Annotated in this window: 156 protein-coding genes and 3 tRNA genes (1 of these 159 cut by a window edge); 48 read left to right on the top strand and 111 right to left on the bottom strand. The window is 69.1% G+C overall.

Features of this window, described 5'->3' with window-relative positions; genetic code table 11:
- Positions 1–1,509: nif-specific transcriptional activator NifA (gene nifA / locus ABD056_RS01585; protein WP_343863739.1), on the bottom strand; the 1,509-nt coding region annotated here is incomplete at its 3' end.
- A 387-nt stretch (positions 1,510–1,896) separates the two neighbouring features.
- Here nifA and ABD056_RS01580 point away from each other — a divergent pair.
- Together ABD056_RS01580 and ABD056_RS01575 are read left to right on the top strand one after the other, a co-directional pair.
- The gene (locus ABD056_RS01580) at positions 1,897–3,561 is read left to right on the top strand and encodes an EAL domain-containing protein (RefSeq protein WP_343863737.1); all 1,665 of its coding nucleotides are present in this window, start codon (positions 1,897–1,899) and stop codon (positions 3,559–3,561) included.
- 157 nt (positions 3,562–3,718) lie between these two features.
- Positions 3,719–4,615, top strand: a complete 897-nt coding sequence (locus ABD056_RS01575) for a CAP domain-containing protein (protein WP_343863736.1) — start codon at positions 3,719–3,721, stop codon at positions 4,613–4,615.
- A 66-nt stretch (positions 4,616–4,681) separates the two neighbouring features.
- Here ABD056_RS01575 and ABD056_RS01570 read toward each other — a convergent pair whose 3' ends face one another.
- Positions 4,682–6,331 (bottom strand): acyl-CoA synthetase, encoded by a 1,650-nt coding sequence (locus ABD056_RS01570; RefSeq protein ID WP_343863735.1) that lies wholly within the window; start codon positions 6,329–6,331, stop codon positions 4,682–4,684.
- A 159-nt stretch (positions 6,332–6,490) separates the two neighbouring features.
- Here ABD056_RS01570 and ABD056_RS01565 point away from each other — a divergent pair, with 159 nt between their 5' ends.
- A complete protein-coding gene (locus ABD056_RS01565; RefSeq protein WP_343863734.1) occupies positions 6,491–7,690 on the top strand; it encodes a 3-phenylpropionate MFS transporter in 1,200 nt (399 codons plus the stop codon).
- 22 nt (positions 7,691–7,712) lie between these two features.
- Here ABD056_RS01565 and ABD056_RS01560 read toward each other — a convergent pair whose 3' ends face one another.
- The 8 genes from ABD056_RS01560 to ABD056_RS01525 all read right to left on the bottom strand — a co-directional run bounded on the left by ABD056_RS01560 (position 7,713) and on the right by ABD056_RS01525 (position 18,338).
- On the bottom strand, positions 7,713–8,105 hold the full coding sequence (locus tag ABD056_RS01560) for a GcrA family cell cycle regulator (protein ID WP_343863733.1): 393 nt from the start codon (positions 8,103–8,105) through the stop codon (positions 7,713–7,715).
- Between the two features lie 188 nt (positions 8,106–8,293).
- A complete protein-coding gene (locus tag ABD056_RS01555; protein WP_343863732.1) occupies positions 8,294–10,249 on the bottom strand; it encodes an ATP-binding protein in 1,956 nt (651 codons plus the stop codon).
- 130 nt (positions 10,250–10,379) lie between these two features.
- A complete protein-coding gene (gene fhuB / locus ABD056_RS01550; RefSeq protein WP_343863731.1) occupies positions 10,380–12,389 on the bottom strand; it encodes a Fe(3+)-hydroxamate ABC transporter permease FhuB in 2,010 nt (669 codons plus the stop codon).
- Positions 12,389–13,333 (bottom strand): ABC transporter substrate-binding protein, encoded by a 945-nt coding sequence (locus tag ABD056_RS01545; RefSeq protein WP_343863729.1) that lies wholly within the window; start codon positions 13,331–13,333, stop codon positions 12,389–12,391. The genes fhuB and ABD056_RS01545 overlap by 1 nt, the downstream gene beginning before the upstream one ends.
- A gap of 17 nt (positions 13,334–13,350) precedes the next feature.
- Positions 13,351–14,118, bottom strand: coding sequence for an ABC transporter ATP-binding protein (locus ABD056_RS01540; protein ID WP_343863727.1), 768 nt, complete (start codon positions 14,116–14,118; stop codon positions 13,351–13,353).
- On the bottom strand, positions 14,111–14,881 hold the full coding sequence (locus tag ABD056_RS01535) for a siderophore ferric iron reductase (protein WP_343863726.1): 771 nt from the start codon (positions 14,879–14,881) through the stop codon (positions 14,111–14,113). Before ABD056_RS01535 ends, ABD056_RS01540 begins: the two co-directional genes overlap by 8 nt.
- Positions 14,882–14,895: 14 nt before the next feature.
- Positions 14,896–16,989 (bottom strand): TonB-dependent receptor, encoded by a 2,094-nt coding sequence (locus ABD056_RS01530; RefSeq protein WP_343863724.1) that lies wholly within the window; start codon positions 16,987–16,989, stop codon positions 14,896–14,898.
- Positions 16,990–17,222: 233 nt separating this feature from the next.
- Positions 17,223–18,338, bottom strand: a complete 1,116-nt coding sequence (locus ABD056_RS01525) for an S-(hydroxymethyl)glutathione dehydrogenase/class III alcohol dehydrogenase (protein ID WP_425544995.1) — start codon at positions 18,336–18,338, stop codon at positions 17,223–17,225.
- 132 nt (positions 18,339–18,470) lie between these two features.
- Between ABD056_RS01525 and ABD056_RS01520 the strand changes: the two genes are divergently transcribed.
- Positions 18,471–19,406, top strand: a complete 936-nt coding sequence (locus ABD056_RS01520; RefSeq protein ID WP_343863720.1) for a LysR family transcriptional regulator — start codon at positions 18,471–18,473, stop codon at positions 19,404–19,406.
- On the opposite strand, the gene fdhF is transcribed toward ABD056_RS01520, so the two are convergent.
- The 3 genes from fdhF to ABD056_RS01505 all read right to left on the bottom strand — a co-directional run bounded on the left by fdhF (position 19,346) and on the right by ABD056_RS01505 (position 24,821).
- Positions 19,346–22,159, bottom strand: coding sequence for a formate dehydrogenase subunit alpha (gene fdhF, locus ABD056_RS01515; protein WP_343863718.1), 2,814 nt, complete (start codon positions 22,157–22,159; stop codon positions 19,346–19,348). The genes ABD056_RS01520 and fdhF overlap by 61 nt on opposite strands.
- Complete coding sequence (locus ABD056_RS01510; protein WP_343863715.1) at positions 22,156–23,841, bottom strand: NADH-ubiquinone oxidoreductase-F iron-sulfur binding region domain-containing protein; 1,686 nt, start codon at positions 23,839–23,841, stop codon at positions 22,156–22,158. The genes fdhF and ABD056_RS01510 overlap by 4 nt, the downstream gene beginning before the upstream one ends.
- 314 nt (positions 23,842–24,155) lie before the next feature.
- Positions 24,156–24,821 carry a LuxR C-terminal-related transcriptional regulator gene (locus ABD056_RS01505; RefSeq protein WP_343863712.1) on the bottom strand — a complete coding sequence of 222 codons (666 nt, stop codon included), beginning with the start codon at positions 24,819–24,821 and terminating at the stop codon, positions 24,156–24,158.
- 279 nt (positions 24,822–25,100) lie between these two features.
- Here ABD056_RS01505 and ABD056_RS01500 point away from each other — a divergent pair, with 279 nt between their 5' ends.
- Positions 25,101–25,598 carry a bacteriohemerythrin gene (locus tag ABD056_RS01500; RefSeq protein WP_343863710.1) on the top strand — a complete coding sequence of 166 codons (498 nt, stop codon included), beginning with the start codon at positions 25,101–25,103 and terminating at the stop codon, positions 25,596–25,598.
- Between the two features lie 15 nt (positions 25,599–25,613).
- Here ABD056_RS01500 and ABD056_RS01495 read toward each other — a convergent pair whose 3' ends face one another.
- Positions 25,614–25,958 carry a DUF1491 family protein gene (locus ABD056_RS01495; protein ID WP_343863708.1) on the bottom strand — a complete coding sequence of 115 codons (345 nt, stop codon included), beginning with the start codon at positions 25,956–25,958 and terminating at the stop codon, positions 25,614–25,616.
- 110 nt (positions 25,959–26,068) lie between these two features.
- On the opposite strand from ABD056_RS01495, the gene ABD056_RS01490 reads away from it, so the two are divergent.
- On the top strand, positions 26,069–26,701 hold the full coding sequence (locus ABD056_RS01490) for a glutathione S-transferase family protein (RefSeq protein ID WP_343863706.1): 633 nt from the start codon (positions 26,069–26,071) through the stop codon (positions 26,699–26,701).
- Positions 26,702–26,734: 33 nt separating this feature from the next.
- Here ABD056_RS01490 and ABD056_RS01485 read toward each other — a convergent pair whose 3' ends face one another.
- The 4 genes from ABD056_RS01485 to ABD056_RS01470 form a co-directional block, all read right to left on the bottom strand.
- A complete protein-coding gene (locus ABD056_RS01485; RefSeq protein WP_343863704.1) occupies positions 26,735–29,986 on the bottom strand; it encodes a PAS domain S-box protein in 3,252 nt (1,083 codons plus the stop codon).
- 140 nt (positions 29,987–30,126) lie between these two features.
- Positions 30,127–32,160, bottom strand: coding sequence for a methyl-accepting chemotaxis protein (locus ABD056_RS01480; protein WP_343863702.1), 2,034 nt, complete (start codon positions 32,158–32,160; stop codon positions 30,127–30,129).
- 217 nt (positions 32,161–32,377) lie between these two features.
- Positions 32,378–33,697, bottom strand: coding sequence for an acetyl-CoA hydrolase/transferase family protein (locus ABD056_RS01475; protein ID WP_343863700.1), 1,320 nt, complete (start codon positions 33,695–33,697; stop codon positions 32,378–32,380).
- 247 nt (positions 33,698–33,944) lie between these two features.
- A complete protein-coding gene (locus ABD056_RS01470) occupies positions 33,945–34,202 on the bottom strand; it encodes a hypothetical protein (RefSeq protein WP_343863698.1) in 258 nt (85 codons plus the stop codon).
- A 204-nt stretch (positions 34,203–34,406) separates the two neighbouring features.
- Between ABD056_RS01470 and ABD056_RS01465 the strand changes: the two genes are divergently transcribed.
- Positions 34,407–34,718 (top strand): helix-turn-helix domain-containing protein, encoded by a 312-nt coding sequence (locus ABD056_RS01465; RefSeq protein WP_343863696.1) that lies wholly within the window; start codon positions 34,407–34,409, stop codon positions 34,716–34,718.
- A 43-nt stretch (positions 34,719–34,761) separates the two neighbouring features.
- On the opposite strand, the gene ABD056_RS01460 is transcribed toward ABD056_RS01465, so the two are convergent.
- Both ABD056_RS01460 and ABD056_RS01455 read right to left on the bottom strand, forming a co-directional pair.
- Positions 34,762–35,229 carry a hypothetical protein gene (locus ABD056_RS01460; protein ID WP_343863694.1) on the bottom strand — a complete coding sequence of 156 codons (468 nt, stop codon included), beginning with the start codon at positions 35,227–35,229 and terminating at the stop codon, positions 34,762–34,764.
- A 43-nt stretch (positions 35,230–35,272) separates the two neighbouring features.
- Positions 35,273–36,961, bottom strand: a complete 1,689-nt coding sequence (locus tag ABD056_RS01455; RefSeq protein ID WP_343863692.1) for a methyl-accepting chemotaxis protein — start codon at positions 36,959–36,961, stop codon at positions 35,273–35,275.
- Between the two features lie 406 nt (positions 36,962–37,367).
- On the opposite strand from ABD056_RS01455, the gene ABD056_RS01450 reads away from it, so the two are divergent.
- Genes ABD056_RS01450 through ABD056_RS01440 form a run of 3 tightly spaced genes read left to right on the top strand, consistent with a single transcriptional unit; the run spans position 37,368 to position 40,389 of the window.
- Positions 37,368–38,579: a 6-phosphofructokinase gene (locus ABD056_RS01450; RefSeq protein ID WP_343863690.1), complete on the top strand. Its 1,212-nt coding sequence runs from the start codon at positions 37,368–37,370 to the stop codon at positions 38,577–38,579.
- Positions 38,579–39,004, top strand: coding sequence for a DUF1489 family protein (locus tag ABD056_RS01445; RefSeq protein WP_343863688.1), 426 nt, complete (start codon positions 38,579–38,581; stop codon positions 39,002–39,004). Before ABD056_RS01450 ends, ABD056_RS01445 begins: the two co-directional genes overlap by 1 nt.
- Positions 39,001–40,389 (top strand): MATE family efflux transporter, encoded by a 1,389-nt coding sequence (locus ABD056_RS01440; RefSeq protein ID WP_343863686.1) that lies wholly within the window; start codon positions 39,001–39,003, stop codon positions 40,387–40,389. The genes ABD056_RS01445 and ABD056_RS01440 overlap by 4 nt, the downstream gene beginning before the upstream one ends.
- Here ABD056_RS01440 and ABD056_RS01435 read toward each other — a convergent pair.
- The gene (locus tag ABD056_RS01435) at positions 40,322–40,912 is read right to left on the bottom strand and encodes an NUDIX domain-containing protein (RefSeq protein WP_343863684.1); all 591 of its coding nucleotides are present in this window, start codon (positions 40,910–40,912) and stop codon (positions 40,322–40,324) included. The genes ABD056_RS01440 and ABD056_RS01435 overlap by 68 nt on opposite strands.
- Before the next feature lie 146 nt (positions 40,913–41,058).
- On the opposite strand from ABD056_RS01435, the gene pepN reads away from it, so the two are divergent.
- Positions 41,059–43,686 carry an aminopeptidase N gene (gene pepN / locus ABD056_RS01430; protein WP_343863682.1) on the top strand — a complete coding sequence of 876 codons (2,628 nt, stop codon included), beginning with the start codon at positions 41,059–41,061 and terminating at the stop codon, positions 43,684–43,686.
- A gap of 7 nt (positions 43,687–43,693) precedes the next feature.
- Positions 43,694–45,496: an ABC transporter transmembrane domain-containing protein gene (locus ABD056_RS01425; protein ID WP_343863680.1), complete on the top strand. Its 1,803-nt coding sequence runs from the start codon at positions 43,694–43,696 to the stop codon at positions 45,494–45,496.
- Between the two features lie 27 nt (positions 45,497–45,523).
- On the opposite strand, the gene ABD056_RS01420 is transcribed toward ABD056_RS01425, so the two are convergent.
- From ABD056_RS01420 to ABD056_RS01410, 3 genes are all read right to left on the bottom strand, one after another.
- A complete protein-coding gene (locus ABD056_RS01420) occupies positions 45,524–45,877 on the bottom strand; it encodes a Spx/MgsR family RNA polymerase-binding regulatory protein (protein WP_343863678.1) in 354 nt (117 codons plus the stop codon).
- A gap of 108 nt (positions 45,878–45,985) precedes the next feature.
- Positions 45,986–46,240, bottom strand: a complete 255-nt coding sequence (locus ABD056_RS01415; protein WP_343863676.1) for a hypothetical protein — start codon at positions 46,238–46,240, stop codon at positions 45,986–45,988.
- 82 nt (positions 46,241–46,322) lie between these two features.
- Positions 46,323–46,961, bottom strand: coding sequence for a LysE family translocator (locus tag ABD056_RS01410; protein ID WP_343863674.1), 639 nt, complete (start codon positions 46,959–46,961; stop codon positions 46,323–46,325).
- 359 nt (positions 46,962–47,320) lie between these two features.
- Here ABD056_RS01410 and ABD056_RS01405 point away from each other — a divergent pair, with 359 nt between their 5' ends.
- The 3 genes from ABD056_RS01405 (at position 47,321) to ABD056_RS01395 (ending at position 49,669) form a co-directional block, all read left to right on the top strand.
- Positions 47,321–48,490, top strand: coding sequence for a JmjC domain-containing protein (locus tag ABD056_RS01405; RefSeq protein ID WP_343863672.1), 1,170 nt, complete (start codon positions 47,321–47,323; stop codon positions 48,488–48,490).
- Complete coding sequence (locus tag ABD056_RS01400) at positions 48,483–49,409, top strand: SAM-dependent methyltransferase (protein WP_343863670.1); 927 nt, start codon at positions 48,483–48,485, stop codon at positions 49,407–49,409. Before ABD056_RS01405 ends, ABD056_RS01400 begins: the two co-directional genes overlap by 8 nt.
- Positions 49,410–49,480: 71 nt before the next feature.
- Positions 49,481–49,669 carry a hypothetical protein gene (locus ABD056_RS01395; RefSeq protein ID WP_343863668.1) on the top strand — a complete coding sequence of 63 codons (189 nt, stop codon included), beginning with the start codon at positions 49,481–49,483 and terminating at the stop codon, positions 49,667–49,669.
- A 27-nt stretch (positions 49,670–49,696) separates the two neighbouring features.
- Here ABD056_RS01395 and thpD read toward each other — a convergent pair whose 3' ends face one another.
- The 3 genes from thpD to ectB are packed head-to-tail and all read right to left on the bottom strand — an operon-like array spanning position 49,697 to position 52,984.
- Entirely contained in the window at positions 49,697–50,599 is a 903-nt protein-coding gene (gene thpD, locus ABD056_RS01390; protein WP_343863666.1) for an ectoine hydroxylase, read from the bottom strand.
- Between the two features lie 44 nt (positions 50,600–50,643).
- The gene (locus ABD056_RS01385; protein WP_343863664.1) at positions 50,644–51,057 is read right to left on the bottom strand and encodes an ectoine synthase; all 414 of its coding nucleotides are present in this window, start codon (positions 51,055–51,057) and stop codon (positions 50,644–50,646) included.
- A 58-nt stretch (positions 51,058–51,115) separates the two neighbouring features.
- Entirely contained in the window at positions 51,116–52,984 is a 1,869-nt protein-coding gene (ectB, locus tag ABD056_RS01380) for a diaminobutyrate--2-oxoglutarate transaminase (protein WP_343863662.1), read from the bottom strand.
- Between the two features lie 619 nt (positions 52,985–53,603).
- Between ectB and ABD056_RS01375 the strand changes: the two genes are divergently transcribed.
- Positions 53,604–53,873, top strand: coding sequence for a type II toxin-antitoxin system HicB family antitoxin (locus tag ABD056_RS01375; RefSeq protein WP_343863660.1), 270 nt, complete (start codon positions 53,604–53,606; stop codon positions 53,871–53,873).
- A 99-nt stretch (positions 53,874–53,972) separates the two neighbouring features.
- Here ABD056_RS01375 and ABD056_RS01370 read toward each other — a convergent pair whose 3' ends face one another.
- Positions 53,973–54,272, bottom strand: coding sequence for a flagellar basal body-associated FliL family protein (locus tag ABD056_RS01370; RefSeq protein ID WP_343863658.1), 300 nt, complete (start codon positions 54,270–54,272; stop codon positions 53,973–53,975).
- A 182-nt stretch (positions 54,273–54,454) separates the two neighbouring features.
- On the opposite strand from ABD056_RS01370, the gene ABD056_RS01365 reads away from it, so the two are divergent.
- The 3 genes from ABD056_RS01365 (at position 54,455) to ABD056_RS01355 (ending at position 57,694) form a co-directional block, all read left to right on the top strand.
- Entirely contained in the window at positions 54,455–54,904 is a 450-nt protein-coding gene (locus ABD056_RS01365) for a PAS domain-containing protein (RefSeq protein WP_343863656.1), read from the top strand.
- Between the two features lie 132 nt (positions 54,905–55,036).
- A complete protein-coding gene (locus ABD056_RS01360; protein ID WP_343863654.1) occupies positions 55,037–57,217 on the top strand; it encodes a DNA translocase FtsK in 2,181 nt (726 codons plus the stop codon).
- A gap of 66 nt (positions 57,218–57,283) precedes the next feature.
- Positions 57,284–57,694: a hypothetical protein gene (locus tag ABD056_RS01355; protein ID WP_343863653.1), complete on the top strand. Its 411-nt coding sequence runs from the start codon at positions 57,284–57,286 to the stop codon at positions 57,692–57,694.
- Between the two features lie 6 nt (positions 57,695–57,700).
- On the opposite strand, the gene chrA is transcribed toward ABD056_RS01355, so the two are convergent.
- The 5 genes from chrA to ABD056_RS01330 all read right to left on the bottom strand — a co-directional run bounded on the left by chrA (position 57,701) and on the right by ABD056_RS01330 (position 63,348).
- Positions 57,701–59,122, bottom strand: coding sequence for a chromate efflux transporter (gene chrA, locus ABD056_RS01350; protein WP_343863651.1), 1,422 nt, complete (start codon positions 59,120–59,122; stop codon positions 57,701–57,703).
- 140 nt (positions 59,123–59,262) lie between these two features.
- Complete coding sequence (locus ABD056_RS01345; RefSeq protein ID WP_343863649.1) at positions 59,263–59,937, bottom strand: ABC transporter ATP-binding protein; 675 nt, start codon at positions 59,935–59,937, stop codon at positions 59,263–59,265.
- Complete coding sequence (locus ABD056_RS01340; protein WP_343863648.1) at positions 59,930–61,174, bottom strand: lipoprotein-releasing ABC transporter permease subunit; 1,245 nt, start codon at positions 61,172–61,174, stop codon at positions 59,930–59,932. Before ABD056_RS01340 ends, ABD056_RS01345 begins: the two co-directional genes overlap by 8 nt.
- Positions 61,175–61,377: 203 nt before the next feature.
- On the bottom strand, positions 61,378–62,688 hold the full coding sequence (gene proS / locus ABD056_RS01335; protein ID WP_343863646.1) for a proline--tRNA ligase: 1,311 nt from the start codon (positions 62,686–62,688) through the stop codon (positions 61,378–61,380).
- Between the two features lie 141 nt (positions 62,689–62,829).
- A complete protein-coding gene (locus ABD056_RS01330; protein ID WP_343863644.1) occupies positions 62,830–63,348 on the bottom strand; it encodes a hypothetical protein in 519 nt (172 codons plus the stop codon).
- Positions 63,349–63,456: 108 nt separating this feature from the next.
- Here ABD056_RS01330 and ABD056_RS01325 point away from each other — a divergent pair, with 108 nt between their 5' ends.
- Positions 63,457–64,746: an NCS2 family permease gene (locus ABD056_RS01325; RefSeq protein ID WP_343863642.1), complete on the top strand. Its 1,290-nt coding sequence runs from the start codon at positions 63,457–63,459 to the stop codon at positions 64,744–64,746.
- Positions 64,747–64,974: 228 nt separating this feature from the next.
- Here ABD056_RS01325 and ABD056_RS01320 read toward each other — a convergent pair whose 3' ends face one another.
- The gene (locus ABD056_RS01320) at positions 64,975–65,532 is read right to left on the bottom strand and encodes a DNA-3-methyladenine glycosylase I (RefSeq protein ID WP_343863640.1); all 558 of its coding nucleotides are present in this window, start codon (positions 65,530–65,532) and stop codon (positions 64,975–64,977) included.
- A 237-nt stretch (positions 65,533–65,769) separates the two neighbouring features.
- Here ABD056_RS01320 and ABD056_RS01315 point away from each other — a divergent pair, with 237 nt between their 5' ends.
- The gene (locus tag ABD056_RS01315) at positions 65,770–67,047 is read left to right on the top strand and encodes a nucleotide sugar dehydrogenase (RefSeq protein WP_343863638.1); all 1,278 of its coding nucleotides are present in this window, start codon (positions 65,770–65,772) and stop codon (positions 67,045–67,047) included.
- Between the two features lie 117 nt (positions 67,048–67,164).
- On the opposite strand, the gene ABD056_RS01310 is transcribed toward ABD056_RS01315, so the two are convergent.
- From ABD056_RS01310 to ABD056_RS01295, 4 genes are read right to left on the bottom strand one after another with little or no spacing between them, the layout of a single operon-like run.
- Complete coding sequence (locus ABD056_RS01310; protein ID WP_343863636.1) at positions 67,165–68,283, bottom strand: BMP family ABC transporter substrate-binding protein; 1,119 nt, start codon at positions 68,281–68,283, stop codon at positions 67,165–67,167.
- A 58-nt stretch (positions 68,284–68,341) separates the two neighbouring features.
- Positions 68,342–69,262: an ABC transporter permease gene (locus tag ABD056_RS01305; protein WP_343863634.1), complete on the bottom strand. Its 921-nt coding sequence runs from the start codon at positions 69,260–69,262 to the stop codon at positions 68,342–68,344.
- A gap of 1 nt (position 69,263) precedes the next feature.
- A complete protein-coding gene (locus ABD056_RS01300) occupies positions 69,264–70,376 on the bottom strand; it encodes an ABC transporter permease (RefSeq protein WP_343863632.1) in 1,113 nt (370 codons plus the stop codon).
- Positions 70,366–71,964 carry an ABC transporter ATP-binding protein gene (locus ABD056_RS01295; RefSeq protein WP_343863630.1) on the bottom strand — a complete coding sequence of 533 codons (1,599 nt, stop codon included), beginning with the start codon at positions 71,962–71,964 and terminating at the stop codon, positions 70,366–70,368. The genes ABD056_RS01300 and ABD056_RS01295 overlap by 11 nt, the downstream gene beginning before the upstream one ends.
- A gap of 309 nt (positions 71,965–72,273) precedes the next feature.
- Between ABD056_RS01295 and ABD056_RS01290 the strand changes: the two genes are divergently transcribed.
- The 3 genes from ABD056_RS01290 (at position 72,274) to ABD056_RS01280 (ending at position 74,315) form a co-directional block, all read left to right on the top strand.
- Positions 72,274–73,434, top strand: a complete 1,161-nt coding sequence (locus ABD056_RS01290) for a HEAT repeat domain-containing protein (protein WP_343863628.1) — start codon at positions 72,274–72,276, stop codon at positions 73,432–73,434.
- A 229-nt stretch (positions 73,435–73,663) separates the two neighbouring features.
- The gene (locus tag ABD056_RS01285) at positions 73,664–73,945 is read left to right on the top strand and encodes a hypothetical protein (RefSeq protein ID WP_343863626.1); all 282 of its coding nucleotides are present in this window, start codon (positions 73,664–73,666) and stop codon (positions 73,943–73,945) included.
- A gap of 106 nt (positions 73,946–74,051) precedes the next feature.
- A complete protein-coding gene (locus tag ABD056_RS01280; protein WP_343863624.1) occupies positions 74,052–74,315 on the top strand; it encodes a hypothetical protein in 264 nt (87 codons plus the stop codon).
- A 64-nt stretch (positions 74,316–74,379) separates the two neighbouring features.
- On the opposite strand, the gene bluB is transcribed toward ABD056_RS01280, so the two are convergent.
- The 3 genes from bluB to cimA are packed head-to-tail and all read right to left on the bottom strand — an operon-like array spanning position 74,380 to position 77,551.
- Positions 74,380–75,048 (bottom strand): 5,6-dimethylbenzimidazole synthase, encoded by a 669-nt coding sequence (gene bluB / locus ABD056_RS01275; RefSeq protein WP_343863623.1) that lies wholly within the window; start codon positions 75,046–75,048, stop codon positions 74,380–74,382.
- Positions 75,049–75,050: 2 nt separating this feature from the next.
- Positions 75,051–75,926 (bottom strand): RNA methyltransferase, encoded by an 876-nt coding sequence (locus ABD056_RS01270; protein ID WP_343863622.1) that lies wholly within the window; start codon positions 75,924–75,926, stop codon positions 75,051–75,053.
- 29 nt (positions 75,927–75,955) lie between these two features.
- A complete protein-coding gene (cimA, locus tag ABD056_RS01265) occupies positions 75,956–77,551 on the bottom strand; it encodes a citramalate synthase (protein WP_343863620.1) in 1,596 nt (531 codons plus the stop codon).
- A gap of 411 nt (positions 77,552–77,962) precedes the next feature.
- Between cimA and ABD056_RS01260 the strand changes: the two genes are divergently transcribed.
- Positions 77,963–78,874 (top strand): LysR family transcriptional regulator, encoded by a 912-nt coding sequence (locus ABD056_RS01260; RefSeq protein ID WP_343863618.1) that lies wholly within the window; start codon positions 77,963–77,965, stop codon positions 78,872–78,874.
- An 87-nt stretch (positions 78,875–78,961) separates the two neighbouring features.
- A complete protein-coding gene (locus ABD056_RS01255) occupies positions 78,962–81,343 on the top strand; it encodes a glucose/quinate/shikimate family membrane-bound PQQ-dependent dehydrogenase (RefSeq protein ID WP_343863616.1) in 2,382 nt (793 codons plus the stop codon).
- A 48-nt stretch (positions 81,344–81,391) separates the two neighbouring features.
- On the opposite strand, the gene ABD056_RS01250 is transcribed toward ABD056_RS01255, so the two are convergent.
- The 19 genes from ABD056_RS01250 to ABD056_RS01160 form a co-directional block, all read right to left on the bottom strand.
- Positions 81,392–82,177 carry an SGNH/GDSL hydrolase family protein gene (locus ABD056_RS01250; RefSeq protein WP_343863615.1) on the bottom strand — a complete coding sequence of 262 codons (786 nt, stop codon included), beginning with the start codon at positions 82,175–82,177 and terminating at the stop codon, positions 81,392–81,394.
- A gap of 183 nt (positions 82,178–82,360) precedes the next feature.
- Positions 82,361–82,765 (bottom strand): methylmalonyl-CoA epimerase, encoded by a 405-nt coding sequence (mce, locus tag ABD056_RS01245; protein WP_343863613.1) that lies wholly within the window; start codon positions 82,763–82,765, stop codon positions 82,361–82,363.
- Positions 82,766–82,791: 26 nt separating this feature from the next.
- The gene (locus ABD056_RS01240) at positions 82,792–84,465 is read right to left on the bottom strand and encodes a ribonuclease J (protein ID WP_343863612.1); all 1,674 of its coding nucleotides are present in this window, start codon (positions 84,463–84,465) and stop codon (positions 82,792–82,794) included.
- Positions 84,462–85,241, bottom strand: a complete 780-nt coding sequence (locus tag ABD056_RS01235) for a type III pantothenate kinase (RefSeq protein WP_343863610.1) — start codon at positions 85,239–85,241, stop codon at positions 84,462–84,464. The genes ABD056_RS01240 and ABD056_RS01235 overlap by 4 nt, the downstream gene beginning before the upstream one ends.
- Positions 85,241–86,107 carry a biotin--[acetyl-CoA-carboxylase] ligase gene (locus ABD056_RS01230; RefSeq protein WP_343863609.1) on the bottom strand — a complete coding sequence of 289 codons (867 nt, stop codon included), beginning with the start codon at positions 86,105–86,107 and terminating at the stop codon, positions 85,241–85,243. The genes ABD056_RS01235 and ABD056_RS01230 overlap by 1 nt, the downstream gene beginning before the upstream one ends.
- A 31-nt stretch (positions 86,108–86,138) precedes the next feature.
- Positions 86,139–87,587, bottom strand: coding sequence for an NADH-quinone oxidoreductase subunit NuoN (gene nuoN / locus ABD056_RS01225; protein ID WP_343863608.1), 1,449 nt, complete (start codon positions 87,585–87,587; stop codon positions 86,139–86,141).
- A gap of 17 nt (positions 87,588–87,604) precedes the next feature.
- On the bottom strand, positions 87,605–89,119 hold the full coding sequence (locus tag ABD056_RS01220; RefSeq protein WP_343863606.1) for an NADH-quinone oxidoreductase subunit M: 1,515 nt from the start codon (positions 89,117–89,119) through the stop codon (positions 87,605–87,607).
- A gap of 7 nt (positions 89,120–89,126) precedes the next feature.
- Entirely contained in the window at positions 89,127–91,052 is a 1,926-nt protein-coding gene (gene nuoL / locus ABD056_RS01215) for an NADH-quinone oxidoreductase subunit L (RefSeq protein ID WP_343863604.1), read from the bottom strand.
- A 9-nt stretch (positions 91,053–91,061) separates the two neighbouring features.
- On the bottom strand, positions 91,062–91,370 hold the full coding sequence (gene nuoK, locus ABD056_RS01210; RefSeq protein ID WP_343863602.1) for an NADH-quinone oxidoreductase subunit NuoK: 309 nt from the start codon (positions 91,368–91,370) through the stop codon (positions 91,062–91,064).
- Positions 91,370–91,984 carry an NADH-quinone oxidoreductase subunit J gene (locus ABD056_RS01205; protein WP_343863600.1) on the bottom strand — a complete coding sequence of 205 codons (615 nt, stop codon included), beginning with the start codon at positions 91,982–91,984 and terminating at the stop codon, positions 91,370–91,372. Before ABD056_RS01205 ends, nuoK begins: the two co-directional genes overlap by 1 nt.
- A 101-nt stretch (positions 91,985–92,085) precedes the next feature.
- Positions 92,086–92,574 (bottom strand): NADH-quinone oxidoreductase subunit NuoI, encoded by a 489-nt coding sequence (gene nuoI, locus ABD056_RS01200; RefSeq protein WP_343863599.1) that lies wholly within the window; start codon positions 92,572–92,574, stop codon positions 92,086–92,088.
- Positions 92,575–92,593: 19 nt separating this feature from the next.
- Complete coding sequence (gene nuoH / locus ABD056_RS01195) at positions 92,594–93,607, bottom strand: NADH-quinone oxidoreductase subunit NuoH (protein ID WP_343863598.1); 1,014 nt, start codon at positions 93,605–93,607, stop codon at positions 92,594–92,596.
- Positions 93,600–95,678, bottom strand: coding sequence for an NADH-quinone oxidoreductase subunit NuoG (gene nuoG / locus ABD056_RS01190; RefSeq protein WP_343863596.1), 2,079 nt, complete (start codon positions 95,676–95,678; stop codon positions 93,600–93,602). Before nuoG ends, nuoH begins: the two co-directional genes overlap by 8 nt.
- Positions 95,679–95,698: 20 nt before the next feature.
- Positions 95,699–96,988 carry an NADH-quinone oxidoreductase subunit NuoF gene (nuoF, locus tag ABD056_RS01185; protein ID WP_343863594.1) on the bottom strand — a complete coding sequence of 430 codons (1,290 nt, stop codon included), beginning with the start codon at positions 96,986–96,988 and terminating at the stop codon, positions 95,699–95,701.
- Positions 96,988–97,611, bottom strand: a complete 624-nt coding sequence (gene nuoE, locus ABD056_RS01180) for an NADH-quinone oxidoreductase subunit NuoE (RefSeq protein WP_343863592.1) — start codon at positions 97,609–97,611, stop codon at positions 96,988–96,990. The genes nuoF and nuoE overlap by 1 nt, the downstream gene beginning before the upstream one ends.
- Complete coding sequence (locus ABD056_RS01175) at positions 97,608–98,786, bottom strand: NADH-quinone oxidoreductase subunit D (RefSeq protein WP_343863590.1); 1,179 nt, start codon at positions 98,784–98,786, stop codon at positions 97,608–97,610. The genes nuoE and ABD056_RS01175 overlap by 4 nt, the downstream gene beginning before the upstream one ends.
- A 1-nt stretch (position 98,787) precedes the next feature.
- The gene (locus ABD056_RS01170; protein ID WP_343863588.1) at positions 98,788–99,450 is read right to left on the bottom strand and encodes an NADH-quinone oxidoreductase subunit C; all 663 of its coding nucleotides are present in this window, start codon (positions 99,448–99,450) and stop codon (positions 98,788–98,790) included.
- Positions 99,451–99,473: 23 nt separating this feature from the next.
- A complete protein-coding gene (locus tag ABD056_RS01165) occupies positions 99,474–100,040 on the bottom strand; it encodes a NuoB/complex I 20 kDa subunit family protein (RefSeq protein WP_343863586.1) in 567 nt (188 codons plus the stop codon).
- Positions 100,031–100,396, bottom strand: coding sequence for an NADH-quinone oxidoreductase subunit A (locus ABD056_RS01160; protein ID WP_343863584.1), 366 nt, complete (start codon positions 100,394–100,396; stop codon positions 100,031–100,033). Before ABD056_RS01160 ends, ABD056_RS01165 begins: the two co-directional genes overlap by 10 nt.
- 532 nt (positions 100,397–100,928) lie before the next feature.
- Here ABD056_RS01160 and ABD056_RS01155 point away from each other — a divergent pair.
- The 6 genes from ABD056_RS01155 (at position 100,929) to frdD (ending at position 105,943) form a co-directional block, all read left to right on the top strand.
- On the top strand, positions 100,929–101,426 hold the full coding sequence (locus ABD056_RS01155) for a type II toxin-antitoxin system RatA family toxin (RefSeq protein WP_343863582.1): 498 nt from the start codon (positions 100,929–100,931) through the stop codon (positions 101,424–101,426).
- 2 nt (positions 101,427–101,428) lie between these two features.
- Complete coding sequence (gene rquA / locus ABD056_RS01150; protein WP_343863580.1) at positions 101,429–102,274, top strand: rhodoquinone biosynthesis methyltransferase RquA; 846 nt, start codon at positions 101,429–101,431, stop codon at positions 102,272–102,274.
- A 411-nt stretch (positions 102,275–102,685) separates the two neighbouring features.
- The gene (gene frdA, locus ABD056_RS01145; RefSeq protein WP_343863578.1) at positions 102,686–104,446 is read left to right on the top strand and encodes a fumarate reductase (quinol) flavoprotein subunit; all 1,761 of its coding nucleotides are present in this window, start codon (positions 102,686–102,688) and stop codon (positions 104,444–104,446) included.
- Positions 104,443–105,195 carry a succinate dehydrogenase/fumarate reductase iron-sulfur subunit gene (locus tag ABD056_RS01140; protein ID WP_343863576.1) on the top strand — a complete coding sequence of 251 codons (753 nt, stop codon included), beginning with the start codon at positions 104,443–104,445 and terminating at the stop codon, positions 105,193–105,195. Before frdA ends, ABD056_RS01140 begins: the two co-directional genes overlap by 4 nt.
- 1 nt (position 105,196) lies before the next feature.
- Entirely contained in the window at positions 105,197–105,589 is a 393-nt protein-coding gene (locus ABD056_RS01135; RefSeq protein ID WP_343863574.1) for a fumarate reductase subunit C, read from the top strand.
- Positions 105,590–105,592: 3 nt separating this feature from the next.
- A complete protein-coding gene (gene frdD / locus ABD056_RS01130) occupies positions 105,593–105,943 on the top strand; it encodes a fumarate reductase subunit FrdD (protein ID WP_343863572.1) in 351 nt (116 codons plus the stop codon).
- Between the two features lie 106 nt (positions 105,944–106,049).
- Here frdD and ABD056_RS01125 read toward each other — a convergent pair whose 3' ends face one another.
- From ABD056_RS01125 to ABD056_RS01085, 9 genes are all read right to left on the bottom strand, one after another.
- Positions 106,050–106,310: a hypothetical protein gene (locus ABD056_RS01125; protein ID WP_343863570.1), complete on the bottom strand. Its 261-nt coding sequence runs from the start codon at positions 106,308–106,310 to the stop codon at positions 106,050–106,052.
- Positions 106,311–106,425: 115 nt separating this feature from the next.
- The gene (locus tag ABD056_RS01120) at positions 106,426–107,121 is read right to left on the bottom strand and encodes a TorD/DmsD family molecular chaperone (RefSeq protein WP_343863568.1); all 696 of its coding nucleotides are present in this window, start codon (positions 107,119–107,121) and stop codon (positions 106,426–106,428) included.
- Positions 107,122–107,182: 61 nt separating this feature from the next.
- A tRNA-Val gene (locus tag ABD056_RS01115) sits at positions 107,183–107,258 on the bottom strand.
- A 144-nt stretch (positions 107,259–107,402) separates the two neighbouring features.
- Positions 107,403–107,678 (bottom strand): HU family DNA-binding protein, encoded by a 276-nt coding sequence (locus tag ABD056_RS01110; protein WP_343863566.1) that lies wholly within the window; start codon positions 107,676–107,678, stop codon positions 107,403–107,405.
- A 372-nt stretch (positions 107,679–108,050) separates the two neighbouring features.
- On the bottom strand, positions 108,051–110,459 hold the full coding sequence (lon, locus tag ABD056_RS01105; protein WP_425544993.1) for an endopeptidase La: 2,409 nt from the start codon (positions 110,457–110,459) through the stop codon (positions 108,051–108,053).
- Between the two features lie 162 nt (positions 110,460–110,621).
- A complete protein-coding gene (gene clpX / locus ABD056_RS01100) occupies positions 110,622–111,893 on the bottom strand; it encodes an ATP-dependent Clp protease ATP-binding subunit ClpX (RefSeq protein WP_343863564.1) in 1,272 nt (423 codons plus the stop codon).
- 378 nt (positions 111,894–112,271) lie between these two features.
- On the bottom strand, positions 112,272–112,910 hold the full coding sequence (clpP, locus tag ABD056_RS01095) for an ATP-dependent Clp endopeptidase proteolytic subunit ClpP (protein ID WP_343863746.1): 639 nt from the start codon (positions 112,908–112,910) through the stop codon (positions 112,272–112,274).
- Between the two features lie 131 nt (positions 112,911–113,041).
- On the bottom strand, positions 113,042–114,460 hold the full coding sequence (tig, locus tag ABD056_RS01090; RefSeq protein WP_343863562.1) for a trigger factor: 1,419 nt from the start codon (positions 114,458–114,460) through the stop codon (positions 113,042–113,044).
- Between the two features lie 169 nt (positions 114,461–114,629).
- A tRNA-Leu gene (locus ABD056_RS01085) sits at positions 114,630–114,714 on the bottom strand.
- A gap of 245 nt (positions 114,715–114,959) precedes the next feature.
- Here ABD056_RS01085 and ABD056_RS01080 point away from each other — a divergent pair.
- Entirely contained in the window at positions 114,960–116,297 is a 1,338-nt protein-coding gene (locus ABD056_RS01080; protein WP_343863560.1) for a protoglobin domain-containing protein, read from the top strand.
- Positions 116,298–116,384: 87 nt separating this feature from the next.
- Here the strand turns inward: ABD056_RS01080 and ABD056_RS01075 are convergent, their stop codons facing one another.
- Together ABD056_RS01075 and ABD056_RS01070 are read right to left on the bottom strand one after the other, a co-directional pair.
- Entirely contained in the window at positions 116,385–117,839 is a 1,455-nt protein-coding gene (locus ABD056_RS01075; protein WP_343863558.1) for a malonyl-CoA decarboxylase, read from the bottom strand.
- A gap of 40 nt (positions 117,840–117,879) precedes the next feature.
- The gene (locus ABD056_RS01070; RefSeq protein WP_343863556.1) at positions 117,880–119,352 is read right to left on the bottom strand and encodes an NAD(P)H-hydrate dehydratase; all 1,473 of its coding nucleotides are present in this window, start codon (positions 119,350–119,352) and stop codon (positions 117,880–117,882) included.
- A gap of 157 nt (positions 119,353–119,509) precedes the next feature.
- Between ABD056_RS01070 and ABD056_RS01065 the strand changes: the two genes are divergently transcribed.
- Positions 119,510–120,781 carry a D-amino acid dehydrogenase gene (locus ABD056_RS01065; protein WP_343863554.1) on the top strand — a complete coding sequence of 424 codons (1,272 nt, stop codon included), beginning with the start codon at positions 119,510–119,512 and terminating at the stop codon, positions 120,779–120,781.
- 13 nt (positions 120,782–120,794) lie between these two features.
- On the opposite strand, the gene ABD056_RS01060 is transcribed toward ABD056_RS01065, so the two are convergent.
- Together ABD056_RS01060 and ABD056_RS01055 are read right to left on the bottom strand one after the other, a co-directional pair.
- Positions 120,795–121,367, bottom strand: coding sequence for a nitroreductase family protein (locus ABD056_RS01060; RefSeq protein ID WP_343863552.1), 573 nt, complete (start codon positions 121,365–121,367; stop codon positions 120,795–120,797).
- Between the two features lie 24 nt (positions 121,368–121,391).
- Complete coding sequence (locus ABD056_RS01055; RefSeq protein WP_343863551.1) at positions 121,392–121,946, bottom strand: cupin domain-containing protein; 555 nt, start codon at positions 121,944–121,946, stop codon at positions 121,392–121,394.
- Between the two features lie 174 nt (positions 121,947–122,120).
- On the opposite strand from ABD056_RS01055, the gene aptA reads away from it, so the two are divergent.
- The 4 genes from aptA (at position 122,121) to ABD056_RS01035 (ending at position 126,667) form a co-directional block, all read left to right on the top strand.
- Positions 122,121–123,443 carry an omega-aminotransferase AptA gene (gene aptA / locus ABD056_RS01050; protein ID WP_343863550.1) on the top strand — a complete coding sequence of 441 codons (1,323 nt, stop codon included), beginning with the start codon at positions 122,121–122,123 and terminating at the stop codon, positions 123,441–123,443.
- Between the two features lie 146 nt (positions 123,444–123,589).
- A complete protein-coding gene (gene ald / locus ABD056_RS01045) occupies positions 123,590–124,708 on the top strand; it encodes an alanine dehydrogenase (protein ID WP_343863548.1) in 1,119 nt (372 codons plus the stop codon).
- 60 nt (positions 124,709–124,768) lie between these two features.
- Positions 124,769–126,259, top strand: coding sequence for a CoA-acylating methylmalonate-semialdehyde dehydrogenase (locus tag ABD056_RS01040; RefSeq protein WP_343863547.1), 1,491 nt, complete (start codon positions 124,769–124,771; stop codon positions 126,257–126,259).
- 171 nt (positions 126,260–126,430) lie between these two features.
- Positions 126,431–126,667 carry a type II toxin-antitoxin system Phd/YefM family antitoxin gene (locus ABD056_RS01035; RefSeq protein WP_343863545.1) on the top strand — a complete coding sequence of 79 codons (237 nt, stop codon included), beginning with the start codon at positions 126,431–126,433 and terminating at the stop codon, positions 126,665–126,667.
- A gap of 7 nt (positions 126,668–126,674) precedes the next feature.
- On the opposite strand, the gene ABD056_RS01030 is transcribed toward ABD056_RS01035, so the two are convergent.
- Positions 126,675–127,316 (bottom strand): TetR/AcrR family transcriptional regulator, encoded by a 642-nt coding sequence (locus ABD056_RS01030; RefSeq protein WP_343863543.1) that lies wholly within the window; start codon positions 127,314–127,316, stop codon positions 126,675–126,677.
- Between the two features lie 521 nt (positions 127,317–127,837).
- On the opposite strand from ABD056_RS01030, the gene ABD056_RS01025 reads away from it, so the two are divergent.
- The 5 genes from ABD056_RS01025 to hydA all read left to right on the top strand — a co-directional run bounded on the left by ABD056_RS01025 (position 127,838) and on the right by hydA (position 135,020).
- Positions 127,838–129,109 (top strand): Zn-dependent hydrolase, encoded by a 1,272-nt coding sequence (locus ABD056_RS01025; RefSeq protein ID WP_343863542.1) that lies wholly within the window; start codon positions 127,838–127,840, stop codon positions 129,107–129,109.
- Positions 129,110–129,183: 74 nt separating this feature from the next.
- Positions 129,184–130,581, top strand: coding sequence for an NAD(P)-dependent oxidoreductase (locus tag ABD056_RS01020; RefSeq protein ID WP_343863541.1), 1,398 nt, complete (start codon positions 129,184–129,186; stop codon positions 130,579–130,581).
- A 28-nt stretch (positions 130,582–130,609) separates the two neighbouring features.
- Entirely contained in the window at positions 130,610–131,890 is a 1,281-nt protein-coding gene (gene preA / locus ABD056_RS01015) for an NAD-dependent dihydropyrimidine dehydrogenase subunit PreA (protein WP_343863539.1), read from the top strand.
- 46 nt (positions 131,891–131,936) lie between these two features.
- Complete coding sequence (locus ABD056_RS01010) at positions 131,937–133,478, top strand: NCS1 family nucleobase:cation symporter-1 (RefSeq protein ID WP_343863537.1); 1,542 nt, start codon at positions 131,937–131,939, stop codon at positions 133,476–133,478.
- Between the two features lie 81 nt (positions 133,479–133,559).
- Positions 133,560–135,020: a dihydropyrimidinase gene (gene hydA / locus ABD056_RS01005; protein ID WP_343863535.1), complete on the top strand. Its 1,461-nt coding sequence runs from the start codon at positions 133,560–133,562 to the stop codon at positions 135,018–135,020.
- A 76-nt stretch (positions 135,021–135,096) separates the two neighbouring features.
- On the opposite strand, the gene ABD056_RS01000 is transcribed toward hydA, so the two are convergent.
- The 7 genes from ABD056_RS01000 to ABD056_RS00970 all read right to left on the bottom strand — a co-directional run bounded on the left by ABD056_RS01000 (position 135,097) and on the right by ABD056_RS00970 (position 140,403).
- Positions 135,097–135,381 (bottom strand): hypothetical protein, encoded by a 285-nt coding sequence (locus ABD056_RS01000; RefSeq protein WP_343863533.1) that lies wholly within the window; start codon positions 135,379–135,381, stop codon positions 135,097–135,099.
- A gap of 82 nt (positions 135,382–135,463) precedes the next feature.
- Positions 135,464–136,240, bottom strand: coding sequence for an ABC transporter permease (locus ABD056_RS00995; RefSeq protein WP_343863531.1), 777 nt, complete (start codon positions 136,238–136,240; stop codon positions 135,464–135,466).
- Positions 136,237–137,337 (bottom strand): ABC transporter ATP-binding protein, encoded by a 1,101-nt coding sequence (locus ABD056_RS00990; RefSeq protein WP_343863529.1) that lies wholly within the window; start codon positions 137,335–137,337, stop codon positions 136,237–136,239. Before ABD056_RS00990 ends, ABD056_RS00995 begins: the two co-directional genes overlap by 4 nt.
- On the bottom strand, positions 137,334–138,548 hold the full coding sequence (locus tag ABD056_RS00985; RefSeq protein WP_343863527.1) for an ABC transporter permease: 1,215 nt from the start codon (positions 138,546–138,548) through the stop codon (positions 137,334–137,336). Before ABD056_RS00985 ends, ABD056_RS00990 begins: the two co-directional genes overlap by 4 nt.
- Before the next feature lie 11 nt (positions 138,549–138,559).
- Positions 138,560–139,498, bottom strand: a complete 939-nt coding sequence (gene osmF, locus ABD056_RS00980; RefSeq protein WP_343863525.1) for a glycine betaine ABC transporter substrate-binding protein OsmF — start codon at positions 139,496–139,498, stop codon at positions 138,560–138,562.
- Positions 139,499–139,666: 168 nt separating this feature from the next.
- Positions 139,667–139,876 (bottom strand): DUF2061 domain-containing protein, encoded by a 210-nt coding sequence (locus tag ABD056_RS00975; RefSeq protein WP_343863523.1) that lies wholly within the window; start codon positions 139,874–139,876, stop codon positions 139,667–139,669.
- Positions 139,877–139,974: 98 nt separating this feature from the next.
- The gene (locus ABD056_RS00970) at positions 139,975–140,403 is read right to left on the bottom strand and encodes an Lrp/AsnC family transcriptional regulator (RefSeq protein WP_343863521.1); all 429 of its coding nucleotides are present in this window, start codon (positions 140,401–140,403) and stop codon (positions 139,975–139,977) included.
- A gap of 143 nt (positions 140,404–140,546) precedes the next feature.
- On the opposite strand from ABD056_RS00970, the gene ABD056_RS00965 reads away from it, so the two are divergent.
- Positions 140,547–141,665, top strand: coding sequence for a saccharopine dehydrogenase family protein (locus ABD056_RS00965; RefSeq protein WP_343863519.1), 1,119 nt, complete (start codon positions 140,547–140,549; stop codon positions 141,663–141,665).
- 191 nt (positions 141,666–141,856) lie between these two features.
- Here the strand turns inward: ABD056_RS00965 and ABD056_RS00960 are convergent, their stop codons facing one another.
- Entirely contained in the window at positions 141,857–142,642 is a 786-nt protein-coding gene (locus tag ABD056_RS00960; RefSeq protein ID WP_343863517.1) for a DUF502 domain-containing protein, read from the bottom strand.
- Positions 142,643–142,720: 78 nt separating this feature from the next.
- Positions 142,721–143,089 (bottom strand): cyclic nucleotide-binding domain-containing protein, encoded by a 369-nt coding sequence (locus tag ABD056_RS00955; protein WP_343863515.1) that lies wholly within the window; start codon positions 143,087–143,089, stop codon positions 142,721–142,723.
- Positions 143,090–143,248: 159 nt separating this feature from the next.
- Here ABD056_RS00955 and ABD056_RS00950 point away from each other — a divergent pair, with 159 nt between their 5' ends.
- From ABD056_RS00950 to ABD056_RS00940, 3 genes are all read left to right on the top strand, one after another.
- Complete coding sequence (locus tag ABD056_RS00950; RefSeq protein ID WP_343863513.1) at positions 143,249–143,548, top strand: (2Fe-2S) ferredoxin domain-containing protein; 300 nt, start codon at positions 143,249–143,251, stop codon at positions 143,546–143,548.
- A gap of 62 nt (positions 143,549–143,610) precedes the next feature.
- A complete protein-coding gene (locus ABD056_RS00945) occupies positions 143,611–143,766 on the top strand; it encodes a hypothetical protein (protein ID WP_343863511.1) in 156 nt (51 codons plus the stop codon).
- Between the two features lie 117 nt (positions 143,767–143,883).
- Positions 143,884–144,072: a hypothetical protein gene (locus tag ABD056_RS00940; RefSeq protein ID WP_343863509.1), complete on the top strand. Its 189-nt coding sequence runs from the start codon at positions 143,884–143,886 to the stop codon at positions 144,070–144,072.
- A 574-nt stretch (positions 144,073–144,646) separates the two neighbouring features.
- On the opposite strand, the gene ABD056_RS00935 is transcribed toward ABD056_RS00940, so the two are convergent.
- From ABD056_RS00935 to ABD056_RS00840, 20 genes are all read right to left on the bottom strand, one after another.
- Positions 144,647–145,450 carry a cytochrome c oxidase subunit 3 gene (locus ABD056_RS00935; RefSeq protein ID WP_343863507.1) on the bottom strand — a complete coding sequence of 268 codons (804 nt, stop codon included), beginning with the start codon at positions 145,448–145,450 and terminating at the stop codon, positions 144,647–144,649.
- Between the two features lie 64 nt (positions 145,451–145,514).
- Positions 145,515–146,081 (bottom strand): cytochrome c oxidase assembly protein, encoded by a 567-nt coding sequence (locus tag ABD056_RS00930; protein ID WP_343863505.1) that lies wholly within the window; start codon positions 146,079–146,081, stop codon positions 145,515–145,517.
- A 54-nt stretch (positions 146,082–146,135) separates the two neighbouring features.
- On the bottom strand, positions 146,136–147,755 hold the full coding sequence (ctaD, locus tag ABD056_RS00925; protein WP_343863503.1) for a cytochrome c oxidase subunit I: 1,620 nt from the start codon (positions 147,753–147,755) through the stop codon (positions 146,136–146,138).
- A gap of 26 nt (positions 147,756–147,781) precedes the next feature.
- Positions 147,782–148,627 carry a cytochrome c oxidase subunit II gene (gene coxB, locus ABD056_RS00920; protein WP_343863502.1) on the bottom strand — a complete coding sequence of 282 codons (846 nt, stop codon included), beginning with the start codon at positions 148,625–148,627 and terminating at the stop codon, positions 147,782–147,784.
- 362 nt (positions 148,628–148,989) lie between these two features.
- Positions 148,990–149,382, bottom strand: a complete 393-nt coding sequence (locus ABD056_RS00915; RefSeq protein ID WP_343863499.1) for a hypothetical protein — start codon at positions 149,380–149,382, stop codon at positions 148,990–148,992.
- Positions 149,383–149,480: 98 nt separating this feature from the next.
- Positions 149,481–149,744: a hypothetical protein gene (locus ABD056_RS00910; protein ID WP_343863497.1), complete on the bottom strand. Its 264-nt coding sequence runs from the start codon at positions 149,742–149,744 to the stop codon at positions 149,481–149,483.
- Between the two features lie 152 nt (positions 149,745–149,896).
- On the bottom strand, positions 149,897–150,682 hold the full coding sequence (locus tag ABD056_RS00905) for a hypothetical protein (RefSeq protein WP_343863495.1): 786 nt from the start codon (positions 150,680–150,682) through the stop codon (positions 149,897–149,899).
- Positions 150,683–150,910: 228 nt separating this feature from the next.
- Positions 150,911–150,986, bottom strand: a tRNA-Lys gene (locus tag ABD056_RS00900).
- A gap of 94 nt (positions 150,987–151,080) precedes the next feature.
- Positions 151,081–151,629: a peptidylprolyl isomerase gene (locus tag ABD056_RS00895; RefSeq protein WP_343863493.1), complete on the bottom strand. Its 549-nt coding sequence runs from the start codon at positions 151,627–151,629 to the stop codon at positions 151,081–151,083.
- A 78-nt stretch (positions 151,630–151,707) separates the two neighbouring features.
- Positions 151,708–152,241 (bottom strand): pantetheine-phosphate adenylyltransferase, encoded by a 534-nt coding sequence (coaD, locus tag ABD056_RS00890; RefSeq protein ID WP_343863491.1) that lies wholly within the window; start codon positions 152,239–152,241, stop codon positions 151,708–151,710.
- Positions 152,241–154,988, bottom strand: coding sequence for a DNA gyrase subunit A (gene gyrA / locus ABD056_RS00885; RefSeq protein ID WP_425544994.1), 2,748 nt, complete (start codon positions 154,986–154,988; stop codon positions 152,241–152,243). Before gyrA ends, coaD begins: the two co-directional genes overlap by 1 nt.
- A gap of 243 nt (positions 154,989–155,231) precedes the next feature.
- Positions 155,232–157,334 carry a sensor histidine kinase gene (locus ABD056_RS00880; protein WP_343863487.1) on the bottom strand — a complete coding sequence of 701 codons (2,103 nt, stop codon included), beginning with the start codon at positions 157,332–157,334 and terminating at the stop codon, positions 155,232–155,234.
- Positions 157,335–157,338: 4 nt separating this feature from the next.
- Entirely contained in the window at positions 157,339–158,373 is a 1,035-nt protein-coding gene (gene dctP, locus ABD056_RS00875) for a TRAP transporter substrate-binding protein DctP (RefSeq protein ID WP_343863485.1), read from the bottom strand.
- A 120-nt stretch (positions 158,374–158,493) separates the two neighbouring features.
- On the bottom strand, positions 158,494–159,123 hold the full coding sequence (ssb, locus tag ABD056_RS00870) for a single-stranded DNA-binding protein (RefSeq protein ID WP_343863484.1): 630 nt from the start codon (positions 159,121–159,123) through the stop codon (positions 158,494–158,496).
- A gap of 136 nt (positions 159,124–159,259) precedes the next feature.
- On the bottom strand, positions 159,260–160,372 hold the full coding sequence (locus ABD056_RS00865) for a branched-chain amino acid ABC transporter substrate-binding protein (protein WP_343863482.1): 1,113 nt from the start codon (positions 160,370–160,372) through the stop codon (positions 159,260–159,262).
- 199 nt (positions 160,373–160,571) lie between these two features.
- Positions 160,572–160,910 carry a DUF6867 family protein gene (locus ABD056_RS00860; RefSeq protein WP_343863480.1) on the bottom strand — a complete coding sequence of 113 codons (339 nt, stop codon included), beginning with the start codon at positions 160,908–160,910 and terminating at the stop codon, positions 160,572–160,574.
- Positions 160,910–161,620, bottom strand: coding sequence for an ABC transporter ATP-binding protein (locus ABD056_RS00855; RefSeq protein ID WP_343863478.1), 711 nt, complete (start codon positions 161,618–161,620; stop codon positions 160,910–160,912). Before ABD056_RS00855 ends, ABD056_RS00860 begins: the two co-directional genes overlap by 1 nt.
- 1 nt (position 161,621) lies before the next feature.
- Positions 161,622–162,509: an ABC transporter ATP-binding protein gene (locus tag ABD056_RS00850; protein ID WP_343863476.1), complete on the bottom strand. Its 888-nt coding sequence runs from the start codon at positions 162,507–162,509 to the stop codon at positions 161,622–161,624.
- A gap of 14 nt (positions 162,510–162,523) precedes the next feature.
- A complete protein-coding gene (gene livM / locus ABD056_RS00845) occupies positions 162,524–163,936 on the bottom strand; it encodes a high-affinity branched-chain amino acid ABC transporter permease LivM (protein ID WP_343863474.1) in 1,413 nt (470 codons plus the stop codon).
- Positions 163,937–163,939: 3 nt separating this feature from the next.
- The gene (locus ABD056_RS00840) at positions 163,940–164,857 is read right to left on the bottom strand and encodes an ABC transporter permease subunit (RefSeq protein ID WP_343863744.1); all 918 of its coding nucleotides are present in this window, start codon (positions 164,855–164,857) and stop codon (positions 163,940–163,942) included.
- A gap of 349 nt (positions 164,858–165,206) precedes the next feature.
- On the opposite strand from ABD056_RS00840, the gene uvrA reads away from it, so the two are divergent.
- Complete coding sequence (gene uvrA, locus ABD056_RS00835) at positions 165,207–168,062, top strand: excinuclease ABC subunit UvrA (protein WP_343863472.1); 2,856 nt, start codon at positions 165,207–165,209, stop codon at positions 168,060–168,062.
- A 695-nt stretch (positions 168,063–168,757) separates the two neighbouring features.
- Here uvrA and ABD056_RS00830 read toward each other — a convergent pair.
- The 8 genes from ABD056_RS00830 to glmU form a co-directional block, all read right to left on the bottom strand.
- Positions 168,758–169,228 (bottom strand): methylated-DNA--[protein]-cysteine S-methyltransferase, encoded by a 471-nt coding sequence (locus tag ABD056_RS00830; RefSeq protein WP_343863470.1) that lies wholly within the window; start codon positions 169,226–169,228, stop codon positions 168,758–168,760.
- A gap of 47 nt (positions 169,229–169,275) precedes the next feature.
- On the bottom strand, positions 169,276–170,439 hold the full coding sequence (locus ABD056_RS00825; protein WP_343863468.1) for a nicotinate phosphoribosyltransferase: 1,164 nt from the start codon (positions 170,437–170,439) through the stop codon (positions 169,276–169,278).
- Between the two features lie 43 nt (positions 170,440–170,482).
- Entirely contained in the window at positions 170,483–171,865 is a 1,383-nt protein-coding gene (locus ABD056_RS00820; protein WP_343863466.1) for a class II 3-deoxy-7-phosphoheptulonate synthase, read from the bottom strand.
- A 128-nt stretch (positions 171,866–171,993) separates the two neighbouring features.
- Entirely contained in the window at positions 171,994–173,373 is a 1,380-nt protein-coding gene (gene gor, locus ABD056_RS00815) for a glutathione-disulfide reductase (protein ID WP_343863464.1), read from the bottom strand.
- A gap of 108 nt (positions 173,374–173,481) precedes the next feature.
- Positions 173,482–173,895 (bottom strand): hypothetical protein, encoded by a 414-nt coding sequence (locus ABD056_RS00810; RefSeq protein ID WP_343863462.1) that lies wholly within the window; start codon positions 173,893–173,895, stop codon positions 173,482–173,484.
- A gap of 85 nt (positions 173,896–173,980) precedes the next feature.
- Positions 173,981–174,340 (bottom strand): cupin domain-containing protein, encoded by a 360-nt coding sequence (locus tag ABD056_RS00805; RefSeq protein WP_343863460.1) that lies wholly within the window; start codon positions 174,338–174,340, stop codon positions 173,981–173,983.
- Positions 174,341–174,418: 78 nt separating this feature from the next.
- A complete protein-coding gene (gene glmS / locus ABD056_RS00800; protein ID WP_343863459.1) occupies positions 174,419–176,248 on the bottom strand; it encodes a glutamine--fructose-6-phosphate transaminase (isomerizing) in 1,830 nt (609 codons plus the stop codon).
- Between the two features lie 3 nt (positions 176,249–176,251).
- Positions 176,252–176,427 carry the 3' end of a bifunctional UDP-N-acetylglucosamine diphosphorylase/glucosamine-1-phosphate N-acetyltransferase GlmU gene (gene glmU, locus ABD056_RS00795; RefSeq protein ID WP_343863458.1) on the bottom strand. It continues 1,183 nt past the right edge of the window, so the window shows 176 of its 1,359 coding nt (coding positions 1,184–1,359); the start codon falls outside the window, past its right edge — the gene reads right to left on this strand; it ends in the stop codon at positions 176,252–176,254.

Raw genomic sequence — 176,427 nt, 5'->3', positions numbered from 1 at the left:
TCGGGGGGCGGCCGGCGGCGGCGGCGGCGGCGCGCCGACGGCGGCCCGCACGCGCTCCTGCACCGGCGGCGGTGCCCCCAGCCCGCCGATGGGGCGGTCGTCATCGGATCGGTGCTGCCACAGCACCGACGACAGGCACAGGTTGCGCTGGCACGGCAGATCGATGTCGCGGATGACCTCGCCGCGGGTCATGGTGGCGACGCGGTTGACGCAGTTCTCCAGCTCGCGGACGTTGCCGGGGAAGTAGCAGGACTGGAACACCTGCATCACCTCCGGCGCCATGGCCAGGGCGCGGCCGTTTTCCTCGTTGAAGCGGGCGAGGAAGTGCTGCACCAGCGGCGGGATGTCGTCCTTGCGCTCGCGCAGGGCCGGCAGGAACACCGGCACCACGTTGATGCGGTAATAAAGGTCGGCGCGGAAGTCGCCCTTGGCGACCGCCTCTTCCAGGTTCTTGTTGGTGGCGCAGACGAGGCGCACGTCCACCTTCAGGGTGCGGGTGCCGCCGACCCGCTCGAACTCGCCTTCCTGCAGCACGCGCAGCAGCTTGGCCTGGAAGGAGGGGGAAATCTCGCCGATCTCGTCCAGGAACAGGGTGCCGCCGGAGGCCTGCTCGAACCGCCCCTTGCGTTCCTGGGTGGCGCCGGTGAAGGCGCCCTTCTCGTGGCCGAACAGTTCGGATTCCAGCAGCGTTTCCGGCAGCGCCGCGCAGTTGACCTTGACGAAGGGCTTCTCGCTGCGCGGGCTGAGGTAGTGGACGGCGCGGGCGATCAGTTCCTTGCCAGTGCCGCTCTCGCCGCGCAGCAGGACGGTGGAGCGGGTGGGCGCCACCTGCTGGATCTCGGCGAAGACCCGGCGCATGGCGGCGCTGTCGCCGATGATGTTGCCGATCGCCAATTCTTCCTGCGCGGCATCAACGCCTTCGCGCAAGCGCTTCTCAAGCTTCGTCTTTTCCGCCATCAGCAGTTCGCGGTCGCTGGCCACCGTGTCGTGCAGGCGGATGGTCTGGCCGACTAGGTTGGCGACCATGGTGAGGAAGCGGACATCCGACTCGAACTTGAAGTGGACGTCGGTCTCCCATTCCCGCTCGATCGACAGCATGCCCTGCGACTCGCCGTTGATCTTGATGGGCACCGCGATGATGGAGATGACGTCGCCGGCTTCCGCGTCGGCGTGCGACAGGTACTCGGCAAAGGCCGGATCATCCACCGCGTTGCCGACCACCATGGGCACGCCGGAGCCCAGAACCCGGTCGATGACGACAGGCGGGAACTGGCACAGGCCGTTCTGCAGCGCCTGCCGCGACAGGCCGGAGGCGGCGACGATGCGCACGGGCGCCGTCTTCTGCCGCCGCAGGGCAATGATGCCCCGGCGCATCTGCAGATAGGAACTCAGCAGGTTCAGCACGTCATGCAGCGATTTCTCCAGATCCAGCGAGGACCCGAGAATCTTGCTGATCTCATAAATACTTATGAGGGACAGTGCGTCTCCGCCGGTGGCATCGTGCTTCATCCGCCCCACCCTCCCGAACGGCCCTTCGCCAACCACTGCGACAGTATATGAGACTTGTGTGCGATGCAGCAACCAGACACTTTGTGCATGTAGCCTTATCCCATCGCAGGGTGGGCGTATACTGCGCCGCCAAAGTTCAACCGGCGGTAAAACAAGGGGTCTGTCCTTGCACTGTTTGGGCCCGACGCCAGCGGCAAAACAACCCTCGCGACGCACGGCACCCCGATTACTACGATGTCTTCGTGGGCTGCAATACCAAGGGCGCGGTTCATCCTCCCAAAAGCCGCGGCCCCTTGCCTTTTGATCACTTCCCGCGCAGGATCGAAGGGCGTCGGAGAACCGAGCAAGCAGCGGGCTGGGGGCGGCCTGCAGGATAGAGGGGTGTCCATGTCGTCAGAATCCGAGATCGAGCGGCTGCGTGCGCAACGGTCGCGGTTCATCGCCTTCGCCTTCGCCGGCAACGACGTGCTGCTGGAACTGGACGAGGATGCCAGCGTCAGCTATTGCGCCGGCACGGTGGAGCAGATGTTCGGCCAGGCGCCGAAGACGCTGAAGGGAACTCCCATCCACGACCTGATCGCCGACCGCGACATGCTGATGCTGGACGAGCTGTTGCTGCGCCTGCGTCGCACCGGCCGGCTGGACCGCATCCCGCTGTATTTCCAGGGTCCGGGCGGCGAGCAGCGCCTCAGCCTGTCGGCCATCCTGCTGCCCGAGACGCCGGACGCCACCTACATCACCCTCACCCACATCAAGGGCCTGGCGGCGCTCGGCGTGCCGGAGGTGGCGAAGGCCCCCATGGCGGTGGACAGCTTCGCCGCCAAGGTGAAGGACAAGATCCGCGGCGGCGAGGCGGATGACGCTCAGCTCACCCTGCTCGACCTCACCCCCGACAAGCTGGGCGACCTGCCGGCCGACCGCGCCGAGCAGTTCATGGACTCGGTGATGGACTACCTGCGCGCGTGGTCCGTCGGCGGCGACGGCGTCGGGCGGCTGGAGAACGGCTCCCTCGGCGTGCTGCACGACGGCGGCCTGAAGCAGGACGACATCTCCCGCAAGGTCAACGACATGCTGGCGGTGTTCGACCCCTCGGCCGCGCCCATCGACCTGAAGGCGGCGACGGTGCAGGTGGACGGCGGCGACCTGTCGGACGAGGATCTGTCGAAGGCGCTGGTCTACACCATCAACTCCTTCGTGCGCGGCGACACGGTCGGGCGCGATCTCGGCTCCATCAGCCAGGGCTACAAGGCGGCGATGGAGGAGACGCTGGGCAAGGTCGCCACCTTCCGCCGCGCCGTCGGCCAGAACCTGATGCTGGTGTTCCAGCCCATCGTCGACCTCGCCACCTGGCAGGTCCATCATTACGAGGCCCTGGCCCGCATCGACAACGGCGAACGGCTGATCCCCCCTGCCCGCCTCATCGGTTTCGCCGAGGAATTCGGCGTGGTCGAGGAAATGGACATGGCGGTGATGCAGCGGGCGCTGACCATCCTGCGGGAAAACCGCGGCATCCGCTCCGGCGCCAAGATCGCCGTCAACCTGTCCGGCCGGTCGGTGGCCAGCGACCGTTTCTGCGCCGACCTGTTCAAGATGCTGCACGCCGACGAACACCTGATGCCGCGCCTGATGTTCGAGGTGACGGAAAGCCACGAGATGCACGACCTCGCCCGCGCCAACCAGGTGCTGCGCAAGATGCGCCACCTGGGCTGCCCGGTGTGCATCGACGACTTCGGCGCCGGCGCCGCCGCCTTCCCCTACCTGAAGGCGCTGGAAGTGGACTATGTGAAGATCGACGGCAGCTACATCCGCGATGCCTTCCACACCCGCCACGGCCGCCCCTTCCTGCGCGCCATCGCCGGCCTTGCCCGCGACCTTGGCATGCAGTGCATCGGCGAGATGGTGGAGGATGCCGACACCATGTGGCTGCTGCGCGAACTGGGCATCGGCTACGGCCAGGGCTGGTTCTTCGGCAAGCCGTCGCCGGACGTGTCGCGCTTCAACCTGGTGAACCAGCCGAGCCGTACCAGCCAGCGCGTCGTCACCGCCCCCTGATCCGCTCGCAACCCCTGCCCCGGCCGCCGGTGTTGGTGCCGTAGGAGACGGCATCGGCACAGGGAACGACGGAACCATGAAGATGGCAACGGCTAAGGCAACCGCTCGGGCAGCGATCCGGACCCTTCTGGCGACCACCCTGCTGGCAGCGGCGTCCGTGGCCGCCGTGGCGCAGCAGGACGGGCTGGACCTGGACGCCGCCCGCGCCACGGCGCTGGAGCTGGTCAACGCCTCCCGCGCCGAGCATGACCTGCCGCCGCTGTCCACCACGCCGCCCCTGGCCGAGGCCGCCCAGGCCCATGCCGAGGACATGCTGCGGCGCGACTACTATGCCCATCGCTCGCCCGAAGGCGACACGGTCATGGATCGCTACCTGGCGGCCGGCGGCACCACCGCCAAGGGCGTGGCGGAGAACATCGCCCGCTGCGACGGCTGTCCGCCGGCCGTGGATCGCGCCCGCCTGCAACAGCTGCACACCGGCTGGATGGAAAGCCCTGGCCATCGCCGCAACATCCTGGACGCCGGCAAGACCCACTTCGGCTTCGGACTGGCGGCCGGCGACAGTGACGGCGGCGAGGGCGGCGGCGGCCTGTTCGCCGTGCAGACCTTCGCCGGCCCCGGCGAAACCGGCGGCGAGGAACTGGCCGCGCCCGATCTGGCCCAGGCGGCGGTGGAGCGGGTCAACACCCTGCGCCAGGAGGCCGGCACCCCGACGCTGGAGGCGGCTCCCGACCTCACCGCCGCGCTGGCGGACGCCCTGCCGGCCGAAGACCTGGGCGACGCCGACCTGCAGTCGCTGCTCGCCGACCCCACCGCCCTGGTGCCGGCGGAGCGGCGCGGCAGCTGGCGGAGCTTTTCGGTGGTCGCCGGGCGCTGCGGCGGCTGCGGCGTGGCGGCGACGGCGGAGGATGTGGACCGCTTCGTCGACCAGTGGCTGGAGAGCGGCCGCTACCGCGATACCCTCACCGACCGGCGCTTCACCCACCTCGCCTTCGCCGTTGCCGCCGACGGCAGCGGCCGCAAGGTGGCCATCGCCATCCTGGCCGGCGGCTGACGGACGAAGGGCGGCACCGGCCGCGCCGGCACCGCCCCTCGCCTTCACTCTTCACGCGGCAGCGGATTACTGCGGCACGTCGCCGGCCGCCTTCTTCGCCATGTCGCGCAGGACGAACTTCTGGATCTTGCCGGTGGAGGTCTTCGGCAGCTCGATGAACTGCACCTCGCGCGGGCACTTGTAATGGGCGAGATGCTCGCGGCAGAAGGCGATCAGTTCCTCGGCGGTGGCGGTGGTGCCGTCCTTCAGCTCCACATAGGCCAGCGGCGTTTCGCCCCACTTGGCATCGGGCTTGGCGACCACCGCCGCCATGTTGACCGCCGGGTGCTTGTGCAGCACGCCTTCGACCTCGATGGAGGAGATGTTCTCGCCGCCGGAGATGATGATGTCCTTGGAGCGGTCCTTCAGTTGGATGTAGCCGTCGGGGTGCATGACGCCCAGGTCGCCGGTGTGGAACCAGCCGCCGGCGAAGGCCTCGGCGCTCGCCTTGGGGTTCTTCAGGTAGCCCTTCATGACGATGTTGCCGCGCATCATCACCTCGCCGATGGTCTCGCCGTCGGGCGGGGTTTCCTGCATGGTCTCCGGGTTCATGACCGTCAGGCCTTCCTGCACCACATAGCGCACGCCCTGCCGGGACTTCAGGCGGGCCTGCTCGTCGGCCGGCAGGTCGCTCCATTCGTCCTTCCACACGCAGACGGTGGCCGGGCCGTAGGACTCGGTGAGGCCGTAGACGTGGGTGACGTTGAAGCCGTCGCGCTGCATGGCCTCCAGCACGCTGGCCGGCGGCGGGGCGGCGGCGGTCATGACGTTGACCTTGTGGTCGAACTGCCGCTTGTCGGCCGCCTTGGCGTTGATGAGGAAGCCGAGCACGATGGGCGCGCCGCAGAAGTGGGTAACCTTCTCGTCGGCGATGGCGTCGAAGATGGTCTTGGCGGACACGCGCCGCAGGCACACGCTGGTGCCGCCGATGATCGGCAGCGTCCAGGGGAAGCACCAGCCGTTGCAGTGGAACATGGGCAGCGTCCACAGGTACGTGGCGTGGTAGGGCATGCCCCAGGTCACCACGTTGGACATGGCGTTGAGATAGGCCCCACGGTGGTGATAGACGACACCCTTGGGGTTGCCCGTGGTGCCCGAGGTGTAGTTGAGCGCGACCGCCTCCCACTCATCCTCCGGCCAGCGCCACTCGAAGGTCTCCTCGCCCTCGGCCAGCAGCGCCTCGTAATCCTTCTCGCCGATCAGCTCGCCGATGCCGCCGGCCTCGGGGTCGTCGATGTCGATGACCGGGATGCTGCGGCCGAGCTTCGCCAGCGCGTCCTTCATGGTGCGGCTGAACTCGCGGTCGGTAATCAGCAGCTTGGCCTCGCCGTGGTCGAGGATGAAGGCCAGCGCCTCGGCGTCCAGGCGGATGTTGAGCGCATTGATCACCGCGCCGACCATGGGAATGCCGAAGTGGCACTCGTAAAGCTCCGGCGTGTTGGCCGCCATCACCGCCACCGTGTCGCCGAAGCCGATGCCGCGCTTGGCCAGGGCGGAGGCCAGCCGGCGGCTGCGGGTGGCGGTCTCCTTCCAGGTATAGCGGCGGGCACCGTGGATCACCGACGGTCGATCCGGCCAGACCTGGGCTGCGCGGTCGAGGAACTGGATCGGAGTGAGCGCCACATGGTTGGCGGCGTTCTTGTCCAGATCACGCAGATAGGGGCTGGCAGCGGACATGGGAACTTCCTTGCGCTGATGAGGGTCAAAGCGTTGCGGATGCTACCCGGTCGGCCCGAAGGCGACAACTGAAACACGCACTTGCCAGACCTGCCTGCAATGCGCAGGATGCGGCCTTTCGCCCCCTGGGGCGCGATGCCCTGCCGCCGCCGGTGGACCATGCCCGCCTTGTCGTCCCTGTCGCCGTTCCGCCTGCCGCCGGGCGCGCGCCTGTCGCTGTTCTATGCCGCCCTGTTCACCGTCGTGGGCGTGCAGCTGCCCTACTGGCCGCTGTGGCTGCAGGCGCAGGAGGTGACGCCGGGGCAGATCGGCATCCTGCTGGCGGTCGGGTTCTGGGCCAAGGTGCTGGCGAACCCGCTCATCGGCCGCGCAGTCGATGTCTACGGCCGTCGGCGGGGGCCGATGATCGTGCTGGCGACGGTGGCGCTGCTGGCCTATGCCCTGTTCGCGGTGGCCGACGGCTTCGCGGCCCTGCTGGTGCTCAGCATCCTCAGCACGGCGGCCTTTGCGGCGCTCATGCCGCTGGGGGAAAACGTAACTCTTCTAACAGCTTATGAGAAGAGGCTCGACTACGGTCGCATCCGGCTGTGGGGGTCGCTCACCTTCATCGGCGGGTCGCTGCTGGGCGGGCGGCTGCTGCTCGACCTGCCGGTGGACGTGATCCTGTGGGCGATCCTCGGCGGCCTCGGGCTCACCATCGGCGCCTGCGTGCTGCTGCCCGACGTGCGCACCCGCAGCGCCGCCGACGACGCCCCGCCGCCGCCGCTGGCACCGCTGCTACGGCAGCCGGCGGTGATCACCTTCCTGGCCGCCGCCGCGCTGCTGCAGGCCAGCCACGCCGCCTACTACGGCTTCGCCACCCTGCACTGGCGCGCCGCCGGCCTGTCGGAAGCGCTGATCGGCGTGCTGTGGGCCATCGGCGTGGTAGCGGAAATCGTGCTGTTCGCCTTCGGCAACCGGGTGGTGGAGCGGTTCGGCCCGGCCCGCCTGCTGCTGCTGGGCGGCGCCGGCGGAGCATTGCGGTGGAGCGTGCTGGCGCTCACCACCAGCCCGTGGCTGGTGGCGCCGGTGCAGACCCTGCACGCGCTCACCTTCGGCGCCATCCACCTGGGGGCCATGCACTTCATCGCCCGCGCCGTGCCGCCGGAGTGTTCGGGGCGGGTGCAGGCGATCTATTCCTCGGTGGCGCTGGGCGCCGGCATGGGCCTCGCCATGGGCCTCACCGGCCGCCTGTTCGAAACCGGCGGCGGCACGGCCGCCTTCGCCGCCATGGCCGGCCTCAGCGTGGCGGGCATGGCGGTCGCGCGCCTGCTCGCCGCCCGCTGGACTGGCGGACGGCTGCCGGTGACGTCGAAGTAAGGGAGACGGAAGGCCCGCCGCCTCAGGCGGCGTCCTCCTCGCGGGAGGCCTTGCTGCTGCCGGAGGTGACGTAGGCGATGGCCGCGTGCTCGGCGCAGTAGGGCTTGCCGGCCAGGGCCGGCTTGCCGCAGAAGTGGAAGCCCGGCTCGCGCGGGTCGCCGATGGGCCAGCGGCAGGTGTGGGCGGCCAGATCGACCAGCGACGGCACCGGATCGGGCTTCTTGGCCGGCGCCTCGGGCTTGGCGGCCTTGCGGGTGCGTTTGATGGGCGAGGGCCGCCCCTTCAGACCCAGGCGGTGCGCCTTGCCCACCACCGCGTTCTTCGATACCCCCAGCCGCTTGCCGATTTCACCGGTGGTCAGCCCCTCGGCCCAAAGGCTCTTGAGAAGCTCGATCCGCTCGTCGTTCCAGACCATTGATCCCCAGCCTCGCAGAAATCCGTTTAACGAATACCGGTCGCCCCAGGGGATGGTAGCCGCAAAGCGCATCCCGCGCAACGAGCGGTAAGGGAGATTCTGCAGCACGCGCCGGAAGGTGTTGGTGCGACGCCGTTCCTGCCCCTTCCGCTCCCCGCGCCGGCCACCCCTTGCGGCCGCCGGCCGGGTCAGGCCGCCTGCTCGGCCCGTCCGATCCCGTCCGCCGGGTCGGTGGCGGCGTCACCCCGCCCGCCAGCCGCCACGGCGGCGGGCGCGCCGCCGGCCGCGGCCTCCGGCAGGGTGGCGCGCACCAGGGTGAAGGTGAGGCAGGCGCCGGCGCCGTCGGGGGCCGGCTCGGCCACGATGCTGCCGCCGTGACGCTCCACGATGCTGCGGCAGATGGCCAGCCCGATGCCGCTGCCCTCGGCTCCGCCGCCGGGGTTGAGGCGGCGGAACGGCAGGAACACCGCCTCGCTGAACTCCGGTGGGATGCCGATGCCATTGTCGATGATGCTGAAGCGCACCAGCGGCCCCTGCTCCATCCAGTCCACCCGCACCACCGGCGGTAGCCCCTGGCGGCGATAGGAGAGGGCATTGCCGATGAGGTTCTGGAACAGCCGCACCAGCTGGCCGCGGTCGCCCAGCACCGGCGGCGCCCCCTCGGTCACCACCACCTCGGCATGGGCGTCCTGGATGGCGATGGTCAGGTTGCGCACCGCCTCGGCCACCAGATCGGCGCTGGCCTCGGGACGGAACTCGCTGCCACGGGTACGCACCCGCGACAGGTCCAGCAGGTCGCTCACCATGCGCGACATGCGCTCGCCGCCGCTGATGGCGTAGTCGATGAAGCGGCGGGTATCCTCGTCCAGGGCCGCCGCGCCGGCGCGGCGCTTCACCAGCATGAGGAAGCTGACCACCGACCGCAGCGGCTCCCGCAGGTCGTGGGAGACGATATGGGCGAACTGCTCCAACTCGCGGTTGGACCGCTCCAGGTTGGCCGACTGATCGTGCAGCAGGGCATTGGCGGCGGCCAGTTCGCGCGTCTTGGCCGCCAGCAGGGAGTCGAACCGGCGGGCCCCGAAGTGGAAGGCCGCCAGCACCGATAGCATCACCACCGCATAGGCGACGACGCCGAACACCACCTCCTTCAGCCGGTCGGCGCGGAAGGCGGCCACCAGCGGGGTGGCGTCGTTCCAGAACACCACCGCGCCCACCGGCGCCAGGGAGGCATCCCGGGTGCCGCGGAAGTCGCGCAGCGGGAAGTGGGAGAGCGCGACGGCGCCGCCCTCATACTCCAGCAGCTGGGTCCCCGGCGTCTTGAGGGCCACGCCGGCGTCGAGCGCCCGGCCGAGCACATCGGCCAGACCGTCCCGCGACACCGCCTCCACCACGCAGCCGCAGCGCCCGGCGGTCTGCAGCACAGGCGCCGCCAAGTCGGCGAACATGGACTTTTCCACATGCTCCTTGCCGAGCAGTACGGCGACGCCGTGGTTCAGGCGGCGGTCAAGGGTGTTGACCACGGTATCCAGCGCCGTGCCGGCCTCCAGCGCCCCGACATGCACGCTGGCGCCGGTGAGCGGGTCGGTCGCCGTCACCGGCACCACGCCGCGCAGGCCGGAATAGACGCGGCCGGTCTCGAACCCCGCCTGCGGCGTTCCGGTGGCGTTGGCGGCCACGACGGAGTGGCGCACGGCGGCAAGGTCGTCGCCGAAGCGGTCGGGCTGGTGGACGCGCAGGAAGCTGGTGCTGCCGGGTGCCAGGTGGAAATGCAGCTGGCGGACGTTGAAGCGTTCCTGCACCTCCGTCCAGGCCGGCGAGACGCGGTCCATCAGGCGGTCGCGCCACAGGGCGGCCTCGGCACCGCCGGCACCGCCCCCCTCCGCCGCCACGGCGCGGGCCCCGGCCAGGAACAGCTGCTGCACCTCGGGATCGCCGGCCACCAGGGTCGCCGTCGACAGCATGGTCTGTTCCAGCTGGTCGAGCATCAGGACGAAGCTGTCGTGCAGATGGCGCCCCTGTTCCGCCAGCGCATCGTCGAGGCTGCGGCGGGCCATCTCGTGGCGGGCCATCAGCATGACGGTCTCGATCAGCGCGATGATCAGCGCCAGCCCCAGCAGGAGTACCGGCGCACGCGGGCGGAACATCTTCACGTACTGCATCCAAATAGCGGTAGCTTATTACCTGCGAATACGCAGGCAGTGCATCATCGCATATGCAGCAATAGCCTTCCATATGAAGTACGCCCATACCCTAATAGTATAGGTCGCGTCCTTCCTAAGCGGCGCGATTTCCCCACCCGCTCGCCATTCGGCCCAGTCCGCGCAGCCCCCGCAGCGGCCCCTGCCCGGCCAGCAGGGCGATGAAGTAGCCGCCGCCGACCACCGCCGCCACGGCGCCCGCCGGCAGTTGCACCGGGTGGAAGACGGTCCGCCCCAGCCAGTCCGACGCCACCAGCAGCACCGCCCCCAGCACCGTCGCCAGCACCACGTGGGCCGCCACCTTGCGGGCTCCCAGCAGCACCGCCATGTGCGGGGCGATGAGGCCGACGAAGGCGATGGGGCCGGTCACCGAGGTCACCGCCGCCGCCGTCATGGCCCCCAGCGCCAGCAGCAGCATCCGCGCCGGACCCACCGCCAGCCCGCGGGCGGCGGCGAAGGGCTCGCCGGCGGCCATCAGGGTCAGCCAGCGGTGCGCCAGCAGGGTGGCGGCCGCCGCCGCCGCCACCGCCGCCGCCAGCGCCATCCCCTGCCCGGCCGAGGCGCGGAAGGTGGAGCCGGCCAGCCAGCCGATGATCATGTAGGCCTCGTCGCCGCCCCGGGCGAGGGCGAACTGCAGCAGGGAGTCGAGCAGCGCCGCCAGGGCGATGCCCACCAGCGCCACCGCATTGGGCGCATGGCCCTGGCGGCGACCGAGCAGCAGCAGCACCGCCAGCGCCGCCAGCCCGCCCAGCAGCGCCACCGGCACCCCGGCCTCGTGGATGGAGCCGCCCAGCACCACCACCGTCGCCACCAGCGCCAGGCTGGCGCCGGAGGAAATGCCGATGATGTCGGGGCTCGCCAGCGGATTGCGCAGCAGCCGCTGCAGGATGACCCCGGCCACCGCCATGCCCGCCCCGGCCGCCGCCGCCGTCAGCACCCGCGGCCAGCGCAGGCCGAGCACCAGATCCGACGGCCAGCCGATGCTCCACCCGGCCGGGCCGCGTCCGACGGTGAGGGCAAGCAGTGGCAGCGCCACCGCCGCCACCGCCAGCGCCGCCCAGGTCAGGCGGCTCACCCGCAGCGCCCCGACCGGCAGCGACAGCGGCGCATGATCGGCCGCCCGCAGGCGGCGCAGGGTCAGCCACAGCAGCACCGGCACGCCCACCAGGGCGGCACTGGCGCCGCTCGGCACCAGGTCGCGGGTGAAGCGGCTGGCATAAAGCGCCAGGGCATCAGTCGCCAGCAGCAGCACGGCGCCAAGGATCAGGCTCGTCACCAGCTCCGCCGCCGCCGAGCGGGCGCCGCACAGTCGCGCCAGATTGGGCGCCAGCAGGCCGATGAAGGCGATGACGCCGACGGCGGTGATGACGCTGGCGGTCAGCCACAGCGCCGCGAGCACCGCCACCAGCAGGAAGGGGATGAGCGCGAGGCCACGGGCCGCCGCCGCCTCCGCCCCCAGGCGCATGAGCGTCAGCGGCCGCTTGCACAGCACCACCACCACCAGCCCCGCCGCCACCTGCGGCGCCAGCCATGTCACCCAGCGCCAATCGGTCTGGCCGAGGTCGCCGGCCTGCCAGATGAACAGGTTGCGCACGTACTGGTCGTGGGTCAGCACCACCACCGTCGCCACTGCCTGCAGCAGCAGGGTCATGGCCATGCCGGCCAGCACCACCGGCAGGCCGCCGATGCCCTGGCGGCCGGCGATGGCCAGCACCAGCCCGGTGGAGAGGATGGCGCCGGTCATGGCGAACCACACCCCATGGCTGGCCGCCAGCGCCGGCGCGGCGACAGAGGCGATCACCAGCGCCAGCCAGGCGCCGGCCGAGGTGCCGAGGGTGAGCGGCGACACCAGCGGGTTGCGCGTCACCTGCTGCATCACGCTGCCGGCCAGCCCGAGCCCGGCGCCGGCCAGCAGGGCGATCACCGCCCGCGGCGCACCGCCGTGGAGGAAGGTGACCTCGGCCAGCGTTTCGGCACTGCCGCGCCACAGCACCGCCGCCTGCTCCGCCAGCGGCAGCGGGCTCGACAGCGACAGGTGCATCGGCACCACCAGCAGCGCCGCCGCCAGGACCAGCAGCCAGCGCATCAGCGGTGACCGGCCGCCAGGCTCTCCAGCGCCGTGACGATGCCCTCGGCAAGGTACTGCACCGAGACGGCACCGCCGTAGGTCCAGGCCGGCGCCATGGCCGCCACCCGGCCGCCGCGCACGAAGGGCATGGCCTGCCACAGGGCGGTGTTTAGCAGCGCCTCCGCCTTCTCCAGCGGCTCGACGTAGACCAGCACGCCGTCGCCGATGGCCCCCAGGTCCTGCACCGGCTTGAGGGCGAAGCCCCAGCGCGACCGTGGCACGGCGATGCCGCTGGTCAGGCCGAGCGCCTTCAGCGCCGCCGAGGACATGGAGTTGTCGCCATAGACGCGCACCCGCGCCTCGTCGGCGAAGCGCACCACCGTCACCGTCGGCGGCGTGTCGCCGTACAGCGCCTGCACCCGCTGCCGCAGCGCCGCCAGGGCGGCATCCAGGTCGGCCAGCCGCGCCTCCGCCACCGCCTCGCGGTCGAGCAGGCGGGCGATCTCGCGGAAGTGCTGGCGGGAGACGGCCTCGTTGTCGTGTTCGCTGCTGAAGGCGGTGTAGTGCAGCACCGGGGCGATGGTCTCCAGCTGCGGCACGAAGGCGATCTGGTCGTCGGAGGCGAGGATGACGTCGGGCTCCAGTTCGGCGATGCGTTCCAGGCTCGGTTCCTGGCGCAACCCCACCTCGACGGCGCCGGCCGGCACCGGCGGATGAACCACCCAGGTGTTGTAACCCTCCAGGTCCGCCACGCCCACCGGCGTCACCCCCAGTTCCACCAGATGCTCCACCAGCGACCACGTCAGCGCCACCACCCGCTGCGGCGGGGCGGCGAAGGTGTGGCTGCCGCGGCTGTCAGTCACCGTCACCTCCGCCCGCGCCGGAGCGGCAGGGGCGACGACGGCGACGGCGGCAACCACGGCGGTCGCGGCGGCAATCAGGGCAGGCAGCAGAACACGCATGGCACAGCCTTTTCGGATCAGGCGATGACGGCGACGCGGGCGGTGCGCGTCGGGTGGTCGACCAGGGCGATGTCGAGGCCGTAGAGGCCGGACAGCACGGGTTCCTGCATCAGCTCCTCCGGGCTGCCGTCGAAGGCGATGCGGCCGCCTTTCAGGGCGACGATGCGGTCGGCGTAATGGGCGGCCAGGTTGATGTCGTGCAGGATGGTGATGACGCCGCAGCCGGACGCGCGGTTGAGGTCGCGCAGCAGGCTCAGCACCTCCACCTGATGGGCGAGGTCGAGGGCGGAGATGGGCTCGTCGAGCATGAGGATGGGGGCTTCCTGGGCCAGCAGCATGGCGATCCAGGCCCGCTGGCGCTCGCCGCCGGACAGGTGATCGACAATGCGGCCGGCGAAGGCGGTCATGTGGGTGCGGGCCAGCGCCGCCGCCACCGCCGCGTCGTCCGCCGCCCGCCAGCGGCCGAGCGCCCCGCGCCACGGAAAGCGGCCGAGGCCGCACAGCTCGCGCACGTCCAGCCCCGGCACGTCGGGCAGGCGCTGCGGCAGGAAGGCCACCGCCCGCGCCAGCGCCCGCTGGCTGTAGGCGCCGAGCGGCCGACCGTGCAGGGCGACGGTGCCGCCGTCGGGCCGGCGCTGGCGGGCCAGAAGGCTCATCAGCGTCGACTTGCCGGAGCCGTTGTGGCCGAGGATGACCGTCACCGCATCGCCGGCCAGGGTCAGGCGGTCGATGTCGAGGACGCGGCGGCCGTCGTAGCCGACACGGACGTCCGACAGCTCAAACATGGGCTTCCCAATAGGTCTGCAGGCGCTCCAGGCGCAGGGAATCGGACTGACGCGGACAGGTGATGCACATGTCGTTGCCGCCCACCCGATAGGCGAGGCAGCAGGCGCGGCGGTCGAGCGCCATCACCGTGCGCCCGCCCGACAGCGGCACCGGCATGACGCCGCTGCACCCCGCCAGATCGAGGGCGGCCAGCCACTGCTCTACCAGCGCCGTCACCTCGGCGGCGGCGAACTCCGGCCGCGCCACCGTGCTCACCACCCGGTCGGCGAGCAGGCGGCGGGCCAGCACCGGCTTCAGGCGCACATGCCGTTGCAGCTCGGCGAGCAGGCTGTCGGCCAGGGCGCGCAGCTGCTGCCCGCCGGCGCGAATCAGATCCGCCGGCGGCATCGCCATGGCGGCCGGCTCCGGCGGCAGGCGGTAGCCGTAGACGGAGGCGCCGTGCACCCGCTGGCTCATGCCGCCGAGGTCCGGCACCAGCCCGAAGCGGTGGACCGCCAGCAGGGTCAGGATGGCCGGCTGCCATACCAGCATGCCCCAGGCGGTGACCGCCACATAGGCCGCCTCCCCCTCGCCGGCGGTGGCGGTGATGGCGTCGATGAGGGCGGTGAGCGCGGCGGCGTTGTCCTGCCCCGCCGTCACATGCCCCGGCGCCGGCCCGCCGAGCACGCCCGCCATCCCCGGCACGAGCGCCTCTGCCGCCGTCAGCAACGGCGTCAGCGGACTGTCGGGAACGGCGGGCGGCAGCGGCGGCGATGCAGTCATGAGCGCGGACAGCCTCAGAACTGCACCGAGTAGGTGGCGGTGACGGTGGTGCCGGGACCCTTGGCGTAGGCATAGGCGGCATCGTAGGCCTGGTTGATCACCGGGAAGTAGCTGGCGTTCAGCAGGTTCTCGATGCCGACGGTCAGGGTGCCGACGCCGACGTCGAAGGCGCTGTAGAGGTCCACCAGGACGTAGTCGTCGATGTCGCTGGTGCCACCGAACTGGCTGCTGTTGGGGCTGCGGGTGCCGGAATAGAGGCCCTGCACGCGCGCCGTCCACCAGTCGAACAGGTCATACTCGGCGAAGGCGGTGACCTTCAGCGGCGGGATGCTGGTGGTCGGCATGTCCTCGTCGTAGTCGCCGTCGTCGTCCAGGTCCACCCGCCCTTCCATCCACGTCAGCGAGCCGCCGAGGCGCAGGGCATCGGTCGCCGCCACCGTGGCCGCCACCTCGACGCCGTAGATGCGTTCCGGCTGCTTGATGATGCGCAGGTCGCGGTCGAACGACACGCCGTTGTCGGAGGTGCTGACGAAGCCGACGACGGAGCCGGTCCAGCGGTCGTAGGTGGCGCGCAGGCCCAGTTCGTAGTTGTTGGTCTTCTGCACCTCGGCCTCGGCATCCTCGGCGCGGCGGAAGGCGCCGTCGGACAGCGAGCGGCCGATCTCCGCCACCGTGAAACCCTGCGAGAAGCCGCCGTAAAGGTCCAGGTGGTCGGTCAGGAACACCGTGCCAGTCAGGTTGAACAGCGGCTCGCCGTAGGTCAGGCTGCCGCCCTGCACGAAGTCGCCGTTGCGGTTGGTGAAGTCGGAGATGTCGAGCGAGATGTGTTCGTACCGCATGCCGCCGGTGATGGTGCCGTAGTCCAGCACCGGCACTTCCACCTGCGCGAAGCCGGCGACGGCGTTCTGCAGCATGGCCGGGCTGTTGTCCGGCCCGTCGGTGGCGGTCTGCACCGTGTCGTCGCGCAGGTAGTCGACGCCCCAGGTGACGGTGAAGGGCAGCGGCCCCGCCTCCACCGGCGTGTTGACGGTCAGGCGGCTGCCGAGCTTTTCCGACTCGATGCGGGTCTGGGAGTAGCCGGGGAACTTGCTGTAGACGATGTTCTGGTCGGCGTAATAGGCCTGCGCCTTGACGCTGCTGCCCAGCACCTCGCGGTGTTCGTAGTCGAGGCTGAGGTTGCGGGTCTTCGTGCCGGGGTCGACGGGGTTGTAGTTGCCGCGCACCGCCGGCGTCTTGATGCCGCGGGCGGGGTCGCCGTCCATGCTCAGGCCGGCCCAGTCGCTGTCCTGCTTCATGTCGTAGTAGTTGCCCGACAGCTGCACGCGCTGGCGGTTGTCGTCGAACTCGTACCCCAGCTTGCCAAGGAAGTTTACGGTATCGCTGTCGCTGATGCCGCCCTGGGCGCCCACCGGGTCGGCCGCGATGCGGTCGCCGTCGGCATCGAACGAGCCGCCACGACGCACGTAGGAGCCGTTGGCGAGGTAATCCACCTGCCCGCTGCGGCCGGACGCCTGGATGTTGGTCTGGGTGCCGAGGGAGTCGGCCGGATGGGTGGCGGAGAAGCTCGCGCCCTGCGACACGTCCCAGGTCAGGGCGCCCTCGGCCGGGCGGCGGGTGACGATGTTCACCAAGCCGCCGGTGGCGCCGAAGCCGTAGAGCGCGGTGCCGCCGCGCACCACCTCGATGCGCTCGATGGCGTCGGCGTCGATGGAGTTGAGCGAGCGGCGGCCGTCGCGCAGCGGCGTCGACTGCGGCACGCCGTCGATCATGGTCAGGAAGGTGCGGCCGCGCAGGGTCTGGCCGTAGTCGGTATTGGCCTCGGTGCTCTGGCTGAAGCCGGGGACGGTCTTCGACAGGATGTCGCCGAGGGAGCGGTCGATCTGCTTGTGCTTCTCGATCTCCTCGCGGGTGACCACGGTGACGGAGCGGCTGACCTCGTCGACGGGCGTCTCCACGCGGGTCGCCGCCTCGATCATCACCGGCGCCAGCTCGATACGGCCGGACCCGGCCCCGGACCCCGCATCCTGCGCCAGCACCGCCACCGGCGCCAGAACCGCCGCTGCCGCCATGCCCGCCGCCCCGGCGCGGCCGGTTCCCTTCTTCGCCACCATCATCCCGCCCTCACGGTAATTTGCCTGTCTTCTTGAGCAAATGAGAGTCATTCTCATGCGAGGCAGTCATAGCGGCGGGATAACGCGAATGCAAGGCATTATCGTTTACCCCTGAAGGGTCCACGCCGCCTGCCCCCTCCCTTGCCCCCACACGCACGACGGCCGCGCCCCGGTGGGAGGCGCGGCCGTTTTCCGGCGAGGTCGGAGGGGGCGCCGCGGCGCCCGCCGCCCTACATGTCGTAGTGGATGACCGAGCGGATGCTCTTGCCTTCATGCATCAGGTCGAAGGCGGTGTTGATGTCGGTCAGGCCCATGGTGTGGGTGATGAAGGTGTCCAGCTCGAACTCGCCGCGCAGGTACTGCTCGACGATGCCCGGCAGTTCGCTGCGGCCCTTGACGCCGCCGAAGGCGGAGCCGCGCCACACCCGGCCGGTGACCAGCTGGAACGGCCGGGTGGAGATTTCCTCGCCGGCGCCGGCGACGCCGATGATGGTCGACTCGCCCCAGCCCTTGTGACAGCACTCCAGCGCCGCCCGCATGACGTTGACGTTGCCGATGCACTCGAAGCTGTAGTCGACGCCGCCGTCGGTCAGCTCCACCAGAACCTCCTGGATCGGCCGGTCGTAGTCCTTGGGGTTGATGACGTCGGTGGCGCCCAGCTGCCTGGCGATCTCGAACTTGGACGGGTTGATGTCGACGCCGATGATGCGCCCCGCGCCCGCCATGACCGATCCGATGATGGCCGACAGGCCGATGCCGCCCAGGCCGAAGATGGCGACGGTGGAGCCCGGCTGTACCTTGGCCGTCTTCAGCACCGCCCCCATGCCGGTGGTGACGCCGCAGCCGAGCAGGCAGACCTTCTCCAGCGGCGCTTCCTTGTTGATCTTCGCCAGGGCGATTTCCGGCAGCACGGTATACTCGGAGAAGGTGGAGGTCCCCATGTAATGGAACACGTCCTGCCCGCGGGCGCGGAAGCGGGTGGTGCCGTCGGGCATCAGGCCCTTGCCCTGGGTGGCGCGGATGGCCTGGCACAGGTTGGTCTTGCCCGACAGGCAGAACTTGCACTTGCCGCATTCCGGCGTGTAGAGCGGGATGACATGATCGCCCACCGCCACCGACGTGACGCCCGGCCCCACCTCTTCGACGATGCCGCCGCCCTCGTGACCGAGGATGGCGGGAAAGATGCCCTCGGGGTCGGCGCCGGACAGGGTGAAGGCATCGGTATGGCAGACGCCGGTGGCGATGATGCGCACCAGCACCTCGCCCGCCTTGGGCGCCGCGACCTCCACCTCTTCGATCTCCAGCGGCTGTCCCGCCGCCCATGCCACCGCTGCCCGCGACTTCACCATGTCGTCCGTCCTTGTTCCTGCGATCATCGGGATGTCCAAAAAGGATCGCATACCGAAGCGCGGCTTGATAAGGCGCGGTGCGACAAGACATCTTTGCCGTAGTGAAACAATGACCGGAGGCGGCGCCCCGTGACCAACGACTGGGAGGGCATCGACGAATTCGTGGCGGTGGCCGAATGCGGCGGCTTCACCCGCGCCGCCGAACGCCTGGGCGCCTCGTCGTCGCACGTCAGCCGCAGCATCATGCGGCTGGAGGACCGGCTGCAGTCGCGCCTGTTCTACCGTTCCACCCGCACCGTCACGCTGACCGAGGCGGGGCGCCTGCTGCTCGCCCACTGCCAGCGGCTGGTGGAGGAGCGGCGCGAGGCGTTCCGCCAGATCACCGACGCCAGCGAGGAACCGGCCGGCAGCCTGCGCATGACCTGCGCCATCGCCTATGGCGAGCGCTTCATCGTGCCGCTGGTCAACCAGTTCCTGGAACAGCACCCCAGGCTGGAGGTGCAGCTGGACCTCACCAATGTCGCCGTCGACCTGGTGCACGAGGGCTACGACCTCGCCATCCGCCTCGGCCGGCTGGCGCCGTCGTCGCTGACCGCGGTGCGCCTGGCGCCGCGCCAGATGTACCTGTGCGCCGCACCGGCCTACCTCGACCGCCACGGCACCCCGCGCGACCTGAGCGAGCTGGCGGCGCACAACTGCCTCGTCGGCACCTCCGACCTGTGGGTGTTCCAGCGCGACGGCGGCGAGTGGGTGTTCCGCGCCCGTGGCCGCTGGCGCTGCAACAGCGGCCCGGCGGTGCTGGATGCGGCGCTGCGCGGGTTCGGCATCTGCCACCTGCCCGACTACTACGTCACCGAGCATCTGGCGACCGGCCGCCTCGTCTCCCTGTTGCCGGAGCACCAGCCGCCCGGCACCGGCGTGTGGGCGGTGCAGCCGCAGCGCCGCCACCAGCCGGCCAAGGTGCGGCTGATGGTGCAGCACCTGCGGGCCGGCCTGCGGACCTCCTATGCGCCGGAGGCGACGCCCGCCGCCGCACCCGCCGCCGCCGTCTCCGCCCCGGCCTGAGCCGCCTCCAGCCGCACCGCGGCGAACTTGAACTCGGGGATGCGCGCCACCGGGTCGAGCGCCGGGTTGGTCAGCAGGTTGGCCGCTGCCTCGGTATAGCAGAACGGCACGAAGACGATGCCGTCCGGCACCCAGCGGTCGGGCCGCGCCGTCAGGCGGATGCTGCCCCGGCGGGTGGTCAGCCGCACCGTGCCGCCGTCGGGCAGCCCCACCGACGCCAGCAGGGCCGGCGACGCCAGGCAGTGCGGTTCGCCTTCCAGCGCCTCCAGGGTGGTGGCGCGGCGGGTCATGGCGCCGGTATGCCAGTGTTCGAGCACCCGGCCGGTGGTCAGCACCAGCGGGAAGTCGGCATCGGGCAGTTCGGCCGGCGGCAGGATGTCGGCGGTGCGCAGGCGGGCCTTGCCGCCGGGCAGCGGGAAGGCATCGTCGAACAGGATCGCCTTGCCCGGCTGGTCCTCCGCCGCGCAGGGATAGGTGACGGCGCCTTCGCGCTCCAGCCGCTGCCAGCTGATGCCGGCGATGGAGGGCATGCAGTGCCGCATCTCGGCGAAGACCTCGGCGGGGCCGTCATACTCCCACCCGAGGCCGAGGCGGCGGGCCATCTCCTGGATGATCCACAGATCCTGCCGCGCATCCCCCGGCGGCTGCAGGGCGGCGCGGCCGCGCTGGACCAGCCGGTCGGTATTGGTGAAGGTGCCGTCCTTCTCGGGGAAGGCGGAGGCCGGCAGCACCACGTCGGCCAGCATGGCCGTCTCGGTCAGGAAGATGTCCTGCACCACCAGATGCTCCAGCCGCGCCAGACTGGCGCGGGTGTGCTCCAGGTCGGGGTCGGACATGGCCGGGTTCTCGCCCATGACGTAAAGCCCGCGGATGCGCCCGACATCGGCGGCGTGCATGATCTCCACCACCGTCAGGCCGCGGACGGGATCAAGCGGCATGCCCCACAGATCTTCATAGAAGCCGCGCACCGCCGCATCCTCCACCGGCCGGTAGTCGGGGTAGACCATGGGGATCAGGCCGGCGTCGGAGGCGCCCTGCACGTTGTTCTGCCCGCGCAGCGGATGCAGGCCGCTGCCCGGCTTGCCCACATGGCCGCAGATCAGCGTCAGGTCGATGAGGCAGCGGGCGTTGTCGGTGCCGTGGGCGTGCTGCGACAGGCCCATGCCCCAGAACACCATGGCCGATCCGGCACCGGCGAAGGCACGGGCGACCTCGCGCACCGTCGCCGCCTCGATGCCGGTGATGGGCGCCATGGTCTCCGGGCTGAAGGCGGAGACATGCTGGCGCAGCACCTCGAACCCCTCGGTGCGGGCGTCGATGAAGGCGCGGTCGTAGAGCCCTTCCTCCACCACCACATACATCAGGCTGTTGAGCAGCGCCACGTCGGTGCCGGGGTTGAAGCGCAGCATCCAGGTGGCATGGCGGCTGAGGGCCTGACCGCGCGGGTCCATGACGATCAGCCTGGCGCCGGCCTTGACGGCATTCTTGATGTGGCTGGCGGCGACCGGGTGGTTGACGCTGGGGTTGGCGCCGATGACCAGGATCACCTCCGACCGGGCACATTCCCGCACCGGCGCCGTCACCGCGCCGGAGCCCACCATCTCCATCAGCGCCGCGACGGAAGAGGCATGGCAGAGCCGGGTGCAGTGGTCGACGTTGTTGGTGCGAAAGCCGGTGCGCACCAGCTTCTGGAACAGGAAGGCTTCCTCGTTGGAGCCCTTGGCCGAGCCGAAGCCGGCCAGTGCGCCGCCGCCGTGGCCGTCGCGGATGCGGCGGAAGCCGGCCGCCGCCCGCTCCAGCGCCTCGTCCCAGGTGGCTTCCCGGAAGTGGGTGAAGGGGTTGGCGGGGTCCATGTCGCAGGCCGGCGACTTGGGGGCGTCATCCCGGCGGACGAGCGGCACGGTCAGGCGCTGCGGATGGTGGACGTAGTCCATGCCGAAGCGGCCCTTCACGCACAGCCGGTTCTCGTTGGCGGGGCCGTTGCGGCCCTCCACCTCGACGATGCGGTTGTCTTCCACCGTCAGCCGCACCTGACAGCCGACGCCACAGTAGGGGCACACCGTCTCCACCGTCGCGGCCGGCGAGTCGGTACGCTCGGCCGGCAGCAGCGCCTCGGTCGGGCAGGCCTGGACGCATTCGCCGCAGGCGACGCAGGTGCTGTCGCCCATGGGGCGGGCGGTATCGAAGACCACCGTGGTGTCCATGCCGCGGCCGGCGAAGCCGATGACGTCGTTGACCTGGATGTCGCGGCAGGCGCGCTCGCACAGGCCGCAGCTGATGCAGGCCGCCAGGTTCACCACCATGGCCGGGTGGCTGACGTCCGGCGCCGGGGCCGGGTGGCGGCGGGCCGGGAAGCGGCTGGCGTCCACTCCGATCTCGTGCTGCCAGTGGCGCAGCCGGCTGCGCCCGCCGGCCCCGGTGGCGGTAGCGGCGGGCGGCTGGTCGGTGGCCAGCAGTTCGAGCACCAGGGCGCGGCTCTTCTCCGCTCGCGGGCTGGCGGTGCGCACCACCATGCCGGCGGCCGGCTTGCGGATGCACGAGGCGGCCAGGGTGCGTTCCCCCTCCACCTCCACCAGACAGGCGCGGCAGTTGCCGCCCTTGGTGCCCTTGGGCTGGCGATACCCCGGTTCGTCGCGATAGCACAGATGCGGCAGGGCGATGCCCAGGCGCTGCGCCACCTGCCACAGGGTTTCCCCCGGCCGCGCCTCCACCGGCTGGCCGTCCAGGGTGAAGGGGATGGTGTGCATGGTCATCGCCGCGCCTCCTCGGGGAAATGGCGGAGCAGCGTCTGCCAGATGTTGGGGGCCGCCTGACCGAGGCCGCAGATGGAGCCGTCGCGCATCACCTGCGCCAGATCGGCCAGCAGGTCGGTATCCAGGGCCGGCGCCTCCAGCAGGCTCACCGCCTTGTCGCAGCCGACCCGGCAGGGGGTGCACTGGCCGCAGCTTTCGTGGGCCATGAAGCGCATGAGGTCGCGCGCCACCTCGCGCAGGTCGTCGGCGTGGGAGAACACCACCACGGCGCCGCTGCCGATGAAGCCGCCGTGCGGCTCGAAGCTGCCGAAATCGAGCGGCAGGTCGGCCAGGGCGGCCGGCATGATGCCGCCGGAGGCGCCGCCGGGCAGGAAGGCCTTCAGCCGGTGCCCCTCGGCCATGCCGCCGCAGTATTCCGCCAGCAGCTCGGTCAGGGTGATGCCGGCCGGCGCCACCTTCACCCCCGGCAGCCGCACCCGGCCGGAGACGGAGAACGCCCGCAGTCCGTGACGGCCGTGGCGGCCCAGGTCCTGCCACCAGGCGGCGCCCTTCTCCAGGATCTCCGGCACCCAGCACAGGGTTTCCACGTTGTTGACCACCGTCGGGCGACCGAACAGGCCGGCCTGCGCCACATAGGGCGGACGGTGGCGCGGCCAGCCGCGCTTGCCTTCGATGCTTTCGATCATCGCCGACTCTTCGCCGCAGATGTAGGCGCCGGCGCCGCGCCGCAGTTCGATGGTGACGCCGCCGGCCAGCCCATGGGCAATGACCTCGGCGATCTCGGCCAGCAGCAGGGCGTGCGCCTCCGGGTACTCGTCGCGCAGGTAGATGACCACCAGGTCGGCCTCCACCGCCCAGGCGGCGATGAGGGCGCCCTCGATCACCCGGTGCGGGCGGCCCTCCAGCCACAGGCGGTCCTTCAGCGTACCCGGCTCACCCTCGTCGGCATTGACGCAGACGGCCCGCGGCCCCGGCATCTGCCGCACCGTGTGCCACTTGCGGGCGGTGGGGAACCCGGCCCCGCCGAGGCCGCGCAGGCCCGCCTCCTCCAGCGTCGTCAGCACCTCCTCCACCGAGCGCTGGCCGGCCCGCAGCGACGCCAGCACGCGATAGACACCCTCCGTATGGGCATGGGCGAGCCGCTGGGCATCCCCCGGCAGGCGCGGAGCGCCACCCTCGGCGGCTGCGGCGGCGATGGCCTTGGGGGTGGCCCGGGTGACCGCCCGGCGGCCGACCAGCGCCACCGGCCCCTGGTCGCAGCGGCCCATGCACGGCCCGGCCACCACCCGGCAGCCATCCGGCGGAGCCGCCGCCACGGCGTCGTGAAGGGCATCGGCGCCGGCCATGCGGCACGACGGCCCGTCGCACAGCCGCACCGCCAGCGGCGGCGGCAGCGGCGCACCGGCCGGCACGACCTCGAAATGGGCGTAGAAGGTGGCGACCTCGAACACTTCCACCGGGGCCAGCCGCCACAGCGTCGCCAACGCCACCAGATGGCCCTCCGGCAGGCAGCCGAGGGCATCGTTGAGGCAATGCAGGGCCTCGATCAGCAGATCCCGGCGCCGCTCCACCCCGACCGTCAGCCGCTCGACCTCGGCCAGCGCCGCCGGATCGACCACGGGGCCGCGGCGGCGGGTGCGGGCGGCCGGGCGCTTCTCCAGGGTGGGGGCCGGCGATGTCATGGGCAGATCCTCTCGAAGCCGTACCGCCAGGGTACTCCTTCCAAGGTGCCGAACCGGACCGCCGGAGGCAAGACCGACGCGGCGACCAACCGGAGTAGCCGGAGGCAGAAAAAAAGGCCGCGCACGAAGCGCGGCCCAAGTCTAGGGAGGAAACGTCCAAGATGCAGCAGCGGGAGCCTGAGGCGCGGGGCGCCGGACCAACCGGTGCTGCGATGCAAAATATCGCACCGCGGACGGCCTCTGTAAAGGACTTTTTGCACTGCACCATTCAACAATGATGGAAATGCGTGCAGCGCCGGGCCGGTGCCCGCGGTTCAGGCACGCCAGCCGTTTTCCAGCGCGATGCGCACCGCCTGGGCGCGATTGGCGGCACCCAGCTTGCGGTAGATGTTGCGCAGGTGAACCTTGACGGTGATTTCCTGCACGGTCAGCCGGCGGGCGATTTCCTTGTTGGTGCCGCCCTCGATCATCAGCCGCAGGATCTCGCGCTCGCGGGCGCTGAGCAGGTCCAGCGGGTTGCGGCGGCGCGGGGCGATCACCGGCGGCAGCTGGCCGTCGCTGTCCCCCGACGACGGCGGCGGCGTCATGCCCTGCAGCACGCAGGCCGGGAAGAACCGCTCGCCCAGCAGGATGAGGCGCAGCGCCGTGGTCATGGCCGGGCCGCTCATGCTCTTCGGCAGGTAGCCGGCGGCCCCTGCCCGTGCCGCGGTCAGGATGTCGCCGACCTGGGTGGAGGCCGACAGCACCACCACCGGACGGCCGGCGAAGGTGGCAAGCGCCGTATGCAGCCCTTCCTCGCCATTCATCCCCGGCATGGACAGGTCAAGGATGACCAGGTCCACGCTTTCCGGATCGGCCGCCTGCAGGGCGGAGGGCAGGTCGCCGCATTCCACCACGTCCATCGGTTCGGCGAGGTCGGCTAGAAACGGCTTGATGCCGGCACGGACCAGTTCATGGTCGTCGGCCAGGATGATGCGCATGGGAAGCCTCATCTGTTTCGCAGAGCACCATACTCCGCATGCGCCGCCACGCAAACGTTTGAAAACTGAAATGTGTGAGATTTCACCGCACCGGCGACGGGGGAGACGGGCTCACGGCAATGCTAACTTTAGGTGTATATGAACTGTGTATATGCCCTGACGTCCGCGCGCAAGCATTCGCCGCAGGATCGCCTGCAACGCGAACATGCGGCGCCTTGCCGGTTTACCTGCGGCCCGCCCCGGTGCTATGAAGGCTGCGAGAGCATATGGGGGGACTTCATGGCGCCGCTTCTTACCTGGAGCGAGAAAATGAGCGTCGGGGTGGAGGCATTGGATGCCGATCACCGCAAGCTCATGACCTATGTGAACGACCTGCACGCCGCCGTGCGCGGCAAGGCGGCGCCGGCCGACATCGGCCGCATCCTCGACGAACTGATCGCCTACACGGAATATCACTTCGAGGTCGAGGAACGGCTGCAGAAGCTCGCCCGCTACCCCCACCTGGACGATCACCGCCAGGCGCACGAGGCGCTGAAGCAGAAGGTCTATGCCCTGCGCGAGCGCTTCCGGGCGGACCCCAAGGCGCTGAACAGCATCAAGGTGTTCGACTTCCTGACCGACTGGCTGGTGCGGCACATCCTGGGCGACGACATGAAGTACAAGCCGTTCCTGGAGCGCAAGCCGGCAGCCGCCGCCGCCCCGGCGACGCCCCCCGCCCCTGCCCCTGCCCCGGCCCCCACCCCGGCCAAGACCAAGGACGAAGCCGGCACCGGCTGACCGGCGGCGGCCGGATCATTCCGCCAGCAGCTCGTCCTCGAACGGGTGCCAGCCGTCGCGGCTTTCCAGCTCGATCACCCACAGGTCGTCGTCGTAGCGGCCCTGGCGCGCGATGTAGGCGTCGGCGGTGGGCTCGTCCACCGGCTGCGGGCCGGTGCCGCGCATCCAGCGCGCCCGCCCCAGCCCGTCGGTGACCTGGGTGAGGACGAAGCAGCCGCGGTCGAAGGCGTTGACCTTCACCAGAATGGCGCCGGCATCGGCGTCGCCGCGCTTCACCACCATGGCCGGCACGAAGCGCGCCTCGCACTGGCGGATGGCGGCCTGGACGCGCAGGCGGGATTTCAGTCGGCTTTCGCTCATGGCTCCATGTAGCGCGCCGCCCGCTGCCGCCGCAACGGCTCTTTTCGCGGTGCCGGCGGGGGGCTAGGCTGGCCCTCCCACACGCCCACGCCCCGCAAGGAGAGGTCTCCGTGATCCTGGTCGGCCGCAACCTGTCGCCCTTCACCCGTCGCGTCGCCATCAGCCTGCAGCTGATCGGCCTGCCGTTCGAGCGGCGGGAGCTGGCGACCGCCACCCAGATGGACGAAATCCGCACCTACAACCCGCTCGGCCGGGTACCGGCGCTGGTGCTGGAGGACGGCGAGGTGCTGATCGACTCGGCCGCCATCCTGGATTACCTGGACGAACTGGCACCTGCGGACCGCCGCCTGACTCCGGCCGCCGGGGCCGAGCGCCGCAGCGTCAACCGGCTGGTGGCCTTCGCCCTGGGCGCCATGGAAAAGGGCGTGATCGCCTATTACGAAACCGCCCGCCGGCCGGCGGAGCTGCAATGGCCGCAGTGGTCGCAGATGGCCGATGCCCAGATCCTGGCCGGGCTGCAGCAGCTGGAAACGGCGGCGGCCGCCATCGCCGGCGACGGCTGGCTGGTCGGCGAGCGCCTGACCCAGGCCGACATCAGCGCCGTGGTGGCGCTGGATTTCATCCGCGCCGTCCGCCCTGCCCTGCTGCCGGCCGAGGCGCTGCCCCACCTGAGCGCCCTCGCCCGCCGCTGCGGGGAGATGCCGGCCTTCGCCGCCACCCGGCCGCAGCCGCCCTCCCCCTGACGCCGCGCCGGCGGCGCCGCTACCGCCCGTCGGTCAGGCGGCGTCCACCGGTTCCGCCGCATCCTCGTGGTCGTCGGCATCACCGTCATCGCCCAGGGCGGCATCGGCCGGCTGCAGGGTGAAGAAGAAGGTGCTGCCGGCACCGGGCTCGGACTCGACCCAGATGCGGCCGTGGTGGCGCTCGACGATCTTCTTGCAGATGGCGAGGCCGATGCCGGTGCCGGAGTATTCCTGCCGGGTGTGCAGGCGCTGGAAGATCATGAACACGCGGTCGTAGTACTGCGGCTCGATGCCGATACCGTTGTCGGCGACGGCGAAGCGCCACTGGCCGTCCACCTGCTCCGCCGTCACCCGCACCGTCGGCGCGACGCCCGGCCGGTGGTACTTCAGCGCATTGCCGATGAGGTTCTGCAGCAGGCGCACCAGCTGCCCCTCGTCGGCCAGCACCTGGGGCATGGGACCGCATTGGACGCTGGCGCCGCTGTCGCGCACCGCCACCTGCAGGTTCTCCAGCGCCGCCTCCAGCGCCGCGCCGGCGTCGGTGGGGGCCAGCGGCTTGCCGCGGGTGCCGACGCGCGAATACTCCAGCAGGTCGTTGATGAGGTTCTGCATGCGGTGGGCGCCGTCGACGGCGAAACCGATGAACTCCAGCGCCGTGTGGTCCAGGCGGTCGGCGTAGCGCTTCTCGATCAGGCCGAGGTAGCTCGACACCATGCGCAGCGGTTCCTGCAGGTCGTGACTGGCGACATAGGCGAACTGCTGCAGCTCGGCATTGGAGCGTTCGAGATCGGCCAGCAGGCGCGCCATGCGGCGGTCGGCCAGACGGCGGCGGGTGACGTCCGCCAGCACCCAGATGGTGCCGCCGGTGGGGGCGTTGCGCTCCAGCGTCGTGCCCGACAGGCGGCACCAGAAGATGCCGCCGGATCGCCGCCGCATGCGGTGTTCGCCGGCGTAGCTGCCGGTTTCCCGCATGGCGGCATCGGCGGCGGCCATGAAGTCGTGATAATCGGCCGGGTCGGCGAACAGGGCCGCCGGTGACAGCCGCTCCAGTTCCTCCGAGCCGTAGCCGAACAGGGCGGCGAATCGCTTGTTGGTGCGCATGAAGCGGTCGCCGCGCAGGAAGGCGATGCCCTCGCCGGCGGAGTTGAAGATGGCGTCCTGTTCCTCCAGCGCCCGCCGCAGCCGCGCTTCCAGGTTCTTGCGTTCGGTGATGTCGCGATAGAACCACACCCGCCGCCCGGCCTGCCCCACGTCGGGCGGCACGCCGCGGCTGTAGACCTCGAACACCCGGCCGTCGCGCAGCGCCACCTCGTCCCACCCGGTTTCGGTGCCGGCGGCGGTCAATTGCGCCACCCGGCGCTCGAACACCTGCGGCGTCGCCACCTGGGCCCGCATGTGCTGCAGGGCGGCGCGGGCATCGCCCGCCTCCACCAGCGCCGGCGGCAGGCCCCACATCTCGACGAAGCGCTGGTTCCAGCTTTCCATGCGCCAGTCGGTGTCGATCACTGCCACGCCGTCGGGGGTGGTCTGCAACTGGGTGGCCAGCAGGCGGTGGCGGTAGTTCAGTTCCTCCTCGGCGCGGCGGCGTTCGGTGACGTCCTCGTTGACGACGATCACCTCCATCACCTCGCCGGCGGCATCGCGGATGGGATAGAGGAAGCCGCGCACCCAGCGGGGCTGGCCGGTGAAGCCGATGCCCTGCGGATCGAGCAGCGCCGGCGGCGCCTCCACCGCTTCGCCGGCCAGGGCCCGCCGCACCAGATCAATGATGCCCGCCTGGACCAGCTGCGGGTCCTCCAGCAGGTTGAAGCCGCGCCGGTGCAGCGACTCCACCGTGCCGCCCCACATGGCTTGCCAGGCGGCGTTGGCGCGCAGCACGCGGCCGTTGGTGGCCATCACCAGCGTCGCCGCCGGGTTCTGCTCGAACAGGGCGCGGAAGCGGATCTCGCTGTCGCGCAGCTTGCGCTCCGCCTCGCAGCGGCGGGTGATGTCGTGGATGATGGAATACAGCAGCCGCCGTTCGCCCACCATTACCGGGCCGGAATGCACCTCCACGTCGCGCACCAGGCCGGATGCCAGGCGGTGGCGGAAGATGAAGTGGTCGCGCCGTTCCGTATCGGCGCGGGCCATTTCCTCGGCCACCTCCTCGGGCGACAGGGTGTTGATGTCGCTGATGCGCATCTGCTTCAGCTGGTCGACCGACCAGCCGTAGAACCGCGCCGCCGCCAAATTGGCGTCGACGATGGCGCCGTCGCTGGGGTCGATCAGCAGTTCCACCGCCTTGTTGCGCTCGAACAGGCTGCGGTAGCGCTGTTCGCTGTCCTGCAGGGCGACGGTCATGCGCCGCGCCAGCTCCTCCGCCCGCTGGCGGCGGGTGACCAGCAGCCAGGTGGCGAGCCCCATCACCAGCGTGAACAGCACCCCGCCGCCAAGGATGGTGCGGCTCTGCACCGCCAGCCGCTCCATGGCGGCGGTCGGCTGCTGCCAGACCTGCAGGGTGAGCACGCGGCCGCCGATGGCCATGATGGATACCCGCTCGAACCCTTCCGGCGTGGCGGCGGGCACGGCGCCGCTGCGGTAGAGGACGACACCGTCGGGGTTTTCCGCCGCCTCGTCGCGGATGACTACCACCATGTCGTCGGGCATGCCCTGCAGCAGCGCCCCGAACAGGTCGCGCGTCCACAGGCCGACGGAAACGAAGCCGCGCGCCGCCTCCCGCCGCTCGGTCACCGTCGGCGGCACGCTGTCGGTGGTGTAGAGCGGCGCCACGAACACCATGTCGGCGCCACGATCGCCGGTCCGTTCCCGCACCACCGAACGGAAGCGGCCGCTGAGGATGGGCTCGCCGGCGTCGATGGCGCGGCGCAGGGCCTCCGCCTGCGGCGGGTCGGACATGGTGTCGTAACCCACGGCCGGCGCCAGCCGCGCCATGGGCTCGACCAGCAGGATGCGGGCGGTGGTGCCGTCGTCGCCGAGTTCCAGATAGGCGAGGCCTTCCACCCCGCTGCGCACGTCGCCGATCCGCAGGGTGTCGGAAAAGCGGCGCCAGCCGCCGGCGTCGACCGAGGTGGTGGCGGCGAAACCCTGGGCGGCGCGCAGCATGGTTTCCAGGGCGCGCATGCGCTCCAGAACCGCCCGCTCGACGCGGCGGGCGCCGCGCTCGAACTCCAGATCGGTGATGCGGCGCCCGGTCTCGTCGGCATAGAGCCAGACGACCACGGTCACCAGCAGGCAGACCAACGCCACCCCAAGGGCGGCGAGCCGCTGCCACATGCCTCGCATCATGATGTCGACCGCGCCCAGCGTCTCCCCCGCTGCTCCCGTCCGTCACGGAAGCTTCCATAACTATAGCAGAGGCGGTGCCGGATTCGATGAAATCAGTCGTCCTTTCGAGGAATTTCCGTCACACCTTTGGTCGGACCCGATCACGCTGCGCGGATGCCGCCGAGGAAGGTCTCCACCTCCCGGCGAAGGGCATCGGACTGGCGGCCGAGCAGGTCGGAGGCATCGGCGACCCGGGCGGCGGCGGCGCCGGTGGCCTCGGCGCTGGCGCGCACTCCGCCGATGCCCTCGCCGACGGTGGCGGAGCCGCTGGAGGCGCGGTCGACGTTGGTGCGGATGCCGGCCATGGCGCCGCCCTGGCGCTGCACCGCCGCCGCCACCCGCCGGGCGATGCCCTCGGCGGCGCCGTTGACACTGACAATGTCGGCGATGGCGGCCTGCGCCTCCTGGGTCTCCGCCTGCACGGCGCGGATCTGGCCGGCGATTTCCTCCGTCGCGCGGGCGGTCTGGGTGGCCAGGGCCTTGACCTCGTTGGCGACCACGGCGAAGCCCTTGCCGGCATCCCCTGCCCGCGCCGCCTCGATGGTGGCGTTGAGTGCCAGCAGGTTGGTCTGGTCGGCGACGGTGGTGATGAAGGCCAGTACCTCGCCGATGCGCTGCGCCGCCTGTCCCAGGGCCTGCATGATGCCTTCCGCCGCCTCTGCCTTGCCCACTGCCGTCTGGGCGATGCGGGCGCTTTCCGCCACGTCGGCCTCGATCTCGCGCAGGGCGGCGGCCAGGCCGTCGGTGGCGGCGGCAACGTCGCGCACGCTGGCATCGGCCTCAGCCGCCGCGGCGGCGGTGGTGCGCACCTGCCGATCGGTGGCGGCGGAGGATGCGGTCATGGCGTGGGCGGTCTCGGTCATCTCCCGGCAGGCATGGGCCAGGGCGGCCAGCACGTCGCCGATGGTGCCCTCGAAGCGGTGGATGGCGTCCTCGATCTCCTGCCGCCGGCGCTCGCGCCGTTCCTGCTCCGCCACCTGTTCAGCCGCCAGCCGGTCGGCCCGCAGCAGGCCGGTGCGGAACACCTCGATGGCGCGGGCCATGGCGCCGATCTCGTCCTGACGGCCGGTGCCGGGGATGATGGTCTGGCGGTCACCGGCGGCCAGCGCCCGCATGGCGCCGTCGATGGCGGCGATGGGGCGGGTGATGCTGCGCACCAGGAAGACCGCCGCGATCAGGTAGAGCACCACCACCACGCCGCCGGTGGCGACCATCAGCAGAGTGGTCTGCTGACGCACCCGCTTCTGCGCCGCCAGCGCCTCGGCCATGCCGCTGCGGGTGAAGGCGAAGACCGACTCGAAGGCGGGCGCGAGGCCGGCGAAGGACGCATCCAGCGCCGCCACTTCCGCCCGCAACTGCAGGCGGCCGGCGGCATAGGCTTCCACGTCGCGGCGGTAGCCGGCGGCGAGGTCGCCGAGGCGGCTGCGGGTGGCGGCGTCCAGCGGCGCCTCCAGCAGGCCGAAATCGAACTCGTTGAAGGCCTTGCGGTGCAGGCCCAGTTCCCGCTCGTCCTCGGTGAGCATGAAGGCCAGTTCGTGCCGGCGCATGGCCTCCAGGCGGCTGCGCAGCTTGTCCATCTGCGGCCACTGCGCCAGGTCCTGCTCGACGGCGGCGGTGGCGGCGGTCAGACGCCCCCACACCCCTTCCGTCGGCGACAGGCCGAGGGCGCCGCGGCTGGCCGCCACCGCCTCGAACTGGCGGCCGGCGAGGTCGAGGCGGGCGAACAGGTCGGCAATGGTGGCGGCGATGCCCGCCGCCTCCGGCCGGGCGCCGACGGTCGCCAGTGCCGAGGCCACGTCGGCCAGGCCGGCGCGGTAGGCATCGGCGGCGGCGGGATCGAGGCGGATGAGGAAGTCGCGCTCGTCCAGTTGCAGGCGGGCCAGCGCCAGTTCCATGCGGGCCGCCTCCGCCCCCGTCTGGCGGAAGGCCTCCAGCCGGCCGAGGGCGCCGTCCAACCGGGCCTGCCCGACCAGATAAGCCCCTGCCGCCACCGTGGAAGCGAGCAGTGCCAGACCGGCCAGCAGGGCGATGCGCCGGCCGATGGGCAGCCGCGCTGCCATGTCCTGCACCGAAAGGCGCCGGCCGCGGTGCACGCGACCGGCCGCCGAAGGGTCGGCGACCGCATCCAAGGCCATGGCATTCCCCCAAAAGTCTGAAGGGCAAGCGTGTCGCGACGCTATGCCGCATCGGCCGGGGGATCAACGGCACCGCCGTGAAGAGTTGGTTGCGCCGGTGTTACGACGCCAGACCGCAGACGACAGACCGCAGACGGCAGACGGGGCGGGCCCCTGTGCGGCACCCGCCCCGTCCGGTCGGATCGAAAGCCGCCGCCTGCCGGCGGCCGCCGTCGTCTTACATGAGGCCGAGCTTCTTCGCCTCGATCATCAGCTCGTCACGGAACTGCGGCGCCGCCAGGCCGATCAGCAGCTCGGCGCGCTCCTGCATGGACTTGCCCTTCAGGTTGGCGAGGCCGTGCTCGGTCACCACGTGGTGGGTGTCCATGCGCGGGTCGGTCACCGGGCCGGACAGGCGCGGCACGATGCGCGACAGCTGGCCGTTCTTGGCGGTGGAATGCAGGGCGATGAAGGACTTGCCGCCCTTCGCCGCATAGGCGCCGCGCACGAAGTCCAGCTGGCCGCCGGTGCCGGAGAACTGGTGCCCGGCCACGAACTCCGAGCCGATCTGGCCGGTCAGGTCGACCTCAATGGCGCCGTTGACCGAGATCATGTCGTTGTTCTTGGCGATCACCGCCGGGTTGTTCACCCACGCCACCGGATAGCCGACGATGGAGGGGTTGTCGTTCATGAAGTCGAACATCTCGCGGTCGCCGAGGGCGAGCGTGTAGACGTGCTTGAACGGGAACAGCTTCTTGCGCTTGCCGTTCAGCACGCCCTTCTTGATCAGGTCGACCATGGCGGGGCTGAACAGCTCGGAATGCAGGCCCAGGTCCTTGTGGTTGGACAGGAACGACATCACCGAGTTGGGCACGCCGCCGATGCCCATCTGCAGGGTGGCGCCATCGGGAATGTGCTCGGCGATGAAGGCGGCGATCTTCTCGTCCTCGACGCTGGCGTCCTTGGAGTGGGCCTCCATGAGCACCGAGGTGTGCTCGACGACGGCATCGACCTCGGAGACGTGCAGCAGGCACTCGCCGAAGGTGCGCGGCATGTTGGGGTTGACCTCGACGATCAGCCGCTTGCAGTTGCGCACCACGGTGGCGCCGTAGTCGGGGCTGGTGCCGAGCGAGAAGTAGCCGGCGCGGTCCATGGGGGACACCTGCACGACGAAGCAGTCGGCGCCGATTTCCTCGGTCAGCAGCTTGCCGGCCTGGTGGAAGGCGCAGGGCACGAAGTGGATGTACTCCTTGCCGACCTCATAGCCCTTCTTGGCCAGCGCGCGGTCGAAGGCGGACATGAACAGCGGATGCGGCTTCACCACGTCCATCAGTTCGGGCACCAGCAGGGTCTTCACCGCCGCATCGCTGGCGTGCATGTAATAGACCGGCAGCCGCGTGAACTCGCCGCGCTTCACGCGCTCGGCCACGGCGGCCATGATCGCGGGCGGCATTGCCGTGCCCATGCCGAGCACCAGGTTTTCCCGGTCGTTGACCAGCTTGGCCGCATCGGCGGCGCTGCACAGCTTGTCCTGGTACATGGTCGCGTAATAGGACACGAAGCCCTCCTGCGTTGACAGTTCCCCATCCGGTGCGCGGCGTCGGCCGCACCACCCGTCACTATGTTGCATTGCGGCAGGGTTCTATCAAGTCCGCCGCGTGCTGACCAGCATACAAGCGCAGAGTTGATAGGGATTTAACAGATCCGTCCTTATTGCAGTGCAACGGCCCCGCGCCCGGTGGGGCGGCGGGGCCGTTGCACTGGGGACGGTGCCGCAACGGCGCCGCCCTATGGGTGTGGCAGGGTCAGTCGGCGCGCAGCACGTCGATGAAGCGGCGGGTCTCGTCCGCCAGACGGCGCATCTGCGAGCCCAGCGCCTCCGCCAGATCGGCAAGTTCGCGGGCGCGCTCCAGATCCTCGTCCTGCTGCATGCCGACAAGCCCTTCGTGCACCGCCAGGAAGCTGTTGGCGGCGGTGGCATTGGCCAGGCGCATGCGCTGGATCGGGCCGGCCACCTGCGGGTCGACGGAGAAGCGCGCGGGACGGATGATTTCGGCAGTCATGACACGACCCTCCCCTGGAGATGGGGGCGGCGTCCTGATAGGGGCAGTCGCCCGGGTGTCTACAGCCGCAAGTATACGCACATGGTGCGGAAGATGCAAGCGAAAGCCGCACTTTGTGCGTTGCAAACAGGGCCGCACGGCCGTAGACTGTCCACGACAGCCCGCCGATCCACCGGCGGCAGCGCACGCGAGGGAGGGCGCGACATGACCCCCAAAGCCTTCAAGCTCTGGCGCAAGTCGTTGAATCTGTCGCAGAAGGACGCGGCGGCGGCGCTCGGCCTCAAGCACCGCATCGTGCAGTACTACGAGAAGGGGGAGCGGGACGGCAAACCCATCCGCATCCCGCGCTCCGTGCGTCTGGCCTGCTGGGCGCTGAGCCAGGGAGTCGTCGATTTCGACGGCAGCACGGCGGAAGCGCGCGCCCTCGCCGATATCTCCGACACCCCCGCGCCGCCCGCCGCGCCGCGGCGAACCGCCGGAGCGGCGGAGGCGGAGGCGGCGGCAGCCGACGCCTGAGCCCGGCCGCCACCACCCACTCCGCGTCAGGGCCACCGTTGCCTCAAGCGTAGGCGCGCAGCGGCGTGTCGCCGTCGAAATCGCCGCCGTCGTCATCGTCGTCGCCATCCGGCGCCGGCGTGGCGAAGGCATCGGCATCGCCCGGAATGATGGCGATATGGACGGCGTGCAGACGTTCGAACAGGTGGTTGGCATCGTCGGCCAGCTGCAGCTGCCGGGCCGGCAGGATGTCGCGGTAGGCATCCACCGGCACCGGCGCCAGACGGATGCGCGGCGGCGGCACCTGCAGGATCTCGCTGTCCCCCAGCAGCCGCGCCTGGTGCGCCTGGATGAGCTGCAGGGCATGACACAGCCGGACGGTGAGGATGCGGTTGGTCTGCAACATCACCACCCGCTCGCTCCACGGCAGGCAGAGGCGGTCCTGGCGGGCGTCGCGGTGGACGTAGTCGCGCATGCGCTCCATCAGCGCCAGGGCGTCGTGATACAGGTTCTCAAGCATGGTCCTGGTCATGGCGGGTCTCCCGGTTATGACCGTTGGGCCGAGGAAGGCGTCCTCAGGCGGCGCGCACGCCACCGAGGAAGTGGTCCAGTTCCTTGCGCAGCAGCGCCGAATGGTGGGCCAGGGTGGAAGCCGACATCTGCACCTGCGAGGCGGCGGCGCCGGTTTCGCCGGCGGCATCCTTGACCCCGGCGATGGTGTGGGTGACGTCGCCCGCCCCGGCCGCGGCGGCGGCGACGTTGCGGGCGATTTCCTGCGTCGCCGCGCCCTGCTGATCGACGGCGGCGGCGATGGCCCCGGCGGTGTCGCTGATGCGCCCGATGGTGCGGCCGATGTCCTGGATGGCGGCCACGGTGCCGCGGGTGGCGGCCTGGATGGCGACGATCTGCTGGGTGATGTCGTCGGTGGCGCGGGCGGTCTGGTTGGCGAGCGTCTTGACCTCGTTGGCGACCACCGCGAAGCCCTTGCCGGCATCGCCCGCCCGCGCCGCCTCGATGGTGGCGTTCAGCGCCAGCAGGTTGGTCTGGCTGGCGATGTCGTTGATGAGCACCACCACCTCGCCGATGCGCTCCGCCGCCTGGGCCAGATCGCGCACCATGCGGTTCGACTCCTCCGCTTCGGCGACGGCCGCCTGCGCCTCCGATGCCGCACCGGCGACGCGGCGGCTGATGTCGGCGATGGAGGCGGTGAGTTCCTCGGTGGCGGCTGCCACCGTCTCCACGCTTGCCGTCGCTTCCTCGGCGGCGGCGGAGACGGCGGTCGACTGGCGGCTGGTTTCCTCGGCGGTGGAGGTCATGGCCGAGGCGGTCGCCTCCAGTTCCGACGCGGCATCGGACACCGTCGCCACCACCTCGCCCACCGCCCGCTCGAAGTCGTCGGCCAGGCGGAGCATGAGCGCCTTGCGCTCGGCGGCGGCGCGGGCCTCGGCGGCCTTCTGCTCGTCGGCGAGGCGGCGGCGTTCCGCCATGCTCTGCTTGAAGACCTCCATGGCGCGGGCCATTTCGCCGATTTCGTCGCCGCGCTCGCCGCCCACCACCTCGACGTCCAGGCGGCCGTCGGCCAGGTCGTGCATGCGGTGGGCAAGGTCGATGGTCGGGCGGGAGATGTCGCGCACGATGCGCCACGCCAGGGCACCGGCGGCCAGCAGCAGCACGCCGGCGATGGTGGCGAACAGCCGCGCCTCGGCCCAGAACGCCGCCCACACCCGATCCAGATAGACGCCGCTGCCGATGAACACGCCCCACGGCGCGAAGGCCTTGACGTAGGATACCTTGTCCACCGGCTGGTCGTGACCCGCCTTCGGCCACTGGTAGCCGACGTAGCCATCCCCCTGCCCCTGCGCCACCTCCGCCATGCGGGCGATGAAGCGGACGCCGGCCGGATCTTCGGCGGCAAGCATGGCGGTGCCTTCCAGGTCGGGGCGGGCCGGCATCACCTGCGCGGTGCCGTCCAGCCCGACGACGAACACGTATTCCTGGCCGTCGTAGCGGATGGCGCGCACCGCCTCGGCCGCCGCCGCCCGGGCCTCCGCCTCGCCGACGGCACCGGAGCGGGCGCGTTCGTGGTGGTGGGCATAGATGGCGTGCGCCGCTTCGACCATGCCGCGGGCCTTGTCGCGGCGGCCCTCCAGCAGGGTCTCCTCGACAAAGACCAGCGCCACGGCGCACAGAATGAGGAACCCGACGGCCAGCAGGCCAACCGGAAGCCAGATCTTGGGGCCGATACCGAGCCTGGATAGCGCCATGAAAGCCTCCCGTGCGTGAGGTTCAGGTTTGCAGCAGGCCCACCATGGGGCTGCTTCCAGGCCGCCAGAAATGAAACTTTTTCTAATGAGACCAGCCGGTTACGGCAGGGTGACCGGTTTATGTCCCGGCTGTTACCAATCACCGGCAAGGCGGTGGAATCCCTGAACCTTTCAGGGGCTTACGAATAACGGCATAAGACGTGGACAACTTCGCAGGTCGTCCATATCCGGTCGGGCTGGCGGGGCGGTCCGGGCGGTCCGGCCTCGACTCGATGGTGGCGGCAGGGCAGGTCTGCACTGTCATCCCCTTGACTTGTTGCGCCGGCTGCGCTTCACAGACAGCTTCGCACATCGGCTGACGGACGCGCCGCACGGCGGCGCCGCGGCCCAACCGCAGGAGCGTCCCGTGACTGGCAAGGTTCTCGTCGCGCAGGGAGGCGGCCCCACCGCCGTCATCAATCAGTCGCTGGTCGGCGCGGTGCTGGAAAGCCGCAAGTTCCGCAGCGTCGAGAAGGTCTACGGCGCCCTGCACGGCGTGCGCGGCATCGTCGACGAGGACTTCCTCGACCTCACCCAGGAAACCACCCACAACCTGGAACTGGTGGGCGAGACGCCGTCCTCCGGCCTCGGCTCCACCCGCGACAAGCCCGACGCCGCCTATTGCCGCGAGATCTTCACGGTGCTGCAGGCGCACGGCATCGACAACTTCTTCTACATCGGCGGCAACGACAGCTCCGACACCGTGCGCATCGTCGCCGAGGAAGCCCGCAAGGCCGATTACGCCCTGCGCTGCATCCACATCCCGAAGACCATCGACAACGACCTGGTCATCACCGACCACTGCCCCGGCTATCCCTCGGCGGCGCGCTATGTGGCGCAGGCCTTCATGGGCGCGAACCTGGACAACGCCGCCCTGCCCGGCGTCTACATCGGCGTCGTCATGGGCCGCCACGCCGGCTTCCTCACCGCCGCCGCCGCCCTTGGCAAGAAGTTCCCCGACGACGGCCCGCACCTCATCTACATCCCCGAGCGCGCCTTCGACGAAGACCGCTTCCTGGCCGACGTGAAGGCCACGTTCGAGCGGTACGGCCGCTGCGTCATCGCCGTGTCGGAAGGCATCGCCGACAAGGACGGCGTGCCCATCGCCACCAAGCTCGCCAAGGAGATCGAGCGCGACGCCCACGGCAACGTGCAGCTGGGCGGCGGCGCCCTGGCCGACCTGCTGACCGAGATCATCAAGCGCAAGCTGGGCATCAAGCGCGTGCGCGGCGACACCTTCGGCTACATCCAGCGCAGCTTCGTCGGCTGCGTCTCCGACGTCGACCAGCGGGAGGCCCGCGAGGTGGGCGAGAAGGCGGTGCAGTACGCCATGTTCGGCGACCGCGACGGCTCCGTCACCATCCACCGCACCGGCTGGTATTCGGTCGACTATCACCTGACGCCGCTGGAGGACATCGCCGGCAAGACCAAGGTGATGCCCGACGAGTTCATCGCCGACAGCGGCACCGACGTCACCGACGCCTTCCGCCTGTACCTGCGCCCGCTGCTCGGCCGCGGCATGCCCGATGCCTTCCGCCTGCGCGGCAACACCGTGCCGAAGATCCTGAAGAAGGGCTGATGGCGGGCTCCCTTCACCTCATCAAGCTCTGCGTCGGCTGCGACAGCCCGGATGACCTGCGCCAGTGGCAGGCCGGGCGGCTGGCGACGCAGGGCCGCATCGTCCATGTCACCCGCATGACCCCGAAGCGGGCCGACGAGCTTCTGGCCGGCGGCTCGCTCTACTGGGTCATCAAGGGCATCGTACGGGTGCGCCAGCCCATCCTCGCCCTGCACGAAGGCGCCGACGAGGACGGGCGCGGCTTCTGCGCCATCGAACTGGACCAGGGGCTGGTGGAGGTGCAGTCGCGCCCCCACCGCCCGTTCCAGGGCTGGCGCTACCTCAAGGCGGAAGACGCCCCGCCGGACCTCCCTCAAGGCACCGCCGGCGAGGCCCCGCCGCCGCCGGAAATGGCGGCGGAACTGCGGAAGCTGGGGTTGCTGTGACAGCGCCCGCCGCCGACACCACCGCGCGCAGCCGCGTCTGGGCCCTCGCCGTGCCCGTCATCCTCGCCAATCTGTCGGTGCCGCTGCTCGGCATGGTGGATACGGCGGTGATGGGGCATCTGGACAGTCCGGCCTACCTGGGGGCCGTCGCCATCGGGTCGCTGCTGTTCAGCTACCTCTACTGGGGCTTCGGCTTCCTGCGCATGGGCACCACCGGCCCGACGGCACAGGCCATGGGCGCCGGCGACGGGGCGGAGGCGCGGGCGGTGTTCGGCCGCGCCTTCCTCATCGGCGTCACCGTGGCGCTGCTGCTGTGGGCGGCGCAGGTACCCGTCCAGGCCATCGCCTTCGCCCTGCTGGACGGCAGCGACGAGGTGGAGGCGCTGGCGGCGGAGTACTTCACCATCCGCATCTGGTCGGCGCCGGCGGCGCTGGTGCAGTTCGCGCAGATCGGCTGGCTGATGGGCCTCGGGCGGGCGAAAGCCGTGCTGGCGCAGCAGGTTGTCGCCAACATCCTCAACATCTGCCTGAACCTCGCCTTCGTGCTCGGCCTCGGCATGGACGTGGACGGCGTGGCGCTCGCCACCGTCATCGCCGAATACGCCGGCATGGCCGTCGGCTTCCTGCTGATGCGCTCCAGCCTGCGCGCCCTGCCCGGCCGCTGGAGCCGCGACCGCCTGCTCGACCCGCGCCGGCTGCGGCGGCTGGTGGGGGTGAACGGCGACATCTTCATCCGCACCCTGTGCCTGATTTCCGCCTTCGCCTGGTTCACCGCCCAGGGTGCCCAGGCCGGCGACGTCACCCTGGCCGCCAATGCGGTGCTGCTGACCTTCCTGACCATCGCCTCCTACGCCCTCGACGGCTTCGCCCATGCGGCGGAAACCCTGGTCGGCGGCGCCGTCGGGGCCGGCGACCGGCGGGCGCTGGGCGAGGCGGTGCGGGCCTCCACCGGTCTGGCGGTGACCATGGCGGCGGCGATCTCGGCCCTCTTCCTGGTGGCGGGAACACCGCTCATCCACCTGCTCACCGGCCTGCCGGAGGTGCGGGCGGCGGCCGGTGAGGCGCTGCCCTGGGCCATCGTGCTGCCGCTGGTGGCGGTGTGGGGGTTCCAGTTCGACGGCATCTTCCTCGGCGCCACGGAAAGCCGGCCCCTCAGCACCATGATGGTGCTGTGCCTGGGCGCCTTCCTCGGCCTCAGCTGGCTGCTGCTGCCGCTGTGGGGCAACCATGGCCTGTGGGCCGCCTTCACCGCCTTCATGGCCCTGCGCGGGGTGAGCCTCGGCCTGCTTTATCCGGCGCTGGCGCGGCGGGTTGCGGTCAACGGCCGGCCGGCGGCGGACAGCCCTCCGGCCATTCCCCCCGCAGCGCCATCCCCTCCAGCCTGAGCAGCGCCGCCACCGCCATGGCGTCGGTGATCTCGCCGTCGCGGGCCATGCGGAAAGCCTCCGCCAGCGGCACCCGGCGCAGGGCGAGGTCTTCGGTGTCCTCGGGCGCCGCCTCGCCGGCGGTCAGGTCCCAGCACAAGTAGATCACCGCCGCCTCGTCGGACAGCGAGTTGGAGAGGTGCAGGCGCAGCAGCTCGTGCCACCGGCCGGCGCGCAGGCCGGTTTCCTCCGCCAGTTCGCGGCGGGCTTCCTCCAGCGGCGGCACGTCCTTGCGGCCGCCGCCCTCGGGGATTTCCCACGAATAGGCCTCCAGCGGATAGCGCCACTGGCCCACCAGCCAGGTGAACCCTTCGGCATCCACCGGCACCACGCCGATGGCCAGCCCCTTCGGCCGCACCACGCCATAGATGCCGCGGCTGCCGCCGGGGGTGCGGACGTCGTGTTCCTCCAGCGTCAGCCAGGGGTTGTCGTAGATCTGCCGGCGGCTGAGGGTGGTCCACGGGTTGCGGGGGCGGTCTGACAACGGCTCTTTCCTTCCGTGCGGGCTTCGGGGCATGCTTCCCCGCCGCAGCCAACGGCACAAGGGAAAATGCCGTTGCGCCCTTTCGGCCGATGCCCCGCCATCCCCACATGAAGGGGCCGACACGCAAGCAGTCCCGGAGAATCTTCGTGAAGACAGACGAGCGCCGCGTCATCCGCCTCAGCGAGTATGCGCCCTATCCCTTCCGCGTCGACTCGCTCGACCTCGTCTTCGACCTCGATCCCGCGAAGACCCGTGTCCACAGCACCCTGGCCCTGACCCGCAGCGGCCATGCCGACGACCTGGTGCTGGACGGCGACGACCTGACGCTGGTTTCCGTCAGCCTGGACGGCAAGGAGCTGCCGGCCGACCGCTACAGCACCGACGGCGGCAGCCTGACCGTGCGCGACGTGCCCGACCGCTTAACCCTGGAGGTGGTGACGGAAATCGCTCCGGCGGACAACACCAAGCTTGAGGGTCTCTACGTCTCCGACGGCATGTTCTGCACCCAGTGCGAGGCGGAGGGCTTCCGCCGCATCACCTACTTCCCCGACCGGCCGGACGTCATGACCCGCTACAAGGTCACCCTGCGGGCCGACAAGGCGGCTTATCCGGTGCTGCTGTCCAACGGCAACCGCGTCGACCAGGGCAAGCTGAAGGACGGCCGCCATTACGCCGTGTGGGAAGATCCGTTCAACAAGCCGTCCTACCTGTTCGCCCTGGTCGCCGGCGACCTGGAGCGGGTGCACGACACCTTCCGCACCCGATCCGGCCGCGACATCGAGCTGAACATCTGGGTGGAGCACGGCAACGGCCCGCGCTGCGCCTTCGCCATGCAGAGCCTGAAGAAGGCCATGACCTGGGACGAAGAGGTCTACGGCCTGGAATACGACCTCGACCTGTTCAACGTGGTGGCCGTGTCGGCCTTCAACATGGGCGCCATGGAGAACAAGAGCCTCAACATCTTCAACGCCAAGGCCATCCTCGCCGACCCCGACACCGCCACCGATGCGGAATACGAGTACATCGAGGCCGTGGTCGCCCACGAATACTTCCACAACTGGACCGGCAACCGCATCACCTGCCGCGACTGGTTCCAGCTGTCGCTGAAGGAGGGCCTGACCGTCTTCCGCGACCAGCAGTTCTCGGCCGACATGCGCTCGGCGCCGGTGGAGCGCATCAACCAGGTGCGCACCCTGCGGGCCCGCCAGTTCCCCGAGGACGGCGGACCGCTCGCCCATCCGGTGCGGCCGGACAGCTACATCGAGATCAACAACTTCTACACCGCCACCGTCTACGACAAGGGCGCCGAGGTCATCCGCATGATGCACCGGCTGCTGGGGGCGGACGGCTACCGCAAGGGCATCGACCTCTACGTCGCCCGCCACGACGGCACCGCCGCCACCTGTGACGATTTCGTCGCCGCCATGCAGGATGCCAACCGCCGCGACCTGCTGCAGTTCAAGCGCTGGTACTCCCAGGCCGGCACGCCGCAGGTGGAGGTCAGCGACCACTTTGCCGACGGCGTCTACAGCCTGACCATCCGCCAGCACACCGACCCCACCCCCGGCCAGCCGGACAAGCAGCCGCTGCACATGCCCTTCGAGATCGGGCTGCTCGGCCGCGACGGCGCCAGCCTGCCGGTGCGCCTGGAGGGCGAGGTCGCCTATACCGACAGCCGGGTGCTGGAGCTGCGCGAGGCGGAGCATACCTTCCGCTTTGTCGGCCTGCCGGAGAAGCCGGTGCCGTCGCTCAACCGCGGCTTCACCGCCCCCATCCGCCTGAAGACCGCCCACAGCGCCGCCGACCGGGCGCTGCTGATGGCCCACGACCCCGACACCTTCGCCCGCTGGGAAGCCGGCCAGCAGTATGCCACCGACCTGCTGCTGGCCGCCGTGGCGGCCCGCGCCGACGGTAGCAACAGCGCCCCCGACACGGCGGAATTCGTCGCCGCCCTCGGCCAGTGCGCCGCCGACGACAGCCTCGACCCGGCCTTCCGCGCCCAGGTGCTGGCCCTGCCGAGCGAGGACTATCTGGCCGAGCAGATGGCGGTGATCGATGTCGAGGGCATCCACGCCGCCCGCGAGGCCCTGCGCCGCGACATCGCCGCCGCCCATGGCGACCTGTTCCGCTCCTTGCGCGACACCCACCGCGCCGCCGCCGGCCCCTTCGCCCCCACCGCCGAGGGCGCCGGCCACCGGGCGCTTGCCAACGCGGCCCTGGCCTACCTCGGCCTCGATCCGGCCAATGCCGACCTGGCGGCGGAGCAGTATCGCACCGCCGACAACATGACCGACGCCATGGCCGCCCTGCGGGTGCTCAACGACCTGGAGGTGCCGCAGCGGGTGGCGACGCTGGAGCACTTCCACGACCGCTTCAAGGACGATCCGCTGGTGCTGGACAAGTGGTTCTCCCTTCAGGCCCTGTCGCAGCGCCCGGACGTGCTCGACCGCCTGCGCGAGCTGCTGGCCCATCCCGCCTTCTCCATGCGCAACCCCAACCGGGTGCGGGCGCTGATCGGTGCCTTCGCCAATTCCAACCCCATCGGCTTCCACGCCGCCGACGGCCGCGGCTATGCCTTCCTGGTCGACCGGGTGCTGGAGCTGAACACCCTTAACCCGCTCATCGGCGCCCGCCTGCTGCAGCCCATGGGCCGCTGGCGGCGCATGGACGACACCCGCAAGGCGCTGATGAAGCAGGAACTGGACCGCGTGCTGGCCGCCCCGGACCTTGCCCGCGACATCTACGAAATCGCCTCCAAGGCGCGGGCGGAGTAACGCCACCGTGCCGCCTCCCGGCCCTGCCCTGCCCGACCGCCCGACGACGCGCGACCTGAAGGTCCTGCGTCGCACGGCGGCCTTCGCCCTGCCCTACCGCTGGCACATCCTCGGCGCCGTGGTGGCGCTGATGCTGACGGCCGCCGCCACCCTCTCCATCGGCGTCGGCCTGCGGCTGCTCATCGACCGCGGCCTGAGCGCCGGCGACCCGGCCTTGCTCGACCAGGCGCTGGTGGTGCTGCTGGGGGTGGTGGCGGTGATCGCCTTCGGCACCTTCCTGCGCTATTACCTGGTCACCTGGCTGGGGGAGCGGGTGGTGGCCGACATCCGCACCGCCGTGTTCGACCGCGTGCTGACCCTCAATCCCGGCTTCTTCGAGGTCACCAAGACCGGCGAGATCCTGTCGCGGCTGACCACCGACACCACCCTGATCCAGACCGTCATCGGCTCGTCCGCCTCGGTCGCCCTGCGCAACGTGCTGACCCTGAGCGGCGGCCTGGTGATGCTGTTCGTCACCAATGCCAAGCTGGCCGGGCTGGTGGTGCTGGTGGTGCCGCTGGTGGTGGTGCCCATCGTGGTGTTCGGGCGCAAGGTGCGGCGCCTGTCGCGGGCCAGCCAGGACCGCATCTCCGACGTCTCCGCCTATGCCGAGGAAGTGCTCTACGGCATCCGCACCGTGCAGGCCTTCACCCACGAGCCGGTGGACCGCCGCCTGTTCGGCACCGCCACCGAAGCCGCCTTCGACACCGCCATCCGCCGCACCCGCGCCCGCGCGGTGCTGACGGCGGTGGTGATCATGCTGGTGTTCGGGGCCATCGGCGTGGTGCTGTGGGCGGGCGGCCACGACGTGCTGAACGGTGCCATCACCGCCGGCGAACTCACCGCCTTCGTGTTCTATGCCGTCATCGTCGCCAGCGCCACCGGGGCGGTGTCGGAGGTAATGGGCGACCTGCAACGGGCCGCCGGCGCCACCGAGCGGCTGGTGGAACTGCTGGAGACGGTGCCGCAGGTGCCGGTACCGGCGTCGCCGCGCCCCCTGCCGCTGCCGCCGCAGGGCCGGGTGGAGCTGCGCGATGTCGCCTTCCACTACCCGTCGCGCCCCGACCGCGCCGCCCTGCAAGGCTTCTCCCTCACCGTCGAGCCGGGCGAGCGGGTGGCGCTGGTGGGTCCGTCGGGGGCCGGCAAGTCCACCGTCATGCAGCTGATCCTGCGCTTCTACGCCCCCCATGCCGGGCAGGTGCTGGTGGACGGGGTGGACGTGCGCGAGGCCGCACCCGCCGACCTGCGCGGCCGCCTCGGCCTGGTGCCGCAGGAGCCGATCATCTTCTCCGCCGATGCCCTGGAGAACATCCGCTACGGCCGCCCCGAGGCCACCGACGCCGAGGTCCGCGCCGCCGCCGAAGCGGCCCAGGCGCTGGAGTTCATCGAGCGGCTGCCGGACGGCTTCCACACCTTCCTGGGCGAGAAGGGCGTGCGCCTGTCGGGCGGCCAGCGCCAGCGCATCGCCATCGCGCGCGCCCTGCTGCGCGACCCCAGCATCCTGCTGCTGGACGAAGCCACCAGCGCGCTGGACGCCGAAAGCGAGCGGCTGGTGCAGCAGGCGCTGGAGCGGCTGATGGCCGGGCGCACGTCGCTGGTGATCGCCCATCGGCTGGCGACGGTGGTGTCGGCCGACCGCATCGCCGTCATCGACGACGGCCGGCTGGTCGCCACCGGCCCCCATGCAGAGCTGTTGCGGACCAGCCCGCTCTACACCCGCCTTGCCGAACTGCAGTTCGGGCACCAGGAAGCGGAAGCGGCGGCGGAATAGCGCCGCCGCCTACCGTCCACCGCCGCCTCAGCCCGCTTTCAGGGCCGCCTGCTGCTCGGCCTTGAAGCCGACGATGACGCCGGCGTCGCCGCGGTCGAAGATCGGTCGCTTGAGGATCGCCGGATGCGCGAGCGCCAGCGCCACGGCGCCGTCGACGCTCTCCGCCGCTGCCGTCTGGTCCGGCGGCAGGCCGCGCCAGGTGGTGCCGCGGCGGTTGAGCAGCGTCTCCAGCCCCACGGCGGCGATCCAGCGGCGCAGGTCGGCCTCCGCCAGCCCCTCGGCGCGCAGGTCGTGGAAACGGTGGGCGAGGCCTTCTTCCGTCAGCCACTTCAGCGCCTTGCGGCAGGTGTCGCAGGTTTTAAGGCCGTGGACGACGATCACGGGCAGGTCCTTTCCGGGCAGGGGGAAACGCACGAAAGCCGGGCCCGCCGTCTTCCGGCAGACCCGGCCCCAGGGATCGGGGTCAGAGAAGGAGGACTGTGGGCGGCCTCAGCCGACGGTGTCAACCTTGAGGCCGCGGTCGGGATCCTGCACCACCGGCACCATGCGGCGGTTGCGCTCGGCCTCTTCCGCCGCCTGGCGGGCGGCTTCGGCGGCCGGAACGAGGGTCTGTTCCTGCTGCGCTTCCTGCGGCGACAACGGCTGCTGGTTCTGCACCGTGGCGGTCATGGACGCGGCGGCGGCAGCCGCAGCGGCGCCGGCGACGGCATCCTGGCTGGGATAGGGATTGGGCGCGACGTACATGATGCCCTCCTGCGGGACTCGGTGCCTTCACACTCTACCACTGAAGATCGGCGCCGACCAGCCGGACATCAACCCCCGCGAGTCACAGCCGCCGCACCGCCGCCAGCAGGGCACCGGCGCCGATCAGCATGCCGCCCGACAGCCGGTTGACCAGCCGCCCGAAGCCGGCCCGCTTCAGCACCGGCACCAGCCGGCCGCCGCCGGTGGCATAGGCCATGATCCACAGGAACTCGCAGATGCCGAAGGTGACGGCCAGGATGGTCACCTGCGGCACCAGCGGCTGGGCGGTGTCGATGAACTGCGGGAACAGGGCGACCAGAAAGACGATGGCCTTGGGGTTGGAGAAGCACACCAGGAACGCCTGGGTGCCGAGCTTCCACGCCGACGTCGGGCGGCCGTCGATCCCCGGCCCCTCGGCCTGGGAGACATCCACATGCGGGTCCGACCGCCACGTCTTCACGCCGATGTAGAACAGGTAGGCGACGCCGCACCACTTCACCACCTGGAACGCCGTTTCCGACGCAGCCAGCAGGGCGCCGAGGCCGGTGACGGAAATGATCTGCAGCAGCGTCAGCGCCAGCACCGCGCCGATCCCGGTGGCCACCGCCTTGCGCGCGCCGTAACGGATGCCGTGGCTGAGCGCCAGCAGCATGTTCGGCCCCGGCGTGCCGGACAGGAAGAACACGGTGGTGACGAACAGAAGCCACGTCTGCCACGTCATGGGATCGCCTCCGATGCAGCAAGGATCGCACTTTAGACCCACTTCCGATGCTGAGGAAGAGCCATTGCCGGGGGGTTGTGAACCACCAAGACACAAAGACACCAAGGAGGGCGGTGTTCGACGGCAGGCGGCGATCCCCCCGCCCTGCGCAGCAGACTTAATATGCCTTCGGCAAAGACCTGGCGATGCGCAAACGCAGGGAGGCAACACCCCGACAGGCTCCGCCGCCTTGGTGTCTTGGTGCCTTGGTGGTATTCCCCTCTCCTGCACCGTCGCCCCCGCGCCCCTACCCCCTCGACAGCGCGACCCGCCGGTGGCAAGGTGCCGCCCCGTTCCGACCCAGTGTGGAGATCGCCGCGATGACGACGGCCGATGCGTCCTTCTTCGGCGTGATGCCCGTGGAGCGCTTCCTTGCCGAGTACTGGCAGAAGAAGCCGCTGTTCATCAAGGGCGCCTTCAAGGATTTCGTCAGCCCCATCGAGCCCGACGAGTTGGCCGGCCTCGCCCTGGAGGACGACGTCGAAAGCCGCATCGTCATCGAGAACGGCAAGACCCCGTGGGAACTGCGCCACGGCCCCTTCAGCGAAAAGACCTTCAAGGGCCTGCCCAAGGACAAGTGGACGTTGCTGGTGCAGGGCGTCGACCTGTGGGTGCCGGAGGTGGCGGCGCTGGTGGATGACTTCCGCTTCATCCCCAACTGGCGCATCGACGACATCATGATCTCCTACGCCGCCGACGGCGGCGGCGTCGGCCCGCATTACGACACCTACGACGTCTTCCTGCTGCAGGCCCATGGCCGCCGCCGGTGGGACATCGGCCAGCTGTGCGAGGCGGCCACGCCCATCCTTGACCACCCCGCCCTCCGCATCCTGACCGAGTTCGACGCCACCGACGGCTGGGACTGCGAGCCGGGCGATCTGCTCTACCTGCCGCCGCGCCTCGCCCACTTCGGCGTCGCCCAGGGCAATGACTGCATGACCATCTCGGTCGGCTTCCGGGCGCCGGGCGTCGGCAGCATGATCCGCGAGTTCGCCGAGAGCATCGCCGAGCGGGTGCCGGAGGAAGTGCGCTACGAAGACCCCGACCTCGCCGTGCAGGCCAACCCCGGCGAGATCACTCCGGCTGCGGTGGAGCGCATCCGCACCCTGGTGATGCAGCGCCTGGACGACCCCGACAGCCTGGCGGCGTGGTTCGGCAAGCATGTGACCGAGCCGAAGTACGATTATTTCCCCAGCCCGGCGGACGCGCCGCTGGGGCCGGATGGCGTGCGGCGGGCGCTGGCCGACGGCGCCGATCTGCGCCGCAACGAAGGCAGCCGCTTCGCCTATCAGGAACGGACGGGCGGCGGCATCCGTCTGTTCGTCGACGGCGAGGGCTTCCTGTGCGCCGGCGCCGCCGCCGACCTCGGCCGCCTGCTGTGCGCCGAGACCTTCATCGAGGCCGACCGCCTGCGGGAGACGGTGCGTGATGGCGCCGCCCTCGGCCTGCTGGCGCAACTCCATGATCGCGGGTCGCTGCACCTTGATTGAGGTCGAGGACTATCCCTTCACCGGCTACCTCGCCGCCGACGGCTTCCTGGACCCTCTGCTGGAGGAACTGGGCGAGGCCGCCTCCCACGTCCACGGCCGGCTGGTGTTCTGCCCCGGTCCGCCGCGGCCGGCGGCGTGGTCGCAGAACACCTGGACGGCGCCGCGGCTGATCCGCTTCGAGAGCAACGGCGACGCCGCCCGCGCCCTGCGCGACATCCAGCGCAACTGGGCCTTCTACGGCGTCGAACATCACCGCCGCGCCGCCCTGATCCAGGAGAAGCTGCCGCACGTTTCGGCCAAGCCGCTGGTGTTTCCGCAGCCGGCCCCGACGGCGCCGCTCGGCTCGTGGACGCTGCTCGACCGCACCACCCTGGTGGCGGCGGCGCAGTGTTCCAGCCCCTTCGCCAACGGCGAGGTCGCCTTCGTCGAGGACCGCGACGGCCCGCCGAGCCGCGCCTATCTGAAACTGTGGGAAGCCTTCACCCTGCTCGGCCGCATGCCGGGACCGGGCGATCGGGTGATCGACCTGGGCGCCTGCCCCGGTGGCTGGACCTGGGTGCTGCAGCGCCTGGGGGCGCAGGTGGTGGCGGTGGACAAGGCGCCGCTCGACCCGCGCGTCGCCGCCCTGCCGGGGGTGGAGGTGCGGCTGGAAAGCGCCTTCGGCCTCAAGCCCGCCGATGTCGGGCCGGTGGACTGGCTGCTGTCCGACGTCATCTGCTACCCCGAGCGCCTGCTGCGGCTGGTGACCGAATGGATCGACAGCGGCCTCGCCCGCAATTTCCTCTGCACCATCAAGTTTCAGGGGGCGACGGATCACGAGACTGCGCGCGCCTTTGCAGCCATTCCTGGCAGCCGCGTCCTGCACCTGTCGGTCAACAAGCACGAACTGACGTGGATTCGCCTCGCGGACAGGCAATAGATACCACGCAACAGTTGAACTTCCACCCGGCAATTGTATGATGACAGCGGGAAATCGCTGGGGGGAAGAACATGACGTCGGAAGACCTGCGCGCCATCGTCGCCATGGAGACCCGCGCGCCGTCGCGGGCGGACGAGGTGCGGGCGCTGAAGCTGTGCCTGCGCCACCTCATCCGCGACGCCGAGGCCCTGGAGCTGCCGACGGTGGTGACGGCGCTGGAAACCGCCGTCACCGCCCTTGACTCCGCCGCCGCCCGCTGACCGTCGCAACCGGCGGCGGGCCGGGCCTCATCCGCGCGGCAGGGGCGTGAAGTCGTCGCTGCCGAGGAAGTGCGGCCGGCGCCGGGCGGGCCCGAAGGCCTGCTTCGGCGTGTTTTCCACGCTGTTGTAGACGATGAACACGTTCGACCGTGGGTACGGCGTGATGTTGCCGTTGGACCCGTGAACGACGTTGCATTCGAAGAACAGCACCGATCCCGCCGGGCCAACCGGCTGTTCGATGCCGCAACGCTTTTCCAGCCACTCCATGCTGGTATCGGACGGCACGCCGAATTCCTGGCGGCGCAGCGAGGCCTTGAAGTGGTCGTCCGGGGTGCCGCCGGAGCAGGCGACGAACCACTTGTGCGACCCCGGCATCACCATCACCGGGCCGTTGACGGGGGTGTTCTCCGTCAGCCAGATGGCGCAGGACACCATGCGCATGCGCGGCACGCCGTCCTCCACATGCCAGGTCTCGAAGTCGGAGTGCCAGTAGAACTCCTTCCCCTTGAAGCCGGGCTTGTAGTTGATGCGGCTCTGGTGGACGTAGACGTCGCTGCCGAGCAGCTGGCGGGCGCGGTCGGCGATGCGCGGGTCGGCCGCCAGGCGGCGATAGACGTCGCTGGTCTCGTGCACCCGGAAGATGGAGCGCACGATGTCGCTGTCCGGCTCGCGGATCACCTCGTCGCTGTCGCGGGCGGCGCCGGCCGTGGCCCACAGGCGGTCCAGCTCGGCCGAGAACGATGCCAGGTCGTCAGGGCCGAAGAACGCCGGATAGAACAGGAAGCCGTTGCGGTCGTAGGCCTCCAGTTCGTCCTGGCCGAGCGGGCCATCCGCCGCCGCGCCGTACACCACCGGGTCTTTCCGCTCGGTGATGACGTCTTCCGTTCCCCTGCGCGACGGATAGAGGTCCTGCTCCTGGATCGCATTCATGGTGATGTCTCCTGTGTCGGTCCTGATGGGTGCGGCGGGGGCGGTCAGGCCGCCGCCTCGTCCTCCTCGTCGGTGATGAGCGGATAGACGCCGTTCTCGTCGTGGTCTTCCTTGCCGGTCAGCGGCGGGTTGAAGACGCAGATCATGCGCATGGTCTCGGTGGCCCGCAGCCAGTGGCGCTCGTGCCCGTTCAGGGCGTACATGACGCCGTCGTGCAGCGCGAACGTCTCGCCGGTGTCGATGACCTCGATCTCGCCCTTGCCGCCGACGCAGTACACCGCTTCCAGGTGGTTGGCGTAGTGGATGTAGGTTTCCGTGCCGCCGTGGATGAGCGTGTCATGGAACGAGAAGCCCATGCCGTCCTTGCGCAGCAGCATGCGGCGGCTGGTCCAGGTGCCCTTGTCGGCCTTCACTTCGGCCTCGGTGCCCACCAGGTCTTCGAGCTTGCGAACGATCATTGCGTCTGGTCCTTCTTCCTGTCTTCGTCCGGGTTCCGGTGGCGGCGTGGCGCCGCCCTCAGGCGGCGCTGCGGCTGTGGTTGTCCTGGGTGTCGGAGCCGCCACGCTTGTCCGCCACGGCGGCGAAGGCCTGTTCCAGGATGTCGAGGCCCTCGGCCAGCCCCTCGCCGGTGATGGTCAGCGGCGCCAGGATCTTCACCACCTCGCCGTCGGGGCCGGAGGTTTCGATGATCAGGCCGCGCTTGAAGGCCTCGGCGCAGATCTCCTTGGCCGCGCCCTCGGCGCCCAGGGCGATACCCTGCATGAAGCCGCGGCCGCGCACCTCGCCCTTGAACTGCGGGAAGCGGTCGCGCAGGCGCAGGAAGCGTTCGCGGATGATCGCCGCCTTCTCCCGCACGCTGTCGGCCAGGGCGTCGGTTTCCCAGTGGCGCAGGGCTTCCGTGGCGGCGATGAAGGCCAGGTTGTTGCCGCGGAAGGTGCCGTTGTGCTCGCCGGGGCCGAACACGTCGTACTCGGGCTTGATGAGCGTCACCGCCAGCGGCAGGCCGAGGCCGCCAATGGACTTGGACAGGCAGATGATGTCGGGCTCGATGCCCGCCGGCTCGAAGCTGAAGAAGGTGCCGGTGCGGCCGCAGCCGGCCTGCACGTCGTCGACGATCATCAGCATGTCGTGGCGGGTGCACAACTCGCGCAGGCGCTTCAGCCACTCCATGGAGGCGGCGTTGATGCCGCCCTCGCCCTGCACCGTCTCCAGGATCACCGCCGCCGGCAGGTCGACGCCGGAGCCGGCGTCCAGCACCAGTTTCTCGAAGTAGCCGAGGGTGTCGACGCCCTTGCCGAGATAGCCCTCGAACGGCATGAACACGGTGTTGTTGAGCGGCAGGCCGGCACCGCCGCGCTTGAACTGGTTGCCGGTGACCGCCAGCGAACCCAGCGTCATGCCGTGGAAGGCGTTGGTGAAGCTGACGATCTTCTCCCGCCCCTTGACCTTGCGGGCGAGCTTGAGGGCGCTTTCCACCGTGTTGGTGCCGGTCGGCCCCGGGAACATCATGCGGTACGACAGGCCGCGCGGCTTCAGGATGACATCCTGGAAGCGCTCGATGAAGCGGCCCTTGGCGGCGGTGGCCATGTCCAGGCTGTGCAGCACGCCGTCGTCCTGCAGGTAGTCGATGACCGCCTGCTTCATGGCGTCGTCGTTGTGGCCGTAGTTGAGCGCGCCGGCGCCGGCGAAGAAGTCGATGTATTCGCGGCCCTTGTCGTCGATCAGGGTGTGGCCCTTGGCCTTGACGAACACGGCGGGAAAGTCGCGGACGTAGGAGCGGACGTTGGATTCGTAGGTGGCGAAAATATCCATGGGGGTCTTCCTCCCGGTGGTCTTGTTGCCGACGGCGAGCGGGCCGATGCGGAACAGGCGCTCTGGCTCGTGGGCCGCGCCGGTGGCGGGGAACCAGTCCCCGGGGAAAATCTCGGACACCGCGACGGCGGCGTGATGGCGCCGGGCGGCGCCGCGGAACAGGGCTTCGGAGGCGGCGTTGGAGGGCGTGACCGTCGCTTCCAGGAAGCGCGGCGGGCTGCCCTGCGGGCCGGGCCGGCGCAGCAGCGCATCCAGCAGCTGCGAACCGAGGCCGCGTCCCTTCTCGCTCGGCGCCACGCCCACCTGCCACACGAACACCGTGTCCGGCTGGCGCGGCGGCACGAAGCCGATCACGAAGCCGACCAGGCGGCCGTCGCGCTCCGCCACCAGGCTGGTGTCGGAGAACCACTGCCCCATCATCAGGTAGGCGTAAGGGGAGTTGCGGTCGAGCGCGCCGGTGGCGTCTACCAGGGCGACCATGGCGGCACCGTCGGCGGCCCGGGCCGGGCGGATGAGCGGCGCCGTCGGGCGCGTGGCAGGCTCGTCGGCATCGGCGGCGACGGGTCGCGGCAACGCGGCACCAGCGCCATGACCCTCCGGTGCGGCACAGGCACGGCGGGGAGTTGGGGAAATCGTCATCACCTCGTCACATAATCTTCAGCTCGGACCGGTGAATAAAACTTCCCCGGCCCCTCGATCCATCCGTTCGCGGCCTTCAACGCCCTCCCGACGTTTCGGTTGCGGCAGATCCGACGCCCGCCGACTCCGCGACAGACGCATCGTGCCTTGGCGTGAATGCCATGAACGGCGACGTGCGGTGTGATGAATAAAATACGCATGCTGTCAGATATGTCAACCCATACCCTTTTCTACGCCTCTACGGTTACTCTACAGACAGGCCAAGTTGGACTTCTTGATCCACAAATTTCCACTGGCTTTCCCCGAAGTTTTTACGTCGCCTGACTATTTGCATTTACATTTTTACTGATTTTTCCGTTGATTCCTCCGCCGATGGACCTATCCTGACGACATCGCGCCGGCCCTGCCACCCCTTCCTGACGATACTGGGGCTCTACTCCGTTGCCATCCATCGGCGCCGTCAGGCGTTTGGCAGGCACCGTGACGATCCTTGTCACCAGGATCAGCGCTACTGTCGCCGGAACCAATCACGACACAGGAGGTCAATTCCGCCATGAAAGGCTACATCACCATCGTCCGCCGCGACCGCGACGACGGCTATCAGGCCGAGGTGCTGGGCGTGCCGGGATGCAAGTGCTCGGCCCCGACGGTGGACGAAGCCCTGCACGCCGCCAACCAGACCCTGCGCCGCCGCGCCGAGGAGCTGCAGGAGGAGGGCGCCGACCTGCCGGCGCCGCGCCCGTCGCATGACATGATTTCCGAGGTCGCCCGCCGCTCGGCAGTGGCCGGCGCCTGCCTGCGCGAGCCGAAGCTGAGCGCCTGACGGCAGGATGACCGGCGCCCGGCACCCGGCCGGGAGCGGGCATACGAAAAGGCCGGGGGACGCCGTCTCCCGGCCTTTTCGCGGGTCTGCCGCGGGTCGTTACTGCTGGGTCGGCGCGGTGCCCGTGCCGGTACCGGTGCCACCGTCCGGCGGCGTGGTGGGGGCGCCCTCCGGGTGCGGCTGCGGATTGGTGGTGGGCGACGGACCGGTCTGCGGGCTGTCGCCCGGCATGGCGGGGGCGCCGGGGGTCGGCGTCTGGGCCGGCGGCGCCTCGGTGGCCGGCATGGTGGCCGGCGGCTGAGTGCTCTGTCCGAACATCCACCAGCCGAGCGCCACCACCGCCAGCACGATGATGACGATCATGATGGTGCGGCGCGAATTGTCTTGCCTGTCAGCCACGTGCGGTCCTCCCTTGAAGTTGAGCGCGAGCACGGCCGCCGGGCTTGGCGGACGCCCTGCAAGGGTAACGGGGTGTGTCGGCGGGCGGTTCGGCGCGGTGGGCGCGAAACTCCTTGCACGGCACCGCCGCGCCCGGTAACCCTTGAACGCCCATCCCGGCAACCCCTGCCAGAAGTGTCGCCATGACCACCCGCCTGTCGCTCGTTCTGCGCCATCCTCAGCTCAAGTCCCTGTATGCCTTCTGGGTCTCCCGCTGCGACGAGGACGCCCTGCCCATGGCCGAGGACATCGAGCCCGCCGACCTGCGGCCGTGGATCGGCAACCTGGTGGTGATGGACGTGCAGCGGGCCGAGCAGGGCGGCGGCTATGCCTATGCCTACTACTCCAGCGGCTTCGCCAGCGCCTTCGGCGACAAGGCCGGACGCACCATCGACGACCTGCCGGAAGACCAGCGGGCGCTGATCAAGGCGGAATACGACCGCGTGCGCAGCGAGCGCATTCCCACCTCCCGCGTTTACACCGCCGATTTCGCCGACGGCCGCCAGACGTGGGAACGGCTGGTGCTGCCGTTCTTCGATCCCGACGGCGCCGTGGTCAAGCTGCTGGTTGCCGCCTACCGCCTTCCCGCCTGAGGGTTTTTGCCGAGTCGCGCGGGTTTCTGTTGATCCTGACCGGCCTCCCCTGAGATAACTGAGCCGGACCTTCCGCCCCTGCCGGTCGCGCCGGGGCGCGCCCCCGTCTGTCGCTGCTACCGGAACCGCCACATGACCGCCGACCTCTCCGACGTCACCGCCCCGGACAAGTACGAGGTGATGACCGCCGACGAGTTCAATCTCTGGTGCGCGCTCAACGGCAAGCCCTACCGGCTGGCCCGCCACGTGTGGCCGGACGGCCGCGCCGAGTGGGACGTGGAGGTGAACCCCGGCAAGCCCGACGCCATGGTGTGCTACGGCACCGGCCGCGAGGATGAGGGCGTCGCCGCCGCCGCTGCCTTCGCCTTCATCGCCGGCGTGGAATGGGCCGAAGCCTCCATCCGCGCCCGCCTGGAAGACGAGGTTCTGGCCGGCGAGGACGAGGACGACGAAGACGGCTTCGAGACCTGGGCGGCGGAAGAACCCGACGCCGAGGACGAGCCCGACGCCGACGAGATCGAGGACGGCGACGATGACGCCACGGCGGCAGCCGAGGACGACGCCGACGCCGAAGACGACGCCGAAGAGGCCGAAGAGGACGATGGTGCCGACATCCGCCCGTCGCTCGGCTGCGTCGGCCCGGCGGCGCCGGAGGACTGGAGTAGCAGCAGCGACGACGACGACGGCGAGCCTGCGGACGAGCCTCCCCCCGCCGCCGCCACCGGCGAGGATGCCGACGGCTACGAATACCCCGGCCTCACCCTGCTGCAGCTGCCCAGCAACCGCGACAGCACGCCCGAGGACGAAGCCAAGCTGGCCGGCAATGCCCGCTCGCTGGAAACGGTGCTGAAGAACTTCCGCGTCCGCGGCGAGATCATGGAGGTCAAGGTCGGCCCGGTGGTCACGCTCTACGAGCTGGAGCCGGTGCCGGGCACCAAGTCGGCCACCATCATCAATCTGGCCGACGACATCGCGCGGTCCATGTCGGCCATCACCGCCCGCATCGCCGTGGTGCCGGGGCGCAGCGTCATCGGCATCGAACTGCCCAACGACACGCGCGAAACCGTGTGGCTGCGCGAGATCATGGACAGCGAGTCCTTCCAGGGCAATCACAAGCTGCCGCTGGCGCTCGGCAAGGACATCGGCGGCAACCCCATGGTGGTGGACCTGGCGCGCATGCCGCACCTGCTCATCGCCGGCACCACCGGCTCGGGCAAGTCGGTGGGCATCAACGCCATGATCCTGTCGCTGCTCTACCGCCTGCCGCCGGAAAAGTGCCGCCTCATCATGGTCGACCCGAAGATGCTGGAACTGTCGGTCTACGACGGCATCCCGCACCTGCTGACCCCGGTGGTCACCGACCCCAAGAAGGCCGTGCAGGCGCTGAAATGGGCCGTGCGCGAGATGGAAAGCCGCTACAAGGCCATGGCGACCCTGGGCGTGCGCAACATCGAGGGCTACAACGCCCGCGTCACCGAACTGGTGGAAAAGGGCGAGCGGGTCATGCGGCAGGTGCAGGTCGGCTTCGACCGCGACCGCCGCGAGCCGATCTATGAAGAACAGCCCATGGACCTGCGCCCCCTGCCCTACATCGTGGTGGTGGTGGACGAGATGGCCGACCTCATGCTGGTGGCCGGCAAGGAGATCGAGGCCGCCATCCAGCGTCTGGCCCAGATGGCCCGTGCCGCCGGCATCCACCTCATCATGGCGACGCAGCGGCCGTCGGTGGACGTCATCACCGGCACCATCAAGGCCAACTTCCCCACCCGCATCAGCTTCATGGTGACGAGCAAGATCGACAGCCGCACCATCCTCGGCGAAGCCGGGGCGGAGCAGCTGCTGGGCCAGGGCGACATGCTCTACATGCAGGCCGGCGGCCGCATCACCCGCGTCCACGGCGCCTTCGTCGCCGACCACGAGGTGGAGAAGGTGGTGCGCTTCCTGAAGGATCGCGGCGAGCCCGAATACCTGCACACGGTCACCGAGGACGACGAGTTCGACGGCGACGGCCTCGGCTACGAGGGCGGCGGTAGTGGTGGCGGCGGTGCCGTGGGGCTGGAGAACATCCCCTCCTCCGGCGACGACCTCTACGACCAGGCCCTGGCCCTGGTGCTGCGGGAGCAGAAGGTGTCCGTCAGCTTCATCCAGCGCCACCTGCAGATCGGCTACAACCGCTCCGCCCGGCTGGTGGAGCGCATGGAGAACGAGGGCGTCATCAGCCCCGCCAACCATGTCGGCAAGCGCGAGATCCTGGTCTCCGCCGCCACCTACGGCGGTGGCAGCGCGGCCTCGGGCGGCGACGACGACTACTGACGCCGGCACCCCTCCTCCCGCGTCAGGCGTTGCTGCAGCGCACACTGACCGGGAGGAGAAGTACCCATGGCCCGTCGACGTTCACCCCGCCGCGCCTCCCCCGCCGCTTCTGCCGCGCTGGGGGTCGATGCCCTGCAGGCGGCGGTGAAGTCGGCGGAGATGCTGACGGCGGCGGCGGTCACCATCGGCCTGCGCACCTCCGCCATGGGGGCGGCGTGGCAGGGCTGGCGGCCGCACGACCACCGCGAGAACACCCGCATGGTGACGGAGAAGATGGCGGCCGCTGGCGAGTTCGCCGCCGCCGCCGGCAGCAACATGATCGCCATGCAGACGGAGATGCTGCGGCTGTGGACCGACGTCGGCGCCTGGAGCCGCCTCGCCACCCTCGGCCTCAGCGGCTACAGCGCCATGCTGAAGCCCTACCACACCCGCACCACCGCCAACGCCAAGCGCCTGGGCCGCAGCAAGCGCCGCTGACACGCCTCAGCCGGCCACCCCGAACGCCAGATGCAGGGCCAGACCGGCGAGCGAACAGCCGAGCAGCAGCGGCATCATGCCGACGCGGAAGCGGAAGGTCGCCACCAGCGCCCCCGCCGCCAGGGCGGCCGCCGCCACGTCCACCGTCCGCCACTGCGGCCAGTCGAGCGTCAGCGGGCCGAGGGTGAGGCGGTCGACCTCGGCGAACAGGGTGTGGACGGTGAACCACAGGAACAGGTTCAGGATCACCCCCACCACCGCCGCCGTGACCGCCGCCAGGCTGCCGGCCACCGCCCGGTTGCCCCGCAGCGCCTCCACCCACGGGGCGCCGAGGAAGATCCACAGGAAGCACGGCGTGAAGGTGACCCAGGTGGTCAGCACCGCCGCCAGGGTTCCGGCCACATAGGGGTCGAGCCCGCCGGGGTCGCGGAAGGCGCCGAGGAAGCCGACGAACTGCACCACCATGATCAGCGGCCCGGGCGTCGTCTCGGCCATGCCGAGGCCGTCCAGCATCTCGCCGGGCTGCAGCCAGCCGTAGGTTTCCACCGCCTGCTGCGCCACATAGGCCAGCACCGCATAGGCGCCGCCGAAGGTCACCACCGCCATCTGGCTGAAGAACAGGGCGATGCGGCTGAACACGTCGTCGGGGCCGAGGACGGCGATCAGCACCGCCACCGGCACCAGCCACAGGGTAAGGAAGATGCCGGCAATGCGCAGCGCCCACGACACCGACCGCCGGGCATGGTCGGGGATGCCGTCGCCGAGCGCCGTCTCGCTGTCCGGCGGCCCGGCCGCCCCGCCGCCGCCATGACCGCCGCCGGCGGCGAACTCCCGCCGGCCGAGCCGCCCGCCCAGGAAGCCAAGGACGGCCGCCGTCAGCACGATCACCGGGAACGGCACGTTGAAGGCGTAGATCGCCACGAAGGCGGCGGCGGCGATGGCCGCCATGGCCGGCCCCTTCAGCGCCTTGCGGCCGACCCGCAGCAGGGCCTGGATGACGATGGCCAGCACCGCCGCCTTCAGGCCGAAGAACAGGGCGTTGACCCACCCCACCTCGCCCCAGGCGGCATAGATGAGGCTGAGGGCGAGGATGGCCAGGAACCCCGGCAGCACGAACAGGATGCCGGCGACAAGCCCGCCCGCCGTGCGGTTCAGCAGCCAGCCGATGTAGACCGCCAGCTGCTGCGCCTCCGGCCCCGGCAGCAACATGCAGTAGTTGAGGGCGTGCAGGAACCGGCCCTCGCCGATCCAGCGCTTTTCCTCCACCAGAATGCGGTGCATGACGGCAATCTGCCCCGCCGGCCCGCCGAAGCTGAGGGCGGCGACGCGGGCCCAGGTGCGGGTCGCTTCCGCCAGGGTCGGCAGCCGGGGCCGCGGCGGCGGGTGGTCGGACGGGCGAGGATGGGGATCGGGTTTCGCTTCAGGCATGCTGCGCCTCCCCTCGTTGCGGGCGTGGCGCGGTCTTGGGCATGCCGCCTGACGGGGCAACCGCGAGCCCCGATGCCACGACGAGACCATGCCGCCGCCGCCCTGTCAACGCAGCAGCGACGGCGGCATCTACTAGTAGATCAGCTGAGGCGGCCTTCGTTCAGGCGCACGGTGCGATCCATGCGGGCCGCCAGATCGGGGTTGTGGGTGGCGATGAGGGCCGCCAGCCCCTCGTCCCGCACCAGCCGGAGGAAGCCGGCGAAGACGTGGTCGGAGGTGTGGGGGTCGAGGTTGCCGGTGGGTTCGTCGGCCAGCAGCAGGCGCGGCCGGTTGGCGAGCGCCCGGCAGATGGCGACGCGCTGCTGCTCGCCGCCCGACAGTTCCGCCGGCCGGTGCTGCGCCCGCTTGGCAAGGCCCATGCCGTCGAGCAGCGCCATGGCACGGTCCTTGGCCTGGCGGCGCGACACGCCGGCGATCATCTGCGGGATGACCACGTTCTCCAGCGCCGAGAACTCCGGCAGCAGGTGGTGGTACTGGTAGACGAAGCCCAGGTGGCTGCGCCGCAGGGCGGTGCGCTTGTCGTCGGACAGGCGCCCGGCCTCGGTGCCGGCGATGGCGACGGTGCCGGCGGTCGGCTTCTCCAGCAGGCCGCAGATCTGCAGCATGGTGGACTTGCCGGAGCCGGACGGCCCGACCAGGGCGACGATCTCGCCGCTGGCGATGGTAAGGTCGATGCCCTTCAGCACCTCCAGCGTCTCGCCGCCCTGCTTGAAGCGGCGGCGGACGTCGATCAGCGACAGGGCGGCGTCACTCATAGCGCAGGGCCTCCACGGGGTCGAGGCGGGCGGCCCGCCAGCTGGGGTAGATGGTGGCGCCGAACGACAGGCCGAGCGCCATCAGCACCACCGAGGTGACCTCGTTCCAGTCGATCTCCGCCGGCATGTTGGCGAGGAAGTAGATCTCCGCCGCGAACAGTTCGGTGCCGGTGATGCTCTGCAGGAACTGGCGGATGGCCTCGATGTTGGCGGCGAAGGCGACGCCGAGGCCGAGGCCGGCCAGCGTGCCGACCACGCCCACCGAGGCGCCGGCCATGAAGAAGATGCGCATCACCGATCCGCGCGTCGCCCCCATGGTGCGCAGGATGGCGATGTCGCGGCCCTTGTCCTTCACCAGCATGATCAGGCCGGAGATGATGTTGAAGGCCGCCACCAGGATGATCAGCGTCAGGATCAGGAACATGACGTTCCGCTCCACCTGCAGCGCATTGAAGAAGCTGGAGTTGGTGCGCTGCCAGTCGAACAGGCGGTACCCCGGCCCGAGCTGGCCGGCAATGGCCGCCATGGCGGAGCGGGTGCGGTCGGGGTTGTCGAGCACCACCTCCAGATGCGACACCGCATCGGGCTGCTGGAAGTAGACCTGCGCCGCCGCCAGCGGCATGAACACGAAGGAACTGTCGTACTCGTACATGCCGACGCTGAAGATGGCGCCGATTTCGTAGGCGCGCACCCGCGGCACGGTGCCGAAGGCGGTGGGGGTGCCCTTGGGGCTGATCAGCGACAGGCTGTCGCCCAGGCGCAGGCCGTATTTCTCCGCCATGCGCTGGCCGATGAGGATCTTCTCGTCGCCCAGGTCGGCGAGCGAGCCTTCGACGATGTTGTCGGCGATGATGCGGCGCTGGCCCAGCGCCTCCGCCGTCGCGCCGCGCACCACGGCCCCGCCGGAGACGTTGTTGGCGCTGGCCATCACCTGGCCCTCGATCATCGGCGTCACCGCCACCACCCCCGGCACGCCGCGCACCTGCCCGGCCACCGTCTCGAAATCGAAGAAGTTGGGGCCGTTGGAGAACACGGTGACATGGCCGTTGAGGCCGAGGATGCGGGTCAGCAATTCCTGCCGGAAGCCGTTCATCACCGCCATGACGATGATCAGCGTCGCCACCCCGAGGGCGATCCCCAGCAGCGAGAAGCCGGCAATGACGGAGACGAACCCCTCGCGCCGACGTGCCCGCAGATAGCGAAACGCCATCATCCGTTCAAAGGCGGAAAACACCATGCCTGTCCTTATCCAGCCGCTGCGGGGGAAGAGAGGAAAACCACCAAGACTCCAAGACACCAAGACGCCTGTGTGATCGTGCTCCGCTGCCGCCACCTTGAAGAACGGGAATACTCTTCTTCAGCGAGGCACCGGGCGGCAGCCGTGGGGACGGCTGCCTTGGTGTCTTTGTGTCTTGGTGGTTCACCCGTGCCGGCTCACCCTCACCCGGCGAAGCGGGCGACGACGGCGTCGAGCGGGAGTTCGCTGCGCTCGCCGGTCTTGCGGTTCTTCAGTTCGGCGATGCCGGCCGCCACGCCCTTCGGGCCGATGATCACCTGCCACGGCACGCCGATCAGGTCCATGTCGGCGAACTTGGCGCCGGCGCGTTCGTCGCGGTCGTCGTACAGCACTTCGACGCCGGCGGCGTTCAGGGCCGCATAGAGGCGGTCGCAGGTTTCGGTGCAGGCGCTGTCGCCGGCCTTCAGGTTGATGAGGCCGACCTGGAACGGCGCCACGCCCTCCGGCCAGATGATGCCGGCGTCGTCATGGCTGGCCTCGATGATGGCGCCGACCAGGCGCGACACGCCGATGCCGTAGCTGCCCATGTGGACCACCACGTCCTCGCCGCCCGGGCCGGTGACCACGGCGCCCATGGGCTGGGAGTACTTGGTGCCGAAATAGAAGATGTGGCCGACCTCGATGCCGCGGGCGTTGACGATGTCGCCGGCCGGCGTCTCGTCGGTTTCCGGGTTGTACTTCTCGTCGGTGGCGGCGAACAGGCTGGTCCAGTCGTCGACGATGGGCTGCAGGTCGCCGTCATAGTCCACGTTGGCGGGGATCGGCTTTTCCAGCAGCGCGCGATCGACGTAGACGCCCGACTCCCCGGTTTCGGCCAGCACAATGAACTCGTGGCTGAGGTCGCCGCCGATGGGGCCGGTGTCGGCCTGCATGGGGATGGCCTTCAGGCCCATGCGGGCGAAGGTGCGCAAGTAGGCGACGAACATGCGGTTGTAGGACTTGCGGGCGTCTTCCTGCGTCAGGTCGAAGGAATAGTTGTCCTTCATCATGAATTCACGGCCGCGCATGACGCCGAACCGGGGCCGCACCTCGTCGCGGAACTTCCAGTGGATCTGGTAGAGGTTCTTCGGCAGATCCTTGTAGCTGCGCACGTTGTTGCGGAAGATGTCGGTCACCACTTCCTCGTGCGTCGGGCCGTAGAGCATGTCGCGCTCGTGGCGGTCGACGATGCGCAGCATTTCCTTGCCGTAGTCGTCATAGCGGCCGCTTTCCCGCCACAGGTCGGCCGACTGGATGGTCGGCATGAGGATTTCCTGGGCGCCCGCCGCGTCCTGCTCCTCGCGCACGATCTGCTCCACCTTGCGCAGCACCCGGTAGCCGAGCGGCAGCCAGTTGTAGATGCCGGCGGCGTGCTGGCGCACCAGGCCGGCGCGCAGCATCAGGCGGTGCGAGACGATCTGCGCCTCGGAGGGGTTTTCCTTGAGCGTCGGCAGGAAATAGCGGGACAGACGCATGCAATCCTCGAACTAGCGGTGTGGACGCCGCCGAAAAGCCGGCAGCGCAGGTTGGCCGCACTCTACCGCGCGCCCAGGGCAGGGGCAACAGGCCGCGGCGACCTCACTTGACCGCCGGAATGGGGCGAAAATCGGGGCAGGCTACCGCTGCATCGAACGCTGACGGGCGGCCCGCCGTTGCGCCTCCAGCGTGCGGCAGGCCTCCCGCAGTTCGCGCTGTACGGAGGGTTCCATGGGCTCGCCGTTCCAGTAGACGATGCCGTCGCGGATGGTGACGGCGCCCAGCACCGTCTCCGCCTGCAGGGCGCCGCGCGCCGCCTCCGGCACCCGGCCCTGCAGCCGCTCGCCCAGGTCGAGGCCGATGTAGAACGAGATTTCCTCCGGCAGGTCCATGCGGTAGCCGCCGCCGACGTCGGCCGGCGCCACGGCGCGTCCGTGGACGTCCACCCCCGGCTCATACGCCACCCCCGGCGGCTGGCGGTAGGTGATGCCCTGGTCGATGGCGGGGCAGTCGAGCGGCGTGATGGTGATGCGCAGCGGCCCGTCGTCGGTCGCCTCCACTTCCGCCGCCGCGGCCGGTGCCGCGCCGCCCCCCGCCACGCCGGCGGCAAGCCCGGCTGCAAGCACCGCGAGCGCCGTCAGCATCCCCATACGCCTCATCGTCGTTACCCCTTGAGCGTGTAGCCGCTGCCCCAGTGTGGGCCGCGCTTCTTTAAGGAAGGGTTGCGGCGCCGCCGCCGCAACCGCCAGACCTGGAGCCCCCCGCACATGCTCGACCGCCTGTTTGGGCTGACGGCCCACCACACCACCGTGCGCCGCGAGGTGGTGGCCGGCCTCACCACCTTCCTGACCATGGCCTACATCATCTTCGTCAACCCCGGCATCCTGGCCGACGCTGGCATCGACCCCGGCGCCGCCTTCGTCGCCACCTGCCTGGCGGCGGCCTTCGGCTCCGCCATGATGGGGCTGGTCGCCAACTACCCCATCGCGCTGGCGCCGGGCATGGGCGTCAACGCCTTCTTCGCCTATTCCATCGTGCTCGGCATGGGCTATTCGTGGCAGGTGGCGCTGGGGGCGGTGTTCTGGTCGGGCATCCTGTTCGTCGGCCTGAGCATCTTCAAGGTGCGCGAGGTCATCATCAATGCCATCCCGCAAAGCCAGAAGATGGCCATCGCCGCCGGCATCGGCTTCTTCCTCGCCTTCATCGGCCTGCGCAACGCCGGCATCATCGTCGCCAACGAGGCCACCTTCGTCGGCCCCGGCGACCTGACCTCGGCGCCGGTGATTCTCGCCTTCATCGCCTTCGTCATCATCGTCGCGCTGGACGTGCGGCGGGTGCCGGGGTCGATCATCCTTGGCATCCTGGCCTCCACCGCGCTGGCGGTCGCCTTCGGCCTGCAGGACATGGCCGGCATCGCCTCGTTGCCGCCGAGTCTCGCCCCCACCTTCCTGCAGCTGGACCTGTGGGGCGCCTTCGAGGTGGCGCTGGTGACGGTCATCCTGTCGCTGCTGTTCATCGACATGTTCGACACCGCCGGCACGCTGATCGCCACCTCCCACGCCGCCGGACTGCTGGACGAGCGCGGCCGCCTGCCCCGCCTCAGCCGGGCGCTGCTGGCCGACAGCACGGCAACCGTGGTCGGCGCCGGCCTCGGCACCTCCACCACCACCAGCTATATCGAGAGCCTGTCGGGCATCCGCGCCGGCGGCCGCACCGGGCTGACGGCGGTGGTGGTGGCGGTGCTGTTCCTGCTGGCGCTGTTCCTGGCGCCGCTGGCCGCCACCGTGCCGCCCTATGCCACTGCCGCGGCGCTGGTCTACGTCGCCTGCCTGATGGCCGGCTCGCTGCGGGAGGTGGACTGGCACGACGTCACCGAATTCGCCCCGGCGGTGGTGACGGCGCTGGCCATGCCGCTGACCTTCAGCATCTCGGAAGGCATCGGATTCGGCTTCGTCAGCTACGTCGTCATCAAGCTCGCGTCGGGCAAGTGGCGCGACCTGCATCCCGTGGGAGTGGTGGTGGCTGCGCTGTTCGTAATGAAATTCGCCTACCTCTAAGGCGGTAGGACACATATTGTCAAAAATGTGGTGACAAGTGTCTTAAAGTTGCGTACCGTCATGCCATTGATGAAGGGCTGCAACGGCTCAGGTTTAGGGAGGACGCCGCGCAAGCGGCCGGCGGGGCACCGCTGAAACGACGCCGAAAACGGCGCAGGCCGGAACCGCAGGTTCCGGCCTTTTTCAATGCGCCCGGAACCGCAGGTTCCGCCTTTTTCAATGCCACCATCACCCCACCCGCTCCGCCGCCCGCGCCCGCATCCACGGCGGGTCGAGGGGAGCGATGCGCAGGGCAGCCGGGCAGTCGGGGCGATGGGCGCCGGGCAGATAGCCGATGCTCATGAGGAACTCGTTCACCACCTCGCCGCCCATGAACTTGAAGGTCTTGCGGAACAGCTTCACCCACTGGTCCTTGTCGCGCGGGTGATTCATCTCGATCCAGGCGGCGAAGCTGCCGTGCTCCGCCTGCAGGGCGAGCACCCGGCGGCCATTCTCGATGGTGGCGTCGACCTTCAGGCGGTTGCGGATGATGCCGGGGTCGGCCAGCAGCCGGGCGCGGTCGGCATCGTCGAAGCGGGCGACGACGGCGGGGTCGAAGTCGGCGAAGGCGGCGTTGAGGGTCGGCCGCTTGTTCAGCACCAGCAGCCACGACAGGCCGGCCTGGAACACCTCCAGGCACAGGCGCTCGAACAGCACGCGGTCGTCGGTAACGGGTACGCCGTATTCGTTGTCGTGGTAGGGCCCGTGGACCGGATGGCCCGGCGCCGCGTCGCAGTAACCGCTCATGAACAGTCCTCCCTCGGCCGTCCGCCATCAGACCCCGCGCCGGCGGCGCCTGTCCAGCGCCATAGCGACGCGGCCGGACGGGACGGACCATGCCTCTTCCGGCCAATTGAAGGCTCCGACGGATAAGATCAGGCCGGATTAGGCCGCGCGGCGTACCAATACAGGCCAAATATTGCGGCTGCGGGGTGCGTGCTACACCCGGTTCACCTGTGCCACGACTTCCCAGGGGAACCGCGCATGTCCGCGAGCAAGAAGATCTCCGTCATCGGCCTTGGCTACGTCGGCCTGCCGCTGGCGGTCGCCATCGCCCGCCACTTCCCGACGGTGGGCTTCGACATCGACGCGAGCCGCGTGGCGGAGCTGCGCGCCGGCCACGACCGCACCCGCGAGGTGGAGGCCGACGCCATGCGCACCACCACCCTGCACGCCACCACCGATGCCGAGGACATGCGCGGCAGCGACGTCTTCATCGTCACCGTGCCGACGCCGGTGGACCAGTGGAACAAGCCGGACCTCGACCCGGTGCGCAAGGCCTGCCGCACGGTCGCCGACGTCATGGGCAAGGGCGCCACGGTGGTGTTCGAAAGCACCGTCTACCCCGGCGTCACAGAGGAGATCTGCGGCCCGCTGCTGGAGCGCTTCTCCGGCCTCACCTGCGGCACCGACTTCTTCCTCGGCTACAGCCCGGAGCGCATCAACCCCGGCGACCGCGAACACACCGTGGAGCGCATCACCAAGGTGATCGCCGGCCAGACCCCGGCGGTGACCGAGCAGCTGGCCGACGTTTACGGCAAGGTCACCACCGGCGGCGTGTTCCGCGCCGCCTCCATCAAGGCCGCCGAGGCCGCCAAGGTGATCGAGAACGCCCAGCGCGACATCAACATCGCCTTCATCAACGAAATCACCATGATCTTCCAGCGCATGGGCCTGTCGATCCATGACGTGCTGGAAGCCAGCGCCACCAAGTGGAACTTCCTCAAGTTCCAGCCCGGCCTGGTGGGCGGCCACTGCATCGGCGTCGACCCGTTCTATCTGGCCGAATGCGCCAGCATGCTGGGCCACCACCCGGAAATCATCCTGTCCGGCCGCAAGGTCAACGATGCCATGGGCCATTACATCGCCGACCAGGTGATGGAACGCCTCGGCAGCGACCGGGAGAATGCCCGCGTCCTGGTGCTCGGCCTGACCTTCAAGGAGAACGTGCCGGACCTGCGCAACACCCGCGTGGTCGACATCATCCAGAAGCTGCGCGCCAAGGGGCATCTGGTGGACGTCCACGATCCGCTGGCCGACACCGACGAAGCCGCCCGCTACTACCAGATCGAGCTGAAGCGCACCCTTGACGGGCTCACCGGCTACGACGCCCTCATCGGCGCCGTGCCGCACGACAGCTACAAGGGCTTCACGGCGGAGGTGTTCGACCGTCTGGTGGCGCCGGGCGGCGTGATCGCCGACATCAAGGGCATGTGGCGTCAGATGACCATGCCGGCCGACCGTCTGGTCTGGCAGCTGTAAGTCGCATCGCATGGGAGAAAGGGGAGAGGCGCCGACGGGGCGCTTCAACAACGAAGGCCGGTGCCCGACGGGCACCGGCCTTCGTCCGTCCTGCGCGGTCAGGACGCCGGGGCGTCCTTACTTCTTCGGCAGCTGGGCGTCGATGCCCTCGATGTACCAGTCCATGGACAGCAGCTGCTCGTCGGTGGCGGTTTCGCCGGCCTTGATGCGCTCCACGCCCTGGTTGTCCTTGATCGGGCCGGTGAAGATGTGCAGCTCGCCCGACTTGATCTTGGCGACCACGGCGTCCACTTCCTCACGCACCTCGGCCGGAACCTTCGGGCCGTAGTCGGCCAGGGCGACCATGCCGCTGTCCAGGCCGCCCCAGACGTCGCCGCTGGTCCAGGTGCCGTCCATGACCGCCTGCACGCGCTCGATGTAGTAGCCGCTCCAGTCGTCGACGATGGCGGTCGCCTGGGCGTTGGGGCCGAACTGCGCCATGTTCGACGCCTGACCGAAGGCGGTCAGGCCCTTCTCTTCCGCCAGCTGCATGGGGGCGGCGGAGTCGGTGTGCTGCACCAGCACGTCGGCGCCCTGGGCCACCAGGGTCTCGGCCGCCTCGCGCTCCTTGCCGGGATCGTACCAGGCGTTGACGTAGATGATCTTGACCTTGGCGTCCGGGTTGACCGCGTGCAGGCCCTTCACGAAGGCGTTGATGCCGCTGACCACTTCCGGGATCGGGAAGGGCGCGATGTAGCCGATGGTGTTGGACTTGGTCATGCGGCCGGCAATGATGCCGCTGGGGTAGCGGCCTTCATAGAAGCGGCCGGAGTAGGTCGCCAGGTTGTCGGCGCGGGTGTAGCCGGTGGCGTGCTCGAACTTCACGTCCGGGTAGCGCTTGGCGACCTTGGCGGTCGGGTTCATGAAGCCGAACGAGGTGGTGAAGATCAGCTTGTGGCCGGACTGGGCCAGCTGGTTGACGACGCGCTCGGCATCGGCGCCTTCGGCCACGTTCTCGACGTAGGTGGTCTTCACCTTGTCGCCGAAGTGCTTTTCCACCGCCAGGCGGCCCTGGTCGTGCTGGTAGGACCAGCCGTGGTCGCCGATCGGGCCGACGTAGACGAAGCCGACCTTGAGCGGGTCCGCAGCCTGGGCGCTGCCGGCGAACGGACCGACCATGGCGGCGCCGATGGCAACCGCACCGGCCGCCAGGCCGAGAACGGTCCGGCGGGTGATGTTCCAGCTCTTCTCACTCATCCCCAATGCTCTCCTCTGCAGAGACAGGCGGTAAACGTCGTCCCGGAACGGGGCGGGCTCAGCGTTCCGGGTGGAAAGGCTTGCCGATGGAGGCCGGCGCGTTCATGCGGATGCGGGTCTCGTCGCGCGAGATCAGCACCAGCACGACGATGGTGGCGACATAGGGCAGCATGCTCATCAGCTGCGACGGCACGGCGACGCCGGCGCCCTGGGCGTGCAGCTGCAGGATGGTGACGCCGCCGAACAGCCAGGCGCCGGCCACCACCCGCCACGGCCGCCAGGTGGCAAAGACCACCAGCGCCAGCGCGATCCAGCCGCGGCCGGCGGTCATGTTCTCCACCCACATGGGCGTGTAGGCGAGGCTGAGGTAGGCACCGCCCAGCCCCGCCATGGCACCGCCGAAGGCGACCGCGCCATAGCGGATGGCGATGACCGGATAGCCGATGGCATGGGCGGCATGGTGGCTTTCGCCCACCGCCCGCAGGATCAGGCCGGCGCGGGTGCGGTAGAGGAACCACGCCACCGCCGCCACCACCGCCAGCGCCAGATAGACCAGCGGGTTCTGGCCGAACAGCACGCGGCCGACCACCGGCAGCTGGGTCAGCCAGCCGAGGTCCACCGCCGCCACCGCCTGCACCGGCTTGCCGACGAAGCCCTGGCCGACGAAGGACGACAGGCCGATGCCGAAGATGGTGAGCGCAAGGCCCGTCGCCACCTGATTGGCCAGCAGCGACAGGGTCAGCACGCCGAAGATCAGCGCCATGGCGGTCATCGCCGCCATGGCCGCCAGCAGGCCGAGCAGCGGCGACCCGGTGGTCAGGGTGACGGCGAAGGCGGCCACCGCCCCCATCAGCATCATCCCCTCCACCCCCAGGTTCAGCACGCCCGACTTTTCCGCCACCAGTTCGCCGATGGCGGCGAAGATGAGCGGCGTCGCCGCCCCCAGCATGATGACGATGAAGTTGACCAGCAGGTCCATGTCAGGCGCCCTCCTCGGCGGGCTTGGGCGCGGCCTTGGCGGCGGCGACGGCGGCCTTCGGCGAGCCGATGCGCAGGCGGTAGCGGGTGAAGACGTCGGCGCCGAGCAGGAAGAACAGCAGCATGCCCTGGAACACGCCGGTCATGGCCAGCGGCAGGCCCAGTTCGATCTGCGCCGTCTCGCCGCCCAGGTAGGACAGCGCCATCAGCAGCCCGGCCAGCAGGATGCCGACCGGATGCAGGCGGCCGAGGAAGGCGACGATGATGGCGGTGAAGCCGTAGCCCGGCGAGATGGACGGGGTGAGCTGGCCGATGGGGCCCGCCACCTCGAACAGCCCGGCCATGCCGGCAAGCCCGCCGGACACCAGGAAGCTCAGCCACACCACCCGCTTCTGGCTGAAGCCGGCATAGCCGCCAGCCGCCGGGGTCAGGCCGATGACCTTGATCTGGAAGCCGATCAGCGTCCGCGCCATGACGAACCAGCCGGCCAGCACCACGAACAGCGCCACCGCCGCCCCCAGGTGCAGGCGGGTGTAACCGAGCGTCGGCAGCAGGGCGTCGTCGTGGAACAGGCGGCTCTGCGGGAAGCTGAAGCCCTGCGGGTCCATCAGCGGCCCATGCACCAGATAGCTGAGGAACAGCACGCCGACATAGGTCAGCATCAGGCTGGTGAGGATTTCCGAGGCGTTGAAGCGGGTCTTCAGCAGCGCCGGAATGGCGCCGTAGGCCATGCCGCCGAGTGCCCCGGCAAGGGTCATCAGCGGCAGCAGCCACCAGCCTTCGACCTCGTAGAAGGCGAGCGCCACCGCGCCGCCGGCCACGGCGCCCATCACCAGCTGCCCTTCGGCGCCGATGTTCCAGACGTTGCCGCGGAAGCCGATGGACAGGCCGATGGCGATCAGCACCAGCGGCGTCGCCTTGACGCCGATTTCCGCCAGCCCGTTGGCCGTCGACAGCGGCTGCACGAAGAAGGCGTGCAGCGCCTCCAGCGGCGGATACCCCAGGGCGGCGAACAGCAGCGCGCCGGCCAGCGCCGTCAGCAACGCCGCCAGCACCGGGGTCAGGTAGACCACCGCCTGCGGCGTGTGGGACCGGGCTTCCAGCTTAAGACGCATGGCCGGAGGCCTCCCAGGAGTCGGAGGTCTCGAACACGCCGCCCATGAGCAGGCCGATCTGCTCCACCGTCGCCTCGTGGGCGGGGCGGCTTTCGGACAGGCGGCCGTGGCTCATGACGGCGATGCGGTCGGACAGCACGAACAACTCGTCGAGATCCTGGCTGACGATGAGCACCGCCGTCCCCTCGTCGCGCAGGTCCAGCAGCGCCTGATGGATGGCGGCGGCGGCGCCGGCATCGACGCCCCAGGTGGGATGGGCGGCAATGAGAATGCGGGGTTTCCGCATGATCTCGCGGCCGATGATGAACTTCTGCAGGTTGCCGCCCGACAGGCTCTTGGCCGTCGCCCGCGTGCCGTTGCCGGCGACCACGTTGTAGGCGGCGATGATGCGTTCCGCCAGCCCGTGGGCCTTGCGGAAGCTGATGAGGCCGCCGCTGACCATGTCGTCCTGGCCGCCGCGCGACAGCAGGGCGTTTTCCGCCAGGCTCATGTCGGGCACCGCCCCGCGGCCAAGGCGTTCCTCCGGCACGAAGCCGAGGCCGAGCGCCCGGCGGCGGCGCGGGCCGAGGTGGCCGGAGGGGGCGCCGTCGATGCGGACGCTGCGGGCATCCTGCACCAGGGTCTCGCCCGACAGCGCCGACAGCAGCTCGAACTGGCCGTTGCCCGCGACGCCGGCGATGCCGAGGATTTCTCCCGCCCGCACGGTCAGCGACACGTCCACCAGATCGGTGCCGAAGGGCGTGGCGGAGGCGAGGTTGAGGCGGTCCACCACCAGCAGCGGTTCGCCGGCCGGGGCCTCGGCGGCAGCGGCGGCGGCCCGCGCCGGGGTGGCGAAGTCCGACCCGATCATGGCCTGCGCCAGCTGGCGCGCCGTCTTCTCCCGCGGGTCGACCGCATCCACAACCTGACCGGCGCGCAGGATGGTGGCGCGGTCGCAGATGGCGCGGATTTCCTCCAGCTTGTGGGAGATGTAGAGGATGGTGCGGCCCTCGGCGCGCAGGCGGCGCAGGGTCTCGAACAGCTGTTCGGCTTCCTGCGGCGTCAGCACGCTGGTCGGCTCGTCCATGATCAGCAGGCGCGGGTCCTGCAGCAGGCAGCGGACGATCTCCACCCGCTGGCGCTCGCCCACCGACAGGGCATGCACCGGCCGGCGCGGGTCCAGCGGCAGGCCGTAGTGGGTGGAGACCTCGCGGATGCGGTCTTCCAGCTGGCGGATGGGGGTGCGGTCGCCGGTGCCGAGCGCCACGTTCTCCGCCACCGTCAGCGAATCGAACAGCGAGAAGTGCTGGAACACCATGCCGATGCCCAGCTGCCGTGCCGCCGCCGGGCTGGCGATGACGGTCGGCCGCCCTTCCCACAGGATGTCGCCGGCATCGGCCTGCAGCAGGCCGTAGACGATCTTCACCAGCGTCGACTTGCCGGCGCCGTTCTCGCCCAGCAGGGCGTGGATCTCGCCCGCCTCCAGGGTCAGGGAGACGTCCTTGTTGGCGATGGTGCCGGGGAAAACCTTGGTGATGCCGCGCAAAGCCAGTCGGGGCGGCGCCGCGGACTCGCTGGGGTCGGCGTCGGTACGGGGCTCGGGGGACATGCCTCTTCCATGACAACGGCCGGGTCAAAGGCCGGAACGGGGGCGCGGTGGGCGGCTCGGCCGGACCGGCCGGGAAAGCTCCCGGCGTTCCGTCATCGCTTCCTTTTAGCGTGCTGCATGGGCCGTGCCAATCGCTTGCAGGCAGGCGGGTTACACTTTTTCGTCCGTTTGGTCAGGGTCGCCGCCGCACCTGCCCGAAGCCGAGGCAGAGCGCGCCCAAACAGCGGGCATGTTGACAGAATGTTCTCCTCCCCGCCATGATCCCCCGCAGGAACAGACACCGAACGCACCCGCTGCAGGATGCCCGCCATGGACCTCCTTCCCCTGCCCGAACCGCCCCGCCCCGCCGGCAGCCGCCCGCGTGCCGCCGCGCCCGCCGCCGCCGGCAAGCGCGGCGGCGGCGGGCGGCGCGGCAAGGGCGCCCGCACCCAGGGCGACCTGTTCGCCTGGCCGCGCCGCCCTGCCCTTGCCCTACGGCCGCCGGAGGCTGCGCCCGAGGCGGCAGTGGCGGCCGGCGGCGCCACTACGGTCGCCGAACCACCGCCGACCGTCGACGAGTCGCTGGCCGCCCTGCCGACCGCCGCGCTGATGGACCGCCTCGCCGCCCTGATGGATGCCGACCGCCCGGCCATGGCCGCCTTCGTCGCCCTGGCGGATGCCCTGGAAAGGATGCGGGCGCGGGCGGCGCGGCCGGTGCTGCTGCGCCTCGCCCACCGCTTCGCCGGCCTCGACCGCGAGGCGGCGGCGACGGCGATGCGGGCCGCCCTGCGGGCGCTGGCGCGGGTGGCCGATCCCGCCTGCGCCACGGCGGTCACCGACCTCGCCACCCTGGATGCGCTGTCGTCCGAGTCGCTGGCGCTGGCGCTGGAGGTGCTGGCCGCCGTCCGTCACCGCCCGGCGGCGCCGCTCGCCCGCCGTCACCTGCGGCACGAGGATGCCGCCGTGCGCACCGCCGCCTGCCGCCTCGCCCGCGCCCTGCGGCTGCGGGAGACGGCGGCGGCGCTGGAAGGCCTGCTGACCGATCCGGCCCCGGCGGTGGCGCGGGCGGCGGCGCTGACGCTCGGCGGCCTCGCCCTGCGCGGCGGCAAGCAGGCGCTGGAAGCATGGCTGCCCACCGCCACCCCGCTCGACCTGCCGGAGGTGGCGACGGCGCTGGTGCCGGTGGCCGATGACGATACGGCGGTGCTGCTCGGCCGGGCGGCGGAACGGGCCGACCTGCCCGGCCGGCTGGCCATCGTGGCGGCGCTGGGCCAGATCGACGGCCGCGCCGCGGTCACCTGGCTCGGCCGCCTCGGCCGCGACCGCAAGCCGGAGGTACGGGCGGCGGTGTGCGAGGCGCTGGAGAAGCTGGCCGATCTGGCGGCGGCGCCGGTGCTGCGCGAACTGGCCGCCGACGAGGACAGCCGCGTTGCCGAGGCGGCGCAGCAGGCCCTCGACGCCCTGGCGGAAGCGGCGGCGGAGGACTGGTGACGACGCCTGTTTGGCCTCAAGCGTCGGTCTACTGGGTTACGTGCTGCGCTATCACAAGCCAAAAGCGATATCTGTCAAACAAGGCAGGAGCCCCGAGGCGGACTTCCCCGTTCATGCCACTGTTGCCGGGGAAGCCCGGCTACCTTATGAGGTGACGACGATTGGCCGGTGGACAGCCCACGGGCATCGGACCTATCGTCAAGTCGAACAACGGGTTCTGGGGGTTTGCATGGCGGTCTTTCTCATAGTTGGCGTTCGGGCCGATCAGGGCGACCAGCTGGACAGCGCCATTGCCAAGACCTACCAGAAGGACCATCTGCGCCTGACCGCCGATTCGTGGCTGGTCGCCGACGACTGCACTGCCAAAGAGCTGTCGGATAAGCTGGGGATAACGAGTGGTAAATCAGGCTCGGCGGTGGTAACCAAGATCGGTAGCTACTACGGTAGAGCACCCACCAACATATGGGACTGGGTGAAGACCAAGTGGGAGAGTCATTCTGATGGCGCGTAGGCCCTCGTCGCCTGAGGACGCAACGCCGCACGAGTTTCCGGAATCGTCGCCTCGAGACCTCCACCCCACGAGCGATATCCGCTTCGTGATGTGGGAAATGGGTAAGATGAGCACGGCGCTTGAGCGGGTGTCGGATGATCTTAGGACGCTGACTACCAAGGTGGAGACACTGGAGTCGCGGGCCAGTACGGCCGTGGGTTGGGCGAAGGGCTTGGGCGTCGGCGTCATTGGCGTCGGGATTGTACTCAGTGGCGCTATCGCACTCTTTACCTGGATTTTTGATGGGAAGATCGACGCCCTACGAGATCAGTTCCTCGCCATAGAAGAACCTCCTAAGCAAGAACTGCCTCAAAGAGACAGCAAGCGGTAGCAACTGCAGCTCCGCCGAAGATTTTCGTCTGAAACTCTAGCCACTCTGCCTCGTCCCCGCGCCGTCAGCGCCGGTGGATGAAGCTGCGGTAGTCCAGCCGGTCCTGCCAGCCGCGGCGCTGCAGTTCGGGCACCAGATCCTCGGGGATGGCGGGCCAGCCGACGCACAGGTAGGCGACGAATTCCCAGTCCGGCGGCACCTCCAGATCCTCGCACAGGCGCTGCGGATCGAAGATGGAGACATAGCCGATGCCGAGATCCCACGCCCGCGCCGCCAGCGCCATCAGGGTCACCGCCCCGGCCACCGAATGGGCCAGGGTCTGCGGCATGGTGCGCGAGCCGAGCCCGCCGCCGACCGCATTGGTGTGATCGCAGAAGACGGCAATCTGCACCGGCGCCTGATCCAGCCCGGACAGCTTGAGCGTGGCGTAGAGGCGGGCGCGTTCCCCCTCGTACTCGTGCAGGGCTTCCGAGTTGGCGGCGGCGAAGTTGGCCCGCACCCGCACCCGCAGCGTCGGGTCGTCCACCAGCACGAAGCGCCAGGGCTGGCTGTTGCCCACCGACGGCGACTGGCAGGCGAGGTTGATCATCTCCTCCACCAGGGCCGGGTCGACGGGGTCGGGCTTGAAGTGGCGGATGTCGCGCCGCCACGCGATCAGGTCCTTCAGACGCTCGCGAAAGGCGGGATCGAAGCGGGGCACCGCCTGGGGGCGGCGGGTCTGCTCGACGGACATGCTCACTCCTTGCTGTCGCTGCCTCCATCCGTGGCACGCGCCGCCTCGGCCAGGGCCTCCTCGCCGACCTCCGACGGGGTCTGGCGGCCGCTGTAGGGCGGCTGGTCCGGCCGGCGGCCCCAGCGCAGCTCCTTGATGATGCCGTGCAGGGTCCGTACCTCGGTCTCGGTCAGGGTAGCACGCCAGAACAGGTTGCGAATATTCCTAACCATCGACGGGCGCTTGTCCGGCACCCGCAGGAAGCCGCTGGCATCCAGTTCAGCCTCCAGGTGAGCGAACATCCGCAACACCATGTCCTTGCTGGCGACCTTGGTCTGATTGGTGACCAGGATCTCGGCCGGCGGATCAATCCTGATCTGGTACCATTCATACCCCATCAGAAGGACCGCCTGCGCCAGGTTGAGGGAGCAGTACGCCGGGTTGAGCGGCGCCTCGACGATCACGTCGGCCAGGGCCAGGGCGTCGTTCTCCAGCCCCGTGCGCTCCTTGCCGAACAGGATGCCGGTGCGCTGGGTCAGCGCCGCCTGGGCGTGCATGTCCTCGGCGGCGCGCTTCGGCGTCATCAGCGGCTTGATCATGTCGCGGCGGCGGGCGGTGGTGGCATAGACCCGGTGCAGGTCGCCGACCGCTTCTTCCAGCGTGTCGAACACCTGCGCCTGCTCCAGCACCTCCAGCGCGCCGGAGGAGGCGGCGACCGCCTTCTCCCCCAGGTGATCCTCGCGCGGCTGCACCAGGCGCATCTGCGTCAGGCCGCAGTTGAGCATGGCCCGCGCGGCGGTGCCGACGTTCTCGCCCAGCTGCGGGCGGTCGAGGATGATCACGGGCGCGAGCGGGTCGAGCACCGCCTCCCGCGCCCTGGTACGGTCTGTTCCAGCCATGGGTCCCGTCTGGCTTGCGGGCGCCGCCGTCAGGCGGTGGCGCCGTCGCGGTAGAGCTTGAAGTTGATGCTGTCCGACAGCGCCTCGAACGACGCGTCGATGATGTTTTCGGAAACGCCCACCGTGGTCCAGCGGGTGCCGGAGCCGTCGGCGCTTTCGATGGTGACGCGGGTGACCGCCGCCGTCGCCGCATCGGGGTTGAGGATGCGGACCTTGAAGTCCACCAGCCGCAGGTCGCTCAGCTGCGGGTAACGCGGCAGCAGCAGCTTGCGCAGGCAGGCGTCGAGCGCATTGATCGGGCCGTCGCCCTCGGCCACCGACATCACCCGCTCGCCCTTCACCGTCAGCTTGGCGATGGCCTCCGACAGGGTGATGAGCTGGCCCTTGGCGTTCCAGCGCCGTTCGTCGATGACGCGGAAGGCGTCGACCTTGAAGTATTCCGGCACGTCCTCCAGCATCCGCCGCGCCAGCAGCTCGAAGCTGGCCCAGGCGCCGTCGTAGGCGTAGCCCTGGAACTCGCGCTCCTTCACCAGTTCGATGAGGTGGCTGAGGCGGGGGTCCTTGCGGTCCACCTCCATCCCGATTTCCTCGAACCGGGCCAGCAGGTTGGACAGGCCGGCCTGGTTCGACACCAGGATCAGCCGGCGGTTGCCGACGCTTTCCGGCTCGACGTGTTCATAGCACTTGGGGTCCTTGGCCACCGCCGAGACGTGCAGGCCGCCCTTGTGGGCGAAGGCGCTTTCGCCGACGTAGGGGGCGCCGCGGTCGGGCACCCGGTTCAGGCGGGCGTCCAGCGACCGCGACAGCTTCTGCAGCCCCTTCAGGTCGTCCAGGGTCAGGCCGGTGGTATAGCCCATCTTGAGCATCAGGCTCGGGATGATGGAAATCAGGTTGGCGTTGCCGCAGCGCTCCCCCAGGCCGTTGAGCGTGCCCTGGATCTGGCGGGCGCCGGCACGCACGGCGGCCAGGCTGTTGGCGACGGCGTTGCCGGTGTCGTCGTGGCAGTGGATGCCGACATGGCTGCCCGGCACCACCTGCGTCACCCGGCCGACGATCTCCGACACCTCGTGCGGCAGGGTGCCGCCGTTGGTGTCGCACAGCACCACCCAGCGGGCGCCGGCGTCATGGGCCGCCTTGATGCACGACAGCGCGTAGTCCGGGTTGGCCTTGTAGCCGTCGAAGAAGTGCTCGGCGTCGAACATCACCTCCTGCGCCACCGTGCGGGCGTGGGCGATGCTGTCGGCGATCATGCGCAGGTTCTCGTCCAGCTCCACCCCCAGGGCGACGGTGCACTGGAAGTCCCAGCTCTTGCCCACCAGCGTCACCACCGGGGCGCCGGAATTGACCACCGCCGTCAGGCCGGGATCGTTGCTGGCCGAGCGGCCGCCGCGCCGGGTCATGCCGAAGGCGGAGATGCGGCCACGCTTGGTTTCCGGCAGGCTTTTGAAGAAGGCGTCGTCGGTGGGATTGGCGCCGGGCCAGCCGCCTTCGATGTAGTCAATGCCGATGCCGTCCAGTTCGCGCGTAATCGCCGCCTTGTCGGCCGCGGAGAAATCCACACCGTGCGTCTGCGCGCCGTCGCGCAGAGTGCTGTCGTAGATGTAGACGCGCATGTCGTCGGTCATCGCAGGGCCCTGGCTCGCCTGGTTCGTTTCGGGAGAGGCGGAGAATGCCCCACCGGCGCCCCCCTGCCAAGCCCCGGTGTGGAGGCGGCGGCCGGGCCGGCGGCGGGTGCCGTCGCGGTTGGCGATGGCAAACCTTCCGAACCGTGGTTTGCGCGATGGCAGCAGCGGGCGCAAGCTGTATGCAGACACGCAATCGGCCGATCCTGCGGCGTCGCCCCCGGTTTCCCGGATCCCCGGTACAGGAGCTTCGCCATGACCACCCTGCCCGTTCCCGCCGACCCGCGGCTGGCCGCCCTTGTCGACCGTGCCGAGGCCGACCGCCTGGCCGCCCTCGGCCGCCTGTTGCGCCGCCTGATCGGACGCGCGATGTAAGGACCACCCAAGGCCGCCGCCCCCGCGCCGGAGATTGCCATGCGCTACGACCTCGTGACCCTGAAGCTGTTCCTCGCCGTGGTGGAGGAGAACAACATCGCCCGCGCCGCCGAGCGCGAGCACATCGCCGCCTCCGCCGTCTCCAAGCGCATCTCCGATCTGGAGGCGGCGCTCGGCACGCCGCTGCTGCTGCGCCACCCCAAGGGCGTCGCCCCCACCGCCGCCGGCTCCACCCTGGTGCGCCATGCCCGCAGCCTGTTCGCCATCATCGACCGCATGCAGGGCGAGCTGTCGGAGTTCGCCGAGGGCCTGCGCGGCCATGTGAGCATCGCCGCCAATACCTCCGCCCTGCTGCTGCACCTGCCGGAGGAACTGGCGCGCTTCTCCGCCGCCCATGCCGGCATCACCGTCGGGGTCGAGCAGATGCCGAGCATCCGCGTCGTGCAATCGGTGCTGGACGGCGTCGCCGACCTCGGCCTGCACGCGGTGCATGTGGACCTGCCGCCGGGGCTGGAGAGCATCCCCTACCGCCGCGACCAGCTGGTGGCGGTGCTGCCGGCCGACAACCCGCTCGCCGCCCAGACGGCGGTGGAGTTCCGCGACCTGCTCGCCTACGAGCATGTGGTGCTGCGCGACGACTGTTCCCTGCGCGCCCTGCTGTCGGAAGCGGCGCAGGAAGCCAAGGCCGACCTGCGCATGCGCCTGACCGTCACCAGCTTCGATGCGGTCATGCGGCTGGTGGAGGCCCGCCTGGGCGTCGCCGTGCTGCCGGCCGGCTGCGTGCTGCCCCACACCGGCCGCATGAACATCGTCGCCGTGCCCCTGACCGACGGCTGGGCCCGCCGCGACCTGGTGGTGACCATGCGCGACCGCGAGGCCCTCACCGTGCCCGCCCGCCTGCTGCTGGCCCAGTTGCTGGAGGCGACGGAAGCCATGCGCGCGGCGCAGTAGGAGCCGCGCCGTTCCCGCCCCTGCAACGTAGCGGCGCATGCTGCGTTTGCTGCACACGTGTTCCCGTGCAGCCGCAGAGGGGTTTCCATGCCTGCCACATCCTCCCGCCCGGCGACCGTGGTCATGGCCGGAGTGCTGGTGCTGTCCGGTCTCGCCCTGGCCGGCGGCGGCGGCTGGCTGATCGCCCTCGGTGGCTCGTGGTACTACCTGATCGCCGGGCTCACCCTGGTCCTGAGCGGCATCCTGCTCGGGCGCGGCCAGGGGGCGGCGCTGTGGGTCTATGCCGCACTGGTGCTCGGCACGCTCGTCTGGGCGCTGTGGGAGGTGGGGCTCGACTGGTGGGCGCTGGCGCCGCGCGGCAGCCTGATCGTGGTCCTCGGCGTCCTGCTGCTGCTGCCGTGGGTGCGCCGCCCGGTCATCCCCACCGCCCCCGCCGGCCGCCCCGCCCTGCCCCTGGCGGGGGCGCTGCTGGTGGCGCTGGCGGTCGCGGTGGCGTCATGGATGACCGACCCCCACCGCCTGGAGGGCCGCTTCGCCGACGCCGGCCCCGGCACCGCCGTCGGGGCGGAGGGCGAGGCCGGCGCCGGGCCGGTGCCGCCCGGCGAGTGGCACGCCTACGGCCGCACCTCCTACGGCCAGCGCTACAGCCCCCTGGCGCAGATCACCCCGGCCAACGTCGGCCAGCTTGAAAAGGTGTGGGAGTACAACACCGGCGACATCCGCGGCGCCGACTGGGAACCGGAGGAGACCACCTTCCAGGTCACGCCGCTGAAGATCCGCGACCGCCTCTATCTCTGCACCCCGCACCAGCGGGTGATCGCCCTGGAGGCCGACAGCGGCCGCGAGGTGTGGACCATGAACCCGGAGGTGCGGCAGGGCCTGGCCTTGCAGCACCTCACCTGCCGCGGCCTCGCCTATCACCTCGACCCCGCCGCCGCCGCCGAGGCGCCCTGCCGCGAGCGCCTGTTCATGCCGACCGCCGACGGCCGGCTGATCGCCCTGTCGCCCGAAACCGGCGACCGCTGCCCCGACTTCGGCACCGACGGCGAGATCGACCTGTGGCAGAACATGCCCAACGTCCGCCCCGGCGCCTATTACTCCACCTCGCCGCCGGTGGTGACGCGCGACCTGGTGATCATCGGCGGCACCGTGCTCGACAACGTCTCCACCAGCGAGGCGTCGGGCGTCATCCGCGCCTTCGACGTGCGCAGCGGCGCCATCGTCTGGGCGTGGGACCCGGCCCGCCCCGACCGCACCGAACCGCTGCCCGAGGGCGAGACCTACACCCCCAACTCCCCCAACAGCTGGGCCATCTCCAGCGTCGACGAAGGGCTCGGGCTGGTCTACGTGCCGCTCGGCAACCAGCCGCCGGACCAGTTCGGCGGCGATCGCAGCGAGGCGGTGGAGGAATACTCGTCGTCGGTGGTGGCGCTCGACGTGGAAACCGGGGCGCCGCGCTGGCACTTCCGCACCGTCAACCATGACCTGTGGGATTACGATGTGCCGTCGCAGCCGACGCTCGTCGACCTGACCCTGAACGGCGAGGTGGTGCCGGCCCTGGTGCAGCCCACCAAGCAGGGCGACCTCTACGTGCTCGACCGCCGCACCGGCGAGCCCATCCTGCCGGTGCAGCAGGAACCGGCGCCGCAAGGGGCGGTGGAGGGAGATTTCACGGCGGCGACCCAGCCGGCCTCTGCCCTCTCCTACGCGCCGCCGCCGCTGACCGAGGCCGACATGTGGGGGGTGACGCCCTTCGACCAACTGGCCTGCCGCATCGCCTTCCATCGCCTGCGCTACGAGGGCCGGTTCACGCCGCCGTCGCTGGAAGGGTCGCTGATCCACCCCGGCAACTTCGGCGTCTTCAACTGGGGCGGCGTGGCGGTGGACCCGGACCGGCAGCTGGTGTTCACCACGCCGGCCTACCTCGCCTTCACCTCCCGCCTGATCCCGCGCGCCGACGACACCACCCTCTACGTCAACCCGAAGGAGCCGGAAGGCGAGCTGCCGGCCCTGAACGAAAACTTCGGCGCCCCCTATGCGGTGGAGCTGGAGCCGTTCACCTCCGTCCTCGGCCTGCCGTGCGAGCAGCCGCCGTGGGGCTATGTTTCCGCCGCCGACCTGACCACCGGCGAGATCGTCTGGATGCACCGCAACGGCACCGTCCGCGATCAGGCGCCGCTGCCCCTGCCCTTCGAGATGGGGGTGCCGAGCCTGGGCGGCCCGCTGGTCACCGCCGGCGGCGTCGCCTTCCTGTCGGGCACCATCGACTACTACCTGCGGGCCTACGACGTCGCCACCGGCGCCGAACTGTGGAAGGCGCGGCTGCCGGCCGGCGGTCAGGCGACGCCCATGACCTTCCAGGGCGACGACGGCCGCCAGTACGTGGTGGTGGCGGCCGGCGGCCATGGTTCGCTCGGCACCAAGGCGGGCGATTCGGTCATCGCCTACGCCCTGCCGGCGCCGCAGTGAGGGAGAAGGAAGAGAGGGAGATCAGCCGCCGGCGGCGGCCTTGAGAGTTCAGCCGCCGGCGGCGGCCTTGGCAGCGGTGACGGCCGGCGGCGCGATGACGCCCGCCACCAGTTCCGCCAGGCAGCGGTAGCTGGCATCGGTCATGTGCAGGCCGTCGGCGGAAAGCATGTCTTCCACGGTGAAGCGGCCGTCGTCCAGCCACACCTTCATGAAGTCGAAGCGGGTGATGACCGGCAGCTTGAACTCCGCCCCCAGCGCCCGCACCGCCGCCACCGACTCCACATAGGCGGCATCGCTGGCGCGGGTGGGCACGTACTGCGGCTCCATCAGCACCATGTCGGCGCCGGCCGCCTGCATGCGGCGGATGCCATCGCGGGCCTGGTCCATGTAGGTGTCGCGCGGCACCTTGCGGAACACGTCGTTGGTGGCCAGCTGCCAGATCACCAGATCGGGGTCGTGGTCGAGCACATCCCGCTGCAGGCGGGCCATGTTCATGGCGACCGTCTCGCCGCCGATGCCGCTGTTGACCATGTGGACGCTCACCGCCGGACGGCCGGCGGCGAGAAGACCGGCCAGCTGGGCGGGATAGGTGGCGGCGGCGCTGCTGGCGCCGGTGCCGGAGGTGCTGGAGGAGCCGAGCGCGACGATGCGCACCTCCTTGCCCTCGGTCACCAGCCGGGCCACGTGCGGCAGCGGCGGATAGGCGACGGCCGGGGCGGCGACGGCGCACCGCTCCGACGGTGCCAGCGGCGCGGCGGCGGCGGCCGAAACGGTGATGACGGAGGCAATGGCCGCGGCGATGACGGCAGCGGCGAGGCGGCGGGTCTGCGACATGGGGGCTCTCACTCTCTCTGGCGGTTGCGTCTGGCGGCGCGAGAGTGGCCCGCTGTGATTAATCAGGGGTAAATGTTTCGAGAGCGGCGGCAGACGTTGTCACAGCGTGCCGGCGCGGAAAGGACAAACGGCGCCGGGGCGAAAGCCCGCGGCGCCGTCGTTTTTCCCTTGCTGCACCAGGCCTTACGCCTGCTCCAGCTCCACCAGGGTGCCGTTGAAGTCCTTCGGGTGGAGGAACAGCACCGGCTTGTCGTGGGCGCCGATCTTCGGCTCGCCGTCGCCCAGCACCCGCATGCCGTCGGCCTTCAGCTTGTCGCGGGCGGCATAGATGTCGTCCACTTCATAGCAGACGTGGTGAATGCCGCCGGAGGCGTTCTTGTCGAGGAAGCCCTGGATCGGCGACTTCTCTCCCAGCGGGTGGAGAAGCTCGATCTTGGTGTTGGGCAGCTCGATGAACACCACCGTCACCCCGTGCGCCGGCTGCGGCACCGGCGCGGAAACCTTGGCGCCCAGCACATCGCGGTAAACGGCGGTGGCGGCCTCCAGGTCCGGCACCGCGATGGCGACGTGGTTCAAGCGTCCGATCATGTCCCTCTACCCTCCCGATGGTGATGTTACAGGCGCACCAGATGCACGTCGGTCAGCGGCTTGCGGCGCTGGTCGGCCTGGAAGGTCCGACGTAGCGCGATTCGGGCCGCTTCCGCCACTGCCTCGTCGTTGCGGCGGTCGTCGGGGCTGAGGCGGCGCAGGGCGGTCATCACCACCTCCACCAGCACGCTTTCGTCCTCGTCCTCGTCGGGCTCGAACAGGCCGTGGGTGGTGACCAACGGGTCGGCCAGCAGCTTGCCGCGGGCGTCCATGACGATGGTGATGACGGCGGCGCCGTTCTGCACCATGCGCTTGCGGTCGCGCAGGATCTCGCTGTCGATGGGCACGATGCGGTCGCCGTCGAGCACCAGCCGCCCGGTCGGCACATGGCCCAGCACTTCCGCCTCGCCGGGGCCGATGTGGACGATGCCGCCGTTCTCGTTCACCACCACCTGCTGCACGCCGCATTCGCGGGCCAGCTTCTCGTGTTCGTGCAGGTGGCGGCGCTCGCCGTGGACCGGGATGGAGATCTGCGGCCGCAGGTAGCCGTACATCTCGCGCATCTCGTCCTGCGCCGGATGGCCGGAGACGTGGATGAAATGCTCGCGGTCGGTGACGATCTCGCAGCCGAGCCGCACCAGCTGGTTCTGCAGCCGGAAGATGGCGCGCTCGTTGCCCGGAATGACGCGGGACGAAAACAGCACCACGTCGCCGCGCCCGAAGCGCACCGAGGGGTGGGACTGCCAGGCGATGCGGTTCAGCGCCGCCCGCGGCTCGCCCTGGCTGCCGGTGCAGATGTAGAGCACGCGGTTGTCGGGCAGGTTGGCGGCCTCGTCGGCCTCCAGGAAGTTGAGGCTCTCGCTCAGGTAGCCGGTCTTGCGGGCGACATCGACGATGCGCCACAGGCTGCGGCCGACCAGACAGACCTCGCGGTGATTGTCGCGGGCGGCGTTGATGATGGTCACCAGCCGCGCCACGTTGGAGGCGAAGCAGGCCACCGCCACCTTGCGGTCATAGCGGCCGATGAGCTGCGCCAGGCTGTCGCGCACCGCGCCCTCGGACCCGGAATGGCCGGGGTTCATGACGTTGGTGGAATCGCACACCACCGCCAGCACGCCCTCGTCGCCCAGCGCCTTCAGGCGGGCGATGTCGGCATCGCGGCCGACCACCGGCTCGGGGTCGAGCTTCCAGTCGCCGGTGTGGAAGATCATGCCGTAGGGGGTGCGGATGGCCAGGCCGTTGGGCTCGGGGATCGAGTGGGTGAGCGACACGAACTCGATGTCGAACGGGCCCAGCTCGATGCGGCCGCCCAGCGGCACCACGTTCAGCGGCACCTCGCCCAGCAGCTCTTCTTCCTGCAGCTTGGTTTCCAGGAAGGTGGCGGCAAAGGGCGTGGCGTAGACCGGGCACTTCAGCCACGGCCACAGGTAGCCCACGGCGCCCAGGTGGTCTTCGTGGGCATGGGTGATGACGATGCCGAGCAGGTCCTTGGCGCGGTCCTCGATGAACGACGGGTCGGGCATGACCACATCCACGCCCGGCACGCTGTCGTCACCGAAGCTGACGCCCATGTCGACGATGATCCACTTGCCCTCGCACCCATAGAGGTTGAGGTTCATGCCGATCTCGCCCGAACCGCCGAGCGGGACGAACCACAGCTCGTTGCGCGGCGTGAAGTCCTTGTCGTTGTTGTTGGTCACACTCTTCCCTTGACGTTTCTGCGGTGGATTTCAAGAAGGCCCCGAAGGGTCAGATCCTGGTCGAGATGGTGGATCGCATCGGTCGCTTCCATGAACAGCGGCGCCAGGCCGCCCGTCGCCACCACGGTCATGGCGGCTCCCATTTCATCGCAGATGCGGCGCACCAGCCCTTCGATCAAGCCCACGTAGCCCCAGTAAACGCCGGACTTCATCGCCGGCACGGTTGATTTGCCGATCACCGACTTGGGGCGACCGACGGCAATGCGCGGCAATTTCGCCGCCGCCATGTGCAACGCTTCCAGCGACAGATTGATGCCGGGCGCGATGGCGCCGCCCAGATAGTCGCCGTTGGCCGCCACCACGTCGAAGGTGGTGGCAGTGCCGAAATCAATGACGATCAGCGGCCCGGGATAGCGGGCATGGGCCGCGACCGCGTTCACCAGCCGGTCCGCCCCCACCTCCTCCGGCCGGTCGAGGCGGATGGTGAGGCCAAGGTCGACGCCCGGCTCGCCGATCACCAGCGGCTCGCAGTCGAAGTAGCGGCGGCAGACGCTTTTCAGCGTGAAGACATTGGCCGGCACCACGGTGGCGATGATGGCCGCCTTGATGTCCGCCGGCGTGATCCCGGCGGTGCCGAGCAGCAGGGTCAGCCACACGCCGTATTCGTCGGCGGTGCGGTCGGTGGCGGTGGAGGCGCGCCATTCGCCCTTCACCTCGTCGCCGTCGAACACGGAAAAGACGGTGTTGGTGTTACCGGAATCGATGGCGAGCAGCATCAGCCCTCTCCCGTCGGCGTGGGGGTCGCAGGGGGCGCGGGCGGCGGCTTCGGGCCGAAGAACACGTCGCCGGCCAGGATGCGGCGGGTGGAGCCGTCGGCCAGCCGCAGCACCAGGGCGCCGTCGGCATCCAGGGCGGCGAAGGTGCCGGGCAGCTCCTGCCCGTCCGCCAGCCGCGCCGTCACCGGCCCGCCGACGCCATGGGCGGCGCTCAGCCAGCGGTCGCGCACGACGCCGAAGCCCTCCGTCCGCCAGCGCACCAGCCACGCCGCCAGCGCCTCGGCATAAAGCCCGAGCAGGTCGAGCGGCGCCACGGCCACCCCTGCCCCCGCCAGGGTGGCGGTGGGATAGAGGGCGGCGGCGGCGGCCGGGGCCTGCGCCAGATTGACGCCGGTGCCGACGATGACGAACCCGTAGCCGGGCGGCTCGCTGGGTTCGAAGCAGGTCTCCAGCAGGATGCCGGCCAGCTTGCCGTCGCCCAGCAGCAGGTCATTGGGCCACTTGAGCGCGATGGGCAGGCCGGGGGCGAGCGCCGTCAGCGCCTCGTGCATGGCGACGCCGACCACGAAGGCCAGCTGCCCGGCCTCGCCGTAGGCGCCGCCCACCCGCACCAGCGTGGAGCAATAGAGGTTGCCGGAGGGGCTGTCCCACGCCCGGCCGCACCGGCCGCGGCCGGCGGTCTGGACGTCGGCCTGGACGATCAGCCCTTCATCGCAGGACGCCGCGGCCGCCGGCGCGAAGCCGCCGGTCCCCGCAGACGCGGCACCGCCTCTCCGGTCGGAGAGGCGGCGTAGTTCCGCGTTGGTGCTGTCGAGCGTCGCGTGGGACGCCAGCCGCCACCCTGGCGGCAGCACGGGTTGAGACAACGGTCGCCTCTCCTCGCCGCCGCCGCAGGGATCAGCCGCCGACGGCGAACAGCGAGGCCGCCGCCGCTTCGGCCGCGCCGAGGATCGGCGACGGGTACAGGATGAACAGCGTCACGAACAGGCCGCACAGGCCGAGGATGGCACTGGTGGCGCGGCTCGGACGATCGAAGGGCTCCAGCGCCTCGTCGAAGTACATCACCTTGATGATGCGCAGGTAGTAGAAGGCGGACACCACGCTGGTGAGCACGCCGATCACCGCCAGCGCGTACATCTCGGCCTGAATGGCGGCCAGGAAGACGTACAGCTTGCCGAAGAAACCGGCCAGCGGCGGGATGCCGGCCATGGAGAACATGAACACCGCCAGCCACAGGGCCATCATCGGGTGCGTCTTCGACAGGCCGGCCAGGTCCGAGATGTTCTCGGTGGCGCGGCCCTTCTGGCGCATGGACAGGATGACGGCGAAGGTGCCGACGTTCATGAACAGGTAGATAGCCAGGTAGATGAGCATGCCGCGCACGCCCTCCTGGTCCGCCACCGTCAGGCCGATCAGCGCATAGCCGACGTGACCGATGGAGGAATAGGCCATCAGGCGCTTGATGTTGGTCTGCGTGATGGCGGCGAAGGAGCCGATGAACATCGACAGCACCGCCACCAGCCACACCACCTGCTGCCACTGGTCCGCCATCTCGGCGAAGGGGCCGAGCAGCACGCGGGCCATCAGCGCCAGCGCCGCCACCTTGGGGGCGATGGCGAAGAAGCCGGTGACCGGAGTGGGGGCGCCTTCATAGACGTCGGGCGTCCACATGTGGAAGGGCGCCGCCGACACCTTGAACGACAGGCCGGCGAGCATGAACACCAGGCCGACCAGCATGCCGGTGGGGGCATGGCCGTGCGACAGCAGCTCGGCGATGCCGGCGAAGCTGGTGGTGCCGGAGAAGCCGTAGACGAAGCTCATGCCGAACAGCAGCAGGCCGGAGGCGACCGAGCCGAGCACGAAGTACTTGAGGCCGGCTTCCGTCGACCGCAGGTTGTCGCGGTTGTAGGCGGCGATCACGTAGGCCGACAGCGACTGCAGTTCCAGGCCGACGTAGAGCGACATCAGGTCGTTGGCGCTGACCATCATCAGCATGCCGAGCGTCGCCAGCATGATGACGATGGAATACTCGAACCGGCCGAGCTTCTCCGCCTCCAGCCACTGCAGGGCCATGATGAGGGTGAAGACGGCACCGGCCAGGATCAGCACCTTGGAGAACACGGCGAAACTGTCGAAGATCAGCGCGCCGTTGAAGGCCGTCTGGTCGGGTTCGCCGGTCACCACCAGCACGGCGGCGACGACGAAGGTCGCGACCGTCAGCCAGCCGACGGTGCGGGTGCTGTCCCCCTTGCTGAACACGCCGAACATGAGCAGGGCCATGGCGGCGACGGCCAGCAGCAGCTCCGGCAGGAAGGCGCTCAGGTTAAGAGCCGAGGTCATTGTCATGCGTCTCCCTCACGTCCTCAGCGCGCGGCCAGCGGCAGGCTGCCGGCGGCCTGGAGGGCCGTCTGGTACTTGGTGATCAGGTTTTCGACGGACACCGCCATGGGGTCGAGGAAGCTGGACGGGTAGATGCCCATCCACAGCACCATCACCACCAGCGGCGCCACGATGGCGATCTCGCGCTTGCTGAGATCGAGCATCGCCTTGACGTCCTCGCGCTCCAGCTTGCCGAAGATGATCTTGCGGTAGAGCCACAGCATGTACATGGCGCCCAGGATCAGACCGGTGGCGGCCAGCAGGGCCACCCAGGTGTTGACCTGGAACACGCCGACGATGATCAGGAACTCGCCGACGAAGCCGGCGGTGCCGGGCAGGCCGACCGAGGCCATCATGAACACCATGAACACCAGCGCATAACGCGGCATGACGTTGGCGACGCCGCCGTAGCGCTCGATGTCGCGGGTGTGCAGGCGGTCGTAGACGACGCCGACGCAGAGGAACAGCGCGCCCGACACGATGCCGTGCGACAGCATCTGGAAGATGGCGCCTTCGACGGCCTGCTGGGTCATGGCGAAGATGCCGATCGTCACCATGCCCATGTGGGCGACGGACGAGTAGGCGATCATCTTCTTCATGTCCTGCTGCACCAGCGCCACCATGGAGGTGTAGATGATGGCAACCACCGACAGGGTGTAGACCAGCGGCGTGAACAGTTCCGTCGCTTCCGGCAGCATGGGCACCGAGAAGCGCAGGAAGCCGTAGCCGCCCATCTTCAGCAGCACGCCGGCCAGGATGACGGAGCCGGCGGTCGGCGCCTCGACGTGGGCGTCCGGCAGCCAGGTGTGCACCGGCCACATGGGCACCTTCACCGCGAAGGAGGCGAAGATGGCCAGCCACAGCCAGATCTGCATGCCGTAGGCGAAGTCGGTGGTCATCAGGGTGGCGATGTCGCTGGTCCCGGCATGGAAGTACATGGTCAGGAAGGCCAGCAGCATCAGCACCGAGCCGAGCAGCGTGTAGAGGAAGAACTTGAACGCCGCATAGACGCGGCGGGCGCCGCCCCAGACACCGATGATGATGAACATCGGGATCAGCACGGCTTCGAAGAAGATGTAGAACAGGAAGGCATCCAGCGCGCAGAACATGCCCACCATCATGGTCTCCAGGACCAGGAAGGCGATCATGTATTCCTTCACGCGCTTGGTCACCGCCTCCCAGCTCGACAGGATGCAGATGGGCGTCAGGAAGGTCGACAGCAGGACGAAGAACAGCGAGATGCCGTCGATGCCCATGCTGTAGCTGATGTTGAATGCCGGCAGCCACTCCGCCTTTTCGACGAACTGGTAATCGGCGGTGGTCGGGTCGAAGCCCACCCACAGGAACAGCGACAGGATGAAGGTCGCCAGCGAGGTCAGCAGCGCCACGTTGCGGGCGTTGGCGGCCACCTGGGCCTCCTGACCGCGCACGAAGAGGATGAACCCGGCGCCGACCAGCGGCAGGAACGTGATGATCGTCAGAAGCGGCAGATCGCTCATCGCAGGGTCATCCCTTGATCATGTACCAGGTCACGAAGGCGAACAGCCCCGCGATCATGAAGAAGGCGTAGTGGAACACATAGCCCGACTGCATCTTGGACAGGCGCTGCGCCACTCCCTTGGCCGCGGCGGCAATGCCGTCGGGGCCGACACCGTCGATGAGCGCACCGTCACCCGACTTCCAGAAGCCGCGGCCGAGGTACCAGGTGGGCCGCACGAACAGGAAGTCGTACAGCTCGTCGAAGTACCACTTGTTCAGCAGGAAGCGGTGCACCGGGGCGAAGGTCGAAGCCAGCGCCTTGGGGATGCCCGGAGCGAACATGTAGAACACGTAGGCCATGGCGATACCGGCGGCGCCGACCAGGGTCGGGGCCAGCGGCACCCAGCCCGGGACGTGGTGGGCCGCTTCGATGGCGCGGAAGCCGCTCTCGGCGATGGACGCGCCCCAGAAGGCCACCATGTCGCCGCCGACGAACATGTCGTAGCCGACCCAGCCGGCAAACACCGCACCGACCGCCAGCACCATGAGCGGCACGGTCATGACGGCCGGGCTCTCGTGGATGTGGCTCATGACGTACTCATCGGCGCGCGGCTTGCCGTGGAACACCAGGATGAGCAGGCGCCAGGAGTAGAAGGCGGTCATGAAGGCGGCGGCGATGCCGATCCAGAAGGCGAACATGCCGACGCCGGAGTGGGCGCCATAGGCCGCTTCCAGGATCATGTCCTTCGAGAAGTAGCCGGCGAAGAACGGCACGCCGGCCAGCGCGAGGGAGCCGATCCACATCATGGCGTAGGTGAGCTTGATATGCTTCCAGATGCCGCCCATCTTGCGGATGTCCTGCTCGTCGGACATGGCGTGGATCACCGAGCCGGCGCCGAGGAACAGCAGGGCCTTGAAGAAGGCGTGGGTCATCAGGTGGAAGATGGCGGCCTGGTAGGCCGACACGCCGATGGCGAAGAACATGTACCCGAGCTGCGAGCAGGTCGAGTAGGCGATCACGCGCTTGATGTCGTTCTGCACGCAGCCGACCGTGGCGGCGAAGAAGGCCGTCAGGGCACCGATGATGGTGACCAGCATGAGGGCCGTCGGCGCCAGCTCGAACAGCGGCGACATGCGGGTGACCATGAACACACCGGCGGTCACCATGGTGGCGGCGTGGATCAGCGCGGAGACCGGCGTCGGGCCTTCCATGGCGTCCGGCAGCCAGGTGTGCAGGCCGAGCTGGGCCGACTTGCCCATGGCGCCGATGAACAGAAGGATGGCGATGATGGTCAGCGCGTGCCACTCGATGCCGAAGAACACCACCGAGGTCTCGGCGAATTCCGGCACCCGCTCGAAGATCTCGGTGAAGTTCACCGTGCCGAACAGGAAGAACACGCCGGCGATGCCGAGCGCAAAGCCGAAGTCACCCACGCGGTTGACCAGGAAGGCCTTCATGGCCGCCGCATTGGCCGACTGCTTGTGGTACCAGAAACCGATCAGCAGGTAGGAGGCGACACCCACCCCTTCCCAGCCGAAGAACAGCTGGATCAGGTTGTCGGCCGTCACCAGCATCAGCATGGCGAAGGTGAAGAACGACAGGTAGGCCTGGAAGCGCGGAATCGACGGATCGTGGTGCATGTACCCGATGGAGTACACGTGCACCATGAACGACACCCAGTTGACGACGATCAGCATGACCGCCGTCAGGGTATCGATGCGCAGGGCCCACTTGGCGTCCATGCCGCCGGAGCTGATCCAGGTGAACAGTTCCACCACGACCAGCTTGTTGTCGCCCATCGCGACGTCGAAGAAGATGAAGACGCTGAGGATGGCCGCGATGCCGACACCCATGACGGTGACGATCTGGGCCCCCCGGTCGCCGAGGATGTGGCGGCCGAAACCGGCGATGATGGCGCCGAGAAGCGGCAGGAAGATGGCTGCGACGTACATCGGTGCCCCTTAGCCCTTCATCTGGTTGATGTCTTCGACTTCGATCGAGCCGCGGTTGCGATAGAACACCACGACGATCGCGAGGCCGATGGCCGCTTCCGCAGCCGCCACGGTGAGCACGAACATGGTGAACACCTGGCCCGCCAGATCGCCCAGGAAGGCGGAGAACGCGACCAGGTTGATGTTGACGGCGAGCAGCATCAGCTCCACCGACATCAGGATGATGATCACGTTCTTGCGGTTCAGGAAGATACCGAAGATGCCGAGCGTGAACAGGATCGCTGCGACCGTGAGGTAATGTCCGAGTCCGACGGCCATCAGATGCCCCTCCCCGACTCAACCTTCTTCACTTCAAGCGTATCGGACGGCTGGCGCGCGAACTGGCGGGCAACCTTCTGCCGCTTGGTGTTCGGGCTGTCGCGATGGGTGAGCATGATGGCGCCGATCATGGCGACCAGCAGGATCACGCCCGACGCCTGGAAGAAGTAGACGTAGTTCGTATAGATGATGTGGCCGAGCGCCTCGGTGTTGGTCAGGCCCGAGGCGTCCTCCACCGGCACGGCGCGCAGCGCCTGAACCTCCGGCGTTAGCGCCCAGCCGCCCCCCACCATCACCAGCTCCGCCAGCAGCACGCCGCCGATGGCCAGGCCGATGGGCATGTAGGTCTGGAAGCCTTCGCGGAAGTTCAGCGTGTTCAGGTCGAGCATCATGACCACGAACAGGAACAGCACCGCGACGGCGCCCACGTAGACCACCACCAGGAGCATGGCCAGGAACTCGGCGCCCAGCAGGACGAACAGGCCCGCCGCGTTGAAGAACGCGAGGATGAGCCACAAGACCGAGTGGACGGGGTTGCGGGCGAAGATCACCAGCACGGCGCTGATGACCGCGACAACCGCAAACAGATAGAAGGCAAACGTGGCGATAATCATCGACCCCCCTTCCCGGCGGCTCCGGGAGCCCGCTCCTTAACCATGATCAGTCCCGTCTCTTTTGTTTTCGTGCATCCGGCGGCTGGACCCTGTGTCGGGCCTCAGCGATACGGCGCGTCCAGTTCCAGGCGCTTGGCCAGCTCCGGCTCCCAGCGGTCGCCGTTGGCCAGCAGGCGCTCCTTGTCGTAGAGCAGTTCCTCGCGGGTTTCGGTGGCGAACTCGAAGTTCGGACCTTCCACGATGGCGTCCACCGGGCAGGCTTCCTGGCAGTAGCCGCAGTAGATGCACTTGGTCATGTCGATGTCGTAGCGGGAGGTGCGGCGGCTGCCGTCCTCGCGCGGTTCGGCCTCGATGGTGATGGCGAGCGCCGGGCAGATCGCCTCGCACAGCTTGCAGGCGATGCAGCGCTCTTCGCCGTTCGGGTAACGGCGCAGCGCGTGCTCGCCGCGGAAGCGCGGGCTGAGCGGCCCCTTCTCCATCGGGTAGTTGATGGTCACCCGAGGCTTGAACATGTACTTGAACGAGAGCGCCATGCCCTGGAGCATTTCCAGCAGCAGGAAGGCGCGTGCCGTCCGGTCGATGAAGCCCATCGCAGTCACACTCCTCGGATCACTTCGGCAGGTTGTCGGTGAACAGCAGCACGCCGGCGGTCAGCACGACCCAGATGCCGGAGAACGGCAGGAACACCTTCCAACCCAGCCGCATGAGCTGGTCATAGCGATAGCGCGGGAAGGCGGCGCGGGCCCAGATGAAGACGAACAGGCACAGCGCGATCTTCAGCGCGAACCACACGATCCCCGGCACCCAGGTGAACGGCGCCACCTCGAACGGGGGCAGCCAGCCGCCCAGGAACAGGATGGTCACCATCCCGCTCATCAGGATCATGTTGGCGTATTCGCCCAGGAAGAAGAGGGCGAAGGTCATGGCCGAATATTCGACGTTGTAGCCGCTCACCAGTTCCGCTTCCGCTTCCGGCAGGTCGAACGGGTGGCGGTTGGTCTCGGCCAGGGCCGAGATGAAGAACAGCACGAACATCGGGAAGTGGGGGATGAAGTACCACATCCCTTCCTGCTGCGCCCGCACGATGTCCGACAGGTTCAGCGACCCGGCCGACAGCAGCACCGAGATGATGATCAGGCCGATCGACACCTCGTAGGAGACCATCTGCGCGCTCGACCGCATGCCGCCCAGGAAGGCGTACTTGGAGTTCGAGGCCCAGCCGGCCATGATGATGCCGTAGACGCCCAGCGACGAGATGGCGAACAGGTACAGCACGCCGACGTTGATGTCGGCCAGCACCCAGCCCTCGTTGAAGGGGATCACCGCCCAGCCGATCAGCGCCAGGATGAAGGTCAGCATCGGCGCCAGGATGAACACCGCCCGGCTGGCACCGGTGGGGATCACCGTTTCCTTCAGGAACAGCTTGGCGCCGTCAGCCAGCGGCTGCAGCAGGCCCCACGGGCCCACCACGTTGGGGCCGCGGCGCAGCTGCATGGCGCCGATGACCTTGCGCTCGGCATAGGTGAGGTACGCCACGGCCAGAAGCAGCGGCAGGACAATGGCGACGATCTGCAGGATGATGATCGCGCCCGGCCAGATGTAGCCTTCCCAAACCTCAGTCATGGGTCCCCGTCTTCTTCTGGTCGTTGCCGTTGATGTACACGTCCGTGCACTCAGCCATGGTCTTCGACGCGCGGCTGATCGGGTCGGTCATGTAGAAGTTCTCGATGGGCAGCGCGAAGGCCTTGGAGGCATTCATCGCCGCATCGCTGCCGAAGCTCTTCCACTCCGCCGGCGTCACCGCGTCCACCGCCGCGAACACCGGGTTGGCGGCCGCCAGGCGGTCGCGCAGCTGAGCCAGCGAGTTGTACGGCAGGGTCTTGCCGAGCACGTCCGACAGCGCCCGCAGGATGGTCCAGTCTTCGCGCGCCTCGCCGGGCGGGAACACGGCCAGGCGGGTGCGCTGGACGCGGCCCTCGGTGTTGACGTAGGTGGCGTTCTTCTCGGTGTAGGCGGCACCCGGCAGGATGACGTCGGCGCGGTGGGCGCCGCGGTCGCCGTGGGAGCCCTGGTAGACCACGAAAGCCTTGCTGCCCAGGCGCTCGCCGGCGATCTCGTCGGCGCCGTGCAGCCACACCACGTCGATGTCGCCCTTGGCGGTGGCCGAGACGATGCCGCGGGTGTCGAGACCGCCCTCGCCCGGCGCGAAGCCGAGGTCGAGGCCGCCGACGCGCGACGCCGCCGTGTGCAGCACGTTGAAGCCGTTCCACTCCGCCGACACCACGCCGGCCGCCTCGGCCAGCTTGCGGCAGGCGCCCAGCACGGCGGCGCCGTCGTCCCGGATGAGCGCGCCGGCCCCGATCAGGATCATCGGCTTGCGGGCGCCCTTCAGCACGTCGAGGAACGGCAGCTTGCCGTCCGCCAGATCCTGCAGGGTGGCCGGGCCGGTGCCCAGGTGCTCATAGCCGTAGGTCAGGTCGACGGCCTGGCCGATCAGCGCCACCTTGAAGCCGCCGGCCAGCCAGCGCTTGCGGATGCGGGCGTTGACCACCGCCGCTTCCCACCGCGGGTTGGCGCCGACGATGAGCAGGGCGTCGGCATCTTCGATGCCGGCCAGGGTGGAGTTGAACAGGTAGCTGGCGCGCACCGCCGGGTCCACCTGCATGCCGTCCTGGCGGCAGTCCAGGTGCGGGCTGCCGAGGGCCGTCATCAGGTCCTTCAGCGCCATCATCGACTCGCAGTCGGCCATGTCACCGGCGATGGCGGCGATGCGGCTGCCCGGCACGCCGGCCAGACGGTCGGCGATGGCCTTGAACGCCTCCGCCCAGGTCGCGGGCTTGAGTTTGCCGTCGGCGCCACGCACATAGGGAGTGTCGAGGCGGCGCGCCAGCAGGCCGTCGACGGCATGGCGGGCCTTGTCGGAGATCCACTCCTCATTCACGTCATCATTGACGCGCGGCAGCACGCGCATGACCTGCGGACCGCGGCTGTCGATGCGGATGTTCGAGCCGACGGCATCGAACACGTCGATGCTCTCGGTCTTCTTCAGCTCCCACGGGCGGGCGTGGAAGGAGTACGGCTTGCTGGTGAGCGCACCCACCGGGCAGAGGTCGACCAGGTTGCCGGACAGTTCCGTATGCAGGGCCTGCTCGACGTAGTTGGTGACTTCCATGTGCTCGCCACGGCCCGTCGCGCCCATCTCCGGCACGCCGGCCACTTCAGTGGAGAAGCGGATGCAGCGGGTGCAGTGGATGCAGCGGGTCATCTCGGTCTTGACCAGCGGACCGAGGTACTTGTCGGTGACGGCGCGCTTGGCCTCGGCATAGCGGCTCTTGTCCGCGCCGAAGGCCACCGCCTGGTCCTGCAGGTCGCACTCGCCGCCCTGGTCGCAGATCGGGCAGTCGAGCGGATGGTTGATGAGCAGGAATTCCATCACGCCCTTGCGCGCCTTCAGCGCCATCGGGCTGTTGGTCTTCACCGTCATCCCCTCGGCCACCGGCATGGCGCAGGAGGCCGCCGGCTTCGGCGGGCCCGGCTGCACTTCCACCAGGCACATGCGGCAGTTGCCGGCGATGCTCAGGCGCTCGTGGTAGCAGAACCGCGGGATTTCGATCCCCAGTCGCTCGGCGGCCTGAAGGATCGTGGTACCCGGCTCGACCTCGATCTCGATCCCGTCGATCGTCAGCTTAGGCATGGAAGCTCACGTCCCCTCGTTCAGGCCGCGGCGCCGGCGGCGGCGCGGTTGCGTTCCAGGATGCGGGCCTCCATCAGCGGACGGAACCGCCGGATGAGACCCTGGACCGGCCACGCGGCCGCGTCACCCAGGGCGCAGATGGTGTGTCCTTCGATCTGCTTGGACACGTCGAACAGCATGTCGATTTCCTCGACGCTCGCCTCGCCGCGGGCCATGCGCTCCATCACGCGCCACAGCCAGCCGGTGCCCTCGCGGCACGGCGTGCACTGGCCGCAGCTTTCGTGCATGTAGAAGCGCGACAGGCGGGCGATGATCTTGATCAGGTCGGTGGACTTGTCCATGACCATGATCGCCGCGGTGCCGAGGCCCGAGCCGACGTCGCGCAGGGAGTCGAAGTCCATCAGCACGGTGTCGCAGGTGGCCTTGTCGAGCACCGGCACCGACGAGCCGCCGGGGATGATGGCGAGCAGGTTGTCCCAGCCGCCGCGCACGCCGCCGGCATGCTTCTCGATCAGCTCCTTCAGCGGGATGCCCATTTCCTCTTCCACGTTGCACGGATTGTTCACGTGGCCGGAAATGCAGAACACCTTGGTGCCCGAGTTCTTGGGCCGGCCGAGGCCGGCGAACCAGGCGCCGCCGCGGCGCAGGATGGTGGGCACGACGGCAATCGACTCGACGTTGTTCACCGTCGTCGGGCAGCCGTACAGGCCGACACCGGCCGGGAACGGCGGCTTCAGGCGCGGCTGGCCCTTCTTGCCTTCGAGCGAGTTGATGAGCGCCGTTTCCTCGCCGCAGATGTAGGCGCCGGCGCCGCGGTGGACATAGCACTCGAAGTCCCAGCCGGAGCCGCAGGCGTTCGGCCCGATCAGGCCGGCTTCACGGGCTTCGGCGATGGCGTGCTCCAGGTGCAGGGCTTCCTGCACGAACTCGCCGCGGATGTAGATATAGCAGGCGTGGGCGCCCATGGCGAAGGAGGCGATCAGGCAGCCTTCGATCAGCTTGTGCGGATCGTGGCGCATGAGGTCGCGGTCCTTGCAGGTGCCCGGCTCGCCCTCGTCGGCGTTGACCACGAGGTAGTGCGGCCGCTCGCCGACTTCCTTCGGCATGAACGACCACTTGAGGCCGGTCGGGAAGCCGGCACCACCGCGGCCGCGCAGGCCCGAATCCTGCACTTCCTTGATGATGGCCTCACGGCCTCGCTCCAGCAGCGCCTTGGTGCCGTCCCAGTCGCCGCGGGCGCGGGCACCGGCAAGGCGCCAGTCGTGGAAGCCGTAGAGGTTCGTGAAGATACGATCCTGGTCGCGCAGCATCAGCCTTCTCCCACGGGCTTGGAGCCGATGGTGGTCAGAGTGGTCGGACCACCGGCCGGCTCGGAGGCATGCCGCCCGTTCTGGGGACCGGGCTTCGGCGTCTCGCCGCGCTTCAGCGCGTCGATGATCGCCTTCATGCTGTCCTTGTCGAGGTCTTCGTAATAGTGATCGCCGATCTGGATCATCGGCGCATTGACGCAGGCGCCCAGGCACTCGGCCTCGGCCAGCGAGAACTGGCCGTCCTTGGTGGTCTCGCCGACGCCGATGCCCAGATGCTCGCTGCAGGCCGACACGATGGCGTCGGAGCCGCGCAGCATGCAGGCGACGTTGGTGCACACCTCGATGTGGTGCTTACCGACCGGGGCCAGCTTGTACATGGTGTAGAAGGTGGCCACTTCGTACACGCGGATCGGCGGCAGCGACAGCATTTCGGCGATGGCATCCATCGCCGCCTTGCTCACCCAGCCTTCCTGGCGCTGCGCGAGGTCGAGCAGCGGCATGGTGGCGGAACGCTGCCGGCCCTGCGGGTACTTGGCGATGATGGCCTGGGCCTTCGCCATGTACTCGTCGGTGAAGGCGAAGGTCGCCGGCTGTTCGAAGTCCTGGTTGGCAGCTGCACTCATCGATCGATCTCACCGAACACGACGTCAATGGAGCCGATGATCGCGGGGATGTCGGCCAGCATGTGTCCCTTGGCCATCATGTCCATGGCCTGCAGGTGGACGAATCCGGGGGACCGGATGTAGCAGCGGTACGGACGGTTGGTGCCGTCGGCCACCAGATACACCGCGAACTCGCCCTTCGGCGCCTCGGTGGCGAAGTAGGTCTCGCCCGGCGGCACGTGGAAGCCCTCGGTGAACAGTTTGAAGTGATGGATCAGCGATTCCATCGACTTCTTCATTTCCGGCCGCTTCGGCGGAGTGACCTTGTTGCTCTGCACCCGCACCGGGCCCGGCTTCATCTTGTCCAGGCACTGCTCGATGATGTTGAGCGACTGGCGCATTTCCTCGACACGGACCAGATAGCGGTCGTAGCAGTCGCCGACCTTGCCCACCGGAATGTCGAAGTCGATCATGTCGTAGGCGTCGTAGGGCTGCGCCTTGCGCAGGTCCCAGGCGATGCCGCAGGCGCGCAGGTTCGGACCGGTGAAGCCCCAGTCCAGCGCCTGGGCCTGCGTCACCACGCCGATGTCGACGGTGCGCTGCTTGAAGATGCGGTTGCCCGTGATCATGGTTTCCATGTCACGGATGTAGTCGCGGAATTCAGGCACCCAGCGGCGGATCTCGTCTTCCAGGCCGGCCGGCAGGTCGAGGGCGACACCACCGGGGCGGAAGTAGTTGGCGTGCATACGAGCGCCGGAGGCGGCGTCGTAGAACTCCATGATCTTTTCGCGCTGCTCGAAGCCCCACAGCATGGGGGTCATGGCGCCGACGTCCATGGCGTAGGACGTGACGTTGAGGATGTGGTTGCCGATGCGGGTCAGTTCCGCATAGAGCGTGCGGATGAACTTCGCCCGCTCCGGCACCTCGACGCCCAGCAGCTTCTCGACCGCGAGCACCCAGGAGTGCTCCATGTTCAGCGGCGAGCAATAGTCCAGGCGGTCGAAGTAGGGGCCGGCCTGCAGGTAGGTCTTGTACTCGATCAGCTTCTCGGTGCCGCGGTGCAGCAGGCCGACGTGCGGATCGGCGCGCTCCACCAGCTCGCCCGACAGCTCAAGCACCAGGCGCAGCACGCCGTGCGCCGCCGGGTGCTGCGGACCGAAGTTGATGTTGAGGTTCTTGATCTCGGCTTCGGCCATTTCAGCTCTTCCCCTTCTCGCCCAGCTGCACCTGGTTCGGCTGGGTCGCCTTCTCGTCGCCCGGCAGACCGTAGGGGTGGGTCATGCCTTCCCACGGCGACAGGAAGTCCCACGAGCGGAAGTCCTGCACCAGCTTCACCGGCTCGTAGACCACCCGCTTCTGCTCGTCGTCGTAGCGCAGCTCGACATAGCCGGTCAGCGGGAAGTCCTTGCGCAGCGGGTGCCCCTCGAAGCCGTAGTCGGTGAGGATGCGGCGCAGGTCGGGGTTTTCGGCAAAGATCACGCCGTACATGTCCCACACCTCGCGCTCGAACCAGCCGGCGGTCGAGAACACCGGCACCACCGTCGGAACGGCGGTCGCCTCGTCGGTCGTGACCTTCACGCGGATGCGCTGGTTGTGCTTCATGCTCAGCAGGGCGTAGACCACCTCGAAGCGCTCCTCGCGCTCGGGGTAGTCGACGCCGCAGATGGCGACCAGCTGCTTGAACATGCAGTTGCTGTCGTCGCGCAGGAAGCTCAGCACCTTCACGATGGCGCTGCGCAGCACGGAGACGATCAGCTCGCCCTTCTGCACTTCGGTGGTCACGACGTCCTGCGGGAACTGCGCGGCGACATATTCGCCGAGGTCCCGCAGCGCCTGGATCTGTTCGTCCGTCTGGATCATGTCCTCGCCGGTCCTCAGCCTTTTTAGCGCAGCAGCGAGCCGGTGCGCTGGATCTTCTTCTGCAACTGCAGGATGCCGTAGACGAGCGCCTCGGCGGTCGGCGGACAGCCGGGCACGTAGACGTCGACGGGCACGATGCGGTCGCAGCCGCGCACCACGGAGTAGCTGTAGTGATAGTAGCCGCCGCCGTTGGCGCAGCTGCCCATGGAGATCACCCAGCGCGGCTCGGCCATCTGGTCGTAGACCTTGCGCAGGGCGGGGGCCATCTTGTTGCACAGCGTGCCGGCCACGATCATCACGTCCGACTGGCGCGGGCTCGGCCGCGGCACGACGCCGAAACGGTCCAGGTCATAGCGCGGCATGTAGGCGTGGATCATCTCGACCGCGCAGCAGGCCAGGCCGAAGGTCATCGGCCACAGGCTGCCCGTGCGGGCCCAGTTGACCAGCGAATCGACGCTGGAGAGGATGAAGCCCTTCTCGGTCAACTCCTGCTGCACACCCTTGATCAGGGCATCCTGATCGGCGCCGGGAGGAATGCCGACGCCGGCGGGGCCGGAGAAACCGGGGCCGCTGTGGTTGCTCACTCCCATTCCAGGGCTCCCTTACGCCACTCATAGATAAAGCCGATGGTCAGCACGCCGAGGAACACCATCATCGACCAGAAGGCAAACTCGCCCACCGCCCCGAGGGTGACGGCCCAGGGGAACAGGAAGGCGATTTCCAGGTCGAAGATGATGAACAGGATCGCCACCAGGTAGTAGCGGACCTCGAACCGGTTGCGCGCGTCCTCGAAGGCCTCGAAGCCGCACTCGTAGGCCGAGTCCTTCTCGACGTCGGGACGCTGGCGGGCGACCACATAGGACGCGCCGACGGCGACCGCCGAAATGACGATAGCGATCCCGATGAAAATCAGGATCGGCAGATATTCCCGGAGCAGATCCTCCATGGCGTTCGCTCCTGCGCTCCCAACTCTGTCGGCGGCTGAGTACCCGGCGGGCTTTGTCGCGGCGTGATAGGATCCGGTCCTTTGCGACGCCAGCCGGAAAGGCGGGTAGGGCGTCGATCGTGACGGAGATTGTCCGATGGATGTACCCCGGTCAGGACGACCTGGGTCGAAATCGGGAACGCCGCGCTTGGGCTGACCGCGTAACGCCTCCGTGCCTTGTTCAGACCGGCCGCGGTCCCCGCCCGCCGGCCCCCATATAGGGCGTCGGCAGCCGGTGTCCAGTACCACCCGACCGGGTGGACCCCCCGCGGAATGCGGTGATCTAATCCGCGGCCCTGACTCAAGTCAAGAGAACAAGCCCGTTGACAACCAACTTTCTGCACTGCCGAAATCAACCCGTTTCGACGCCTCCGCGTACTCCTTTCGGAAGTGCGCATGGGCAGCCGCTGCGGCGGCCCGTCGCGTCGAGCACAGCGGGTCGCCCCTGCGGCTGTCCCCCCTGAAACCAGCGGACCGAGAGGCCCCTGTTCCGATGCCAGCCCGCACCGTCAACCGCACCATCCCCTACCCGCCCGACCGGCTGTTCGACCTGGTGGCCGATGTGGAGCACTACCCGCAGTTCGTGCCCAACTGGGCGGCGGCGCGCATCGTCCGCCGGCTGCCGGACGGCTACCAGACCGACCAGATCATCCGCTTCGGCCCGCTGCGGGAGGAGTTCATCACCGAAACCCACCTGCACCGGCCGCAACGCATCACCGTGACGGCCGTCAAAGGGCCCTTCGACCACCTGCAGATTCTCTGGAGTTTCATGCCGGTGGCGGAGGGAGCGTGCCATATTGAGCTGACCGTCGACTTCGAGCTGCGCTCGCGCGCCCTGCGCGCCGTCAGCCAGATCATGGCCGGCGACAGCCCGGAGCGGCTGGTGCATGCCTTCGAGGAACGCGCCCGCCACGTCTACGGGCCGCCCGAGGCGGCAGCCATGGCGGCCGCCCTGGCCGCCACCGCAGCCGCCCACGGCGAAAGGCCGTGAGCATGGACAGGCAGAGAGAGACCGTCGCCTTGACCGACCCCTACGCCGGCGTCGCCGATACCCGCCAGCCCCTCGGCACCTCCCGCCCCTACCCGCTCTCCCCCGCCGCCGCGGCCAGCGCCACTGCCGCCGCCGGTCGCGGCGACGGCCGGACCGGGGCGGCACCGGCGGAGGCCGGCGGGGTGCCGGATTACCTGCGCGACACCTATACCTGGGCCTACCTCAGCCGCTTCGGCACCCGCTTCTTCGACAAGCCGTGGGTGGTGTCGGCGATTCTGTGGGGCAACGCCCGCCGGCTGATCCGCACCGTGGCGGCGGAGATGCAGCCGGGGTGGCGGGTGCTCCAGCCGGCCTGCGTCTACGGCGACTTCTCCCTGCGCCTGGCCGATGCGGTGGGGCCCGACGGGCAGCTGGACGTCTGCGACATCGCCCCGATCCAGGTCGCCCTCACCCGCCGCAAGCTGGCGGGGGTGCGCCATGCCAGCGTGCGGCGCGAGGATGCCGCCGTGCCCGGCAAGGGACCCTACGACGCCGTCACCTGCTTCTTCCTGCTGCACGAGGTGCCGGAGGACTACAAGCGCGCCATCGTCAACAACATGCTGGCGGCGGTGCACGACGACGGGCCGGTGATCTTCGTCGACTATCACCGCCCGGCCGGCTGGCATCCGCTGAAGCCGATCATGGCGGTGGTGTTCAACCGCCTGGAGCCCTTCGCCCGCGCCCTGTGGACGCGCGAGGTGCGCGATTACGCCGACGCCGCCGACGACTGGACCTGGGACAAGCGCACCCTGTTCGGCGGCCTCTATCAGGTGGTGATCGCCCGCCGCCGCTCCACCGGCGCCCCCTGAGGCGCCCGCAGCCGCCGCCGCGACCCGCCCCTCTGGGGGCGAGTCGGGCCGGCGCGCTCCCTCTCCTGCCCGACCGCCACCCGACACCGCCCCCGCCCCTTCGGCGACGGTCGCCGCGGCTCCCTCCGGCGCCGGGCGCGCCCCGTCCGCCGGCCGGATGCCGCCCTTCCCCACCCGCCGGGGCCGGTCGCACCGGCAGTATGGGCCTACGCCCCACACCTCCGGGTGGGATCCCCCTCCGCCACCCTGTTGCGCAGCCCCCGGCGGGGCGGCGGAGCGCCCTCGCCGTCGCTTCCAATACCCATGAAATTTGTGTGATGCAGACCTGCGAGGGGCGAGAAAGCGTTCAAGCGGATCATCATTTTGCTAAGGTGGTTGCCCTGATCGAGGCATGCCAACGGAGGTGAGTGCATGGACGTGATCAAGACCGACGTCGCCATCATCGGCGCCGGCGGGGCCGGCCTGCGTGCCGCCATTGCCGTCGCCGAGAGCGATCCGGGCCTCGACGTCGCGCTGGTGAGCAAGGTTCTGCCCATGCGCAGCCACACCGTGGCGGCCGAAGGCGGCGCCGCCGCCGTCATCAAGGAAAACGACAGCCTCGAAAACCACTTCCTCGATACCGTCTCGGGCGGCGACTGGCTGTGCGACCAGGACATCGTGGAGCTGTTCGTCAACCAGGCCCCGCACGAGATGTACCAGCTGGAGCACTGGGGCTGCCCGTTCTCCCGCGATGCCGACGGCCGCATCGCCGTGCGCCCGTTCGGCGGCATGAAGGTGGAACGCACCTGCTACGCGGCGGACAAGACCGGCTTCCACCTGCTGCACACCCTGTTCCAGACCTCCATGAAGTACCCGCAGGTGACGCGGTACGACGAGTTCTTCTCGGTCGACCTGATCGTCGACGAAGGACGCGTGCGCGGCCTGCTGGCCATCGAGATCCGCACCGGCCGCATGGTGGCCTTCGTCGCCAAGGCGGTGATCATCTGCACCGGCGGCGCCGGCCGCGTCTTCCCCTTCACCACCAACGGCGCCATCAAGACCGGCGACGGCATGGCCATGGCCTACCGCGCCGGCGTGCCGCTGAAGGACATGGAGTTCGTCCAGTACCACCCGACCGGCCTGCCCGGCACCGGCATCCTGCTGACGGAAGGCTGCCGCGGCGAGGGCGGCATCCTGACCAACAAGGACGGCTACCGCTACCTGCAGGACTACGGCCTCGGCCCCGCCGACCCGTGGCCGCGCAAGAAGGCCATGGAGCTGGGGCCGCGCGACCGCCTCAGCCAGGCCTTCTGGCACGAGCAGCAGAAGGGCCGCACCATCAAGGGGCCATACGGCGACGTCGTCTACCTCGACATGCGCCACCTCGGCGAAAAGAAGATCAACGAGCGCCTGCCCTTCGTCCGCATGCTGGCCACCAACTACGTCGGCGTCGACCCGGTGAAGGATCCGGTGCCGGTGCGGCCGGTGGTCCATTACACCATGGGCGGCATCGACTGCGACATCGACACCGCCACCGCCCTGCCCGGCCTCTACACCGCCGGCGAGGCCTCCTGCCTGTCCATCAACGGCGCCAACCGCCTGGGGTCCAACTCGCTGACGGAGCTGCTGGTGTTCGGCCGCCGCGCCGGCGAGTTCGCCGCCCGCTACGTGCGCGCCGAGGCCGGCCGCGGCGCGACGGAAACCAGCATCGCCCACCTGGCCGACAGCCTCGCCGCCCGCGTCACCGGCCTGCTGGAGGAGCGCCACGGCACCGAAAGCCTGGCCGGCCTGCGCAAGGAAATGACCTCCACCATGGAGGACGGCTGCGGCATCTACCGCACCGAAAGCACCCTGCTGGAGACCGTGGGCAAGCTGGCCGCCCTGCGCGAGCGCTACAAGCGCGTCCACGTCACCGACAAGAGCAAGGTGTTCAACACCGAGCTGCTGCACGCCCTGGAGCTGGGCAACATGCTGGAGGTGGCGCAGGCCATGGCCCACGCCGCCCTCGACCGCAAGGAGAGCCGCGGCGCCCACCAGCGCCTGGATCACCCCAAGCGCGACGACGTCACCTACCTGAAGCATTCCATCGCCATCCGCGGCGACGGCGGCGCGCCGCCGCGCGTCGAGTACAAGGACGTGGTCATCACCAAGTCCCAGCCGGCCGAACGTGTCTATGGTGGAGCCGCCCAATGACCGAACGGATGATCGAATTCGAGGTGCTGCGCTACCGCCCGGACACCGACCCCGAACCCACCTTCCAGACCTACCGCGTCGCCTGCCAGGAAGACTGGGTGGTGCTGGATGCGCTGAACCACATCAAGGACACCATCGACGGCACCCTGAGCTATCGCTGGAGCTGCCACATGGCCGTCTGCGGCTCGTGCGGCATGCAGGTGAACGGCGAGCCCAAGCTGGCCTGCAAGGCCTTCGTGCGCGACTACGGCAGCCGCATCCGGGTGGAGCCGCTGGCCACCTTCCCCATCGAGCGCGACCTGGTGGTCGACATGGACGACTTCGTCGACAAGCTGCAGTCGGTGAAGCCGTGGATCGTGCGCGAGGATGATGCCAAGGTGGCGGCCGGCGAGACGGAATACCGCCAGCAGCCGGCGCAGCTCGCCCGCTACCGCCAGTTCAGCATGTGCATCAACTGCATGCTGTGCTACTCCGCCTGCCCGCAGTACGCCCTGAACCAGGACTTCATCGGCCCGGCCGCCCTGGCGCTGGCCCACCGCTACAACCTGGACAGCCGCGACCAGGGGGCCGCCGAGCGCCGCGACGTGGTGGCGAGCCACGCCGGGGTGTGGGACTGCACCTTCGTCGGCCAGTGTTCCGTCGTCTGCCCCAAGGACGTGGACCCCGCCGCCGCCATCCAGCAGGGCAAGATCGCGGCGACCACCGATTTCTTCCTCGGCATGCTGATGCCCAAGAAGGGAGGCAAGTGACATGGCGACGCCCCGCAAGCCCTTCGCCCGCCCGTGGCATAACGACTGGTGGCTGCACAAGCGGTCCTACGCCCTCTACATGATCCGCGAGCTGACCTGCATCGCGCTGGCGCTCTATGCCGCTGTGGTGATCTACGGCCTCGGCCGGCTGGCCGACGGGCCGGAGGCGTGGAACGCCTTCGTCGCCGCCCTGCGCGGCCCCGGCTTCGTCACCTTCCACCTGGTGGCGCTGGTGCTGATGCTCTACCACACCGTCACCTGGTTCCAGCTGACGCCCAAGGCCATGCCGGTCATGCGCGGCGACGAGTTCCTGCCCGGCCGCTACATCATCGGCGCCCACTTCGCCGCCTGGGCGGTGGTGTCGCTGATCGTTCTCGTCATCGCGGGGGTGTGAGCCATGGCGCGATCCAAGTCCAAGCCCATCTTCTGGGGCCTGTTCGCCGCCGGCGGCACCGTCGCCGCCTTCCTGGCGCCGGTGATGATCCTGCTGACCGGCTTCCTGCTGCCGCTCGGCGTGTTCGGGCCGGAGGCCTTCTCCTACGACCGCATGCAGGCCTTCGCCGGCAACTGGTTCGGCAAGCTGGTGCTGTTCGGGGTGCTGACGCTGTTCCTGTGGCACTTCGGCCATCGCATGCGCGTCACGCTGCACGACCTCGGCATCCACAACAAGGGGCTGGCGGTGGTGGTGTGCTACGGCCTCGCCGGCATCGGCACCGTGTGGGCGCTGGTCACCCTGCTGAGCATCTGAGCCTGGGGCCGGAGAGGGTGCGGGATGGTGCCGCCACGGCGCCGTCCCGGCCCGCCGGCGTCACCCAGCCAGGGTCACTCCGCCGTCGACACGGGAGCCGCCGCCGTCACGACGGCCGGCCGCTGGCGACCAGATGCAGCAGCGCCGCCCGCCGCGGCAGGTTGGCCACCTCCACGCGGGCGGAGAAGATGCCGCCGGTGTTGATGTTGCGGACGGTTTCAATGCCCGGCCGGTCCAGCAGCCCTTCCAGCACCACGCCGGGCCGGGCCGCTTCCTCGCAATCGGTCAGCAGGCTGCAGTAGCCGCTGTCGACCTCCACCAGCATGAGCCTGCGGCGGGCATTGACGGCGATCACAACTCCCAGCATGACGCCACCTCCTGGGCCTGATGCGCATCCTGCCCAGTGTGGTGCCGCAGCACCGCAGCGGTCAATCTGGCGGGAAGCCGATAGGGCCTCCGGGAGGGGCCACCCCTGACTTCCGTCAGGGAGCCGCCGCGGCGCAGGCGGCCTCCGCCTCCGCCACCAGCGCCCGGTCGAGCAGCACGTAGGAGGTCAGCAGCATGGCCGCACCGGCGTAGAAGCCGTCGCGGTCGTGCTCGCCGCAGGCATCGCGGAAGGCCGGCAGCCACGACAGCAGATGGCGGTCGAGGAACCGCGCCTGACGCCGCCAGCTGGCGGCCATGGCGGCGCCGGTGGGGATGCCGCCGGCGGCCCGCCAGTCGTCCAGCCCCGCCTCCACCAGCTGCGCCATGAGGTCGAGCAGCACCGCCACGTGGTCGCGGTCACCGATGAGGGCGGCGGTGCCGTTGGCATCGCCGTCGCTGTCGCCGCCGTCGCCCTCTGCCGCAGCCTCGGCCTCGGGCAGCCAGTCGGAGGCGCGGGGCGAGACGCGGCCGTTCTCGAACAGGGCGGAGAAGTCGGCGCCAAGCGCCCGCGCCAGCGCGCCGTCATCGCGGGCCACGTCCAGCGCCGCTTCCATGCGCGCCGCCCCCGGCCGCAGGGCCGGCTCGGCCGCCAGGTTGTCCAGCACCGCCCGCCCCGGCCCCTTGCGGTAGGCCGACAGCAGCGCCGGGTCCAGGCGGCACGACAGCAGCCCGGCGAACCAGCGGTACAGCTCGGTCCGGCGCAGGCACTCGGTGATGAACGCGGTGTCGGAAGCGGAGGCGGTATCGGTCATGGCGGCGTCCTCGCGGTCGGGCCGCGACGCCCGAAAAACGGCGCCGCTGCCGGGGAGGGAATGGTGGGCGATGACGGGATCGAACCGCCGACCCTCTCGGTGTAAACGAGATGCTCTACCAGCTGAGCTAATCGCCCATTCCGTCCGGTGCGACCGGCCCGGGACCATGGACGGCGCGTGCCTCATATGACAGGCGGGGCGCCGGGTCTGTCAAGTATTCGTTCAAAACAAGAATGCCGGCCCTGCGGCCGGCATTCCGTAATACTTCGTCTGGCGGCCGATCAGCCGTTGACGGAATCCTTCAGGCCCTTGCCAGCCTTGAACTTCGGCTGCTTGGAGGCCGGGATCTTGATGGTCTCGCCGGTGCGGGGGTTGCGGCCCTCGCTGGCGGCGCGCTCGGCCACGGCGAAGGTGCCGAAGCCCACCAGGCGCACTTCGTCGCCCTTCTTCAGGGCCTCGGTGATGGCGTTGAACACGCCATCGACGGCCTTGCCGGCATCAGCCTTGGACAGGCCGCTGGCATCGGCAACGGCGGCAACGAGATCGTTCTTGTTCACTTGAGGGCCCCCTCTGCTAAAAGCAAAGACAAAATCTGGGTGCAATCAAAGGCAACGGTGACCGTTGATTTATCGGGGGGGAGTGTAAGGCCGGCATTTCGCGTCCGTCAATCGGGAAACCGCGGTTTTCCCCAGTTTTTCGCGCCTTTCCGGCTCATATCCCAGCTTGACAGAGGGGCATTTCGCGTTCCATCGCGAGAATAGCTCCCCCTTTAGAGCAACTTTTAGACAATTCCGAAAGCAGACGACAGCAAGTAGAGAGCCTCCCCTCCCCCGCCTGTCGACTGTCCCCCTCCGTCCGGCACCCCCCGAAAAAGACGAAGGCGGCCCCGCGGGACCGCCTTCGCATCGCTTTCGCCGGCAGGGCGGACGTCAGTGGGTGACCACCGCGTCGCCGCCGTCGGCCGACTTCACCGCCGGCACGTCCTCGTCGGAAGGTTCCTGCCACTCGATGGGCGTCAGTTCCTTCACCAGGGCGTGCAGCAGCACCTCGTCCACCGTGGACACCGGAATGATCTTCAGGCCGCGCTTCACGTTGTCCGGGATCTCGGCCAGATCCTTCTCGTTGTCGCGCGGGATGAGCACCCGCTTGATGCCGCCGCGCAGGGCCGCCAGCAGCTTCTCCTTCAGGCCGCCGATGGGCAGCACGCGGCCGCGCAGGGTGATCTCGCCGGTCATGGCGACATCCTTGCGCACCGCATTGCCGGTCAGCGCCGACACGATGGAGGTGCACATGGCAACGCCGGCCGACGGACCATCCTTGGGCGTGGCGCCTTCCGGCACGTGGACGTGGATGTCCCGCTTCTCGAACATGGTCGGCTTGATGCCGAAGCTGACCGAGCGCGAGCGCACGTAGGAGCGCGCCGCCTGGATTGACTCCTTCATCACGTCGCCCAGCTGGCCGGTGAGCATGAAGTTGCCCTTGCCCGGCAGGGTGACGGCCTCGATGGACAGCAGCTCGCCGCCCACCTCGGTCCACGCCAGGCCGGTGGTCACGCCCACCAGATCCTCGCGCTCCGCCTCGCCGTAGCGGTAGCGGCGCACGCCGGCGTATTTCGCCAGGTTGCGGCGGGTGATGGACACCTGCTTGATGGACTTTTCCACCAGCGTCTTGGTCGACTTGCGGGCGAGGTTCGCCAGCTCGCGTTCCAGATTGCGGACCCCGGCCTCGCGCGTGTAGTAGCGCACCAGATCGCGCAGCGCGTCCTCGCTGATGGCGAATTCCGCCTTCTTCAGGCCGTGCGCTTCCATCTGCTTGGGGATCAGGTGGCGGCGGGCGATCTCGACCTTCTCGTCCTCGGTGTAGCCGGACAGGCGGATGATCTCCATACGGTCCATCAGCGGCTGCGGCATGCGCAGGGTGTTGGCCGTGGTGACGAACATCACGTCCGACAGGTCGTAATCGACCTCCAGGTAATGGTCGTTGAAGGTGGAGTTCTGCGCCGGGTCCAGCACCTCCAGCAGCGCCGAGGACGGGTCGCCGCGCCAGTCGGCGCCCAGCTTGTCGATCTCGTCGAGCAGGAAGAACGGGTTGGACGACTTCGCCTTCTTCATGCCCTGGATGACCTTGCCGGGCATGGAGCCGATGTAGGTGCGCCGGTGGCCGCGGATCTCGCTTTCGTCGCGCACGCCGCCGAGCGACACGCGCACGAAGTTGCGGCCCGTCGCCTTGGCGATGGACTGGCCGAGCGACGTCTTGCCCACACCCGGCGGGCCGACGAGGCACAGGATCGGCCCCTTCAGCTTCTTGGTGCGCTGCTGCACCGCCAGATACTCAAGAATGCGCTCCTTCACCTTCTCCAGGCCGAAGTGATCGTCGTCCAGCACCTTCTTGGCGCGCTTCAGGTCGTAGTTGACGCGCGTCTTGGTCTGCCAGGGGATCGACAGCAGCCAGTCGAGATAGTTGCGCACCACCGTCGCTTCCGCCGACATGGGGCTCATGGAGCGCAGCTTCTTCAGCTCGCCCATGGCCTTTTCCTTGGCTTCCTTCGACAGCTTGGTGTTGTTGATCCGCTCCTCGATCTCCGAGGCTTCGTCGCGGCCTTCCTCGCCCTCGCCGAGTTCCTTCTGAATGGCCTTCAGCTGCTCGTTCAGATAGTACTCGCGCTGGGTCTTCTCCATCTGCCGCTTGACGCGGTTGCGGATCTTCTTCTCGACCTGCAGGACGCCGATCTCGCTTTCCATGAAGCCGTAGACGCGCTCCAGCCGGTCGGCGATGGCGGTGGTCTCCAGCAGTTCCTGCTTGTCGGCGATCTTCAGCGCCAGGTGCGAGGCGACCGTATCGGCCAGCTTGGCGGCATCGTCGATCTGGTTGATCGACACCAGCACCTCGGGCGGGATCTTCTTGTTCAGCTTGATGTACTGCTCGAACTGGCCGACCACGGAGCGGGACAGCGCCTCAAGCTCCTGGTTGTCCTGGTGTTCGTCGTCGAGCAGCTCCACCTCGGCCTGGAAGAAGTCGGCGTTGTCGGTGTAGCGCACGATGCGCGCGCGCTGGCCGCCTTCCACCAGCACCTTGACGGTGTCGTCGGGCAGCTTCAGCAGCTGCAGCACGGTCGAGACGGTGCCGACGGTGTAGATGTCGTCGGACTCGGGGTTGTCCTGGGCAGCGTTCTTCTGCGCCACCAGCAGGATCTGCTTGTCCTCGGCCATGACATCTTCAAGCGCCTTCACCGACTTCTCGCGGCCGACGAACAGCGGCACGATCATGTGCGGGAAGACAACGATGTCACGCAGCGGGAGGACAGGGAGGATGTCTCCGCGACCAGTCTCCACGATCATGTCCCTCTTGTAGCTTGGCGGCCGTCAAACGCACCGCCAGGTTGATCGGCTTTGGCCCTGATATGGGAGGCTCCAAAGCGGACGGCTAGGGTGAAGTCCCGAGGATGTCCGGCGGCGGCGACGCACCGGCGGATCGGTCGGGCTGAGGTGGAAAGGGCGCCCTCAGGCGCCCGTCCCGACCTCCTCGGAGCGGTCCGAGTATATGTACAGCGGTTTCGCCCGGCTCTCGGCGACCTCGCGGTTGACCACCACCTCTTCCACGCCTTCCATGCCCGGCAGGTCGAACATGGTGTCGAGCAGCATGCCTTCCATGATGGAACGCAGGCCGCGGGCGCCGGTCTTGCGGGCGATGGCCTTCTGGGCAATGGCCGCCAGGGCGTCGTCGGTGAGGGTGAGCTTGGTGCTCTCCATGTCGAACAGCTTCTGGTACTGCTTGACCAGGGCGTTCTTCGGCTTGGTGAGGATCTCGATCAGCGCCGGCTCGTCCAGGTCGTCCAGGGTGGCGATCACCGGCAGGCGGCCGACGAATTCCGGGATGAGGCCGTACTTCAGCAGGTCTTCCGGCTCCACCTCGCGCAGGATCTCGCCGGTACGGCGCTGCTCGGGGTCACGCACGGTGGCGCCGAAGCCGATGGAGGTGCCCTTGCCGCGGCCGGAGATGATCTTTTCCAGGCCGGCGAAGGCGCCGCCGCAGATGAACAGGATGTTGGTGGTGTCGACCTGCAGGAATTCCTGCTGCGGGTGCTTGCGGCCGCCCTGCGGGGGCACGCTGGCGACCGTGCCTTCCATGATCTTCAGCAGGGCCTGCTGCACGCCCTCGCCCGACACGTCGCGGGTGATGGAGGGGTTGTCGGACTTGCGGCTGATCTTGTCGATCTCGTCGATGTAGACGATGCCGCGCTGCGCCCGCTCCACGTTGTAGTCGGCGGCCTGCAGCAGCTTGAGGATGATGTTCTCCACATCCTCGCCCACGTAGCCGGCTTCGGTCAGCGTGGTGGCGTCGGCCATGGTGAAGGGCACGTCGAGGATGCGGGCGAGGGTCTGCGCCAGCAGCGTCTTGCCGCAGCCCGTCGGGCCGACCAGCAGGATGTTCGACTTGGCGATCTCGACCTCGTTGCCCTTGGCCCCGCCGTGCTGCAGCCGCTTGTAGTGGTTATGCACCGCCACCGACAGCACCCGCTTGGCGTGTGCCTGGCCGATCACATAGTCGTCCAGGACGGCCATGATGTCGCGGGGGGACGGGACGCCATCGCGGGAGCGGACAAGATTGCTCTTGTTCTCCTCGCGGATGATGTCCATGCACAGTTCCACGCATTCATCGCAGATGAACACCGTCGGCCCGGCGATGAGCTTGCGCACCTCGTGCTGGCTCTTCCCGCAGAACGAGCAATACAGGGTGTTCTTGGATGAATCGCCGCCAGAGGACTTGGTCATCGTGTCTCCACTCCGTGCGCGGCCGGCACCGCCGGTGCGCCGTCATCAGTTCGCGGCCGGCCGGCCCGCTTCGGAATCATGTTAGCCGGACCATCTGCCGCAGGACAATGCCTAAAACCTCTACGCCAGCCGGTGCGTAACGGATCGGACATCGTTTCCGCAAAATGGGGCGGCGGCACAGGCCCCGCAAGGCGCCGGCGGCGCTCTCGCCCGCTCGGGCGGCGAGCCCCGGCGGGGCGGATGGGCAGGACGAGGCCGCGGCGGCAGCGCCACGACCGGCAGCGGAGGTAGGGCACCGCCGCCAAAAGATCAAGGGACGCGGCGGCGGCCGCGTCCCTTTTCATGCACGACGGCCGCCGGATCATCCGGCGCCGGGCCTCAGCGGGCCGGCTGGTTGTCGGACTCGCGGCTCATGACCACCGTGTCGATCAGACCGAAGGCCTTGGCCTCTTCCGGCGTCATGAACTTGTCGCGCTCCATGGCGCGCTCGATCTCTTCCAGCGGCTGGCCGGTGTGCTTGACGTAGATCTTGTTCAGGCGGTCGCGGATGGAGAGGATCTCGCGGGCGTGGATCTCGATGTCCGCCGCCTGGCCCTGGAAGCCGCCGGACGGCTGGTGGACCATGATGCGCGAGTTGGGCAGCGAGAACCGCTTGTCCTTGGCGCCGCCGGTGAGCAGCAGCGAGCCCATGGACGCCGCCTGGCCGATCACCATGGTGGAGACGTCGCAGCGGATGTACTGCATGGTGTCGTACATGGCGAGGCCCGAGGTCACCACGCCGCCCGGCGAGTTGATGTAGAAGGCGATGTCCTTGGAGGGGTTCTCGGCTTCCAGGAACAGCAGCTGGGCGCAGATGAGCGCCGACACGTTATCCTGCACCTGACCGGTGAGGAAGATGATGCGCTCCTTCAGCAGGCGCGAATAGATGTCGTAGGAGCGTTCGCCGCGGTTGGTCTGCTCGACCACCATCGGAACCAGGTAGTTGTTGTAGACCTCGATCGGATCACGTTCGTACATGGGCTGCATCCAGTCCTGTTCCTGTGGTTCCCCGATATGCGGGGGACGCGGTCGAAATGCAATCGGGGCGGCGGCCGGAAAGCCGCCGCCCCGACATCAGAATGCGGCACGGACGAAGGGCCCGCCCGTCATCACTCGGCGTCGCCCTCGGCGGCCTCGGCCTTCTTGGCCTTCTTGGCGCCCGACTTCTTCGCCTTGGCCGGCTTTTCGCCCTCGCCCTCGGCGTCGGCGTCGTCCTGCTTCATCAGCTCGTCGACGGAGACGGTCTTGTCCTCGACCTTCGCCTTTTCGATGATGAAGTCGACGACCTTGTCTTCATAGATCGGGGCGCGCAGCTGGTCGATGGCGCCGCGGTTGTTCATGAAGTAGCTGAACACGGCCTGTTCCTGGCCGGGGAAGCGCGCGGCTTCGGCCATGATGGCGCGGTTCAGGTCTTCCTGAGTGACCTGCACCTCGTTCTTCTGACCGACGTCGGACAGCAGCAGGCCCAGGCGCACGCGACGCTCGGCCAGCTTGCGGTAGTCGGCCTTCAGCTCGTCGTCGGACTTGCCTTCGTCCTCGGGGTCCAGCTGGCCCTTTTCCTTGGCCTGCTCGACCTGCTTCCAGATGCCGTCGAATTCCATGTCGACCATGGACGGGGGCACCGGGAAGTCGTGGCCGTCGGCCAGCTTGTCCAGCAGCTCGCGCTTGACCTTCTGGCGGCTGACGTTGTCGTACTCGCGCTGGATCTGCTCGCGGATGGCGGTCTTCAGCGCCTCCAGGTCGTCCAGGCCGACCTTCTTGGCCAGCTCGTCGTCGATCTCCGGCACCTTCGGCTCGCGGATCTCGTGGACGGTGACGTCGAAGGTGACTTCGGCGCCCTTCAGGTTCTCGGCCGGGTATTCTTCCGGGAAGGTGACGGTGATGGTCTTCTGCTCACCGGCCTTCAGACCGACCACCTGCTCCTCGAAGCCGGGGATGAAGGTGCCCGAGCCCAGTTCCAGCTCGTAGCCCTCGGCCTTGCCGCCGGGGAACTCCTCGCCGTCCTTCTTGCCCACGAAGTCGATGAGGACGGCATCGCCCTCCTTCGCCTTGCGGGTCTTGGAGGTGACGGCTTCGTTGACCTTCTGGCTCTCGGCGATGCGCTTCAGCGCGTCTTCGATCTCCTGGTCGGCGACGTCGGCCTTCGGGCGGGTCAGCTCGACGGTGGAGAAGTCGACCGGGGTGATTTCCGGCAGCACTTCCACCGACAGGGTGAATTCCAGGTCGGCGTTCTCGTCGAACGACTGCAGATCGATCTTCGGCTGCATGGCCGGACGCAGGTTGTTCTCGGTGATGGCCTTCTCGGCGGCTTCCTGCACCGACTGCTCAACCACTTCGCCCAGCACGGACTGGCCGTAGCGCTTCTTGACCAGGCTCAGCGGCACCTTGCCGGGGCGGAAGCCCGGCATCTTCACCTGGGTGCTCAGCTCCTTCAGGCGGGCTTCGCTCTTGGCAGCAAGATCGGCAGCGGGCACGACCACCTTGAAATCGTGCTTCAGGCCCTCGGCGTGGGTTTCAGTAACCTGCATCTAGAGTCTCTATCTCTCGTGTCTGTGATCGACTCGGTGGGCGAGCCACGTGGCGCGGTTATAGCAAACCCGCCCGGCACCGCAAACCTGTGCCGGCGAAAAATAACGACGCACGACGGACCCCCACCACCGGCCGGCGACGAGGGCCGGTATGCGGACGGTTTCCCATTGGTGCGGCCGGAGGGACTCGAACCCACACACCTTGCGGCGCTGGAACCTAAATCCAGTGCGTCTACCAGTTCCGCCACGGCCGCGCCGGAAACCGGTCTTGTGCAACGGATGGGCGTCCGCGTCAAGACCACGCGGCAACGACCTGCGCTCCGTCGCCCTCATACCCTATGCACTTTGGTATATGACCTTCCGCCGAAGCATGGCGTTTGCCCCGCTTCACCGTTTTCAAGGGCTGAGAAATGGTATATGGACAGGCGCAACAGGGCTAGGTGCGAACCGATCGGATGAGGACGCCGGCCCGGAAAACAATGCAGCGGCGGAGAGTGAGATGTCGGACGATCTGGATCGCGTCGGTCGGTTGGGCTTCCTGCAGGTTGACGAGGAAACCCGCGGCCTGCTGCGCGAGTTCCGCGGCATTCTGGCGAGCAACATCGACGCCGTGCTCGACGCCTTCTACGGCTACGTCCGCCAGACGCCGGCCGTCGCCCGCCTGTTCGGCAGCGACGCCAGCATCCGCCACGCCCGCGACCAGCAGCGCAAGCACTGGCTCGACAACGTGTTCTCCGGCGAGTTCGGCGACGCCTACTTCCGGCAGGTGGTGATCATCGGCCGCACCCACGAGCGGGTGGGCCTGGAGCCGCGCTGGTACATCGCCGCCTATGCCTTCACCCTGAACAAGATCGTCCAGCTGGTCTACACCCACTACCGCAAGAAGCCGGAGCGCGCCGCCGCCATGCTGACGGCGGTGAACAAGGCGGTGTTCCTGGACATGGACGTCGCCATCTCGGTCTACATCCAGACCGCCCGCGAGACCGCCGCCCGCACCCTGAACGAGCACGCCTCCAAGTTCGAGAACGAGGTGCATGCCATGGTGGAGATCGTCGCCGCGGCGGCGACCGAGCTACAGTCCACCTCGCAGAACATGGCCGAAACCGCCGATCGCACCTCGTCGCAGTCGACCCTGGTCGCCAACGCGGCGGAACAGGCCGCCGGCAACGTCCAGACGGTGGCGGCGGCGGCCGAGGAGCTGCACGCCTCCATCTCCGAGATCAGCCGGCAGGTGGCGGAGAGCAACCGCATCTCCTCCGAAGCGGTGGAAGAGGCGGAACGCACCAACCAGCTGGTCAACGGCCTCGCCACCGCCGCCGGCAAGATCGGCGAGGTGGTGAAGCTCATCAACGACATCGCCAGCCAGACCAACCTGCTGGCGCTGAACGCCACCATCGAGGCGGCGCGCGCCGGCGATGCCGGCAAGGGCTTCGCCGTGGTCGCCGGCGAGGTGAAGAACCTCGCCAACCAGACCGCCCGCGCGACGGAAGACATCAGCCGCCAGATCACCGAGGTGCAGAACGCCACCCACAGCGCCGTCGGCGCCATCCAGGGCATCACCGGCACCATCGGCCGCATCAACGAGATCGCCTCTGCCATCGCCGCCGCGGTGGAACAGCAGGGCGCCGCGACCCAGGAAATCGCCCGCAACGTCCAGCAGGCCTCCAGCGGCACCAGCGAGGTGACCTCCAACATCTCCACCGTCACCGAGGCGGCGACGGAAACCGGCCATGCCGCCGGCGAGGTGCTGACCGCCGCCCGCGAGCTGAGCAACCAGTCCGAACGCCTGAAGTCGCAGGTGGACAGCTTCCTCTACGACATCCGCCATTCGGTGTGATCCCCACCGGGGCAGCACAAGCAGACGGGGCGGCTTCGCAGGAAGCCGCCCCGTTCTTCTGTCCGCACCGTCGCAGCGAGGCCAGCCCTAGTCCTTCAGCAGGCCCTTGATGACGCTGGAGGTGGCGACCTTGCCCTGGCCCTTGTACTGCTCGTGATTGCGCTCGATTTCGTTGAGCTTGTACAGGTAGTTGACCATCAGGCCGCAGGACTGCTTCAGTCCCTTGGCGGAAATGTCCCCGAGCCAGTTCAGCCGCTCTACCCGGGCGCCGTTGGAGAGGTGGAAGTGGGCGACCGGATCGCGTGCCCGCGGCGTGTCGCCATCGCCCTTCACCCGCTTCTCCTGCGCCAGATAGCGGCTGCACAGGCGCAGCAGCGGCGCCCGCAGGGCCTGTTCCAGCACCGGCTCGTCGTGCCAGCCGTCCACCGCCAGCATGGCCTTCAGGCTGCCCTTGGCGGCCAGGGCATCGCCGTCGCCGGCGTGCTGGCGCCACGCGGCGGTCAGCACCTTGCGCTCCGCCGGGGTCAGCAGGCCGGTTTCGCCTTCGGCCAGCGTCTCGTCCAGCCAGCCACGGAAGCCGGGGATGGGCGACAGGGTGGCGAAGGTCTTGAGGTTGGGGAACTCGTGGCTCAGTTCCTCCACCACCTTCTTGATCAGGAAGTTGCCGAAGCTGATGCCGTCCAGCCCGCGCTGGGCGTTGTTGATGCTGTAGAAGATGGCGGTGTCGGCGGTGGTCGGGTCCATCACCGGGGCGTCGGTGTCCAGCAGCGGCTGCACGTGCCCGGCCATGCCGTCCACCAGCGCCACCTCGACGAAGATCAGCGGTTCGTGCCGCATGCGCGGGTGGAAGAAGGCGTAGAGGCGGCGGTCGCTGTCCAGGCGGTTCTTCAGGTCGTCCCAGCCGTGGATGGTGTGCACCGCCTCGTAAGCGATGATCTTCTCCAGCACCACCGCCGGGCTCTGCCAGGTGAGGCGGTGCAGTTCCAGGAAGCCGACGTCGAACCACGACATCAGCAGCGCCTTCAGGTCGCCCTCCAGCCCGCCCAGGTCGCGGCTGCGGCGGGCCAGCGGCATCAGCTCCGCCCGCATGTCGACCAGGAACTTCACGCCGTCCGGCAGGGCGTTGAACTGGGTCAGCAGGCGCACCCGCGGCGCCTCCAGCTGGGCGCGCAGGGCCTGCTCGGCGCGCGCCCGCTGCTCCACCGTCTCAGCCTTGGACAGGGCGGCGCAGCAGGCCAGCACGGCGCCGTGGTCGGTGTCGAAGTCCGCCGCCATCAGGCGCAGGAAGCGTTCCCGACCGTGGCTGTCGAGCGACAGGAAGGCGCGGCCGAGGTCGGCGGCGCGGGCGCGGGCGGAAACGTCGCCGCCGCGCCCTTCCAGGCAGGCCTGCATCTGCGCCCGTACCTTGACGGCGTCCTCCTCCGGCAGGTCGGGGCGCAGCGGCGGCAGCGGCTCGCCGCGGGCCGGCGAGGCGATGTCGCGCCACAGCGAGGTCAGGTTCTTCAACCGTTCGAAGAAGCTCGGCGCCGTCTGTTCGGTCATGGCGTTCCCTGTTTCTTGTGCGCGTCCAACAGGTTGGACGTCAGTCTTCAGTGTGGTCCGAGAGCGCCCGCAGAACAACGGGAATCGCCTCGGGGATGTCCTCCGCCACCAGCCCTGGGCCGAAGGCCGCCGCCGCCGCGCCGTGCAGCCAGACGGCGGCGGCGGCCGCCTCGAAGGCCGGCATGCCCTGGGCCAGCAGGCCGAGCACCATGCCCGCCAGCACGTCGCCGCTGCCGGCGGTGGCGAGCGTCGGCGGCGCGTTGGCGTTGATGGCGGCGCGGCCGTCGGGGGCGGCGATCACCGTGTCCGGTCCCTTCAGAACCACCACCGCGCCCGATCGTTGCGCGGCGGCGCGGGCTTTCATCAGCCTGTCACCGTCCAGGTCGGGGAACAGGCGGGCGAACTCGCCGGCGTGGGGGGTGAGCACCGCCGGCGCCCGCAGGGTGTCGAACAGGGTCTGCGGCGCCGTCTCGAAGCTGGTCAGGGCATCGGCGTCGAGCACCAGCGCCCTGCCCGCCTCCGCCGCCGTCAGCACCATGCTGGCGAGCAGCGGCCCGCGACCGCCGCCGCTGCCCAGCAGCACGGCATTGTAGCGCTCGTCCCGCAGCAGTTCGGCCAGATCGCCGGCCCCGTCCACCGCCCGCACGATGCTGCCGGGCGCGTCCAGCTGATAGACCAGCCGCGCCGAGTCGGGGCAGCCGACGGTCAGCAGCCCCGCCCCCAGCCGCCGCGCCGCCCGCGCCGCCAGGCGGCCGGCGCCGGTCATGGTGCCGCCGCCGATCACCACCGCATGGCCGCGGCGGTACTTGTGATCCTCCGCCCGCGCTTGCGGCAGCTGCCACAGGGCCGGACCGTTGAGGAAGGCGGTGGGCGTCACCTCCTGCCCCAGCACCGCCGCCGGGATGCCGATGTCGGCCACCACCTGCTCGCCGCACAGGCCGCGTCCGGGATAGAGCACATGGCCCGGCTTGCGGCGGAAGAAGGTGACGGTGAGCCCGCAGCGCGGCGCCGCCCCCCGCACCAGCCCGCTGTTGCCGTCGACGCCGGAGGGCACGTCCACCGCCACGCAGTCGAGCCCGCGGGCGTTGATGGCCTCCACCACGTCCAGCGCCGGCCCCTCCAGGTCGCGGGTGAGGCCAGCGCCGAACAGGGCGTCGATAACCAGCGGCCGGCGCTCCAGCAGCGCCGCGTGCAGGGGCACCACCGGGCCGCGCCAGCGGGCGAACATGGCGGCGGCATCGCCCTTCAGCGCCGCCGGATCGCCCAGCAGCGCCACCGTCACCGGCCAGCCGCGGCGGGCCAGCAGGCGGGCGGCCACGAAGCCGTCGCCGCCGTTGTTGCCGGGGCCGCAGGCCACCAGCACCGGCCGGCGGGAAAAGCGCCGCCACACCGCCTGGGCCACCGCATGGCCGGCGGCCTCCATGAGGGTCAGGGTCGGCACCCCGCGGGCGGCGGCGGCCTGATCGGCGCGGGCCATTTCCTCCACCGTCAGCAGGGCGGCGTCGGCAGCCATGGTGCAAGTCCCTCCGCGTGGCCTGACGAGCAATGCCAACAAGGTACCCCTCCCGCCGGCGGATGCAAACGCTCCGAAGTCGGGGCCGCGACGCTTTCGCCCTGGCGCCGGGAGGGCTATATACAGGCTGGATCACACGACCGGCGGGGGTGCGCAAGTGAAGGTCCTGGTGATGGGTGCCGGCGTCGTCGGCACGGCGGCGGCCTGGTTCCTGGCCGACTCCGGCCACGAGGTGACGGTGATCGACCGCCAGCCCGGCCCCGGCCTCGAAACCAGCTTCGCCAACGGCGGCCAGATTTCCGCCAGCCATGTGGAGCCCTGGGCCGGACCGCGCACGCCGCTGATGGCGCTGAAGTGGCTGGGCGACCCCGATGCGCCGCTGGTGTTCCGCTGGGCGCGGTGGGACCCGGCGCTGTGGCTGTGGCTGATGCGCTTCCTGCGCAACTGCACGCCGGCCCGCGCCGCGCTGAACACCGAGCGGGCGCTGCGCATCGCCCTCTACAGCCGGGCCAGCCTGAAGGCCCTGCGCGCCGCCACCGGCATCACCTACGACGAGCGGCGCCTCGGCATCCTGCAGGTGTTCCACGACGAGCGGGAGTTCGAGGAGGGCCGCCGCCTCGCCGCCCATGTGGCCGCCAACGGCCTCGCCAGCAGCGTTCACGACCTTGCCGGCACCCTGGCGGTGGAGCCGGCGCTGAGCCATGTGGCCGATACCCTGCGCGGCGGCATCCACTTCCCCGACGACGAAAGCGGCGACGCCCACCTGTTCACCCGCCGCCTCGCCGCCCTGGCGGCGGAGCGGCTGGCGGTGGACTTCCGCCATGGCGTCACCATCCAGGGCATCGACAGCCGCGCCGGCGTCGTCACCGGCGTGCGCACCGATGCCGGCACCTTCGTCGCCGATGCCTACGTGCTGGCGCTGGGCAGCTGGAGCCCCCTGCTCGCCCGCGACCTTGGCCTGCGGCTGCCGATCTATCCCGCCAAGGGCTATTCCATCACCGTGCCGGTGTCCGATCCGCTGCCCGGCAATGCGCCGGGGGCGCCCACCGTGTCGGTCACCGATGGCGCCTACAAGATGGTGTTCTCCCGCCTCGGCGACCGCCTGCGCGCCGCCGGCACCGCCGAGTTGGCGGGCTGGGACACCACCCTGCGGCCGCGACGGGCGGAAACCATCGTCCGCAACACCCGCCGCCTGTTCCCGCTGGCCGGCGATTACGACGCGGCGGACCGTTGGTGCGGCCTGCGGCCGAAGACGCCGGACTCGGTGCCGATCCTCGGCCGCTCGCCGCTGCCGAACCTGTTCCTGAACACCGGCCACGGGGTGCTCGGCTGGACCATGAGCGTCGGCTCCGGCCGCATCATCGCCGACCTGGTATCGGGGCGGGAGCCGGAGGTGGACATCCGCGGCCTGGGGCTGGAGCGGTTCTAACGCCGCCCCGCGCCTACCACTCCGCCAGCACGTCCTCCGGCGCCGGCCGGTCGCGCGGGCCGGGCGGGTTGGCGACGGTGCCGAGGCCGATGAAGCCCACCAGCTCCTCCCCCTCCGCCAGCCCGAAGGCCTTGCGCAAGGCGGCCGTCGTCACCTCGCCGCCGCTGATGAGCATGCCGCCGTAGCCCATGGCCTCGGCGGCGAGCAGGATGTTCATGCAGGCGGCGCCGACGCTCATGGCCTGTTCCTGCACCGGAATGCTGGCGTTGCGGTCGGGGCGGAAGATCACCACCAGGGTTTCCGGCTCCTTGTGCGCCTTGGCGCGGGCGCGGTCGAGCGCCACCTCGGTCGGCTCCGGCTCCAGTTCCCGCTTGGCGGCGACGAAGGCCTCGGCCAGCCGCGGCCGCGACTCCGGCGCCACCCGCAGAACGCGCCACGGCCGCAGGTCGCCATGGTCGGGCGCGGTGACGGCGCAGGCGATGAGGGTGCGCATCTCCTCCACCGACGGCCCCGGCGCGGCCAGCCGGCGCGGTGCCACGCTGCGGCGGTTGAGGATCAGGTCGATGGCCGGATGGCGGCTGGTCATGGCGCGTCTCCTTGTCCTGGGGGGTCAGAAGCTGGGCGGGGTGCAGGCGGAAATCACCGTGCAGGGCTCGTCGCCGATGTTGCGGAAGCGGTGCGGCAGGCGGCTGTCGAACAGATAGGCGTCGCCGGGGCCGAGCACCCGCTTCTGCTCCGCCACCGTCACCTCCAGCCGGCCGGAGATGACGACGCCGCCTTCCTCCCCCTCATGCCGCAGCAGGATCTTGCCGGTGTCGGCGCCGGGGGCATAGCGCTCGTCGATCAGCTGCAGGGCCCGCCCGGTGAGGTCGGTGCCCACCTGCCGGTAGCTGATGCCGCCGCGCCCGATCTCCACCAGTTCGTTGGCGGGGAAGAACACCTTGCGTTCGGCTTCCTCCGGCAGTTCGAAGGCGAAGAACTCCGACAGCCCCATGGGGATGCCGTCGAGCACCCGCTTCAGGCTGCCGACCGAGGGGTTGATGCCGTTGCTTTCGATCAGCGAGACGGTGGCGTTGGTCACGCCCGCCCGCCGCGCCAGCTCCCGCTGCGACAGGCCGTGCTGCTGGCGCACGGCGCGCAATCTCGCACCAATGTTCAGGGTCATGCCGGGGCACCCCGTTAAGCGTGTTCACGATCCTGAACACGGTGCACCGCCGCATCTGTCTTTTCAAGCACTTAAGCCAGCGCAAGAAAACGGCTTGTTAAGCACCCGGCGCAGTGGGAGCCTGGGAGAAAGCCGGCTCAACCGGCCACAAACCCAGCCCCCACGGAGGTCTTCATGCTGGACGCGCCCAACGTCAACGATCTTGGCCCGTTCTGGATGCCGTTCACGGCCAACCGGCAGTTCAAGTCGGCGCCGCGCATGTTCGTCGCTGCCGAGGGCATGCACTACACCACGTCCGAGGGGCGCAAGGTGGTGGACGGCACCGCCGGCCTGTGGTGCGTCAACGCCGGCCACGGCAACCCGAAGATCACCCAGGCGATCCAGAAGCAGGCGGCGGAGATGGATTACGCCCCCGCCTTCCAGATGGGTCACCCGAAGGCGTTCGAGCTGGCGAGCCGTCTGGTGTCCATGATGCCGGGGGACCTTGACCATGTGTTCTACACCAACTCGGGGTCGGAGAGCGTCGACACGGCGCTGAAGATCGCCCTGGCCTACCACCGCGCCCGTGGCGACGCCTCCCGCACCCGGCTGATCGGGCGCGAGCGCGGCTATCACGGCGTCGGCTTCGGCGGCATTTCGGTCGGCGGCATCGTCAACAACCGCCGCTTCTTCGGCTCGCTGCTGGCCGGCGTCGACCACATGCGCCACACCCACCTGCCTGAGAAGAACGCCTTCTCCCGCGGCCAGCCGGAGCACGGTGCCGAACTGGCCGACGACCTGGAGCGCATCGTCGCCCTGCACGGGGCGGAAACCATCGCCGCCGTCATCGTCGAGCCCATGGCCGGCTCCACCGGCGTGCTGATGCCGCCCAAGGGCTACCTGGAGCGCCTGCGCGCCATCTGCGACAAGCACGGCATCCTGCTGATCTTCGACGAGGTCATCACCGGTTTCGGCCGCCTCGGCAGCCCCTTCGCGGTGGACCACTTCGGTGTCATGCCCGACCTGGTGACCGCCGCCAAGGGCCTGACCAACGGCGCCGTGCCCATGGGCTGCGTGTTCGCCCGCAAGCACATCTACGATGCCTTCATGACCGGCCCCGAAGGCGCCATCGAGCTGTTCCACGGCTACACCTACTCCGGCCACCCGCTGGCCTGCGCCGCCGGCCTCGCCACCATGGACGTCTACCGCGACGAAGGCCTGTTCGAGCGCTGCGCCGAGATGGCGCCGTACTGGGAAGAGGCGGTGCACAGCCTGAAGGGCGCCCGCCACGTCATCGACCTGCGCAACATGGGCCTGATCGCCGGCATCGAGCTGGAGCCGCGCGAGGGCAAGCCGACGGCGCGCGCCTTCGAGGCCTTCCTGAAGTGCTATGACCGCGGCGTGCTGATCCGCACCACCGGCGACATCATCGCCCTGTCGCCGCCGCTGATCATCGAAAAGGAACACATCGACATCATCTTCTCCACCATCCGCGATGTGCTGAACGAACTGGACTGACGACGGATCAACCACCAAGGCACAAAGACACCAAGAGGACTTTCACCGCCGCGCCGCCCGGCCCTGTCTTCGACATCTCCGCCCGCACGGTCTCTTGGTGACTTGGTGTCTTGGTGGTTGGCAACACCACGACAGGGAGTCCTCAGATGCTCATTGGCGTTCCCAAGGAAATCAAGAACCACGAGTATCGGGTGGGCCTCACCCCGGCCAGCGTGCGTGAACTGGTTCACCACGGGCACGAGGTGATGGTCCAGGCCAATGCCGGCGGGGCCATCGCGCTCACCGACGAGGCCTATGCGGCGGCCGGCGCCCGCATCGTCGATACGCCGGAGGAGATCTTCGCCAAGGCCGAGATGGTGGTGAAGGTCAAGGAACCGCAGCCGCACGAATGCCGCATGCTGCGCCAGGGCCAGCTGCTGTTCACCTACCTCCACCTGGCGCCGGACCCGGAGCAGGCGCGGCTGCTGAAGGAGTCGGGCTGCGTCGCCGTCGCCTATGAAACCGTCACCGACGCCCGTGGCGGCCTGCCGCTGCTGGCGCCCATGTCGGAGGTGGCGGGGCGCATGTCCATCCAGGCCGACGCCCGGGCGCTGGAGAAATCGGCCGGCGGCCGCGGCGTGCTGCTGGGCGGCGTGCCGGGGGTGCCCTCGGGCAAGGTGGTGATCCTGGGCGGCGGCGTGGTCGGCACCAATGCCGCCAAGATGGCCATGGGGCTGGAGGCCGAGGTGGTCGTGCTCGACAAGTCGGTCAACCGCCTGAAGGAGCTGGACCTGGTGTTCGGCGGCCGCATGCAGACCATCTACTCCACCCGCGACAGCGTGGAGGAGTATGTCTGCCAGGCCGACCTGGTGATCGGCGCCGTGCTGGTGCCGGGCGCCTCCGCCCCCAAGCTGGTGGACCGCGCCATGCTGTCGAAGATGCGCAAGGGCGCGGTGGTGGTCGACGTCGCCATCGACCAGGGCGGGTGCTTCGAGACCTCCAAACCCACCACCCATGCCGATCCGACCTACATCGTCGACGACATCGTGCATTACTGCGTCGCCAACATGCCGGGCGGTGTGGCCCGCACCTCCACCTTCGCCCTCAACAACGCCACCCTGCCGTTTGCCCTGGCGCTGGCGGACAAGGGCTGGCGGCAGGCGCTGGCCGACGACCCGCACCTGATGAACGGCCTCAACGTCTGCCATGGCGAGATCACCCACCCCGCCGTCGCCGAGGCGCTGGGCTACGACCTGACCGCGGCCGAGAAAGCGATAGCGGCCTGAGGGCCGCCGAAACAGCCACTGCGGCCTGACGCAAGAAAATCCCCAGGGAGGACCCGTTTGATGGGTTTCATCACGCACAAGATCCCCGGCCTCGCCCAGGCGACCGAGGCCTCCGGCACGCCGGTGTTCAACCCGGCCACCGGCGAGCAGACCGGATCGGTCGCCAGCGCCGGCGCGGCCGAGGTCGATGCCGCCGTCGCCGCCGCCAAGGCGGCCTTCCCCGAATGGTCCGGCCTGACGCCCATGCGCCGCGCCCGCGTCATGTTCAAGTACAAGCAGCTGCTGGAGGACAACGCCGACCGCATCGCGGCCGCCATCTCTGCCGAGCACGGCAAGACCCACCCCGACGCCCTGGGCGAAGTGCAGCGCGGGCTGGAGGTGGTGGAATTCGCCTGCGGCATCCCGCAGATGCTGAAGGGCGAGTTCTCGCGCGAGGTCGGCCCGGCCATCGACAGCTTCGCCATGCGCGAGCCGCTGGGCGTCTGCGCCGGCATCACGCCGTTCAACTTCCCGGCCATGGTGCCGCTGTGGATGTTCCCGGTGGCGCTGGCCTGCGGCAATACCTTCATCCTGAAGCCGTCGGAACGCGACCCCTCCGCCGCCAATCTGGTGGTGGAACTGGCGCACGAGGCGGGCGTGCCGGAAGGGGCGCTGGTGGTGCTGCACGGCGGCAAGGCGGCGGTCGACGGGCTGCTGACCCACCCGGACGTGGCGGCGGTGTCCTTCGTCGGCTCCACCCCCATTGCCGAATACGTTTATGCCACCGGCACCGCCCACGGCAAGCGGGTCCAGGCGCTCGGCGGTGCCAAGAACCACATGGTCATCCTGCCCGACGCCGATCTGGAACAGGCGGCCGATGCCCTCATGGGCGCCGGCTACGGCTCCGCCGGCGAGCGCTGCATGGCCGTCTCGGTCGCCGTGCCGGTGGGCGAGGACACCGCCGACCGTCTGGTGGAGAAGCTGGCCCCGCGGGTGCGGGCGCTGAAGATCGGCCCCTCCACCGACAGCGACGCCGAGATGGGGCCGCTGGTCACCAAACAGCACCTGGACAAGGTGTCGGGCTACATCGACGCCGGCGTGAAGGAAGGCGCCGATCTGGTGGTGGACGGCCGCGGCTTCCGCCTGCAGGGCTACGAGAACGGCTATTTCCTCGGCGGCACCCTGTTCGACCGGGTGACGCCCGACATGAGCATCTACAAGGAGGAAATCTTCGGCCCGGTGCTGAGCGTGCTGCGTGCCGGATCGTACGAAGAGGCCGTGACCCTCATCAACAAGCATGAGTACGGCAACGGCACCGCCATCTTCACCCGCGACGGCGACGCCGCCCGCGACTTCGTGGCGCGCATCCAGGTGGGCATGGTGGGCGTCAACGTGCCGATCCCGGTGCCGGTGGCCTACCACAGCTTCGGCGGCTGGAAGCGGTCGATCTTCGGCAGCCACGGCATCTATGGGCCGGAGGGCGTGCACTTCTACACCAAGCTGAAGACGGTGACCTCGCGCTGGCCGACCGGCATCCGCGCCGGCGCGGCGTTCAACTTCCCGACCATGTGACGCCTGCGGCACTCGCTACGACCAAGCGACGCCTGTGGCGTCCCGTAACCGGCACGGGGTCCGGCATCACCCCGCGCCCAACCTACGGCCCGCGCCCAAGCCCTGGCGCGGGCCGCTTTGTGTTCGGGGGGCGGTGCGCTATAGTCTGACCAGACCCGTCAGGAGCATGCCATGGGCCATCTCGACCACATTCCGGCCTGGTCCACCGAGGATGCCAAGGCCCGCTTTTCGGATCTCATCCGCAAAGCCCGCGACGTTGGCCCGCAGCGGGTGACGGTGCATGGCCGCGACGCCGCCGTCGTCATTTCGGCGGAAGAGTTCGAACGACTGAGCCGCCCGTCCATGACGCTGGTGGAGGTGATGGAAGCCTGCCCGGTGGCCGAGTTCGAGATTACGGCTCCCCGCTGACCCTCCCTCACCCCGCCAGCAGCCCCCGCAAAATCACCGTCGTCAGCGTTTCCGCCGCCCGTTCGTAGTCGGCGTCGGTCAGTTCCTCCACGCCCAGCACCGCCCGCACCTGGACGCCGAAGTCGGCGTAGGTCTGCGTCGTTGCCCAGATCATGAACAGCAGGTGGCGCGGGTCCACCGGGCGGATCTTGCCCTGCTCCGCCCAGCGCTCGATCACCGCCGCCTTGGCGTCGGCCCATTGCCGCAGGGTGGTCTGAAGGTAGCCGATGAGGTGGGGGGCGCCGTGGATGATCTCGTTGGCGAAGACCTTCGATCCCATCGGCCGCTCCTTCGACAGCCGCAGCTTCAGCCGCACGTAGTGGCTGATGGCAGCTTCCGGGTCGTCGAGCGAATCGAACTCCGCCGCCGCCGCGAACCAGGTGGCGACGATGTCCTCCAGCACATGGCGGTACAAGTTTTCCTTGGTGCCGAAATAATAGTGCACGTTGGCCTTCGGCACACCCGCCACTTCGGCAATCAGGCCGGTCGTCGCCCCCTTATAGCCGTATTCGGCAAACACCTTTTCAGCCGCCAGCAGGATATGCGCCTGGTTTTCCTGCCGGATGGCCGATTTTCTTGTTCCCGGCAGGGTTTTCACCGGCGCGGACATGGCGTTTTTTCCCACCAAATTGCTCACTTCCTATCTTGACCGATCGGTCAGGAGATGACTAGCATTGAACCGTCGACAACGGGCCTTGACCACAAAAACCACAAGCAAGAGCCCGTGTCCACCGGCCCTAAGGGAGGCGCCGGCGGGCCGACGAAGGAACGTCGCGGGAAAGGCGGGAAACACACGCCGCCGCGTCTTTGTACCACCCCGGGGTCGGCCGGGGCGGCGCTACTGGGAGACGGATATGCGCCACACCAACGCCAGTACCAGCTACAGATCCTGACCCGCGCTAGGCGGGCCCGGCCATGACGGCCGTTGCCTGATCCTGCGTCCGCGCCGGTGACCCACGATGCCGCCTCCTGCCGCGCTTGCCGCATGAGCAAGCCGCGTCGAGGGAGTGTTTGCGCATGGTGCCGGTGCGCCCCGTCCGCCGTGGCCGACCCATCGGCCGCGAACCCTGGCGCTTGCCCGCAGGGCCGCGCCCGTGTCCGCCCCCAGACACACCAGGGAGCAGAACCGAGATGACCGCCCTTCCCAACCTGAAGATCAACGGCCCGCGCCTGTGGGACAGCCTGATGGAGATGGCCAAGATCGGCGCCACGCCCAAGGGCGGCGTCTGCCGCCTGGCGCTGACCGACCTCGACCGCCAGGGCCGCGACCTGTTCGTGCAGTGGTGCAAGGAGGCCGGCTGCACCATCCGCGTCGACCGCATGGGCAACATCTTCGCCCGCCGCGAGGGGAAGAACCCGGCCCTGCCGCCGGTCATGACCGGCTCCCACCTCGACAGCCAGCCGACCGGCGGGCGGTTCGACGGCGTCTATGGCGTGCTGGCGGGGCTGGAGGTGATCCGCACCCTCAACGACCTCGGCTACGAGACGGAAGCGCCGGTGGAAGTGGCGGTCTGGACCAACGAGGAAGGATCGCGCTTCGCCCCCGCCATGGTGGCCTCGGGCGTCTTCGCCGGCGTGTTCGACGTCGACTATGGCCTTACGCGCAAGGACCAGGACGGCAAGACCATGGGCGAGGAACTGGCGCGCATCGGCTACGCCGGCCCTGACGAGCCCTCCTGGAAGACCCACCCGGTCGGCGCCTATTTCGAGGCCCATATCGAGCAGGGCCCGATCCTGGAGGCCGAGGACAAGACCATCGGCGTCGTCACCGACGCGCAGGGCCAGCGCTGGTACGAACTGACCTTCACCGGCGTCGAGAGCCACGCCGGCCCGACCCCCATGAGCCGCCGCAAGGATGCCCTGCTGGGCGCAGCGCGGGTGGTGGATGCGGTCAACCGCATCGGCCTTTCCCATGCACCGCTGGCCTGCGCCACGGTCGGCATGATGAACGTCTACCCCAACTCCCGCAACGTCATCCCCGGCCGCGTCTTCTTCACCGTCGACTTCCGCCACCCCTCCGACGACGTGCTGGCGGAGATGGACAAGGAACTGCGCGCCGAGGTCGACCGCATCGCCGGCGAGATCGGCCTGACGGCGGAGCTGGAGCAGATCTTCTACTACAAGCCGGTGAAGTTCGAGGCCAGCTGTGTCGCCGCCGTGCGCAAGGGTGTCGCCGAGGGCGGCTTCAGCCACCGCGACATGGTTTCCGGCGCCGGCCACGACGCCTGCTACCTGGCCGGCGTGGCGCCGACCGCCATGATCTTCATCCCCTGCATCGACGGCATCAGCCACAACGAGGTCGAGGACGCCACCCCGGAATGGGTCGCCGCCGGCTGCGAGGTGCTGCTGCACGCCATGCTGCAAAAGGCCAACGAAACCGTGAAGGAGACCGCCCCGGCCTGATCCCGCCCCCCCCACTGCCCGGCCCCACAGACATAACAAGACACACGATCCGACACACGGAACGGGGAGATCCCATGACCCACACGGGAGACATCACGCCCGGCCGCCTGCCGGCCGATCAGCTGGCCGCCGGCTTCGCCGACGCCCACCCGCCGCTGGACGCCAAGAACGCCGTCATTGAGGCCAGCCGCTGCTACTACTGCTATGATGCGCCCTGCATCAAGGCCTGCCCGACCGGCATCGACATCCCGAGCTTCATCCGCAAGATCTCGACCGGCAACCTCAAGGGCTCGGCCCACGATATCCTGTCGGCCAACATCATGGGCGGCATGTGCGCCCGCGTCTGCCCGACCGAGATCCTGTGCGAGGACAAGTGCGTCCGCAATGCCGAGGGCCACAAGCCGGTGGAGATCGGCGCACTGCAGCGCTATGCCACCGACGCCCTGTTCGCCAGCGGCACCCAGCTGTTCGAGCGCGCCGCCCCCACCGGGCGCCGTGTCGCCGTGGTCGGCGGCGGCCCGGCCGGCCTGTCGGCGGCACACCGGCTGGCTATGCTCGGCCACGAGGTGACGGTATTCGAGGCCCGCGACAAGCTGGGCGGCCTCAATGAATACGGCATCGCCGCCTACAAGACCGTCGACGACTTCGCGCAGAAGGAAGTCGACTACCTGCTCGCCATCGGCGGCATCACCGTGCAGACCGGCATGGTGCTCGGCCGCGACATCACCCTCACCGCCCTGCGGCGGCAGTTCGACGCCGTGTTCCTCGGCCTCGGCCTTGCCGGCGTCAATGCGCTGGGGGCGGAGGGCGAAGACCTTCCCGGCGTGCGCAACGCCGTCGACTTCATCGCCGAGCTGCGACAGGCGCCGGACCTGAGCGCCCTGCCGGTCGGCCGCCGCGTCGTCGTCATCGGCGGCGGCAACACGGCGGTGGATGCCGCCGTGCAGAGCAAGAAGCTCGGCGCCGAGGACGTGACGCTGGTCTACCGCCGCGGCCCGGCGCAGATGTCGGCGACCTGGGTGGAGCAGGAATTCGCCCAGGTGAACGGCGTCACCGTCAAGCACTGGCTGGCGCCCACGCGCGTGCTGGCCGAGGGCGGCACCGTTTCCGGCGTCGAGTTCGCCTATACCGCCGCCGATGCCTCCGGCCGGCTGGTGGAAACCGGCGAAACCCGCGTCATCCCCTGCGACGTGGTGCTGAAGGCCATCGGCCAGACCTTCCTGCCCGCCGCCATCCAGGAAGGCGGCATCGAGGTGCTGGAGCTGGAGAAGGGGCGCATCAAGGTGGACGAAACCCGCCGCACCTCCCTGCCCGGCGTCTGGGCCGGCGGCGATTGCGTGGCCGGCGGCCAGGATCTGACCGTCGCCGGGGTGGAGGACGGCAAGCGCGCCGCCATCGCCATCGACGCCTGGCTGCGCGCCGCCGTGGCGGCCGATGCCGGCTCCCTCGCCCCTGCCCCTCTGCCCGCCTGACGCGGCCCGATTACAGGAGAACGACGACATGGCGGATCTTCGCTGCACCATCGCCGGCATCCGGTCGCCGAACCCGTTCTGGCTGGCCTCCGCGCCGCCCACCGACAAGCAGTACAACGTCGAACGCGCCTTCCGCGCCGGCTGGGGCGGGGTGGTGTGGAAGACCCTCGGCATCGACCCGCCGGTGGTCAACGTCAGCTCGCGCTACGGCGCCGTCGACTACAACGGCACCCGCATCGCCGGCCTCAACAACATAGAACTCATCACCGACCGCCCGCTGGAGGTGAACCTGCGCGAGATCAAGGACGTCAAGCGCAAGTGGCCCGACCGCGCCGTGGTGGTCAGTCTGATGGTTCCCTGCAACGAGGACGACTGGAAGTTCATCCTGCCGCTGGTGGAAGACACCGGCTGCGACGGCGTCGAACTCAACTTCGGCTGCCCCCACGGCATGAGCGAACGCGGCATGGGCGCCGCCGTCGGCCAGGTGCCGGAGTATGTGGAGATGGTCACCCGCTGGGTGAAGCAGCATTCCCGCATGCCCTGCCTGGTGAAGCTGACCCCCAACATCACCGACGTGCGCCAGCCGGCGCGGGCCGCCAAGCGCGGCGGGGCGGACGGCGTGTCGCTCATCAACACCATCAACTCCATCGTCTCGGTCGACCTCGACATCATGGCGCCGACCCCGACGGTGGACGGCAAGGGCACTCACGGCGGCTATTGCGGCCCGGCGGTGAAGCCCATCGCGCTCAACATGGTGGCGGAAATCGCCCGCGACCCGGCGACGCACGGCCTGCCCATGTCGGGCATCGGCGGCATTTCCACCTGGCGCGATGCGGCGGAATACATCGCCCTCGGCTGCGGCAGCGTGCAGGTCTGTACCGCAGCGATGCACTATGGTTTCCGCATCGTCGAGGATATGATCGACGGCCTCAACAACTGGATGGACGCCAAGGGCTACCGGACCATCGAGGACTTCCGCGGCATGGCCGTCGGCAACGTCACCGACTGGAACCAGCTCAACATGGCCTACGACATCAAGGCCCGCATCGACCAGGACAAGTGCATCAAGTGCGGGCTGTGCCATATCGCCTGCGAGGACACCAGCCACCAGGCCATCCGCTACCACACCGACGGCGCCGAGATGCGCAAGTTCGAGGTGGTGGACGAGGATTGCGTCGGCTGCAACCTCTGCATGCTCGCCTGCCCCGTTCCGGACTGCATCACCATGGAACGGGTGGACGACGGGAGGACGTACCTGAACTGGACCCAACACCCGAATAATCCGATGCGCAAGGAACCCGCCGCATAAAAGAGCGGGTCCGGCATCACCTCTGCGCAAACAGGGAGCGCACACAATGGTCGAGACAAAATACACGGAAGTGAAGGACGAGTTCGGCGTCGCCCACGAACGCTTCGCCGGCGCCGATCCCGCCCTCTGGAACGAGGATCTGGCGCCGTCCACACCGGGGGCGCGGACGTGGCAGTGGTCGTCCATCGCCGCCCTGTGGGTCGGCATGGTGGTCTGCGTGCCCACCTACATGCTGTCGGCCGGGCTCGTGTCGGAAGGCATGAGCTGGTGGCAGGCGGTGGTGACGGTGCTGCTCGGCAACGTCATCGTGCTGATCCCGATGATGCTGATCGGCCATGCCGGCACCAAGCACGGCATCCCCTTCCCGGTGCTGCTGCGCTCCAGCTTCGGCACCCACGGGGCCAAGCTGCCGGCGCTGATGCGCGGACTGGTCGCCTGCGGCTGGTTCGGCATCAACACCTGGGTCGGCGGCATGGCGATCTACGTCATCCTGAACGCCCTGACCGGCGACGTCTTCAAGGGTGAGCCGCTGCCCTTCCTCGGCATCGACATCGCCCAGACGCTGTGCTTCCTCGCCTTCTGGGCGCTGCACGTCTGGTTCATCCGCCACGGCACCGAGTCCATCCGCTGGCTGGAGAACCTGGCGGCGCCGTTCCTGCTGCTGATGGGTCTGGCGCTGCTGGCCTGGGCCTACATGAAGGCCGGCGGCTTCGGCGAGATGCTCTCCACCCCCTCGGCCTTCGTCGCCGGCGGGGCCAAGGAAGGTCAGTTCTGGGCAGTGTTCTGGCCGGGCCTGACGGCCATGGTCGGGTTCTGGGCCACCATGGCGCTGAACATCCCCGACTTCACCCGCTTCGCCCGCAGCCAGAAGGACCAGGTGGTCGGCCAGATGATCGGCCTGCCGCTGCCCATGGCGCTGTTCGCCTTCATCGGCGTCGCCGTCACCTCGGCCACCGTCGTCATCTTCGGCGAACCGATCTGGGACCCGGTGGCGCTGGCCGGCAAGATGGGCGGCTTCGGCGTCATCATCGCCCTGTTCGCGCTGATGATCGCGACGCTGACCACCAACCTGGCCGCCAACGTGGTGGCGCCGGCCTACGGCTTCTCCAACCTCGCGCCCAACAAGATCAGCTTCAAGATGGGCGGCTACATCACCGCCGGCATCGGCATCGCCATGTTCCCGTGGAAGCTGCTGGAAAGCGCCGGCAGCTATCTGTTCACCTGGCTGGTGGGGTATTCGGCCCTGCTCGGCCCCATCGCCGGCATCCTGATCGTCGACTACTTCCTGATCCGCAAGACCGAGCCCGACGTGCCGGCCATGTTCCGCGAAGGCCGCTACACCTACAGCAACGGCTGGAACCCGGCCGCCGTCATCGCCCTGGTGGTCGGCATCCTGCCGAACCTGCCCGGCTTCCTGGGTGCGGCCGGCCTGGTCGACGGCATCGGCGCCTTCTGGACCACGATCTACGGCTATGCCTGGTTCGTCGGCCTCGCCATCGCCGGCGCGGTCTATGGCGGCCTGATGTGGGGCAAGCGCACGGCGGAAGCCGGCAGCGCCCCGACCACCGAGGTGGCGCCCTCCGCGTAAGCGGGGGGTTCCCCTTCCCTCACCCGTTGCGCCCGACGACCAAAGACCAACGACCAACGACCAAGACCTGGGAGATCGACAATGGCATTGCTCATCAAGGGCGGCACCGTCGTCACCGCCGAGACCACCACCCGCGCCGACGTGCTGTGCGAGGGCGACCGCATCGTCGCCGTCGGCCCGGACCTGGAGGCTCCCGCCGGCTGCGAGGTGGTGGATGCCGGCGGCGCCTATGTCATGCCCGGCGGCATCGACCCGCACACCCACATGCAGCTGCCCTTCATGGGCACGGTCGCCAGCGAGGACTTCTACACCGGCACCGCCGCCGGCCTCGCGGGCGGCACCACCATGATCATCGACTTCGTCATCCCGGCGCCGCAGCAGCAGCTGATGGACGCCTGGCGCCAGTGGCGGGAGTGGTCGGAGAAGGCCTGCGCCGACTATTCCTTCCACGTCGCCGTGACGTGGTGGGACGAAACCGTCCACCGCGACATGGGCACGCTGGTGAACGAGCACGGCGTCAACAGCTTCAAGCACTTCATGGCGTACAAGAACGCCATCATGGCCGACGACGAGATCCTGGCCAACAGCTTCAGCCGGGCGCTGGAACTGGGCGCCATGCCGACCGTCCACGCCGAGAACGGCGAGCTGGTCTTCCGCCTGCAGCAGAAGATCCGCGACATGGGCATCACCGGGCCGGAGGGGCACCCGCTGTCCCGCCCGCCGGAGGTGGAGGGCGAAGCCGCCCACCGCGCCATCCGCATCGCCCAGGTGCTCGGCACGCCGCTCTACATCGTCCATACCTCGTGCAAGGAGGCGCTGGAGGCCATCACCGCCGCCCGCGCCAACGGCCAGCGGGTCTATGGCGAGGTGCTGGCCGGCCACCTGCTGGTGGACGACAGCGTCTACCGCCACCCCGACTTCGAGTTCGCCGCCGCCCACGTCATGAGCCCGCCGTTCCGCAGCAAGGAGCATCAGGAGGCGCTGTGGAAGGGGCTGCAGTCCGGCAACCTGCACACCACGGCGACCGACCACTGCTGCTTCTGCGCCGACCAGAAGGCGGCCGGCAAGGACGACTTCACCAAGATCCCCAACGGCACCGGCGGCGTCGAGGACCGCATGGCGGTGCTGTGGCACCACGGCGTCAACTCCGGCCGGCTGACCATGAACGAGTTCGTGGCCGTCACCAGCACCAACGCCGCCAAGATCTTCAACATCCACCCGCGCAAGGGCGCCATCGCCGTCGGAGCCGATGCCGACATCGTGGTGTGGGACCCGGCGGCGACCAAGACCATCTCCGCCAGGACCCACCACCAGAACGTCGACTTCAACATCTTCGAAGGGATGACGGTGACGGGCCTGCCGGCGGTGACCATCTCGGCCGGCGTCGTCAAGTACCGCAACGGGTCGCTTGAGGCCGAACGCGGCTCCGGCCGCCACATCGAGCGCCCGGCCTTCGCGCCGGTGTTCGACACCCTGAAGCGCACCGCCGACCGCCTCCGCCCCACCGCCGTCGACCGCGGCGGCAAGGTTGCGGCGGAGTAACCCTCCCAGGGCTCCCAGAGGCCGTACACACAGGCCCCGACTTGGGGGAGATCCAGAACGGGTCTCCCCCGATTTTTTAGACTTGCTCCGGTGGTTGCTGCTCATCGGCCAACAGGCGCAGATGCAGGCTGTCGATGGCGCAGCCGGTATCGTCCCCCCACTGCACGGCGGCGCCGAAATCGACGATGCGCAGGGTCGCCCAGGCCGACGCTGCCGGAGTGACGGCAGGATCAAGGGCCGCCACCCAGTCTGCGAGGCAGATGTCGCTCTGCCGCCCGTCATCCCAGCGGACCCGCAGGCCCTGCGACGGCAGGGCCTTCACGCCGGTGATGCGGGGGATCGACTGACGAGGAGTCAGCATGGCGGCCTCGGAGAGGGAATCGGTTTGATTGCTGCCGGCAGCATGAGCCGAAAGGGCGCCGCGCTCAACCTCCCCCTCGCCCTCACCCCCTCCCGCCGAAGGTGAACCGGCGTTCCACCTGTTCGAAGGCCATGTCGGTGACGATGGCGAGCAGGCCGACCACCGCCGCGCCCTGGATGACATAGGCGATGTTGTCGCCCACCAGGCCGGCGATGATGGGGGTGCCGAGGCTGCGGGCGCCGACGGTGGAGCCGATGGTGGCGGTACCGATGTTGATGATCACCGAAACCCGCACCCCGGCGATGATCACCCGCATGGCCAGCGGCAGCTCCACCCGCGTCAGGATCTGCCAGCGGCTCATGCCGGTGCCGCGGGCGGCCTCCAGGGTGGCGGGCGGCACGGTTCCCAGGCCGGCGATGGTGTTCTGCACCACCGGCAGCAGGCCGTAGAGGGTCAGGGCGACGATGGTCGGCACGAAGCCGAAGCCGGCCAGTGGCACCACGATGGCCAGCACCGCCGCCGGCGGGAAGGTCTGGCCGATGGCGGACAGGGCGGAAACCATGGGCGCGAACTCCCGCCCCGCCGGCCGGGTGACGAAGATGCCGGCCGACACCCCCACCGCCACCGACACCGCCGACGACACCAGCACCAGCAGGACGTGATCGAGCGTCAGCCGCAGGAAGGTCTCGCGCCGGTACATGGGGCGGTCGAGGTCGGGGAACCAGGCGCGGAACAGGGGCTCCAGCTCGTGCATGAACAGCACCAGCCCGACCAGCACCAGCGCCAGAACCGCCAGCAGCAGCGGCCGGGCGCGGCGGCGGCCGGCGGCGGGCGGGGCGAGCACCGTCGCCTCGGTCATGCCGCCGCCCCTTCCGGCTGGCGGCCCATGACGCCGGCCATGGTGACCTCGCCGGACAGCCGGCCGTCCGCGTCCACCACCGGCAGGGCCAGCACGCGACGCCACACCATGCGCGACAGCGCCTCCTTCATGGTCATCTCCGGGGTGGCGAGCCAGTCCGGGTGGATGCGGCTGAGTTCGCCCAGCGGATCGCCCTCGGCCCGCCACAGCCGGGCGCCGAACAAACCCTCCGGCCGGCCGTCGCCGTCCACCAGCCAGACGTGGCCGTGGGTGGCGACGATGTCCCGCAGCGAGCCCATGGAGGCCCGCCGGTCGGCCCACGGCGCCGGCGCCACGTACTGATGCACCCACCGCCGGGTCAGCAGCTTGAGGCCGAGGTCCGCCTTGCCGAGGAAGTCGCGCACGAAATCATCGGCGGGGGAGAACAGCAGCTCGATCGGCCGGTCGTACTGCACCAGCCGGCCCTCGTTCATCACCGCGATGCGGGTGGCGAGCTTCAGCGCCTCGTCCATGTCGTGGGTGACGAAGACGATGGTCTTGCCGGTTTCGTGATGCACCCGCGCCAGTTCCGCCTGCAGCACCTCGCGGGTGATGGGGTCGAGGGCGCCGAAGGGCTCGTCCATGAGCATCACGTCGGGGTCGGCGGCCAGCGCCCGCGCCACCCCCACCCGCTGCGCCTGACCGCCGGACAGTTCGTGCGGGTACTTGTCGCGGAAGCCGTCGGCATCCAGGCGCAGCAGCGCCAGCAGTTCCTCCACCCGGTCGGCGATGCGCGCCTTCGGCCACTTCAGCAGCGTCGGCACCACGGCGATGTTCTGCGCCACCGTCCAGTGCGGGAACAGGCCAATGGACTGGATGGCATAGCCGATGCGCCGCCGCAGTTGCTCCGCCGGCAGCGCGGCGACGTCCTCGCCGTGCAGCAGGATGCGGCCGGAGGTGAGCGGCACCAGCCGGTTGATCATCTTCAACGTGGTGGACTTGCCGCAGCCGGAGGGGCCGATGAGGACGCAGAACTCGCCCTGATCGACGGTCAGCGACACGTCGTCGACCACCCGCGCGTCGTCGTAAAGCTTGGTCAGGCCATGCAGTTCGATCATCGTGCCCCCTTGGGCCGGCTCAGCGCCACCAGGATCTGCAGCAGGAAATCGGCGGCGACGGCGAGAACAATGGTGGGAATGGCGCCCAGCAGCACCAGGTCGATGGCGTACTGGCCGAGCCCCTGGAAAATGAAGGTGCCAAGGCCGCCGGCGCCGATCAGCGCCGCCACCACCGTCAGCCCGATGGCCTGGACCGTCACAATACGTAGGCCGGACAGGATCACCGGCAGGGCCAGCGGCAGTTCCACCCGCCACAGCACCTGCCGGGGGGTCATGCCCATGCCGCGCGCCGCCTCGATGGCCGCCGGCGGCACCCCGGCAAAGCCGGCGTAGGTGTTGCGGACCACCGGCAGCAGGGCATAGATCACCAGCGCGATCACCGCCGGCGCCGCCCCGATGCCCTTCACCCCCAGCGCCTTCAGGGCCGGCACCGCGTCGCCCAGCGCCGACAGCGGCGCCACCAGCAGGGCGAACAGGGCGATGGACGGGATGGTCTGAAAGACGTTGAGGAGGCCGAACAGCCCCGTCCGCACCGCCGGCCGCCGCCACGCCCACAGGCCCAGCGGCAGGCCGAGGGCCAGCGCCGGCAGCAGGGCAGAGCCGACCAGCCGCAGGTGGGTCAGCAGCTCCGACCCGAAGGCATCGCTGCGGTTGGCATACTCGCGCATGATCGACAGGGCGTCGAAGTGGCCAAGCGCGAACAGCGCCGCCACCGCCGCCGTCATCGCCAGGGCGAACAGCACCTGCGGCGCCAGCCCGGCCCGCAGCCGCTGGAAGGCGTTGATCAGCGCCAGGGTGCAGCAGAACAGCAGCACCCAGAAGGCGGAGCCGAGCGCCACCCGCGCCGCCGGCGCCTCCGGCGAGACGGCGCGACCGGCGTAGTCGCCCACCGCCGCCAGCAGCAGCACCAGCAGCCCGCCGGCCGCCGCCAGAACCAGCCCTTCCGCCAGCCGGCGCGGCAGCGGCGAGGCCACCGCTGCCACCAGCAGCAGCGCCGCCAGCCCGGCCGCCGTCCACGCCTGCCACGGCAGCAGGGCCGCCGCCAGTTCCACTGGCGCGGCGGAGACCAGACGGTTGCGGGCGAGGCCGGCGAAGGGCAGCAGCGGCGCCGCCGCCGCGCCGGCGATCCACAGGGTCAGCAGCACCCGGTCGGCCACCCACCGGCGGCGGCGGTCAGCCGCGCCGGCGGCATCCACGGAGGAAATGCTCAAAACCGGCCGGCTCAGTTGGCGGTGCCGGCGAGGCCGCGGCTGTCCAGCCACTCCCGCGCCACCTGGCGGGCCGGCAGGCCGTCCACCTGGATGCGGCCGTTCAGCTCCTGCAGCGTCTCGCGGTCGAGGGCGGCGAAGATGGGCGCCAGCGCCTCGGCGATCTGCGGATGGGCGTCGAGCACCGCCTTGCGCACCACCGGCGCCGGCTCGTAGACCATCTGCACGCCCTCGGGATCGTCCATCACCACCAGCTCGGCGGCGGCGATGGCGCCGTCGGTGCCGTAGACCATGGCGGCATTGGCGCCGCTGGTCCCTTCGGCGGCGGCGCGGATGGTGGCGGCGGTGTTGCCGCCCGACAGCACCAGCAGCTGATCCTGCGACAGCTCGAAGCCGTAGGCCTGCTGGAAGGCGGGCAGCGCCGCCGGGCTCTCGACGAACTCGGCCGAGGCAGCCAGCCGCACCTCGCCGCCGCCTTTCACCCAGGCGCCGAAGTCGGCCATGGTGGCGAGGTTGTGTTCACGCGCCACATCGCCGCGCACGGCGATGGCCCAGGTATTGTTGGCCCGCGCCGGCGGCAGCCAGACCAGGGCGTTCTGCTCCAGGTCCATCTGGCGGATCTTCTCGTAGCCGGCGGCGGCGTCCTTCCAGGCCGGGTCGTCGTCGGTCTTGGTGAAGAAGGCGCCGTTGCCGGTGTACTCGGGGTAAAGGTCGACTTCGCCGGCCAGCAGGGCGCCGCGCACGATGTTGGTCGGGCCCAGCTGCAGCTTGTTCTCCACCTGGAAGCCGGCGGCCTCCAGCGCCTGCACGATCATGTTGCCGAGCAGCGCGCCCTCGGTGTCGATCTTGGAGGCGACGGTGATGCGCTCGGCGGCCCCGGCGGCGGCCAGGGGCGCGGCGGCGATCACGGCGGCCAAAGCGGCGCCGAGGAGCGTGCGGGCGGTGCGGATCATGGGCGGTCTCTCCTGCCTGCCGTCTGTCGGAGAAGCGTCAGAGGCCTGAGTCTAGCGGCATGAGCCGCAGCGCACCACCCTTGCCGCCTCAGCCAGAAGGTGAGAGGCCGCCCCCCGATCCGCAACCGCCGCACCGCAGGTCGCGCCGCCCGATGACCGGCGGCGGGGTCAGGCGGCGGCGAACCCGCCCCAGCGCCGGGCCTTCTCCACCATCTCCCACGCCCGTTCGTGGAAGTAGAAGGCGACGGTGTTGACCGCCGGCTCCACCAGCGCCACGGCGCTGGAGATGGCGATGCTGCCGGTCAGCAGGTAGGCCACCGTGAAGGCGACCGTGAAGTGCACGATGGCGAAAGTGACGGTCTTGGTCAGGCTCTTCATGGTCCGCTCCCTGGCTCGGGTGGCTGTGTTCCGATGCCCCAAGGTATTGCGAACCGCTCTCATTATCACGCCGATAATCCGACCGTTTTTGATCGCTTTTATCGCTCGAACTTGGTGGTCATGAGGATGGAGGTGGTGGTGCGCTCCACCCCCTCCACCGCGCCGATGCGGTCGATGAGGGCGTCCATGGCCCCCATGGTCTCGGCCACCGCGATGGCGATCATGTCATAGGCGCCGCTGATGGTGTGCAGCGCCCGTACCCCCTCCATCTTGCGCAGGGCGTGGACGACGCCGGCCGCCAGCTTGGGGCTGACGCTCAGCATGACGTGGGCGCGGATCAGCCGGGCCGACACGTCCTCCGCCAGCCGCACCGTATAGCCGGCGATGACGCCGGTTTCCTCCAGCCGCCGCAGCCGCGCCTGCACGGTGGAGCGCGACAGCCGCAGCTTGCGGGCCAGGGCCGCCGTGCTCTCGCGGGCGTCCAGGCGCAGGCACTCCAGCAGCCGCCGGTCGAGGTCATCCATCATTCCGCCGAACCTTCCGTCACTTTGACTGCAAACTGCCGCCATTCTGGCAGAAGCGCCGCTTCAAATCGACACCGCTGACCGCCACACTGGATCTCAAGAGCCCGACAAGGACGCTCGGCTTCACTCGATCTGGGAGAGTTCTCATGCGCGACATTCTCGTACTCGGCGGCGGCAAGATCGGCGAGACCATCTGCGACTTCCTGGCGCTGACCGGCGACTATGCCGTCACCGTCGCCGACCGCTCGCAGGCGGCGCTGGACCGCCTGCCGAAGAAGGCGGGGGTGAAGACGCTGGTGCTCGATGCCTCCGACGTGGCGGCCCTGACGGCGGCCATGCGCGGCCGTTACGCGGTGCTGTCCGCCCTGCCCTTCGACCTGACCGTGAAGGTGGCGGAAGCCGCCCGCGCCGCCGGCGTGCATTACCTCGACCTCACCGAGGATGTCGCCTCCACCAAGGCGGTGAAGGGCTTCGCCAAGGGCGCCGCCACCGCCTTCATCCCCCAGTGCGGCCTGGCGCCGGGCTTCATCTCCATCGTCGCCCACGACCTGGCGCAGCGGTTCGAGCGGCTGGATACGGTGGGCATGCGCGTCGGCGCCCTGCCGCTTTATCCCAGCAATGCGCTCAACTATAACCTGACGTGGTCGACCGACGGCGTCATCAACGAGTACATCGAGCCCTGCGAGGCCATCGTCAACGGCCGCCTGACCGCCGTTCCGGCCCTGGAAGAGCGCGAGGAATTCAGCCTCGACGGCGTGCGCTACGAGGCCTTCAACACCTCCGGCGGGCTCGGCACCCTGTGCGAGACGCTGGCCGGCAAGGTGCGCACCATGAACTACAAGTCGGTGCGCTATCCCGGCCACCGCGACCTGATGAAGGCGCTGCTGCAGGATCTGAACCTCGCCAGCCGCCGCGACGTGCTGAAAGACATCCTGGAAAACGCCATCCCGGCGACCATGCAGGACGTGATCCTGATCTTCGTCACCGTCTCGGGCTGGAAGCAGGGCCGGCTGATGCAGGAAAGCTACGCCCACAAGGTCTACGGCCGCGAGATCGACGGCAAGCTGTACTCGGGCATCCAGGCGACCACCGCCGCCGGCATCTGCGCCGTGCTCGACCTGCTGGCGAGCGGCCACCTGCCGCAGCAGGGCTTCGTGCGGCAGGAGGACATCCGCCTGGCAGACTTCCTGAACAACCGCTTCGGCCGCACCTACGCCCGCCCGGAAGACCTCCCGGCGGAGGCACCGCGGCTGGCGGCGGAGTGAGGTTTTAGCCACCAAGGCACCAAGTACACCAAGAGGCTGCGGCAGGATGGCCGCAGCCTCGCTTCCTTTTCGGCAGGTGAGTCTTTGCGCGCCTTGCGCGCAGTACCTCCGCCACCGGCGCCGACCGGGCAAGGCATCCGCCACACTCGCCGCCCTCTTGTTGCCTTTGTGTCTTGGTGGTTTAAGGCAACTCACCCCGCCGGCTGGCGGTCTTCCGGCACCGGTGCCGGCGGTTCGGGTTCGTTGGAGCGCACCAGGGGTACCTTGGCTTCCTCCGCCGGGCGCGGGTCGGGCGGTGTGACGATGCCGCCGGACACCACCATCTTGATGCCGTCCTCGACGCTCATGTTCAGCACCACCAGGTCGCGCCGGGGCACGAACAGCAGGAAGCCGGAGGTGGGGTTGGGCGTGGTCGGCAGGAAGACGTTGATCACCTCGTCCGCCGTCAGGTTCTGCACCTCGCCCTTGGTGACGCCGGAGACGAAGCCGATGGCCCAGATGCCGCGGCGCGGATACTCCACCAGCACCACCTGCCGGAAGGCGGTGGACTGGGTGGCGAGCACCGTTTCGAAGATCTGCTTCACCGCCCCGTACAGCGACCGGATGACCGGCATGCGGGCCAGAACCGCCTCGCTGAAACGCAGCGCCATGCGACCGAGGAAGCCGGCCGTGAAGGCGCCGATCATGGTCAGCGCCGCCACCAGCATCACCAGCCCGAGGCCGGGGATGGAGAACGGCAGGATCTCGTTCGGGTTGTAGCGGCTGGGCAGCAGGCTGGTCACCTGCTCGTCGATGAAGCCGATGAACAGCCACGCGACGTAGAAGGTGATGGCGGCCGGCGCCGTCACCAGGATACCGGCGAAGAAGTACGCCCGCAGCCGCCCGCCCAGCGTCATGCGCGGCTTGACGGGGGGCAGGTCGTGGGAATGGTCGTGGGGCGAAGGATCAGGGGTCGGCGTGGTGTGATCGTGACTCATCGGGGTCCGCACAAACGGGGATCATGCCGGAGAATGTGGAGTATTCCCCGGGCCAGTTCAACGACCGCGGCATGACGATCAGCCCTTGGCCGCCATCTGCCGGATGTTGCGGACGAAGATATTGAGCAGGCCGCGGATGAACGGGTCGGCATCGCGCAGCTTGCGCTCGAACTGGTCGCGGGTCACCACGATCAGCGTCGTCTGCTCCGCCGCCCGCGCCGAAGCCATGCGCGGCTGGCTGTCGATCAGCGCCATCTCGCCGAAGATGCCGCCGCGCGACACCTCGCCCAGCAGCTTGTCGCCGACCGGGGTGCGCTTGATGATCTCGATGGTGCCTTCCTGCACCAGATAGGCCAGGTTGCCCTCCTCGCCCTCGCGGAACACGTACTGGCCAGCGTAGAACACCTTGCGTTCGACGATACGCTGCTTCGGCTCCATCTGCTGCATGATCCGTCCCCCTGCTGCAGTCTCCCTGCTGTGGTTATAGCGGCGTCGCCACCGACGTTCCACCTGCGATGGCAGCGCAGGGCGAAATCTCGGCGCTTGTCCCAGCGGCGTGGTAGGTTTTACACTGCCCTACCCCTTTCGATAAACCAAGGTGCCGCCATGCCGGACGCCACTCCCTGCCGGGTGCTGGTCTGCACCCACAGCCGGTACGGCCTGCACGCCTCCTCCTGCGGGGCGCGCGGGGCGGCGGCGGTGCTGGCCGGCCTGCGGGCCGAGGCCGCCGCCGGGCGGCTGCCGGCGGTGGTGGAGGAAGGCGTCTGCTTCGGGTACTGCAGCATCGGACCCAACGCCCGGGTGGTCGGCGGCGCCGTTCTGCACCGGCTGGCCCCCGATGATCTGGACCCGGTACGGGCGGCGGTGGCGGAGCGGTTGACTGGTACTAAAGCGCAAAATTTATAGGCTTGATTATCCCTTGGGTCTACGCCCAAAGTGGTGGCCATCCTGTCGCAACGGAGGCCCCCATGTACCGTGTGCTGTGGAAGTCCCCCCTGTCCGGCGCCACCGGCGCCCTGACCCGCCCGCTCAGCCGGTACCTGGCCGAGTTCCGCCTCGCCCAGGAACGCCAGGCGCAGCCCAACATGATCTGGTGGATCGAAGCGGTGCCCGGCAACGCCTGACACCCCGCTGCCGCCGCAAAAAATGTAACGGCCGGCCGGACTGCCGCGTTTGACCCGGTACAGGCCGGCTTGCTAGCCTGGGGCCGCGCACACTCGCACAACATCAGGGGAAGCCTCATGGCCACCATTGCCAACATCGCCGGCGACATGCTCCGCGGCGCCGCCAATTTCTTCCGGGCCGTCGGTCAGGACAACCCCAGCCTCGCCGAGCAGATGGAGCAGAATGCGGCCGCTTACGAGGAAGTGGCCCGCCTGGTGGAGGCAGACCCGACTGCCGAGATCAACCTGCCGGGCGAGCCGACCTGACGGTCAGCCGCACGCCGCAGCACGATGAAGGGGCGCCCGCCGGGCGCCCTTTTTTCATTCTCCCCCCCTACCCCCACCCCGCCCGCAAGCCCCACCAGCTTTTCCCCACTTCCTGTGGATAAGTCTGTGCAGAGCGGTCCGCATGCGGCACCCCGCCGGGGCCCTCACCTCTTTGCCTAAGAAAGCGGCAAACGGGGCCGCCCACGGAAGAGGCAGCGACATAGGTATAAGACAACGACTCGACAAGAATCGAAAGGTTGCCTCAAATCCCTTGGATTTGCTGGCGTTGGAACCTTCCGAGACAGTTTTACGTCGTCCGGTGTGTCAAGAGGATGAATGGAACACCCCATGCCGCAGACGCACAAAAGAGCGGCACCAACCCTGTTGGTCCGCTTGCGCGCCTATGATCTCAGCCTGTGGATAAGTTGCACCGTGAGGCCGGTGCTGCTGTGAGGTGGCGGGACAATACTCCACCCCCGGCGGCCGATGCAAGCCCATTCTGCCGCAATGAAAAGCCCGGCCGCCAGACGGCGGCCGGGCCTGCAAGGAAGGCTGGCGCAGGGCCGTGGGCGGCTCAGCCGACCCACCAGTAGAACACCACGAACAGGAAGATCCACACCACGTCCACGAAGTGCCAGTACCACTCGGCGGCCTCGTAGCCGAGCGCCTCGCGCCCCGGTCCGAAGTGCCCCTTCAGGCTGCGCATGAACATCACCGCCAGGAAGCACACGCCGACGAACACGTGGAAGCCGTGGAAGCCGGTCGCCATGTAGAAGACGGAGGGGAAGATGCCCTCGGTGAAGCCGAAGGCCACCACGCCGTACTCATACATCTGCAGCCCGAGGAACAGCACGCCGAGCGCCACCGTCAGCCCCAGGAAGAACAGCTGGCTGCCGCGGTTGCCCTTCTTCAGCGCCGAGGCCGAAAACATGAGGGTGACGCCGGAGGTGATGAGGATGGCCGTGTTCAGCGCCGGGATGCCCCAGGCGTGGACGGTCTCGATCCCTTCCGGCGGCCATTCGGTGACGCCCGGGCTGACCATCAGGGCGCTGTTGAAGTAGGCCCAGAAGAAGGCGACGAAGAACATCACCTCCGACGCGATGAACATGCCCATGCCCATGCGCAGGCCGAGGCGCACCTTTTCCGTATGGGCCTTGTCGACCATGGCTTCGTTGATGACGTCCCGCCACCAGCCGAACATGGTGACGATCAGGATGGCAAAGCCGGCCAGCATCAGCCACGGCGGCGCGTCGTGGAAATACTGCACGGCGCCGATCGCCAGCACGAAGGCCCCCACCGACCCGACGAAGGGCCAGGGGCTGGGATCGACAATGTGGAAGGGGTGCTTGCGGGCGGAGTGGCCCTGAACCTGACTCATCGCTTGCGCTCCCTTGCATGGCGCGGGCCGTCTGGTACGTGCGGCGCGGCCCGTCGCGGTCCGGTCAAGAAGACCCGTCCCGCCCCTTCTTCTCGAAGAAGGTGTAGGACAGCGTGATGGTGCGCACGTCGCGGGCGTGGGGATCATCAAGGATGGCCGGATCGACGTAGAACGTCACCGGCATCTCGATGGACTCGCCCGGCTCCAGGCGCTGTTCGGTGAAACAGAAGCACTCGATCTTGCTGAAGTACTGGGCCGCCTTGGCGGGAGTGACGTTGAAGGTGGCGGTGCCGACGATGGCCCGGTCCGACCTGTTCTGCGCCCGGTAGGCGACCAGCGTGTCCTGGCCGAGCGGCACGGTGATGTCCTTCTGCAGCGGCTCGAACCGCCACGGCATGCGGCCGTTGAGGGAGGCGTCGAAGCGCACCGTCACCGGGTGCCCCTCCATCACCGAAACGCCGGAGGCATCGCTCACCACCATGGGCGTGCCGCCGTAGCCGGTGACCTGGCAGAACAGGCGGTAGAGCGGCACCGAGGCGAAGGCCAGCCCGACCATGCCGACGGCGACGCCGGCGAAGATCAGCCCGACGCGGGCGTTGCTGCGGCTGCGGGCCGGGGGATGATCGGGCATGGCCTGGGCCTCCTGCTTCTTCCGTCGGGCGGGGCGCACCCCGCCGGTGGCTGGCTACTCCGCCGCGCGGCCGGGGATGACCGGCGGCTCGTCGAAGGCGTGGACCGGCGGCGGCGAGCTGAGGGTCCATTCCAGCGTCGTCGCGCCCTCGCCCCACGGGTTGGACGCCGCCCGCTCGCCGGCATAGAGCGTGCGCCAGATCACGAAGCAGAAGAACAACGCCGCAAAGCCGCCGATGAACGCGCCGACGGTGGAAATCTGGTTCCAGCCGGTGAAGGCGTCGGGGTAATCGGGGATGCGGCGGGGCATGCCGGCCACACCCGCGAAGTGCTGCGGGAAGAAGGTCAGGTTGACGCCGATGAAGGTGAGCCAGAAGTGGATCTTGCCCAGCGTCTCCGGGTACTGGCGGCCCGACATCTTGCCGATCCAGTAGTAGAAGCCGGCGAACATGGCGAACAGCGCGCCGAGCGACAGCACGTAGTGGAAGTGGGCCACCACGTAATAGGTGTCGTGCAGCACGATGTCGACGCCGGCATTGGCCAGCACCACGCCGGTGACGCCGCCGATGGTGAACAGGAACACGAAGCCCACCGCGAACAGCATGGGCGTCTTGAACTCGATGGAGCCGCCCCACATGGTGGCGATCCACGAGAACACCTTGATGCCCGTCGGCACGGCGATCAGCATGGTCGCCATGATGAAGTAGGCGCGGGTATCGACGCTCATGCCCACCGTGTACATGTGGTGCGCCCACACCGCGAAGCCGATGCCGCCGATGGCCACCATCGCCCACACCATGCCGAGGTAGCCGAACACCGGCTTGCGCGAGAAGGTGGAGATGACATGGCTGACGATGCCGAAGGCCGGCAGGATCATGATGTAGACTTCGGGGTGGCCGAAGAACCAGAACAGATGCTGGTACAGCAGCGGGTCGCCACCGCCGGAGGGGTCGAAGAAGGTGGTGCCGAAGTTGCGGTCGGTCAGCAGCATGGTCAGCGCGCCGGCCAGCACCGGCACCGCCATCAGCAGCAGGAACGCCGTGACGAACATGGACCATGCGAACAGCGGCATGCGGAACATGGTCATGCCCGGCGCCCGCATGTTGATGATGGTCACCAGGAAGTTGATGGCGCCCAGGATGGACGACACGCCGGCGATGTGCAGCGCCAGGATCGCCAGGTCGACGGCGGCATCGCCGTGCGACAGGGTATCCGACAGCGGCGGGTAGAGCGTCCAGCCGGTGCCCGGCCCGATGCCGGTGTAGATCGCCGCCATCAGCAGCAGGAAGGCCGGCGGCAGCAGCCAGAAGCTGATGTTGTTCATGCGCGGGAAGGCCATGTCGGGCGCGCCGATCATCAGCGGCACGAACCAGTTGCCGAACCCGCCGATCAGCCCCGGCATGACCACGAAGAAGATCATCACCAGCCCGTGGGCGGTGACATAGACATTGTAGAGTTGGTTGTCGCCGCCCAGCACCTGCAGGCCGGGCTCGTACAGCTCGGCCCGGATCACCAGCGACATGTAGCCGCCGATCAGCCCCGCCACCACAGCGAAGACGATATACATCGTCCCGATGTCCTTGTGGTTGGTGGAGAACACCCACCGCTTCCAGCCGGTGGGTGCGTGGTCGTCATGGCCGTGGGCGTGCGCGTCGTTGGCCGTTCCCTGATACATGGTCCAGTCCCCTGTCCAGCCGTTTCTTATCGCTCGGCGAGTTCGGTGGCGCGGCCGCTGCCCGGGATGATGCCCTGGGCGGCCTGCGTCTCGCTCATCCAGGCGTCGAACTCCTCCTGCGGGACGGCGCGGATGGCCGCCGGCATGAAGGCGTGGTTGACGCCGCACAGTTCCGAGCACTGGCCGTAGTACAGGCCCGGCTGCTCGATGCGCACCCAGGTCTCGTTCAGGCGGCCGGGGATGGCGTCGGTCTTCAGGCCGAGCGCCGGCATGGCGAAGCTGTGGATGACATCGTCGGACGTGACGATGATGCGGATATTGGCCTGGACCGGCAGCACGATCACGTTGTCCACTGCCAGCAGGCGCGGCTCGCCGTCTTCCAGGTCCTCGTCGCCTTTCATGAAGCTGTCGATGGCGACGTCGTCATGGTCCGGGTACTCGAAGGACCAGTACCACTGGTGCCCGATGACCTTGAGGGTCATGTCCGCCTCTTCCGTGCGGTCCATGAAGTAGAGCAGCCGGAACGACGGGATGGCGATGGTGACCAGGATCAGCACCGGCACCGCCGTCCAGGCAATTTCCAGCAGCGTGTGGTGGCTGGTGCGCGACGGCACCGGGTTGCGCCGGTGGTTGTAGCGCAGGACGCACCAGCCCAGCAGCGCCGTGACCAGCACCACGATGGCGATCATCACCAGGGTGATGTAGTTGTGCAGGCCGTAGATGCGCTCCATGGTCGGCGACGCCGGAGACTGCATGTTCATCTGCCATGGTTCCGGCTGGCCGGCGAGTGCGGCTCCGCCGGCAACTGCCACGGCCGTGGCGGCAAGGGCGGCAGCGCAGACGTTACGCGGCCGCAGCAAGTGCAATGACATGTCCTGGCCTCCCTTGGCTGGACGGTGCCGTGGTGCCTGGGGTCTTTCCGGGTGACCAATGGAGCCCTGAAACGGCGACCAGTCCCTGCGAACGCTTGTTTGTTTTCTTGCACCTGACCTGAGTATGGGGGATTCGCAGCAGCAGGAGCAAGCCCCTTCCTGAGTAACTTGAAGGGTTTTTAAGCGCGGTCAGGCCACACGAGAAGTAGAGGCTTTGCCTTTGCTGCAGCGCATTCAGCCCCGCCCTGACCGGCTATTTTCCGACTTTTGCGGAAAGTTTCTCGACGCGATGGCGGCAGCCAGAAACGAAAGTGGCGGGACTGTCGCCCGCCACTCGTTGGAAGTAATCCTGATGAAGACCGTCAGGCTGACGGGATGCACCGGAAGCGCGAATACCAGTCGCTGCCGATGCGGAAGCGGCTGTCGAGCACCGCCGTGCGGCCATAGCCGGCGCAGTAGAACGACGCGCTCTGGCGGACCGACTCAAACCCGGTGCGGGCGAAGTAGCCGACCGATTCGCCGAAGGTGACCAGGAAGGGGGGCGGAGGCGGCGGCACGTCGGGCAGCACCGGCTCCGGCACCAGGGCGACCGGCGGCGGCGGGGCCGGCTGCACCGGCGCCTGCACCACCGGCGGCGGCGCCGGGCGCACGACCGGATCGGCGAATTCCGGCGGCATGCCGTCGGCCAGGGCCGCCCCTGCCGAAAGAACCAGCACCGCGGCCGCCGCGGCGGCGCCCATCCCTCTGATAGCCATGACCATAATCCCCCGAGACTCCGTGGCGGCATGGTGCCACAGGCGGTCCGCCGGGGTCAAAGGCTGGTCGCCCTGGCGAGGGTGATGGCGGATGCCGGTCAGTACTCGCGGTCAGGCCGGTCGGAATGGTCGCCCAGGCGCATCACCCCGACCGCCATGGCCAGCGCCCCGAAGGTGCCGCAGATGGAGCCCACCAGCAGGTAGAGCCCCTTCCCCATGTGGTCGGACCCCATCAGCAGGGTGCGCATGTTGGCGATGTCCAGGTAGATGATGGCGGCGCAGAACACCAGGCCGGCGATCACGCCGGCGGCGCAATGCTGCAGCAGGAAGCGCACCAGGGTGGTGTCGTGGGTGGCTTTCATGACGGGGCGGCCCCTTGCATCCCGCGCGCCGCGGTTCGGCGCTCCTGCCGTATACGAACTGAAGGTGCCGTCGGATGCCGCCAAACGCAAGAGGCGGCACCAGGGTGCCGCCTCCATGCGAGGTAGGATCTGCCGCCTGTCCGGCGCGACCGTCACGCGGTCTCCACGAACCGGTCGAAGGTGTCCTTGATGTCCAGTTCCACCTGATCGCGGATGCTCTCCATGACCCGCGCCATTCCATCCCAGTCGCCCTCCTCCATGCACTTCTTGTAGGCGTTCCGGAGCGCGCTGCTGAGGTTCAGTTCCGACTTGCTGCCGACGGCGATGTAGGTGTCGTAGACCGCCGTGGCGTTCTTTTCCGTCACCTTCACGCCCTTGCTGCGCACCAGGAACTCCAGGTTCTCCGTCGAGAATTCCTTCTCGCAGAAGGCCTGGAACTCGCGCGCCAGCTCCCGGTCCTTCAGGGCGTCGCGGTAGCTGTTCAGCTTGTCGAACTTCTTGTACCGCTCCATCTTCTCCTCGAAGAAGCGGGTGTCGATGGAGCGGGTGGCGACCAGCAGGCGCTCCGCCGCCTTGCTGATGTCCTGCGCCGCCTTGGTGGCGCTGCTCGGGATCAGCTTGTTCTTCTTGAAGGCGGCGGCGGTCTTGTCGGTGGTCGCCATGACGCCCTGCAGGGCCTTGCGCAGCGGCTCGATGCTGCGCTTGTACTCGCCCTGGGCGACCTTCCAGGCGCCCTCGATGTCGGAGCGCGCCTTGTTCTTCAGCTTGCTGGTGTCGAACACGCCCCACTTCACCGCCTGCCACGCCTTCTCGCAGGCGTTGAGGGATTCGCCGACGCCGGTCTTGCCGGCCAGCTTGGCGAACGGGCCCTTCTTCTTCTGCCAGTCCTTGTTGGTCAGGATGGCGGGATAGGACAGCAGGATATCTGGCACACTCATCGACGAACACTCTCCCCCATGCTGCGGCCCCCACGGGCCGGCCTGTCATGCTGGAGGAACCCCCGCTACCTCCTTGCAACGGCCGGAGTATTGCACCGGAAGCGGTACCAGGCAGCCGAAAAATCCCCGCCCTTAGGCCATACGACCATAGGAGAAGGTGCTGGCTCGCGCTCTGCGGCGAAGACACAAGAAAGCCCCGGAAGCGGCGATGCTTCCGGGGCTTTTCTTTGGTGAGCCCGACAGGATTCGAACCTGTGACCCGCTGATTAAAAGTCAGCTGCTCTACCAACTGAGCTACGGGCCCCCGGTTGGGGAGGCGGCAGACTAGGGAAAGGGGGCGGGGCGGTCAAGCCTGAAGAACCGCCGCCACCCCTTTTTCCGTCAGACGCTTACGACGCTCATTCCTTGGCGTCGGCGGCGACCTTCATGGTCAGGATGCGGTCGGGGTAGCTGACCATGCCGTTCGGGCCCGAGCCCTTCTTGATGGCGTCCACGTGTTCCATGCCTTCGACCACGCGACCCCAGATGGTGTACTGGCCGTCCAGGTGCGAGGCCGGCTCGAACACGATGAAGAACTGGCTGTCGGCGCTGTTCGGGCTCGCGGCGCGGGCCATGGAGACGGTGCCGCGGACGTGCTTCTCCTTGGAGAACTCGGCGTCCAGCTTCTTGCCGGAGCCGCCGGTGCCGGTGCCGGTCGGGTCGCCGCCCTGGGCCATGAAGCCGGGGATGACGCGGTGGAACGGCGTGCCGTCGTAGAAGCCTTCGCGCACCAGTTCCTTGATGCGGGCGACATGGTTGGGCGCCAGGTCCGGGCGCAGTTCAATGACCACGCGACCCGACTGAAGGTCCATGTAAAGGGTGTTTTCGGGATCCTGGGCCTGGGCGGCCTGCGACGCGGTCATGACGAGAAAGACTCCGATCAGTGCGGTCAGAATGCGGTTCAGCATGGTGCGTTTCCTCCGCCCGGCCGGCCGGCGCGCGGCCGCCGGGCGCACGGGGTCATATGGGGTGTTGCGGTCCGGCCGTCAGGGGGTGGAGCCCTGCGCCCGTTCCTCGGCAAAGCGCGTGTGCAGCGCCTCGCGCACCAGTTCGGGCACGAAGGTGGTGATGTCACCCCCCAGCCGGCCGATCTCCTTCACGAAGCGGGAGGAGATGAACTGGCAGCGTTCCGACGCCATCAGGAACACGGTGTCGATGCGCGGGTTCACGCGGGCGTTCATGCCGGCCATCTGGAACTCGTACTCGAAGTCCGAGACGGCCCGCAGGCCACGGATGATGGTGGACGCACCGCATTCCGCCGCGAAGTGCATGAGCAGGTGGGAAAACGGCCGCACCTCGATGACGCAGCCGTTGGGCCCGCCCAGGGCGGCCACCGCCCGCTCGGTCAGGGCCACCCGTTCCTCCAGCGAGAACAGCGGCCCCTTGCCGGCATTGACGGCGACGCCGATGATCAGGCGGTCGACCAGCCGGGTGGCGCGGGTGATGATGTCGAGGTGGCCGTTGGTGATGGGGTCGAAGGTGCCGGGGTAGACACCCACCCGCTGCGCGTTGTCCGCCATCAGCCCTGCTCCCCCTGCTCGCCGGCATCGCCCGCCGGCGGCGTCTCGATCACCGGGTCGACGGCATCCGCCTCGGCATCCAGGGCGGCGGCCTCGTCTTCCTCGCTGCCGTCCAGCGGCAGGTGGGCCACCGACACCACCGTCTCGTCCGCCGCCGTGCGGAACAGGGTCACGCCCTGGGTCGAACGGCCGGCGATGCGGATGTCGTGGACGCCCATGCGGATGATCTGGCCGGCGTTGGAAATCATCATCACCTGGTCGGTGCCCGCCACCGGGAAGGAGGCGACGACCATGCCGTTGCGCTCGCCGGTGTCGATGTTGGTGATGCCCTGGCCGCCGCGCCCGGTGATGCGGTACTCGAAGGCCGAGGTGCGCTTGCCGTAGCCGTTCTCGGTGATGGAGAGGATGAACTCTTCCGCCGCCGCGAAGGTGTCGTAATCGTCACGCGACAGGCCGGCATCGGCCAGCAGCTGGTCGAGCGACACCTCGGGCGCCGCCGCCGCCTCCACCGTCTCGCCGGGAGCCTGGGCGGAGCGGCGCAGGGCGCCGGCCACCCGCAGGTAGGCGTCGCGCTGCTCGATGGCGAAGTCCACGTGGCGCAGGATGGACAAGGACACCACCCGGTCGCCCTCGGCCAGCCGGATGCCGCGCACGCCCATGGAGGTGCGGCCGGCAAAGACGCGCACCTCGCTGACCGGGAAGCGGATGCACTTGCCGCCGTGGGCGGCCAGCAGCACGTCATGATCGTTGGTGCAGGTGGCGACGCCGACCAGGCACTCGCCCTCCTCCAGCTTCATGGCGATCTTGCCGTTGGACTTGATGTTGGTGAAGTCCGACAGGCTGTTGCGGCGCACCGTGCCCGAGCTGGTGGCGAACATGACGTTCAGGTCGCCCCAGGTGGCCTCGTCCTCCGGCAGCGGCATGACGGTGGAGATGGCCTCCCCCTCCGACAGCGGCAGCAGGTTCACCATGGCCTTGCCGCGGCTCTGCGGGTTGCCGAGCGGCAGGCGCCACACCTTCATCTGGTAGACCATGCCGGTGGAGCTGAAGAACAGCACCGGCTGGTGGGTATTGGCGATGAAGACGCGAGTGACCACGTCCTCCTCGCGCGTCGCCATGCCGGCCCGGCCCTTGCCGCCGCGCCGCTGCGAGCGGTAGGTGGTCAGCGGCACGCGCTTGATGTAGCCGGACTGGGTGACGGTGACGACCATGTCCTCGCGCTGGATCAGGTCCTCGATGTCGGCTTCGAACTCGCTGACCTCGATGGTGGTCCGGCGCGGCGTCGCGTACTCGGTGCGCATCTCGACCAGCTCGGTGCGCATGATCTCGTACAGCTTCTCGCGCGAGCGCAGGATCGACAGGTATTCCTCGATCTCCTTGCCGATGTCGCGCAGTTCGCCGTGGATCTTCTCGCGCTCCAGGCCGGTCAGGCGCTGCAGGCGCAGTTCCAGGATGGCGCGGGCCTGGGCCTCCGACAGGCGGTACTTGCCGTCGATGACCTGATGCGAGGGATCGGCGATCAGTTCCACCAACGGCGCCACGTCGCCGGCCGGCCAGTCGCGGGCCATCAGCTGCTCGCGCGCCACGTTGGCGTCGGGGGCGGCGCGGATCAGCTCGATCACCGGGTCGATGTTCTCGACGGCGATGGCGAGGCCGACCAGCGTATGCGCCCGCTCGCGCGCCTTGCGCAGCAGATAGACGGTGCGGCGGCGGATGACCTCCTCGCGGAAGGCGATGAACGCCCGCAGGATGTCGACGATGCGCATCATCTCCGGCTTGCCGCCGTTGATGGCCAGCATGTTGACGCCGAAGCTGGTCTGCAGCTGGGAGAACTTGTACAGCTGGTTGAGCACGACGTCGGCCTGATGGTCGCGCCGCACCTCGATCACCACCCGCACGCCGGAGCGGTCGGACTCGTCGCGGATGTCGGAGATGCCTTCGATGCGCTTGTCGCGCACCAGTTCGGCGATCTTCTCCTGCATCGTCGCCTTGTTCACCTGATAGGGGATCTCGGTGACGACGATGGCCTCGCGGCCCTTGGCCATTTCCTCGATGTGGCAGCGCGCCCGCATGACCACCGAGCCGCGGCCGGTGGTGTAGGCGCTGCGGATGCCGGACCGGCCGAGGATGGTGCCGCCGGTGGGGAAGTCGGGGCCCGGCACCATCTCCAGGATTTCGTCCTCGGTGACGTCCGGGTTGTCGATCATGGCGCACAGCGCGTCGATCACCTCGCCCAGGTTATGGGGCGGGATGTTCGTCGCCATGCCGACGGCGATGCCGCCGGCACCGTTGACCAGCAGGTTCGGAAAGCGCGCCGGCAGCACCATCGGCTCCCACGAGCTTTCGTCGTAGTTGGCCTGAAAGTCGACGGTTTCCTTGTCGATGTCGTCCAGCAGCGAATGGGCCGACTTGGCCAGACGCGCTTCGGTGTAGCGCATGGCCGCCGGAGCGTCGCCGTCCATCGATCCGAAGTTGCCCTGCCCGTCGATCAGCGGCAGCCGCATGGACCACGGCTGCGCCATGCGAACCATGGCGTCGTAGATCGCGCTGTCGCCGTGCGGGTGATACTTACCCATCACGTCACCGACGATGCGCGCCGACTTCTTGTAGGGCTTGTTGTACTCGTACCCGCTTTCCTTCATGGCGTAGAGGATGCGCCGGTGCACGGGCTTGAGCCCGTCACGCACATCGGGAAGGGCGCGGGACACGATCACGCTCATGGCGTAATCGAGGTACGAGCGCTTCATCTCGTCCTCGATGGCGACCGGCGTGACGTCGAACTCTTTCGGAGTGGACGGGGGAGAAGTGGTCAATGCAATGGCCTGGGTCGGTTTCGATGAGGCCCCGTCGAAGGACCGGAACGGCACCGGACGGGGAGCAGGCGCGACGGCAGCTTTACAACACCATCGGGAGCCCGGAAACCTAGCAAATCAAGCAGGATGCGGCAACGCTTCCGTGCCCTGGCGGCGCCACTCGCCCGCCGGGGCGGCTTATTCCGCCAGGGTGGCGACGGCTGTGGCGGCATCGGGCAGCGGCGGCGGCAGCTCCACATGGAAGGTCGCCCCCGCCCCGGCGGCGGAGTCGATCCAGATGCGGCCGCCGTGGCGGTCGACGATGCGGCGGCAGACCGCCAGGCCGATGCCGGTGCCCTCGTACTCGGCGGCGGCGTGCAGGCGGCGGAAGATCTGGAACACCTGCTCGAAGTGCTGCGGGTCGATGCCGATGCCGTTGTCGGACACGCTGAGGCAGACCCGGCCGTCGGGCAGCCGCTGGCCTTCCACCCGCACCTGCGGCGGCCGTTCCGGGTGGCGGTACTTCAGCGCGTTGCCCAGCAGGTTCTGCAGCAGCCGCACGATCTGGCCACGGTCGCCGGTGACCGCCGGCAGGCTGTCGGCGATGACGATGTCGGCGCCGGCCTCGCTGGCGGTGATGCGCAGGTTGTCGAGCGCCTCCGCCGCCGCCTCGGTCAGCGGGAAGGCGGTGAAGGCACCGCCACGGGTGCCGACGCGGGAGTATTCCAGCAGGTCGCGGATCAGCCGCGACATGCGCGCCGCGCCGTTCACCGCCGTATGGGCATAGGCGAGCCCCTGCGGCGTCAGCCGGTCGCCCTCGCGCCGCAGCAGCAGGGTCAGGTACGACGACACCATGCGCAGCGGTTCCTGCAGGTCGTGGCTGGCGATGTAGGCGAACTGCTCCAGGTCGCGGTTGGAATCGGCCAGCGCCCGCGTCTTCTGGCGCAGCGCCGTTTCCGCCTGCTTGCGGGCGGTGATGTCCGCATGGACGCCGATGATGCGGCGGGCGCGGCCATCGTCGTCGCGATCCACCGCCCGGCCGCGGTCGGCGATCCAGGTGATGCTGCCGTCCGCCCGGCATAGGCGGTACTCGGCGGCGTAGGCGTCGCTGCGGCCGGCGACGTGATCCTCCAGCGCCGCCGTCACCGCCGCCACGTCGTCCGGGTGGATGCGGGCGCGGAACTCGGCCATGGTGGACAGCGGAGGGCCGGTTCCAGCGTCCTCGCTGTCGCCGGGGCCGGCGCCCAGCATGGCGGCCAGACCGTCGCCGAAGACCGCCTCCTCCTGCTCCACCGTCCAGTCCCACAGGCTGAGGTTGCCGTTCTCCAGCGCCGCCGTCAGGCGGTGGCGGCTGAGCCGCAGGTCGGCCTCCGACGCCCGCCGCAGCCGTTCCATGCGGACGAAGGCGACCAGGAACAGCGCCACCACGGCCAGCAGCATGACGGCGGCCCCGGCGGCGAAGTGGCTGCGCAGGGTCCAGTCGGCCAGCACCACCGCCAGCGGCCGTTCCACCACGCCGACCAGCGGAAAGTCGCGCGACACGCTGCCGCCGACGATGACGTCGCCATCCACCGGCATGGCATCGCCGCCGGTCCAGCGGGCGTCGAGCAGCGGCCGCAGGTGAGCCGCCAGCGGGTCGGGCGCCCGCCCGGCCAGCAGCGACACCAGCCGCCCGTCGGGCAGCAGCAGGGCCACCGAGGCATCACGGCCGAGCGGCTGTTCCGCCAGCCAGTCGCGGATGCGGCTGACATCCACCACCGCCATGCCATAGCCCTGGAACGCCCGCCCGTCGTCCCAGCGGGCGCGGCTGAGCAGCAGCGTGTCCCCCAGCCCGACCGCCTCCCCCGGCGTCACCACCAGGTCGCGCCAGGCATCCCGGTGCAGGGCCAGCAACTCCTCCCGCAGCGAGGCCGGCAGCAGCGGCATGCGCCGGCTGGCGGCCACCGGCTCGCCCAGGTGGTCGAACACGCTCACCGCCCGCAGCCCCGGCATCAGTGTCGCCGTCAGGTCCAGTTCGGCGGTCACCGCCTGCGGGCGGCCTTCGTGCAGGAACAGGACCCGGTTAGCATCCACCGCTGCCTTGTCGCCCAGCAGCGCCAGCCCGGCCGCCTCGCTGGCGATCTGCCGCGCCAGGTGGTCGGCCGCCGCCGTGGCCAGGGCAAGGGCGGTCTGGCGCTCGCGATCCAGCACCATGGCCCCGGCCGCCATCAGCGCCACCACCAGCACCAGCGCAAGCCCCACCGCCACCCGGACAAGGCGGCGCGACGCCCGCCGCGAGTAGGTGATGGGGCCCGGCGACACCGGGCTACTCCAGGGCCGCGGCCACCGCCGCCACCAGGTCGGGATCAAGGCCGAGGGCGCCGACCATGGCGTCCTGACCGGCCAGCAGCGCCTCGCGGGTGGCGGCCAGCGCTTCCGCCGGCGGTTCGACGACCGTCACCCGGTTGGCCGCCAGGATCTTCAGCGCCGCCGCCTGGTCGGCCGCCGCCATGGTGCGCGCCTCCAGCACCAGCGCCTCCCACTCCGCCGTCATGGCCCCGCGCACGTCGGACGGCAGGCGCGTCCACAGCCGGCGCGAGACGATGGGAACGTACTGCGGGAAATACTGACGGTCGAGGTAGGCGCCGTCGATGCCGACGCTCCACAGGCTGGCGCTGACCACCGTCGCCGCCGTGGTCAGGGCGCCGTCCACCGCCCCGTCGGCCAGTGCCCGCGGCAGGTCCGGCCACGGGATGATGCGGCTTTCCGCGCCCAGCGCCCGGATGCGCAGCGCATTGCCCTCGCCGCCCGCGACGCGGATGCGCAGGCCGTCGAAATCCGCCGCCGAGGCGATCTGCCTGTTGCGGGTGAACACATGGGCCGGGCCGAGGTCGATCCAGCGGCCGAGCACATGGACGTCCATGGCCGCCTCCAGCCGGCGGGCGATGGCCTGCCCCACCGGCCCGTCGCGCAGGGCGTGGTTGGCGGCATCGTCGCGGCCGTAGAACATGGGCAGCAGGAAGATGGCGAAGTTGGGCTCGTAGCGGTCCAGGTGCCACAGGCCCGGCGCCGCCATGTCGACCCGCCCGGCGGCCACCGCTTCGGTGACGTCGCGGTCGTTGAACAGCTCCGCCCGGTCGTGCACTTCCACCCGCAGCCGGCCGTCCAGGCGAGCCGTCAGGCGCTCGGCGAACAGCCGCAGCACACGGGTCTGGACGTGTTCCGGGGTGTTTTCGGTGCTGAGGATCAGGGTGGGAGCCGGTACCGCCGGCCCGGCCGCCGCCGCGGGAGCAGGAGCGCCGCCCGCCGCCAGCGCCAGCACCATGGTTGCCACGCCGGCCAGCCGCCGCAGATGCCGCATCACCCTCTCCCCACCCGGACCACACTGCCGGCCAGGGTACGCCTTTTGGATGAGGCCGGCAACCGGGCGCCGAAAGGAAACAGGCGGCCCCACCGGCGGGGGCCGCCTGTCCTCGACGGATCAGAACGGAATTTCGTCATCAAGGTCGGAGGGCGACGGCGCATCCCAGCCGGAGCCCTGGCCGCCGCCGGAGCGGCCACCACCGCCGCCGCCCCGGCCGCCACCACCCTGGCCGCCGCCGCTGCCGCCGCCATAGCCGCCGCCGGACCCGCCGCCGTCGCCACCGCCGCCGCCGCCACCGCCGTAGCCGCCCTGGTCATAGCCGCCCTGGTCGTAGCCGCCGCCCTGGTCGTAACCGCCAGCGGCGCCGCCGCGGCCACCGCCACCGCCGCCCTGGCCGCTGCCGCCGAGCAGGGTCAGCTCGCCCTTGAAGGGCTGCAGCACCACTTCGGTCGAATAGCGGTCCTGGCCGTTCTGGTCCTGCCACTTGCGGGTCTGCAGCTGGCCTTCGATGTAGACCGACGACCCCTTGCGCAGGTAGCGCTCGGCGATGTCGGCCAGCGGCGGCGAGAAGATCACCACCCGGTGCCACTCGGTGCGCTCGCGCTTCTCGCCCGACTGGCGGTCCTTCCAGGTCTCCGAGGTCGCGATGTTGAGGTTCACGATCTTGTTGCCGTTCTGCATGGTCCGCACTTCGGGGTCGCGGCCCAGGTTGCCGACCAGGATGACCTTGTTGACGCTGCCTGCCATGGGGAAAACTCTCTGTGTGTGTCCGTCTTGGCCGGGGACTTTAACGCCTTCCCGCCGCCGGTGAAAGATGAATGGAAAAGGGCCCGGCGGTGTTGCCGCCGGGCCCTCCTCTCGTCCGATCGCTGTCAGCAGCGGATCAGTTGGAGGCCAGCTCCTTGTAGGTGCCGTTCTCCCACTTGTAGAACACGTAACCCGGCGAGGTCACGTCGCCCTTGTCGTCGAAGCCGAAGGTGCCGAGCACGGTGTCGAACTCGCCGTCGTTGAGGGCGGCGGTGACCTTTTCGAAGTCGGCGGAACCGGCCTTCTCGGCAGCAATCGCCCACGCCTGGATGGCGCCGTAGGTGTAGAGGGTGTAACCCTCGGGCTTGTAGCCGATGGCTTCGAAGGCCTCGACCACCGGCTTGGCGGTCGGGTTCTTGGCCGGGTCGGGCGAGAAGGTCATGAGGGTGCCGGCACCGGCTTCACCGGTGATCGACCAGAACTCGTCGGACACCAGGGCGTCGCCGGAGATCAGCTGGGTGTTCATGCCCTGCTCGCGCATCTGGCGCACGATCAGGCCGGCTTCGGTGTGATAGCCGCCGTAGTACAGAACTTCGACGCCGGCCTGCTTCAGCTTGGTCACCAGGGCCGAGTAGTCCTTTTCACCCGGGGTGACGGTTTCCGTCACGGTCGGGGTGATGCCCAGCGCCGCCAGCGCCTTCTGGGTCTCGTCCGCCAGGCCCTTGGAGTACGACTGCTTGTCGTGGACGATGGCGATCTTCTTGTCCTTGAAGTTGTTGGCGATGAACTCGCCGGCCACCAGGCCCTGCTGGTCGTCGCGGCCGCAGGTGCGGAACACACCCTTGAAGCCCTGCTCGGTCAGCTGCGGGTTGGTCGAGGCCGGGGAGATCTGGACGATGCCTTCCTCGTTGTAGACCGCCGAGGCGGGGATCGACGAGCCCGAGCAGAAGTGGCCGGCGACCAGCTTCACGCCCTTGTTGACGAACTGGTTGGCGACGGCCACGGCCTGCTTCGGATCGCAGGCGTCGTCGCCGATTTCCAGCACAAGCTTCTCACCCAGGACGCCGCCCTTGGCATTGATGTCCTTGACCGCCATTTCGGCGCCCATCTTCATCTGCTCGCCGAAGGTGGCGTAGGGGCCGGTCATCGGGCCGGCGGTGGCGATCACGATCTCGGCGTGGGCGCCGGTCGCGGCCAGGAGCGCGACGGCGCTGGCGGCGGCGGCGAGAGTGATCTTGAACTTCGACATGCTTGCTCTCCCTGGTTCGCAAGTGGGATCCCTGTTGTGACCCGCCGGCATTGATCCCGCCGGCCGGCGGGGTACCCTTATGGCGTATTACCCGCTTGTTTTATCGAGACATTATGGCGGGTATTTGGCCGCCCCTGTCAATCGGCAAAAGCCGGTCCGGCAGGGGCGGCCGGTACGCATCCTCCCGTGTCGACGCGCCCTACTTGGTGCGCCAGCCGAGCAGGCCGGCGCGGTCGTAGAGCCACGGGTACTGCGCCACCATCTTGCGCGCCTGGGTGGCCCGGTAGGCCAGCAGGCCGATGGCGATCAGGATGGCGGTGTCGATGATGAAGCCCGTGACCGACAGCAGGTCGCCGCCGAACAGGGCATACTGGAAGAACCGTTCCGCCACGCCGAGCAGGATGGTGTAGGGCACCACCTGCCACTGCGGCCGCCAGGTGGCGGCGATGGCGTTGCCGGTCATGTAGGCCAGCCAGCCGCCGACCACGCAGGTGAACAGCAGGAAGGCCAGCGGGTCCGATCCGAGGATGCTTTCCATCAGTGCCCCCCTTCCAGATAGGCGGCGCGGATTTCCGGGTTGGCGAGCAGCTCGCGCCCGGAGCCCGACATGGTGATGCGGCCGTTGACCATGACATAGGCGCGGTGGGCCAGCTTGAGCGCGTGGAACGCGTTCTGCTCCACCAGGAACACCGTCATGCCCTGGGTCTGGTTGATCTCCTTGATGGCCTCGAAGATCTGCTTCACCACCAGCGGCGCGATGCCGAGCGACGGCTCATCCAGCAGCAGCAGCTTCGGCCGGCTCATCAGCGCCCGGCCGATGGCGAGCATCTGCTGCTCGCCGCCCGACAGGGTGCCGCCGCGCTGGCCCTTGCGTTCCTCCAGGCGGGGGAACAGGTCGTAGACCCGGCGCAGATCCTTCTCGAAATGGGCCGGATCGGCGCGCAGGGCGCCCATCTGGAGGTTTTCGTAGACGGTCATGCGCGGGAAGATCCGCCGCCCTTCCGGCGACTGGGCGATGCCCAGTTCCACCAGCTTGTGGGTGGGGATGCGGGTGATGTCCTGCCCCTGGAAGATCACCTGCCCCTTGCTCGCCTGCGGGCTGCCGCAGACGGTCATCAGCAGGGTGGTCTTGCCGGCGCCGTTGGAGCCGATGAGGGTGACGATCTCGCCCTCGTTGACCTCCACATCCACGCCCTTCAGGGCATGGATCTGGCCGTAGTAGGTGTGTACGCCTGATACGCTGAGCATCTCAGCCCTGCCCTCCCCGCTCGTCATGACCCGTGCCGTGTGCCGGCATCTGGAGGTCGGCGGCGACCTCCTTGGGCAGGTCGTCCTCTTCGTCCTCGCCGAGATAGGCGCGGATCACCGCCGGGTCATTCCTGACCTCCACCGGCGAGCCGTCGGCGATCTTGCGGCCGTGGTCGAGCACCACGACGTGGTCGGAGATCTGCATGACCACGCTCATGTCGTGCTCGATGAGCAGGATGCCGATGCCCTCGGAATCCCGGATGCCGAGCAGAAGGTCGTTCAGCTCCAGCGATTCCTTGGGGTTGAGGCCGGCGGCCGGCTCGTCCAGGCACAGCAGGACGGGGCGGGTGCACATGGCGCGGCAGATTTCCAGACGGCGCTGGTCGCCGTAGGGCAGGCTGCCGGCTTCCCAGTCGGCGCGCTCGTACAGGCTGACCTTGTTCAGCCAGTACTTGGCAAGCTCCAGGGCCTCCTTCTCCGCCTGCCGGTAGGACGGCAGGTTGAGAAGGCCGCCGATGGTCCACATGGACGCCTTCATCAGGCGGTTGTGCTGGGCCACCATCAGGTTTTCCAGCACCGACATCTGCGGGAACAGACGGATGTTCTGGAAGGTACGGGCCACATCCGCCTTCTGCGTGATGCGGAACCCGTCCATGCGCTCCAGCAGGAAGTCGCCCTTCTCGGGGTGGTTCAGCTTCAGCCGGCCGACGGTCGGCTTGTAGAACCCGGTCAGGCAGTTGAACACCGTGGTCTTGCCGGCGCCGTTGGGGCCGATGAGGGCCGTGATCTCCCGCTGGTAGGCCTGGAACGACAGGTCGTCGATGGCCACCAGACCGCCGAACCGCATGGTGAGATGCTCGACGTCGAGCAGAATGGTCTTGTCGCTCATGATTGGCGCGCCCCTCACTTCGCCTGGACCGAGGCGGCGGCAAGCTCCGCCTCCTGCGCCTTCACCGCCTGGGCCTCGATGCCCGTCCGCGGCACGTAGCCGGGCGGGTGGAGGCGGACGGTGGGGTCGCGATGCGACAGCAGGCCGCGCGGACGCCACACCATGATCAGCACCATGGCAAGGCCGAACAGCAGCATGCGGTATTCCGCGAACCCGCGCAGCCATTCCGGCACGATCACCAGGACGAAGGCGGCGATGACGACGCCCATCTGGCTGCCCATGCCGCCCAGCACCACGATGGCGAGGATGATGGCGGACTCGATGAAGGTGAAGCTTTCCGGGCTGATGAAGCCCTGGCGGGTGGCGAAGAAGGCGCCCGCGAAACCGCCGAACATGGCGCCGATGGCGAAGGCCGACAGCTTGGTGTTGGTCGGGTTCATGCCGAGCGAGCGGCAGGCGATTTCATCCTCGCGCAGGGCTTCCCAGCCGCGGCCGACGGGCAGCTTGCGCACCCGCTGGGTAAAGGCGTTGGTGATCAGCGCCAGGATGAGGATGAGGAAATACAGGAAGACGATGCGGTGCATGCTCGAAAAATCGAGCCCGAACAGCTGGTGGAAGGACGTGACGTCCTCCGCCGGCGAGCGCTCGAACGGGAAGCCGAAGAAGCTCGGCCGTTCGATGCTGCCGATGCCGTCAGGACCGCGCGTCACCGGGTACCAGTTGATGAGGATGACGCGGATGATCTCGCCGAAGCCGAGCGTCACGATGGCCAGGTAGTCGCCGCGCAGGCGCAGCACCGGGAAGCCGAGGATGACGCCGAAGCTGGCGGCGAAGATGCCGGCCAGCGGCAGGCAGACCCAGAACGACAGGCCGAAGTGGGTCGACAGCAGGGCGTAGGAATAGGCCCCCACCGCATAGAACGCCACATAGCCGAGGTCGAGCAGGCCGGCCAGACCGACCACGATGTTGAGGCCCCAGCCGAGCATCACGTAGATCAGCAGCGTCGTGGCGATGTCGATCACGTAACGGTCGGCAAAGGGCAGGAACGGCAACGCGAAGGCGAAGATGACGCCGGCAAGGCCGATCCACACGTTAAGGCGGTGGAACTTCTCGCCGGCTGCCTTCAGGCGCGAGGAGGTGCGGGCGGCGGCGCCGCTCTTGGTGCGGATCTGGCCGCGCCAGCGTAGCACGGTCAGCACCATGCGGCCGAGGAACACCAGGCCGACGGCCCAGAAGAACAGTTCCCAGCGGGTCAGCAGGACCAGGTTCGGCCCGTCGTTGTTGGCCTGCAGGCCGAGGAAAGGCAGCGCCAGAATGGCGGCGACGCCGGCGGTTATGGCCGATTCCTTCAGTGCCGCGACCACGTCATACGGGCCTACGGACTTGGCGGCGGCCGCCGCCGAGGGGGAGGCAATGTCGCTCGCCATGGATCAGACCTTCTCGATCTCGGGTTTGCCGAGCAGGCCCGTGGGACGGAATATCAGCACCAGAACCAGGATGCCGAAGGTCGCCACGTCCTTGTACTCGATGGTGAAGTAGGCCGACCAGAAGGCCTCGATGAGACCGATCAGAAGGCCGCCCAGCATGGCGCCCGGCAGGGAGCCGATGCCGCCCAGCACCGCCGCCGTGAACGCCTTCATGCCGGCCAGGAAGCCGATGTAGAAGTCGATCACGCCGTACTGCAGGGTCACCATCAGGCCGGCCACCGCGGCCAGCACGGCACCCATGACGAAGGTGAGCGAGATGGTCCGGTCGACGTTGACGCCGATCAGGCCCGCCATCTTGCGGTCCTGCTCGCAGGCGCGCTGCTGCCGACCCATGGAGGTCTGCGTAATGACGTAGGTGAAGGCGACCATCAGGCCGATGGTCAGCACCCAGATGAACATCTGCAGGAACGACAGCTGCACCGTGAAGCCGTCCGGCCCCGTGTAGAGGGTGAAACCGCCCGAGATGATGGGCTGCAGCGGCTTGACGCGCGCGCCCTGGGTGATCTGGATGTAGTTCTGCAGCGCGATCGACATGCCGATCGCGGAAATCAGCGGCGCCAGGCGGAACGATCCGCGCAGCGGCCGATAGGCGATGCGCTCCACGGTCCAGCCGTAGGCCGCCGTGAACACCATGCCGACCACCAGCATGACAAGAAGCGCGAAGGGCACGCTGTCGATGCCGACGGTGCCGAGCACCAGGAAGGTGATGACCGACAGGAACGCGCCGATCATGTAGATCTCGCCGTGCGCGAAGTTGATCATGCCGATGATGCCATAGACCATGGTGTAGCCAATGGCGATCAGGCCATAGATCGACCCCAGCGTAACGCCGTTGATGAGCTGTTGGAGGAAGTAGGCCACCCTGCTGTTCCCCATGTTTAAATTTTTTTCAAGTCCCAGTTGCACGGTGGGACTAGCAAGGTCGGAAGCGTAATGGACCCAAACGGCCTGTCAAGAAGCTGCACCAACGCCCGTCATGAAATTTCCTTCTTGGATCATGACCTTTGAAAGGGTGTTTCGCGGAACAGACGTTTCGGCGAAACGGCATTGCGCGGACCATTTGTTGCACCGGCGAAGCAGCGATCCGGCCTGCTCGTCTGCGCGTAATGGCATCTGGTCAGCGGGCGCGAGTTGATCTATCTGTTCCGGGTTGGTTCCGAACCTGCAACCGGACCGACCCGCCTGCGCTCTCGCTTTTCCCGGAGTCTCCATGTCGCAGCAGTTCATCCGCGTCAGCGGCGCCCGCGAGCACAACCTGAAAAACATCGACGTCGCCCTGCCCCGCGACAAACTGGTGGTGATCACGGGCCTGTCGGGCTCCGGCAAGTCGTCGCTCGCCTTCGACACCATCTACGCCGAGGGACAGCGCCGCTATGTGGAGAGCCTGTCGGCCTATGCCCGCCAGTTCCTCGAACTGATGCAGAAGCCGGACGTCGAATCCATCGAAGGTCTGTCGCCCGCCATCTCCATCGAGCAGAAGACCACCTCGCGCAACCCGCGCTCCACGGTCGGGACGGTGACGGAGATCTACGACTACATGCGCCTTCTGTGGGCGCGCGTGGGCGTGCCGCACAGCCCGGCCACCGGCCTGCCTATCGAGAGCCAGACGGTCAGCCAGATGGTAGACCGCATCATGGAAATGGGCGACGGCACCCGCCTCTACCTGCTGGCCCCCATCGTGCGCGGCCGCAAGGGCGAGTACCGCAAGGAACTGCGCGAGCTGCAGGCCAAGGGCTTCCAGCGCGTCAAGGTCGACGGCGAGCTGTACGAGATCGACGAGGTGCCCGCCCTCAACAAGAAGGTGAAGCACGACATCGAGGTGGTGGTCGACCGCGTGGTGGTGAAGGAAGGGATCGAGAGCCGGCTGGCCGAATCCCTGGAAACCGCCCTCGACCTCACCGACGGCCTCGCCTTCGCCGAGGATGCCGGCAGCGGCGAGCGCACCACCTTCTCGGCCAAGTTCGCCTGCCCGGTCTCCGGCTTCACCATCGACGAGATCGAGCCGCGGCTGTTCTCCTTCAACAACCCCTTCGGCGCCTGCCCCACCTGCGATGGCCTGGGCGTGAAGATGTACTTCGACCCCATGCTGGTGGTGCCGGACGAGCGCCGGACCCTGCGCCAGGGCGCCGTGGCGCCGTGGGCCAGCACCGGCCAGGTGTCGCCCTACTACCAGCAGGCGCTGGAAAGCGTCGCCGCCCACTTCGGCTGCGACATGGACACGCCGTGGAAGGATCTGCCGGCGGACTTGCAGCGGGTGATCCTCGACGGCTCCGGCAGCACGCCGATCCGCATGAGCTACCGCGATGGCAACCGCGCCTTCACCACCGAGCGGCCGTTCGAGGGCGTCATCCCCAACGTCACCCGCCGCTACCGCGAGACCGAGTCGCAACATGTGCGCGACGAGTTCGACAAGTACCGCGCCTCCGCCCCCTGCGAGGCCTGCAACGGCAAGCGCCTGAAGCCCGAGGCGCTGGCGGTGAGGATCGCCGGCAAGGACATCTCCGAAGTCACCGACCTGTCCATCTCCGACGCCGGGGCGTGGTTCAGCGGCCTGGAAGCGCAGCTGAAGCTCAAGGACCGCGAGATCGCCAGCCGCATCCTGCGCGAGATCAACGAACGGCTGATGTTCCTCAACAACGTCGGGCTGGAATACCTGACCCTGTCGCGCACCTCCGGCACCCTGTCGGGCGGCGAGAGCCAGCGCATCCGGCTGGCATCGCAGATCGGCTCGGGCCTCACCGGTGTGCTCTATGTGCTCGACGAGCCCTCCATCGGCCTGCACCAGCGCGACAACGACCGCCTGCTGGCGACGCTGAAGCGGCTGCGCGACATCGGCAACACCGTGATCGTGGTGGAGCACGACGAGGACGCCATCCGCTGCGCCGACTATCTGGTCGACATGGGCCCCGGCGCCGGCCGCCACGGCGGCACGGTGGTGGCCGAGGGCACGCCCGACGAGGTGATGGCCAACGAGGCCTCGCTGACCGGCCAGTACCTCACCGGCCGCAAGTTCGTGCCGGTGCCGGCGGAACGGCGCAAGGGCAACGGCAAGGTGCTGAGCGTCGTCGGGGCGCGGGCCAACAACCTGCAGAACGTCACCGTCGACTTCCCGCTCGGCACCTTCACCTGCGTCACTGGCGTGTCGGGCGGCGGCAAGTCGTCGCTGGTGATCGAGACGCTGTACAAGGCGCTCGCCCGCACCCTGCACGGCGCCCGCGAGCACCCGGCCCCGCACGACCGCATCGACGGGCTGGTGCATATCGACAAGATCGTCGACATCGACCAGAGCCCCATCGGCCGCACGCCGCGCTCCAACCCCGCCACCTATTGCGGCGCCTTCACGCCCATCCGCGACTGGTTCGCCGGCCTGCCGGAGGCGCAGGCCCGCGGTTACAAGCCGGGTCGGTTCAGCTTCAACGTCAAGGGCGGCCGCTGCGAGGCGTGCCAGGGCGACGGCCTCATCAAGATCGAGATGCACTTCCTGCCCGACGTCTACGTCACCTGCGACGTCTGCAAGGGCAAGCGCTACAACCGCGAGACGCTGGACGTCACCTTCAAGGGCAAGTCCATCGCCGATGTGCTTGATATGACGGTGGAAGAGGCCGCCGACTTCTTCAAGGCGGTGCCCGCCATCCGCGACAAGATGGAGCTGCTGAAGCAGGTGGGCCTCGGCTACATCCACCTCGGCCAGCAGGCCACCACCCTTTCGGGCGGCGAGGCGCAGCGCGTGAAGCTGGCCAAGGAACTGTCCCGCCGCGCCACCGGCCGCACCCTCTACATCCTCGACGAGCCGACCACCGGCCTGCACTTCGAGGACGTCCGCAAGCTGATGGAGGTGCTGCACCAGCTGGTGGAGACGGGCAACACGGTGGTGGTGATCGAGCACAACCTGGAGGTCATCAAGACCGCCGACTGGATCATCGACATCGGCCCCGAAGGCGGATCGGGCGGCGGCCGCGTGGTGGCCGCCGGCACGCCGGAGCACATCGTGACGGCGGACGACAGCTACACCGGCCGCTACCTCAAGCCCTACCTGACCAACACCGCCACCCGGCTGCGGGCGTGACGGGGGAGTCCCCGGGCACAACCGCCTCCGCCTTCCTCTAACCGCTTGGTGTCTTTGTGCCTGTGTGTTTCCCCTCGCAAGCCAGAGGATGAGGCACGCCCAGGCCCCGCCGCCTCCTGGTCCAGCAACCAGGACTTGCGGCGGAGGCCGCCGGCGTGGTCTGCCTTGGCGGCAGCGATTGTTTAACCACCAAGACACAAAGACACCAAGGCGGCGTGCGGGCTGAGGCGATCTGTCTCAAGTGGCCGGCTTCAGGATGTATAGCGGCCGCAGGCCGCAGGATTATCAAACACCGACGTCTTCGCCCTGCTCCGCTCTCCCTGGTGTCTTTGTGTCTTGGTGGTTCCCCTCGCAAGCCAGAGGATGAGGCACGCCCAGCCCCACCGTCTCGTGGCCCAGCAAACCAGGCCTTGCGGCGGAGGCCGCCGGCGTAGCCTGCCGTGGCGGCGGCGATTGTTTAGCCACCAAGGCACAAAGACACCAAGGCGGCGTGCAGGCTGAGGCGATCTGCTTCAAAAGGCCGACTTCAGGATGTATAGCGGCCGTAGGCCGCAGGATTATCAAGCACCGGCCTACTCGCCCTGCTCCGCCCTCCTTGGTGTCTTTGTGTCTTGGTGGTTCCACCCCGCGGCCGAAATGATGCACCACGGCGACCATCCTGCACCGCCCTCTTGGTGTACTTGGTGCCTTGGTGGCTAAACAACCGCCTCCCGCTGACCCGCCGCCTCATGGTCCAGCAGCCAGGCCTTGCGGTGGAGGCCGCCGGCGTAGCCGGTGAGGGCGCCGCGGCCGCCGATCAGGCGGTGGCAGGGGATGACGAGGCTGATCGGGTTGGCGCCGTTGGCGCTGCCCACCGCCCGCGCGGCCGACGACGGCAGGCCGAGCCGGGCCGCCATCGCGCCGTAGCTCAGGCGCTCGCCGGGGCGGAGGGTGCGCAGGGCGTCCCAGACGCGGGTCTGAAAGGGCGTGCCGCGGGCCGCCTTCGGCACCGCCGCCAGCGCGTCCGGATCATCGCCGAAGTAGGCCGCGAGCGGTGCGGCGACCCAGGCGGGCACTGGCGTCTCCGGGCCATCGCACCCGGCCCGCCGCAGCAGGGCGGCCAGGCGGGGGCCGCTGTCGGTGAAGTCGAGCACCACCAGCGCCCCGTCGCGCCACCCGGCCGTCATGGCGCCGAGCGGCGTCGACAGCTGGCCCCAGGCGGCGGCGCTGGCGGTCAGGGCGTGTGGCTCCGGCTGCGCAGCAGGAACTCGCGTCCCACCTTCACCCGTGGCTGGCCGTCGTATTCCACGATGTCGGCGGTGGCGTAGGTCTCGCCCCACTCGGCGGGCAGGTAGCTGCCGGTGCCGATGACGTCGATGGGCGCATTGGCGAGCGCCATCACCTGGCACTTGGCCGGCGAGAACCCCGACGAGGCGACGATCTTCACCTGCCGGAAGCCGGCGGCGTTCAGCTGTTCCCGCGTGTACCAGATGGCGGCGGCGGACACGCCGGTGCCGATCAGGTGGCGCAGTTCCGTCTCGGTGCGATAGCCGCGGATGGCCTTCGGCGCATTGCGCTCCAGCACCTCATAGCTCGCCTGGGTGTCGAGCCCTTCGACATAGCGGCCGCCGTGGGTATCCAGGCGCACGCCGATGCGCCCCTGCTCCGCCAGTTCGGGGAAGCGGCGGCAGACGGCGAGGCTGTCGGTGATTTCCTGCCCGAAGTAGTCGACCAGCACGATGAGCATCTGGTCGGGGAAGGTCTCGTGGAACATCTCGGCGGCGCGCACGGTGGAGCCGGCATAGCCGATGAGGGCGTGCGGCATGGTGCCGCGGCCCTCGGTCTCGCCGAAGAAGTGCGCCGTGGCATCGGTGGCGTTGCCGACGAAGCCCACCGCCCCCACCCGCCGCCGGGCTGCCGCGCTGCCGACCGAGGCGGCATAGGCCATCAGCTCGGCCATCTCGGTGCCGGCGCAGTGGCGGGCATCCATGGCGAGGAAGGCGACGTGCGGCAGTTCCTCGCACATGGCATGGGCGTTGTAGGCGGCGACGCAGGCCGCCCCCAGCTTCTGCAGGAACAGGGTTTCCAGGTCCACCAGCGCCGCGAAGGAGCCGCGGATGTAGGCCATCGGCTCGCCGGCGCCGACCCAGTCGCCCTCGCGGTAGCGTTCCTCGATCTCCACCGTCTGGCCGCGTTCGCGGCAGATGTGGCGGAGCCATTCGCAGGCCAGGCGGCCGGCATAGAGCACCGGCCGGCGCATGAAGACGGCGTAGACCACCTGGGCATCGCCGAACTTCAGCACCACGTCGCGGGTACGGCGGAAATACTTGTCGGTCCAGTCGGGCAGTTCGTCCAGGCTGGGCCACAGGATCACCGGGTCGGGTTTGCTCCCGTCCATTCCTTCCTCCGGAAACCGGCGGCGGTGGCCTGGCCGGATCGAGTTACTGCGCTGCGGTTGCCGCGCTGACCTGCTGGGACCGCTCTTCCTTCAACGCTTCAGAGATCAGGAAGGCAAGCTCCAGCGACTGGCTGGCATTGAGACGCGGATCACACAGCGTATCGTAGCGGTCGGCAAGGCCCGCTTCGGTGATGGCTTGGGCGCCACCGATACATTCGGTGACGTCGCGGCCGGTCATTTCGAAGTGGACGCCGCCGGCGTGGGTGCCTTCCATGCGGTGGACGGCGAAGAAGCCGCGCACCTCTTCCAGCACGCTGTCGAAGGAGCGGGTCTTGAAGCCGCTGCTGGCCTTGATGGTGTTGCCGTGCATGGGATCGCAGGCCCACACCACCTTGCGGCCCTCGTTCTTGATGCGGCGCACCAGGGCGGGCAGGTTCTTCTGCACCTTCTCGGCGCCCATGCGGACGATGACGGTCAGGCGGCCCGGCTCGTTCTTGGGGTTGAGCTGGTCGCACAGGCGCAGCAGGTCGTCGCCCGAGGTGGTCGGGCCGGCCTTCACGCCGATGGGGTTCTCGACGCCGCGCAGGAATTCCACATGCGCCTCGTCCGGGTTGCGGGTGCGCTCGCCGATCCACAGCATGTGGGCGGAGCAGTCGTACCACTTGCCGGTGGTGGAATCGACGCGGGTCAGCGCCTGCTCGTAGGGCAGCAGCAGCGCTTCATGGCTGGTGTAGAAGCTGGTCTCGCGCAGCTGCGGCACGCGGTCCGGCGTCAGGCCGCAGGCCTCCATGAAGGCGAGGCTTTCGCCGATGCGGTTGGCCAGTTCCTCGTAGCGGTGGCCCTGCGGGCTGTGGTCCAGGAAGCCCAGCGTCCACTGGTGGACCTTGTGCAGGTCGGCATAGCCGCCGGTGGCGAAGGCGCGCAGCAGGTTGAGCGTGGCGGCCGACTGGTTGTAGCCGCGCACCATGCGCTCGGGGTCGGGCACGCGGGCTTCGGCGGTGAATTCCGGGCCGTTGACGATGTCGCCGCGGTAGCTCGGCAGTTCCAGGCCGTCGATCACCTCGGTGGGGGCAGAACGCGGCTTGGCGAACTGGCCGGCCATGCGGCCGACCTTCACGATCGGGCAGGAGGCGCCGAAGGTGAGCACAACGGCCATCTGCAGCAGCACGCGGAAGGTGTCGCGGATGCCGTCGGCGGAGAATTCGCTGAAGCTTTCGGCGCAGTCGCCGCCCTGCAGCAGGAACGCCTTGCCCTCGCACACCTCGGCCAGGGCCTTCTTGAGGTTGCGCGCCTCGCCGGCGAAGACCAGCGGCGGCATGGCCCGCAGGGTGGCTTCGGTGGCCGCCAGCTTGTCGGCGTCGGGATAGACCGGGACCTGCTGAATCGGCTTGCTTCTCCAGCTGTCCGGCGTCCAGGTCCCAGGCATATCGGCAATTCCCTTACACAGATCGCTCGCGCGTGTTCATGGAAGGATCACGGTATACGACGCGGACGACCCGAATGCAACGATTCGGGTCGTCCGGCGTGGCAGAAGCCGGGTGATCGGCCGGCGTCTTATTCGGTGTGGTCGGTGGCGGGGTCCGGCACCGGATCGCGCATGGTGACGAACTCCTCCGCCGCCGTCGGGTGGATGCCGACGGTGGCGTCGAACTGCTTCTTGGTGGCGCCGCACTTCAGCGCGATGGCGATGCCCTGGATGATTTCCGGCGCATCGACGCCCAGCATGTGGGCACCCAGCACCTTGTCCGTCTCCGGGTGGACGATGAGCTTCATCACCGTCCGTTCCTCGCGGCCCGACAGGGTGTACTTCATGGGCCGGAAGCGGCTGAGGTAGACCTTCACCTTGCCCACCTTGCGCCGCGCTTCCTCCTCGCTCATGCCGACGGAGCCGACCGGCGGCTGGCTGAACACGGCCGAGGCCACGTTGTCGTAATCCATGACCATGGGGTTGTCGTGGAAGAAGGTCTCGGCGAAGCAACGGCCCTCGTTGATGGCCACCGGCGTCAGGTTGATGCGGTCGGTGACGTCGCCAACGGCGAAGATGCTGTCGACGCTGGTGCGGTTGTGTTCGTCGACGATGACGGCGCCGCTGTCGGTCAGCCGCACGCCCGCTTCCTCCAGCCCCAGGCCCCTGGTGTTGGGCGCGCGGCCGGTGGCGTACATCACCAGGTCGGTCTCGTGCTCCTCGCCGCCGGCCAGGCGCAGGTTGAAGGCGCCGTCGGGGCATTTCTCGATTGAGCGGACGGTGGTCTCGCAGCGCAGGTCGATGCCCTTGCGCAGCAGTTCCTCCTGCAGCGCCGCCCGGATGGTGTGGTCGAAGCCGCGCAGGATCATTTCCTTGCGGATCAGCAGGGTGACCTGGGCGCCGAGGGCGTGGAAGATGCCGGCGAACTCCACCGCGATGTAGCCGCCGCCGACGATGGTCACCCGCTTGGGCAGGGTCGGCAGGTCCAGCGCCTCGTTCGACGTGATGGCGTGCTCGATGCCGGGAATGTCGGGCAGCGTCGGCCAGCCGCCGACCGCCAGCAGGATCTTGTCGGCCGTGTAGGTCTTGCCGTCGACGGCCACCGTGTGGGCATCGACGATGGTGCCGCGGCCGCGCAGCAGCTCCACCTTGTTGTCGCGCAGGATGCGTTCATAGACGCCTTCCAGGCGCTCCAGCTCGCGGTCCTTGTTGGCGATCAGGGTCGGCCAGTCGAAGCGGGTTTCGCCGACGCTCCAGCCGTAGCCCTTGGCGTCCTCGAAGTCCTCGGCGAAGTGGGCGCCGTAGACCAGCAGCTTCTTCGGCACGCAGCCGCGCATGACGCAGGTGCCGCCGACGCGCGAGTTTTCCACGATCGCGACCTTGTGGCCCCAGCCGCCGGCCAGCCGCGTCGCCCGCACGCCGCCGGACCCGGCTCCGATGGTGATGAGGTCGTAATCGTACTGCGCCATGGCGTCGGGTTCCTCCTGCGGTGACGGACGGGGGACGGAGCGCCCCACATGGGGGGCGCCCCACGATGCCGCAAGCGGAGGGCCGGGCGCAACCGGCCGTTCGGCCGGTCAGGTATCCTCGTACTCCGACGGCGGCACCACCTCGCCCGGTTCCGCCCCGTGCGGCGGCGGTTCGGCGGAGGGCGGCAGCGGCGGCGTGGCGGGCGCCCCGCCCTCGCCCTGTTCGGTGAAGCCGTCGAAGAACCGCTGCATCTTGCGGAACTGGTCGGCCACCCACGGCTTGGCCGAGTCGTAGCCCGCCTTGGCCTCGCACACCGCCCGGTCGGCGGCGCACGACGCCTGACAGCCGGCCGAGGCCGCCGCATCATCGGCGTAGGAGCGTTCGCAGCGGGCGACACAGGCATCGAAGGTCTGGCCGCAGGCCGCCGCCGCCTGCTCGTCGGCGGCTTGTGCGGAGGCGGCCTGGACGACGACAAGCGCCAGCGCGAGAACGGCAGGCAGGACGGAAAGCGAGCGCGGCACGATGGGCTCCTGGCCGGTGGACGGGCCTGTAGTGTCGTCGCAAAAGGTGGCGACACCAAGACCAACGGGTGCCGGCGCCGGAGGCTCAGATGTCTTCCACCACCGCCGTGCGCTCGCCGCCGGCGTCGCCGGTATTCACCACCGTGGAGGGCTCCAGCAGCATGACCTCGCACTCCGCCTCGGCCACCGGCTTGTGCTCCACCCCGCGCGGCACCACGTGCAGCTCACCGGCGGAGAGGGTGACGCGGCGGTCGCGGTAGTCGATGTGCAGGGTGCCGCGGTGGACGAAGAACAGCTCGTCGGTGTCGTCGTGCTTGTGCCAGACGAACTCGCCCTGCACCTTCACCAGCCGCACGTCGTAATCGTTCAGCCGCGCCGCCCGCTTCGGCTGCCACTGATCGGTGAACGAGGCGAACCGTGCCGCCAGATTGACCACATCGCCCATGGCCGGAGCCTCCCGTTATCGCCGTTGCTTCGCTACAGCCTCGGTGGAACGGGGCACCCCGGCCAGGGCCGCATGGCGTCACTCCACCGTGACACTCTTCGCCAGGTTGCGCGGCTGGTCGACGTCGGTGCCCTTCAGCACCGCCGTGTGGTAGGCCAGCAGCTGCACCGGGATGGCGTAGAGGATGGGCGCGACAAAGGGGTTCACCGCCGGCATGGGAATGGCGTAGAGCGCCGTTTCGCTCATGCGCTGCACGCCGTGGGCGTCGGAGAAGAACACCACCTTGCCGCCGCGCGCCACCGTCTCCTGCACGTTCGACGCGGTCTTCTCGAACAGGTCGTCGTCCTCGTCCGGGGCGATGACGATGACCGGCACGGTCTCGTCGATCAGCGCGATGGGGCCGTGCTTCATCTCGCCCGCCGCATACCCTTCGGCGTGGATGTAGCTGATTTCCTTCAGCTTCAGCGCCCCTTCCAGGGCGATGGCGTAGGACGTGCCGCGCCCGAGGTAGAGCACGTCGCGGGCATCGGCGACAAACTGGGCGATGTCGCGGATGCGCTCGTCATGGGCCAGCACCTCGGCGGCGCGGCCCGGCACCTCGGCCAGCGCGCCCGACAGCGCCTGTTCCGTCTTGCGGTCGATGGCGCCCTTGGCGCGGGCGAGCGCAATGGTGAAGCAGGCCAGCACGGTCAGCTGCGTCGTGAACGCCTTGGTGGAGGCGACGCCGATCTCCGGCCCCGCCAGGGTGTGCAGCACGGCGTGGCTTTCGCGCGCCATGGAGCTTTCCGGCGAGTTGACGATGGCGATGGTGTTCTGCCCCTCCGCCTTGCAGTGGCGCAGGGCGGCAAGCGTGTCGGCGGTTTCGCCCGACTGGCTGATGAACAGCGCCAGGCCGCCGTCGGTCAGCACCGGGCGGCGATAGCGGAACTCGCTCGCCACGTCGATTTCCACGGGCACGCGGGCGAGTCGCTCGATCCAGTACTTGGCGACCAGACCGGCGTAATAGCTGGTGCCGCAGGCGACGATGGTCACCTTGGGCACGGCGGCCAGATCGAAGGGCAGGTCCGGCAGGGTGATGGAGCCCTGCGCCGGGTTGTACATGGCGTTGAGCGTGTCGCCGATGACCTGCGGCTGCTCGAAGATCTCCTTGGCCATGAAGTGGCGATGCTCGCCCTTGCCGATGAGGGCGCCGGACAGTGCCGTCTGCCGCACCTCGCGCGCCGCCGGCTGGTCTTCGGCGTCGTAGAAGGTGGCGCCTTCCAGGGTCAGCACCACCATGTCGCCTTCTTCCAGATAGGCGATGCGCTGGGTGAGCGGCGCCAGCGCCAGCGCGTCGGAGCCGAGGAACATCTCGCCGTCGCCGTAGCCCACCGCCAGCGGGCTGCCCATGCGGGCGCCGATGAGCAGGTCGTGGCGGCCGGCGATGAGGATGCCGAGCGCGAAGGCGCCGTGCAGGCGCTTCAGGCTGCGCTGCACCGCCTCCACCGGCTGCAGGCCCTGGTCCAGGTGGTGGTGGATCAGGTGGACCACCACCTCGGTGTCGGTGTCGCTTTCGAAGGTGCGACCGACGGCCTGGAGTTCCGCCTTCAGTTCCTGGAAGTTCTCGATGATGCCGTTGTGCACCACCGCCACGCGGGAGGATGCGTGCGGATGGGCGTTCACCTCGTTCGGGCGGCCGTGGGTGGCCCAGCGGGTGTGGCCGATGCCGACGGTGCCGTCGATGGGCTTTTCGCGCACGCGGGCGTCGAGGTTGGCGATCTTGCCCTCGGCGCGGCGGCGGTCGATGGAGCCGTTGACCAGCGTCGCGATGCCGGCCGAATCATAGCCGCGATACTCCAGCCGGCGCAGGCCGTCGATGAGCAGCGGCGCCACTTCCTGCCGTCCGATGATGCCGACGATGCCGCACATGGATCAGGCCTCCTTCTTGCGCTGTGCCTTGAGCGCGGCCATGCGCTCGCGGAACCGGATGGCCCAGCCGCCGCGGGAGATCTGCTCTCCGCGGGCAACGGCCAGGGCGTTGGACTCGACGTCATGGGTCACCACCGAGCCGGCGCCGACGATGGCGCCGTCGCCGATGCGCACCGGCG

Origin of the sequence: Caenispirillum bisanense (assembly GCF_039523075.1) — a bacterium.
GTDB classification, from domain to species: domain Bacteria; phylum Pseudomonadota; class Alphaproteobacteria; order Rhodospirillales; family Rhodospirillaceae; genus Caenispirillum; species Caenispirillum bisanense.
Note: the sequence above shows the minus strand (reverse complement) of the source record. Positions and strands in the feature narration are given on the sequence as shown.

Excerpts from the sequence above, each read along its gene's own strand:
- mce (WP_343863613.1), bottom strand. The coding sequence starts at position 82,765 with ATGATCGGACGCTTGAACCACGTCGCCATCGCGGTGCCGGACCTGGAG.
- ABD056_RS00970 (WP_343863521.1), bottom strand. The coding sequence starts at position 140,403 with ATGATGGATGACCTCGACCGGCGGCTGCTGGAGTGCCTGCGCCTGGAC.
- ABD056_RS01445 (WP_343863688.1), top strand. The coding sequence starts at position 38,579 with ATGGCGGGCTCCCTTCACCTCATCAAGCTCTGCGTCGGCTGCGACAGC.
- ABD056_RS01155 (WP_343863582.1), top strand. The coding sequence starts at position 100,929 with ATGCCAGCCCGCACCGTCAACCGCACCATCCCCTACCCGCCCGACCGG.
- nuoE (WP_343863592.1), bottom strand. The coding sequence starts at position 97,611 with ATGAGTGCAGCTGCCAACCAGGACTTCGAACAGCCGGCGACCTTCGCC.
- nuoI (WP_343863599.1), bottom strand. The coding sequence starts at position 92,574 with ATGGGCTTCATCGACCGGACGGCACGCGCCTTCCTGCTGCTGGAAATG.
- ABD056_RS00915 (WP_343863499.1), bottom strand. The coding sequence starts at position 149,382 with ATGGCTATCAGAGGGATGGGCGCCGCCGCGGCGGCCGCGGTGCTGGTT.
- ctaD (WP_343863503.1), bottom strand. The coding sequence starts at position 147,755 with ATGTATCAGGGAACGGCCAACGACGCGCACGCCCACGGCCATGACGAC.
- ABD056_RS01170 (WP_343863588.1), bottom strand. The coding sequence starts at position 99,450 with ATGATCCAGACGGACGAACAGATCCAGGCGCTGCGGGACCTCGGCGAA.
- osmF (WP_343863525.1), bottom strand. The coding sequence starts at position 139,498 with ATGATCCGCACCGCCCGCACGCTCCTCGGCGCCGCTTTGGCCGCCGTG.
- nuoK (WP_343863602.1), bottom strand. The coding sequence starts at position 91,370 with ATGGCCGTCGGACTCGGACATTACCTCACGGTCGCAGCGATCCTGTTC.
- clpP (WP_343863746.1), bottom strand. The coding sequence starts at position 112,910 with ATGTACGAACGTGATCCGATCGAGGTCTACAACAACTACCTGGTTCCG.
- dctP (WP_343863485.1), bottom strand. The coding sequence starts at position 158,373 with ATGCGGCATCTGCGGCGGCTGGCCGGCGTGGCAACCATGGTGCTGGCG.
- ABD056_RS01080 (WP_343863560.1), top strand. The coding sequence starts at position 114,960 with ATGTCGGACGATCTGGATCGCGTCGGTCGGTTGGGCTTCCTGCAGGTT.
- ABD056_RS01000 (WP_343863533.1), bottom strand. The coding sequence starts at position 135,381 with ATGCTGACTCCTCGTCAGTCGATCCCCCGCATCACCGGCGTGAAGGCC.
- coxB (WP_343863502.1), bottom strand. The coding sequence starts at position 148,627 with ATGTCATTGCACTTGCTGCGGCCGCGTAACGTCTGCGCTGCCGCCCTT.
- ABD056_RS01405 (WP_343863672.1), top strand. The coding sequence starts at position 47,321 with ATGACGACGGCCGATGCGTCCTTCTTCGGCGTGATGCCCGTGGAGCGC.
- ABD056_RS01280 (WP_343863624.1), top strand. The coding sequence starts at position 74,052 with ATGAGCACGGCGCTTGAGCGGGTGTCGGATGATCTTAGGACGCTGACT.
- ABD056_RS01255 (WP_343863616.1), top strand. The coding sequence starts at position 78,962 with ATGCCTGCCACATCCTCCCGCCCGGCGACCGTGGTCATGGCCGGAGTG.
- cimA (WP_343863620.1), bottom strand. The coding sequence starts at position 77,551 with ATGACCGACGACATGCGCGTCTACATCTACGACAGCACTCTGCGCGAC.
- nuoF (WP_343863594.1), bottom strand. The coding sequence starts at position 96,988 with ATGCTGCGCGACCAGGATCGTATCTTCACGAACCTCTACGGCTTCCAC.
- ABD056_RS00965 (WP_343863519.1), top strand. The coding sequence starts at position 140,547 with ATGCGCGACATTCTCGTACTCGGCGGCGGCAAGATCGGCGAGACCATC.
- ABD056_RS00955 (WP_343863515.1), bottom strand. The coding sequence starts at position 143,089 with ATGCAGCAGATGGAGCCGAAGCAGCGTATCGTCGAACGCAAGGTGTTC.
- lon (WP_425544993.1), bottom strand. The coding sequence starts at position 110,459 with ATGATCGTGGAGACTGGTCGCGGAGACATCCTCCCTGTCCTCCCGCTG.
- ABD056_RS01020 (WP_343863541.1), top strand. The coding sequence starts at position 129,184 with ATGACCCACACGGGAGACATCACGCCCGGCCGCCTGCCGGCCGATCAG.
- ABD056_RS01505 (WP_343863712.1), bottom strand. The coding sequence starts at position 24,821 with ATGCGCATCATCCTGGCCGACGACCATGAACTGGTCCGTGCCGGCATC.
- ABD056_RS00805 (WP_343863460.1), bottom strand. The coding sequence starts at position 174,340 with ATGGGCGATGTGGTCAATCTGGCGGCACGGTTCGCCTCGTTCACCGAT.
- nuoL (WP_343863604.1), bottom strand. The coding sequence starts at position 91,052 with ATGTACGTCGCAGCCATCTTCCTGCCGCTTCTCGGCGCCATCATCGCC.
- ABD056_RS01250 (WP_343863615.1), bottom strand. The coding sequence starts at position 82,177 with ATGTCGCAGACCCGCCGCCTCGCCGCTGCCGTCATCGCCGCGGCCATT.
- ABD056_RS00945 (WP_343863511.1), top strand. The coding sequence starts at position 143,611 with ATGTACCGTGTGCTGTGGAAGTCCCCCCTGTCCGGCGCCACCGGCGCC.
- ABD056_RS01075 (WP_343863558.1), bottom strand. The coding sequence starts at position 117,839 with ATGACCGAACAGACGGCGCCGAGCTTCTTCGAACGGTTGAAGAACCTG.
- ABD056_RS01455 (WP_343863692.1), bottom strand. The coding sequence starts at position 36,961 with ATGGCGCTATCCAGGCTCGGTATCGGCCCCAAGATCTGGCTTCCGGTT.
- ABD056_RS01120 (WP_343863568.1), bottom strand. The coding sequence starts at position 107,121 with ATGACCGATACCGCCTCCGCTTCCGACACCGCGTTCATCACCGAGTGC.
- ABD056_RS01500 (WP_343863710.1), top strand. The coding sequence starts at position 25,101 with ATGGCGCCGCTTCTTACCTGGAGCGAGAAAATGAGCGTCGGGGTGGAG.
- ABD056_RS01470 (WP_343863698.1), bottom strand. The coding sequence starts at position 34,202 with ATGACTGCCGAAATCATCCGTCCCGCGCGCTTCTCCGTCGACCCGCAG.
- ABD056_RS01035 (WP_343863545.1), top strand. The coding sequence starts at position 126,431 with ATGGGCCATCTCGACCACATTCCGGCCTGGTCCACCGAGGATGCCAAG.
- fdhF (WP_343863718.1), bottom strand. The coding sequence starts at position 22,159 with ATGACCATGCACACCATCCCCTTCACCCTGGACGGCCAGCCGGTGGAG.
- ABD056_RS01135 (WP_343863574.1), top strand. The coding sequence starts at position 105,197 with ATGGCGACGCCCCGCAAGCCCTTCGCCCGCCCGTGGCATAACGACTGG.
- ABD056_RS01025 (WP_343863542.1), top strand. The coding sequence starts at position 127,838 with ATGACCGCCCTTCCCAACCTGAAGATCAACGGCCCGCGCCTGTGGGAC.
- ABD056_RS01040 (WP_343863547.1), top strand. The coding sequence starts at position 124,769 with ATGGGTTTCATCACGCACAAGATCCCCGGCCTCGCCCAGGCGACCGAG.
- ABD056_RS01290 (WP_343863628.1), top strand. The coding sequence starts at position 72,274 with ATGGACCTCCTTCCCCTGCCCGAACCGCCCCGCCCCGCCGGCAGCCGC.
- ABD056_RS00820 (WP_343863466.1), bottom strand. The coding sequence starts at position 171,865 with ATGCCTGGGACCTGGACGCCGGACAGCTGGAGAAGCAAGCCGATTCAG.
- ssb (WP_343863484.1), bottom strand. The coding sequence starts at position 159,123 with ATGGCAGGCAGCGTCAACAAGGTCATCCTGGTCGGCAACCTGGGCCGC.
- ABD056_RS01055 (WP_343863551.1), bottom strand. The coding sequence starts at position 121,946 with ATGACCCTGAACATTGGTGCGAGATTGCGCGCCGTGCGCCAGCAGCAC.
- ABD056_RS00825 (WP_343863468.1), bottom strand. The coding sequence starts at position 170,439 with ATGGACGGGAGCAAACCCGACCCGGTGATCCTGTGGCCCAGCCTGGAC.
- ABD056_RS01360 (WP_343863654.1), top strand. The coding sequence starts at position 55,037 with ATGACCGCCGACCTCTCCGACGTCACCGCCCCGGACAAGTACGAGGTG.
- ABD056_RS00930 (WP_343863505.1), bottom strand. The coding sequence starts at position 146,081 with ATGCCCGATCATCCCCCGGCCCGCAGCCGCAGCAACGCCCGCGTCGGG.
- frdA (WP_343863578.1), top strand. The coding sequence starts at position 102,686 with ATGGACGTGATCAAGACCGACGTCGCCATCATCGGCGCCGGCGGGGCC.
- frdD (WP_343863572.1), top strand. The coding sequence starts at position 105,593 with ATGGCGCGATCCAAGTCCAAGCCCATCTTCTGGGGCCTGTTCGCCGCC.
- ABD056_RS01235 (WP_343863610.1), bottom strand. The coding sequence starts at position 85,241 with ATGCTGCTCGCCATCGATTCCGGTAACACCAACACCGTCTTTTCCGTG.
- ABD056_RS01325 (WP_343863642.1), top strand. The coding sequence starts at position 63,457 with ATGCTCGACCGCCTGTTTGGGCTGACGGCCCACCACACCACCGTGCGC.
- ABD056_RS01465 (WP_343863696.1), top strand. The coding sequence starts at position 34,407 with ATGACCCCCAAAGCCTTCAAGCTCTGGCGCAAGTCGTTGAATCTGTCG.
- ABD056_RS01480 (WP_343863702.1), bottom strand. The coding sequence starts at position 32,160 with ATGGCCTTGGATGCGGTCGCCGACCCTTCGGCGGCCGGTCGCGTGCAC.
- livM (WP_343863474.1), bottom strand. The coding sequence starts at position 163,936 with ATGGCGAGCGACATTGCCTCCCCCTCGGCGGCGGCCGCCGCCAAGTCC.
- ABD056_RS00895 (WP_343863493.1), bottom strand. The coding sequence starts at position 151,629 with ATGCTGAACCGCATTCTGACCGCACTGATCGGAGTCTTTCTCGTCATG.
- ABD056_RS01060 (WP_343863552.1), bottom strand. The coding sequence starts at position 121,367 with ATGACCAGCCGCCATCCGGCCATCGACCTGATCCTCAACCGCCGCAGC.
- ABD056_RS01285 (WP_343863626.1), top strand. The coding sequence starts at position 73,664 with ATGGCGGTCTTTCTCATAGTTGGCGTTCGGGCCGATCAGGGCGACCAG.
- uvrA (WP_343863472.1), top strand. The coding sequence starts at position 165,207 with ATGTCGCAGCAGTTCATCCGCGTCAGCGGCGCCCGCGAGCACAACCTG.
- ABD056_RS01540 (WP_343863727.1), bottom strand. The coding sequence starts at position 14,118 with ATGTTTGAGCTGTCGGACGTCCGTGTCGGCTACGACGGCCGCCGCGTC.
- ABD056_RS01160 (WP_343863584.1), bottom strand. The coding sequence starts at position 100,396 with ATGGAGGATCTGCTCCGGGAATATCTGCCGATCCTGATTTTCATCGGG.
- ABD056_RS00865 (WP_343863482.1), bottom strand. The coding sequence starts at position 160,372 with ATGTCGAAGTTCAAGATCACTCTCGCCGCCGCCGCCAGCGCCGTCGCG.
- ABD056_RS01460 (WP_343863694.1), bottom strand. The coding sequence starts at position 35,229 with ATGACCAGGACCATGCTTGAGAACCTGTATCACGACGCCCTGGCGCTG.
- ABD056_RS01495 (WP_343863708.1), bottom strand. The coding sequence starts at position 25,958 with ATGAGCGAAAGCCGACTGAAATCCCGCCTGCGCGTCCAGGCCGCCATC.
- ABD056_RS01340 (WP_343863648.1), bottom strand. The coding sequence starts at position 61,174 with ATGGTGTTTTCCGCCTTTGAACGGATGATGGCGTTTCGCTATCTGCGG.
- ABD056_RS01300 (WP_343863632.1), bottom strand. The coding sequence starts at position 70,376 with ATGCGTCTTAAGCTGGAAGCCCGGTCCCACACGCCGCAGGCGGTGGTC.
- ABD056_RS01385 (WP_343863664.1), bottom strand. The coding sequence starts at position 51,057 with ATGATCGTTCGCAAGCTCGAAGACCTGGTGGGCACCGAGGCCGAAGTG.
- ABD056_RS00905 (WP_343863495.1), bottom strand. The coding sequence starts at position 150,682 with ATGAGTGTGCCAGATATCCTGCTGTCCTATCCCGCCATCCTGACCAAC.
- ABD056_RS01565 (WP_343863734.1), top strand. The coding sequence starts at position 6,491 with ATGCCCGCCTTGTCGTCCCTGTCGCCGTTCCGCCTGCCGCCGGGCGCG.
- ABD056_RS00910 (WP_343863497.1), bottom strand. The coding sequence starts at position 149,744 with ATGAAAGCCACCCACGACACCACCCTGGTGCGCTTCCTGCTGCAGCAT.
- hydA (WP_343863535.1), top strand. The coding sequence starts at position 133,560 with ATGGCATTGCTCATCAAGGGCGGCACCGTCGTCACCGCCGAGACCACC.
- ABD056_RS01345 (WP_343863649.1), bottom strand. The coding sequence starts at position 59,937 with ATGAGTGACGCCGCCCTGTCGCTGATCGACGTCCGCCGCCGCTTCAAG.
- ABD056_RS01030 (WP_343863543.1), bottom strand. The coding sequence starts at position 127,316 with ATGTCCGCGCCGGTGAAAACCCTGCCGGGAACAAGAAAATCGGCCATC.
- thpD (WP_343863666.1), bottom strand. The coding sequence starts at position 50,599 with ATGAATGCGATCCAGGAGCAGGACCTCTATCCGTCGCGCAGGGGAACG.
- ABD056_RS01410 (WP_343863674.1), bottom strand. The coding sequence starts at position 46,961 with ATGACGTGGCAGACGTGGCTTCTGTTCGTCACCACCGTGTTCTTCCTG.
- nuoH (WP_343863598.1), bottom strand. The coding sequence starts at position 93,607 with ATGACTGAGGTTTGGGAAGGCTACATCTGGCCGGGCGCGATCATCATC.
- ABD056_RS01315 (WP_343863638.1), top strand. The coding sequence starts at position 65,770 with ATGTCCGCGAGCAAGAAGATCTCCGTCATCGGCCTTGGCTACGTCGGC.
- ABD056_RS01570 (WP_343863735.1), bottom strand. The coding sequence starts at position 6,331 with ATGTCCGCTGCCAGCCCCTATCTGCGTGATCTGGACAAGAACGCCGCC.
- ABD056_RS01320 (WP_343863640.1), bottom strand. The coding sequence starts at position 65,532 with ATGAGCGGTTACTGCGACGCGGCGCCGGGCCATCCGGTCCACGGGCCC.
- rquA (WP_343863580.1), top strand. The coding sequence starts at position 101,429 with ATGGACAGGCAGAGAGAGACCGTCGCCTTGACCGACCCCTACGCCGGC.
- gor (WP_343863464.1), bottom strand. The coding sequence starts at position 173,373 with ATGGCGCAGTACGATTACGACCTCATCACCATCGGAGCCGGGTCCGGC.
- nuoG (WP_343863596.1), bottom strand. The coding sequence starts at position 95,678 with ATGCCTAAGCTGACGATCGACGGGATCGAGATCGAGGTCGAGCCGGGT.
- ABD056_RS01485 (WP_343863704.1), bottom strand. The coding sequence starts at position 29,986 with ATGATGCGAGGCATGTGGCAGCGGCTCGCCGCCCTTGGGGTGGCGTTG.
- ABD056_RS01295 (WP_343863630.1), bottom strand. The coding sequence starts at position 71,964 with ATGTCCCCCGAGCCCCGTACCGACGCCGACCCCAGCGAGTCCGCGGCG.
- ABD056_RS00960 (WP_343863517.1), bottom strand. The coding sequence starts at position 142,642 with ATGAGTCACGATCACACCACGCCGACCCCTGATCCTTCGCCCCACGAC.
- proS (WP_343863646.1), bottom strand. The coding sequence starts at position 62,688 with ATGCGTCTGTCCCGCTATTTCCTGCCGACGCTCAAGGAAAACCCCTCC.
- ABD056_RS00860 (WP_343863480.1), bottom strand. The coding sequence starts at position 160,910 with ATGGAAAGCATCCTCGGATCGGACCCGCTGGCCTTCCTGCTGTTCACC.
- ABD056_RS00935 (WP_343863507.1), bottom strand. The coding sequence starts at position 145,450 with ATGAGTCAGGTTCAGGGCCACTCCGCCCGCAAGCACCCCTTCCACATT.
- ABD056_RS01205 (WP_343863600.1), bottom strand. The coding sequence starts at position 91,984 with ATGATTATCGCCACGTTTGCCTTCTATCTGTTTGCGGTTGTCGCGGTC.
- ABD056_RS00940 (WP_343863509.1), top strand. The coding sequence starts at position 143,884 with ATGGCCACCATTGCCAACATCGCCGGCGACATGCTCCGCGGCGCCGCC.
- ABD056_RS01140 (WP_343863576.1), top strand. The coding sequence starts at position 104,443 with ATGACCGAACGGATGATCGAATTCGAGGTGCTGCGCTACCGCCCGGAC.
- preA (WP_343863539.1), top strand. The coding sequence starts at position 130,610 with ATGGCGGATCTTCGCTGCACCATCGCCGGCATCCGGTCGCCGAACCCG.
- glmS (WP_343863459.1), bottom strand. The coding sequence starts at position 176,248 with ATGTGCGGCATCGTCGGCATCATCGGACGGCAGGAAGTGGCGCCGCTG.
- ABD056_RS01415 (WP_343863676.1), bottom strand. The coding sequence starts at position 46,240 with ATGTACGTCGCGCCCAATCCCTATCCCAGCCAGGATGCCGTCGCCGGC.
- ABD056_RS01165 (WP_343863586.1), bottom strand. The coding sequence starts at position 100,040 with ATGGGAGTGAGCAACCACAGCGGCCCCGGTTTCTCCGGCCCCGCCGGC.
- ABD056_RS01535 (WP_343863726.1), bottom strand. The coding sequence starts at position 14,881 with ATGACTGCATCGCCGCCGCTGCCGCCCGCCGTTCCCGACAGTCCGCTG.
- ABD056_RS01545 (WP_343863729.1), bottom strand. The coding sequence starts at position 13,333 with ATGCGTGTTCTGCTGCCTGCCCTGATTGCCGCCGCGACCGCCGTGGTT.
- nuoN (WP_343863608.1), bottom strand. The coding sequence starts at position 87,587 with ATGACAATGACCTCGGCTCTTAACCTGAGCGCCTTCCTGCCGGAGCTG.
- ABD056_RS01580 (WP_343863737.1), top strand. The coding sequence starts at position 1,897 with ATGTCGTCAGAATCCGAGATCGAGCGGCTGCGTGCGCAACGGTCGCGG.
- ABD056_RS01125 (WP_343863570.1), bottom strand. The coding sequence starts at position 106,310 with ATGCTGGGAGTTGTGATCGCCGTCAATGCCCGCCGCAGGCTCATGCTG.
- aptA (WP_343863550.1), top strand. The coding sequence starts at position 122,121 with ATGCTGGACGCGCCCAACGTCAACGATCTTGGCCCGTTCTGGATGCCG.
- chrA (WP_343863651.1), bottom strand. The coding sequence starts at position 59,122 with ATGCCTGAAGCGAAACCCGATCCCCATCCTCGCCCGTCCGACCACCCG.
- bluB (WP_343863623.1), bottom strand. The coding sequence starts at position 75,048 with ATGTCCGTCGAGCAGACCCGCCGCCCCCAGGCGGTGCCCCGCTTCGAT.
- clpX (WP_343863564.1), bottom strand. The coding sequence starts at position 111,893 with ATGACCAAGTCCTCTGGCGGCGATTCATCCAAGAACACCCTGTATTGC.
- ABD056_RS01510 (WP_343863715.1), bottom strand. The coding sequence starts at position 23,841 with ATGACATCGCCGGCCCCCACCCTGGAGAAGCGCCCGGCCGCCCGCACC.
- ABD056_RS01270 (WP_343863622.1), bottom strand. The coding sequence starts at position 75,926 with ATGGCTGGAACAGACCGTACCAGGGCGCGGGAGGCGGTGCTCGACCCG.
- ABD056_RS00975 (WP_343863523.1), bottom strand. The coding sequence starts at position 139,876 with ATGAAGAGCCTGACCAAGACCGTCACTTTCGCCATCGTGCACTTCACG.
- ABD056_RS01260 (WP_343863618.1), top strand. The coding sequence starts at position 77,963 with ATGCGCTACGACCTCGTGACCCTGAAGCTGTTCCTCGCCGTGGTGGAG.
- ABD056_RS01070 (WP_343863556.1), bottom strand. The coding sequence starts at position 119,352 with ATGGCTGCCGACGCCGCCCTGCTGACGGTGGAGGAAATGGCCCGCGCC.
- ABD056_RS01560 (WP_343863733.1), bottom strand. The coding sequence starts at position 8,105 with ATGGTCTGGAACGACGAGCGGATCGAGCTTCTCAAGAGCCTTTGGGCC.
- ABD056_RS01365 (WP_343863656.1), top strand. The coding sequence starts at position 54,455 with ATGACCACCCGCCTGTCGCTCGTTCTGCGCCATCCTCAGCTCAAGTCC.
- ABD056_RS00995 (WP_343863531.1), bottom strand. The coding sequence starts at position 136,240 with ATGACCGAGGCGACGGTGCTCGCCCCGCCCGCCGCCGGCCGCCGCCGC.
- ABD056_RS01310 (WP_343863636.1), bottom strand. The coding sequence starts at position 68,283 with ATGAGTGAGAAGAGCTGGAACATCACCCGCCGGACCGTTCTCGGCCTG.
- ABD056_RS01395 (WP_343863668.1), top strand. The coding sequence starts at position 49,481 with ATGACGTCGGAAGACCTGCGCGCCATCGTCGCCATGGAGACCCGCGCG.
- ABD056_RS00950 (WP_343863513.1), top strand. The coding sequence starts at position 143,249 with ATGCCGGACGCCACTCCCTGCCGGGTGCTGGTCTGCACCCACAGCCGG.
- ABD056_RS01330 (WP_343863644.1), bottom strand. The coding sequence starts at position 63,348 with ATGAGGCGTATGGGGATGCTGACGGCGCTCGCGGTGCTTGCAGCCGGG.
- ABD056_RS00855 (WP_343863478.1), bottom strand. The coding sequence starts at position 161,620 with ATGCTCAGCGTATCAGGCGTACACACCTACTACGGCCAGATCCATGCC.
- ABD056_RS00850 (WP_343863476.1), bottom strand. The coding sequence starts at position 162,509 with ATGAGCGACAAGACCATTCTGCTCGACGTCGAGCATCTCACCATGCGG.
- ABD056_RS01175 (WP_343863590.1), bottom strand. The coding sequence starts at position 98,786 with ATGGCCGAAGCCGAGATCAAGAACCTCAACATCAACTTCGGTCCGCAG.
- ABD056_RS01375 (WP_343863660.1), top strand. The coding sequence starts at position 53,604 with ATGAAAGGCTACATCACCATCGTCCGCCGCGACCGCGACGACGGCTAT.
- ABD056_RS01220 (WP_343863606.1), bottom strand. The coding sequence starts at position 89,119 with ATGAGCGATCTGCCGCTTCTGACGATCATCACGTTCCTGCCGCTGGTC.
- ABD056_RS00990 (WP_343863529.1), bottom strand. The coding sequence starts at position 137,337 with ATGATCGAACTGCATGGCCTGACCAAGCTTTACGACGACGCGCGGGTG.
- ald (WP_343863548.1), top strand. The coding sequence starts at position 123,590 with ATGCTCATTGGCGTTCCCAAGGAAATCAAGAACCACGAGTATCGGGTG.
- tig (WP_343863562.1), bottom strand. The coding sequence starts at position 114,460 with ATGCAGGTTACTGAAACCCACGCCGAGGGCCTGAAGCACGATTTCAAG.
- ABD056_RS01555 (WP_343863732.1), bottom strand. The coding sequence starts at position 10,249 with ATGTTCCGCCCGCGTGCGCCGGTACTCCTGCTGGGGCTGGCGCTGATC.
- fhuB (WP_343863731.1), bottom strand. The coding sequence starts at position 12,389 with ATGCGCTGGCTGCTGGTCCTGGCGGCGGCGCTGCTGGTGGTGCCGATG.
- ABD056_RS01355 (WP_343863653.1), top strand. The coding sequence starts at position 57,284 with ATGGCCCGTCGACGTTCACCCCGCCGCGCCTCCCCCGCCGCTTCTGCC.
- ABD056_RS01010 (WP_343863537.1), top strand. The coding sequence starts at position 131,937 with ATGGTCGAGACAAAATACACGGAAGTGAAGGACGAGTTCGGCGTCGCC.
- ABD056_RS01305 (WP_343863634.1), bottom strand. The coding sequence starts at position 69,262 with ATGGACCTGCTGGTCAACTTCATCGTCATCATGCTGGGGGCGGCGACG.
- coaD (WP_343863491.1), bottom strand. The coding sequence starts at position 152,241 with ATGGCGGACAACGCGCAGCGGGTGGGTGTCTACCCCGGCACCTTCGAC.
- gyrA (WP_425544994.1), bottom strand. The coding sequence starts at position 154,988 with ATGAAGCGCTCGTACCTCGATTACGCCATGAGCGTGATCGTGTCCCGC.
- ABD056_RS00830 (WP_343863470.1), bottom strand. The coding sequence starts at position 169,228 with ATGACGGCCGGGTGGCGCGACGGGGCGCTGGTGGTGCTCGACTTCACC.